We start from the raw sequence: 166,777 nt of genomic DNA on the forward strand, positions 1-166,777 counted from the left end.
AACAAAGTCGTAACAATTGATCAAACTGGCGTTTTTTTGGGTGCTAAGACCGCACTAGCGTACTTCAAAGCACAGCATAAAAAAGGGAATATCATTAACATGTCATCTGTTCATGAACAAATTCCTTGGCCTACTTTTGCTAGCTATGCAGCCGCTAAAGGTGGCGTAAAACTCCTAACGCAAACAATTGCGATGGAATATGCAAAAGACGGTATTCGGGTGAACGCTATCGGACCAGGTGCGATTAATACCCCAATTAACGCCGAAAAATTTGCTGATCAAGCTCAATATGATCAAACCGTTTCAATGGTTCCCATGAATCGAATTGGGACACCAGAAGAAGTAGCCGCTGGTGCTGCATGGCTAGCTTCAGAAGAGTCAAGTTACGTCACCGGGATTACGTTATTCATTGACGGGGGCATGACCCTCTATCCGGCTTTTAAAGATGGCCAAGGTTAAGCAGCCATTTTTATATTCCCCATCTTAGTCGCTAAAAAATAGTTTAATAATGAAAGGAATTGACCACTGAGTTAGTGTTATTAATCTTCTCAGTGGTTCGGGTATAATACTTATGAAAACTGCAATTTTTGAAAAAGCGGGATTAATCGCCGTCGAAGAAGTTGATCAACCAAGTTTACAAGCTGATGATGATGTCATCATCAAAGTCGTTCGTGCCTGCGTCTGTGGTTCTGATCTTTGGTCATATGCCAACGGTGATCACAAAAAACCACATTCAGTCAATGATGGCCATGAAGCACTAGGCATTGTTGAATCTGTAGGTTCAGCTATCACAACTGTCAAACCAGGTGATTTTGTCATCGCCCCATTTACACATGGTTGTGGCGAATGTGACGCTTGCCGGGCTGGCTTTGATGGCACATGTGATCGGCATCAAGGTGGTACCAACTGGTCTAACGGATTCCAATCAGAATACATCCGTTTCCCATACGCCAATTGGGCTTTAGTTAAAGTCCCAGGACAACCCTCAGACTACACAGAAGGGATGCTAAAATCACTGACAACTTTAGCAGATGTTATGCCAACTGGTTATCATGCTGCCCGCTGTGCAAATGTCCAAAAAGGAGACAAAGTCGTCGTTATCGGTGATGGTGCTGTTGGCCAATGTGCTGTGATTGCCGCTAAAATGCGTGGTGCCTCACAAATTGTTCTAATGAGTCGTCATGAAGATCGTCAACAAATGGCTCGCCAATCTGGCGCTACCGCGGTAGTTGCAGAACGTGGCGCAGAAGGGATTGCTAAAGTGCGTGAAATCTTAGGTGGTGGCGCCGATGCCGCCTTAGAATGTGTCGGTACGGAAGCCGCTATTGACCAAGCCTTGGGTGTTTTGCATAATGGTGGCCGCATTGGATATGTGGGTGTTCCTCATTATAATAATCATGCGCTAGGTTCAACATTCGCCCAAAACATTGCAATCGCCGGCGGATCAGCTTCAGTCACAACTTATGACAAAGAAATTTTACTAAAAGCTGTCCTTGACGGGGCCATTAATCCTGGTCGGGTCTTCACCAAAACTTATACGCTAGATAATATTAATCAAGCTTACCAAGATATGAAGGATCGAAAAACAATCAAATCAATGGTAGTTGTCGCTGACAAATAGCGCTATTTAGTCTTTTATAGTCTATTGGGACAACCTAAAAAGCCCCTATTATTGGATTTAGTCCAATAATAGGGGCTTTTTGATTTACAAAAAAACGCTGCTAAAACATCGTATTTTTATTTAACGCTGATTCTGGAATAGTCTGTAAGACGTCCCAATGTTCAATGATTTTACCATTATCGTCTAACTTAAATATATCCATCCCAGCCCAATTGTCGTCACCCGGCCAAATTTGTTCGCAATGTAAGACGACATAATTTTGCTCAGCAATGACTTTATGAAAAATAACGTGTTTCCCTGGGTAATCGCGGGCCATCCGATTGAAATATTCAATAAAGGCGGCCTTGCCGTCTGGCACTCCAGGATTATGTTGGCGATAATCATCACCAACATATAGTTTGACAGCTTCAGCCGGTTGGCATTGATTGAACATGAGATCATAAAAGGCCGTCACTGTTTTTTTATTTTCTGCTAATCGGTCCATTCGTAAACCTCCACCCATTATGATCGCTTCTTTTTGAATCCTTAAAAATTGATTAGTCTTCGCTTTTTAACGCTTGGGAAAAACCAATGTTACATTTCTTTAGGTGCTTGGACCCCTAATAAATCTAAAGCGGCTTCTAATACGATGCTGACACTCTTCACCAATGATAGACGCGCATTTTTTTGATCGTCGTCTACTAAAATCTTAGAGTTAGCATAATACTTGTTAAATGCTTTTGCCAAACGCAACGCATATTTGGCTATGATTGATGGTTCATATTCTTTACTTGCGCGGACAATAACGGCTGGGAAATTACTTAACATTTTCAAAACATCCCAAGCATTCTCATCAGCAACGACTAATTGATCCTCCAACACGACTTCTTGGTTCGCTTTTCTCAAAATGCTTTGAGCGCGTGCATTGGTATATTGCACATAAGGTCCTGTTTCACCTTCAAAACGAACCACTTCTTCTAAGTCAAAATCGAAATTATCTAAACGGTCATTCTTTAAATCATGGAAAATAACAGCGCCAATTCCGACTTGTTTAGCCACTTCTTCGCGGTTAGGCAAATCGGGATTCTTCGCTTCAATCTGAGCGCTAGCTAATTGCACAGCATCGTTTAGAACTTCTTCTAACAAAATTACGCGTCCACTACGAGTTGATAATTTCTTACCCCCCTGCGTAATTAATCCAAACGGAATATGGTGGATATCATCTGACCAGTCATTACCCATTTCTTTTAAAACAGCCTTCAATTGCTTGAAATGTTCCCGTTGTTCGCCACCAACGACGTACAATGATTGCACAAAATGATAAGTATCGTGCCGATAAATCGCTGCTGCCAAATCACGTGTCATATAAAGTGTAGCGCCGTCTGATTTTTTAATCAAAGCAGGATTTAAGTTGTATGCCGACAAATCAACGATTTCAGCACCACGACTTTCTTGTAACAAACCTTTTGCTTCGATTGCTTCCACTACGGCATCCATCTTATCGTTATAAAAGGCTTCACCGTTATATGAATCGAATTCGACCCCTAACATATCATAAATCTTTTGGAATTCTTTCAAAGATTCACTTCTGAACCATGACCAAAGTTGCGTCGCTTCTTCATCCCCAGCTTCTAATTTCCGAAACCATGCACGTGCTTCATCATCTAACTCAGGGTGGGCCACGTCTTCTTGATGGAACTTAACGTAATATTTCAACAGGTTCGTAATCGGATCGGCTTTGACTTCTGCTTCACTTCCCCATTTCTTGTAAGCCACAATTAATTTACCAAATTGTGTCCCCCAGTCACCCAAGTGATTAATCTTAATTGGCTTGAAGCCCACTTTTGTCAAAATCTTAGCAATTGAATTGCCAATCACAGTTGATCGTAAGTGGCCCATTGAGATCGGTTTAGCGATGTTAGGTGATGACATATCGATTGGCACGTTGCCACCTTTCCCAAGGTCACTTTGCCCGTATTTAGCGGCTTGGGTTAAAACGGTCTTCAAGATTTGGTCACTAAAAGCCGCCTTATCCAAGAAAAAGTTGACATATGGGCCATTGGCAATGACTTTTTCAAAGCCTGTCTGATCTATTTTTGCAACTAAGTCTTGAGCGATTTGTTGGGGTGCTTTCCGTAATGTTTTCGCTAAGATAAACGTTGGAAAAGCATAATCCCCTAAATCTGACGTTTTTGGCGTTTCAATGAGTTGTGCTACTTTATCTGCTGGTAAACTGTCTCCTAATGCGCCCATCAAGGCAGTGGTTACTTGTTGTTTAAAATCCATGTTGATAGCCTCCTTAATATTTGTGAACAAAAAAAGTCCCTTTCAAATAAATGAAAGAGACGAGAATTCCCGCGGTACCACTCTGATTGATCAATCGATCCACTCAATAGTATGCAATTGTTCAACCAAAAGCGCGCCGCATCAACTTGATTACCCACCTTACACCATCTATGAGCTCGCTATAAATCGCTGTTGACGTTATTCTTTTGACTGTTCGAACTTGATAACTAGTATATAGAACTTAGCTGCACTTTTCAAGCGCAATTATTCTGCCGCGAGCGCTTCAATTGGATCTAACTTAGCTGCCTTACGTGATGGTGCTAGGGCCGCTAAGAGACTGATAATAACGCTAATTATTATCCCGAATAGAACATAGCCACTGGTAATTGCCACAATTGGCATATGCGTTAATGGTTGTGCGAGCGCATTGACAACCAATTGCCCCAATCCAGCAATTCCGGCCCCGAGAACACTTGATAATAAACCAATCAAGAAGGCTTCTGAAACAAATAAGTGCCGAATATCTTTCTTCCGCGCACCGATTGCCCGTAGGATCCCGATTTCTTTTGTTCGTTCTGACACACTGATGTACAATACCACGATAATCATAATTGCCGAAACGAGTAATGAAATACCAGCAATCCCAGCTAAGACATAAAAGGCTAACATCAAGTAAGTGTTAATTGAATCGAGGATTGCGCCGACCCCAGTAATTTGGTAATCCTTCTGGGTTTTACCATTGACTTTGCTACTGTAGGTTTTAATTTTATTTTGGACGGCTTTAACATTTTGGGTCTTATTAACCGTAACCGCCGCAAAGTTCGGTGCAAACGTTAACCCTTGAGCTTGGTACATTTTAGCTAAGGTGCCATATGTGACGGCTTCAGTCCCAGAATTAATAATCCCTGAAACTTTCACGTCTTGGCGCATTTGTACAGGGCGTTGATCCTGACTGATGGCATTCACGTAAATGGTTACTGTCCGACCAACCATTTTCTTATAGTTTTTATCGAACTTCTTAGCCATAGCCTTCGTTAAAATAATTTCGTTGGCTTTCGGTTTAGTCCCAGTCTTAATATCTTGGATGCGTTCAGTCTTATTGAACGTTTGGAACATTTGGACTGTTTCACGCTTTTTTTGGTAGTGCACTTGCACGCCATTTGTGTAATAGCCCTTTTCGACCTTCGTAACGTTTTTAACCTTGTTCAACCGTTTGATATCCTTATCAGCTAAGTTGCCTTGTTCACCGGCTTCAATCTGTTTACGCGTAACGTTTCGCGCAATCTGAATCGTATTTGGATTAACTTGCGATGAAATTTGGTCATTAATGTAGCCCGTCACGCCTTGACCCAAGCCAAGCATTAAAATGACGGAGAAAATCCCAATTGACGCGCCTAAAATAATGAGTAAATTTCGCTTAATATCATAGCGCATATGTTGCATCGCCATTTTAAAAGCAGACATGAAACTCAATGGACTACTCTTCTTAGCTGTTGGACCAGTTGGCGCTGGGTAAGCCGGTTTTAATTGTTTGTCATAATCAATTTGACCATCAACCATGTGCACAACCCGCGTTCCATGGTCAGCAACTGCCTGTGAATGGGTCACAGCGATTACGAGTTTGCCATCTTCGGCAATTTTTTGCAAAATTTCGAGAATTTCAGTCGTATTCTGGCTATCTAATGCGCCGGTTGGTTCATCAGCAATGATTACGTCTGGATCAGCAGCCAAGGCCCGTGCAATAGCGACCCGTTGCTTTTGCCCACCTGACAATTGGTTGGGGTGTTTATGAATATGTTCTTTCAAACCAACTTGTTCCAATAAAGCAGTCGCTTTGGCAACACGTTCCTTATGGGATAGATCAGTCATTTCAAGTGGCACCATCACATTTTCTAAGTTAGTCAAATGACTAATTAGATTAAAGCTTTGGAAAATAAAGCCAATCGTTTGGCTCCGATAAGCATCGAATTTCTTTTCAGATGCATTCTTTAAGGATGTCCCATCAACAATGAGTTCCCCCTCATATTGATGATCTAACCCGCCAATAATGTTTAGTAACGTTGATTTCCCGCCACCAGATTCTCCAAGAATCGAAACAAATTCACCGCGGTCAAATGTTAGGTTGATCCCTTTTAAGACTTTAAATTCGGTCTTATTCATATAATAGGACTTATGAATATCTTTAATTTCTAATAATGTCAATGTCGTCCGCTCCCACTGCTTAGATTGCTCGTAAGTGTTACGAGTTTTAGTCGCTAGATAATAATTATACTGTATCAGAGCACTTTTGAGTAAACAATCAGCCTTAAGTCCTAAAATAATATCCTGTCAGTTAGACAGGCTCTATGAGATTAACTAAAAAAAGGCCCTGACAAAACATTTTGTCAGGGCCTTTTTTGAAAGATTCTTTTAAGCGAGTGACGGGAATCGGACCCGCGACGCAAGCTTGGGAAGCTTGAGTTTTACCACTAAACTACACTCGCATTACTTGATATAGTATAGCACATTATTTTCGATTTGTGCATATTTTTTTCAAAAAAAAAGGTTAAACGCTTAACAAATAACATATGTATGCGGTATACTGTTGATAATAACTTGATTGGAGTCCTTTTAATGGCCGATTCACAAAATACAATGCCTGAATCAACCGCTTTTCATTGTCCTGCATGCCAGGCCTCAATTGAATACGGTATTAAACGTTGCCCAGATTGTCAGACTGCGATCTTTTATCGCGATATGTCTGAAACATTTTGGAACGAACGCAAATTAAATCTTTTTAAACAAACAGACGCCATTCAACGGGGTTATTAACTTAAATTAACCATTCAACCGCCACTTTTGTGACGGTTTTTTTAATGGTTGATAATTAATTTAGAAGGCGATTCCATTGCTAATTTAACAGGCATTAATCCTGATTTTAGGCGCATTTTTAATTTGAAACCGCCGGTGATGGTTGCTATAATGTCACACCATACACAGGAGGTTTTTATGATAGAGAAGAACAAAATGAGTTTATTTAGCCTAGTGATGCTCGGTTTAAGTTCCATCATCGGTTCTGGTTGGTTGTTTGGTGCATGGGAGGCAACAACCGTAGCTGGCCCAGCAGCCATCATCTCTTGGATTGTCGGGGCAATTGTGATTGGTGCAATTGCCTTTAATTACGTTGAACTCGGGACGATGTTTCCTGAAAGTGGCGGTATGAGTCACTATGCCCAATATAGTCACGGTTCATTACTCGGTTTCATTGCGGCTTGGGCCAATTGGGTGTCATTAGTTACCATTATCCCAATTGAAGCTGTTGCCGCCGTACAGTACATGAGTTCTTGGCCATGGGCTTGGGCCAATTGGACGAATCACTTTATGCACCACGCTGAAATTTCTAATCGTGGCTTGCTCATCGTCTTTGCCTTCATCATCGTCTTCACCCTTTTAAATTTTTGGTCAGTTAAATTCTTGACCCGTTTTACCAGTTTCATTGCGATTTTTAAATTAGGTGTGCCATTATTAACGATTATCATGTTAGTCTCAACTGGTTTTCATACCAGCAATTTCGGCCATTCAATGGCCACCTTTATGCCTTATGGAGCTGCCAAAATTTTTGCGGCCACTTCGATTTCGGGGATTATCTTTTCCTATAATGCCTTTCAAACGGTGATCAATGTCGGTAGTGAAATCCGTAATTCTAAACAAAATATCGGGCGCGGCATTGCGATTTCCCTTGGTATTAGTATTGTGATTTATTTACTGTTACAAGTGACGTTTATCGGTTCCGTTTCACCTGCACTCCTGGCAAAGGTCGGTTGGCACGGTTTAAACTTCCAATCGCCATTTGCTGACTTAGCAATATTACTGGGGATCCATTGGTTGGCTGTCTTACTTTACTTAGATGCCTTTATTTCCCCATTTGGAACCGGCGTTTCCTTTGTCGCTTCTTGCGCACGAACACTAGCTGCCCTTAAGCAAAATAAACACATGCCCGCCATTGTGGGGCGCATGAATGAACACTACCATATTCCCCGAATCGCGATGGTTATCAACGCTATCGTCAGCATGTTACTTGTTTCAATTTTTAGAAGTTGGGGAACATTAGCTAGCGTGATTTCAACGGCAACGTTGATTGCTTACCTAACCGGCCCAGTCACCGTGATGTCATTACGTAAAATGGCACCGGATATGAACCGGCCAGTTCACTCACCTTGGATGAAGATGATGTCGCCACTATCGTTTGTTTTGGCTAGTTTAGCGACTTACTGGGCTATGTGGCCGACAACAATCAAGGTAATTGGTGTCATCATGCTTGGCTTGCCCTTTTATTTCTACTACGAATACCGCATTCATTGGCAAAATACTTGGGCGCAGTTCAAAGGAAGTCTATGGCTAATTACCTATCTTGCCTTACTCTCATTAATTTCATTTTTAGGCAGTCGTGAATTTAACGGCATTAATGTGATTCCATATCCACTCGATTTCGCCTTAATTAGCGCATTGGCCCTCGTCTTTTATTACTGGGGGATTATCAGTCGCTTCTATTCAAAATACTTCTCACGTGCAACGCGAATTAACGATGATGTTCAACTTTAAACATTCGCAAAAAGCCACCAAACAACTTTAATAGTTGTTTGGCGGCTTTTTTTAGGTCTCTTACATCCTGAATTAGCCGGATTAGCCATGAAAAATAGCTCAATCTTCCAAACGATTTAATACTCAGTGGCCGCTTTCATGGTTAAATAACAATCAAGTGAACGTTGCAACATCAATTATCGCTGATTAGGTGTTAAAAGCAATTTCTGAATCACTTTTAACACCCCATAGTTTTCATTAGTGTCGGCGCGGTAATTCGCATATGGCCTCATATCGTCAGCAGCATTCCCCATCAAATAGCTATGTTCAACCATTTGCAGCATTTCTTTATCGTTATAAGTGTCACCAAAAGCCATCATTTGCGACGGCGTCAAGTCGAAATAATCCGCTAAAAAACGCATCGCATGGCCTTTATTGATGCCCTGATTCATAATATCGATCCATTCAACACCGGCAACTGTAACCGAATAGGCTGATTCAAATTCAGGTGCAAAGACAGCTTCGTATTGTGCCTGACTATCTTTTCCTGGGAAATAAATCGTAAACTTATTGGCTGCCACCCTAACTTGCGTCAAATCAGGCACGTATTCAATATTGGCATAAAACTGGCGTAAAGTCGCGTCATAAGCTTGGTATTTTGTTTCGACATACGCCGCATCCATCCCGCAAATCACAGCAATGTTATTGGCTGTTTGATTAACAAATTGTACCATTCGTTGGTAATCGGCTAATGGTAATAAACTCTTGAATAAAGTTTTACCTTGATAAGCAATTGCGCCGCCGTTATCACTGACGTAAACCATGGTGTCAGCAAATTCTGGGAACATTTGCTCTAACGTGTACATTGGTCGACCGCTAGCCGCTACGAATTGAATCCCTTTAGCATGTAGTTGATGAATGGTTGGTACGAAGTCTGGCGGCAACTGTCCACGCTCGGTTAATAAGGTATGATCCATATCGGATGCGATTAATTTAATTGTCATACTGAGCCCTCGCTTATTCCTTAGATACCTTATAATGTACCGTTTTTAACAGTTCATCGCAATCGGTTACATTTACAATTGGCAAAATCCATATCGCTTGTAACCTCCCGTCCAACAACACCTAATCGCCACGCTCCATTAAAATTCTATCTGATTTCAAACTTGAATTTCATTAATATTGAATGCTTTTTTAACGGCATCAGCCATCAGTGCGATTTGGTTATCAAATTCATTCCAATTGGTGGTGTCAAATACGGAATCTAAACTATTAATCATGTCATTACTATTTAGTCTAATCTTCAATAACAATTGCTTGCCTTTATTTGTAAGGCGGTAGTAGACCTTACGACTATCACCGATAAAACTTCCTACATTAGCGCGTTCGATCAATCCTTTCTCACCCAACGATTGACATTGACGCGAAATGGCTGGTCGAGAAACGCCCATGCAAGCCGCAAGATTGCCCGGCGTTTCTTCTTTTTCGCGATCTATTTTTTCCATCAATAAATATTGTTCGAGTGATAAATCAATATTTTGCAAAACTGTAACAAATAATTGATCTAAAATATTACGACATTTAATAAGCGTTAGTAACTGATTATTCATAATAAGTATTACTCCTTCTATCTATTTTGAGGGCCTACATTATACGAACTAGTAATCCTACTCTGCTACACAGGCATTATATTATATAAATTTATTAAATGTAAATAGCTAAAATTAATGGTACTAACAAAAAGGTGTTTACAATAAGTTTTAATCCCGTTAATATTTCTTATTGAAAGTTAATGACTTTATACTGCTTTTTATTCATTAAATATAGCTTTAACTACGCTGTTGTTTAGCGCTTGTAGCCCTTAGCCATTTTTATGATTTACTTAACAACCGTATTGACAAGCAAGCATTTATTTAAAGCCATTGTATTCTACTAATGATTTAATTCTTTAAAATTGATATAACTTTTTTTGAATAATGCTAATCATTTTTGTTAAACCATGGTCTAAAAAAATCATTGCAGCCGATTCTTTTTTTGAACAAAAAAAGAATCACTATCCAAATCGATAGCGATTCTTTTCAAACCATAATGCCCGTGGCAGGATTCGAACCTGTACTTGGTTACCCAAACAGCGACCTGAACGCTGCGCGTCTGCCAGTTCCGCCACACGGGCGATTGTGTTACAAGTCTATTGTACCAGTGTTGCGGAGTCCTGCCAATACCCCTTTATTAATATTTCGCTTATAATAATGGTTAATAAGGGAGGAATTCATATGCAAGTTATTACAGATGCAACCGTTCGCGCAGTTTTAAAAGAACGACCGGCCATCAGTCATAAAGGTGATTTCGGCCGGATCTTGATTATTGGTGGTAGTCAGCAATATGGTGGTGCGGCAATAATGAGCGCTGCTGCGGCTGTTTATGCTGGTGCCGGATTAGTCTCAGTTGCCAGTGACTTAAGTATTCTGACAGCCTTACACACCCGCTTACCTGAAGCAATGTTTATTGATTATCAACAACCTTTCATCCAGTGGCGTGCTATTATTCAATCAGCCGATGTGCTTGTTGTCGGTCCAGGTCTCGGACTTAGTCCATTTGCTGGGCAATTACTCAAGAACCTGTTACAAACCGTTCACCCGAAACAAACAGTCATCATTGATGGCTCGGCCCTAACCCTAATTGGACGTGAACATATACCGTTACCAAACGCCAATTTAATCTTAACTCCCCATCAAATGGAATGGGCTCGCCTCAGCAACCTCTCCATTGATCAACAAACAGTTGCTGCTAATCAAGCCGCCCTCACCGCTTATCCTAATGCAACACTCGTGCTTAAAAAGCATCATACTGTAGTTTATCAGCATGAACAGGTCCAACAATTGACCATTGGGGGCCCTTCAATGGCAACCGGTGGCAGTGGTGATACACTAACGGGCATCATTGCTGCCTTTTGTGGTCAATTTGGGACCAGCTATCAGACCATTTGTGCCGCCGTTTATACTCACAGCGCGATTGCCGATGAACTCGCCAAAACCCAATATGTTACACTTCCCAGCCAAATCATTCAAACCTTGCCCCACTATATGGCAAAAATCGCACACCAATCCTAAAAAAACAGCAACTTTTTTCAAAAAGTTGCTGTTTTAATTTGCTTTAAGTAATGTCACTTCTGTTTCTGTAAGGGCCCGGTATTGGCCCCGTTTTAAATCATCCGGCAATTCAAGTGGTCCCATCTTGATCCGTTCCAACGTCAAAACTTCCTTACCAACCGCATGAAACATCCGTTTCACTTGATGAAACTTACCTTCATGAATCTCAATCGTAATTTGACTTACCTGTTGAGCGGTATCCACATTCAAAATGTCAAGCTGCGCTGGTTGGGCCGTAAAATCGCTCAACACAAGCCCCGCTTCAAATTGTGCTTGATCATCGGCCGTCACAACGCCGGCAATCGTCGCACGATAAACTTTGCTGATATGCTTTTTCGGACTCAACAAAGCATGGCTTAGATCACCATTATTCGTCAACAATAATAAACCAGTCGTGTCTTTATCTAATCGGCCGACTGGAAATAAATCATCCCGGCGATCAGTATCTTTTAACAAATCCAGCACCGTTTTCTGTGAATCAGTCGTCGCCGAAACCACCCCTGCCGGCTTATTCAGCAACCAATAAAAATAGGTTTGATAACGCACTGGTTCATCGTCAACATAGACCATTGTCGCCTCGTCCACTTTGAACTTCGCATCCTTGACCACCGTTCCATCAACGCGCACGCGTCCGGCTTTAAAAAACGACTTCAATTCTTTGCGTGATGCCACGTTCATGTGGCTTAAAAACCGATCAATTCTCATTTAATTCTCAACTTTCTTCTGAAGCGATCTAAGTTATTACCAATAACATAGTCGGCTAGGCGCGATTTAAGCACTAATACGGCGTAAACAGCCACCCCAAGGCCCACACTGATTGTTAAGACTAAAACGCTCTGTAGACGGCTATACGGGTTAAAGACGAGATATAACACCTTGACGGCCCCTGCCGTGACCAAATACATCACTAGTGAAAAGCCCAAGACGCCGATTAAACGCCGAATAGTCTTGCGTAATGCAAAGTGATAATAGCGGTGTAGTGCTGCAATCATTAAAAGCGAACTTGTCGCAAAGGCTAAGCCAGTCGATACTAACGGGCCGTATACCCGGAAAAAATAGATGGCTGGATATTGCGCCACGATTTTAACGATGAACCCGATGAATAAGTAAAACAATGCTAGGCGATTCTGGTAGAGTCCTTGAAGCACAGCGCCTAGAACTGTAAATAACCCGAGCATGATTGAAATATAAGCCGAAAATTGTAAAACGCTGATACCAAGTGTGTCATGCGCATAAAATAACGTATACAGCGGTCCCGCAACAGCCGCCATCCCAAAGGCCGCTGGAATCATTACCAAGTTAAATAGTTGTAATGTACTGCCAATTTGGTGTTGCAGTTCCTTTTGATTGCCCCGCACATGGGCGGCGGACATTAACGGGATTGCCGTCACCGCCATCGCGGCAGCCAATGAAACAGTAATTGAAATCAGTTTATTCGCATTGGCTGCAAATAAAGCATATAAGTTATACAATTGATGATCACTGGCAATCACGAAATCGTGCATCATCGGATTAAATGTGTATTGATCGATGATATAGACCAAGTTGACACTTGCATCGATCACGATGAAGGGAATCGATTGGCGCACAATCCCCTTCAACAAATCAGTCGTTGACACCTCTAGTTCATTGTTACTATTGGCCACTAACGCTGAAATCCGGCCACGCTGTTTGAGATAATAGAAAACCAATAATAACAAACCAGCGGCGGCGCCGATAAATGCAGCAAACGTCGCTTGGGTCACAGCATCCACGTAACTACCTTTTAACACTTGCATAATCATGAAAGCCGACACAGTCATATACAATACCCGCGCTGCTTGTTCGATAAATTGCGAAATCGCAGATGGGGCCATCTCGGCATAGCCTTGGAAAAAGCCCCGCATGATACTCAACAATGGAATAATCAAAAGTGGCCAGCTCAATGATCGGAAGACCGGTACCATGCGTGAATCACCCGCCGCTAAAACAGGGGCTAACGCAAAGAGCGCAAGTGCTGATAAAATTCCCATTGCTAACATTAAAATCAACGACTTTCTGAAAAGACGCTGACCAATCCCGTATTCATTCATTTCATTATAGCGGGCAATTTGTTTCGATAACGCCCCTGGGATTCCGGCCGTCGATATAACTAAAAAAACACTATAAATTTGGTAACCACGTGCAAATAATGTATTGGCTTGTAAGAAATTTGCGCCAAACCAGATTGGCCATGGAATCACATAGATGGCACCTAGAATCCGCGAGAAAATACTCCCCGCGGTCATCCAAGCAGAGCCCCGTAACATCTTACTTTGTGAAGATTTATCCGTCGCCTTTGTTTCAGGTGAATTGGTCATTTCCCATAACTCCCTTATTAAACGTCAAAAAGCATCTTCCTACCATTTTAGTTGATTGCTCTAGGCCTTGCAATTCCTTTAACAAAACTTTATGAAAAAAGAGGGCTTTAACGAGCGTTTAGATTTAACATGACCATTCCATATTTTAAATAAAAAAGCAGTCACTGTTTTCCAACAGTAACTGCTTGATCGAGCCCAAATCACTAACTAGGTTAATCCTCAGAAAATAATTAACTTATTGTGCAAGCTTAGTTTGCGACAATATTAACCAATTTATTCGGAATGGTAATCACTTTGCGGACTGTCTTATCTGCGATGAATTCGGCAACTTTTTCGTTTGCTTTTGCCATCGTTTCTAACGTTTCCTTTGGTGTATCTTTGGCGACGGTTACTTTGGCCTTTAGCTTACCATTAACTTGGAAAATGACTTCCACTTCATTTGCAACCAAGGCTGCTGGGTCAAATGTTGGCCAGGCCTCATAACTGATTGAATCGCTATGGCCAAGCATTGCCCATAATTCTTCCATCATATGGGGAGCAATTGGAGCTAATAACTTCACGAAGCCTTCTGCGTATTCACGTGGCAATGTGTCAGCCTTATACGCATCGTTGATGAAGACCATCAATTGTGAAATGGCCACGTTAAAGTGCATGCTTTCAAAGTCTTCTGTAACCTTCTTAACCGTTTCATTGTAGCTTTTCTTTAATTGATCGTCGTTGTCAGTAACAATCTTACTTGAAAGTTGGTCGTTTTCATCCGTATCTTCTTCAGTATATAAACGCCATACCCGATCCAAGAATTTACGTGCACCAGCCAAGCCCTTTTCACTCCAAGAAATTGAAGCGTCTAATGGGCCCATAAACATTTCGTATAAGCGCAATGTGTCGGCACCAAAACGATCCACAACATCATCAGGGTTAACAACATTGCCTTTTGATTTGGACATTTTTTCGTGGTTATCGCCTAAAATCATTCCTTGGTTATATAAGTGTTGGAACGGTTCTTTAGTTGGCACCACGCCGATATCATACAAGAACTTATGCCAGAAACGCACATATAATAAATGAAGAACAGCATGTTCTGCACCACCGATATACATGTCAACCGGTAACCAGTCTTTTAACTTGGCAAAGTCGGCCAATTTATCAGGGTTCTTAGGATCGATATACCGGAGATAATACCAAGAGCTCCCCGCCCATTGTGGCATTGTATTGGTTTCACGACGGCCTTTACGCCCATTTTCATCCGTCACATTTAACCAGTCTGTTAAGTTGGCAAGTGGACTTTCACCTGTGCCGGAAGGTTTGATATCACTTGTTAATGGTAATTTAAGTGGTAATTGATCTTCTGGAACGACTGATGTGGTGCCATCTTCCCAATGAATAATTGGAATTGGTTCCCCCCAGTAGCGTTGCCGTGAAAACAACCAGTCACGTAACTTGTAACTAACTTGTGCATGACCAGCATTATGCGCTACTAACCATTCAATCATCTTATCAATGGCCGCTTGTTTATCTAAGCCATTCAAGAAATCTGAATTAATCATCACACCCGGTTCTGTATGAACGGCTTCTTCAGGGTTACCACCAGCCACAACTGGTTTCAGTGGTAAATCAAATTTCTTCGCAAATTCCCAATCACGCGGGTCATGCGCAGGGACAGCCATCACAGCACCTGTCCCGTATGAAGCGAGAACGTAATCTGAAATCCAGATTGGTACCCGTTCGCCGTTCACTGGGTTAATCGCATAAGCACCAGTAAAGGCCCCCGTTTTATCCTTAGCCAAGTCAGTCCGTTCAAGATCACTTTTGTGTTCGATTTCTTTCAAGTAAGCATCAACCGCCGCTTTTTGTTCAGGCGTCGTGATGTCAGCCACTAATTTATGTTCTGGCGCCATCACGATGTAACTGACACCAAATAATGTGTCCGCACGGGTGGTGAAGACATCAATCTTGGCATCATGGTTTTCAACAGCAAATGAAACTTCGGCGCCTTTTGAACGCCCAATCCAGTTGCGTTGCATATCTTTAACACTTTCGGGCCAATCAACAAGGTCTAAGTCGTCAATCAAACGATCAGCATAAGCCGTAATCTTCAACATCCATTGACGCATTGGTTTCCGATAAACAGGATACCCACCACGTTCTGTTTTGCCGTCAATCACTTCCTCATTGGCCACCACTGTTCCTAAATCTGGGCTCCAGTTAACAGCAACTTCAGCTTCATAAGCCAAGCCTTTTTCGTACATTTTTTCAAAAATCCATTGCGTCCATTTATAGAAATCCGGATCCGTTGTGTTGATTTCCCGATCCCAATCGTATGAGAAACCAAGTGAATTGATTTGCCGTTTGAATGTATTGATATTTTTTTGTGTAAAATCGGCAGGATTGTTTCCTGTATCCAATGCGTATTGCTCAGCAGGGAGACCGAATGCATCCCAGCCCATTGGGTGTAACACGTTGAAGCCTTGCATCCGTTTCATCCGAGCTAAGATATCAGTCGCTGTATAACCTTCAGGATGTCCAACGTGTAGACCTTGTCCTGAAGGATAGGGGAACATATCTAATGCATAGAAATTTTTCTTATTTTTATCTTCTGTTGTTTTGAACGATTTGTGTGATTGCCAGTAGGCTTGCCACTTTTGTTCAACCGCGCGATGATTGTAAGTCATGTCAGACACTCCTTTTTTTGTTCATTTAACGTCAATAAAAAAGTCCTATGGTATAAATACCATAGGACGAATTGACCGCGATGCCACCTAAGTTCTGCCCAGTTCAAACTGGGCAACTCTCTGGCCGTAACGTGGCTGACGTTCCTATCTACTTAATTTCAATAGAAAACTCAAAGGCGAGTTCGCTAAGTTTAATGTCGTGTTCACACTCACCACACGCTCTCTGAACATCGCCACTTAACTACTAATCCCTCTCAACGTTAAATAATTGTTTTTAGCATACCAAACTCTTACTTTAATTTCAAGACTTGACCAACCAAGATTAAATCAGAATGTAAATTATTTGCTGATTTTAATTGTGCGACACTTGTATTATTTCTTTGAGCGATTGACCAGAGACTATCACCAACTTTAACCGTATAAGTCTTACCAACAGATGTTGGTGCTGTCACGCCAGTTGTTAATGTCAAGACTTGGCCTGGATAGATAAAGTTATTCTTAATATGATTAGCCTCAATTAATTGCGCCATCGAAATACCGTTACGCTTAGCAATCCCCCAGACAGAGTCGCCAGCTTTAACCGTATAACTCTTGCCAGAAGTTTGGCCTGAATTTGAACTATTTGAATGATTATTTGCATTACCGGATGTTGCGCCTTGGCTAACTACTAATTTTTGACCAGGATAGATAAAGTTGTTGCGAATATTATTCCATTTAACCAAGTCAGCCATTGAAATGCCGTAACGGTTCGAAATTGCCCAGACGGAATCCCCCGCTTTCACGGTGTAAGTCTTATTTGAAGGTTGATTATCATTATTGTTATTCGAATTATTATTGTTTGGATGATCAGTTGTGTTTTTTGAGACGATTAAAACATCGCCAGGATGAATCAAATTATTCGTAATATGATTCCAACTAATGAGATCGTTCATTGAAATGCCGTATTTGTTAGCAATCGCCCAAACTGAATCCCCTGCTTTAACCGTATACTGATCACCGTTGGTTGGGTTCGTTGGGGTGGTTGTTCCGCTATGATTATCGTCTGTTGCGCTCTTTGAAACAGTCAAAACTTGGCCTGGATAAATTAGGTTATCCTTAATATTGTTCCAACTGATTAAATCATTCATCGAAATACCATACCGGTTAGCAATCCCCCAGACAGAATCGCCTGCTTTAACCGTATATTGTGTCCCATTTTCAGGGGTGATTGGGTTCGTTGGGGTGGTTGTCCCTCCGTTGTTACCAGTATTAGTTCCTGGTGTATCATATTGCGTTAAATTGTATTGTTGAATTAAGCGGTTCAAACTTGAGGCATAATTAGTCGCTGTTGCGTAGCGTCCTTGTAGGTATTGTGTGGCTTCTTGATAGCTATTGGTATGACTCTTAAATGCACCTTGATAATAAGGCGTTGAACCAAATGATGTATTACGTAGTACATGCACATAATCTTGTAATGATTGGTAGTATGAAGGATACTTTCTAAAGGCAGCTTGAATCTGGTACATGTTCCCGTGCCCATCATCTTCCCAAGTCCACATGTAAACGGAGCTACCGTTATAAGTTCCTTTTACCCCAAACAAGTTATAGTTAGGGGCCGAACCTAAACCGCTGCTCCCGAATCCTGATTCTAATGAAGCTTGGGCAATCATAACAGAAGCATACAAATCGTTATCACCAGCTAATTGTTGTGCTGAACTAGCGATGGAATTGATAAAGTTTTGTGCACTTGAATTAGCAGATGCCATAACAACCCCAGCTGTTGCGATATTGGCACTTGTGCTTTGGACCCCAGAAATTGGTTGTGCCTGAGAGGGTGCTGGTTGTGGGGTGGCCACCTTTGTCGCCTCATTTTCAGTCACTTGCGGTTTAACAACCGGTTGTTGACCTGCTTGGGACTCATTGGTTGTTGCGCTTGAACGAGTTGTTGATGAAGTTGCACTACTTGTTGTATCAGCTGTTGCAACTTGGTCATCATTGTTGGCACTATTTAATACATCTTCAGTGGCGGCTTTGGCGCGATTCGAAAAACTAGGGGCAATTGCTGAGCCCATCAAGACGGTTGCTCCTGCAAAAGTCGTCACATTCCGAACTTTCTTAATTCTAATTTCCCGCTTTTGCTTATGTAAGCTTACCTTTTGAGCTGCAATTCGCTGTTTTCTAGTCTCTTTCAATTCTAACGCCTCCGAATTTTCATTATTATACCTGTGGCACAATTCGCTTGAGCTTCATTTAAACTTTATTATAATATTAATAAAGCGGAAAAACAATCCTATCACATAACTACTTTTTTAGTTGGCTTATGCTCAATAATTATTGTATCATTTGGTAATCTTCTTTGTCTCTAATTACTGCTTATTTTGAAAGGATTTCTTAAAATGACCAAACGATTTTCGGCTAGTCTATTCATTGTTGGGACAATCAGTTTTCTAATGATTTTAATTAGCGTGATGCATCATGCGGCTTGGGTTGCACCGTTTGATGCCATGATCAGAACTGGCGTCCGTTCGCTTTCTTCCTCATTAATGGATAGCATCAGCATTGCGATTACGTCCATTGGCAATCCCTATAGTATAATGATTTTGACCACCATTGTCACCCTTGGCCTACTAAGCTTTAAACAATGGGCAGCGGCTTGCTTTTTAGTCATCAACATGACCGTTTTTTCAACGCTTAACTACTTGATTAAAATGATTATCCAACGACCGCGACCGCCCTTTCACCATCTAGTCTACGCAGGTGGCTACAGCTTCCCTAGTGGCCATGCCTCGGGAGCGCTCCTTTTTTTGGGGACTTTAAGCATCTTAGTCTACTACTTAATTCACCAACCCGTTTGGCAAAAAATAGTGATTGGTAGCTGTTTAATACTGGCCCTTGGCATCGGTCTTAGCCGAATTTACGTGCTCGTTCATTATCCGAGCGATGTCTTAGCTGGCTTTTTATTGGCAACGGCGTGTCTTGGCGGTTCATGGTACTGCTTTATTCATTTTAAATTATTACATTTGAAGGAGTCCTAACACATGATACTTAATCATCCCACTAAATTTGCCCATTTTCTATTAGACCAAGCAATCCGGCCCGGCGATGTTGTTATTGATGCTACCGTGGGGTACGGTGATGATACCTTATTTTTAGCAGAGCGTGTTGCTGATTTTGGACAGGTCTACGGTTTTGAAATTCAAAAAGAAGCCATCGACAGCTGCGCGGAGCGTCTCATCAAAGCCAACCAAGCGAGTCAGGTTACTTTGCTTAATCAGGGGCACGAGCGGATTATCACTGCTTTACCACCTGAATTAAAAGCGCAAGCCGCCATTTTTAGTTTAGGAACCCTCAGTCCAGATTCTTTTGAACATATTACCCTACCTAACACGACAATTTCCGCCTACCATCAGATTCTCTCACGGCTTAATCGCGGCGGTTTAATCGTATTCGTCATCGATCCCCGATTCAATGAAACGCAAGAAGAAATCGACTACTTAATCGCGGATTTAAGTCGGTTAGAACCAACTAATTACCGAGTATGTCATTTCAAGGCCGTTAATGTCGACCAAGGACAAGTACTGGCAATTGAAAAAATTTAAAGCATCCGATGTCAGTTATTAATTCACAAAGGATTAACGCAGACTGGTGCATAATTGCGCAGCAATTGTTTGCGACTCAGGATTACTTAGATGCACGACTAGCCTATTCAAACAACAAAAGCGCCCTGTCATTTTCAGATGACAGGGCGCTTACTATTTTATAATGTTCCGACCACTTTGGTACCGTGTACTTCAGAAAGTTGTAACCGTTCTGTTAATGCGTCGGCATTGTCGGCTGTAATCCCACCACCCGGTAAAATCACAATCCGCCCGTCGGCAGCTTGAATTAACATTTTTAAATGGGCTTCATTGATGGGAGCGGCCAATGGACCACCATGTGTTAAAATTCGTTTAACATCATGCTCAATTAACCACTCCATCGCTGCGACTTGTTGTTCTGTAGCAATTTCATCGAAAGCCATATGGAAAACAACTTGCATACCGCTAGCAGCACCAATTAACATTTCCATTGCTTCTTCGTCGATTTGATTGTCAGCTGTTAAACAACCAAGGACAATTCCATCGGCCCCTAATTCCTGAGCGGAAAAGATATCAGCTTCCATGATTTTTAATTCTTGATCATTATAAACAAAGTTCCCCCCGCGAGGACGAATCATCACCATCACTGGTACATCATGTTCATGGGCATAACGGATTGATTCAGCCATCACACCACGGCTGACCGTCGTGCCACCGACAGCCAAGTTGTCATTTAACTCGATTCGCTTAGCGCCATTGCGGATTGCTGCTGGAATTTTAGTAAAATTTTCAACACACACTTCTTTGATTATCATGGATGAATCCCTCCAAATTTAAATTTAACTCATTAAGCAAATAGCATTGCACCTAAGACGAGCACCCCTAAGATAATGCGGTACCAACCGAAGACTTTGAAATCGTTTCTCTTGATATACCCCATTAAAAACTTGATTGAAAGTATTGAGACGATGAATGAAACTAGCATGCCTACTAATAGGATAATTGATTGATCACCGGTAAAGGTATTACCTTGGAGCAAGAATTTACCAATTTTCAAGATGCTGACCCCGACCATGGTTGGAATTGCCATAAAGAAAGAAAATTCAGCACCCACAAACCGTGATGTGCCTAAAATAATTGCCCCTAAAATAGTCGCGCCTGAACGGGATGTTCCGGGAATGATTGATAAAGCTTGGAAACAGCCAATCCAAAAGGCGGTCAGCCAAGGTAACGTGTTGAGATCAGCAAATTTGGGCGTGACAGTCTTGTTGCGATTTTCAATCACAATGAATAAAATCCCATATAGAATCAACATGCTGGCAACAATCCAATTTTTCATCAAATGTTCATCCATCCAGTCATTCAATGGAAATCCGATAATCACTGATGGAATCACTGCGATAATCACCTTAAACCACAACGTCCATGTTTGTTTTTGTTCTAATTGGTTCTTATGTGATGAGAATGGATTTAATTTATGAAAGTATAAAACAACAACCGCCATAATCGCTCCAAACTGAATCACATAATTAAACATATCGATGAACGCTTTTGATTCATCAAGTTTCAACACACTGCCAACCAACACTAAATGCCCTGTTGAACTAATTGGTAGCCATTCTGTAAAGCCTTCAACAATCCCTAAAATGATTGTCTTAATCATATTCAAAGTTAACACAATACTAATCCCTCCGTAATCCATAATCGCTTATTTAGTATACGCATTCCAACGTTAGATTGCGACTTAAATTGAAACCTTAATCAAATTTTATTCAATTCATCTGCTGGAAAAGCTAACTGGCGTTGCTCCATGACTGCTTGAAAATCAGCTGGTAATGCGCTTTGAACCGTCACATACCGTTCTTCAAACGGATGATAAAACGTCAACTCGCGACAGTGCAATGCTTGCCGCGGTAATCGTTCATCAGCAATCCCGTATAAATTATCACCGATTAATGGATGCCCCAATGACGCAAAGTGAACCCGAATTTGATGTGTGCGCCCCGTCAATAACTTCAATTTAACTAGGGTTGCATCAATCCCATGGGCTTCTTGCCAAAACTCGGTTAACGAGCGTTTACCACCTGCACCAACCACCCGGCGCATGTAAAAATCATCTGACCGTTTAATTGGCCGATCAATCCACGCATGTTGCGGATAATCGCGGCGCATATCACCACTGGCAATCGCGACATATGTTTTTTGCAATTCTTTAGATTGGAGTTGCTTATCCAACAAACTATGGGCAAAGCCGTGCTTGGTAAACATCATCAACCCACTTGTATCACGATCGAGTCGCGTCACCACATGCACCACTTGGCTTTCAGCCTGTTGATCAATCAAATATTGTTTGACAAAATTAGCCATTGTATTGTGGGGATGGTTTGGCGCTGGTAAAGATGCGACGAACGCCGGTTTATCGACCACTAAAAAATGGTCGTCTTCAAAAACCACTTTCAAGTCCCCTTTAACCGGGATGACGTGTTCGACGGCCACTTCTGGCGCGAGATAGACAGTTACCACATCATTTTGAACCAGCTGGGCATTGGTATGTGCCTCTTGGCCATTGACGAGGATTGTGCCTCCTGCAAATTTAATTTTGGTTAATTGACTGCGAGAAAGCTTGTGCCGCCGTAAAAAATTCCGTAACACACAGCCTTCTGCATCTTGATATTGCCATTCAAATTTCATGTTTTGACCCAATAAATGCATCTTCGACCCGATCCCAAAAATGGGTATGCCGATAACGTGCAAATTGTATTCTTTCCTTTGCAATTTTGAATTGCATCGAGGCAATTGGTCGATCCTTAAATGTGAATTGATCAATTGTCACAACGTAATCACTTGTCTTAGACGGCTTCAATAATAACCATTCATCTGACGGCAGTACAATTGGTGCCGATAACGTTCGGTACACCCGATTGTTAATTGACGCAATTTCAGTCATCTGCATCGCCTCTAGTCGCGGATGTAAAACCGCCCCCCCAATCGACTTGCTATAAGCCGTCGAGCCAGTAGGGGTGGAAATACAAAGCCCATCGCCTCTAAAACTTTCAAAAAAATTCTCTTTAATGTAAACGTCCGTCCGCAAAGTCGCTGCATACCGGCGCAACGTCACTTCATTGAGCGCTAAATTACGACTAATCTCATGCGTATCAGCGTATTCAATCTTTACTTCCAGTAATGGATAACTAATACTCTGACCAAGATCTTCTTGTAAAGCGACCACTAAATCGTCGACTTCAAAGTCGCGCCAGTCTGTATAAAATCCAAGATGGCCAGTATGAACACCAATAAAACGGATATGATCTAAATCGCTAGCATAACGGTGAAAAGCGGCCAAAAGGGTCCCATCCCCACCGACTGAAATAACCACATCAGGGGTTTGCTCATCGATGACAAACCCTGTATTGATCAACTTTTGCGTTAAGCGATTGGCAACGTGAACGGAGGAACTACCGTTATTGCTAAATACCGTTACTCTCAATCTGGCGTCTCTCCTTCAGAATCGTTTTCAGTTGCCTTTTCAAGTGCATTTTGCCATTTCCCATATGAGAAGAGTTGTTGTGCTTCTTGAATTTCCTCGCGAATTTCAGACATTTCTTTATCTAACATAAATGATGCTTCAGCCGCTCTTTTTAAACGGGCCTTCAACGTTTCAGGAAATTCCCCTTGATATTTGTAATTTAATGAATGTTCAATTGTTGCCCAAAAATTCATCGACATTGTTCGAATCTGAATCTCGGCTAAAATCAATTTTTCGCCATTGATTAATTGGACTGGGTATTCAATCACAATGTGATATGATCGGTAACCACTAGGCTTAACGTTTGAAACATAATCTCGTTCTTCGATAATTTTCATATCAGTTCGTTGATGCAAAAGCCCCACAATTTCGTGGATATCTTCCACAAACTGACACATAATCCGCAAACCAGCGATATCTTGCATATCTTGTTCGAGTAAATCTTCTGTAATATAGCGGCGTTGCATCTTTTCTTTGATACTGTCAATTGGTTTAACGCGTCCGGTTACAAATTCGATGGGTGCATGTTCATTATTTTGTTGGTATTGCTTGCGCATCCCACGCAATTTGATTTTTAATTCACTAACGGCCTGTTCATAAGGCATTAAAAACTTTTTCCAATTTTCGACCATCATAAACCCCTCATTCACTCTGTCACATACAGCACTATTTTAACATAGATTAGAATTGAATAAATAATAATCGTCTGAAATACAAATTTCATTACAAGTCTGCTTTTTTATGCTACGATGATAATATTGCTTTTTTAAAAAGGAGCTCAACCGATGTCAAAAACGATTGAACGCGAATTTAAGGCGATGTTGACAGCAACCCAATTTGCACAACTACAAGCGGACTATCCATTTGCGGCCCCCTTTGTGCAAACCAATTATTATTACGAACTGCCGGAACAGGGATTAGCTAAGCGCCACTGGGGATTACGGATTCGCTGCTTTGAAACCTATGCCGAACAGACATTAAAGGTCCCAAGTATCGAAAATGACCATAGTTTACTTGAAATCACTGATCGCCTAACCCTTGAGCAGGCCGCCTACTTAATCAAACAACAAACCATATTGTCTTCGGGACAGATTGTTGCTTATTTTGCAGTCCAAAACGTGCTGTTCAATGAATTGTTCATCTGGGGGCAAGCAACAACGCACCGCCAAACCACAGCCTTAGCTGCTGGATTGTTAACGCTTGATGTCACTCACTATCCTGATGAAACTCAGGACTATGAAGTCGAAATTGAAGTCACCAACGTTCAAAAAGGGGCAACTTGGTTTAAAACATTTATCACGCACTATCAGTTAAATGAACAAACACCACCCAATAAAATTGCGCGCGCCCTTATCCATCAAGCTTAAAATTTGTCAAGCTAATTTATTGCATAATTTTAAAATTTTGTTAGAGTAGACAAGTACAAGCTTGTCGAACAGTAATCCAATACAGAAAGTTGGGGGAAACGAATTTGTTAGAAGTGTTTTTATTTATCAACCCAATCGGGCAACTTTGTTTACGTTCTGAAGAGGCACTTTTAAGAATCATCGGCGAAACCGATGCAAATATTCATTTTAAGTTTATTCCTGTCTTAAACTTAAAAAACGTCGAGCGTTACATGCAATTTCAACAACAAAATAGTCATGATTTAAACTTACGGAATCATGTCTTTAGCACGATTTATGAAGCAGTCCTCGCTTATAAAGCTGCAACCTTCCAAGGGGGCAAGAAGAGCCAATCGTTTCTAATGCAACTTCAACAAGCCTTCCGTGAACCGGATATGGAACTTAATAACGAATTAGTTCTCACCATTGCTAAACGCGTGGGACTCGATACCGAAATGTTACTTGAAGATTGGCATAGTCCACTCACTAAACAGGCATTTGATTCTGATCAACAACTATCTTGTGAAATGAACATTCAAACAACCCCTTCAGCAGTGGTCTTCAACTATTCAAAAGATGAAGGCGAATCAGGCTTATTAATTGAAAATTGCGATTCATATGAACTTTTGAAACAAGCCTGTTGTGCTGAAACAACGCCTGAAGAGACTTTCCAATCACTCAAAAAACAAAAAGGCGCCCTCTCACGAGCCGCTTTACATGTTATTTCTCAATCTTAGAACCGGCAGTCAAACGACACCGGTTCTTTTTTGATGGCTTGTTTTAAAGCCGCTTGCCCCCAGTGTACAAATAAGGATTGCTTAAGTAACGGCTGATACAATAAAGGCGTTACCGCTAAAAAATGATCAATTGGTTGGCCACTCAACCACCATGTCACACGACTTTCAAACTGGCTGACCTGATAAATTGGTGGGACGTTGTGCGTGCAGTAACACCACTTTGGAACATTTTGTAACCGTTCATGGTGTGTATAACAAGCCGCCTGTAACGTTACATAATGGGCATCTTGCAGTCCTAACCGTCGACAAATCGCTTGCTGCTGAATCACCTGTGACTTACCCGTATAATGATTGGCTGGTAGTTGTACTTGTGTTACAAGCAAGCGCACAAACGCCTCAGTAGTTAATCGTAGGGTTTGCCAAGCATATCCCGCAAAATCACGAGCAACAATATGGTGATATAACACCCATTGGCCCTGTTTAGGTAGATAACTGACAACATAAAACCCCCACTGCCGCCGATAATTGATAAACCCTAACTGTTGCTGACTTAAATAACGATTAGTCAAACAGTACCGTTCGCCGACCACCCATCGTACTGGTAATTGCCGTTGCTGATAGCCAATTGTTCGCTGATTTAACTTATCTGGCGACAATGGGCTACATTGGTATTCAATAATTAATGCTTGCTGATCCCGGGTTAACCAGACATCAGCCCGCTGTGTCTCGCCGACAGGCACCTCAAAACTGGCATGCCAGCCCAACGCGTGTGCTAATTCAGCAATCGCCTGTTTCCCCGCTTGATGGGTCGAACTCTCACCACCACCGAGGACATGTTCTGCGACATGTGCAAAATATGGTGCTTTGTGCGCACCACAATGTAACTGCACTGCTTTTTGACAACGGGGGCAGAAGTAGCGCGTTACTCGCTGTTGTTTGGCTGCTTGATCAGCACGAATTAAGCTCCCATTCATGGTCTGTGCAACTTTCATCATTTATCACCCCACCAAAAATACGCAAAAAAAAAACGGGTTTTCCTAAATTTAGGAAAACCCGTTATTTTTAACGTTTAAAGTAGTAGCGTGTTAATTCAAGGGCACTATTATCCATGACCTTTTCACCGAATTCATTCAAAAAAGCTGCTGTGTATTCTGACTTCTGCCCATATTCATTAGCAACCGCTAAATCATCCTTTGCAAAAGCTTCGGTCGTATTCTCCATAAAGATAATAATCTGGGCATAATACTGATGTTTGTAAAGAAATAGGTTCGACACACCGCTTTCGATGTGTAATTGTTGGGCCAAAGCAACCCAATCGTCAAATGACTTGAATGATAATACAATTTGTTTCATTGGATTATCCGGTTGATTCATATAAGCGGTCATTTCATCCGCTTCTTCAGTCACGTCATCTTGGATTGTATCGCGCTTTAATAGTTGCTCTTTAATGTATTCAGTAATACCATCTTTGCCTTGCACCATTTCTGATTGACCTTTACCACCGTCAAAGTTTGGCATATTCTTACTAATCAGCAATTCTAACCCTTGATCGTTAGGCAACACTTGGAACGTTACTGCATCATTGTTCGCAAATGTGTGTTCACTGTCCACTTCTTCCAGAATTGAATAGAAGAATCGCTCAATCTTTTTGTGATTGCTTAACAAATCAAGGCCAGTAATCCCGCGTTCTTCTAAATCATCATTTTCTAATAGAACCCGAATTGTATTATCGTCGATTTTTTCCATTCTCATGGGACAACGCCCCTTTCTAACGCGCTTCTTATAGCGTCGTAATTCACTCTCTTTGACTTACCATACCAGTATCTGGCGTAACATTCAAGTATCTACTACATCGCAGCCATTAGTTTTTTAGCCACCAAAAAAGCCGGGGCTTTTAACAGCCCCGACACTTCTCTAGAATCCTGCTAGTAACTGTGCTTGTTGTAATTCCAACGCACGGACTTCACGTGGTAAGAAACGACGAATTTCATCTTCGTTGTAACCAACCTGAAGCCGTTTTTCATCCAAAATAATTGGACGTCGTAATAGCCCTGGGTTCTTTTGAACTAAATCTAATAATTCGTTAATCGATAAGTCGTCAATTTTAATGTTTAACTCTTGGAAAACCTTAGAACGGGTTGAGATGATTTCCTCTGTGCCGTCTTCGGTCATACGTAAGATTGTTTTAATTTCATTTTTATTGAGAGGCTCCGAAAAAATATTGCGTTCTTGGTATGGAATATTGTGTTCCTCTAACCACGCCCGGGCTTTACGACAAGATGTACAACTTGGTGATGTATATAACGTAACCATATGTCTCTCTCCTTTATTAACATGACGCCTTACTTAACACTAAGACAATCATTTCTCTCTTACAAATTTTATTATACGCGACTTTGCACTAGAAAACCACCCCAAAATTAAATTTATTAATTATTTTTTAATAATTAATAAATAGACATTTAAAGACTAAATGTACAATTAAAACGGTTTATCGTTAAATTTCTTCACTTGCTATTGATTTTTCTTTTTTTACATTTATCTTTATCATTCAAAAAAAATTATAGTAGCAGCTACTTTCTAATGAAAATACACTTATTTTTTGTAAGTTTATTCAATGCTGTTTATATTACGCGCTCCGACATCAATTGTCAAACCTTGTTGGGCAACAATTAGCGGCGTCGCCCCAACAGTCGCTTTTGCTTGGACCCGTATCGTTTCGGCCGAAACACCTTGTGGTAAATGCGTTAATAAAATCTTTGCTGCGCCACTTTCTTGTGCTAAATGACCAGATTGGGTCGTTGTCATATGGGCCATTTTACCCGTCCGATCTTCAAGAAAATTCGTATCCGTCATCAGTAAATCAGCGGACTGACAAAAAGCGGCTAATTCAGGAAAGTATGCCGTATCCGCAGTAAAAACTAAGACCTGGCCCGTCGTTTGTTCTTCAATTCGGACAGCAAATGCTGGCACTGGGTGCACGGTCCGTCTAAAGGTTACTTTCAATGGTCCTAGCGTGAGTTTTGTATCTTCTTGATAACCAAAGCCCTGGGTCACACCAGGTTGGGTCAAACTGCCAAAGTGGAGCGGGTCTTGGAGGTGCCCATAAATGGGTAAAATGGGTTCTTTTTTGGCCCCTTGATGTAGTTGCCAATAGTATTGTAAAACCCCCACATCAGCAATGTGATCGTGATGATAATGGGTGAGAAGTACCGCATCCAGTTGCAGTGGATCAAATTGTTTTTCAAGGGCCAATAAAGCCCCACTCCCACAATCTAGCAATAGATGATATGCCCCACTGGTTAATAAGTAACTACTGGTCCCGACGCCGGCATATGGATACCCACCATAATAACCTAAAATTGTTAATTGCATTTTGAATGACCACCTTTCTAGTTTCTATAGTAGCGCATTCGGCGGCTTACGCGCACTATATTTGCTAACTAAATAAAAAAAGCCCGCCATCCATTTGAATGACGGGCTTCATTTTATTGAATCACCTGAATTTTCTTAGCTTTAACTTCTTGATAAAAAATCGTAACGCTCATAATTAAGTATGGGTAAAACCACAAAAGGCCTAGCCCAGCAGTCATGTAAACGACCAGTTCCCAACCAATAAATGATAACGTGAGCCCAAATAATCTCAGCCAATTCCCTTTTAAGATGACCCATGAAAGGCTAAAGATTAATTTTAATGACGCTTGCGGTAAATCAAACTTCAACAGTACTAAAATCTGATAATACGTTAAAATAACGGGTTGCAATAACGATAAAATCAACATCATCATAACAAATAATAAGACACTTTCAGAAATTGTCCCCTGTTGGCTGATGTTTAGTAGATACGGGGCAACGGAATTTAAGCCATTAAAAGTGAACCGCAATACGCGATCCCATCCTAACAGCCGATAAAACGGTGCTAAGCCGATTAATAGTAAGATCCAATTCAAAACCTGTTGAACAAGATTCAACACCACTAAATGTGTGTATAACGGTTGTCGGAATAACAACAAGGTATCCCGGTAATTGCTGGATTTATTCTGACTGACTTTGTAAACACCTAAAAAAACCCCATTTAAAAAAATAAAGTATAAGAAATAATTGGCAAAGGTGTTGAGCATCTGATAACCAAATGAATTAGCGCCAAATAACCCTTCAATGACTGAGTCAACTAATATTTCGACTAACAACCAAAGTGCAACTAAAGCGGCCATCTTCTGCCAGTTGCCTTTTAATAATTGACGCGCTTTTGCGCGGTACATAGCTAATTGCAAAAACTTTCCCTCCGAGCTTAGTAGAACACCTCACTATTGAGTGGTGCGTTCACAATTCGATTATAGATATTGGCCGTAATCAGATAGAAAACAAAGTAAATGATAATAAACAGGCCGCAAACAATATAGGCTAATTGTAACCCAGGATTATCCAAAAACAAACCCAATAACCGAATTGCAAAAAAAGCATGCATTGATCCTAAAATAATTGGTAATAAAAAGAGCATCAGAATTTGGAAATAAATCGTGCGCTTAATCTCGCTATCACTCATCCCAATTTTTTTCAACGTTTTATACTGCAAAATCTCTTCTTGGGCTTCTGATAATTGTTTCAACATGATGATACTGCCCGTAGCTAACATGAAGATTAATGCAATAAAAATTGCGACATACATATAAAAGCCAAAATTAGCGTTGGCAATATCCCGATTTGGCTTTTTTAACAACACCGATTGACGGCTTAACGCTTCTAAGCGTTGACTAGTGGTTTTAATTTCATAATGGGGCTGTCCGGCTTTTTTATGCATGATTAAATAGTCTTGTTGCTTGGGCTTTTTCGATAGACGGAACAAATCGCGCATTAATTGTTTTTGCTTTTGTTGCGCAGCAGAGAACTGAACGGCATAGATTTGATCAACTGAAGTGGCTTGGACTTGTTGATACTCAGCATCATTGGCCACAATCACGTTTAAACCACCCTCAAAGAACATATCAGCGCCATTGGGGAACAATTTACGGATGTGTACAATCCGCAAACCCGCAAGCCCAGACTGGTCAAGTTGCAACGGGATTCCCGCTTTGTCTGGTGACATGCCGGCGCCTGCTTTACGAGGCATCTTCATCATTGTTAATGGCAGATTAATAATCGTCACCACAGTGTTTTTCGCCAACTTGGTTGCCGGTAGGTTAAACTGTTGTGCCATCACTTGGTTGTATTGCGATAGCGGCATAATCACCGCGGCCCCATCCATTTTGATGCCCTCCCGAGTTAACGGTGTGTTAACCTTAAAGCGGGCGTCCACCAGTTTAAACGAAGAGACTGTTTGACTGACCGGCCGAACATGATATTGCGTTAAGATTTTATCGACCGCCGCCTTTTGACTTTGTGTATAAATCAAATCCGCTGGGATGTTCTGCCGTAATGTATCTTGACCATACGTATAAATCATGGCCGCGCTTCCAAGTGCGGTAATGGTCACCGCACTTAAAATCGTAATCATCCATAACATCTTCGCATTCTTTTTAAAGCGAAAACTTAAATTCGTAACGTTCAATAAATGCGTCCCACGATAATAAAGTCGTTTCCAATGCCGTTCTAACTGTAACCAAATTTGCGTATAGGCTTGAAAAAAGGCCAATGTCCCGATTATTTCAAATAATAAAATAGCCAGTAAATAAACCAAATCAATGCCAAAACCATAGTGCCGTTCTAAATTAGGCATTAAAACAAGCGTCTGATCTGCTAAGTAATAGCCACTAACGATCAATGCGGGTGCGATAATCCCCCATAAATAAGTCAGCCAGTTCGGCCGGCGCACTTTCCGACTCACTGCAGACGGTTGCAGCAATGTCACTAATTGATATCGATAAATCAGCGTACTATTTAAAAAACCAGTCAACAAGAATAAGCTACCAAAGGTAACCGTCGTTTGTTCAATAGCCCGCCATGAAATTAAAAACGGCATGGCCACGGCAATGCCCATCATGCGTAATAATAACATTGCGAATAATTTTGAAAAAAGGATCCCGAATAACAACCCGATAATCAGAGCAATCACGCCGATAATTAAACTTTCAAAGAAAAAAAGTAAGCTAATTTGAAATTTAGTGACCCCGATAACGCTTAAAACGCCAATCTCTCGCCGCCGTTTTTTAATGAAAAATAAGTTAGCATACGCCAAAAAAAAGGCGGCAAATAGTAAAATAATTAAACCTGCGACCTGGATCATCCGATCAAAGGCAAAGGATTCGCCAACCATTTTAAGATGCTTAAAGATTGGCGCAGTTTGAATCGAGGTGAAACAAAAATAAACCACAATCGCGGCAACACAAGCAATGACGTAAGCTGCATAGTCGCGTGCATGGTTAATCGCGTTTCTAACGGTTAGGTGTAACAGCATTAAATCGGCCTCCCCCACCTATCGTTGCTTGCATATCAATGATTTGATTGAAGAATTGTTGCCGATCACCATTGCGGACGATTTCTGAGAATAATTGCCCATCTTTAATGAACAGTATCCGCCGACAATAACTAGCCGTAAACGCATCATGGGTGACCAATAAAATCGTCGTCTTTTCCTGACGGTTAATCACGGTTAAATATTGTAAGAGCTCCGTGGCTGATTTAGAATCTAAACTGCCAGTCGGTTCGTCGGCCAATAATAAAGTCGGATTGGTAATCATCGCGCGACCACATGCCACTCGTTGCCGTTGACCAATGGAAACTTCATCTGGATAACGGTCTAGTAGACTACTAATCCCCAAGACCCGACTAACTTTATCCAACCGTTTTTCAATCACTGGTACACTTAATTTATCAAGTGCCAAGGGAAGTAACATATTTTCCCGCACTGTCAATGAATCCAGTAAGTTGAAATCCTGAAAAATAAAGCCTAAATCTTGCCGCCGGAAATTAGCAAGTTTGGCTTCACGCATCCGACTCACAACTTGATCTTTAATGATTACTTGTCCATGCGTTGGTCGATCAATAGTCGCAATCATATTTAATAAGGTCGTTTTACCAGCGCCTGACGGGCCCATAATGCCGACAAACTCCCCCGGTTCTATATCAAATGAAATATTATTAAGCGCATTAACAAGGCTAAACCGGTGCCCGTAGACTTTCGAAACTTGTTGGACTGATACGACTGCCATTTTCCCACATCCCTTAACTAATTGGTATTCATTTTAGCAGAATTGACCGCAAAAGCCCATTTTATAACTACGACCTTAGTTGGTTGTCTTTTCTAGTGAAAGTGGTTAGTATAAACTTATCTATGTATGAGGAGAATTTATTATGTTTGAAATTATGATTGTTGAAGATGATCCAACAATTGCCAATTTAATTGCTGAGAACTTAAATAAGTGGCAATTGCACGCGAATATCACTACCGATTTCGATACCATCTTCGACCAATTCTTAACCGATAAACCCCACCTGATTTTGCTTGATATCAACCTTCCTGTTTATGACGGGTTCTATTGGTGTCGCAAAATTCGTGAAGTATCTAAAGTACCAATTATTTTTATCTCTAGTCGTAGCACTAACATGGATATGGTGATGTCGATGAACATGGGGGGCGATGACTTTGTCAATAAACCCTTTTCAATGGAAGTTTTAATCGCTAAAATTAACGCCCTCTTACGGCGAACTTACAACTACGTTGATCAAAACACCGATATCATTGAACATAACGGTTTAATGATCAATCTTCAAAACGGCGGAGCGCAAGTTGGCGAAACCACCATCGATCTTTCCAAAAATGAATATAAGCTCCTCCAATTTCTGATGCGCCAACACGGTCAGATTGTCAGTCGTGAAAAATTATTACGCGCTCTCTGGGATGATGAACGATTTGTCGATGACAATACCCTAACCGTCAATATTAACCGCCTCCGCAAGAAAATCGAAAGTGCTGGTTTAAAAGACTACATTCAAACGAAAATTGGCCAAGGCTATATTATTCCTTAAGGAGTTATTATGACGTTTAAAAAGTTCTTACGTGATCATTTATTTCATATCGCTTTTTTCTTCGGCGGCATGCTTGTCCTAGATATTATCTTATGGCTCGACCCTAGTATGCGCTTTGCTAAAGCGACACTTTTATACCTTGACTTACTATTGGCGCTTTTTTTCTGCGCTTTTTTAGTTGGTTTATACGTCTACCATCTCAAGTGGTACCGCACCATTCAAGCCCGCTTAGATGCTAAAGAAGATAGTCTAAATTGGCCGCTTACAGGAGCCACTTCAGCTGAAAAGCAATTCATTCAACACTACGTTAATCAACTACTGGCCTATCATCAACAAAGCATTGATCAGCTCATTTCCGCTCAACAAGATCAAAAGAATTTCATTGATGGCTGGGTGCACGAAAGTAAGGTCCCTCTGGCGGCCACGCAATTACTCATTGAATCCATCGAAAACCAGATTCCAGAAGATAAATTCAATCAATTAACCGATGAACTGGTCCAAATTGAACACTATGTTGAACAGGTACTCTACTACTCACGTCTCGATAGTTTTTCTAAGGACTACTTAGTGCAAGAATACGATCTAAAACCGTTAGTCAACCAAATCATTCGCGAAAATCGCAATTATTTTATTCAAAAACATATCCAATTTAAACTGCTTGGTGCCGAACAAACCGTCTTAACCGATGCTAAATGGCTGTCTTTCATCTTGAATCAAATTATTTCCAATGCGTTAAAATATACCCCTGATGGTGGTCAAATTACAGTTCAAATTGAACGTGATGAACAAGGGGTTTGGCTGAAGATCATTGATACAGGAATTGGGATTCCCGCAGAAGACCTACCGCGGATTTTCGATAAAGGATTCACCGGTCAAAATGGGCGCTATTCTAACCAACGTTCAACCGGTTTAGGCCTCTATCTTGCACGGGCCTTAAGTGAAAAACTGGGGCACGAACTCACCGTTGTCTCCCAACCGGGTAGTGGCTCAACGTTTAAATTACTCTTCCCATTTTTAAGTTATTACAACTCAGAAGACGATTCTAACCTATTTGGCAAAACCCATCCCACAGATTAACGAAACGGATCCTTACTATGCGCAAAATAATTTTGATCACCCCACTTTTAACCATGGCATTTCTAGTAGGTTACCAAGCTAAAAAAACGGCTCCTTTCGCGCAGTCAACCACTACGATCGACGCCACTCGTGCAACAACTAAAAAAGCCCTCGCGGCCGATTCACAGACTTGGCTGTTTAATAAACAACTCCTCTCTAAACAAACTAAAAATGGCCTGTCTGACAACATCACCGTTGCAAATATTGCTCAAATGACTACCCCCTAAAAGTTGGCTCACCTCTAAGATGCGCGATAATATCAACTATCTAACCGATGAAACCGCTGGTCAGATTTCGAGAAATATCGTTATTGATCGCGTTCAAGATGGGCACGTCACCATTGCAAGTGAATCACCTCATTCATAATCGGCACTAAAAAAGGTCCCCCATTAATGGCGGACCTTTTTTGTGACTTAAGCCGCTTGATCACGAGCTATTTCTTCTTTTAAAGCCATATCTGTGGCAATCTTGATGAATGGTAAGTAAATGAGAACTGAAACCAATAAGTTCAAGGCTGCTAAGACCCCACCTTGCCAACTAACCGTTGCAATAACCCCGCCAATAATTGGCGGTGTTACCCACGGTGGCATAACCGTTGCAGCGGGCACTAAACCGGTACTCGTTGCAAAGTAAGCGATGGTTACAATTACCATCGGTGTTGCAATGTATGGAATGAATAAAATTGGATTCAATACAATTGGTAAACCAAATGTTAATGGTTCGTTGATATTAAAGATCCCAGGAGCAGCACTTAAGTTCCCTACAATTGAATATTGTTTATTCTTGCGACCGACTAACCAAATTGCAATAATTAGCCCTAATGTGGCACCAGTTCCCCCTAAGTTAACAAATGAATCGAAGAATGGTTTGTTAACAATGTAAGGTGCAGTCTTACCAGCTTTAATGGCATTTAAGTTAGCTGTAATCGCGGGGGCATTGATTGTTTGCATGAATGGTTCAATCATGTTAGCGCCGTGTAACCCAAAGAACCATAAGAATGGGGTGATGAATGCTAATAATAATGCTGAAGGATAGCTGTTTGCAAGTCCTTGGAATGGTTCTTGTACAGCTTTGTAGAATGATGTCACAATGTTTTCAACACCAAAGCCTAGTAGAATGGTTGCAAATAACGAGAAAATCGCGATGGTAATCATTGATGGCAATAATGCCGCAAATGATTGGGAAACTGCCGGTGGAACCCCATCAGGCATCTTAATGACTAAGTGTTTGTTGCCTAATAAACGTCTGAGAATTTCTGTTGAAATCATTGCAACGATTAAAGCAACGAACAAACCCATCGAATCCATCCCTGCAAGGCCGCCAACAGCAAAGAATGCACCTAAAGCTGTTACGCCGGCTGCTAGTGGATTGATATTATATGACTTACCTAAATTGTAAGCGACCAAGAATACGATGAACACGGAAAGAATTGCAAATGTTCCACTCCAAGCATTGCCCCCGAATTTAGTCCAGATATAGGCCTTTTCAGCGCCCTTACCGACCGTCTTCGAAAACACACTATTCATGAAATTAGTATATGCTGGAATTGGCAAATTATTAATTAAAGTTGCAAAAGCACCCAAGATCATTAATGGCATCGTTGTCACAAAGGCGTCGCGGATGGCAATTAGATGGCGTTGATTCCCAACTTTTGCCGCAACTGGTAAAAAGCGTTTCTCCATGAAACTGATAAATGAATTCATTAACCTCACTCCTTTTCCTGAATCATAATTAAAAAATAATTGCTATTACAAGTGTTATGATAGCGTTTACATTAACTGCTGTCAACTGATGACCGTGTTCATTACCAATGAATGCCCATTCTTTCACAAAAACCAAAAAAAGCGCCAACCCATTTTAATCATGGATTAACGCTCTTTTTTATCCGTTTTAGGGATATACCAATGGTCGAAAATGAAAATAAAATTTTTAATAACTTTACATTACATATTACTTTCAATGAACTAAATTTGCCCATATAACGGGCTTTTTAGCCACTAATGATTTTTTAACATCGATAATCCGTTGATTGGCACTTCCTCGAAATTGCAATGTCAAATCCATTTGATCCTTCATGAAACGCCCATCGACTAAAATATCAATCTTAGAAAGTAACTCTCGTTTATCATCAGACTCTTGCATGAGTTCTTCCCACGTATACCCCGTCCACGACCAGACGTCCTTTGTATCACCATAGGTTGCCCGTATCCGTTCTACAAGTGATAAACAAGTCTTCGTATTTAAGAACGGTTCGCCACCCAATAACGTAAGGCCCTGAACGTAAGATTGCCCTAAATCAGCAATAATTTGGTCTTCTAATTCAGTTGTATAAGGGCGACCGTAGCGAAAATTCTGCGCCACCCGATTATAACAACCAGGACAGGCAAACATACAGCCACTCACATATAAACTACAGCGCACCCCTTCGCCATCAACAAAGTTAAACGGTTTATAATCTGCAATATAATCCTGGCTTAACGTTTCTGAAAGCCATTCTTTGGGCGCCGGATTCTTCGGGCCTTGTTGTTTTACTGCCATCTTCAAAAACTCCTTCAAATCCAATATTCACAATTATTGCCGCGCAATGTTGTTATTATCATTACCAATGGTGATATGCATGTGTTTAACGCGACTAGCGATTTCTTTATGCCGCCCATGCACCATTGGGCGTTGTTGTGGATTGCCTAGATAACCACAGGTCCGCTTAACGACGTCACATGTTGCAGCATCCGTATTGCCACATTGTGGGCATTGAAATCCACGTTCGGTTGGCTTAAAGTCCCCTTTAAACCCACATTTGAAACATTGATCGATTGGGGTATTTGTTCCTAGATAGCCTACACGATCGTAGGCATAGTCCCACACAGCTTCTAAAGCCTTCGGATTTTGACGCAAATTTGGATATTCACAGTAATGAATGAAGCCACCAGAACAATACTTCGGATAATCTTTTTCAAAATCTAATTTTTCAAATGGCGTGGGTGCTTTACGCACATCGTAGTGGAAACTATTTGTATAGTATTCTTTATCCGTAATGTTTTCGACAATCCCAAATTTTTGTGTATCTTTTTGACAGAACGTATTCGTTAAACTTTCTGCTGGTGTGCTGTAGACAGAAAAGTGATAGCCGTATTCTTTTTCCCAATCAATACAGTGATTATAGAGGTCTTTAACAACGTCTAACGTGAATTCTTTTGCCTTAGCATCCTTTTCCCAATCTGGACCAAAGAACGCTGTACCGACTTCATAAAGACCAATATAGCCCAATGAAACTGTGGCCCGTGAATTCTTAAAGACTTCATCAACACTGTCTGTTTTCTGCAAACGTTTGCCAAAGGCCCCGTATTCATAAAGAATCGGCGCATTTTCCGGTTTCGCTTCTTTGGCACGTTCTACTTTAAAAACAAGGGCTTCCTTGCAAACTTGCAATCGCTGTTCTAGAATTTCCCAGAACTTATCTTGATTGCCATCAGCTTCAAGTGCAATTCGTGGTAAATTGATTGTTACAACGCCTAGATTCATCCGGCCACTGTTAACTTCCTCACCCTGTTCGTTTTTCCAACCTTGTAAGAAGCTTCGGCAACCCATTGGTGCTTTGAAGGAGCCCGTTAATTCAACTAACTTATCATACATTAAAACGTCGGGGTACATCCGTTTTGTGGCACATTCAACGGCCAATTGCTTGATATCGTAGTTTGGATCAGTTGGGTTTAAGTTTAAACCACGTTTGATAGCAAAGACTAGTTTAGGAAAAATCGCAGTCCGTTTTTCTTTACCTAGTCCTTCAATCCGGATTGAAAGAATTGCTTTTTGAATTGCCCGTTCAATCCAGCTACTCCCTAACCCAAAGCCAAGCGTTGTAAATGGGGTTTGGCCTTGCGATGAATATAAAGTATTAATTTCATATTCTAACGCTTGCATGGCGTCATAAATATCTTTTTCGGTTTTAGTCTGTGCATAGTCTTTTTGTTTAGCTTCGCCATCAATCCAGTTCTTGGCATCTGCTAAATGTTTGGCATAATTCTTTTCAGCAAATGGTGCCAATAATTCATCCACTCGATCAGCTGAACAGCCACCATATTGGCTAGAAGCGACATTGGCAATAATTTGTGCCATTTGTGCTGTAGCGGTTTGAATTGAATGTGGCGCTTCAACTTCAGCATTACCAATCTTAAAGCCGTGATTCAACATTTCTTTAAAATCAATTAAACAGCAATTGGTCATTGGACTATATGGTTGGTAATCCAAATCATGCCAATGAATCTCACCTTTTAAATGAGCATTTGCTACTTTATCAGGCAACATCTTGAGCCCCATCGCTTTGGCAACGGTCCCTGCCGTAAGGTCCCGTTGGGTATTAAACACATGACTATCTTTATTCGCATTTTCATTGACCACCGTTTGGTCTTTTTTCAATAATTTTTGGATTGTAAAGTTGATATCAGTTGCCTGATTCCGGGCGAAGTCTCGTTGGGTCCGATAGTTAATATATTCTTGGGCAATATCATATTGATGATGTTCTAAGAGCTTATGTTCTACAATATTTTGTAGTTCATAGATTTTAACATCTTGATCAAACCGACTGCCGACTTCACTCACAACATCTAGTGCGACGATGTTTAATACTTGATAGTCTAGTGGCTCTAATTTTGTTTTGACATTTTTAGCAGCTTTAATAATTGCTTGTTCAATTTTATCCGCAGAAAAAGGCATAATGCGCCCATCTCTTTTAATCACTTTAATTTGCAAGTCTGCTTCTGAAGCAATTTTCATATCCATCCTAGCACCAGTCTCCTTTTGAATCAGTAACCCCATCATAGCGGATTAAAAATCCAGATTCAACCTATATATAGTAGATAATCCAACAAAAAGACGCACTACAACTATATGTTGTGTGCGTCTAATTGTGGGCGATATTTTCTTTCGCCCGTCCTTATCGAAATCTACTTCGTGATGCTTAAAAAAGGATTGACATCATGCGTCCCGTTTTAATTTCAAAGTCATTGCATTAATGGCCACAACAATTGTCGAAAGTGACATTAAGATGGCTCCGACTGCTGGACTTAATACTAAACCTATTCCGGCAAATAGTCCGCCAGCTAATGGGATGGCTACAATATTATAGCCAGCTCCCCACCAGAGGTTTTGCATCATTTTACGGTTAGTTGCATGTGCTAAATTCAAGAAATGGATAATATCGTTTGGATTGCTCTTCACAAGGATTACGTCTGCTGAATCAATCGCAACATCCGTCCCAGCGCCAATTGCGATCCCAATATCGGCCCGCGTTAAACTTGGCGCATCGTTGACCCCATCGCCAACCATCAAGACCACTTCTCCTTTAGCTTGATAATCTTTGACGATTGCTTCTTTATCTTCTGGTTTCAGGTTCGCTTGAACTGGCATACCGCCTAATTGTGTAGCGACTCTTTCAGCTACTTGTCGGTTATCCCCTGTCAACATGACTGGTTGGATATGCCGTTTCTTTAACGCTTGGATGAATGCAGGTGCTTCGGGTTTGATTTGATCACCTTGTGCCACTAACCCTAAGACCGTTTGATCTTGTAATAAATAACTGATGGAATTGCCCTTTTCTGCTAAAGTTTGGAAAAGCGCTTGATCAAATTCAATGTGCTGCGCTTGTAAATAAGTTGCCGTCACAACTTGATAACTTTGCCCCGCAACCGTCCCCGACAACCCGACTCCTTGAATTGTTTGCACATTGTCTGCTTGTAAATCAGGAATGCTTTGTGCTTGATTATACGCTAAAATCCCCGTTGCCAATGGGTGGCTTGAATGCCGTTCTAATGCACCAAAGAGTTGCATGAGTCGTTGTTTATCAAGTGCTGTATCGAAAACTTCGACAGCATTTACTTTAAATGCACCTTGTGTCAAGGTCCCCGTTTTATCCATCAAAACAACGGTTACTTTATCTGACAGTTCGATTGCTTCACGATTACGAATGAGCAAGCCGTTTGTAGCCGCAATCGCTGTACTTCTGGCAACCACCAATGGGATGGCCAATCCAAGTGCATGCGGACAAGCAATAATAAAGACTGTCACCATCCGTTCAAAAGCCGTATTTAAATCAGCCAAGAATCCCCAACTAATGAACGCAATAATCCCAGCAACTAAAGCAGCGTAAAAAAGATACTTTGCAACTTTGTCGGCTAACCCTTCAACTTTTGATTTTTCTTGCTGAGCTTGTTTAATTAATTTCATAACCTGGGCTAAGTAACCACTTTCGCCAGTTCCAGTTACCTGCACCGTTAATGTCCCGTTCCCGTTGACTGTCCCACCAATCACTTGATCGCCTTCAGACTTAGCAACGGCTTTTGCTTCCCCCGTGACTAAGGATTCATTGACTTGGCTTTGCCCAGCTACAATTAAGCCATCAGCAGGTACCTTTTCCCCAGCTGCGACTAATACGGTTTGTCCTTTTTTTAAGTCCTTTAAATCAACTGCGTGTTGCTGCCCTGCTTGATCAATCACTTGTGCTTGGCCAGGCAATAAAGCAGCCATTTTTTCTAAAGCACTCCCCGCACTCATTACCGCATTCATTTCAATCCAGTGCCCCAATAACATAATGACAATTAACGTTGCGAGCTCCCAGAAAAAGTCCATCACATGGCCTTGCGGATTCAAGAAATGATTCGCAATAAAGGCGTATAAACTATATAGGTAAGAAACACTAATCCCCATCGCAATTAAGGTCATCATCGCTGGGCTCTTAGCAGATAATTCTCCTTGCGCCCCCTTTAAGAAAGGGGCACCCCCGTAAAAGAAAAGCAAGGTTGCTAAAATCAAGACCAGCCAATCTGAACCCGGAAAAGTTGTTTGAAAAGGTAACTGCATTCCCATAAATGGGGAGAGAACTAAAATGGGCACAGTCGCTATTAATGAAAGCCAAAATTTTTGTTTTAGATTCCCCATATGCATCATGTGTCCACCGTGCATCATCATATCATCGCCGCCCATGTCATGCATATCGTGATCCATATGCCCCATCATCGCATGGTCGTGATGCATGTCGTGCATGCTGTGATCCATTTGATGCTCGTGGTGCATGTCCTTCATCGTATGCCCTTCGTGTTCGTGGTGCATTTCATTATGTTTCATTTTGCTTCCTCCTTTAGACAATCACAATTGGTTGGTAAACAGTCACATTCAATCATCGTTGGTGCGTCCGGTAATTTAGCCGCTAACACCTTTTGTAACATCTGAATATCATTTTGACTGAGCGCTGTTTGCTCCATTAAAGTAGCTAACGTGCGGCCTTTTTTCATACTACATAATTGGTTAAACAACGACTGGGTGGCATGATTCATCGCTTCCTCTTCTGCGATATTGGCCGTATAAGTAAATCGACGCCCTTCTTTGGTAGCAATTAAATAATCTTTTTTAACCAGACGACCTAGCAAAGTCTTAATCGTTGACGCTTGCCAATCCCGCTTTTGCTGAACGAGCTTAATCAAATGACTGCTATTGACTTGACCAAGCGACCAAACCATTCGCATAATTTCCCATTCGGCATCCGTAATAACCCCTATCTTTTCGGTCATTCGCAGTCCCCTCCGTTTCGTTTACATTTGTAATCTATATTTTATAGTTTACATTTGTAGACTATATCTGTCAATTCTTTTGTTTATGTCATTTTGCGCACAAAAAAAGACCGCCACAGCGGGCGGTCTTTAACCAATGATTAAAGATTTTGCATAAAATCTTCAACTAGTTTTTGGTTTTCTTCATTACTTGTATTCACATTAATAGCGGTTTCAACTAAATCAGTTAATTGAGTAGTATCCAAACGCTTCATCAAACTCCGAACTCGAAGAACAGAAGTTGCGCTCATGGAGAATTCGTCTAAGCCCATTCCAACAAGGAGTGGTGCCATGACTGAATCACCAGCGGCTTCCCCACACATTCCAGTCCACTTACCTTCTTTATGCGAAGCGTCAATAACGTTCTTAATTAAACGTAAGATTGCTGGATTGTACGGTTGATAAAGGTATGATACACGTTCATTCATCCGATCAGCAGCCATTGTATATTGAATTAAGTCGTTTGTTCCGATACTAAAGAAGTCAACTTCCTTAGCAAATTGATCTGCTAAGACGGCGCTGGCTGGAATTTCAACCATCATCCCAACTTGTAAATCATCAGAAACAGTTTGACCATCAGCCAATAATTTAGCTTTTTCTTCTTCAAGAATACCTTTTGCTTGCCGGAATTCTGCGACAGTTGCGATCATTGGGAACATGATGCGTAACTTACCGTAATTTGAAGCGCGGAGTAAAGCACGCAATTGCGTTCTGAAAATATCATCACGGTCTAAACTAATCCGAACTGCTCGGTAGCCTAAGAACGGATTCATCTCTTCTGGTAATGGTAAGTAAGGTAACTTCTTATCCCCACCAATGTCCATTGTCCGCACAACAACTGGTTTACCAGCCATACCTTCTAAAACAGTCTTATAAGCTTCGAACTGATCATCTTCACTAGGTAATTCAGATGAGTCCATGTATAAGAATTCTGTCCGGTATAAGCCGATTGCTTCAGCACCGTTATCGATAACACCATCTAAATCTTTAGGTGTGCCGATATTGGCCGCAACGGTAAATGTTTTACCATCTTTTGTAACGGATTTTTCATTCTTTAATTTTTCCCATTCTGCTTTTTGTTCGGCGAAAGCTTGCGCCTTCTTGTCGTATTCAGCAATATCTGCATCTGTCGGGTTAATAATAACGTCCCCGTTAATCCCGTCGACAATTACTTGTTCACCGGCTTTAACAGAAGTGGTAATATTTTCAGTCCCAACAATTGCAGGAATTTCTAAAGAACGGGCCATAATAGCAGAGTGCGACGTCCGACCACCAATATCAGTCACAAAAGCCTTAACGAACTTACCGTTTAATTGGGCTGTGTCACTTGGTGTCAAGTCATGAGCAATCACAATTACTTCTTCATCAATTAACGCTGGATTAGGGAGTGTTACCCCTAATAAATGACTGAGAACTCGCTTTGTAACATCTTTGATGTCAGCAGCACGTTCTTGCATGTATGCGTTATCAGTCATCGCCTCAAAAGTGGCCACGAATAAATCCGCGACCTCCTTGAGCGCTTGCTCAGCATTAACCTTGTCATCATTGATTTTACCTTCGATAGCGCCGGTAAATTCTGGGTCTGCTAAAATCATCATGTGGGCATCAAAAACTTGGGCTTCTTCTTCCCCTAATGATTCAGCAGCAATCTTCCGAATGGTTTCTAAATCACTCGTGGAAGCTTGTAAGGCATTATGCAAACGATTAATCTCTTTTTCTGAATCTGAAATAGTTGATTTCGAAAATGACAAATCGGGTTGCACTAACATATAGGCTTTCGCCGTAGCGATACCATCACTGGCAGCAATCCCTCTTAGTTTTGTCATTATTCAGATAAACCTTCCTTTTTCATTGTTTCTTCAATTGCGTTAATTGCGTCTGCTTCGTCAGCACCTTCAGCTGAGATAGTAACATCAGCACCTTGGCCAACACCGAGTGACATAACACCCATGATTGACTTCAAGTTTACAGATTTACCTTTATATTCTAAGTTAACATCTGAATTAAATTTGCTTGCTGTTTGTACTAATAATGTAGCTGGACGTGCGTGGATACCTGTGTCTGCTACTACGTGAAAATCGCGTTTTTCCATATTAATCGATCCCCTTTTATCTAAATGATAGATTTAGTTTTTAACGAAATGAGTAGTCACTAATAGTGGCTCCCCTTCCGATATTTAAGATTACCATTTTTTTTAAAATACTACAACAGTTTCGCTAACAAAATTAGTGGTCATCTACACTGTACCGCTTTCAGACTTACGGTAAATGACCGCTCCATTTCGTTGTGCTTCACCCACAATTTCTTTTCGATGATCATAATTGACCCATACTTTCTGAAAATCTAAAAACTCAGACTGAGCGACCTTCATCTCGGTTTTTTCGTTATTTATTAAGGCATCCATCTCTGCTAAAAAATCTCGCATCTGTCATTTGACCTCCTTTGTAGTTCTTTTATCGTGACTTGAAAAATTCGTTTTCATTCTGTCTGTGAAATAAAACGATGACTTCATACTACCGCATACCGCTAATCACTGACAAGAAACTTTTATTTTCGAGTTGCTTGACTTGCAACTTTTTTTAGAGATGATTATAATTTGGATAAAGGTCAAAGATAGTCAAGAATACTTTGACGATTCTATTATTAATGAAAGGTTGTGACAGATTAATGCTTTGTCAAAACTGCCAGAAGAATCCTGCAACGATTCATCTTTATACAAGCACCAATGGTCAACGACAAGAAATCGATCTTTGTCAAAATTGTTACCAACTTTTGAAACAACAAAACAGTAACGGACAAACTCCCCAAGGGCAATATGCAGATCCATTTGGCTTTGGAAGCCTTGATAGTTTCTTCCGAGCAATGGGCGCAACTGCTGATGAGCAATCACAAGCTAACCAAGGACCACAAACCCAAAGTGGTGGCCGTGGTGGCGGCAACAACGGGCAAAATGGTGAAAGTTTGCTCAGTCAATACGGTGTCAACTTAACCAACTTGGCAAAAGCCGGGCAAATTGATCCAGTGATTGGTCGCGATGCTGAAATCGATCGCGTTATCGAAATTTTAAACCGCCGAACAAAAAATAATCCTGTATTAATTGGTGAAGCTGGGGTTGGTAAAACCGCCGTTGTCGAAGGTTTAGCACAAAAAATTGCCGATGATGACGTCCCTGCTAAACTTAAGGATAAGCAAGTGATTCGCCTAGATGTCGTTTCACTGGTTCAAGGAACCGGGATTCGTGGTCAATTCGAACAACGAATGCAACAATTGATGACTGAATTGAAACAAAATAAGCAATACATTCTCTTCATTGATGAAATTCATGAAATCGTGGGCGCTGGTAATGCTGAAGGTGGCATGGACGCCGGTAACGTCTTAAAACCCGCACTCGCCCGTGGTGAACTCCAATTAGTGGGAGCCACAACTAATAATGAATTCCGCCAAATCGAAAAAGACGCAGCGCTTGCTCGTCGTCTCCAACCCGTTTCGGTCAATGAACCCTCTGTTGATGAAACCGTCCAAATCCTAAAAGGGCTCCAAGATAAATACGAAGCCTATCACCAAGTCCACTATACAGACGAAGCGCTTAAAGCGGCCGCAACCCTTTCTAATCGTTACATTCAAGATCGCTTCTTACCAGACAAAGCCATCGACTTACTTGATGAAACCGGCTCTAAGAAGAACTTGACAATTACCCTTGTCGATCCCAAAGAAATCGATAAGAAATTACAAAATGCGGAAGCTGAAAAGCAAAGTGCATTAAAGGATGAAGATTACGAAAAAGCAGCTTATTACCGCGATCAAGTCACAAAATTGACCAAGATGCGTGAAACAAGTGCCGTTGATCAATCTGAAATGCCAACCGTCACCGACAAAGATATGGAAAAAATTGTCGAAGAAAAAACCCACATTCCAGTTGGTGAATTAAAAGCACAAGAACAAGCCCAACTGAAGAATCTCGCTGAAAATCTTGAAGCCCATGTAATTGGTCAAGATTCAGCGGTTGACAAGGTGGCCCGTTCAATTCGCCGTAACCGAATTGGTTTCAACAAATCCGGTCGGCCAATCGGCTCTTTCCTCTTCGTTGGACCAACTGGTGTCGGGAAAACGGAATTAGCCAAACAAATCGCAAAAGAACTTTTTGGTAGCACAGATGCTATGATTCGCTTTGACATGAGCGAATACATGGAAAAATTCAGTGTGTCAAAACTGATTGGATCGCCTCCTGGCTATGTTGGCTATGAAGAAGCAGGCCAATTAACCGAACAAGTTCGGCGCAATCCATACAGCTTGATTCTACTGGATGAAGTTGAAAAGGCCCACCCCGACGTCATGCATATGTTCCTACAAATCTTAGATGACGGTCGTCTGACGGATTCGCAGGGCCGGACGGTCAGTTTCAAAGATACAATCATCATCATGACTTCGAATGCTGGCCAGACTGATGCCGAAGCCAACGTTGGTTTTGGGGCAGCTCTTTCAGGTCAAACGCACTCCATTTTAAACCAGCTTCAAAACTACTTTAAGCCTGAATTTTTAAACCGGTTTGATGATATCATTGAGTTCCAACCATTGAGCAAGGATAACCTCTTGAAGATTGTTAGTCTAATGCTCGATCAAACAAACGCAATGATTGCTGACCAAGGCTTGCACATTCATGTGACTGAGCCGGTTAAGTCACGACTCGTTGATCTTGGTTACAACCCAGAGATGGGGGCGCGGCCGTTACGCCGTGTTATTCAAGAACAAATTGAAGATCGCGTAGCCGATTACTATCTCGATCACCCAGAACATAAACAACTAACGGCGCGGTTGGTGGAAGATCAGATTCAAATCACCGATGCCAAGAATTCATAGTCCACTGACTAAAAGGCGTTATTAGCTCAAGTCAGACCGAATTGCGTGTTAAATGAAACGTTTTCAGTTATACTGGTGGTAAGACTTAAACATTTAGGGAGTGATTTAGATGCGCTTAATTAATGTCACCAATTCTTATAAGCGACTTGTTTCACAACAACTCGCTACAACAGCCGCAACCTACGTTAAGGTTTATTCACTTGGTAAAACTACGATTCTTGACTCGCGTTCATCCAAGGAACGGGAGCTCCTTTTAAAAAATGATCATCGTCATATTCAACAAAATGAGATTGATTTTGTACTGAAGGAGCTTGTTGGTTTAGATTCCGCAGATGGCCTTGAAGTCTTGAATGACGGTCCATTAGTCGAAATTACAATCCCACTTCCTTCCAAAACAGTGAGTTAATCATTCGCTTAAACCGCCCCGACATTTTATTTTGTCGGGGCGGTTTTTTTACATAGGCACAATAATAGCAATTGAATAGGTCATATCGTATAATAGCCTCCAACCCGAATTAGGAGGATTAACACGATGAAAACTTTTCAAAAAGGGCACCAAATTATCTGCCGCTTAGAAATCGGTGACGAGATCCTAACAGAACTTAAAAATTTGGCCGTAACCTTCCCCAACCAGCTGGGAACTATCACCGGAATTGGTGCATGTAATGAAGTCACTGTCAGCGTTTATTCATCTGCCGCGGATCAATATGTTGCCACTGCCAGTCAAGCAGAGGTGGAACTACTAGCGCTTAGTGGTAACGTTGAAAATGCCAACGGCACAATCAGTGTCCATCTTCACGCTAGCTTTGCCCGTTTAGATACAAGCGTTTTTGGTGGTCATCTAAAACGCGCCGTTATTTCACGTACAGGTGAAATAATTGTTTCCTTAATTCCCGTTTCTGTTGGCCGGGTCATTCATACTGCAACGCACTTACGAATATTAGATATTTAATCGATTACGCTATTTTTGCGGCGTTCTTTTAGATCTCCACTTGGCGCGTTAATTATCAACCACACTTTTTGTAATTTATGATAGACTAGTAGTAATAAGTAATGCGCTACAAGGAGTCCGTATGAATCTGATTAACCTGCTTCAATCATTATTGAAATGGCGCCCGAAAAAAAAAGCGCCCATGCCGAGCAGTCGTGTCCACCAAACTGTCGCTGAGCAAGAGCCAATCCATCAAGCGCCTCAATCATCACAGAATCAGCCAGTCGCGCCTGCCAGTCAGGATGAAACGACCCCGCTGGCTACGATGCCCGCCCAACCGCGCCGTAGCACGGTCACCATTCACTATCTCGATAACCATCGGGTGCCATTGCGGCCAACGATGACCTTGACTGGTGAAGTAGGTACCGTGCTCGATTTGCCATGGCTAAAATTTGCCGGTTATTATTTGGCAGCTATTACTAATTTAAAACAACAATTCCCTGAAGAAAACACCACCATTTGGCTTTTTTACAAACCGCAACTCGCAGCACCAGTCATGGTTTTGCACCAGAACTTAGAAGGCGGTTTGTTGATTAAGCCACAATTTTTATCAGGTGCTTTGAATGAATCCTACCAAGCCAATCCACTAGAAGGTGGCGCTAACTTTGTCCACCACACTTCGGCTAATCAGACCGGCCATTTTACAACCAAGACCCAGTTTGTCCATTTTAAATATGATCCGCTGAATTTAAAATATCACGACGCCCCTGAACAGCCCTTCATCGAACTTCTCGCGTCAACGGATACGTATCAGCAACCAAGTGAAGAAGCGCTAACTGCTGCGCGCTTACCAAAACACGCTATTTGGAAGATTTATAGCCGGGCAACCGCTCCATCTGGTAAACAATGGTTCAACCTTGGCAGTTTCTGGATTACTCCCACGCGCTACCAATTACACGCCAACAATCCTAAAGGTAGCGATGACCCATACCAAGTACCAGAGTTCACCTACCATTATACGATTGTCGAAACGACACCTCTAAACCTTAGTGCAAGTCTGAACAACAGCACGGTAACGTTCTGGCAAGCTCCATATGACCACCCGACAACATATCGGGTAACGCCTAACACGCGAGTAATCGTCAAGCAAGTCGTCGTACTCGATAATCAAAGCCGTTGGTGTCAACTTAAAACTGGCCAATGGTTAATGGAAGGTCTCTTAACCTTCAACTAAATCTCCTCTAACCAAAAGAAGCCCCCGCTTCAGACCACATCATGGGTCTGAAGCGGGGGCTTCTTTTGGTTTAAAGCATTAATGTAAAAAGGTTGCGGCCAACACGCTTTTGGCATCGTACCGTTTTAATTCGCCACAATTATAGTTTGGCAGTTAACTCAACATCTGGATACTTATCTTGGAACCAACGTTCAGCAAATTGATTTTCAAATAAGAATAATGGTTCGTCATGGATATCTTTTACCAATAAATTCCGCGATGATGACATCCGTTCGTCCAATTGCTCTGGATTAATCCACCGAGCGATTCTCGAACCAATTGGATCCATTAATACTTCAGAATTATATTCGTGTTGCATCCGATATTGGAACACTTCAAATTGCAATTGACCAACGGCCCCTAAAATGTAATCACCAGTTGTGTAAGTCTTATACAATTGAATAGCGCCTTCTTGAACTAACTGTTGAATCCCTTTATGGAAGGACTTTTGTTTCATCACGTTCTTCGCCGTGACGCGTACGAATAATTCTGGTGTAAATTGAGGAAGTTTCTCAAATGAAATAGCCTCCTTACCCGTATGAATCGTGTCCCCAATTTGGAAATTTCCAGTATCATACAAACCAACAATATCGCCCGCAACAGCACTTGTCACTTGTTCTCGGGTATCAGCCATGAATTCGGTTGAGTTGTTCAACCGCATCTTCTTGCCGGTGCGCGTTAGTGTAACATCAATGCCTCGTTGGAATTCACCCGAACAAATTCGTACGAACGCAATCCGGTCACGGTGGGCTGGATTCATGTTAGCTTGAATCTTAAAGACAAATCCTGAAAAATCAGGTGATGTGGGTTCAACCAATGTTTCTTCCTGTGTTTTGTGGGCCTCTGGGGCAGGTGCTAAATTGACAAATGCTTCTAAGAACGTCTTAACCCCAAAGTTGGTCAACGCAGACCCGAAAAAGATTGGTGTTTGTTCCCCAGTCGCAATTTTATCAGCATCATAGGCGTTCCCCGCTTCGCCAATCAATTCGATATCATCGAGGGCTTGCGTGTAAACCGACTCTTCTTTTAATGGATTATCACCGACAATTCGGCCTGCTTCATCAAGGGCCAAATAAGGGTTGGCTTCGTCTTCTGGCCGATAAAGTTCAATCCGCCGATTAGCAATATCATAAAGGCCACGAAGATCTTTTCCCATCCCGATTGGCCAGTTCATAGCACAGCCTTCGATGTCCAACAATTCTTCCAATTCAGCAATTAAATCAAGCGGTTCGCGACCATCCCGATCTAACTTATTCATGAATGTAAAAATCGGAATCCCCCGCATTTTGCAGACTTTGAATAATTTCTTAGTCTGTGGTTCAATCCCTTTCGCAGAATCGATTACCATGACTGCCGCATCGACTGCCATCAAAGTCCGGTACGTATCTTCTGAGAAATCCTCATGCCCAGGTGTATCCAAAATATTAATCCGTTTGTCATCATAATCAAATTGCATCACAGAACTGGTAACGGAAATCCCACGTTGCTTTTCAATTTCCATCCAATCGGACTTGGCAAATTGGCCACTTTTTTTCCCTTTAACCGTTCCGGCTTGACGAATCACGCCCCCGAAAAGTAAAAGTTGTTCCGTAATCGTTGTTTTACCAGCATCCGGATGAGAAATAATTGCAAAAGTCCGCCGGCGATTAACCGCCGTTTTTAATTCAGTAGGTGTCATTATAAAATCCTTTCCGTTATTCCAATATAATGCGCTTGGGACAAAGAATTGCGCACCCATTGCGTCACCCTTTGTCCCATTGATGGTGCTCATTTAATTAGTCGTCTTCTTCTGGTAGATCGGTTTGTGGTTCTGGTAATGTCAATTGTAAATCAATCAACCGTGACCCGGAAACCGACCCAGTCGTCAAGCTCATGCCATTCGGTAGGTCAATCGTTTCCGGATGCCCACTGATCGGAATGGCACCAATTTCAGTAATGACGAACCCGGCAATGGTATCCACGTCAGTGACTTGAATATCTGTATTGAACGCACTGTTAAATTCATTGATTGGCATGCTTCCCATAACGGTGTAATGTTGGGCATCAATTTTTTGGTACAATGCTTCAGCCTTATCAGATTCATCATCGATTTCACCAACAATTTCTTCCAATAAATCTTCAATGGTAGCTAACCCAACGACACCACCATATTCATCCAGCAGAATTGCCATTTGTTGCTGGGTCCGTTTCATTTCAAATAATAGATCATCAATTGTAATCGTTTCAGGCACAAAAAGGGGTTCTTGCATGACGGCTTCAATTTGCATAGCCTTGAACCCTTTTTGGCGCGCTTCTTTCAAAAGATTCTTGATATGCACGACCCCTACCACCTGATCCTTGTCATCCCGATAAACTGGAATCCGGGAGAATGGTTGGGCCAAGATAGCATCGATATTTTGATCGTTGTCAACACAAATATCAATCATAAACGCATCTGTCCGTGGTACCATGACTTCGCGCGCCATCTTCTTATTAAGGGTAATAATGCCCTCTAGCATTTCGTATTCATCAGTTTCCAGAACACCAGCACTCTTCCCGGATTCAATCATATGCACCATTTCTTCACGGGTAAGTTTTGGCTCGGATTCTGAAAAATCAATGGGGGTCAACTTCATTAAAAGCGAGGTCGACATTGATAGCAACCAAACGAATGGTCGTAATAAAATTCCGACAATCCGTACGGGTTGCACGGTTATTTTAGCAATTGCTTCTGCACGGTGCAGTGCAACTTGCTTAGGATATAATTCCCCAAAAACAAGGGATACGTAGGATAAGACAATCGTCACAATTAATACGGCTGCTTCCTTTGTCCAAGCCGCATTTCCTAAAAGGGGTGCTAATCTACCCGCAATGGTTGTGGCAGCACTCGCTGAAGATAAGAAGCCCGCAAACGTAATCGCAACTTGAATGGTTGCCAAAAACTGATTAGAGTGCCCTAAGACTTGAACTAATACTCGCGCCTTCTTGTCACCCTTATTGGCTTGCTCCTCCATCTTCACACGACTTAGTGACACTAGTGCAATTTCTGCAGCAGCAAAAAAAGCATTCACTAAGGTCAAAATTAATATTAACAGTAACTGTCCCCACACCGAACTTCCAGGGTCAGGATTCATCGTCACATCCACTACCTTTCACTATCTAAATAAGTACATTTAGCCGAATATGGCCTACCTTGCAGTATAGCATAGTCAAAAATGGAAATTCAACCTGCATCTCTGCTAAAGGTCAGTCCCTTTTTTGGCTTTAGTACGCAGGGCTTGAATATCGTATAAATAAGTAATCACTGTTTTAGAAACTGCATAAAACGGAATCGCTAAAATCATCCCTAAAATCCCGTAGATATTCCCAGCGACCAACAAGATAATAATGATCGTTAACGGATGAATATCCAATGACCGGCCAATCACGTTAGGATAAATCAAGTTGCCATCGATTTGTTGAACAACGATGACCACCACAATGACCATGATTGTTTTGGGAATTGAAATAGATAAGCTGATGATCAGTGCCGGCGCAATTCCAATGTAAGGGCCTAAATAGGGAATCACATTAGATACACCAGCAATAAAACCTAATAAATAAGCGTATGGCATCCCAATTATTAAATAACCGATAAATGTAAAGACACCAACAAACAAACATTCTAAGGCTTGCCCACCGATATAAGCTGAAATCGTTGCCCCCATCTTCCGTAACAAGTCCGCCACTTGGTCGTTATACCGATCCGGTAGCATCTTTTGAATATTAGGCACTAGGCGGTGACCGTCTTTTAGCATATAAAACAGCATAATTGGAATCGTGAAGACGCTGACTGTAACACTTGTAATCGCGCCAATCATGCTACCAAAGCCAGAAGTAAAACTCTTCATGACCTTTTCAGCAATCTTCGATGGCTTGAGATCTAACTGATTGACGTATTTATTGAAATCAATATTTTTAAACCGTGGATTGTTCGATAAATCGTCTGCCACTTTTTGCAACCGGTGAGCAAAATCTGGTAGGTTCGTCACAAGTTGCGTGATTTGTTTAATCAAGTTGGGAATCACGGTGGCCACAATGAAAATCAAGCCCCCAAAAAAGACAATAAAGATAATCGCAATCGCCCAATTACGTGATATTTTGAGTTTGCCTAACAGATTGATCAGTGGATTAAAGAGGTAAAATAATAAGCCAGCACCAATGATTGGCCCAAATAAAGTTGAAATAAAGGTTCCGATCGGATCGAATAAGAAGCTGATTTTGGTGCAGACAAAAATTAACACGGCCAAAATTAAAAGCTCAATTGACCAAAATAATAGTTTTGATTGGCGTAAACGATCAAACATGTAGCATCCCTCCAGTGTGCCTGTGTCACACAAAACGCATTTTATGCTATCATAGTGTAACGATTATTTTTATTGTACCAAACTTTATAGGAATCCACATTGATTATTCCTTTTGAAGAGGTGATTTTATAATGTTAGTGAAACAAACACGTGATTTAGAAAGTCCGGTCTATCGAGATAGTTTAGCAATTCGACAAGCTGTTTTCGTCGTTGAACAACACGTGCCAGCTGGACTTGAAGTCGACGAATTCGAAGACCTCGCCATTTATTTTGTCGGTTATGTTGATGGCCAAGCCGTTGTCACCTTACGCCTAATTGAAGCTGATTCAGACTACCATGTGCAACGTGTCGCAGTTAGCCGCACAGCACGCCATCATGGTTATGGCCAGGCGCTCATGCGTGCAGCTGAAGCTTTTGCCCGCCAGTCAGGTAAAAAGACGCTTACGCTAAACGCCCAACTCAGTGCGGTGCCGTTTTACAAACACCTCAACTTTCAAACCACCGACAAGCCGCCTTTTCTAGATGCCGGCATTATGCACCAAGAAATGGTTAAAAAATTGATCGCCTAATTGTCATGACACCACTTAATGACTTATAATGAACACAATTAATGTTTTGTTTTATAGAAAGGACGTTACCATGCCTAAGCAAAAAGCGTTTCTTGTCCACTTATTTTTCTTCATCATCCCCTATTTACTGGTCATTACGATTGCCGCAACAGCTTATGACAGTCTTGTCATTCACAGTGCCACTTGGGATCGCACCTTATTCAGTGCCCTGGTCAGCAGCACCTTAATGTTATTTATTAAAGTGCCACTTGAACGGCCATTAACCATTATGGCTGACTTAGCGCCTAATCGAACACTCAAAATGTTGACACGCTTCTTTTTAGTCGAGCGCTCCTTGGGCATTAAGATTGCCAATTTCATTTTTGATGGCGTTCTTTTCTGTCTTGCAACCTATCTGTTGCGTCATTTCTTGCCTCTTAATATCATTGCTGGTAGTTTGTTGGGCTGGTGTGTCTTTGCCCTTCTACTGTCCATCAGTATTGGCGCTAGCATCGGCTTTAAAACATTGACGATTCAACAAGATACCTCAGTCGAAAATGATTAGCACAAAAAAAGCCCCAGTCACTTACTGACTGGGGCTTTTTTTACTTAAGACTAAATAGTGTTCTAACGACGGTGCGCCAATTCTTGATACCGATTGTACCAAATATCAATGTATTCCTTCGAAAAGGGCCCTTTGCCATTGTTGATCCAATCAACCAAAACCTTAACATTGGCTTTTAAAATCCGATCAGTTTCGGCGGAATAATGCCATTGCGCGCTATGCGCTTCATATTCATCAACATCTAGAAGTCGTTTTTCGCCATTGGGAAAAACCTTCACATCTAAATCGTAATCAATATATTTAAGCGCTTCTTGATCCATGACATGTGGCGATGCTAAATTACAATAATAAGAAACGCCGCCTTCACGAATCATTGCCACCACGTTGAACCAATACTTCTTATGGAAATAAATAAGTGCCGGCTCCCGCGTGACCCACTTTCTGCCGTCTGACTCTGTAACTAAGGTGTGATCGTTACAACCAATGACTGCGTTCTCGCTGGTTTTTAAAACCATCGTATCGCGCCAAGTGCGGTGTAAACTCCCATCGTGTTTATAACTTTGAATCGCTATATAGTCGCCTTCTTTGGGAATACTCATCGACATACCCAGCTTTCCAAGGTTATTATTCATAATCACCTATCATTATAGCAAAGACTAGCAAATTTACCTAAAACTTTCTACCACTAATTGGTTGCCAAACGCGCCATTATCTTCTTTTGTACCGTTGGTAATGCCACGTCAGCCAATTGCGCTTCAGTGTACCATTGGCCCGGAAAAAAGGCGAGATCGGCATCTGCTGCAAGTTGCGCTTCTAAAATCGTAATCGTCCATTTAAGATGCGTAAAAACGTGGACCACGGGTTTTAACCCCGATTCGTGTAGTTGCTGCAATGTTAGGCCATAGACCTCTTGAAAATGCGTTTCAATGCGGGCAAGCTGTTCTTCTGGCGTCAATAGTTCATCATCGTCTGTTTGAAGTGTTTCAGCAGCGACTAATGGATAAGTGGACAAGTTCGCCAATAAACCGGTGCTCGGCCGTTTTTGAAATAGGACACCATTTTGTGAACGAATCACAACTGCAAACATGGCAACCGGTTTTTGTTTTGCTTTCTTTGTCTTGACCGGATAATCCAACAAGGTGCCATCCTGATAACTCCGGAAAAACGGTGCTAACGCCGTATCACCAATCGTTGGATTCTTCGCCGTACAGATTTGTGAACCAAAATCCATGACAGCTTGATTAAAATCTCCAGGTCGCTCTTCGGGGATCAGGGGTAAAATCGCATCGTAAAAAATTTTGCGGTTCTTCGGATCGGTGATATCAGCATCAATTTTCAGTAAGCGACTGAACACCCGAAAAGCATTCCCATCGATTGCCGGGACCACTTCACCAAAACAAATACTCGCGATAGCGCCTGCTGTGTACGGTCCAATCCCGGCTAGTTTTTCTAATTCAGCCGCAGTTGTTGGCCAGTGACCGTCATAATCATCAACTATTTGTCGCGCTGCTTTTTGTAGATTGCGGGCACGGGAATAATAACCAAGCCCCTCCCATGTCTTCATTAACAAGTCCTCTGGGGCTGCCGCTAAATCGGCAACCGTCGGAAACGTCGCTAAGAACCGTTCATAGTATGGAATCACGGTTTGAACCTGCGTTTGTTGCAGCATGATTTCAGATAACCAAACGCGATAAGGCTCTTGATTCTGGCGCCAAGGTAAATCCCGGCGGTTTTCATCATACCAAGTCATAAAAGCAGTTTGAAACGCCGCCCGCTCACTCGGGGTCATCTGATAGTTCTTGTTCGTCGATGAAATGGTTGATTGCATCAATATTAAATCCTTTCCGGTACAACGCTTGTTGCATCTTCATTCGGCGTTCACGTGGTTCGAGTAATCGATACCGACGCCATTTCTTAGCACCGAGTTCCGCAAGCGCATCAGCTTCATTATCTTCGTCGGCTTCAAGGGCCAACGCTTCCATAATTAAACTGAGGCTGTCGCCACCAAACCCTTTTTGCATTAAGCCCTGTTTGACTTTTTGTTGCTGTTCAAAGAATGAACTATGACGATATTTCTTCGCCAACTTCTTAGCTGCTGCTAAGCCAACCGTAACTTGATCATCGAGTGAATAATGACTGAGTGCTTGATCAATATGGGTGGCACTAACCCCTTTTTGGATTAATTTCTGGTGAACCACCTTTGGCCCTTTATCCGCAGTATTAATCACAGTGCGAACATAGCTATCGGCATAATTTTGATCGTCAATATAATGTAACTCGCGTAATTTTGCCAAGCTAATCTGGATCCCTTCTGGGGTAATCTCGTGGTCGCGTAAATATTGTGTTAATTCCTTTTCCGTCCGTAATTGATGGCTTAGATAATTGAGTGCCAATTGATATGCTTTAGCATTGTCATCGTCTTTTTGAATCGCGCGTTGCAGTTGGCTATCAATTTCTAGCCCCTTCGCTAAGCGGTATTTAATCAAGACACTCTCGGTCACCCCGAAAGCGAATTGCTCATCGATAAAAATATTATAGCGCCCTGCTTTTTTTTGCGCCGTTATTTTAGTAATCTTCGGCATGTTATTCTCCCTTGTTACGTGTTGCTTTAATGTTTAAATAGATTTTAAACCCAATGACCACAACGGCGAGGATTAAAGTCCCGATAATCAGTGGTAAGCTCTTGCGTTGGAAGGCATAAATACCAAGCCCGAGTACAATCAGCATGGCGATTAGAAATTGATTTCGTTCCCAAAAATTCATGTGGTTTCGCTCCTTACTTTAACTCCCTGTAGCATAGCATAAATACCGCATCCGGACAAAAGCCATTGCTTAATTCCCCCTATTGAAGCGATTTTTCAGTGTTAAGTCTGTTATACTTATTGCAATGAGAAAAACGAGTATCATTATTTTAGATTATTAGGAGCGGATTAAATGCCAGAACAAACAAACCAAGTCGCAGTCGGCCAACGTTTTCCATTGACGATTAAACGAATTGGCATCAACGGTGAAGGGATTGGCTATTACAAACGCAAAATTGTCTTTATTCCCGGCGCACTTCCTGAAGAAGTCGTCGTCGCAGAAGTGACCAACGTTGCCCCACGTTTTATTGAAGCAAAAGTCCATAAATTACGGCAAGCATCACCACAGCGAGTTACCCCTAAGGATGCTACTTATGGCCAAGTCGGTGGGATTGAGCTTGAACATTTAAGTTATCCTGGTCAATTGGCCTTCAAAAAAGACGTCGTCATCCAAGCACTCGAAAAATTCAAACCACACGGCTATGCCAAATACAATATTACCGACACAGTCGGTATGGAAAATCCTTGGCATTACCGCAACAAAGCACAATTCCAAGTGCGCGAAATCGATGGTCATTTGGCAGCTGGCTTATACGCTCCAAGCAGCCATACTTTAATTGATTTACCCGAATTTGCCACCCAAACCGCTTTAACGATGAAAATCATCCGCACAGTCTTAGCATTGGTCGAATCACTTGGCATTCCTGTCTTTGATGAAACTAAGAATGCCGGGATTTTAAAAACGTTGGTCGTTCGCGAATCCTTTGCGACCGGTGAGGCGCAACTGACCTTTATTACAAACTCCCCTAAGCTTCCCCAAAAACATGCGTTGCTTATGGCAATCCAGGCTGAACTTCCCGAAGTGGTTTCAATCATGCAAAATGTCAACAAAGGGAAAAACGTCCTTGTTTGGGGCGAGCAAACGCTACATTTGGCCGGCCAAGAAACAATTATGGAGACCTTAAATGGGGTCCATTTCGAACTGACCGCCCGCGCCTTTTTCCAATTGAATCCGATTCAAACAGCTAAAATGTATAATTTAGTCCGCGATGCGCTTGCTTTGACCCCTGAAGACCGCCTTGTCGATGCTTATTGTGGGGTGGGGACAATTGGCTTGAGTCTTGCTAACCAAGTCGCTGAGGTTCGCGGTATGGATACGATTGCTGACTCAATTGAAGCTGCTAAGCACAACGCAGCCATCAACAACATTCAAAACGTTGAATATGAAGTGGGCGCTGCCGAAGACCTTTTACCCAAATGGTTGGATAACGGTTTCGTCCCAACAGCGTTAGTCGTTGACCCGCCACGCACTGGCTTAGATCAAAAATTAATCGATGCGATTTTAGACAGTCGACCTTTGAAGTTTGTCTACGTCTCGTGTAACCCATCAACGCTTGCACGAGATTTAAAAGCGCTCGTGCATACGTACCAAGTGGAAAAAATCCAACCACTGGATATGTTCCCACAAACCGCACGGGTTGAAGCAGTCGTTACTTTAACCCTAAAACGCGACCTATAACGCAAAAAAGCGGTCCACCAACAAACACATGTTGGTGGATCGCTTTTTCGATTGCTTCACAATCATTCGTCAAACTTCGTTAATGCTCAGATCGTCCCGGTTGTGACGCACTCTTTCTTAAGAAGAAAGCAACTAGTGGATTGTCGCTGTTGGTTGTAAGCGTGTCTGTTTTCAATAACGTGATTATAAATAAAGTTAAACCGATCAACGCCGAAATCAGCGTCCATGCCCGCCCTTGACTCCCCGATGTAAAGCGCGATGCAAATCCGTTCAACAGCCATAATACAACGGCCCCACGCCCATTTAACCCGGCATCTCGGTAACGTCGGACACTAAGCGCCAACGTTGGCATAAACGTGAACACGCCAAGTAATCCGATAACGATTATGGACAATCCTAATGCACTGCTCGTTTTCAGTTGCACCTTTGCAGCTTGTGCAAATAATAAGGCTAAAAACGGCATGAACCAAACGATAATTAGCATCAACATCGCCCACCAATAACCAGTACGGGTTGTCCGTCCCATAAAATCAAAATAGCCTTTAAAATAATCTCGCCAGGCCGTCTTAAACGTTACTTGCCCCGGTGTTTCGTGAATCTCGTGCATCGTGAAGCCCCTTCCAAAACTAATTTAGTTAATTGTACCGCATTTTAATCCTAATTTGATACAATAAAAGAAATCACCTTGGAGGAATGCTTATGAAAATTTATTTCGCAAACGCCCTATTCTCGGCAGCAGACTTTGATTATAACGCTAAAGTGGTCGCTCAATTGCGACAAGCGCTTCCTGGCGTCGACATCTATCTGCCGCAAGAAAATGCCGCTATTAACGACAAGAATGCTTATGCCAACTCTGAAATGATTGCACAAGCCGATACAGACCAACTCGTTGCTAGTGAGCTAGTCATTGCTGTTTTGGACGGCCCAACGATTGATGTGGGCGTCGCCAGTGAAATTGGTGTCGCTTATGGTCGGCAAATTCCAATTATCGGGTTATACACTGATAGCCGGCAACAAGGTGCTACGAATCCACAAAAATTAGCGGCTTTACAAGAAATCGCCGAAAATCAATTCCATTACTTAAACCTGTACACAACCGGATTGATTAAACAAAACGGAGCAATTGTCAATAGCGTAGACGCATTGATCAACGCAGTACAAGCCCGCATCTAAACAAAAATAGCGCCATTCACTAGTCATCGTTAGTGAATGGCGCTTTATGGCATCTTTAAAGCATCAAAAAAAGGATTCAAGCTTTGATATGCTTGAATCCCCTAGGTTGAGGTTGATAGCTTGGTTGTTACGAGCTGATTCTGTTTTACATTCTGGATAATGTTACACCTCATACTTCTATTCAATTGTTTTTAATCGTTGGTCTAGCCCACTGCTAATCGTTTCACTCGATCTAGTTTGGTCGTCTATCTTTGACCCGCATGTGCAGTTTTAGCGATGACGATTAAATGCGTATTTACTACTTGAGCGATATTCTTTAACAGACATCAGCCTCCGATATACTTAGATCTTGATACTACGAAACGTTACGCTTATGTTTCCATTGGAACCACGCCTTACAATTTTTTCGTACGCTAAATCTTGATGTGTCATAAGTTTAAATCTGTTGCTTAGGTTTCAAAGTGGTCAATCAATTTAAAACTAACTTGCTTTTACTTGCCAAGCTATCTTTCCTCATCCTTAATATAGCACCTTCTGTAACCGGATACAACCAAAAAGCTCTTAAATTTTAAAAAAACTTTTTGCTATTTGCGACTTGTTATTTTTATTCAAAATATCTAAAAAAACTGCCGTTAACAAAACGTTATCGGCAGTTTTTTTAATGCGTCACTGTTGTTTATTGACTAAATGGTTTGCTTAAATTCTAACTTGATAATTGCGTTCGTGTTCCTTAACGCCTTTTAAAATGACTGGTGCGTTATCCATTGCCAAATCGATTTCATATTCGCTACCGTCCTCTGGTAGTTCTGCTTGGAATTGATTTTCATATTCTGGCATTGTTAGTTGGCGTCTTGCTGCGAGCATTGCTTTATGGTCTGCACCTGCTAATTGCTTTTCAAAGCTCGGTTGCAAAATACCAGTGAAGAATTCACTAATCGCCCCTGAACCATAACTGAATAAGCCAATTCGATCGCCGGCTACCAGTTGTGTTGAGTGTTCCAACAATGAGAGGAAGCCGAGGTATAATGCGCCGGTGTAGATATTACCGATTTGACGGCTATATAACGTGCTTTCTTGATAACGATCCAACAATTGTGCTTGTTCTGCTTCCGTTGCTTCTGGCAAAATCGTACGCAACGCCTTCAAACCCATCTTCGTGTATGGTAAATGGAATGTTAAGGCTTTAAAGTCAGAAATTGTGCGACCGGTTTGGGCCCGATAGTCTGCCCACGTTGCTTGGAAGAATTCAATGTATTGTTCGGTTGAATATTTACCACGCGCAAAAGCTTCTTTTGAATAGTTTGGTCGCCAGAAATCTTGAATGTCATCACTGTGAATTGCCGTTGCTGGTTCTAATGCTAGCAAATGCGGTGCTGCACTAACAATCATGGCAACCGCCCCAGCACCTTGTGTCACTTCACCTGGTGTATCCAAGCCATAACGGGCAATATCAGAACCAATAACCAATGCTTTTTGATTAGGGTGGGCCGTTACAAAATCGTAGGCCGTCATCAAGCCGGCAGTCGCACCATAACAAGCTTCTTTAATTTCAAAAGCGCGGGCGTTTTTTAATCCTAATAGGCGTTGGACATAAAGGGCCCCGGCTTTTGACTGATCGATTCCTGATTCAGTGCCTAAGATTAATAACCCAATTGAATCACGGTTATCGTCATCCAATACTTCGCGGGCTGCGTTAGCCGCCATTGTGACACTGTCTTGACTCAAAGGGGCAATGGCCATCTGATCTTGACCAATCCCAATTGTATATTTATCAGGATCAACTCCGCGGGCATTGGCTAACATCACTAAATCTAAGTACGTATTAGGCGTAAAAAGGCCTATCTTATCAATTCCAATTTGCATAATAAACTTCCATTCTATTTGTTTTCAGCACGCAATTGCGCTAATAGCTCAGTTGCGGTGGCTGTATTTAAATGTGTTGCTTGCAATAATAATGGTAATAATTGCGTTAATTCAGTCTCGGTTGCGCCGGCAGCAATTGCTAACGATTTAGCTTGAAGCGCCATGTGGCCCTTTTGAATGCCATCTGACACAAGTGCTTTTAGCGCGGCAAAATTTTGTGCTAAGCCGATAGCTGCGATAATCCCAGCTAATTCACGTGCAGTTTGAACATTTAATAGGCGATGATTAATCTGCACGGTCGGTAAGATCCCAATCGAGCCGCCAACCATTCCAACTGGCAATGGGAGTTCAATTCGACCGCGTAGTTGCCGATCAGCTGTCCATGCCCAACTTGAAAGTGGTTGGTACGAACCACTGCGAGCAGCGTAACTATGCACACCGGCTTCAATTGCGCGCCAATCATTGCCGGTTGCTAAGACCACTGCATCGATACCGTTCATAATCCCCTTATTGTGGGTTGTTGCGCGCGCGACATCCACTTTGGCAAAGTCACTCGCCGCAATCATCTTCTCAGCAATCGTTTCACCAGCAAGCGTTGCCGTTGCCAATGTAGCTGGATCGATCGTCACACTCGCTGTGACCACGGATTCAAAAGCCGCATTGGTCAAAACACTCAGTAAAATATTGCCGCCAAGTTCTTGTTGCACCGCGTGTGCGATGGCTTCACAGATTGTATTCACAATATTTGCGCCCATCGCTTCTTTAGTATCAATTTGCAATTCGAGTTTTAAAAAACGATCGTCAATAATCATCGGCGTAATTTTTTGAAGACCACCGCCGCGTTTGACAATTGAAGGATGCGCAGCTTGTGCAATTTCCAATAGTTGGTCATTGTTGTCACTAATCCAAGCTTTAGCCGCTAGTAAGTCAACTAGCTTCACTAGCACAACTTCACCGGTCATCAGGCGCGCCGTTTGTTCCGTTACGAAGCCGCCATTCACCCGTGCCATCTTAGCCGCATTATTGGCCGCCGCAATCACGGATGGTTCTTCAATTGCAAATGGCACCTGGTATAGTTGCTGATTGACTAATAAATCTTGCACAAGTCCAAGCGGCACCTGATACTGACCAATTTGATTTTCAATCATGTTGCCAGCAATCTCATCCGACAAAGGTTCTGCAGCTGCTAGGCGATCAGCATCCGTCTGACTGAGGTGACCTTGTTTAACAAGCACTGCTAACCGTTCATCCTTCGTCAATTGATAAAATTTAGGCTTTTTCATTGCACCATGCCTCATTTAATTGGATTTCAAAAGCAATACCTAAGCCGCCACCGATACATAACGAAGCAATTCCCGTTTTTTGGTGCGTCCGTTTCAATTGATGCATTAACGTTGTTACAATTCGCGTGCCTGATGCACCGATTGGATGCCCCAATGCAATTGCGCCACCAGCCACATTTACTTTAGCAGGATCAACTTGTAACCCGTTTTGAACAGCCACACTTGAAGCTGCAAATGCTTCGTTAATCTCTAATAAATCAATATCGGCTAATGTTTGCTCTTTTTTTGCTAATAGCTGTTGAATCGCCGCCACTGGTGTATAGCCCATATAATCTGGATCAGCCCCAACTTCTTGATACCCAACTAAAGTTGCTTGATAAACTAAGCCTAGCGCTGTGGCTTTTTCCTTACTCATAACGATCATGGCAGAAGCACCATCGTTAATGCCCGAAGCATTGGCTGCCGTAACCGTCCCATCCGGTTTAAAAACTGGGCGTAACTTCGCCATTGCCGCCATCGTCGTGGTTGGTCGGATGCCTTCATCTTGTTGGATTTCGATTGTTGCTTTTCGTTGGTGAACCGTTACAGGAGCGATTTCAGCTTTGAACCACCCCGCTTGCGTCGCTTGTGCGGCTTTTTGATGCGATGCTAGTGCAAAAGCATCTTGCATTTCACGCGTAATGCCATATTTAGCCGCAACATTTTCACCTGTCATCCCCATTGGTTGGTGCGTAAAGGCATCATTTAAGCCTTCACTACTGATACTATCAATCATGGTCTGGTCGCCAAACTTACTTCCAAAACGCATTTGTTTATTCAAATAAGGCGCTTGTGACATACTTTCTGTTCCGCCGACTAAGACAATTTCAGCATCCCCCATGACAATTGCGCTTTGTGCCAATCGAATCGCTTTTAAACCGGAACCACAAACTTCATTGACTGTCATTGCAGTGCTTGAATGTGGCATACCACTCTTTAAAGCAATTTGCCGAGCAACGTTTTGCCCGGAACCGGCTTGTAGAACGTTGCCAAAAATTGCTTGATCAATCTGACTCGCATCAATGCCAGCTGCTTCAATCGCTGCTTTAGCAGCAATGGTCCCCAATTCAACCGCGCTTAAACTTGCAAGTTGGCCCCCCAATTTACCAATCGGTGTCCGCTTTGCACTGATAATAACCACTTCTTGCATAATATCCCTCTTCATCTATAAGTCTAATTATTACTATAACTAAATTTTCATGAAACGTCTGGTAATTTATGATTTCTTTAACTTTTTTTAGAAATCCGCTTGGCAAGCTCAAATTATTTTACCATTTTATTGGCATCGTGCATTACTCATTAGCGTAAGTCATTCACCGGTGACGCTTACAATTAAATTTTAGGAGGAATCCACATGCAAACATCATGGTTAGCAACATCCATTGCTTTTGAATTACAAAATACAGAATATCCAAATGAAAGTTTACAACGGCGGATGACTGCCGTAAAAAAAGATGTCCAAGCCGCGGAAATCCAAGCAGTTGGCGAAGCCCTCGCAAGCTTGCACACTGGTGACACCTTTGCCACCGCTACGTTAACCACTAAATCAGCTTACATTGCTGAATAAAAACCATACCCATTTTTAAGGAGGAATTCAAGATGAAACAACTTTGCTTAGAATTTAAAAATAGTGATGCTAAAAGCCGGGTCTTACGTTTAACCAATGTCGATGACAACTTGGACGCCGAAACCGTTAGAAGTGCAATGACTAAAATTGCAGCAGCCAATATGTTTGTGAAAAAAGGCATTGAACTTTACAAAGAACCAGTCGGTGCCAAATACGTCGAACGAATTGAGACCCCAATCTTTTCTGATAAATAACGAAGTCTAATTAAGCCCCCAAATCGAACCTGATTTGGGGGCTTTTTTTGCGTTTTACATAAATTGATTCACATAACGCTTGTCTCTACAATTAACTTTGGTGTAGGCTTACATAAAGCAGTTCAAAGGAGTTATCATGATCAATCCATTTAACCTATCCCAAATGTTGCAATCAATGTTGCTTAATTGCTTACTGGTAATTGCGTTACCACTTACTTTTGCCGGCATTTTAACACTAATCAATCGTTCCACAAAACGGCGCTTAGCCCATTGGTGGGATTATTCACAACTTTTAATTGGCGGCCTAGGCACTGTGATTCACGAACTCAGCCATGCCGTTGCCTGTTTAATCTTCCAACATCAAATTGTTGATATGCAACTCTTAAAATTAAATCTACGCGATAATCCAGATCATTCGCTTGGTCACGTCAATCACCGCTACCGGCCTGGCCGCCTGTGGCCAACGATTGGCAATCTCTGGATTGGGATTGCCCCGATTTTTGGTTGTTCGGCGGCCATTTTCGGACTGACTTGGTTATTAGCACGGCCTACTTTTACAACATGGCTCCGCTTTGCCGAACAACCCGTCTGGCAGATAAGTGCGATTGGTCCCTTATTTAAGCAACTAGGAACAACCCAACCAGGCTCACTGTTGCTCTGGTTCATTTTAACTAGCATGATCTCTATCGGCGGCTTTGACTTATCTGCAGCTGATTTTAAAGGCACGATTCCAGGCGTTATCGCCACAATCATTACCGTCTGCCTCATCACTGGTCTATTTTCATTTGTCCCAACAGTCAACACCACGACTTGGCTCATTGGCGTTTTGACACCAATGGCCATCATCCTGACCATTGCCGTTAGCTTGTCGATTATTTATTGGTTCCTTATAACCGGGATTTTCGTATTATTAGAAAGGACAACTTATCATGCGCGTCATTGACTTATTACAGCTATTAGCCGATACACCAAAAAACGCTGGCATCTACTTCGAAGGCCCGGAAGAAATTCAACCCATCGCCGACTTCGAACTTACTATTGTGGATGAACAACCCCGGCTGTTACTTCAGTTAAAAGCTGCGGATAAAAAGCCGCTCAAGCAATGGGAATTCAGCCTATTATTAAATCAAAAAAACTACTATCAATATTATATGTATGTCCAAACAAAGACGAGTGATTATCCTTTGTTTGGCTTTCGCGTTGCTGCTGACAAAATTCTACTCGGATAAAGTTTGCTCAAGTTGCGTTAAATAACGGTGACTTGCAATCATTTCCCGGGCATCGTTTTGATCAGCTAATTGAACCTCATAGATTGAACTAGCATCTGAATTTAACAAAGGCAATACTTGTTGCCAGTCAATTTTGCCAGTTCCTAATGGTAAGCCATCATGCTTCAAGCCCATCGAATCCACTAAATGATAATGGACAACATGGGCACGCAAAGTTGCCAGGCTCTGCAAGAAAGCCGTTTGATTGCCTTGCAACTTGATGAAACAATGACTCGTATCAAATGCTAACCGGTAACCTTTATCAAAAATGACTTGGTCAAAAATCGGGTTCCCATAATAGAAAATGGGCGAAATTGAATTTTCGAACATGATATTCTGCCCACCAATCCGTTGCAAATAATCAAGACGCTTAAATAAAACCCGAATCGTCTCCGTAATATTACCGTAACCGACCGTCAGTTCTTCAATTGGATCGTCATAAGAACCATGCACTAATAGTTGGACATCTTCAGCCTTTGCTAATTGTAATAAATCAAGTGTCGATTGCCACAAAAAGCGATAGCGGGTTGGCGAACTCGCCTCATTCATCGATAGTTCAATATGGTGCCCTTCAAAATTCATCGGATGGTGCACAATAATCCGTTCAACTTGCTGGCTGCGAACATAGCGAATTTTTTCGCGCAAACGGGCTAGCCCCGTCGGTGTCACATCTTCGGCTGTTAAATGAAATTCAAAATACGTTGGCTGATACTGCATTCGATCAGCAATTTGCCGATCGTCAATCCCTGCTTTTAAGCCTAAGCGCATCGTCATCCCTCTTTTCTCTACTCGTTTCATCTCTATTCTAACATTCTAAAGGTCTATGAATCGTCAAAGCGGCTCACCAAATAATGGTGGGCCGCTTTTTTGCGTTACTGATAAACGTGCTTAGGTGAACTGCTTTTTCTGTTAAACCGCAAAGCCCACCGTTCGCATAAGGCACGTTATGCATTGAGGACCTTATTTAAGAAGTCTTTGGTTCTTTCGTTTTGTGGCGCGTCGAAGATGGCTTGTGGGGTGCCTTGTTCGACAATGTGTCCGTCTGCCATGAAGATGACGCGATCGGCTACTTCCTTGGCAAATCCCATTTCGTGCGTAACGACAACCATTGTCATCCCTTCTTTGGCCAACCGTTTCATAACCGCCAGCACGTCGCCAACCATTTCCGGATCGAGTGCTGATGTTGGTTCGTCAAACAAGAGAATATCAGGTTTCATCGCTAAAGCCCGCGCAATGGCCACCCGCTGCTTTTGCCCACCTGATAATGATTGCGGCTTCGCATCGAATTTCTCCGACAAGCCAACCGTTTCGAGTAGTTTCTTCGCAGTTGCTTGCGCTTCTTCAGGCGTCATTTTCCCGAGTTCCACGGGGGCCAATGTGATATTTTCAGCGACCGTTAGATTTTTGAAAAGATTAAAGTGTTGGAACACCATCCCAATCTTTTCGCGAATTTGATTCAAATCACTCTTCGGATCACTGAGGTTGTAACCATCGACGATAATTTCCCCGCTCGTTGGTTCTTCTAAACGATTCAAACACCGTAAAAACGTACTCTTCCCTGAACCCGAGGGGCCAATCATGACCACCACTTCGTTATTACCGACCGTTAAGTCTAGATCTTTTAACACTTCGTTACTGCCATAATTCTTAATAAGATGTGACACTTCAATTCTATTCATTAGTTATTTATTCTCCCCTCAATGTACTTCGATAACCACGTAAGTAACGTGATAACGATCAGATAAATTAAGGCAATCATTGCCCAGATTTTGAACCCTTCAAGGTTGCGGGCGATGATAATTTTACCCGTCTGTGTTAATTCGAGAATCCCGATGATTGATAAAATTGACGTATCTTTCAATGTGATGATGAATTGGTTAATAAAGGATGGAATCATGATCCGAATGCCTTGTGGTAAAACAACGCGTCGCATTGCTTTGCCGTATGGTAAGCCTAAACTACGCGCCGCTTCCATTTGTCCAGAACTAACTGCGCCAATCCCACCTTTAACGAACGCGGCCGTATACGCCCCTTCATTAAACATGAGAGTAATCACCCCAGCCACCATTGCTGGAATCTTCTGCCCCGTTAAACTAGGAATCCCGGTGTAGATAAACAGCGCAAGCACCAAGAGTGGTAACCCCCGGAAAATATAGACAACTGTATCTGAAACACCACGTGCCAACCGGTTCGGTAATACGCCAAGCAACCCGAAGACGACCCCGAAGATGGTTGCAAAGAAAATGGCGATAACTGTTAATAATAACGTCTGCCCTAAACCACTTAATAAGGCAGCTTTATTTTCCTTCAATAACCCTAAAAAGCTATGATCAACGGATGTTTTTTGAGGCGTATTCGCACTTAAATACTTTGCTTTGATTTTGTCATATTGACCATTTGCTTTTAATTTAGCAAGTCCGCTGTTGAATTTAGCGATTAACTCCGGATTGCTCCCTTTTTTAACGGCAAAGCCATATTCGCCACCTTCAACTGGATCAGTCACAATCTTGAGTTTCAAGCCGTTCTTAATGCCGTATTGCATAACTGGTTCGTCTTCAAAACAGGCTGCCGAGTTACCGTTCACGACATCATTGTACATATTATCGGAATCATCGAATGTAACGGTGGTAAAACCATACTCCTTCGCTTTGGCAGTTGCGTAGGCCCCCGCAGAAGTCCCGGTTTTAATCGCAACCCGTTTACCTCGTAAGCCTTCTAAGCTCTTAATCTTACTTTTCTTTTGAACAGCCATCACGACGCCCGTCTGGTAGTAAGGATCGGCGAAATCGAATTTGGCTTGCCGTTCCGGCGTAATTGTCATCCCGGCAATCACCCCATCAATTTGTTCCGATTGAACCGCTTGGACCGCTGCGTTGAAGCCTAGCGGTTTAATCTTCACTTTGAACCCTTCAGACTTCGCAATTGCCTTCATGATATCAATATCAATCCCGACATATTGATTCTTCTCATCCGCAAATTCAAATGGTGGATAGGTCACATCCGTCCCGATTTCATAAGTTTTTTCAGCGGCTTGAACCTGATGATTCATCTGATTCCCAAATACAAATAAGCCCGCAAGTAAACAACTGCCTAAAAATACAATTAATTTCTTCATGTGAACCTCCCCTAATGCCTGCCCAACTTCGCTCATCGCCTAAAATGCGTCATTAAAATTAGATTAGACTTTTATAATATTGTATTAATAATTATAAGCATAAAAACCAATTTTGTCGAATTTTTGACACCTTATTGAATACCAGACCGTTATGATCGAGTAGTCGTTAACTGTTCTTAAACGCAAGTTAGCTCAGTTTATTTTCTGCTATAATGGAGCTACTACTATACAAGGAGTCAATTATGATTAAACCTGTTATGCATGACACGCAATTCTTAGCTCAAAAGGCAGTGCCCGCAACACCCGCCGACACCGATGTGTTGACCGATTTACGCGATACCCTACAAGCCAACACAGATCGCTGCGTCGGGATGGCCGCCAATATGATTGGCGTCAACAAACGGATTATCATCGTTCAAATGGGAATTTTACCCGTGATGCTCGTGAATCCACAGATTGTGCGTCAGGATAAACCATACCAAACAACTGAAGGTTGTCTTTCATTGACCGGTGAACGTCCGACAACCCGTTATGAAACAATCGAGGTCACTTATCAAGACCAAGCCTTCAAACCGCATAGGCAAGCTTTCTCAGGCTGGATTGCTCAGATTATCCAACATGAAGTGGATCACTGTGAAGGCCGTATTATTTAAAAAACAACAAAAAACGTTCAACCATTCCAATGTTCGGAGTAGTTGAACGTTTTTTACAGGCTATTTATTTTCTTTTTTAGGGTCTTTTTTTAATTCTTCTGCCAAGTCGATAATGTATTTCTTCAAGTCATCTTTGACTTCTGGGTGTTTCAACCCATATTCGATACTTGTTTCTAAGTAACCAAACTTGTTTCCAACATCGTAGCGCCGGCCTTTGAATTCATGGGCGAAGACGCGTTGAGTCTTGTTCAATTCATCAATGGCATCGGTTAATTGAATTTCACCGCCAAGACCTGGTTTTTGGTTTTCTAAAATATCAAAAATTTCAGGCGTTAACAAGTAACGACCGATGATTGCTAAATCACTAGGTGCCTTATCAATAGCTGGCTTTTCAACGAAGTTCTTAACGTTATATAAATCATCTTTTACTTTGTTTTCTGGGTTAATCACACCGTATTTATCCACTTCATTATGTGGGACCTTCATAACGGCTAATTGTGACGCATGCGTATCTTCGTATTCATTGATTAATTGTTTGCTCAATGGCACCTTATCTTCCATCAAGTCATCACCTAACATAACAACAAAAGGTTCATCAGCAACAAAAGACTTCGCAAGACGCACTGCATCCCCTAAGCCGTTTGGATGTGATTGGCGAATGAAGTACAAGTTAACCCCCATATCAGTCGTTTCGTTAACCATCTTCAACATGGCGGTCTTATTCTTGGCCTTTAGGTTTTGTTCCAACTCTGGTGCTGAATCGAAGTGATCTTCGATTGGTCGTTTACCTTTACCAGTAATAATCAAAATATCTTCAATCCCGGAAGCCTTCGCTTCTTCCACGATAAATTGAATGGTTGGTTTATCAACAATTGGTAACATTTCCTTAGCCATCGCTTTTGTCGCTGGTAAAAAACGAGTGCCTAAACCTGCTGCTGGAATAACTGCTTTACGTACTTTCATCTGCTAAAATCCCCCATAACTTATAATCTAATAATAGTATGCCATAAATAAGTGGATTTGCACCAATTATATGCAAAGAATGAGGAAAATATTAACAAACCCTTAAGACTTTATCAGTCTTTTCACAATCATTTTGTAAACGATTACCATCCTTGCTATTCTCAAGATGTTAATTATAAAGGAGGTCTTCGATGTTTCTATTACATCCTCAAAAAGTTACTACATATCATGAATGTCTCCCGGTACCACTCATTATCAAGCGCGGTGTTGATTATAACTTCTGTGAACTGGATCAAGCTTTAATTCCCCGTTCATATCAAACGCGTATTACCAGCGATACGATGGTGATTGTCCCTTATACCCGTTCACAAAGCCTCGTCTTGGACCGCCTCAGTGGTCTCCAGATGAGCCCCCGTTCTACGCGGCGACTAATGAAAGCCTACAATCAACATCAGATTATGGATTTCTCACAACCCCGCTATCTCTGTCATTGTTTCAATTGGTATCGTAAGATTCCACATATCAATGGTGAATATCAGTATTTACCATTAAGTGGTACTGCTCATCAAAACGCACCGTGGTTAGCGCTCCACTACGTCCGTGATTACGAAGTCAGCGATAACCATCTCTACGTTACATTGCTAAACGACTGTACCTGTATTCTCCCTTATAAAGGGCGTCAAATCGATACTGAAATCCACCAATGTGCAGCCATCGGGCAGATTCTACGCGGCTGTTTGATTATCTGTGCAACGAACTTCGGCTACCAAGTCAACTTACAAACGTGCTTTGCAGAAAGTATCATTCATCGGTATGACGATTGTCATTGCTCACTGTGTGCCAACGTCCCTAAGACGGTTGCCGAACTCATTTCATTACTTAACGCACTTAAGATTCAAAAAGAAAACTACATCTACCGAGCTGCCATTCATGAATACACAGAATTTAGTCCATTCGATATTCAATGTTATATCAAAAGTGTCAGAGAATTAATTCAAAAACTACGCCAATTATAAAACACCCAAGCTTGATGCTTTCAGCTATTTTCATTGGCATTTCAGTCCATTTTCGAAAATGATGGATTGCATAGGTTGATTCACCGTTAAAAACGGTGATTATCCTTCCATCAGCAAACCCGCTATAGTGAACTTACCGGTAATTCACACTGTGAGCTCATAGTAGACAGGATGCTTAACAATGACTCAAACTGATTTACAAACTGCTTTTAATCTTATTACCCAAGATGACACGCTAATCTACGGAGTCCTCAAAGATTTACACGTCCAAAGACAACGCAGCAACTTCGCCGATCTCTATCAAATTGGCGTCATCGCCTTTGTTGAAGCCTACGAACAATTTCCCGGCGATGTCGAGACCGAAACCCACCGGTTCATGGTTTACGCTTATCAGGCCGTTAAATGGGCCATTATGATGACTTTCCGCAAGGATAATAATCGCGACAAACGAATTGGTTTCGTTAACCGGGCAAACGATGATGATTCGGTGATGGACTATCTCGACCAAGTTGCTGATCCCTACTGCAACCCAGAAGAGGCCGCCATCTGTAACGACCTCTTCGAGCGTCTCTATCAAGTCTGTACCCCACGCGAAAAACGCTTCTTAGTCCTCCGCTACTTCTACAACGCCACCCTAAAAGAAATCGCCGCGGATCTAAACATCACACGGCGAACGGCTAATAATATTAAGTTTAAGGTACAAAAGAAGTTTAGTCAGATATTGATATAAAAAAGCAAGCACAATTTCTTAAAGAAATTGTGCTTGCTTTTTTATTTGTTGTTATCAATACTAATAGCATTACGTAACTGTGTACTACTTGTTGATTTTGTATATGGAAAATAAATAATTCTAACATCATCTAACTTGCTGAACTGCTTCTCGTACCTTTTAAATCTCTCAGTTCCTTTATAATCTGATCCAACAAACAGATAATTATATGGAATAATTTCTCTTACATCACTATCTTCTGGACGTGACACGATAACCTCATCCACGTATTTTATACTTCTCACAATTTCCATCCGTTCTTCTAATGGAATAAAGACCGTTTTATTCTTGTGACTAGCATCCTTATGCACACCAACAACCAAATAATCACAATATTGCTTTGCTTTTTTCAACATATTAAGGTGTCCAATATGGAAAAGATCAAATGTACCACTCATGTAGCCAATTTTTATCTGTGGTTTTTCTGTTAGTCGATTATTTTTAATTTTGTATTCATAACTATTAATACCGAATTCATGTGAATCATTATGATTTCTATCAATTACTGATTTATAAACAGTATCATAGTTAGGAATTAATTGTGTTTTTTTGTTTTCTAATGCGTCAATAATCTCAACTGCTAAATCTAGAGCAGGGTGCTTGTCTATTTTTTTATTATTTCCAAAACGTGTACCTGGTATATGTCCAGGTTTTACATCAAGAATTCTATTATTGGTACCATTCATTTCTAATTCTATATTAAGACTTTCAATTAAAGAACTAACCCCAGCCTTCGAAGAAGCATATACTGAAAATAACGGCGAATTAATCATACCAGCAATACTACTAATAACAGCAACTCTAAAGGTTTTCTGTCCCATAATTTTTTTATAAAATTGCTTAAGAATTGATACAACGCACTTATAATTAAGGTCAATTTCTAAATCAATCTCTTTTTTTAGAAGATTATCAAACTGAGCAACTCTACCGCCACCAATAGTTATAATTAGTGTATCAATATTTCTAAACTGCTCCAAATAATTTATGTTATCTACTAAAACGTTGTGCGCATAGAACTTTATTTTGGAATTCTTTATTTCATCATGTAAGGTTCGACCAACAATGTGTACTTCATTCACTTCTTTTCTACCGGCTAACTGATTTGCGAGTGCCCAACCAATTCCACTTGTACCCCCAACTATTAAAATATTCTCCATTCGTAACTCTCCCCCATAATTGTATAATATTTAGCGCTGTTTAAGCTTTGCCTTCAATAGATTAGTGAAATAAACTAGATCTTTATTGTTAAAATAGCTAATAACGAATATTATTAAAGATACAATCCCTAAAGTACATACAAAGATGATGAGGCTAAAAAAGTTCCTAACTTCAAAATAATTTTGTACATAATAACTTAAAATCAACCCTATTGTAATAACACTATACTGCTTTAAAACACTTTTAATAAATTCGAAAACTTCAATTTTAAGTCCATATTTTAGGAGTATATATGGTTCCCACCACATATTAATTACAATATTACTAATAATTGTACCTAGAATTACTCCATTAATTCCTAGATGAAATACTTATTTTTGTTGTTTTACATTTGCAGTAGCTTTTAAATTCCCGATACTAGCTGTAACAGCGCTAACTACTTGATTTAACAACTCATCCCCCCATTACAAACGTATCGATACCGTACTTCTCAACATCTGTTTTCTTCTGTTCCCAATTAGTTTCTGGAATAACCTCATCAACATATTTAATTGCTTCCAATATATATTTTCGATGTTCGTAACTATGATATGCTTCCTTATGTTTAATCCGATTAAACTCATCGGTTGAAATAGCAACAATAAGATAGTCTCCCAAAGACTTAGCTCTTTCAAGTAAGTGAACATGTCCCCAATGTAATAAATCAAATGTTCCATACGTAATTACTTTCTTCATAATAGTTCCCCCATTTTCTATTTATGAATATATTTCAATAATTTAGGTTTCGTTAACCATAATACAACGGTGTATACCAAAATACCAATGCCGACCTGTAGACCTAGTTGTAACATACTAAAAGGCACTGTTAAATTCAAGTAAAGTACCACAGCGAACATCATCAACCCGCCTAAAAAGTATTTCCAAACTTCCGCCATCATTTGGCGGATACTTAATTCATACCGCACAACATAGAATTGATAAGCAGTGACGCTAATTTCCGAGATAACCGTCGCAATCATTGCCCCTTGGGTGCCCAACCATAAAATCATTGGTACATTCAAGATGATGTTAACGACGGCTCCGATAGTAACTGAAATCGTAAATTCTTTATTATGACCGGTGGGCATCAAGTATTGAACACCTAAGACATTACTCCAGGCAATCATTAAAATCACGATTGATTCAATCATCATCAATGGGCCAACAGCGGCGAAATCCTGACCAAAAAACATCGTCGCAAAGTTTGGCGCAATTGCCGCAATTCCAAACATCATTGGTACTGAAACCGCACTGACAAAATCAAATGACTGGTAAAGATACTTTTTAACTTGTTCGTGATCGCCTTTGGCGAACGTATTGGCCACTCGTGGCAACATCACAGTCCCCGTTGCGGTAACAATTGCGAGAACCATTTTGACAATTTTGTCCGAGTTATCATAAAATCCAGCAGCTTCAACCGAAACCATCTTCCCAACCATCGTCTTATTTAAAATTAAATAAACTTGCGTCGCAATTTGCGGAATGAAAAGAACCAATGCGGGTTGAAAATGGCGCCAAATTTTCAATTTATGCCAGTCGGGCATATCAATATAATGTTTTAAATATGGAAATAACGTTAAATTACCAATCAATTGCGAAATCGATAAAATCGCAATGTATAACGTTAAATCGCTTTGATGCTTCACAAATAAGAAAATGCAGGCAAGTGAGATTAACTTAATAATGATGTTTCGCAAAACAGTCACCTTGAAGTTCTCAAAGCCCATAAAAAACCACGAGATATCAAATGCTGCCGCCACAATTAAAACGGCTTGCATCAAGTAAGCTTGATGATAGTCTTTCACAAACCATAAGAAACCGAAAAAAAGTACTAGTGCAGCTATAATCGTTACTAATCGCATTAGAAAAACTTCCCAAAAAATTTGAGAAGCTTTCGTTCGGTTATCTCGATAATAGGCTATTTGCCGATTTCCATACAAAGAAACACCGATACTCCCAATCAAAATAAAATACTGCGTATTGGAATTGGTGAAGGAGTTAATACCGACGCCCGTTGGGCCTAAAACCCGCGCAATATAGGGCATCGTAATGAGCGGTACTAACAGTACGAATACTTGGTAGAATACATTATAGAGATAATTCTTAATAATCTTCATTGATTAATCCTTTAGTTCATCTTTAACCACTTGTAACGCCGCATGAATCACTTGGTGCATATCGTAATAACGATATTGACCTAGTCGTCCACCAAAAACCACTTTGGGTTCTGTCGATGCTAAGTCACGGTATGCTTTGTACAAACGGTTATTCTTATCGTTATTGATTGGATAGTAAGGTTCGTCGCCACGCGACCAATTAGCGGGATATTCTTTGGTAACGATGGTCTTGTTCTTGTCACCTTTACCGAATTCGAAATGCTTATGTTCAATCACCCGTGTATAAGGTGTTTCAGCATCCGTATAATTAACTACCGCATTTCCTTGATAGTTATCAACAGCCATTTCTTCTGTTTCAAACCGCAGGCTCCGGTATTCGAGTTCCCCTAATTGATAATCAAAGAATTGATCAATCATCCCGGTGAAAATCACCTTATCATATTGATCAATGTAGGCTTGTTTCTTATCAAAGAAATCGACACCCGTTTCAACATCGATTAAATCACTAGCCAACATTTTTTCGATGATTTGTGTATACCCACCAATTGGAATTCCTTGGTATGTATCATTGAAGTAGTTATTATCGTAAGTCAAACGAACTGGGAGGCGGCGAATAATGAATGCTGGTAATTCAGTAGCCTTTTGGCCCCATTGTTTTTCAGTATAACCCTTGATCAGTTTTTGGTAGATATCCGTCCCAATCAATGAGATAGCTTGTTCTTCCAAGTTTTCAGGTGTCTTATCGCCTAATACTTGACGTTGTTCGGCAATTTTAGCGGCCGCTTCTGCTGGAGTTGCGACACCCCATAGTTTGTTGAACGTATTCATATTGAAAGGTAAGTTATAAATTTCACCTTTATAGTTGGCCACCGGGCTGTTAGTGTACCGGTTGAATTCTGCGAATTGGTTAATATATTCCCAAATTTCCTTATTGCTGGTATGAAAAATATGCGCACCATATTGGTGTACTTGAATACCATCAATTTCCTTTGTATAGATGTTACCCGCGATGTGATCGCGCTTTTCAATTACTTTAACGTGGTTCCCGCGTTTGGCTGCTTCGTATGCGAAGGTTGACCCAAAAAGACCAGAACCGACTACTAAATAGTTAGTCATTTAATTTCTCCTTTTTATTAAAAATAGAAAATCCTATTAATATAAACGGGTTATAGAATAATTCCAAAAAATGTTGATCAATCATACTACTCATCGTTACACATAAAAAACACAAAAGAAATATTTTTTTATACTCAATATCTACTTTTTTTAAAGATACTGTTAGCAGGATTATTAAATAGACAGTAAATACAATTCCGAAAGACAGTAATGAATTTACGAAAGAAGAATCGATAAAAAAATATTTAAATAACATATCAAGTCTTCCTGTCCCCCCCCATCCGTGCTGTTCAATATAATTTCCAAAAAGCCTAACGGGATATTCGTTAAATGCCATGTTACCATAGTACAATCTTCCAGATAATAGTTTATCTAAAGTTACTAATATAGGACTAGATTTATAATAATAAGTTATTGTATTTGCAATTACTGCTCCTAGTAACGGTGCTAAATAAGTTTTATCTATTATAGGATTTATATATTCTTTATCCAACAAATTATATAAGTAGAAAATTATTCCAATAACAAAAATTAGTATTGCATCCAATCTGGCATCGGTTAGTTTCAGTACTGTATATCCTAAAATCATATATATCGAAAAAACAAATAAATTGACTTTGCCTTTAATTAAATAAATATACCCTAATAAAACATAAAATACATGTGCTGCAAAATCTGTGGGGTATTTAGTTCCAAAAGAATTCCGTGTCTTTAGACCTCTTAAATACGTATAATTTGGGATAGTACCTTTATACGATAAAAGACCAGTTACTAATAACAGCACGGTCATTTCTATTACATAAATTCTGATGATTCCTCTAATAGGCACGTTGTATGCACCTATCATAAACATTGCCAATATATATAAATTGTTCTTAGCTACATAGGAAGCAAAAATCGTCACTATTATAAAAAGCGTGCCATATGTTAATAAAGAAACTGTTAATTTATCAAAAAACATCATTTTAAACAAAATTAGACTCGTACATAATAAGTATATAATTAATTTTAAACTACTCGTATTATTAAATTCTATTGTTGTTGAAATCAAAAATTGATAACCAATGTATATGGAAAAAGAAATGTAATATAACACATTAGCTATATTTTCTTTGCTATAAGTTAATTCCATACCTCTCTCCTTTATACTTATTTATTTCTAATCTAAAATTTTCGAAATAACCGATTCAGTAAACCCGCCATTAATTACTTTATCCTGAAATTTATTAACATTATCCTTATAATCATCATACTCAATCTGAGTCATATTACTAATTACTTCATTAGCTTCTTCTATACTACCAACTGATATTCCTATTTTAGTAGTATCTACGAGCTCACTTAATGCTGATCTATTCCATACAATTAACGGCATCCCGCTCGCCAAATATAAAGATGCCTTATGTGGATTGTTGTATCTTGTATATGAATCTGATTCATTCACAGAATCCCCATCCCATACTAATCCAAAACCATTTTCGCAAGCTAAATCAATTAGCAACTTTTCTGGAGTCCGTACCCCTAAGTAATTAAAATTCCCCAGGCCTTCTATTCTATTAATTCCATACAAATAATAGTTATCATTCACGACTTTATTATAAATAAATTTAGATTTACCTAAATTTCCAGCAAAAAAAATTCTTTTATAGTTATTCTTCTTTTCCACGTTTAATCCACTATTCGTTATATAATCGAATAAGCCCATTTCTAGAATCTCTGATACACAGCCGTTAGCCTTTAGCCATTCTGACATTCTACTATTGTGGGTAACTACAAACTTAAATTTATTTAAGTTTGATATCTCGCGTTTAATAAGTTTCTTACTTGCATTTTCTCTTAATGTGGGTAAATCATGAATTAATACTATAGTATTATCAAATTTACTAGCTATTACGTCAATAACTTGTGCAGTAACTCTAGTACCTAAGTAGAAAGGATACTGTACGAGAAAGTAACTTTCTCGTGGAAGAAACTGAAGTTTCCTACTAAGATTACTCTTTGTAAAAATCTCTCGTTCCAACCTGCTCTGTTGACCGTCAATATAAATATTTGAAAAACCCATTTTTGAAAGAATCGTACTAATGTCCTTAACAGCCTTACTCCCCGCGTGATTTGCATCAGATTGCATCATGGTTAACATAAATCTATTCATAATAATCTCCTCTAAAATTTAGCACTTGTGCTTACAATTTTATCCTTAATAACAGAAATAGGGGAACTTAAAGTATTATACTTATCAATCACTTTATAACGCTTAGAATTTGTTTGTAAAAGTTCATTTACTAATTCATTAATTTCCATAGAACAGTTAAACCCACTATTCTTGGGGTCAAAATATAAGCCTCTATAAGCTTTATATTTTGAATAATCATACATATATAAGAAAATTGGTTTTCCCAATAAAAGATAATCAAAAATAATACTTGAGTAGTCTGACACTAGAACATCCGATCCTATCATTAAATCATTTAAATTACTATAATCCGATACATCTACAACAGAATTATTAGTCATATTATCTGATGAAAAGTAATGTCCTCTCACTAAAACGTTATATTTCTTTTGAATTTTTGATAGTGAATCCTTTTCAAAAAAACGATTGCTTTCTGTAGAAATATTCAAATCATATTCTCTAAAAGTTGGTGCATACAATAGTATTTCTTTGCTCGAATCTAAATTTAACTCCTCCAACAGCTTCTTCTTTATAGAATAACTATTACTAGCATCATGAACTAAAGACTCATTTCTTGGTAGACCCACATTTTGAATATTATCAGTATTTTCAAATATCCTTGAGAATATTTTTTTATCATATTCTCCAGAGCACACAAGTAAATCAAATTTAACTTTTTTATACCAATTTTTCACAGTATATGATAAATTGTCCTCATCCGGTCCAAGATGCTTTAAGGGTACACCGTGCCATGTATTAATATATATATGCTTGTCACTATCTATTGGAATAAGTCGTTCAATGCTTGAATTAGAAACCCAATACTTTGATTTGAATAACGTAATAAAAAATGAAAAACTATCAATATTAACCCTCTCATCAATTGGGATTTCAGGGAATTCTTCTATATTTTTTAAGCCCCAGATAAATTTATAACCCTTAAATTTAGGATCATCTTTCATTGATATATAAATAGCTTTTGGGCTATCACTAAACTGTCTTCCTGAATAACTTGTAAATATTATTTGTTTCTCATCTGGTCTAATACATTTATCAAGTATGTTATAAACAAATAACGTAAATTGTACAAATAGCCAACCCAGTAAATTATTTTCTTTAACAAAATTTTTTATTATACTTTTCATAAATATTTAATACCCTTATTTTTTTTAATTTCTTTAAAAAATTCGGTTAGTCTTGCGAAATAATTTTCTTCTAAAAACTTAGTTGCAGTATCTTTCACCGTATTTTTTCGATATTTATATTTATTCTTATGAGCTATAATTAACTTATTAACTAAGCTTTTAATATTTCCGACCTCATATAAATATCCGTTTCTCTCATTAATAATATCCTCTGGACCAGTTGGACAATTGGCAGCTATACAGGGTAATCCCCTTTCTATGGCCTCTATCAGAACCATTGGCAATCCTTCATACTTCGAGGTTAATATTAAATAATCAACATTCGTGATCTGCTTCCAAGGATCCTGAAGCCACCCGCAAAAATCGATTTTATTCTTAATACTTAGTTCCTTGGCCAGCTCTTGAGCATTCTGCATTTGCTTTCCATCTCCAACTAATTTTAAATGCCATGGAATCTCCAATTTACTTAATGCTAAAAATAGCTCTCTAAGATTTTTCTGCCCATCTAGCATAACTCTTCCCATATACAATAACTCAAGCGTATTTGATTTAGATCTAGAAATACTCTCATCTGTTTTTTCTACGGGATTATAGATTAATTTTATCTTATTAGAAGGGATTCCTTCTCTAGTTAACTGTCGTTTAATACCTGAACTAATCGCCAGATGGTAATCCGCTTTTTTAATATCCTTAATTCTAACAGCATCTTCATGGTCTATTGAAAAATGAATCCATGAAACGAGAAAAAAATTTTTTTTCAATACTCTTCTATAAATACTAATAATTCTAACTAGTCTAGAACTCATTCCAATTACTACATCCGTATCCCTTGTATGAAAAATTAAATAATTTATTAAATAGAGAAGACCCCCTAAATTTCTAAATGATTTTATTTTTAATTTAGAATCGTTATATAAAATATTATTAGTAATATCACCAATCCATTCTTTCCGAATAGTCCCTTGTGGTATGACTAATCTAACTTCTATTTCTCGATTTTCATTATAAAACTCAGCTACCTTTTTAGCTACCGTTTCCATTCCACCTTGTCCTGAAAGATAAGGAACCAGTATATCAACTTTTATTTTCATTATTGATTCTCCTATATACAGATTGTAGCTTCTCTACGGAATCCATAATATCAAACCCACTATCACTCATATGTTTAAACTCAGATTTTCTTTCATAATCAATATCTGAATTTATAATTTCTGCCCAGTATTTTGCCCCTTTTTCTAAAGGTACCACCCGCGTTAATTCACGAATAATAACAGCATCTGGAATCTTATTTGTAGTTATAACATGCAGTCCTGCTGCCTCAGCCTCAGCGAGGACAAGTCCATACCCTTCATTCTGAGATGGAAAAACAAAATAATCCATTGCTTGTAAAACGTCAGCAACATTGTTTATCACTCCCATAAAAATAACGGCATTACTTAAAGATTTGTTTTTTTCTATTCTCTTCTCTAATTCCGCCCTCATTGGTCCATCTCCAGCTATTAGGAGAATTGAATTATTATTTATTTTTTTGTATTCCTCAAATACGTCTATTAAGTAATGCGGATTTTTTAACTTACGCAGCGCACCAACAAAACCTAAAACAACTGTATCTAACTCTATCCCCATACTCTCCCTAATATTAAATCTAGTTTTTGTTGAATAATTGTACTTACCTAAATCTATTCCATTTGTTATTATTTCTACATCCTTATTTTTTCCAAACATCCAGTCTGCAGCTTTTTTTGAAGTTGCAATCTTTCCATCTGCACTATAATTAAAGATAATTCTTCCTAAACTATTCAATATATTTAAAATGTTTAATTTAAGTTTGCTATTAGTTGTATTAGAGTAATAAGAACTATGTGAATGTATAACAATTTTTGTTCTTAATATTAATTTTGTAAGGATAACCGGAAAAAAATTCCATGATGAAGAATAATTAAAGTGAACCACATCATACTGCTCTTTTTTACACATTTTTAACACATGTATCCAGTCAATAAGGTGCTTAAATATTGAATCGTGCACGGAAGTAACCTTATAATTTCCCCACGATAAAGTTTTAAGTTTATGGTTTAAATCATCCTTACCTCCATACCTAATTACATCTATTATAAATTTATCATCTAATCTAGTAAACGTTTCGAAAATATACTCTGTTAAACCACTTTTGGGTCTAAAATCACCGACTACTAACAACTTTTTTTTTCTCACTAGAACAACTTCCTTTTTAAGAACGAGCCGCCCTTAATAAACCAATTTTGTTTTTCCATAAATTTAAATGGCACCTCTATTGATTTAGGATGATTAACTTCTAACCAAACATCAAGTAGCAGTTCACTAATAAAGCCATAAACTCTAGCTTCATATGTATCATATTCAGAAATGTCTAATTTATCTTCGACCTTTCCTAAAATATCAAACATCCACTCAGAATATTGATCAAAGTATACTTTCTTCATAATAAACATATTAAACATATGTGCTGAGGTCCTATTCATTACACTATCGTAAGCTTCAATATAATCCGGATAACATTTTTTAATTACATTCTTTGTTATGTTTAATGGTTCTTCATGATGCGCATGGATATAATGTGAAAAGTTACTTTCAATATAATAATTTCTTTTTTTAGGTAAGATTACATCATAACTATTCAATAATTCATTTAGATTTTGCTCACTAAGAATTTTGTCGAATCCCGATCCTTTTTTTGAATTATCAACTAAATAGCGGCGATAATGAACCAATCCCATTGCATCAGCGTCTAAGTTTTTCCAAGCCCAATAGATAGCTGTTAACTCATTATAATTCTTATTCTTTAATGATATATTTTCGCCAACATCATCCCCTTGAAAACCAGGATTGTTTTCAGGATGAATTGCATTTCCGACAAATACCGGTAGATATGCTCCATCATTAGGCATATCATAATTCTTATGTGTTGCGACAAGCACTTTAATATTCATTTTTTTCACCTACATACTTCCAGTTTAATATGCACCATCATTTTTAAAAATACTAACAATGTTTTTAAAAATAATTTGAAAATCAAATAATAATGAGGCGTGATCAACATAATAGAGTTCGACTTCACATCTCTCAGGATATTCAATATTACTTCTTCCAATAGCTTGCCAATAACCCATTGCGCCTGGTGTAACAGACAATAGTTTATTAATCCGCTCTGTTGTCTCATACTCTGCTAGTTCTTCTTCAACTATCGGGCGTGGACCAATAATACTCATGTCACCTATAAAGATGTTAATAAATTGTGGCAATTCATCTAAAGATGTTCTTCGAATAAAACTACCAAACTTTGTAACTCGCGGATCCTCCCCTGCAGGTAATTTATAACTATTTGCAACATACTTAGCATAAAGTTCCTTATTCTCTAGTAATTTCTTATCGGCGTCAACAACCATTGAACGAAACTTATACATTTTAAATTTTTTACCGTTACGACCTACACGAACTTGCCGATAAAATAAAGGACCCTTATTATCCCCTATCAAGTAGATAATTGAAAACACGACAAAAACCGGAATAATGATAAGCAACATTACTCCGGAAATTATAATATCAAAAAAGCGTTTTATTATACGGTAACTAAAACTTAATGATTCTATCGGTTCTCCTTTAATTTTATCAAGTACATCTTTTTCAATAAAACTTTCATCTTGTTGCACCTTAGTATTATCCACCATTTATTTACTCCCCCCAAGTTTGCTATTTTATTACTTGTTTTCTTCCGTCCCGTAGTAGCCACCATAGTAACCGCCATAGTAGCCACCTGTATTTTCTGCTTTAACCCGATTCATGATGGTACCTAAGATACGGGCATGAACTACTTCTAATAATTCTTTTGATTTAGCGATTGACCGTTTGTCAGCGATGCCCTGTGGCGTGATCAAAATTGTCCCATCAACTTTGCTTGCCAAAATCTGCGCATCTGTTACTGAAATAACGGGCGGTGCATCGAAAATCACTAAGTCAAAATGCTTTGTCAATTCCGCAATTAATTTATCCATCTTCTTCGTATTTAATAGTTCTGATGGATTCGGTGGAACGACACCACATGGTAGAACGAATAAATGATCCACCGGCGTTTTTTGAATCGCACTATTTAAGTCGAAAGTTTCTTCGGTTAGAAGTGACGTTAGCCCTTTTTTATTCGGTACTTGGAAGGTTTGATGAACTGTTGGCCGCCGCATATCGGCATCGACAAGTAAGACATCGACCCCTTGATCAGCCCAGGTTACTGCCACATTTGCACTGACGGTCGATTTCCCTTGTGAAGGCCCTGAGGAGGTGAAGACCACACTGCGTAGTTTCTGATCAATCGAAGAGAATTGAATATTAGTCCGAATCGTCCGGAATTGTTCAGCAATCACTGAAGTTGGATCTGTTAAAGTAATTAACCCGACCCCTTCTCGCATACTATTTTGGTCTAATTTTTTTTCTTTTCTAAATAATCTCATTTTTTTCTACCCTCTTCTCGATAAGCGGCTGGTACTTACGCTCATAATCGCTTTTTTAATTAAATCTTTTTCAGGAATATTATTGACAACCCCCAGACTAGTTAAGCCGAGTTCATCGGTTAAGAAACTTTCGTCTTTAACCGTCTTGTCCGTCAACTCTCTCAAGAAGGCAATCCCGACACCAAGTAAAATTCCAAGCACAAGACCAATTAACACGTTCAATTTCTTCTTAGGTGAAACTGGCGTTAAATCTGGTTTGGCCTCAGAAATGATTGAGACATTATCGGTCCCACTCATAATCTTCGGTGCTTTATTTTGGAAGGTTTGTGCGGTTGTGTTCGCAATATCAGCAGCCGTATAAGCGTTATCTGCTTTCGCCGTCACCGAGAAAACTTGTGAGTTCTGATTATTGGAAACACTAATCATTTCAGCAATGTCCGTCTCACTTAATTTCTGATTACTGCCGTTATTAATTTTCTTAGCCACTGAATCCATAATGACTGGTTTCGTAATTAAATCCTTGTATGTGTTAATCATCTGGACATCGGTTTGAACTTGGTTCCATTGAACATTAGCATCGCCACTTTGCTTGCGATTAACTAACAGTTCAGTCGAAGCACTGTACTGTGGTGTAATGAGAAAGAATGTAATCACAATTGCTAGTAATGTACACACCACTGTCGACGATAGAATTAAGCGGCGATACTTACGTAAGATGCCGAAGATCTGGTCAATATTAATAGTTTGTTCCATGATACCCTCCAAAAATTAATTAACGATTATAACTACTTTGCCACATACGAAAAGAAGTTAACCATTGCTGGTTAGCTTCCGTCATAATTATTTTAAATCTAATTGTTGCCGTAAACGCGTTGACATCTGTGCGACCTCAGTTGGATTCATGACTTGGAACGATTGCCCGTCAATCATCTGACCAGTCCCCTTCAATTGCAATGTCTTGAAGTTCATTGCATCCCCATAATTTTGCTGAATGTTCAAGACATCCTTCAAGGTGATATTAGTTTGCAGATTATTCGCTAGCACCTGTAAGATCTTATTATAGTTTGTCACCATATTTAATGCGGTTGCCTTCTTCAAAACGGCTTGGACAATTGCTTGTTGCCGGAGTTGCCGACCAAAATCCCCACGTGGATCATCGTAGCGCATCCGTGAGAACTTCAAAGCAGTTGAGCCATCTAGTTGTACCGTTCCTTTTTCGAAGTGGTGCCCCTCATAGGTGAAGTCCAAATCATTATTGACCGTAACGCCGCCAACCGCATCCACTAGCTGTTCTAAGCCCTTCATGTTAACCAGTACGTAATAATCGACTGGGACGTTCAAGAAGGCTTGCACGGTATTGACTGCCATTGGAATCCCACCGTAGGCATAAGCCGCGTTAATCTTAGCCGTTTGACCGTAACCAACGATTGGCACGCGTGAATCACGGGCGATACTTAACATATTGGTTTCTTTAGTCGATGGATTAACCGTTGCGAGCATCATCGTATCAGTCCGGCCCTTTTCAGTCCGGCCTAACTCGCCAGTGTCGGTACCTAATAAGAGGATTGAAAACGGCGTCTTTTGTTTCAAATCAACTTTTTCTGAAACTTTCCGTTTGTTTTGGGTTTTGCCTTTTGGCTTATAAACCGTCTTAGCCGTTTGATTAACATCCATATAAACCTTAGCTGCGAATGCCCCACCCGCAAGAATTAATACGCCCAAAATGACTAAAATAAGCTTCGTCACAGTCCAACCTTTACGATGGCGTTTGTGATGATGATGGTGATGGCGTTGTTCACGATTCATCTCTGATTCTTCGGAATTCATCTGCTTCATCCTCTCCTTGAAATACACAAGTGAAAAGTTTAATAATATTCTATATTATTTTTAAACACGATATTTACTATTGTAGTATAAGTTTCTTTAAAAAGAAATCCTTTTCTGGAATACTTCCAGTATATCAAGGGCAATTATTATTTTTATCGAATAATTTGCCGTTATTCATTTTGTTCTCGTCGCCGTGCTATGAAATCATGGACCTTGCCGCGACTGGCATTAACTTGGCCATGGAGTGCTTCTTCAATGACGACATTCAACACAGCCCCCACCATCAAGATCGTTGCCGAATAGTTTAACCACAATAGTAAAATGATTACTGCACCAATTGCGCCATAACTATTCCACGATGTCCCAAAGTACCGGATATACAGCGAGAAGGCTTGGGCAAGAATCAACCATCCTAATGTTGTAAGTAGTGCTCCTGGCAACACGCTGCGCAACCGCATTTCCACATTCGGAACAAAGAAGTAGATGAAAATTAGCAGAAAGAATAAGGCAAGCCCTGTCACAGGCCATTTCAAGCTACTGAAAATATTCACGTACGTCTTAGGAATATTAAAAATCGGGACTAATAATTCTAAAACTTGTTGTCCAAACGTAAAAATCACAATTAAACCGACTAATAATAGCAGTAATAATAGGGTACTGCCTAACGAAATCAACCGTTTTAAAACGAAATTCTGAACTTTTTTAACCCGATACGCGCGGTTGATGCTATTCTTTAACGCATTAATCCCTCTGCTCGCGGCCCACAACGTCCCCAAAATCCCGACCGATAATAAGCCATCATTGCGCTTTTTCAATAGGGATTGGAGAACCGGCATGATTTTATCGAAAATCGTCGGCGGAACCGCAGTTTGCACATACCCCGCGACGCTCATCACATCTAACTGAAAATACGGTAAGATATTCCCAATTACAATTAATAATGGAAAAATCGATAACAACGAGTAATACGCAATTACTTTCGCATTATCACTGATGCTTGCTTCCGATGAACGCACCATCATTAACCGGACAACCGCCAACAACTTCTGCCGTCTGGATAAATCCTGTTTTACCACCGGTACCTGCTCTTGATTCGCTACTGTCATATGTCACTCCAAATTCTCTTTTAGATGTCAGTCGTTTATTCTGGATAGCTAATGACACGACTTCTTAATAATATCAATTAGTTTCATTATACACGAATTTACTAAGGGCTAATAGTTGTCTGAAAACAAAAAAAGAAACCTTCTCATTTCGAGAAGGTTTCTGATTCTATAGTAAATATTGCTTATCCATTTCTGCATCTTGTGATGTGAGAATCTTAGGGCCGTCTTTGGTGATCGCAATGGTATGTTCATATTGCGCACATGGGGTGCCATCGGCTGATACATAGTATTCCCAATCTTCACCAGGAACTTCCTTGGACTTGATGTGCCAGGTGCCACCTAAGATGACCATTGGTTCAATCGTGATGGTCATCCCTTCTTTCAGGCGTAACCCTTTACCAGCTTCACCATATGAAGGGACATTTGGTTGTTCGTGCATTGTTGGTTGGATACCGTGCCCAATTAGTTCGCGGACATCCCCATAGCTGTTTTCAACTTCAGTATATTGTTGGATGGCGTGGCCAATATCCCCTAAGCGATTGCCAACAACGGCTTGATCAATCCCTAAGTAAAGCGCCTTACGGGTATCATCCATTAATTTTTGTAACTCAGGGGCAACTTCCCCAACCGCGTAAGTCCAGCAAGAATCACTTTCGTACCCGTCCAAGTTAACGGTCATGTCGACACTGACAATGTCGCCTTCTTTTAAAATTAAGTTCTTCCGTGGAATGGCATGAGCAACTTCTTCATTAACACAGACGCAAGTTGCGTATTTGTAACCTTCGAAGCCTTTTTCAGACGCCTTGGCACCATGTTGTTCGATGTAGTCGTTTGCGAATTCTTCAATCGCCCAGCTTGAAATCCCGGGTTTAATGATTTCGCGTAACCCGCGGTGAACACCAGCGATGATGGCCCCAGAAGCAGCCATCCCTTTAATTTCTCGTTCAGATTTTAATGTGATCAAAATGAAACCTCCAATATTGTTACCATGATTACCTTTAATTATCACTACGATTATAGTATACGCTATCTGGCATTAAAATGGACGAATCCGCCGCTTTTTAGTTCAATTAACCGTGAAAGGCTTGTTGTACCTTTTCTTAATAAGGGGCTTTTGCTATAATGCCTTATAGTATAATTCGTTAACCGTGGCACTAAGCGCCACGGACGTGAAAGGAAGTCCCAATAATGGCAACTGCTAAAATAGTCTATGCAAGTATGACTGGCAATAACGAGGAAATTGCCGAAATCGTTGAAGAAGCCCTCGAAAATTTAAATGTGTCCGTTGAAACTACTGAAATTTCACAAGCGGATCCCACCGATTTTGAAGATAGCGACATCTGTATTGTCTGCAGCTATACCTATGGCGATGATGGCGATCTTCCTGATGAAGCGGTTGATTTCTATGAAGACCTCAAGGATATTGACCTAACTGGTAAAGTATACGGCGTCTGTGGCTCTGGTGACACCTTCTATGATGACTTCTGCAAAGTTGTTGATGATTTCGCAGCGGTCTTCGAACAAACCGGCGCAACGAAAGGATCTGACGTTGTCAAAGTCGATTTATCAGCAGAAGCCGAAGATATCGAACATCTTGAAAAGTTTGCCTCAGAGATTGTTGCAAAACAGCGTGCGTTATAAACTTGGTCAGTATCCAAGCACTCGCCTAGTCTGGTGAATAGCCAACGTGTTGACTGTTTGCCGGTCGTAGCTAGGCACCGGATCCTAGCTTATCAAGCACGTTTCACCCAATTTTCCCTGAGCCGCGGTTACGTCGCTTTTACCGCGGCTTTTCTTTTGTCTCTTGGCCCTTAATAAATCAAACTAGGAGCTGTTTTTATGGCTTTCATTAAACGGTTGTTGTTTAAATACCGCGATTTTCTGACCTATACGGTTTTTGGTTGCTTAGCGTCGTTGGTTAATATCTTTACTTACTGGGTATTTCGCCATACGATTATTTGGCAGTATTTACTTGCCAACACAATGGCATGGTTGGTCGCGAATTTATTTGGCTTTTTTACCAATAAGTCGCTTGTGTTTCAATCGAAATACACAACACTAGGCGCTGTTTGTCGTGAAGTCCTCTCGTTTTTCTTTTTCCGCAGTGTTTCTTTTTTCTTAGATAACGGTTTGATGATTGTCGCAATCTCCTTTTTAGGGTGGCAGAGTATGCCGGCTAAGATTATCGATCAATTAATCGTTGGCATCGTCAATTACATCACCACCCGCTACACTTTCAAAAAAACAGAACAACAAATGGCTCTCCGTGGACGGATTCTTCGGCGATACAATGCCATTTTGAAAAGAGGTCACAATGATTAAAACCATCCAACAACTCATACAAAAATATTGGGAACAATTAATGTATCTGGTCTTTGGTGTCTTAACGACGCTAGTCAACATGGTCGTCTTCTTCGGATTAGACCACTATACAACGCTGAATTATCTCGTTAGCAACACGATTGCTTGGTTCTTATCCGTCCTGTTTGCTTTTTTCACCAATAAAACATGGGTTTTTCAGTCAAAATATACAACTTTAAAGGATTTTTCCCGTGAAATAACTAGTTTCTTTTTCTTCCGTGGTATATCATTTGTAATGGATACGGCAATTATGTTTGTTGGGATTTCATTATTGGCATGGCCCAACATGCTGGTTAAAGTGCTAGATCAAATTATTGTGATCTTAGCGAACTATGTATTTAGCAAATGGATTTTCAAGGATACTTCGGAGGATTAAGATGACTAAGACGATTTCAATTATTGTACCCTGTTATAACGAGCAAGAATCAATTCCGCTTTTCTACGCAGCAGTTGAGCAAGTAGCGGCGACTTTAGCCGACCATCGTATCGAGTACATCTTCGTTAATGACGGTTCTGCTGATAAAAGTCTAACGGAAATGCGCGCACTACAGGCACAAGATCCTGAACACGTACACTATATTTCATTTTCACGAAATTTCGGTAAAGAGGCGGCTTTATATGCTGGCTTACAAGCTGCAACTGGCGATTACGTTGCAGTGATGGATGTTGATTTACAAGATCCACCAGAACTACTACCCGAAATGATTCACGGCATTGAAGTCGAAGGTTATGACTGCGTTGGTACTCGCCGGACAACTCGTGCGGGTGAACCTCCCGTTCGTTCGTTCTTCGCTAAACAATTCTATAAGATTATCAACCGCATTTCGCAAACTGAAATCGTGGATGGCGCCCGTGATTATCGCTTGATGACCCGCCAGATGGTCAATGCCATTTTAGAAATGTCTGAATACAATCGTTTTTCAAAAGGGATTTTCAGTTGGGTCGGCTTTGATACCAAATACTTAGAATATAAGAATCAAGATCGGGTCGCTGGCCAAACTAGTTGGTCATTCTGGGGACTCTTCAAATACTCATTAGATGGGATTGTGACTTTCTCCGAAACCCCATTAGCCATTGCGTCATTCGTCGGCTTTTTCTCATTCGTGATTGCCCTGCTGGCATTAATCTTCATTATCATTCGGGCGTTGATTTATGGTGATCCGACAAGTGGCTGGCCATCACTCATTTCAGTAATCCTAATGGTCGGCGGTCTACAACTACTATGCCTAGGGATTGTCGGTAAATATATCGGTAAAATCTACCTAGAAGTTAAAAACAGACCAATCTACATTGTGAAAGAAAAGAAATAGCATGCTGCCTTAACTAGGTTTACCGATGCTTAGTAACTGAACATTAATTCAAAAATAACGCCGCATCCCAATTAGTCATGGGACGCGGCGTTATTTTTTCGTTCAACTGCTTAAAAAACATTGCTTCAGCATTCGTTTGAGGATTGCATCGATTTCTGCATCCCGATAGTGCACCAACTGCGCATTGGTGAGTGTCGCCAAGCCGGTAATGATAATCCAAGCTTCATTGATAATCCGCTCATGTTCTGGCTCACTAACCGCTTTTAACGGTTGATAGTCTTGCAAGTTAGTCTGCGTTAATTGCCGCATAAAAAGTTGCGCTTCATCCTTACCGAAGTGGTTATCAATAAATAACGCACGGTAAAGTTCTGGCTCAATGGTAGCAAAGCGAATAAAGCCAATCCCGAGATTAACTAAAGCATCATCTGCCCGTTGTTCTTCGCTAACATACCACACTAGACGCGCCTTAGCTTGTTCCAAAATCGCTTGTTTGAGATTGGCCATATTACCGAACTCTAAATAAATTGGTTGCGTTGAACAGTGCAGCGCCTTTGCAAGGCTGCGGGCCGTAATTGCTTTTAAACCATCCGCTAATACTATTTCGTATGCTTTATCTAAAATTTGCTCCGCTTTAATCCGTTTTGTCCGTGCCATCGCTCCCACTCCTTAACCACTTAATCCGTTTTCAATCGTCCTTACTGTCACTCTACCACAAAATTAAATAACAAGAAAACGTTTTTATTTGTTTTACAAGTTTTTTAAATCACCTTGTGCTATGATAAACATATTAAATCGCCCTTAAGGAGGAATTTTTGATGACTACTTTCCAACATAATCTTGAAAAATACGCCGCTTTAGTCGCTAAAACAGGGATTAACGTCCAACCTGGTGATACAGTGGTTTTACAAATCGCTGTTGATCAAGCTGAGCTAGCCCGTGATATTACAGCTGCTTGCTACGATCTCGGGGCAGCTGAAGTAATTATCAAATGGCAAGATGACATGATCGACCGGCTTCATATGCAACACAAAGCCCACGCGCGCCTTGTTAATGTGCCCGACTTCCAAAAACAAGAATACGATTATTGGTTGGCCAACAACGCTAAACGCATTTCTGTAATGTCGAGCAATCCTGATAACCTTAAGGGCCTCGATGGTGATCGGGTCGCTGCGGTTCAAAAAGCTAACGGGCAAGCAATGCTTAAAGTGCGGCAAGCTACACAAGCCAATAAAAATAGTTGGACCGTGATTGCCGCAGCTAGCCCCGCTTGGGCGCAGAAAGTCTTTCCTGATATGGATGAACAAGCCGCCACTGCTAAATTATGGACAGAGATTTTTAAAACAACCCGCGTTGATCAAGAAGATCCGATTCTTGCTTGGGAACAACATGGTCAAAAATTGCAAGCCAAAGCCGCTGAGTTAAACGCTGCGCAATATAAAGCACTCCATTACACGGCTCCTGGTACAGATCTGACAATTGGTTTACCTGAAAACCATATTTGGATGGGTGGTCCTAGCCGTAGTAGTGATGGGCGACCATTTATGGCCAACATGCCTACTGAAGAAGTCTTCTCAGCAGCCGATGCCAACAACGTTGATGGCTACATCACTTCTACTAAACCATTGAGTTACGCTGGTAATACGCTCAACAACTTACAATTTACTTTTGAAAACGGCAAAGTAATCAAAGCCACAGCTGAAGAAGGCAATGCCGTTTTACAAAAACTTTTACAAACCGATGCTGGCGTCAAACGCTTAGGGGAAGTCGCACTCGTCCCAGATCCTTCACCAATTTCACAATCGAAAATCACCTTCTACAATACTTTATTTGACGAAAATGCATCCAATCATTTGGCACTCGGTTCTGCATACGCCTTTTCAATCGAAGGTGGCACCGATATGTCCGAAGAGGCATTAGAAGCGGCCGGCTTGAACCGTAGTCAAGCCCACGTCGACTTCATGGTGGGTTCAAGTCAAATGAACATTGATGGCTTAACGCACGATGGCCAGATTGTGCCAATTTTCCGAAATGGTGACTGGGCTGACTAATGATTACATGGCTCATGCTCCTTGGCGTTTGCATTTGTCTGACGACCTTCTTCATTGGACTAACTGCTTATAGCATCTATCAGAAACAAGCGGCTGGGCGCCTAATTATCGTGTGCCTCGTTGGTTTAGGCTTAACCGTCATAACCGCATTTTTCTACTACCACGCATTGATTCATTTATAATCCCAAAAGGTGCGACAAAGTCAATTTTGTCGCACCTTTTTTGTTGGCTCGGTGTGATGGTCCACTTTTTGTTCACTATGTCCTTATTCGTTAGTAATAATGATTCGTATGTACGTCAATAAAGGGTTTTATGCAATTCTTTTGTTGTGAACAATTGCTCAAAAATGATTGATAATCCTTCTCAATTAGCTATAATGAAGTTAAATCAACCAGAGGAGTCCGCCATTATGAAAGCATTATCCGCTAGTACACCACTTGAACACCGTTTCCACTTATCAGAACGTTTGAACATTATCCGCGCCGGCGTCCTCGGCGCAAATGACGGTATTATCTCCGTAGCCGGGATCGTTGTGGGGGTCGCTAGCGCACACCAGAGCCAGTACACCATTTTTCTTGCCGGTATTTCTGGGATGCTTGCTGGCGCCTTTTCAATGGGTGGTGGTGAATACGTCTCGGTCAGCACGCAACGTGACACTCAAAAATCGATGATGGAACTTCAAAAAGAAGCCATCCAAAACGAATACGACGCGGAAGTGGTCAGCCTACAACGGACTTACGAATCAAAAGGCTTACCCACACCGCTTGCACATCAGGTGGCTTCAGCGTTCATGCAAAAAGACAGTCTCGACATCACGCTCCGTGAAAAATACAATATTGAATTACACCATTACTTCAATCCATGGCACGCTGCCTTTTCTTCATTTTTCTCGTTCATGTTGGGCTCATTGTTGCCAATCATTGCCATCTTAGCAATCCCATATCCGTTTAAAGTCAGTGGAACTATTGGCTCAATTGTTCTTGCACTGATCGCGACCGGTTACACGAGTGCGACACTCGGTAAGGCCAACCGACTCAAAGGCGTGTTGCGCAACGTCTTAACCGGGGTTTTAACCATGGTCGTCACCTACTTAATCGGCGGTTCAATTGGTTAAATTTCACTTCTCGCCTAAAATTTGCTATACTGATTTTAATTTAATCGTTGCCACCGGGCAGTTAATCACTTCATTAGGTCAAAGAAGAAGTGATTGGCTGGCCTTTTTTTGTGGCCGATATTATTAGGAGGTTCGATTGATGGCATGGATTAACTTATTGATTGCAGGCTTGGCAGAAGTTTGGTGGGCAACCACGATGAAGATGAGCGATGGGTTTAGTAAACTAAATTACACGCTCTTGACCGTGGTTGGGATGCTTGTCAGTTTCTTTTTCTTGATTCGCGCTACTAAGGGACTCCCATTGAGCATCGCTTATCCGGTATGGACTGGTATCGGTGCAGTCGGCGCTATCTTAGTTGGGGTGATCCTGTTCCGCGAGCAACTCAGTTTATTAACTTGGTTATTCGTTATTTTACTGGTGATTGGCATCATTGGCATAAAAGTGACGAGTGGCCATCAATAAATAAGGCTGACCCATTCTGGGTCAGCCTTATTTATTAGCCATCAAGTATGCGACCATCAAAAAAAGCCCAACCGAAGTTGGACTCTTGAAAAATAATAATTATTTAACAGCTGGTGTCCCGAACCATTCGATCCGTGATTCAACTGTATCTTTGATTGCTTTTGTACCTGGTGCAAGAACTTTACGAGGATCGAAGCCTTTTTCAGCTTGATCTTTGTTTTCTGCATAGTATTCTTTAACAGCGTTTGACCATGCAATTTGTTGTTCTGTATTAACGTTAACTTTTGAGATACCCATTTCAATTGCTTTAAGGATTTGTTCCTTAGGAATTCCTGAACCACCATGTAGTACAAGTGGTAATTCAATTGCGTCAGCTAATTCTTTCAAACGGTCAAAGTTTAAACCTTGCCAGTTTTCAGGGTATACACCATGAATGTTACCAATCCCAACAGCTAAGTAGTCAGGACCAGCAGCTGCTAATTGTTTAGCTTCTTCAACGTCAGCTAATTCGCCAGCACCGATGATACCGTCTTCTTCACCACCAATTGAACCAACTTCGGCTTCAACTGAGATGCCTTTAGCGTGTGCTAAAGCAACGATTTCTTTTGTCTTTGCTAAGTTTTCTTCGAATGGTAAATCATGACCATCAAACATAACTGAGTTGTAACCAACTTCGATACATTCTTTAGCAGCTTCGTAGTTACCGTGATCTAAATGCATGATAACAGGAACAGTGATGTTCATTGACTTGATTGTTTGTTCAACCAAGTTCTTGCATAATTCGTAACCACCCATATATTTAGCAGCACCCATTGATGTTTGGATCAAGATTGGTGTGTTAGTTTCTTGAGCAGCACCTAAGATAGCACGTGTCCATTCAAGGTTATTTGTGTTGAAAGCACCAACAGCATAATGACCTTTACGAGCAGCTTTAAAGATTTCTGTACCATTAACTAATGACATGAAAAAGCCTCCAGATTAATTGCAACTTTTGTGTTGCGATTTTTAAATACGAATCTATTTTAACATATTTTCACCTGATATAAATCATAAATCCGTAACTTTCTGAAAGTGAAAGCGTAATCATTTGACTTGATGCTACTGAGCTAGTTAAAAAGCACACTAGCTAATCTAGTGTGCTTTTTACGCTAATGACTTCAAAATGCGCCCGGCGAGAATCGAACTCGCAACCTATCGCTTAGGAGGCGATTGCTCTATCCAGTTGAGCCACGAACGCCTATGAGTCATATTGTCGCATCTGTTCTTTTAATTGTAAAGTTGATTTTGATAAATTTTTATTCATTCGTTAAAATCGCCATTCCCTAATCGTTCTTGATTGGGACTCAACATATAAATGGCACCCTGCCATACTCTATAGCACTTCCCCGTTTGTTTTAATGACTTTTTGGTACCAGTAGAAACTATCTTTGGAATAGCGGTTGAGTTCTCTTTCTTCTGTTTCGTCACGGTCAACGTAAACGAACCCGTAGCGCTTTTGGTAGCCGTTTGTCCAACTTAATAAATCTGTGAAGCTCCATGTCGTGTAACCAATCACTGAAACACCGTCGGTAATCGCTTCTCGAATGGCTTGAATATGTGCCTTTAAAAACGCAATCCGATAGTCATCGTGTACTTGGCCACCTTCTTGTAAGCTGTCAAAAGCGCCTAACCCGTTCTCCGTAATTAAAACAGGCAACCCATAACGGCTCTCAATCCGCCTTAATGCAATTCGCAGCCCTTCTGGGTCAATATTCCAGTCCCAGTCTGTTTGTTGCATGTAGGGGTTATCAGCCGTCTTGTAGACGCCTGGTAAGCCGCTTGCTTGACTGGTGCCTTTTTTCCCAGAAGTATTTTGCTTGGCCAATCCAACACCACCTTCTAGTGGATTAGTCGTGACCGTCATAGTCTGATAGTAATTGAGCCCCATGAAATCCGGATGCGCTAGTGGATTGGCTAACAAAGCTTGATCGGCTTCAGTCATTTCCGGTGCAATCCCATTTTGTTCAAGGTAGGTCATTACTAATTTGGGATACCGGCCCCAAGCATAGACGTCCATCCATAAATCTGCATTAATTTGTTCAGCATTATCAGCCGCAAGCTGATTTTCGGGGGCCGCATTCAACGCATACGTCGGGCTGTAAGCAAAACTAGGTCCAATCCCCCCTTGATAACCTTTTTCATGGAATAATTTAATAACACTTGCATTAGCCAGGTTTGCGATGTGATTGGCTTGATAAGTCCGTTTAGCATCTGTTACTGCTGGTGGATGCTCCGCTGTTAAATAGCCGTGGGTGATGAAGACATTTTGTTCGTTTAAGGTTACCCAATGTTGAACCCGGTCACCGAAGCGTTCAAATAATAACCTTGCATAGTTGGTAAAATCTTCAATAATATGGCGCGATTCCCAACCACCATATTCGGCTTGCAACGCTTGCGGCAGGTCCCAATGATAAATCGTTACAATCGGTTCGATCTTATTAGCGATTAACGCATTAATCAAACGGTCATAAAAGGCTAAGCCCGCCTCATTCACAGGGCCTCTACCATTTGGTAATACGCGGGGCCATGAAATTGAAAAGCGATAGGCTTTTAACCCCGCCTGTGCCATCAATGCCACGTCTTCTTCGAACCGATGATAATGATCAACCGCCACATCCCCATTCGTGCCTTTGAACGTTTTGCCTGGCATGCGGACAAATTCATCCCACACCGAACGACCCTTCCCCGCTTCTTGGTAGGCTCCTTCAATTTGATAGGCCGCAGAAGCTGCCCCCCATAAAAAATCTTTAGGAAATGGTGCTAATTGACGGTATTCCATTCTTAAACAGCCTCCTTTCTCAAAGTAATTGCTTATTGTTCTGCTTGATATGTTTTTTCGATTTGTTTCAACATTTTCTTAAAACCTCGTTTACGCATGAACCCCATAACAAATGCCATTAACCTATCGTTGGTTTGTTGTAACTTACCATTTGCTTTAGCATTTTCGCGATAGATGACTTCAATAGACTGCGGCCCGTTCGCAAAAATATCGTAACTGGATTGATAGCTCCCCCGTGTCGAAGTCATTTCATAGTGATAGCTCTGATCTTTAATCAGTTGCGTAATCTTCACTGTCGCTTGGTTTTTGCCGAATTGCTTGTGATACGAATAATTCGGCAATTGCGCTGTGGTTAATTTATCGCCAGTTTGTTGCTTAATGTCAAACAACACTGACTCCAAAATTTTCTGATAAAAATAACTGGCAGGCATTTTTAAATTTAATTTAATTTCCATCCGGTTCCCACTCTTCTCTTCAATGTGGTGCTTGCTGTTTTTAACTAAAAAGGGCGCGAACAAACGTTATTTTGCCCTAGCCCTTTTGTCCATTAGCCAAACTTTAATCGACTGGTACGCCGGCCATTTTTTTGTAAACATCAACGACTTCGCCTGCTAAATCGCGGAAAGTAATCGCGTTCATCAAGTGATCTTGTGAGTGGACAGTCAACAATGTCACTTGGATGTGATCGCCACTTGCTTCTTTGGTTAACATATCGGTTTGTGAGTTGTGGGCTTCTGATAAAGCGGCATCTGCTTCAGCAAGTTTAGCGGCTGCTGTTTCAAAGTCACCTTTCTTAGCGGCCATAATTGCTTCCATTGAACTGCTTTTAGCGTTACCACCGTTGATAATTAGTCCCATAATTGCTTCTAAGTTCTGTTCTTCTGCCATCGTATGGCACCTCCTATGATCATCTCATCATCAACCTCTTTCGGACACCTTCATTAATTGGTCTAACTATTAAAAAAAGAACTAACCACTCAATTAAAAAGCACTTAAAAATTGGTCGGTGATTGTGCGAGTCCACCACTAGCGCAATACGCGAAGCGAAAGAAAACTCTTACTTATATTGTAAACGCTTCCTATAATTTGTCAATTAATTCCTGAGAACCTTTTCACAAACGGACGAGCCAAAAAAAAGAAACCTCAGCAAGTTGTTAAGGTTTCGCGCGCAATCCGGATTAGACCATTAGTCATTATTTTTCTTATGGTAACCCTTATTCTTTTGATTTCGTTGGCGGTTTTTCTTATGTTTGGGCTTTAATGGGGTAGCTGGCTGTTGGCGAGCTAGTGCAACTTTAGTTTTATGGGAATTTGGCGCTGACGTCACTTTTGTTATCTGTTCGGCCGGCGATTTATCAGTAGTTGTTTTTATTGGCGTAACTTTAGATGCCATGGGTTTTTCGGCTTCCAAATGATCACCAACTAAATAGCGGGTTACAAGATCGTATTCAGGCGCCAATAACTTACGCAAGTTCCGCCCGTCATGTTGATTACCAAGCGTTAAGACGGTTCCTGTCCGCCCCATCCGGCCAGTCCGGCCAGCCCGGTGAATGTAAGTAATCTTTGCATTCGGTACATCAAAATTAATCACATACGGTAAGTCGGTGATATCCAAGCCCCGGCCAGCCACATCCGTTGCCAGTAAGAGTTGAATCTTGCCTTCACGGAAGTCTTTGAGCGCTTTTTGGCGTTCTGTTTGGCGACCTTGCCCTGAAAGGGCAGCATACGTTACTTTTTGATGTTTTAATGTTTGTGCGGCTTGCAGTAGTTGGGCGGATTGATTAAAAATGACCAACCCTCTAAAGTTTTTTTGATGCGCTAAATGACGCAAGACGTTCACTTTTTGAGCGTTACCCGTTGGGATAAATGCATGCAACACTTCCCCACCTGTCTTATCAATCCCACGCACGTCAATTGTTTCGATAGGCACACCAAACCATGTTTCCAATTCTAATAAGATATCGGTTGATGTTGCCGAAAAGAAACCCAGTTGCACATCGGCAGGTGCTTCTTGCACAATATGGCGGGTTTCTGAAAGCCCGCTATCCGTCAATAATTCGTCGGCTTCATCCATAATAATCGCTTGCAGTGTATGGAATTTCACTTTCCGTTGTTCGCTTAGTTCTAACAACCGCCCAGTCGTTGCCACGATAATCTCTGGTTTGGCCTTAAGCCGTTCGATTTGGCGTTTAACGTTAGCCTTCCCCGTAATCGCTTGGACGGTACAGTCGATTGCCTTAGCATAAGGTTGGATGACATCCCGGGTTTGAATTACCAATTCCTGCGAAGGGGCCAAGATTAAGACTTGTAACCCTTGACCAGGCATAATTTTTTCTAATAATGGTAATGAAAACGCAAGCGTTTTCCCGGAACCAGTGGGTGCTAGTCCTAGAATTGATTGGTCTTTTTTCAGTGGTTGATAAACTGCTTTTTGGATGGGTGACATTTCTGTAAATCCTTGTTCATCCCATAGTGCTTGAAATAGTGGTGAAACGCTCATGTATTGCCTCCGTCATGTTAATCTGCATCAAAAGTTATTCCGGCCGATTGTCTTAATTGATATAAGACTTGGTTGACCGATTCACTTAACTGTAATAATTTATGATACCGTTTTGTGTCATGATTAGCAATCATCGCCGCGAAATTTTTTGCCTCAGCAATCATGGGATTAGCAAGTGATGGTTCCCCTAGTGACTCACTCTTTTGCCCACCTTCGCTGTAGCGTTCAACACTGCCGATTGTGCCGGCATTATCGAGGATAATCGTCGTTTGGCCACCATAAATTTCAGACGTTAGATAAGAATCAACGGTTTTGCCAAAAATCAATGTGACGTTAAAGGTTGGATAACGTAAAGTGGCCACCCCTTTACCATCAACCCCGGTTGGTAACAATTCGGCTTGATAGTCGACCGAATCAGGCACACCAAACCAGCTGACGGCATCATACACAACATACACACCGAGATCTTGTAACGCCCCGCCTGAAAAGTGTGGTGAGAAAATATTCGGTTCTTCACCTGCTAAAACAGCGTCATAACGCGATGAATACTTCATATAGCTCAGTGTGGCGCCATTAATTGTAGGTAATTCATTGATGGTCTGTTGAACAATTTGGAAGTTCGCCTCATGAATGTGACGCGCTGCTTCGAATAAGAATTGATCAGGATGTTGCTTTAATAACGTCTGCATCGCTGCCATCTCAGTTGGATTACTAAACGCCGGCTTTTCGACGATGACATTTTTACCTGCTAAAATTGCTTGCTTCGCTTGTTCAAAGTGCAGGCTGTTAGGCGATGCAATGTAGACGGTTTCAAATTCACTCGCCTTCATAAACTCAGCTAAGTCCGTATAGCTAGTTGCTTGTGGGGCATGATACTTCGTTTTGAACTGGTCCGCCTTTTCCATTGTTCGTGAATAAACGGCCGTTAACGTAAACGAGTCCGATTCGCGGGCTGCATCAACAAATTGCCCCGTAATCCAGTTAGTTCCAATAATCCCAAGTGTTTGCATTTCAATCAGCTCCCTTATTTGATACTGCCAGTATACGGGAATTAGCCCAAAAAGCCCATTGAAAAGTGTCTTTCATGACCAAAAACGTCATTATGATTCATTTCTTTAACCGCTCCTTGAAAAATCAGGCGTAAGTCCGATAATTAATTGTCCGCAAACTAACTATTTCGTGGTAGAATAATAGTTATTCGGGGTGTAACTTATGCGATTTTTTAAATTTCAAAAACCACAATCTATTTTAAATCAAACCATTCAACAGTATCAGCAAAAAGTTCGGACAACTCACGCGAGTAAAATAGCGACATTTTACGCTGGCCACTGGTCTTTTAACGACAAACAAACCCGAAAAAGGCACACATTAGAGATTACACCGAACTTATTGATGCAAATCGATCATAAACCATTAAGTGGTCAAGTCATTTCCCTCACAGAAAACGAGTTAGTCTTTCTCGATCACTACGGGTACCAATTAAAAATCACTTGTGAAAACCAACGGCCCGTTTCAATTTATGACGAAGCCGAAGATATGGATTATCCAATCGAATAGCAATCAAAAAAGGGCCACAACGCATATCGTTGTGGCCCTTTTTAGTTATTTTGATTTGTTCAACATTTTTTGGGCTTTTTCTGGGACTTCACTTTTGGCAACCTTGGCCCATGAAACCACACCTTTATTTTTGTTGACGATTAATTTAAGGTACGCATTTCGTTTCAGTGGCGTTGCTTTATTACCATTGAAATCAACTTTTTTAATAACGCCATCTTCATTGTAAGCTGCTTGTTGATAGATGTAATCGACAAACGTTTTACCTGCTGAATCCTTTTCTTCCATTCGCGTGCCATTTGACACGATTTGCGTATAATAGGCTTTTCCACCGTAGTAATAGCTGTGGATCCCCCAACTACCGCCGATGAAAACCACCACGATTGCGCTTAATAATAACCAGCCTTTGTGTTTAATCATTATGCTCGCTCCATTTCTATTGAATTGTCTGCCATTGTCGCTTGGTGCCTGTGAAAACGGCTAACTGATAGTTAGTCTGATTAGCACTGTTGGGAATCTGACTAGCCGTTGTGTATTGCCAGAACCCATTCTTAGTCGCCAATGTCGGTTGTTTCCGCGTAGTTTGCCACAATGGGTAGGTGCCTGTGTGGGGCACATACCGTTTTAACAGGCTTGGTGCCCCACCGATGAGACAATTTTGGTGATAATGTTGATTAATCAACGTCACTAGCTGTGCTAGGGCCGCTTGCGTTTTCTTTTGTGCGGGCGGGTGTTGGGCATAGTCGTTATAGTAATCCAAATAAATCATAATGGGCAAATCACCCGTCTGACTGCCTACTGACTTAAACAGTTGGGCGGCTTGGCGTTTAGGTGAACTATCAAAACTAAAAAAATGAAAGATCCCTACGCGTAAACCAGCCCCACTGGCGCGACTGTAATTGGTATCAAAATTATCATCCTTGTAACTGGCACCTTCAGTTGCTTTTAAATAAACAAACTGAATACCGGCCTTTTTTAACCCGTCAAAATCTTGGTAACCATCTGACTGACTTAGCTGCATGCCTAGAATTGGATACTGCCTCGCGTTCGGCCGATCCGAACGGTGTTTCAGCCACCAGATGGCCCCCCCAAGGCACAGCGATAACGCGATAATGGCAATAATGATTTGTCGCCAATAACGCTTTTGAAAACTGTCTTGATAAATCGGTGTCACTTTCCGTCTCATCTACAGTTCCTCCACTTTCAGCCTTAGTACGCTTAGTTTACTATCTTCATGCCTACCAGACAAGTCACCTAACAATTTTGTTCGTTGCGAGCACTTAGTGTTGCCTTTTAGCGGTACACTTCAAAAAAGTCACCCGAATTTTGACTTAAGGCCCCAAAAAAGCCTCAGAATAACAGTCTTGCTGTTACTCTGAGGCTTTTTTTAAGGTGTTTCCGCCTTACTCTTGGGTAGTGGTTGGGTATTGCCTGTGTTCTTTTTGCTGAGAATATATTGTTCTAATAACGCCACGATTTGTTGATTCTGTGGTAAATCAGAGTGTTGGGCGTGGTCACCGGTCACCGTAATTTCGGTGTAGTGTTTAACTTGCCCTTGATAAATGTACTTCCCCGCTTCGACACTGCGGGCAGGCACAATCCCGTCATTTTCGAAATTTTCCGTTCCCGCAATTGAATACATCGACAAGTTCGTCGGAATGTTCTTGCGCTTTTTAATGAAATCGGTCAACATTTGCGACTTATGCGTAATCGATGTTTCAGCAAAGTTAAACGGGGAACCAATCGTCATTAACTTCTTCACTGTAATATCATCGCGATTAAAATAGTCTTCCAGAAAAGCTGTATAAATTAAGCCCCCATTAGAATGTCCAACCGCTTTGAAGTTATTAAATTGATACTTCTTAGTTAACGCGTTAAACGCGAGGGAAAACCATTTCGCTTGCTTTTGAATATTATTGTAACCGTCCTTGTTATTTTCAAAACCAACCACGATAAACGGTTCATTATCCCGCGGTCTAATTGCACCTGAATAGCTAATCTTATTATTTTCATGCACGGTTAGTTTCAATAAACTGTGACGCTTTCCCCGCTTCGTATTTAATTTAGCAACTAATTCATCAAACCGATTTTGGGTGGCACTACTCCCAGGAATAAAGATCACCGGTGACATACGTGAATCATGTCGCTTAGCTAAGGTGTTCACATTCTGGCGACTCCATTGAGCAGCTGGCCACGTTAAGCCCCCAATTAGGACCAAACTAATGACTAATAACCAGAGACTCTTTTTTCTTAATTTGGCCAATTTATGCCGCCTCCTTTGCCAGTGCTAATTGATCTGCCAATTGGACAAACGGCTTGTAAATCAGCACACCGACGACAACGTTCACGACGGTCACCGCCAATGCACCTAAATTACCGTTGGTTCCCATAAACGCTTGCAATAAGCCTGGTGTCCCGAGCGGAACCGTGAAGACCACCGATGGCATGCAATGCAATGCAACCGCCGCCGATGCAATTCCCATATTCACCAAGGGCACCAATAAGAAGGGAATCACATATAAGCCATTCCCAATGATGGGCATTCCCACTAAGACTGCGCTATTAAAATTAAATAAAACCGGCAACAGTGACCATCGACCAATCAAATGATAGTCTTTTTGCTTGCTAAAGATGAAAACGGCAATCACTAAGGCTAGCGTCCCACCGGTCCCGCCAATCGCCCCAAAAGGCTCATATAAAGTCCCCAAGGTAAAAGGATACGGGACATGCCAAGCAGTATGTTGACTAAATGCATAGTTTAAGTTGGCCGAAGAAGCAATCCCCTCACGCCCAAATTGCGCTAACGTCGGCATACTCGTCAAGCCAAAAAATGTTAAGCCGGTGGCCGCTAAACTCGTCCCTAACGTGAAGAGCAGCCCTGTTTGATTTGCTTTTAGTGATTGTAATCGTAAGATGAGTTGATCTGGCAAAATGGAAATCGCCAACCAATTTAAGAGGACACTCAACCCTAAAATAACGCCAAGTACTAATAAAATCGCTCCTAGCGAATCTAACGATCGCCCAACCGCTGAACCATTCAACGGTAAATCGCGGCGGTGCGGCCGCCCTAATTTTTTAAACACTAAGCCCGTCAAATATCCGACTAATAGGCCGAAAAATAAGCCCCCCAATCCCAACATCTGGGTGTTGAATACTAAGCCTTCATTCGGCGTCAACCGTAACGCTAAGATTAAATAAGCAATCAAGCCGGTAATACTGGCTAATTGTTCATCCCGATGATAGTGCTTAGCCGTATAGCGCGCCGCACACATCGCTGCTAGGGCCGCAACAATGCCCAACGTCAAACTCGTAATGCTATCAAACATCATCTGCAAGATATTCCGTTTACTCAACCAATTTGACAGATGAAACACCTTCACAACAAAACTATTTCGATCGAAAAGTGCTAATTGGATGAGTTGACTGATACTTCCAATCAAGACAAATGGAAATAACAATGTTAAACTCCGCTGTATAATCTGATAGACCGCTACCGATTGGAGTCGATTATAATGTTGTGCTAAACGCATCATTATCGCTTGCTTTTTGATAGTCATGAATTAACCCTCTAAACATGTTTTGATAATTTTATTCTAGCTGACCTTCGGGCTAAATGCACGCCCGAAGGCAAAAAAAGCGGGCCGCTACTTTCCATCTCTGGATAATAACGACCCGCCATCTAAATTGTTTGCGTTCATCCACAATGAGCCCGACAAGCGCCGCACGCTTTGTTTTGAAACGGGCGCCAGCAACCATCCTCTGAGGAGTAACTCAGAGGATCCCGACTGACAACGTACGCTATTTTAATACTAATTTAGTAACACTTTCGACGTGTAGGGTTTGGGGGAACATGTCCACTGGTTGGGTACTTTCGGCTTGGTAGCCTTGGGCTGCCAATAATTCTAAATCACGCGCCAATGTTGCTGGGTTACAGCTGACATAGACCATCTTGGCCGGTTTTAATTGACCGACAGCTTCGATGAAGCTACCTTCTAATCCTTTACGAGGTGGATCAACAATCAATGCATCGACTTTTAAATCGTCTGCTTGCCATTGGGCCATTACTTCTTCAGCTTTACCTAGAGTAAATTCAACGTTTTCAATGCCATTAATCTTGGCGTTATGGCGGGCATCCATGACAGCTGATTCAACGACTTCAACACCGTAAACTTGCTTAGCATGTTTAGCGACCGCTAATGAAATTGTCCCAATTCCAGAATAAGCATCGATGACCGTTTCGTTACCCGTTAATTCAGCAGCTTCGATTGCCTTGTTATACAAGACTTCCGTTTGAACTGGATTAACTTGATAGAATGATTGCGCTGAAATTTCGAACTTCAAGCCCATTAATTCATCGCGGATAAAGTCACGCCCGGCGATTAATTTCGTTACATCCCCAAAAATGACGTTCGTTTGTGCCGCATTAACGTTTTGCATGATGCTGACCACTTCTGGTAATGCCTTCTTAATTTCAATGGCGATTTCACGGGCTGCCGGTAATTTCTTACTACGCGTGATAAAGACAATCATCATTTCATGGCTGTAATAACCACGACGAACCATGATTGTTTTCAAAACCCCTTTATGCGTGTCTTCATTGTATGGATCAATATAAAAGCGCCGTAAAATATCGCGAACCACCTTAATGGCTTCGTCAATCTTAGGATCTTGAATATAGAAATCTTCCATTGGCATCACTTGATGGCTATGTTTCCGGTAGAAACCGGTTGTTAACGCCCCATCAATAAAGCGAACTGGAACTTGGGCTTTATTCCGATAGCCTGTTGGTTCATCCATTCCTAAAACCGGTTGTACTGGGATGTCCAAATGGGCTTTTTGAAAGACGTTCAAGACTTGATTCCGCTTGAAGGCTAATTGTGCTGGATAAGCTAAGTGTTGTAACGGTGCAATCCCCGTTTGTGAGTAGATGTTAGCTTTTGATTCAACACGGTCAGGACTCTTCTTCAGTAAATTAACTAAGCGCGCAAAACCATATTGTTTATTAACCTTTGTCACTTGGATTTCAGCTTGTTCGTCGGGCAAAACGCCTTCGATAAACAATGGATAGTTATCGACTTTAGCGACCCCCATGCCTTCATAGGTTAAATCCATAATATCAACCGTCAATGTTTCATTTTTTCTTACAGGTGCTTGTATTTTCATAGTTACCTCTTTTTAATTGTGTAAAAAGAGTCTGAGACAAAACTAAGTTTTGCTTCGGACTCTTTTCTTAGCTCCAAGTGTGCGGTCAATCCGCCCACGTTATCCAATGTTCCAGTTTAACCTATTTTACCATCGCCGTCTATGTCTTCTTCAGAAATCGTTTCGACTTCCTTCACAAATAAAGCTTCGCTAGACTGTTGAGTCGGTATTTCTGAGGTAATCGCATGATCTGGAATATCTTCCTTATTCACATACATCTCGATATGCTGTTGTAAGTTGGTAAAGGTCATTGGTGCATCGCCGCCATATTCGCCATCTAAATTAATCATCATCTTAACGTCATCATCACCCGGACGCGCCACTAATTTCGAAGTCTTAGTATAAATGACCCGTGGATCATTAACGTGTTTGCCACCTTTAATGACAAGTGCGATTAAATGGACTAATTCAGCCATATTGGCTGTTTTAACGACAATTAACGAGAAATTACCATCATTCAGCTGGGCATCAGGAGCAATCTGTTCAAACCCGCCAACCGAGTTGGTTAGACCAAGTAAAAATAAGGAAGCTTCGCCATCATACGTTCCCTCATCATATTCCAGATGCATCTTAATCGGTTTAATTTGGGGTAACATCTCTGCGCCCTTCACGACATACGCAAGGTAGCCAAAAATCGACTTAAAGTCTGATGGGACTTCGTAGGTCAATTCCGTTAGCAAGCCACCACCAGCAATGTTCATGAAATAATTATCATTAGCTCGCCCGATATCCATCTTAAGCGTTTGATTCTTCAAAATCACGCGGGCGGCTTCAACTGGATTATCCCGCGGAATCTTCAACGCCCGCGCATAATCGTTTGTCGTCCCAGCAGGAATCACCGCCATCATGGGGCGCTTTTCTAAGCCGGCAATTCCGTTGACCACTTCATTGATTGTCCCGTCTCCGCCAGCGGCAACAATTAAATCGAAGTCTGCTTTGGCTGCTCTTGTGGCCTCTTTTTGCGCTGAAGCTTCTTCAGGCGTCGTTTGAAACGCACTCGCTTCATAACCCGCTTGTTCTAAAATATCCAGAATATCAGCGACACTACGTTTCATCACTTCATGTCCTGAAGTTGGATTATAAATTAACCGTGCACGTTTTTGCATTCGAATCTCCTAAAATATCAATTATCGTTTGTTCAATTCGGCCATCAACAAGTCATTCACAACTTTTGGATTAGCTTGACCTCGCGTTTCTTTCATAATCTTTCCGATTAAGAAACCTACTGCGCGGTCTTTACCGTTCTTGAAATCATCAATTGATTGTTGGTTGTCATCTAAAATCCCTGTGATAATTGGGGTCAGCTTAGCCGGGTCTGATAATTGGACCATGCCTTTTGCTTCAACCCAAGCTTTGGGATCCGTATCATTTTGGATAATTTCTTGGAAGACTTTCTTAGCAATCTTCGATGAAATAATCCCGTCTTTAATCAAGTTAATCATTTGTGCTAAATGCGCCGGGGTAAGGGCTGTTTCTTGAAGATCAATTTGTTTGTCATTCAAATAAGCATTTACTTCACCCATCAACCAGTTAGAAACTTGCTTAGGTGCGGCCCCGTCAGCAACAGCTGCTTCGAAGAAGTCAGACATTTCTTTGGTATTGGTCAAGACACCCGCATCGTATTCAGGCAAGCCTAATTCAGCAACGTACCGTGCACGTCGTTTAGCCGGCATTTCAGGCATACTGTCTTGGACTTCTTGTAACCAATCATCATCAATGTGCAATGGTGGTAAATCTGGTTCTGGGAAATAACGATAATCATCCGCTCCGGTCTTGACCCGCATGAGGTATGTTTCACCGGTTTTTTCATCAAAACGCCGCGTTTCAGGACGTACTGTTTCGCCCGCAATCAAGAGTTGTGATTGGCGTTTGATTTCATAAGCTAAGCCTAAACGCACATGATTAAACGAGTTCAAGTTCTTTAATTCTGATTTTACACCATATTTCTTCGCGCCAATTGGTCGCACAGAAATGTTAGTATCCACCCGCATTGAACCTTCTTCCATCTTAACGTCAGATGCACCAGTAAATTGAACGATTTGACGTAAGGTTTCGAGGTATGCATACGCTTCTTCAGGCGTTGACATATCGGGTTTTGAAACAATTTCAATCAAGGCAGTCCCTTGACGGTTTAAATCGACATATGAATAGCCATCAGAGCCATGGGTATTCTTCCCAGCATCTTCTTCAACGTGTAATTCAGCAATCCCAATTTTTTTCGTGTGACCATCAACTTCAACTTCGATGTAGCCATCTTTACCAAGCGGTTGTTCGTATTGTGTAATTTGGTAAGCTTTGGGATTATCTGGATAAAAATAATTCTTCCGGTCGAAATGGGTATCACGCGCAATATCAGCGTGCAAGGCAGTTGCAACCATCATCCCCAAGGTATAAGCCCCTTTATTCAAAGTTGGCAAGGTCCCTGGATAACCCCAGTCAATCACATTCGTGTTGGTGTTTGGTTCTGCACCATAGTTTACAGGAGATGGACTGTACATTTTTGAATTAGTTTTTAATTCAATATGCACTTCAAGTCCGATTGTTGTTTCGAAATTCATTAGGCTTTTCCTCCTTTGAAGCTTGGAACGTTCTTATTAAATTGAGTAGCTTGTTCAAAGGCATAACCTGCACGATAAACAGATTCTTCATCAAATGCTTTCCCAATAATTTGTAAGCCAACTGGCATGCCATCTACTAAACCAGCAGGGACTGACATGGCTGGTAGGCCAGCCATGTTAGCAGGGATTGTCAAGATATCATTCATATACATTGTCACTGGATCTGATATTTTACGGCCTAGATCAAAAGCTGTTGTGGGGGTTGTTGGACCGACCACTAAATCATAGTCTGCGAAGACTTTTTCAAAATCACGCACGATTAATGTCCGTACTTGACCAGCCTTTTTGAAGTAAGCATCGTAAAAACCTGATGAAAGAGCAAATGTGCCTAACATAATCCGGCGTTTCACTTCATCACCGAAACCTTCTGAACGTGATTTAACGTACACATCTTCAAGGGTCTTAGCTTCAGGTGAACGGTAACCATAACGAATCCCGTCAAAACGTGACAAGTTAGAGGATGCTTCACTTGAGGCAATAATATAGTAAGTTTGTACGGCATATTTAGAGTTAGGCAAGCTGACTTCATCGACCGTTGCACCCAATGACTTCAAAGTTTCAAGGGCTGTTTCGATTTGAGCTTTCACCCCTGGTTCAACCCCTTCTGCCATGTATTCTTTGGCAACAGCAATCTTCATCCCTTTGATGTCACCATCTAAAGCAGCCCGGAAATCAGGAACGGGAATCGTTGCACTCGTACTGTCTTTTTCATCATGGCCACTGATGGCTTGTAAAACAGTGGCGTTATCAGCCACTGTCCGGCTGAAGACCCCGACTTGATCCAAACTAGAGGCAAACGCAATGGCCCCCCAACGTGATACACGACCATAAGTTGGTTTGATACCGACGATGCCATTAAAGGCTGCGGGTTGGCGAATTGAGCCCCCCGTGTCCGTCCCTAAAGAAGCAACAACTTCACCAGCCGCAACTGCCGCTGCTGAACCACCTGATGAACCGCCAGGAACTTTGTCTAAATTCCATGGATTCTTAGTTTTCTTAAAAGCAGATGTTTCTGTTGATGAACCCATTGCGAATTCATCCATGTTATTTTTACCAATTACAATCGCATCTTTAGCTTTTAATTTTTCGACCACCGTTGCATCAAACACCGGCGTAAAGTTTTCAAGCATTTTACTAGCAGCCGTGGTTGTTAAGCCATCGGTTAATAAGTTATCTTTAATCCCAATTGGCATCCCGGCTAACAAATTAGCTGCGTCGATTGGTTGTGCGTCCACTTTTGCAGCTGCAGCTTGTGCACCAGCTTCATCGATGGCTAAAAAAGCATCGACTTGTGGTTCTTTCTTTTTGATTTCAGCAACGGTTTCAGTTACTAATTGGCTAGCAGTTAAGTCGCCAGCCACTAATTTAGCGTGGATGCTTTGTAAATCTTCATATAAGTAATTCACGGCTAGTCTTCCTCCTTATCCATAATGGCAGGGACTTTCAATAAGCCATCCGCTGAATCTGGTGCATTCTTCATTAAAATATCGCGATCTGTGCCGGCTTGGGCCACATCTTCGCGGACAATATTTTGAAGGTTATTCACATGGGTCGTCACTGGGACGCCTGTTGTATCAACTTTATTTAATTCATCAGTCATTTTCATGATGTCTGCAAGTTGTTCAGTAAATTGTTCTAACTCAGCATCGCTAAAAGCTAATTTTGAAAGTTCTGCGACATGCTGAACTTGTGTTTTATCAATCATGAGTAAACCCCTCTTCTAATTCTGTCACTTTTATCCATTCTGGTTAATTTTACCATATATTAACGTATAAGAAAGTGACATCCCTTGGAATTTAACAGTTTTTCCTAATCTTTAACGATCTTAGTAGCTATCAAAAAGATATTTTCATGTTCTCTGCCAAGGTGCAATTAAACGTTATGCAATTCATTAGAATACGATATCATTTATAATAGTTTATTATAGACAAGCATTCGCTCAATCTTATATAATAGACACAGATAAGAATTTGTGAATAATGTACAAGATTATTATTAACTTATGGAGGAGTGTTGTCATATGAAAAACAATGTCGCAAAACGCCTGGTAGCAGTATTCGTTTTAAGTTTAGTGGGTGGCATTACCTTACAAAGTACGCCAACATCAGCTACGACGACTTCCGTTAGCGTAACGCTCACTGGGGTAACACCTGAAATGGTCGCTAACGCCAAAAAAGCCGCCGCCGAACAAGCCGCTTTAGAAGAAGCATGGTTACAAGCAGAAATCGATGACAGTCAACCCGTGGAAGTCACCGAAACAATTAACGGACAAACAACGCACTACTGGGAATCAGCAGATGGCACACGGCACACAACAGCGCCAGTAAAAGCTCAAGATGAAACAGTAGCCACACCGAAAGTCGCAACTGAGCAGCCTAAAGAAACAGCGGTTGAAAAACAACCAGCCGAAACTTTTAAACCAATGCCTAAAAAACATGAAATCGGGCCAAAAGCCGTTGTTTTCAAACAACTTACAACAAATTGGGTTAGCCATCAAATCATGTCATCATTGGAAACATTAATCACTAAGGCTTTTCAGCTAAACTAATAACCGTCAGCAGCAGCTAAGCGACAAGCAACATAACCACTCCACTGCTAAAATAAGCATATGACCGTTTGATTCGTTCATCCTAAATTTGGGATGAACTTTTTTTATTGCCTGCTACTTCTTAAAATATAAATCTATTTTTATTCGAGCTTTCATCGTTATCATCAGATCAAAACTGCTGATTGCAACCACCTAATCGGTTGGCATATTTTTTAAGCGCCTTGATTTAATTTTCATTTAACATTCTGCTTACAGCAGAACGGCTTAATAGGTGTTATACTCTTAATAACATCTTTTTAAAAAGGAGGCTACCATGAAAAAATCAGTTCGTTTAAGCAATGCCGTCCACGTGATGACACTGATTTCTTTAAATCCGTTTAATAACCTTTCCAGTCAGCGTATTGCTAAAAGTATCAATACCAACCCCTCTTTTATTCGCCAAATCATGGGGCAACTCAAGACAGCTGGTCTATTGACGAGCGTTAAGGGCCATGCTGAACCCAAGCTAACAAAGACTCCGGAGCAAATCTCGCTCTGTGATATCTATAAGGCCGTCGATGATACACGGTTATTGAATATCGATACCCAAATTGATCCCAACTGCGGGCCTGGACAAAATATTCAATTATCGCTTGCTACTTACTACGATCAAATTCAAGAAACTGCTGAAAAACAAATGCAAACCATCAAACTAGCCGACATTATCCAACAATATCAACAACGACTTGCTGAAAATCCGGCATTAAAACTTTATGAAAACTAACACAAAAAGGTTGGGCAAATGGCCCAACCTTTTTGTGTGCGTTACCCCTCAGCAGCTACCCGGCTAACGCCGCACTCTTTTAAACGTGCTTTGTCAGCCATCATCTTCCGGTTAACCCTGAATGCCCAACAATCGCTAACGCGATTATTCGTCATTCTGTGTTAATCCTCAGTCGATACCCGACTGACGCCGCACTCTTTTAGATCCGCGAGAACTTTAGCTAAGTCATATTTCACTGCAAGCCCGCGGTCGGCTAATTCACGTGGAACAAGCGCATCTTTAGGGTTAACGGTGATATAAGTCGCCTGAGGATTTTGGTACGTCAAATTCATAAACGGTTCTTTAATAAACATCGGGGTCATCATGCCCACGCCTAATTCTAGATAAACCGTTTTTTGACCTTCAGCTTTTTGAATAAATTGGCGATACTTTGCATATTGTTCTGCGTAGTAATCACCTTCAAGAAATTCATAACCACGAACCCATTCCAACATTTCAGCACCACATTTAGGACACCGCGGAATTAAGTCTTCAGGTAAATGACCATCTTCAATTTGCGGAAATAACTGATCAACAATTGGCTGGCTCGGATAAACTTGGTCATGGCACTTATTCGCACATTGGAAATAAGACCAGTCACCTTGAATCGTGGCCACCTCCTTCTCCGGAAAGGCTCTTGGAAATTGGCAATCTTGATTAGTCGTGATGATATCGTAATCTTTGTCTTTGAGGACCGCTTTTAAATCATAATAAGGTTGAAAAATCGCCACATGCAAATTATAGTGGGCGACTGTTAGTTTAAACCCCCAATAGTCGCCACGGTTTTCCCAATTTTTTCCTGTATATTGTTCTAGATAATAATTACGCCACAAACTGCCAGCGTGATACTTATCTTCAATGGCTTTAAATTTCTCGAGATAGGTCGGATCGCCCGGATTGTACCAATCGGGTCCAGCCGCAGCTGACATCCCGGCTGCGCCGCCTACGATGACGTAGTCCGCCGCTTTGATGGCCGTTGCCATTTTTTGAAGTGTTATTTGATAGTCTGAATTAGTCATTTTTGAGTAGCTCCTTAAAATTATCATCGATTGATCCAGCAAGGCCGATTGAGCGTTGCGCAATGGCCGTGGGAATCTTGATTTCGTGTGGTAAATTCAATGTGATGTAACGGTAACTCGGCCTTTGCGCCACCAAGTACATGAGTGGTGCTTTAATTAGTTGATTATTAGCACCAATCCCTAATTCTAGAACGACCACCTTTTGTGAACGGTACTTTTGAACAAATGCCTTAAATTTCGCTTGTTGCTTTTCAATCATCGGCATTGGGTTTTGATTGTTACCAAAATTGCCTTCCACTTCAAAAATGCGTTGGTCATCAAAGCCACTTAATTGAAAATGCATGTCACCATTTGATGTGACAACAAAGTATTCATGAGCGCCCACTAGTTGCTTTAAATCTTGAAAAACCGGTGTCGCTTCATAATGATCAATCATATAATCGAACAATACTTTATAAAATGCGTCTCGTTCGGCTGCTGTTGGGTAGTTGTATAAAACCCCTTGAAGAATATTCATAATTCCGTAGCGTTCATAGAAAGCCCCAAAGCGGGTCATAAACGCTTCATCGTGTGCAAAAATATTGTAGCCTTCTGCAATTGATAACCCGTTACTAGCGCTTATAATGATGGCATCCGCATTGGTTAGCCAATACCGTGCTGTTTTAAAATCGTTCATGTCGCTCTCCTTTGGTGTAATAAATAAAATAACAACAACATTGCGTATTGTACACTGTTATTTTTAAAATTACAACCAAAGATTTTTTGAACACCCAAAAATAGCCCCGACAACTTTGTTAGTTGTCGGGGCTATTTAGGCATCGTATCAACAGCCAGGTGCCTGTTGTCGCATGCTTGAATTAATAACTACCAAATACGTGGGTTGAAAAACCTTTACTACCGGCTGATCGCCCGACATAGGCTTGCATCCCTTCTGCAGACGAGATGGAAATATCTAATGGGATATTTTGTGGTAAATATTTATCCGCAGCAGTTGCGATGTACTGCGTGAAACTCATAATCTCGGTTTGACTGTAGAATTGCGTGTTAACCGTGATATTCATACCAGCTAACACCCCGTCTTCATAATGCGCTTGGGCTGTTACACCGCTCAAGTTTGGGAAGAAAGTTTCCACCTGTTCTTTGAAACTACTGAACGCATCAACATCACTTTGATTAACCGCTTTTTCATTATTAACTAGTGGGAAAACTTGGTTCGCTTGGTTCATTTCATGCCAGGAATCAATCGTTGTGCTCCCATTTTTGCTAACCCCATAGGCAAAGAAAGTCCCGCCTACTAAGCTATCTTTGGGTGCTTGTTTATAAAGTCCCACTACAATCGTTGTCTTACTCAAGCCTTTTTTCTGTCGTAATCGTGCTAAGACCTTATTGGCCATTTGTTTGCCTTGCTGTGCCATCATGGCGCTAGAAATTTTGGTTTCAAAAGTAGCCCCATATTGTTCCTTGGTATAATAATCAATTTGATTCATCCCAAGGCCAATACTCATTCCTTCAAGCGCACCATCTGAACCTAAGAAGTCTTGTTCTAAGATTTGTTGGAGATATAATGGATTTCGCTTATCTGGTTCTTTTTCACCATTATCTTCTGGGTTCAAACCAAGGGGATTCGTTTTGGATTGACGAGCCAACCATTTTTGGGCCTCCGCCGTTTTAATGGTTTGGCCTTCTTGATAGAGGTATTTATCAGTTGGAAATTGTTTTTTAGAAATATTTAATAAACCACTTTCCAAACTCTTTACATCAAATGCCGTATTACTTTGTTGGGTGGTTAAGCCCCGCGTCTGACTTGTCTTGTAATGTTTATTATCAATAACCCCTTCATACATACTGTCAGTTACTTTCCCGGTCGTTTGTAACTTCTTAGTCGACTTAGTTGCTGATGATGAACTCGAATTACCTTGTAAACTCGTACAACCTGCCAACAACAGAACGGTTGCGGCTGCAACTACCCATAATTTATACTTTGCCACTGAAGATGGCCTCCTTATCAGTCCTAATTGATTCTTTTATTGCGCCAAATAACTGTCTAGGTCCGCTTCGTTAATGATTGGAATCCCTAATGCTTGCGCCTTGGCTAATTTACTGCCAGCATCTTCTCCAACGATCAACATGTCTGTTTTTTTCGAAACTGAGCCGGTCACTTTAGCGCCGTTATCTTCAAGTTGTTGCTTCAACTCACCGCGCGTATATTGCGATAATTTACCGGTCAAGACAACTGTCTTTCCGTTGAAGTAGCTGTCACTATTGGTGGCTTGGGCCTTCGTCACACCAGTATAAGTTAGGTTGACTTGCACTTCAGCTAATTCGTGAATTAAGGTTTGAACTTGATCATCAGCAAAATATGTTACTAGGCTATCGGCAATCGTCTCACCAATCGTCTCGACTGACATGATTTCTGCTTGATCACTGGCCATCAAAGCCTCCATTGTCAAGAAATGTTCAGCTAACAAACGTGCTGCTTTGGCACCAACGTGGCGAATCCCTAATCCAAATAATAACCTTTCTAGCGAATTCTGGCGACTAGCTTCAATGGCATTTAACAAATTATTAATAGATTTTTCTTTAAATTTATCCAATTGTGCTAATTGATCGGCAGTTAAGCGGTATAAATCGGCAACATCGTGGACCAATCCTTGGTCCAGTAACTGGGCGATAATCCGTGGTCCTAAGCCGTCAATGTTCATCGCATTTCTGGAAGCAAAATGTGTTAACTGTTCCTTCACCTGAGCCGGGCACATCGGATTGATACACCGTAATGCGACCTCTTCATCCAAATGAACTAATTCATGCCCACATGAGGGACATTCCGTCGGGATCACATACGGCTGGCTGTCAGTTGGTCGTTTAGCCAGTACCACTTGTGAAATTTCCGGAATGATATCGCCGGCTTTGTGTAATAAAACCGTGTCCAATAAACGGACGTCTTTATCTCGTAACATATCAGCGTTATGCAATGAAGCCCGTGCGACGGTTGTTCCGGCTAATTGGACAGGGTCCATCACAGCAGTTGGTGTGACGACTCCCGTCCGACCAATTGTCCATTCGATGTCCCGGACGATGGTCGCCGCTTCTTCAGGCGGGAATTTATAAGCAATTTCCCACCGAGGCACCTTAACTGTATTCCCAAGTTGGCGTTGTAGGGCTAAGTCATTTACTTTTAGCACGACGCCATCGATACCGTATTCTAAGTCATCGCGTATGGCTTGATACCGTTCGATAAAAGCTTTTACCTCTGTCATATTGTGGCAAACTGCAGCCGTTGGGTTAACGTTAAACCCCAATTCTGCGAGTACTTCAAGCGCTTCATGTTGCGTTGTTACTTGCACATCGTCAAACGTGACAATTGTGTACATGAAAACACTTAAATTCCGATCAGCTGCGACTTTCGCATCTAATTGTCGTAAACTCCCAGCAGCCGCATTCCGCGGATTGGCAAATGGTGGCTGGCCTTCTGCCTCCCGTTTTTCATTCAATGCCGCAAAAGAGGCTTTGGGCATGTAACATTCGCCACGCACTTCAATTGAGACCGGCTTGGTTAATTTTTTCGGAATTGCTTTGATGGTCTTAAGATTCTGGGTAATGTCTTCGCCAATCGTCCCATTGCCCCGCGTCGCACCGCGGACAAATTGCCCATTTTCATAGACTAAGTCAATAGCAAGACCATCAATTTTTAATTCGACATTATATTCAATGGCATGCTCAACGCTTTTTTGGAGGCGATGATTAAAAGTAGCGAGCTCTTCCTCAGAAAAAACGTCCCCCATCGATAACATCGGTACTGCATGGGTTACTTTTTTAAAGCCCGGTAGAACTTGATCACCGACTTTTTGCGTAGGTGAGTCATTAGTAACAATCATTGGAAAGGCCGCTTCCAACATTTCTAAGTCGCGATACAGTTCATCATACACGTGATCTTCGACCAGCGGCGCATCCTGAGTGTAGTATGCTTCGCTGTATTCAGTTAACGTCTGGCGGAGTTCTTGGGCCGCCGCGGCTGCTTCAGTTTGCGTATATTGATCGATTGGTTTAGCTAATCCCATGTGATCCCTCCTCACTATTTATGCTTTGAAACGTATTTTTTAAAGCTGCCTCTTGTGCTTAGCTTCGCATTGTAAACAACCGACTTTTTCGTTCATCCCCAACACTGTGCTAATGCTCAGAGTCAAACCACTTTAACCACACTCTTTTTTTAAACGTACTCCGCCAGGCATATTTCTGCGCTTAACCAAATTTGCCAAATCGGCGATTACATCGCCAATTCGTCAAATCCAGTTAATGCTCAAAATATAAGCGCCTGTCGTTGCACTCTATTCTACTTTTTCAATTGGTGCAAAGCTTGCTAGTAGTCTTTTGACCCCTTGTTCTTTGAAGGCGATATCTAGTTCTTGATCATTACCTGTGCCGTTGACCTTAACGACTGTCCCAATTCCCCACTTTTTATGTTGGACCTTTTGGCCGGCTGTCCAAACGCCACGGTTATCGCCACCAGTTGTATCGGCGATTTTGTGACTCGTGGTTGTTTTATTTGTATTATACGTTGTGGCCGTTGCCCGTGCATAACGATTGCTCTGGCCAAACGGGACCTTGCGTTCTGGAATACTGCCGGTAGTGCCATTTGCGTAATCCAATAATTGGTCGTCAATTTCGCCGACAAAGCGCGAGGCTTGGTTACTTTGCTGACGCCCATATAACATCCGTGAATAGGCGTTAGTTAAATACAACTTGCTTTCAGCCCGAGTAATGCCGACATATGCCAAGCGGCGTTCTTCTTCTAGTTCGTCTTCTTCCAATAAAGCACGTGATAGTGGGAAGATGCCTTCTTCCATCCCCATCAAGAAGACAACTGGAAATTCCAGCCCTTTGGCAGCATGCAAGGTCATCATCGTCACTTCACTGGCTTCTTCTTCAACGGAATCTAAATCAGACACCAATGATAGCTCTGCTAAGAAGTCCACAAATAAATCACTATCATCGTCTTCTGGTTCGTAATGTTCATCGAATTGTTTGGTGACTGAGAGTAATTCTTCAATATTTTCTAACCGACTTTGGGCCTCAAGGGTATTTTCAACTTCGAGTGCTTTTTTATAGCCAGTCTTGTCCAATAGTTGTTCTGTTAAGTCCGTCACATTTAAAAATTCGCGCATCTTTGCTAAGTCACCAATCACGTTCCCAAAATCAATCAGCGTCTTGCGACTCTTACCAGGGATTGTTGACAGTTCGGCATTTTGCGCCGCTTCAAGTAGTGACCATTGATGATCATCGGCAAACTGTGTTAATTTTTCAAGTGTTCCAGGGCCAATTCCCCGTTTAGGACTGTTAACGATTCGTTCAAAGCTCATTGAATCGGATGCATTAACAACCAGCCGTAGGTAAGCCAAGATGTCCTTAATTTCTTTACGATCGTAGAACTTGTGGCCGCCGACCATCTTGTATGGCATGTTGGCTTTGACAAACGCCTCTTCAATCGAACGTGATTGGGCATTCGTCCGGTATAAAACAGCGAAGTCCCCAAATTTACGCTGGTTTTTTTGCATTTCTTCTTGAATCTTCGTGATAACAAACAAGGCTTCATCCCGTTCACTTTGTCCCCGATAGTAAGTAATTGGTTGACCTTCATTATTTTCTGTCCACAATTCCTTAGGCTTACGGTATTGATTATTGTTAATGACGCCGTTGGCTGCTTCTAGAATCGTTTTGGTTGAACGGTAATTTTGTTCTAACATAACTGTTTTCGCATCTGGATAATCATGTTCGAAGTTCATGATATTGTCCATGTTAGCACCGCGCCAACCATAAATACTTTGATCGGCGTCCCCCACAACACAGAGATTCCGATATTTTTTGGCTAACATATTCACCAATGTATATTGGGCCTCATTGGTATCTTGGTATTCATCAACATGGATGTATTGGAATTTTTCTTGATAATGTTCAAGCGTTGATTGGTTTTCGTTAAATAAGCGAATCGTTTGCATAATTAAATCATCGAAATCGAGCGCTTGATTTTGTTGGAGCCGTTTTTGGTATTCGTGATAGCATTGGGCCACGATTTTTTCAAACGGCCCATTTGCTAGCCCAGCATAATCGCTTGGTGTTTGGAGTTCGTTTTTAGCGTTACTAATCGTCCCTAAAATCGCCTTTGGTTCAAACTTCTTCGTATCGATGTTTAAATCCCGGCAAACATGGCGCATCAACGTCAATTGTTCAGAAGGATCGGCAATCGTGAACGCGCGATTGTAGCCAATTTGTTCAATTTCGCGGCGTAAAATCCGCACACAAAGGGCATGAAAGGTGGATACCCAAACATCTTGAGCCCCTTCGCCAAGTAAGTTGCCCACCCGTTCACGCATTTCACGTGCTGCTTTATTCGTAAACGTAATCGCAAGGACCCGCCATGGTAAAACGTGCTTTTCTTCAATTAAATAAGCGACCCGATGCGTTAACACCCGGGTCTTTCCACTACCGGCACCCGCCATAATTAAAAGTGGTCCTTGTGTCGTGAGTACCGCTTCAGCTTGCTTATCGTTCATCCCTTGTAACAATTCTTTTTCAGACAAATTAGTCATCCTTCCGTAAATGCAATCAGTCTATATTATACCAAACTAGATAGGTAGAAAAAAGCGAACATGCCTTAGTAAAATGGATTGTTATTTTAGACCATCTTCTACCTTGACGCAAGGCGCGTTTCATGAATTAGACTGAGTTCAAGCTAAAAATGACGACTAACATACATAATTGGCCCTTCTTTGTTTTGCCCAAAAAAGCCACCTTAACCTAACTGACAGGCTAAGATGGCTTTTAATCTTAATTCTTTATGCAAACACCCGATCAAAAATCGTTTGAACTTGTTTTAAGTGCCATTGGTAATCAAAGGCATCATCTAAATCGGCCTTTGAGAGTTGACTGGTGACTTTGGGATCGGCTTCCAATAATTGGCGGAAATCTTTTTGCTCATCCCACGCTAAGGCTGTCTTAGGCTGAACCAAATCATAGGCGGCTTCACGGCTAAGGCCCGCATCCACTAACTTCAACAAGACGCGTTGACTGTAAATTAAACCATGCGTGATGTTCATATCGGCCTTCATCTTTTCAGGAAAGACTGTCAAGGTCTTAACAATCCGCGTGAAACGGTTCAAAATGTAGTCCAATAGGATGGTTGTATCGGGTAAAATAATCCGCTCAGCCGAACTGTGTGAGATATCGCGTTCGTGCCATAGCGACACATCTTCCATCCCCGTCACCACATGCCCGCGAATCACCCGGGCTAAGCCACTGACATTTTCTGAACTAATGGGATTACGTTTATGCGGCATCGCTGAAGAACCTTTTTGTCCCTTTGCGAAGAATTCTTCCACTTCACGTACTTCTGTCCGTTGTAAGTGACGGATTTCAGTTGCAAAATGTTCAATTGAGGTGGCAACGACTGCCATTGTATTAATATAATCGGCATGTAAATCTCGCGGGAGCACTTGCGTTGAAATATCTTGCGCCCGAATACCTAAATGTTCTGTCACATACGCTTCAATTTCAGGCGGAATATTAGCAAAAGTACCGACTGCCCCACTGATTTTACCAGCTTCAACGCCTTTAGCGGCCCGTTCAAAGCGGTCTTGGTTCCGTTTCATTTCGGCATACCATGTTGCTAATTTCAAGCCAAACGTAGTGGGTTCCGCATGCACCCCATGCGTCCGCCCAATCATCACGGTATTTTGGTATTCGTAAGCTTTTTCTTTTAGAACGGCCATCAAATTGGCAATATCAGTCCGAATTAAGTCATTTGCTTGTTTCAAGATGTACCCCTGTGCCGTATCAACAACGTCCGTTGAGGTCAGGCCATAGTGCACCCACTTTTTTTCGTCCGCAAGCGATTCAGAAACAGCGCGGGTAAAGGCGACCACATCATGGTGTGTGATGGCTTCTAGCCGATTGACTTCTGCCAAATCAAAGCTAGCATTCTCGCGAATTTTTTGCGCATCCTCTGTGGGAATCTCGCCCAATTTAGCCCAAGCTTCAACGGCTAAAATTTCAACTTCCAACCAAGCTTGATACCGATTTTCCGTTGTCCAAATGGCCCCCATTTCGGGACGTGTGTAACGCTCTAACATAAACTTCTCCTCCAAATACTACACGAATGTTGATAATGGTCAAATGTGCTTGATTTGTCCTAGCTTTCCGGCACGATACGCCGGTAGTCCTCAAGACATTGCCGACAGACTCAGACACTCTGATACAAGTCTGCTGCTTCAAAATTGTCGATTAGTGGTTGAATTGCTTGGCCAGTAGCAGTGACGGAACCAATTTGTTGATGGGCCGTCACGTTGTGCAAATTAAAGTACCAGTCGGGTTTAATCTTCATCTGGGTTTGAATTAATGACCGTTGATTTTCTTGAATCCCTAAAGTCATCCCCGCATTATTGAGTCGTGATGGCCCGACTGCTAATTGACAGATGGCCTTCAAATGATATTCATATTGCGAGAAATTCAAGGTATGGGTCAATACATCGCCCGTTGCGTGCGGTGTTGGCATAATCCGTTTCACATAAATATTCATAGCGGGGGTTAAAAAGAATTCAACCCCAAAGACACCTGTGTAAGCTAGCTTTTCTCCAATTAAATGAGCTAATCGATTGATTTCAGTCGCAACATCTTGATTAATCCGCGCTGGCACAAGCGACATCTTTAAGCGATGATCTTCAAACTCATTTTCAATGACGGGTAATGTCACACACTTCTCATCTTCAGTTTTAACAACCATCACTGATAGTTCTTGTGCATCAGGAATCCAAGATTCTAAAATATAAGACCCTAATCCAAGCGAAGCCTCAATATTTTCAAGGTCACTCGGCTGTTGAATAAAACGTTGATACTGCTTGCCATAACCTTTTTGGATTGGTTTTAAAATACATGGATACCCGATTGAATCAATTGCATCTTGAATATCATTGGCATCGACAACGGTCGCATACGGTGGAATATTGATGTTTAAATCGTTCAAGAAAACTTTTTCGAGGTAGCGATCTTGGGTCACTGACAGCACATTACTGCCTTGTGGTAAATAGTATTGTTGTGCCAATTGTTCGAGCACCATCTCATCTAATAATTCATTCGTGTAGGTCAACACTTGACTAACTTCGCCAAGTTGGACTAATGTTTGATAATCATTGAATTCACCATCAACTTGACTATCAATTATGCGGGCAAAAGCGGTATTTTGCATCTGTGGCGTCACAATGGCGGCTACCCGATACCCCATTTCTTTAGCTTTGATCGCCAACATATAGGCCCGTTGATCATTTCCAATAATTCCGATGGTTTGTCCTGGATAAATAACTGGCATCATATTACCTGCTTTCCTGTTCACCAAACTGTATACCCTTATTATAGCGAATTTAATCACTGTCTGCCTAATACTTTCCTTCATGATAACAAATTCTTAGACAAAAAAAGAGTGCTACTTAGCACTCCGTTTAATAACCGTTATTGATTGTCATCTAAAAAGACCACTTGGCCGTCTTCAAACGCGGCAATTCGTGCTAAAGATTCGACTTGAATCCCCCGTTGATCTAATAATGCGCGTCCTTTTTGGAAAGTTTTTTCGATAACAATGCCAACGCCTTCTAGTTGGGCACCGGCTTCTTCAATAATTGAAAGTAGTCCTTCAACCGCTTGACCATTGGCTAAGAAATCATCAATGACTAAAACACGGTCGTCTGCATTAAGGAACTTCTTCGAAATTGAAATATGGTTGTTCACTTTCTTCGTATATGAATAAACCGTTGCGCTGTACATATTATCTTGTAGTGTTAAACTCTTGTGCTTTCTTGCAAAAACAACGGGAACGTGGAATGCTAAGCCTGCGAAAACTGCAGGTGCAATGCCTGATGATTCAACCGTTAGGATTTTAGTAATCTTCTTATCCTTAAATAAACGTTGGAATTCTTCACCCATAGCAGCCATTAAATCCGGATCCACTTGGTGATTTAAGAAGTTATCGACCTTCAATACGTCTTGACCTAATACTTGACCATCTTTTTTAATGCGTTCCTCTAATAATCGCACACTGAGCTCTCCTTTATCGCATCGTTAAACATCACCACTGATTGTAGTAACGACTAATAATGTTTTCTGAAATTGAATTAAAAATAGATTACCACAAAAAAAGTATCACAACAAGCTCAAATCCAGGTATTCAGCGATTTGAAAAGAGGCAATCACAAAACAGAATTTGTAATGGCCTCTTTTTAAATTAATTAGTCAGAAAGTGTGCATGCTTTGTTTCATAGTATGCGCTATTGATCATATTGATCGAGGTGATACTTCTTAACAAGCTCGATTAACTTCGTTGGATAATCGGGATCAGTCGCATAGCCATCTTGTTGTAATGCATACGCGGCTTGCTCATAATTGGTGGCCGCAATCACGTGTAAATACTGTGTTCGGTTCCAAGAGGTCCCATAAGCAAACAATTGGACATGATCAAGCATTGATTCTTGATAATTGTTATACACTTTAAAACGTGCTGTTGTCGTTACCCACTGCCCATTTAAATATTCCTTAGTCGTCATTTCCTTAGTGTTAGCCGCATCATCGCCCTTGATGCCAAAATAATTATGATATTGCGCAGCAAGGGCGCTCTTTCCCCAATTACTTTCTAAAATGGCTTGTGCTAAAGTGATACTTGGTAAGACATGATATTGCGTCTGTAATTCTTGGGCATAAGGCACCATTTTTTTAATAAACGCTTGTTTTTTAGCTTGACGCGATTGCTGTTCCTGTCTGGCTTGGTTAGCAAGGTCTTCTTGTGTCTTTTGGCCATTATACTGCACCAATAAGACAAGTCCAATACCGAGAATAAATAGACTCACTAAAACGACCACTAACCAATTCGTTGCGTGGCGTCTTTTCTTAGTATAGTAGTTAGCTGTTGGTTTGCGTTTTGCCGTCTTGCGTTTTTTTGCCAATCCTCTGCCTCAACTTTATCTGAATCTATTTCATATTGTACACAAATTTATTCAGAACACCAATCTTTAATTTGTAATCGCTCTTTATTTTTTATTTAGCGCTTTTATTGCTATAATGTTGGCTGTAACCGATTACGATAGTAAAGGACTGATTTTATTGACAACGCTTAACTGGGGAATTATTGGTTTAGGGAACATCGCCACTAGTTTCGCAACTTATTTTAACCAACCGGATGGTCAAATTTATGGGGCTGCTTCTCGTTCACTCGAAAAGGCCCAAGCCTTTGCCGACCAATACCACATTCCACATGCATTTGGCAGTTATGATGCGATGCTTGCTGATGACAACATTGACATTGTCTACATTGCAACCCCCCATAATTACCACTTCGAAAATATTATGGCAAGCCTTGAAGCGGGGAAACACGTCTTCTGTGAAAAAGCGATTACGATGAACCGCCGTGAACTAAATAAAGCCAAGGCCCTGGCTGCCGAAAAGCACTTGGTACTAGCTGAAGCAATGACCATTTATCATATGCCATTGTTTGCCGAAATTGAACGCCAACAAGTTGCTAATCATTTAGGCGCTTTAAAATCAATTCAAGTCTCTTTTGGCAGTTATAAAGAACTTGATGCCAACAACCGCTTCTTCAGCCCAGCACTTGCCGGGGGGGCAATGCTCGATATCGGTGTTTATGCCCTTTCGTTTGCCCGCCGGATGTTAACGGCCAAACCAGAACTCGTGGCGACGCAATGGGTCCCTTCAGAATCAGGGGTCGATCAGCAATCAACCCTACTTTTGAATAACGCCAATCATGAAATGGTGACTGTCACCTTAAACATTCATGCGAAGATGCCTAAACAAGGGGTTCTCGTTTATGAAAATGGCTACGTCACCGTTGACGATTATCCTCGTCCCGACAAAGCCACCCTCACTTTCCCAGATGGGCGCGTTGAAACCATTCAAGCCGGTGATGCAACCAATGCGATGAACTACGAACTCCATGATTTCCAAGAAACAGTGCGCGGGAATCAAGCAAATAGTAGCCTTGAATTATCAAGCGATGTGATGGCCATCATGACAGATGCCCGTGCTGAATGGGGCTTTGTCTATCCATTTGAAAAACGTTCTGATCTCGATTGAGTTATCTAAAAAAACCTGACCGCGTTGGCCAGGTTTTTTTATAGCGCCAAGCACCCTATGCTTCGGCAAAGCCTCCTGAATTTACATCAGCCAATGAAAAAAGGGGCCGCAACAAAATTACTTTTGTCGCGACCCCTAGGTTAATTTTTTAAATTAGTTTTTGTTTACGTTAACAGCTTGTGGGCCGCGGTCGCTTTCTTCGATATCAAAAGAAACGCTTTGACCTTCTTCAAGAGTCTTGTAGCCTTCACCTTGGATAGCTGAGAAATGTACGAATACATCACTACCATCTTCGCGAGTTACAAAGCCGTAACCTTTTTCTGCGTTAAACCATTTTACAGTTCCGTTTTCCATGAGAAAAATCCTCCTTGTGTCGATGACACGTTATAAATTTGTGTATTTCTGGTGGTCCGATGGAAGAAAGTTCTTTTGGAAACATTCGTACCGCAACCATTCAAAAAGTACAAACATAGTGTAACACAGACAACAACCATTGGCAACCATTTGGCAGTAAAAAATAAACCGTTTTCTATCATGGGCAATCAGCATCCACGTTTTAGCCCCATCCGCTTTTATATGTTACATCAGCCCTTAAATAATTTGGCTTTTTGCTTTAATTACGCTAAGATAGCAGTATACCTTTTTCCCATTGGAGTGCTTGCTTATGCTGAAACTATTGAAACGTTTATTACCAATTATCTTCATCGGCGTGAGCCTAGCCGCTTGCCAAAGACCGATGGATACTAAACACCAACTTCAAGCCGATATGCAAACCGTTGAAAATGCAACGAAACAACAACAAGCAGCCCTTTCAACGCTTGAAACAATCGGTGATCCAGTTCCTGATAACTATCTCACGATTCAAAAAAAATATCCTGACGAAAATCTCTTAACGGTTGAAGACACTAAAATCGCGGTAACTGCAGCCAAGCGTGAAGCGGCCTTTCAAAGGCTTAAAGAACAACAAGCGGTGCTCAAACCGGTAATCAAACGCCTTAACAAACTAGTCAAACAAGAAAACGATGAATTGCCAATTGAGCAAGTCAAAGATTTAAATCAAAGTCTCAAGATTTCAACACTTGATTATACAACCTTGGTTACCTTCTACAATGCAGCCACTAAGGCATCTGACGAATTTTACACTGATCATACGGATGCTGATGCCGACGAAGACAGCCTTAAATCACCAATCAATCGTTTAAATCAATATTATAGTTCGGTTTATCAACAAGCTGAAATTGCTAAGGTCAATATGAACACAGTGACGGCCCACGCTAAAAAAGTTCAAAAACAACTGAAATAAAGCTAAAATGAGCTAGACAAAAATGATTTTGTCTAGCTCATTTTTAAATTCAACTATTGATTATTAAAACATGGCGGATTAGTTATTGCGACCCTCACTTATTATTAATGCCGCTTAAAACGCATCAGTGGGGTTGCGACTAATGGTGTCACCACAGCTGCTAAGGTTGCCTCCATTACCGCATTTAACGCAACAACGCTAAGCATCACAATAATTAAATGTGTGGGGTCAGTATGATACATCCCCGCCGCTTGGTGGCCATAGAGCACCCGCGTTAAGCCAATCACTAAAAAGGTATTAACCAAAGCACCGAAGATGCCAGCTAAAGCCATTGCGCCAGTCTTGCGAATTTTAGTTTGATATAAATGTTGGAACGTAAAGCCAGCAATCATCCCCGCCATCAAGCGCGGTAAAATCGCGATTATTGGATTTTGAAAGATTAAAAGCGAAAGCGGATCGCCAGGTGACGTGTATGCTCTAAATAATGAAATCAAACCCCAGATCAACCCTAAAATAGCCCCTTGGCGGGTTCCTAGAATCACAGCACCAATAATGACCGTTAAATGGATGGTTGTCACGGCTGGTAGCCCAGGAATGATATTGATATAACCGACCATCGGAATAAAACTTTGAATGATTAAAAAAGCGGTTAAAATCGCCATAATACTAATTGTGTAAGCTGATGAATTTTTATGTGTCATCCTAACTGACTCCTAAACTGAATTTATTGCTCATTATAGCGATTTGTCCCCATAGTTTCAATTATTTCTATCGAGGGACAAAAAAAGGTAATTCCAATTGGAATTACCTAACTGAATTATGATGCGGGTGAGAAGACTCGAACTTCCACCGGGAAAATTCCCGACAAGATCCTTAATCTTGCGCGTCTGCCATTCCGCCACACCCGCGTAACTTGCTTTATCACTTTAAGCCACGTACATTAGTATAAGAGAAACGACGATTGAAGTCAATTAAAATTTTACTTTGGAGACGATTACATGCCTATTATCCGCGCTAAATTAACCGATATTGCCAAATTAACGACCCTTTATCAACAATTAACAGCTGAAATGCATGCGCTACAACCCGCTAATTACCAAACTGATTACACGCCCGATTTCTTCGCATGGCAACAAATGATAACCGATCCACTGCAAGCGGTCTTTGTCCATCGAAACAAAGATCAGCAAGTCGATGCCTTTTGTCATATCACAACAGCTCAAACAAATCCTTCACCGTTATTTATCGCCCATCGTTTTGCTTATCTCACGACATTGTACGTTGCCCCAGCAGCGCGGCGGCACCGGATAGCTACTGCCCTACTAACACACGCTAAACAATGGCAGCAGACGCAAACCCTCGACTATTTAGAACTAACCGTTTTAGGCAATAACACTGCCGCGTTAGCCCTCTACCACAAACTGGGCTACACCCCTCAGAATCAAACTCTACGAGCCAACTAAAAAACCGGGCCACACCTAAACATAAGTGTGACCCGGTTTTTCATTGACCTTGTGTGGTTTGATAAATGAGTTGTCCACGACACCGCCGACAAACATAGCGGGCCGTATTAATGCGGCGCCGACGCGGATAAACTTGTCCACAATTTGAACACTGATAAATCAAAATTTTAGTCGGTTGCGTTGCCTTTTGGACAGCTGGTGCATAACGTGCACCGCCGACTTGTGCTAGTAATTGTTTAAAATCGGCATCTCGATGACGATAACCACGATGCAATAAATGCAGGTGATAATGACAAAGTTCATGCTTAATCACCCCTTCTAAGGTCTGCACATCGTGTTCCGTCAACATCTTCGGATTAATATCAATATGATGATCCTGTAGATGATAACGCCCACCTGTCGTTTTTAAGCGGCGATTGAAATTCGCTTGATGCCTAAATGGTCGGTTAAAAAACTGTAACGATAACTGCTGAATCAATTCCGTTAAAGCTTGATTAGTCATTTGCTTTTGGGGCTTTCATTGTCAATTGGACGCGTTCCCGTTCTTGATCAACACTCATTACCCAAACCTGCACAACGTCCCCAACTGCAACTTCGTCAGACGGATGCTTAACAAAGTGGTTGGCAAGTTGTGAAATGTGCACCAACCCATCGTGCTTTACCCCAATATCGACAAAGGCGCCGAAATCAAGTACATTGCGGACCGTGCCTTCTAATGCCATATTTGGTTTTAAATCCGCCAAGGTTAAGACATCATGGCGTAATAACGGCGCCGTCATCTGATCGCGCAAATCACGGCCCGGTTTTTGCAAACTGTTTAAGATATCGGTAATTGTTTCAACCCCCACCTCTAATTCAGCTGCTAAAGCCGATACTTGCACTTTGGCAATTGCCGTCTTCAACGCGTCACTTCCTAAAGCATCAACTGTTAGCCCAAATGATTTCAAAATCGCTTTAGCGGTGGGATAACTTTCCGGATGAATGTCAGTATTATCGAGTGGGTTCTCTCCATTGATAATCCGCAAGAATCCGACCGACTGTTCATAAGCTTTAGGCCCTAAGCGCGGTACTTTTTTCAAAGCACTTCGCTTTTGGTAAAGGCCATTTTCATTACGATATTGCACAATATTTTGGGCAGTAGTTGCTGATAACCCGGAGATATGTTGCAAAAGCTGAGGACTAGCCGTATTCAGATTGACCCCGACGCTATTAACGACGTCTTCAATCACGGTATCAAGTTGCACTGTAAGTTCTTTTTGCGCAACATCGTGTTGATATTGTCCGACCCCCACTGCTTGCGGATCAATCTTAATCAATTCGGCCAATGGGTCTTGCAAACGGCGGGCAATACTAATTGCACTCCGTTCTTCAACGTGTAAGTCGGGAAATTCTGCCCGCGCTGCCGCACTTGCAGAATAAACAGAAGCGCCCGCTTCATTGACAATTACATAGAAAATTTCCCGGGAAATAGCTTTCAAACAATTGGCTACGAATTCCTCTGATTCACGACTGGCAGTTCCATTACCGATTGCAATCATTTCGACTTGATATTTCGCTAAGAACGCCGTAAATTCGCTAGCGGCGGCTGCCCGCTTATCGGCATTAGCTGGTTTATGCGGGTAAATGACTAACTTATCTAAGAATTTCCCAGTCCCATCGACAACGGCTAATTTACAGCCCGTCCGGTAGGCAGGATCAAAACCTAACACAACTTTTCCCTTTAGTGGTGGTTGCAATAAGAGATGCTTCAGGTTATCACCAAATACACTAATTGCTTGTTGATCAGCCTTTTCCTTTAGTTGCTTCCGTAATTCACGTTCAATGGCAGGTCCAATGAACCGTTTATAGGCGTCTTCGACAGCGGTTTTGACAATTGTCGCTGATGCAGAATCTGCCCCATGCAATAGATCTTGGCTGATTCGACCGGTAATCACTTGATTGTCAACCTTAATTTTAACTTTCAAAATACCTTCGTTTTCGCCACGATTAATCGCTAAATATTGATGTTGTGCCACCTTCGTTAAATTGGCAGTGAAATCATAATAGATTTGATAGACTTGCTTTTCATCGGCTGCTTCGTCTTTAACCTGACTGATCAACTGACCATTTTGCCAAGTATATTGCCGCACCCAATTTCGATATTTAGCTGTCTCACTGATATTTTCCGCTAAAATTTCGTGAACCCCAGCTAAAACAGCTTCTGGATCGTTGATTTTTTGCTCGGGATTAAGATAAGCTTCAGCTTTTGCTAATAGTGCCGCTTCACTTAAGTTAGGCAAGCCGGCAATGAATTGCGCAAAGGGGTTTAACCCTGCTTCTTTAGCAATCGTTGCTTTCGTCCGGCGTTTTTGTTTATAGGGTAAATACAAATCTTCTAAGGCTTGGAGTTGCGTTGCCGTTTCAATTTGTTGTTTGAGTTTAGGCGTTAATTTGTCTTGTTCGGCGATATTTTTAAGAATATCGGTTTTACGTTTTTCGAGCGTCGTTAAGTATTGATAGGTGCTTTCGATTTCACGAATTTGCACTTCGTCTAAGCTTCCCGTCCGCTCTTTTCGATACCGTGCGACAAACGGGACGGTGTTTCCTTCTTCTAAAAGCCCTAATGTTGCTTTAATTTGTTGTGGTCGGTATTGTGCCAGTTGTTGAATAACGAGTGTTTGAATATCAGGCATTTGACTGAACTCCTTTTGCTTCAATATAAAAAAACAGTCCCCGACTTGGGAACTGTCAACTTTCGCCCTAAGCGATTCTTGAAATATTTTGGATGTATTTAGAAATCCGTTCCGTTGCTTTATCTTGGTTCATTTCTGAAGCAGCAAAAGCTTGCATATCAACGGTTTGATCGTCATGCATGCTTGTAATAAGATCTTCACAGCCTTGAATAAAGTCAGCATAAGCACCGATTAAGCGTTGATTGTTCCCCATCAATCGAGCAGGTGCAGCGACTGTTTTGAATTGGGCTAAGAATTCGTGATATTGATCAACACCATCTCTGAAAATTTGCGCTGTTTTTTGGTAGTCTTGTTCACTCATTTCGGCTAATTTACCATCAGCAACGGCTGCTTTTAAAGGGGTGAAATACTTGCTCATACCTTCTTGTACTTTTTCAGTATTATCGATTAAATCATTGACAGCTTGACCGTATTTGGCAAGCTTTTGTTGCGTTTTATTCATGTCCATCCTCCTAGTTTCCTATGGTTTAGTATACTAATTTCCCAATCGGCTTGCAAGCTTGCGTTTCAACCAAATTTACCAAAATTCAGTTAAAAAACACATTGCACCACAATTTAATCGTTAAATAAAAAAAGCCACCAACAATCATTATTTTTGTCGATGCCTTTTCTATATTAAATAGGTCCTTAAAAGATTATTTAGCCATTCTCCGTTGGAAGAACTTCACAATTTCAACAATCACAATCAATGAGAATGAGGCTGCTAAGACAATCCCCCATTGATAAATATCAAGATGTGATACGTGGAATAGGCCGTTTAAACCAGGCACCATAATCGTTGCAGCTAACAAGAGGAATGACGCTAAAATCGCCCAATTGAAGGCTTTATTCTTGAAAAAGCCAACTGTCAAGATTGATTGGTGAACGGACTTCACGTTAAACGCATGGAAGAGTTGAATCATCCCTAACGTAGCGTAGGCCATCGTTAAGGCGTCAGCATGGGCTAAGCCACTGGCTTGATGTACAGGATACATAATCGCTAAGGCATAAACGCCAAGCGTAATGCCCCCTTCCAAGAGTCCTTGATAGATAATCGCTTGGAACACACCGCCGGAGAAGAAATTTGATTTTCGGCCCCGCGGTTTCTGATTCATAATCCCTGGTTCAGTTGGTTCAACGCCTAACGCAATCGCTGGGAATGTGTCCGTCACTAAGTTAATCCACAAAATATGCACAGGTTGGAGAATTTGCCAGCCTAAAATGGTCATCATAAATAATGTGAGCACTTCACCTAAGTTAGCTGACAATAAATATTGAATTGATTTTTGAATGTTGGCGAAAACTTTGCGCCCTTCTTTAACAGCCACCACAATCGTTGAGAAGTTATCATCAGCCAGCACCATATCACTGGCCCCTTTTGACACTTCTGTCCCGGTAATCCCCATGCCAATACCGATATCAGCGGACTTCAAAGCTGGTGCATCGTTAACCCCATCCCCGGTCATTGCAACCACTTTACCGTGTTTTTGCCAAGCTTTAACAATCCGCACTTTGTGTTCGGGGGCAACCCGTGCATAAACTGCGTATTGACTGACTTTTTTAGCAAAAGTTTCATCATCCATCTGATCGAGTTCCGCCCCGGTCACAACAGCCGCATCGGCATCTTGTTCTGGGGTAATAATCCCTAACCGAAGGGCGATAGCTTCCGCGGTGTCACGATGATCGCCTGTAATCATCAATGTCCGAATCCCTGCTGAATGAGCATCCGTCACGGCTTGTTTAGCTTCTGGTCGTTCTGGATCAATCATCCCGACTAACCCGGCAAAGATTAAATCATTTTCAATCGTCGAATCAATTGTCGCTGGTAATGTAGCTAATGGTTTATATGCTAACGCCAAGACACGCAATGCTTGTTTGGCTAAATCATGATTCGTCTTAAGTAAGAATTGGCGTTCATCTTCGTCTAGCGGTTGCACTTCACCATTGGCATCAATAAAGTGGCTTACCCGTTTCAGTAATTCGTCCGGTGCCCCCTTGGTTGCCATCAATAATTGGCCATCCTTGGCTTGATGAATGGTCGTCATCAGTTTTCGTTCTGAATCAAATGGTACTTCACCTACGCGTGGTTTTGCTGCTAACGCATCTTGAATGACGAGGCCTTTATCACGGCCATAAGCAATTAAAGCTGTTTCGGTTGGATCGCCAATTAGTTGGCCATCTTCTGTGATTTTCGTATCATTGGCGAGATTCATAATGCTCAAAGCTAAATCATCGCTTGCCAAGTCAGCCGATGCTTCTTGCAATTGATTATTTGTAAAAATTTTTTCAACCGTCATTTGGTTCATAGTTAACGTTCCTGTTTTGTCGGACGCAATAATGTCGGTACTTCCAAGGGTTTCCACCGCCGGCAACTTCCGCACCAATGCGTTTCGTTTAACCATCTTCTGGGTCCCAAGGGCTAAAATAACCGTCACAATTGCTGGTAACCCTTCAGGAATCGCAGCAACCGCTAATGAAATAGCAGTTAATAACATATTAATTGGTGATTGCGCGTGTCGTAAATAGCCAACCACAAACACAACGGCCGCAATGATTAAAATCATAATCGTCAAACTTTTACCAAGTTGGCTTAAGTTCATTTGTAATGGTGTTGTTGTTTCACCAGCTTGATTTAACATCCCAGCGATTTTACCAACTTCAGTTTGCATCCCAGTGCCTGTCACAACCCCGACACCACGCCCGTAAGTCACATTACTATTCATAAACGCCATATTGGTGCGATCGCCAATCCCACTTTCAGGATCGGTTAACGCTGCAACTGTCTTGTCGACTGGCACCGATTCACCTGTCAAAGCTGATTCTTCAATCTTCAAGGCAGCTGATTCTAACAAGCGTAAATCAGCGGGGACAATATCGCCCGCCTCTAGCAACACAATATCGCCAACAACCAAGTCTTCACTCTTGATTTTAACAATCTGGCCGTTACGGCGCACGTGTGCGTCTGGTGTCGCCATCTCTTTTAAAGCATCAATTGCTTGTTCCGCTTTAGCTTCTTGAAAAACACCGAAAATAGCATTTAAGATGACAACGGCGAGGATAATAATCGCATCTGGCCATTCATGGGCTAAAAAACCAGCAATCATCGCCGCTACTAATAAGACGATAATCATGAAATCTTTAAACTGCTCTAAAAAGCGAACGAATAAACTTTTTCGTTTCGTCGCAGTCAACTGATTACGCCCGTATTTAGCGCGTCGTTCAGCGACTTGGTCTTGCGTTAGCCCATCCGTCGTTGTGGCTAAACGCTTTAAAGTCTCATCCGTTGATTGTGTAAAGAATGAACTTGGTTGATCTGTCATTATCGTACCTCCTATAGATAGATTTCGGGGTAAAAAAAGAGACTTATCGAGAATTCAAAGAATCCCCCATAAGTCTCACTAATTAAGATAACACCAGAATATTGCCTTGTTGGTGGCGTTATCGCAGACAAGCTGCTAGTTACTCCCTTATCGTTAAGCTAATTATAAGGCATACCCAATCTAAAACGCAAGCAAAACGGTATTCTGACAGCCAATTTGTTTAGCCGCTAAACAAGTTTCAGCCGACTACCGCCAAAATTCATCGAAAACGGTAATTGGTAAATGCCGTTTGTGCGCTGTCTTTTGATACCAATTTTCAATCTTGACCGCAGCTTCTTCTGCTACTTCACGACCTTCTAAATAATCATCAATCTGATCATAGGTCACACCAAGGGCCAATTCATCTGGCAATGCTGGACGATCTTCTTCAAGATCAGCCGTTGGAGTTTTTTCATACAAATATTTAGGCGCATTTAATTCCGCTAACATCGCCTTACCTTGACGTTTATCTAATCTGAAAATCGGCACAAGGTCCGCACCACCATCACCGAACTTTGTGTAAAAGCCGGTAACCGACTCAGCAGAATGATCCGTTCCTAAAACTGCCCCCTTCGTTTCACCAGCGATGCCATATTGCGCAATCATCCGTACCCGCGCCTTAATATTTCCCTTATTAAAGTCACTGACTGCCACTTCGGTTGCTGCAAGTGCTTGAACCATTGCATCCACCGTGGCTTTAATATTCACCCGGCGAACTTGATCCGCTTGCATGAAATCAATAGCAGCCATTGCATCCGATTCATCTGCTTGTTCACCATACGGTAATCGAACCGCAATGAATTGATAACTGTCATCGCCCGTTTCAGCACGCATCTCGCGGACTGCTTGTTCAGCTAAAGCGCCGACTAATGTCGAATCTTGTCCCCCAGAAATGCCAAGTACGTAGGTTTTTAGAAAGGTATTCTTCTTTAAATAATCCTTCAAGAAATCAACCGACCGCCGAATTTCTTTTTTCGGGTCGATTGTGGGTTGGGTCTTTAAGGCTGCGATAATTTCAGCTTGTAAAGGTCTCATGATTAATACCGCCTTTTTTTATTGTTAAATGACTTCTAAACTATTTAAAAGCTAACCGTTGAATGAACCACTCTGATTTTGGAAACATGCTTCCTTCAACAGCTTTTTCCGTCTAGCTATGTCCGGCAAATAAGCGCTAATGCACTTATTCACTAGACTTCGCTATACTCAAAAGCTAACCGTTGAATGAACCACTCTGATTTTGGACTTCTTCTTTGACTCTTCTGATTTGGGCCATTTTGTGGTCCCATGTACGTTGAGAGAGGTCCACTGGGTAATCTTGTGGATTTAAGTCGCGCTTATATTCATCCCATAATGAATCAAGATTTTCACTACAAAACTTCTTAATTGCACCGAGTTCAGGCAATTTATAAACCCGTTTCCCGCGTTCAAAAATCGTCCGCAAAATAGGTCGCGCATTAAAGTCGGTCACGGTTTTATTGATGTAAGTATAATTGGGATGGAACATATAGATTGAATCTTGTTCCAATGGATCTTCATCCCAAAGCGTAATGTAATCCCCTTCAGATTTACCATCGACTTTTTTAGTGATCCGCCAGACTTGCTTCCGCCCTGGTGTGGAGACTTTTTCAACATTACTTGAAAGCTTGATGGTATCGACCATCTTACCATCATTGTTTTCGATTGAAACGAGCTTATAAACTGCCCCTAACGCTGGTTGATCATAAGCCGTAATCAATTTCGTTCCAACACCCCAAACATCAATTTTGGCTTCTTGCATCTTCAAGTTTTGGATAGTCTTTTCATCTAAATCATTGGAAGCATAAACTTTGGCGTCTGTAAAACCAGCTTCATCTAATTGTTGACGAACCCGCTTGGAAATGTATGCCATATCACCACTATCAATCCGTACCCCTTGGAAATTAATCTTGCTACCAAATTCCTTAGCGACCCGAATGGCACTAGGGACCCCACTTTTAAGGGTGTCATACGTATCAACCAAAAAGACACAATCATGATGTGTTTCAGCATACGCGCGAAATGCTTCGTAGTCATTGCGATAGACCTGTACTAGCGAATGAGCATGCGTCCCACTAGCGGGAATACCGAAAATTTTAGAAGCCCGCACATTACTTGTAGCGTCAAAGCCACCGATGTAAGCGGCCCGCGTCCCCCATAAAGCAGCGTCCATTTCTTGAGCACGACGCGTACCGAATTCTAAAAGGGGATCCTTACCAACGACGGATTTAATCCGCGCAGCTTTAGTGGCAATTAGTGTTTGATAATTGATAATGTTTAATAATGCCGTTTCAATCAACTGACATTGTGCCAATGGCCCTTCAATTTGTAGAATCGGTTCATTGCCAAAGACCAATTCGCCCTCAACAGCTGAGCGAATTGTTAAATCAAAATCAAGATTGGCTAAATAATCAAGAAAATCAGCCGGATACCCTACTTCATCACGCAGATAAGCGATATCACTTTCAGTGAAGTGCAAATTTTCTAAATAATTCACAATATGTTCTAAACCTGCAAAAATTGCATAACCATTTTCAAATGGTAATTTTCTGAAATAACATTCGAAAACTGCGGTGCGATTGTGCAAGTCCTTTTTAAAATAAGTAAGCATCATATTCAACTGATACAAGTCTGTATGCAACAAAAGACTGTCATCAGGGTATAAGTTTGACATGTTAAGCTCCTAATTAGAGATATATTTGGTATAACTATATCATAAAATAAAAGATGCATACAAAAAAAGACAGTCGAAAACCGTCTTTTTTGCTTGAGGTTAGAAGAAACGCCAACCCCATTTATTAAAATACTGCGCCATGGACTTCAAGAAGATCTTAAAGCCTTTTAAACTGCGATGGGATGCCATTCCATAAAAATGGGTCACAACTGCGTCTGGTACATATAAAATCGAATGGCCGCTTTGATTAATTCGATCACAAAGATCATTATCTTCAAAATACATAAAGAAGCGCTCATCAAAACCATCAATAGCGCGAATTACAGCCGTTCGCGTAAACATAAACGCGCCGGACCCGTATCGAATCACTTGCCGTTGATCCGTTAAATCCCGACATTCATAAGCTGCTAACCGTTTCTCAAAAAGCTTCTTAACCCACTTAAAAGGGACAAAGCGTAGCATGTAATCGAATACGTCTAGCTTTCGCCGGACTAAATGTTGCGTTGTTCCATCTGGGCCGACGATCTTCGGCGTTAACATCCCTAAACTATCATTAGCATCTTGATCCGCTAAAATCCGATACATTTGTTTAAATGCATTTTCATTTAAAATGATATCCGGATTGCAAATCAGAAAATAATCGGATTCTGTCAGTTTCAGGTTGGCATTATGCCCATGACCGAACCCACGATTCTCTTGGCCTTCAATGATTTCAACGTCATCTGCAGCATAGGCTTTTAATTGCGCCAAATACTCAGGCGTTGAACCATTATCGTGCACCAATACTTTGACTGGGTATTGCCCCAAGACAGTTGCCTTGATACTATCTAACGTCTTAAAGACGTATTGACTATTATAGGTCACAATACTAATCGTCACCGTTTTATCCAGATTATTACTCATCATCTCATCCTAATCAATTTTTGCCATAAATTTTTGTAATGCCACTTGCCATGTTGGTACTTCAAAACCAGTTGCCTTGATCTTCGTCAAGTCCATGATTGAATGTCTTGGTCGGAATGCTTTTTGTGGATATTCCGCCGACGTCACAGGACTCACTTCTACATCTCTATCCTTCAGAATTTCGCGTGCAAATTCGTACCAAGTACATGAATTATCGTTTGATAATTGATACAAGCCATAAGGGACGTTGTTTTGCACAGCGTATAACATGAATTCAGCCAATGTTCGCGTCCATGTTGGGCGACCGACTTGATCACTCACAACCGTCAAATGATCGTGGGTCTTAGCAAGATTCAACATTGTATAAACAAAGTTCTTGCCATATTCACCAAAGACCCATGAGGTCCGGATAATATAGTATTTGCTCATCGTGTTGGCAACTGCTTTTTCGCCAGCTAATTTGGTTCGCCCATATTCGTTCTTAGGTGCTGCTGGTGTTTCCTCTGTGTACATTTGGTCGTTCGTCCCATCGAAGACATAATCGGTACTAATGTAAACTAACGTTGCGCCGATTGCTTCAGCCGCATTCGCGATGTTTTGAGTGCCCACAACATTCACTTTATAGTTGATTGACTTACCTGGTTCTTCTTCAGCCGCATCGACAGCTGTATAAGCAGCACAGTGATAAACCAATTCCGGCTTATTCTTTTCGAAGTAAGTTGTGACTGCCGCTGCATCAGTAATATCTAACTCAGTAGCATCTGTCCCCACGTATTCAATTTGATTTTCATCTAATAAGTGCCGTAATTCAGTGCCTAATTGACCATTAGCACCGGTGATTAAAATTTTCATGAGTGATCTCCTCTATTGTAATTCATCTTTAACCACTTGTAACGCCGCATGAATCACTTGGTGCATATCGTAGTAACGATATTGACCTAGTCGTCCACCAAAGACCACTTTGGGTTCTGTCGATGCTAAGTCACGGTATGCTTTGTACAAACGGTTATTCTTATCGTTATTGATTGGATAGTAAGGTTCGTCGCCACGCGACCAATTAGCGGGATATTCTTTGGTAACGATGGTCTTGTTCTTGTCACCTTTACCGAATTCGAAATGCTTATGTTCAATCACCCGTGTATAAGGTGTTTCAGCATCCGTATAATTAACTACCGCATTTCCTTGATAGTTATCAACAGCCATTTCTTCTGTTTCAAACCGCAGGCTCCGGTATTCGAGTTCCCCTAATTGATAATCAAAGAATTGATCAATCATCCCGGTGAAAATCACCTTATCATATTGATCAATGTAGGCTTGTTTCTTATCAAAGAAATCGACACCCGTTTCAACATCGATTAAATCACTAGCCAACATTTTTTCGATGATTTGTGTATACCCACCAATTGGAATTCCTTGGTATGTATCATTGAAGTAGTTGTTATCGTAAGTCAAACGAACTGGGAGGCGGCGAATAATGAATGCTGGTAATTCAGTAGCCTTTTGGCCCCATTGTTTTTCAGTATAACCCTTGATTAGTTTTTGGTAGATATCCGTCCCAATCAATGAGATAGCTTGTTCTTCCAAGTTTTCAGGTGTCTTATCGCCTAATACTTGACGTTGTTCGGCAATTTTAGCAGCCGCTTCAGCCGGAGTTGCGACCCCCCATAGTTTGTTGAACGTATTCATATTGAACGGTAAGTTATAAATTTCACCTTTATAGTTGGCCACTGGGCTGTTAGTGTACCGGTTGAATTCTGCGAATTGGTTAATATATTCCCAAATTTCCTTATTGCTGGTATGGAAAATATGCGCACCATATTGGTGTACTTGAATACCATCAATTTCCTTTGTATAGATGTTACCCGCGATGTGATCGCGCTTTTCAATTACTTTAACGTGGTTCCCGCGTTTGGCCGCTTCGTATGCGAAGGTTGACCCAAAAAGACCAGAACCGACTACTAAATAATTTGTCATTATTATTTTCTCCCAAATCTAAATTATGAACTAAATCAGCAAATTAACGAATAACTTTCTTTACTAACTTACCAATATCTTTATTAATTCTAGTTTTCATTAATACAAGTAATAACACATATACAATTGTCATAATGATTGAGTTAACAATCATCGTTAAGAACAGGCTAGGTAATACAACTTTAAACCTAAGCACAGCGAAAACGGTTAGCAAAAATGCAAGTACATATCTAAGTTGTCCATGTACGAGATAACGTAAATCAGCTGCTTTACGAACCATATAAATTCTCATAAAGCATACGATAAACTCAGTTAAAATAATAACTGCTGTTCCGCCATCTGCTCCCCATAGATTAACACAAATTACATTTAGAGTAACGCTGATTACCGCACCAATAATTGCTGGAATGGCATACTGCTTATAATCACCATTGACCAACGAAAACTGGCTACCAAATACTTCACCGTATGAAATAAAAATCATAATTAACCCAACCCACAACATATTATTTGTCATTGGCGTATATGATTTACCATAAAACCACGGTACAAATTCAGATGCATTCACCATTAATAACATTGTAAATAGTTGTGCAACTAATAGTGTATAGTCAAGTGAGGTTTTTAATAACTGATCGACCTTCTCATTATTAGAATGAGTCATTCGAAGTTGCACCATCTTAGGCATCAAAATTGTACTAACTGAAGTAATCAGTGTCACTAGCATTCGCGCAATTCTTTGTGATTGATCATAATAAGTTAATTGAACTGGTCCTGCAATCCACCCCACTAGTGTACTATCGAAATTAGTATAAAATTGAACAGCAAGTTGTGGGATAACTAAAATCATGGCTTCCTTTAAAAAAATTGATTTAGAAAAGAATCCTTTAAAACTTTCTTTTGTGATTATCCCCTTTAAGTTAAGCCAGAAAATAATGTTCGCAAAGAAAATACTCAAGCTATTGATTAAAACATAATAACCTAAATCACTCGGCTTTTTTACAAAGATAAAAATCATTGCAACAGAACATATTTTAATTAATGTATTTCGAACAACAACTTTTCTAACTTCCCCTAGACCAATAAAGACCCACGAAATATCAATTGCAAAGCCAATTAAATATGGAATATTCAACAATAAATAAGTTTTATACTCACTAAACATTGCAAAGAATGTATACGCTAGAATAACTAAACAGCCTACTAAAAACTGTATTTTCCATAACTCTACAAAATTACTACCTAATTCATCTTTATCTTTGTGCGATTGGGCGATAATTCTTGAACCTAGTTGATTCATCCCCATTAAAATTACAAAACTTAGAAACATTGAAATAGACGTAATAAATGAGTAACTTCCTAATGCCCTAGCTCCTAAAACACGAGCCACATATGGAACTGTTAAAATGGGCAGTGCTAGTATTAACAACTGATAGATACCGTTGTAGATTATATTGTTAAGCGTTTTTTTCATAATTATTCCATATCCTTCAATAGGCTAGGTAATTCTTTATTATTATTGACCGTTTTTAGCGTAGTTGGCTTCCACGGCTGCTTTTTCTGCTTGCCACCAGTCTTGATGCTCCCGATACCAGTCGATGGTATGTTGTAAGCCTGATTTAAAATCAGTAAATTCTGGTTGCCAGCCTAATTCTTCACGCAACTTCGTTGAATCAATGGCATACCGTAAATCGTGCCCTGGGCGGTCTTTAACTTGATCGTAAGCATCTTTAGGTTGCCCCATTAATTCTAAGATTAATTCCAAAACATCTTTGTTATTTTGTTCGCCGTCAGCGCCAATTAAATAGGTTTCACCAATCTTGCCTTTGGTTAAGATCGCCCAAACAGCGCTTGAATGATCATTGGTATGAATCCAATCACGCACATTTTGCCCGGAACCGTAAAGTTTTGGTCGAATACCACTTAAAATATTGGTAATTTGACGAGGAATAAACTTTTCAATGTGTTGGTAAGGCCCGTAGTTGTTTGAACAGTTTGAGATTGTAGCTTGTAAGCCGAATGAACGGACCCAAGCACGCACTAACAAGTCTGAGCTAGCCTTAGATGATGAGTAAGGACTGCTTGGGTTATAGCGCGTTTCAGGCGTGAATTTTTCCCCAACACCTTCGCCGTGTCCCGGTAAGTCTTCACGGAGTGGTAAATCACCGTAAACTTCATCGGTTGAAACGTGGTGATAACGCACGTTATATTTCCGACAAGCTTCAATCAACGTATATGAACCGATGATGTTTGTTTGAATAAATGGTGAAGGATCTTTTAAAGAGTTATCGTTGTGGCTTTCTGCAGCATAGTGCACTACTGCGTCCGTTTTTTGGACTAAGCGGTCCACTAATTCAGCGTCACAAATATCGCCAACAACTAATTCCACACGGTCTGCGGGTAACCCGGCTAGATTGGCGCGGTTCCCAGCGTAAGTTAACTTATCTAAAACCGTCAAGTGAACTTCTGGATGGTTATTCACCACATAATGCACGAAGTTAGAACCGATAAAGCCGGCCCCACCAGTCACAATAATATTTTTCATAGTGTGTCGATCTCCTTAAATTTCACCGTAAACAAACGGATTGTCTTTTTCAAATTCAGTAAAAGTTGGTTGGTTCGCATCTTTTTCAGACGTAATGGCTTGATCAAAATCGATTGGCCAATCAATATTTAATTCTGGTGACTTGAATGAAATGCCGCCGTCGGCTTCTGCATCGTAGTAGCCATCACATTTATACAAGAAATTAACGTTATCCGTCAAGGTCACAAAACCGTGGGCAAAGCCTTTTGGGACAAGTAATTGACGGTGATTGCTAGCAGAAAGGATGTAGCCTTCCCATTGTTTATAAGTTGGCGAACCAGCCCGGACATCCACAATCACGTCTAAAACCGCCCCCGTAACGACCCGGATTAATTTCGTCTGTGCTGCTTTACCGCGTTGGAAATGTAACCCCCGCAAAACACCAGCTTGCGTTGAAAGGGAGTGATTATCTTGAATGAAATCAATATCAATTCCAGCTTCTTTAAAATCGCGTTCTGAATAAGATTCTGTGAAGAATCCACGATGATCGCCAAAGACAGCTGGCTCAATAATTTTAACGTCTTGTAATTTAGTTGTTGTGACTTTTAACTTACCCATGATTGCCTACCCCTAATCTTCTTTTACTAATCTCAATAAATATTGACCGTAGTCGTTTTTCTTGAGTGGTTGCGCTAATTCAATGACTTTTGCCTTATCGATGTAATGCATGCGGTAAGCAATTTCCTCTAAACACGCCACCTTCAAGTTTTGCCGCTTTTGAACGGTCGCAATGAAACTACTTGCTTCTTGTAATGAATCGTGAGTCCCAGTATCTAACCAAGCAAACCCCCGGCCCATCAATTCAACATCTAACTGTCCTTTTTCAAGATATGCTTTATTAATATCCGTGATTTCTAATTCACCACGTGGTGATGGTTTAATATGCTTGGCAATGTCGACAACTTGGTTGTCGTAGAAGTATAACCCCGTTACCGCGTAGTTACTTGCTGGACGTTCGGGTTTTTCAACAATTGACTTAGCGTGCATATTTTCATCAAAGTCAACAACTCCAAAACGTTCTGGATCATTCACATGATAACCAAAAACTGTTGCGCCTGATTCTTTTTGAGCCGCTCTTTGAAGCATTTCTGAAAGGCCACCACCATAATAGATGTTATCGCCTAAGATTAAGCACACTGAATCGTCACCGATAAAGTCCGCCCCAATCACGAAAGCTTCTGCCAAACCATTGGGTTGTTCTTGAACCGCGTATTCGATGCTTAAGCCTAGGTCATTGCCATTGCCAAATAATTCTTTAAACCGTGGTGTGTCAGTTGGGGTTGAGATAATCATGATCTCTTGAATCCCCGCCAACATCAGCACTGACATGGGGTAGTAAATCATTGGTTTGTCATAGATTGGAATCAATTGTTTTGATAACGCGCGTGTAATGGGATACAAACGTGTCCCAGAGCCGCCTGCTAGAATAATACCTTTCATTTTGGGGCCTCCTTCATCTTTAAATATGCACCTAACATCCTTAAACGACCATTCAGCATTTCACTTTTACTCCGTTTCGTCATACCAGTTACGTTTCCTCCATGTCTAACATAATTCATTAGAGAGTCAGAAATAGTTGTAATCTTAAAATGATTTTTTTTAGCTACTAAGAAAAGCCATTGATCATGCATTTCAATTCCCCTAGGAAAAGGTAATGCTACCTCTAATAGTCGTCTTGATACAGCCATCATTGCACCAGTATAACCATTTTTAATCAAATTTCCAAAAACATTTTGATCAACCCGATTATGATTGTAATGATTCCAAGATTGATCAATAATGTCACCGTTCTTATCAAGTACAGCTGCATCATGAACCATCAGATCGGAATTCTCACTTGCATAGCATTCTTTGAGAACTTGCACCTTATTATCATGCCATTCATCATCTTGGTCAGAAAGAAGAATAAGATCTTTTGTAGCAAGACCTAATGCTTTCTCAAAAGATCTTATCGGACCCATATTTTGTTCATTTCGCTCAATGATTACTTGACCTTTAAAATTGGACAATAAACCCGATACAAGGTTCACAGTATCGTCTGTTGAACAATCATCTATTATCACAACTTCATCTTCTAATGATAGCTGAGTGATTATTGATTTAACTTGTTTGGGTAATGTTTTGACACCATTATAAGTTGCCATACAAACTGAAATACTAGTCATTACCTTTCACCACCACTTTCATTTAAAACGGTAAGTATGCTTCGTTCTTACCCATCTTATCATTTTTAAAATCGCTATAGGCAGTATTAACTAACTTAAAAGCACCCACTCTAGAATATTGCCCTTTTTTCTTTAATAGCGCGCCCACTGCATACCTAAAATGTTCGTAACGTAATTGTTTTGTTAAAATTTGGCGATTTTCACAGTGTAGTTGCATTGTTTGCCATCGATTACGATACCCGTAATAATCTTTCCATCCAATTGGTCGATTAACACCGCTTGCCCCTACACTATTATTATCTGTCAGGTGATAAATCTTAGCTTGAATATTATTAATGATTTCAGTTTCCTTACGAATGCGAAGCGAATATTCAATATCGTCATACCAAATAAAAAAATCTTTTTCCGGTAAGCCAATTTTCTCTAAGACATCTTTTCTCAAGAAGACCCCTACAAATGTTGCAATATCAACTGAAAAATTGCTATCATAGTTTTTTAAATCAATCTTAGATAGTTGTAAACGGTCTAAATCATCAATTTTCACCCGATGCTCAGTCCCAATCTCACCGTCTTCAATAACTGTTCCCGTAAAACAACCGATATTAGTGTGTTTTTCACTGAGTTCGGCCATTTTCTTCATATAATCGCGGTCGTAGACTGCATCATCATCAGCAATACTAATCCAATCAATTTCAGGCAACTGAAGCGTTGCTGCTAAAGCCATGTTAAAGCCTCCAGCACCACCTAAATTATCTTCTGAATGAATCACTTTAATCTGTTCATTATCACGCGCTTTAGCTTTCAAAAAAACAAGCGTATCATCAGTTGATTGATTATCAACAACCACTATTTTTTCAACTGGCGCGGACTGTTCTAATAAACTATCAATCGCTTTTTCTAATTTATCTCTGCGATTATGGGTCACAATAACTGCCGCAACTTTCAAATTCTTATCCACGCTTTCTTTTAAATAATAAATAATTTAATAAATAGAAATTTCTCTGCTTAATTAATAATCCTAATATTTTTTGCTTCATCGGCATATTATCTAATTTTGCATTTTTGATTTGTTTTTTTATAGCAGGCAATTCTAGATAAGTCTTAAACTCATTTTTTCTTTCTTGATATGTCTTAGGATTGCTTAAATTACAAAAATCTGCAAACATTAGTTCAATTGAAATCCTCAACACGTAAGAGGCTAAAAATGATGCATTATCAGGCTGCTGCAACCAGTCTGATAAATCAGCATTCAAATTATTCGAAACTGCAATAAAGCTCTCTCTAACTCCTTGTCGATAACTATTACTAATTGAATTATTATGATCAATCCTATAGTGATATAGTACCTGATTAACAGCGTCAATCCTAGGATTCTTCAAGAAAACTTCGATACTAAATAATGCGTCTTCTCTCTTAATAATGCCTGCTGGGTAAGATAACTTATTGTCTTCTAAAAAAGATTTCCGAAACATTTTTGCCCATGGAGTCCCAAGAAAATATCCATAAATGCCATTGTAATAAGCACCATCGGAAAGTGTCGCACGAATCAAATCATTCGTTGATAACGTTTTATTTGGAAACAGCCTCTCCTTAGGAAAACTATTCTCAACTTTACCGTCTTCATATATCCGATCAAAGCCAAAAAAGATAATGTCTACATCAACACTTGCTTTTTTTAACAATATTTCTTCAAAATTATCTACTAATAGGTCGTCCGGATCGACAAAAAGTAACCAATTGCCTTTAGCGGCTTCGATTCCTGTATTTCTAGCAACAGAAACTCCTTGATTAGCTTGTTCGATAAGTTTAAATCTTTTGTCTTCTCTAGAAAAACGTCTACAAATTGCGACTAACTCATCTCTGGCACCATCACTAATTAATAAAAATTCAAATGAAGAAGTTTTTGCCATTTTTAATCGTTCCAATCCTGCAACTAAAATTGTCGCTTCAGTGCCATAGATTGGTATGATAAAACTAATTGTCTCCATCGAATCCTCCCTATATCTTCAAATAGTTTTTATTGGTGTATTCTGCATAAGAATCAATTAAAGCGAATATTATGGGGTACGCTAGTTGTAAACTCAAACCAGTTGCTTGAATCATATTCGAATAAATTGTTAATGCAAATATTGTATTTAGTACCGATAACCCAACAATGAAGAATCTTGAATTTAGCTTATACAAGAAATAAAGATATACATATGCACCAACAAAGATGATTATGACGTACATAGTAACCCCAATCCATCCTAATAAACGATAAGGACTGCTCAATGCAGTTCCCACATTCAATTCTGGTGTAATTTGTTGAATCTTAACCTCTTTATAATCTGAATTAGCGAGCGCTCTTTTACCAATAAAATTAGGCAGTAACTCACCAAAAAACATACTATTCACTTTTGGAACTGTTATTTTTTCAGTCGCCTTACTATGATTTACATTTTTTTGAAAATTAGCTATGGGCGATGAAGCATAGATATAAGCCCAAAAAAATTCCTTGGGAATCTTACTCTTTTTGAATTTTTCAGTTGCACCGCCGATTTGCATAATTGATGCAGAATCGAAAGCTGATCTACCATTTTGATACGAGGTGTTCACTCGTGCATTTCCCATGACACCAAATAAAAACAAGGATAAAATACCGAAAATTACCAAACCAATAATATGTCTCACCTTAATTTTTTTCCAAATAGCTAAAATAAAAATAGTAAAACAGTTTACCATTACCATCATAAACATTCCGCGGTTAACTTCTAAAACATATGGAATGCAGCTTAAGGCACAGAGTAATATATATCGATTTCTCAATTTTCCAGTTGAAGAAAGAATTAAGTGCCACAAATAAGTTGTTAAAAAAGCTGTCAAAGTAAGTAAAAAAACATGGACTGTTGGAATTCCGAATTCTGTATAACCGGAATCCTTGCCTTGAAGCATAAACTGCAACGGAAAGCCACGATTATATGCTCCTTCAGCTAATGTCCCTATTAAAATAATAACTACTAACCAAACAACATTTGTTGTACTCTTAATTTTCTTAAAAGTTATTACATCACTTTTATAGATAAAGTATCCTAGCACGCCAGCTAACAAGAACATTACAACAAAAAAGAAAAGAACATCACTCGAAAAACTTGGATAAATACTGGACCAACCAAAAAAGAAACTCAGGATAACTGCTGAAAAGGCAAGAATGAACATAAAGAACGGATTAACCAAATCGTTCCCTCCTAATTCTTTCTACGCGTAACAATAAAATGAATAGCACTGAGAATGAAGCCCAATACTGCACCGTAGATGATGCCCATGATAGCATTTGTTTTCTTGTTACTAAAGCCTATTGTTGCAGTTGTATCTTTCGAGGCATGATCAATCACAACTAATTTGCTATTTTCATCATCATACTTAAGCACTTCTTCTCTTAAAAGTTCTGTCGCATACTTAGCACCTTTAATACTTTTAGCTTGCGTAGTACCGGTGTATTTCACAGCTATGACTTTAGATCCGTTACTGCTATCAATTAATAAATTATCATTTGAGTAATCTCTAACCTTTTTAGTCATAGCTTTTTTAAAGCTTTGTGTCTTACTTAAACTATTAATTGATTGCCAAAAACGTTCAATGTCATTATCAAAAACGCCGTTACCTTTTTTGTCTTCGATGTATCCTTTATTAACATATAATCTAGCGGTTGTTTCGTAACTAACTGTTGATTTTGCTGTCATAATTCCCACAACACCACCAATAATAATTGTCACAAAAATTACCCACCAATATTTCTTAAAAACAACACCCACAGATTTAAATCCCACACCATTTTCCATTTAACTTAACTCCGTTTCTTAATAATTTAAAATAATCTATTTTATTGTAGCATAAACAGTGTGTAACCACTATTCGATACCCGTAAAACTAAGGAATTCTTTAGAGAAATTTGAAAATTTTGAACTTGCTAAATCTATTATTTAATACCCAAAAAGCCTCTTGGCTATTAGGTGTTTGAAGTGCTCTAAAAAAGTTAAACATTTTACTATTATAGATGTTAGTATGGCTGACAGCGATATCGGAATTTTCTAAACGCAATCTGGCAAAAATTTCTTCGGGGGGACCATTGAAAGTCTAAGAATAAGTGTCTCATAATATAGATGTTTTCTCTTTCGTTCATGGTAAGATGATGTTATAAACTCATAATTGATCTCCTCCAATAGCTGTCTTTCCAAACACCATTTTACAGAATTTTAATTATGAACTTTTTTGTTGCACTTAAAGTGTAAATTCAAGGCATAAAAAAGAGCTCCAATTCGGTTAGAATTTGTCTAACTTTCCTGGAGCTCTTCAGTTCTTCTTATAATGTATATTGTTAAACCGTATATAAAATAATTGTGAAGGCTAAAATACCAATTCCTATTAGAATCGATGTTAACATTTTATACCCTTTTATCGCTCTAAGCTGGTCATATAAATAGAAGCAGGCAAAAATTAGCGCTTCATATAAAAATATAAAGGTCCTTTCACCTGAGGCCCAAATTGTAGGCGAAAATCCCATCATTACTCTTGAAATAAGTCCCAAAATCAATATGGCACTTACTAACCACATCTTTTTACAATTTCCAGATGAGAATATTCCCAATAAAATAATACTGCTTAATATAACCAATAGTAAATCCGGTAGCATAGATTGTAAATTATTCATAGAAATATCAGTACCGTATATAGTAACTGAATCACTCATTCTTTTTAATCCAGGATATATCTTTACCAGTGCACTATCTTTAAACAAGAAAAGTATACTGAACAATACCGGAATAAAAAAAAGGCCTCGTGGTAGCTTATACCTTCCATTTCGACTACTATAAAAAATCATTAATAAAATAACTACTAGAGCAGCTATTGCATCAAATGAAAAGAAAAAATGACTCAGCGTACTTGAAACCCCTAACTCAATTTTCTTAAATGGTGATAAAGTCGGAAACAATGGCAACCAATGAATTTCCTTAACTTTTCTAACTGCATTTCCAGGTGCCAAAACAATCATTATTAGCGACAATACCGTGACAAACAATTGAATTAATGGTCTTACCACATCTTTTTTGCTATGTTTCCCTACAAATAATAATAATAAGTTGCCAAAGAATAAGATAATTGCCATTTGTTCTTGGTTAACCGCATAGACTAACGCTAAAAAAGCTGTGGTAGAAAGAAGTTTTTTATGCTTGACACTCTTTTCTAAAAATTGACCTAGTGAAGGGAGCATTGCAAATAATCCTGCAGCTAAAACCCACAAATAATTGGTCGTTGTTGCCATCCATCCAGTTTCATAAAACATATTGAAAGGGAGTAGGAAAAACAATCCAAAACTAATCAGTAGTCGGCTACTATTTTCATCATCATTATCCCCCTTCAGTAGTAATAAGTACGGAATATAAATAACAATAAACATCGCTAGAGCGTTTAATAGTCGCCATAAAAAGGGCAGATGTGTCAAGGACGATAACACTGTCTCAATTATTAGCCGAGAAGACCATCCTGTATATCGACTGCGTAAGAATTGCAGATAATGCTTTCCAAGAAGAAATTGCGCAAACGCTTTATCATCGCCACCGTTGGGTGTAATACCGTTTCCTGATAGATTGATTGATAAATTAAGTATTAACAATAAAAACACAATTAAAATAATTGTCCATGTTTCTTTTTTATTAATTATTTTCTTCATGTGAAGTCCCCCAAATTTCCTATAGTTCCAATATCAAGATTCCTAAATCTTACACCATCTATATTGTTATTACTACATAAAATTACTATACTGATTCTCACTTATACTCTACAATCAAACTCAACATAATAACTATTCCTACAGCAGTCACCAGTACCTACATTGCTTTCAATAGCTTTATAGTAACATCAAGGTGATTCCCTTTTTATTTACTAAGCCATTAGAACTAGTTCAGTACTTCTGATTATGAATCTATTTTACCGCCTACCCAACAATTATCACCCTGTATCTAAGTTTCTTATAAACTACTACTGGTATTGCTAAATATCTATCGTAGTTGTACTTAATCGTAATATTATATGTCATGTTTGAGCTTCAAAAAGTATTTGATCCTTTAATCTCACCAAATACAGACTTAACAACATAATCCACACTACTTTTAGGCTTAATATAAGATTTTCAGTTTTTTGATATTTCCGTAACTTAACAATCCTTAAACAACCAGTGGGACTCCTACAATAAAGTAATTCAATTGATGTAAATCTTTTATATAAAAGTAATAATTGATAGTTATTGAATAAATATAAGAAAAAAGATACATTGAATTGATTCTAAATCCTCGTGTTAAAAATTTTGAAAATTTGGCTTCTAAGAGTAACTGATGCACTTTCATTAATTCTAATAGTTTTTTTAAAGCGAAATAGCTACCTCTAACTACGTTTTTCCAGGTATCGTTTAATTTCAAAAGATATAAGTATTAAGATCGTTATACTTGTTATCAAAATCCCCTCTTTAACACCTTGGGGAATATATCTTATTTCTATGTTACTTTTTCCAGATTTGATTGGTAATTGCATAAATCCGTGGTTATCAGACAACAATACGGATTTTCCATTCACCGTTGCTTGCCAACTTTTATCAAAAGGAATTGAAAAAAAGACCATTCCTCCATGTTTAGAATTCGCTTGTAATTGAATGGCGTTCTCGCTCTTTTTTATAACTTTGGGTGCTTCTTTTCTTAACACTTTAATATTTTTTTCCAAAGAAATTCCGTTAAGAATAGTAAATTTAGGCGATCCTAAGATAGTAGCATTTCCTCTTAAACTCATCTTGATGTCTATACTCTTCTTATAATTAGAGCTTTTATAAAGACTTAATACACCTTCATTATGAAAATTAGGATAACTATTTCGAACAACCTGATTAGTTTTAAAATCCAGTTTACCATAAGAATTAACACCATCAACTACGTCTACCTTAGTTAAAAGTTCAGAATTAGCTGGTATATCGAGTTTATATTTGATATAGGCATCTTTACCACAGGGACTCAAGTGCATTGCGTTATCCTTTTGCACTATTTTCACGTTATGCACAACAAAACTTGGGTTATCTATAGATTGTATAATTGCACTTCTTCCATTTTTATTGAAAAAGAAAAGTTGTCGCTGAAGATTATCTCCTTCTAGTGATTGATTTACTGCTAAATTGTCATTAATAATTGCGATTGGCAGAGCATTCTTATTTTGATACACATTATATTTCCCACTGGTAAATATCTTCCGATAACCAATAGAAGTCACCAAATCAGTCGTTAACGCTACCCTATACTTTAGCCCTAACAAACTATCTGCAATCGTATTTCCTTCTTGATATGCCAGTGACTTACTACCCAACGTGGTACTATATCCAAATTGAGATAAAGTTGTAGCTAATTGCTGATATCCAAAAGTATTAAACCAACTGAAACCATTAAAATTATTGTACATTCCCTGGTTTAACATCGCATTAGGTGTAACTACAGCTCGATAAAATGTTTTATCCTTCTTTATATAATCCAAAGCAGTGTTTAAATTTTGATTATCGTTTGTATTCCAGTCTTTTTCCGTAGCAACATATCCAGGTAAACTATTCAAATGACTGATAATAAAATGCATATTCTGAATACTATCTGCAATAATAATGCCTAAGACTAGCCACTTGATCATATTTACTCCTTTATTTCTATAGAGAGTATAACCGACTAACATCACAAAACTAAATAGGCCTAACATGGCGGTATTAGCGATTAGTGCATTGCTATCAATTATTTGTTTCTTATAAAGCGTTACTAACAATATACCGCATAATAAGACTGCATATCCCAATGGCTTCAATAATTTTTCCAAGCCAATATTAATCACAAAACCAGTGATTAATATCATTATCAAACTAATTAAAAAGCTAAACCTGAAACCATATCCTGTTGGTTGTTGAAATCCGTGCCACATTATATACGGATATTCATAAATATAACTTAATAACAAACAAATTTCTAAGACACACACTATTGCTTTTATTCTTGTTTTTATTTTTGGTATAAAATAAAATGCTATTGTTGCAATCAGCATTAAAATACCACAGTATATGTCTGCTCCATCAAATAGCTGTTTGTTGTGGCTAAATAGATCAGACAATGCCATCCAAATACTTTGTTTTCGTTGCAAAAAGTCAAGCTGCAATGGAACTTTGGGTCCTAATTTTAATGCATAATTAATTGGTAAAATTAACCATGCTGATAACCCAAAACTAATTACCACCGAAAATAGAAACTTAACAACCGATTCTACTTTTTCTCTATTTCCAATTATTACCAATTCTGCTATGAAATATATAAAAATACCAATACCTGCCATATATGCCATATAGAAGTTAGATATGAATAACAGCGTTAATGATCCTGTTAATAGCGCAATTTTTCCTTTATCGATTAAATAATCTACACCTATTAGCGCAATTGGGATTATGATAATACTATCAAGCCACATTATATTAAATGCATAAATAATATTAAACGACATCAATGCATACGATATCGATAATCCCAAACAATAAATGTATTCCAAATTTATTCTTTTGTTGATAAATAGATAAAATGTAACACCCGAAAGAATAATTTTGGAAACTATTAGAATTGTCATAAAAAACATAATTTGACTATTCTTAAAAAGAACAACCAGAAAACCTAATGGGCTCATTAAATAATAACCCATTATTGTAAAAAAGCTCCCCCCTAATCCCAGTTTAAAACTGTAAAAAAGTGATCCACCGTGTAACAATTGTTCTCTTAAATACTTATAAAAAACACTATACTGCGTATAACTATCTGCTCGAATCCACAGCTTATCGCCAAATGGATACAATCCCTCATAAATAGATAGGCCTACAAGGATAGCTAACAATAAGCCTACTAATAACATTATATCCAAAATAGATTTTCTTTTTTTTTTCATATTATGTATCCCCCTGGCCTTACTTTAATCAAACAATTAACATAATACTCTAATATTGTTATCTTGTAATAAAAAAAACTTCGCCCATACTTAAAATTTTAAAACCTCCCAGTACTCACAAACACATCTAGAAGTTCTCAATTTTACATATAAACAAAGCTTTTTTGGATTCTATTATTTAATACCTAATGAGTTAATAAATTGGTAATCTACATATCGGCCACCTTCTCCATCGCTACTATTTGAATAGCGACTGATCAAGTAAATGTTCTTGTGCTTAAGTTTAGCATCCACAGAAACTTTAAAATCAAAACCACTTTGTGCGGCATTATCAACAGTGGGGTAGACAGTTGCGACATCATTTCGAGTAATTCTATTAATCCGAACCCGCCCGATTTCTTTGTTATTCGCTTTATTCATAATAATAATAAAATTATTATTTAAACCTTGGACATTTTTAGAAATATGCCACCCCGAGATATGGAGCTTATTTCCATTTTGAACTAATTGATCAATACTCCCTAAATTACTTGGACCTTGGGGTACATTAATCACGTTAGGAAATTGATAATCTATATAGTCGCTATTCCCATTTGTCGTACTTGTATAACGACTAATAATATAAACATTCTTACCCTCTAGATTCTTATCTAGCGCGAAATCAGTACTGAAGCCACTCATAGCAGAATTATAAACATTAGGGTACACACTGTGCACATCATTTCTTAGGGAATTATTAACCCGTAATCGTTCAATTTCTTTATTATTATTAGCATTCATAATAATTAAATAATGTATGTTTTTACCCTGCGAATAATCACTAGCATGCCATCCATTCATTGAGATTTTGTTTGAACTGACCCTAACGTTATCTAGACTACCTAGATTTTGTTTAGTCGGTGCAGAGACTTGGACAGTATTAGTGAAGTTAAAGTCTTTTGCACTCCCTTCACCGCTTGGTAATTGTGCATAACGCGATATAACCCTATAAGTATGTCCATACATTCCTGAGTCTACTGGGATGTTGGCATTAATACCACTCATTGCTGCCGTGTTAATAGACGGATAGGCATTTGCTACATCATCTCTCCTACCACGATTAATTGCAATCCTTTTATATTCTTTTCCTGTATTGGTATCAATTAGAATTAAATAACTGTACGGTAAATTATTGGCATCATTAATTGCATGCCAACCAAGCGCATGGATATTATTGCTATTTGCAGTTAATTGATCAAGGCTACCAACATTATCCGTTACTTCTCGATCCCAACTTGTTAATCCATACTGCTCAATCAAACTGTTTAGCAAAGTATCATAGTTAGGCGCTGTAGCATAACCGTCTTGTTTCAAAAGACTCGTTACCTCACGATAATTAGTTTTCCACAACAAATTATGATATCGTGAATTTACCGCTAAAAAGTTCCCATGATCTTCGATACTTTCATTCCAACTATTGTATTTTCTAAATTGCGCATTAACTGTAATCCACTGACCATTAATATATTCTTGAGTGGGCATTGTTACGTACTGACCATTGTATGTTCCCTTAATTCCAAATAAGTTATTACCATACGTTGCTAAAGTCGATTGCCCCCAACCGCTCTCCAAGATTGCCTGCGCACCTGAAACAGAGGGTAATACACCATACTTGCGCCATGACGAAATTGCACCATCATGAATACTACTAATAAAACTGGATGTATTTCGCAATAAATTCATTGAAGCTGGCATACTTCTCTGACTTACTTTAGGTGCATCATAAAACCCAGGACCAATTTCGTTATTTTGCTTTACAATAACTTCTTCCTTGTTCTTTGTTTCTGCTGCTGATTCACTATTTTTAATTACACCAGATTCAGTTGAATCATCGGTAGATGGTTTTTGTTCTTTAGAACTTTGACTACTTGCTGATATAATACTTTCATTACTGCTCATTAATGCAGGGGCTGTCTCTTGTTTTTGTTCAGCCGCTGATACTCGTTGATTTGTTGTTAAGCCAATTAAACCAATCGTACTCATTAAAATACTACTCTTAACAATTTTTTTCACTTCACAAGTCGCTCCTAGTTAGTTTTTTCAGACATACTAATAATACAATACAATTACTTAAAACACTATTTCGTTTTAGTTACAAATAAAAACCGAACATCTTATCCACACGGTTAAGACGTTCGGTAATATTTTTTAGATGTTCAAGACATTGTCAAACACGTAATCAACCGTATTTCCCTCACCTGAAGGATTATCTGAATAACGGCTAATCACATATATTCTTTTGTTAACCAAACTGTTATCGATATTAAACGTTAAACCAAATCCGCTGTTTTTAGAGCCGTATAAGGTTGGATAGACAGCAGCTACATCATTTCTTAAAGAACGATTAATTTTATAACGACGAATTTCTTTGTTCGTTGTCTTATCCATAATAATTAAATAACTATACGGTTTGTTAATCGAAGCATTAGCAGCATGCCATCCTGACATTATTACGGTATTATTTACACGAGATAATTGATCCATACTTGCAGCACTTTCAATAACTTGTTTCTTAGGAACTCCAATTTGATTAATGAATTGATAATCCACATAATCAGCATCAGCATTTGCCGTTGCTGAATAACGACTAATGAAGTAAATATTCTTACCTTGTAATTGACTGTCAACTGGGATATCTGCAGAAAATCCGCTCATCCCCGCATTATATAGATCGGGATAAGTAGCAGCTACATCATTTCTTGGTGAGTTGGCGACAGTCATCCGTTTAATTTCTTTGTGTGTATTAGCATTCATTACAATTAAAGTGTGAATATTGCGGCCTTGTGCATTATCATTTGCTTGCCAACCGCTGATGTGAACATTATTCAAACTTGCCGTTAGGGTGTCAATACTCCCTAAATTTTGTTTAACAATTGCTGGTACTGTTACCTGATTATCAAACGAATAGTCTACGTATGCTCCTTCGCCATTTGGTGTACTTGAGTAACGTGAAATTACTTTATACGTATTACCGCGCATATCATTTGTTACTGGAATACTCAAACCAAACCCACTTTTTCCTGCATTGGCAATATTCGGATAAACTTGTCGAACATCGTCACGTTGCGTACGGTTAATTGCATAGCGCTTATATTCACGGCCTGTCTTAGCATTAATTACAATTAAATAACTGTATGGATACCGACTAGAATCCACTGATGCGTGCCAACCGGACATTGATAATGTCTTCTTATCAGCAGTTAATGAATCCATACTTGCTACATTGGTTTCTTGCTTAGGTACTTTAATAATATTTCTAAATGTGAAATCAACAGTGTCGATATTACCATTTGGATCTGACGAGTAGCGAGACATAAGCATGTAACTCCTATTATGCATATTATTATCTAATGTCAATGTATTGTTGAATCCTGAATGTAATGAATTGGCAATGTTTGCATAAATGTTATGCACATCTTGACGATCTGCACGATTTATTTTATACCGTTTTACTTCTTTATGTGTCTTACTATCTAATAAGAATAGGTAGCTATATGGCCGATTGACTGTTTGCTGTGCTGTATGCCAACCCACCACATGAATTTCATTTCCAGACACATTAACACTGTCAAGGCTCGCTTTATTTGCAGGCATTTGATCATAATAATGTTGTACTAATGCATAAAATTGATTCATGTCATACCCATATTTTGCAAAGTAAGCATCTGGATCAGTATGGTCTGTTCCACCAAGATATTGTGTAACATTATGATGTGACCAGATTGTACCAACCCCATTATGATTCTGTGCCAAAGATGGTGTTAAATCATATTTGTTTAACAAGTAAGCAGTGTACCACGCTGAGTAACTCGTTGTCTTAGCAAAATCCTCGAAATTACGAGCCGTTACCATTTCAAATTGGGCAAAATATTTATTACCAACTGCTCCACTTCCCCATGCACCATAATCTGTATCATGAATGTTTAAAATTGTCCCAGCATCAATAAAGGTATGAACAAATGCTGATTGCCACCCACCATTAATCTCATAGTCTGCTTCACTCCGAGCACTATAATTATTAGGGTTATCAGTATAATGAACAACCACTCCGTTAGGACGATTATCATCTGTTTTATAATTAAACATTGAGAATGTATGCAAATCTTGCGTAATGTTTGGATGTAAGTAGTTGTGTTGATATATATAATTATTGACACTTGGATAACTTGCTCTAGGCATAATTGTCTTTTTAGCCTTAGATGAATCAATAGGCATCCCAATATCGTCAGTCTTCGCTTTTTTCTCTTTTATCGGCGTTGCTTCTTTTGTATCTTGACTATTTAGCTGCGTTTTCATTTCATCTGGCGTTAGCACTTGTCCAGCTTGAACATTGTTTGTAGTAAACAAAAAGGTCGCCGAGACCATTGTAAATCCAATTAAGAACTTCGTTAGTTTTCTATTCATTTTTTCCCCCTAGAATCCTTAATTAACTTCCACGTAGAATATTAACATAAACTTTAATATTTTTATAGTCTGTTCAGTATTATTAATTATATGAACATTTATTGGTTATTAATCAAAAAAAGTGCTGAACCTTATTGGTTCAGCACTTTTTAATTATCTTTCCAAATAAAATTCAAAGCGTTCGCCCACATATTGGGTGCGAACATATTCGAAAGGTTCGCCGTTTGATAAGAAGGAAACTTGTCGTAATTTCAAGATTGGGCCATTGCGCTTAATGTCGAGATATTCGGCAATTCGTTCTGAGGCAAGTTGAGCTGAGACGGTCTGTTGGGCACCGCCCATTTCATAGCCCCCTTTTTCGGCTAACGTTTTATAGAATGACGACGTGATTTCAGCTTTGCTGAAATCGGCAACTAAGCTTTGCGGCACAGTTGCCACTTCAAAACAGATGGGCACGTTATCGGCATAACGGATCCGTTCCATACGGAGGACCTGCTCACCATCTTTTAACTGGAGCTTTTCAGCTTCACTGAGCGATGGGTTGGCAATATGAAACGAGATCGTTTTACTGGATGGCTGCTTACCTTGGGCAGTCATTAAATCAGTAAAACTAGTGACGCCGGACATTTTTTCTTGCACCTTTTGGTTAGCGACATATGTCCCAGCCCCAATCCGCCGTTCCAAAATCCCTTCGTCAACTAATGTTTGTACGGCTTGCCGTAATGTCATTCGTGAGACTTCGAAATTTAAAGCAAGCTCCCGTTCTGAAGGAATTCGATCTCCAATCGACCACTTGCCGGCTTCAATATCCTTTTTAAGTTGATTATGAATTTGAATATAAACAGGTGATTCCATGGGACACACTCCTAAATATTAATGTTGATAGCCGTTCCCAAAGCTGTAAGTTGCGACTAAGTTTTGCTGATGGTCTAAGATGTTAAAATCAGCATCCCGACCTTCTTCTAATTTACCTTTTTGTGTCAAGCCAAATTCTTCAGCTTGGTTAACACTTGACATCATCACAGCTTCAAAAATGCCACAACCCGTAAATGCTTGGATATTCTTGAAGGCATCGATATATGTTAACACTGATCCGGCTAAAGTGCCATCTTCTAGGCGCGCTTGTTTGTCTTTAACGATTACTTTTTGGCCCCCCAATTCGCTTTCGCCTTCTGCAATCCCTTTAGCACGCATTGAATCAGTAACAAGGTCGATGCGCTCTGCCCCTTTTTGTTCATACGCTAATTTAATCATATCCGGGACGATGTGGAAGCCATCAGCGATTAATTCAGCGTACATATTGTCTTCTAGCATTGCGTGGCCTGTCACACCAGGTTCGCGATGTTTAAATTCACGTTGCGCGTTGTATAAATGCGTTACGTGCGTTGCTTTACTTTCAAGCATTTGTTCGCGTGTTGCATTACTGTGACCCACTGAAGGGACGATGTTGTGTGCTAAACAGTAATCTTCGAATGCTTTTGAACCAGGATCTTCTGGCGCATAAGTAATCAGCCGCACACGGTTGCCTGATAGCTTGTTCCATTCGTCCAATAAATCAACATCTGGATCTTTAATAAATTGTTCTGGTTGTGCCCCTTTGAAGATTGGTGCGATAAATGGTCCTTCCAAGTGGACCCCTTGAATTAATGGATTTTTTTCAGCTGCTGCTTTAACTCCACGCATGGCATTGGCGATGTTTTCGTTTGATTGCGTCATCGTTGTTGCAAATAAAGTCGTGACCCCTTCGTTTTGCATCATCTTAGTTGCCATTTCGTCGATTTGGTCAGCATCGCCATCCATTGCATCAAACCCATACCCACCGTGGCAGTGAACGTCAATGAAGCCAGGAATGATTGTCTTCCCTTTGACGTCTTGGATGGTTTCGCCAGCTTGTGCCTTGTAGTCGAACATTGGGCCTACTGCCAAAATTTTATCATCGAAACGAATATAACCATCTTCGATAACGTCATCACCTGTATAGATTACCGCATGTTTTAATACTTTTACTGCCATTATCCATCCACCTCTATCTTTAAATTACCTCTAGTATAAATGGTATAGACCAAAAAAACAAGGGATTCTGACTAAACTTTGAACCGTTTTCTTGTTAATTTGCTATACTATATTTATTCATTCATATTAAGGAGTTTATTGATGCTAAAAATCGGTGTTATTGGCCTTGGAAACATTGCCCAAAAGGCATATTTACCTGTAATGGCACAAATGCAAGACCGGGTTGATTGGGTTTTATGTACACGTCAACCAGCTAAATTAGCGCAACTGCAAGCGCAATATCATTTAGAACGTGGCTGCCTGTCATTTGACGCATTGCTTGAACAGCCACTTGATGCAGTTTTTATTCACACACCAACTGCCACCCACTACCAGTATGTTAAACAAGCCTTAGGCAATGGTTTACACGTTTTTGTCGATAAACCGCTAAGTGAAAACCCGCTAGAAGCCGCCGAGTTATACAAACTAGCGGCTAGCAAAGAACGCCTCTTAACGGTTGGTTTCAACCGCCGTTTTGCTCCATTTTTACAGAAATTAAATAACTTGCCCGATAAGCAACTGATCAACGTCACTAAAACGCGCGTCGCTACGCGGCAGCCAACTGCCTTTGCCATTTATGACCTAATGATTCATACCATCGATACGGCGCTTTTCTTGGCTGATTCACTGGGGACACCTTACAAACTGCGCCCATACTGCCAACAAGATGCAAATGACCATTTACAGTTGGCCCAACTCACCATTGAGACCCCACGTCAGTTAATTAGTGCGACTTTAAATATGCAAAGTGGCACCAATCAAGAAATTGCTAGTCTTCAAACACCGCACGGTTTATTCACCATCGATAATCTGACGCGCTACACCACTCAAGCGGCAAAAGGCAGTCATGTTCAAAATGCGGCTGATTGGACCCCCACATTAGCAACCCGCGGATTTGCGCCAATGATTGATGCGTTTATTACTGCCCTTGAAACCAATGGTGCAAATCCAGTCTTACCAGAAAGTAGTTTACTCACCCACCAACTCTGTCATGAGATGGTCCACTTTACCAAGGCGTAACGCAAAAAAAGCGGGGGCTTTGATACTCAATAAGGTATCGAATTCCCCGCTTTTTAAACATGTTATCACGCATATTGAGCTACGATTATTAGATAATAACCACGCTCGAAATCACTTTATTTTTGATTTTCTAAATCTTTGGCAATTGTTGCGTCAATGCCCTTAATCACTGCCGTCATTAAGCCGGCTTCTTCCATTGCCAATAAACCAGCAACCGTTGTGCCGCCTGGTGAAGAAACTTGATCCACTAAATCCCAAGGTGAAACGTCACTCATGAGCACGTTTTGGGCACTGCCTAAAACAGCTTGGGCTGCAATCTCAGTTGCGGCCTTTTTCGTTAAACCATGTTTAACCCCAGCCCGCGCCATTGAATCGATAAATAGGTAAACAAATGCTGGTGAACTCCCGGCTAACGCGCTGAAGGTTGTGAAATCTTTTTCGCCGATTTCAACCACGCCCCCCAGTTGTGCGAGGACGTCTTTCACACGAGCCAATTGGTCTGCATTGACTTGTTCATTCCCAACAACAGCTGTAATTCCCGCGCGGTTGGCCACGTTGACGTTGGGCATGATGCGTAAAATTGGTAAATCTGCGGCAGATTGTTCTGCTAATTTATCAAGCGATAAACCAGCCGCCATTGAAACCATCAATGGTTGATGTGCTTTAAAAGCCGCATTTGTTTCTGCTAAAACCTGTGGTACAATGTAGGGTTTCACCGCTAAAAAAACGATATCGGCTTGTTCAACCACTGAATTGTTATCTGCAACAGCTGTAACCCGTTGTTCAGCCACAAAGTCCGCGTAATTCGCCGGATGTCCGCCGTGCACTAAAATATCCGCTGTTGCAATCTGATTAGCTTTCACTAACCCTTTAATCATTGCTTGTGCCATGTTACCGACACCAATAAATCCAATTTTCATTCTGCCACCCCTTTTTATTGTTTCAAGGATACCGAACCAACGCAAGAAAGTCAATTAAGGCTACAAAAAAAGACATCTTAGAAAGATGTCTTTAAAGTATTGGGCTAGCTGGATTCGAACCAGCGCATGACAGGATCAAAACCTGTTGCCTTACCGCTTGGCCATAGCCCAATCAAGTGGAGGAGAGTGGATTCGAACCACCGAACCCGAAGGAGCGGATTTACAGTCCGCCGCGTTTAGCCACTTCGCTACTCCTCCATACGTTTTATCTCATCGATTCAACTATATTAGTTTACAAAATTCTGATAGAAAAATCAACCCCAAAATGCAAAAAAAATCTTGATTATTGCATAAATAATCAAGATTTTTTTCAAAATTTAGTTAACGCCTTCCATCAACTTATGGATGGGTTTAACGAAGAAGATTAAGACAATCCCGAAGATCGCACTCACAATCCCAATGCCTAAGAAATATCTAATTTCGGTTTGTGGTGAATATAAACGAACAAGTTGTGCATTAACTGCTTGACCAGCGGCATCTGCTAAGAACCACATACTCATCATTTGTGATTGAAATGCTTTTGGTGCTAATTTCGTCGTAATTGATAAACCAATTGGTGAAATTAACATTTCCGCAATTTCAACAATAAACCATGAACCAATTAACCAGAATGGACTGACACGACCAGCAGTACCATGCAATAATCCAGGAAGCGCCATAAACATGTATGATAACCCAGCAAAGATTAAACCAATCGCAAATTTACCAGGTGCTGATGGTTGTTTCTTCCATGTGCTCCATAACCACACAAATAGTGGCGTTAAAAGCATGATGAAGAATGGATTAAGTGATTGGAACGATGAAGCTGCTAAATTCATACTACCAATGTGTAATACGGTACGATCTTCAGCAAACAGTGCTAAAACAACAGACCCGGATTCTTCAATCCCCCAGAAAACTGCAGCCGCGATGAATAGCGGAATGTAAGCTAACACACGTGAACGTTCTTTTTTAGTGACCTTTTGACTACCTAACATTCGTATAAAATAAATAATTGGTAAGGCAATCGCAATGATTGAAATCATTAAGACAATGTTATCAATGTTTAAGTTACCTGAGAATTGCATCCCGAGTATAATGACAGCGATGGCAACAACCCCAATCACAATCTTACGAATAACACTTGACAATTCTTCAGGGGCAATGGGATCGTTTGCTCTTGCATTTTCTTTATTGAATTGTGAACGGCCGCGGTAGTATTGGATTAATCCAAAGAACATCCCAACAGCAGCAAGTGAAAAGCCTAAATGGAAATCAACCTTTTGACCAATCGTCCCAACAATCCATGGTGCTACGAATGACCCTAAGTTTATCCCGAAGACGAACATGCTGAAACCAGCATCCCGACGACGATCGTTTTCACTATATAAACTACCAACCATTTCAGAAACATTAGGTTTTAATAACCCAGTCCCTGCAACAATCAAAGCAATTGAAATAAATAAAGCTGTCGCCCCCATCGGCATTGCTAAGGCAATATGACCTAGCATAATTAAAACCCCTCCGATGAAGACCGTTTTGAAACTTCCCCAGATTCGATCACTCAACCAACCACCAACAACGCTGGCTAGGTAAACCATCGAACCATAGATGGCCATCACAGACATCGCAGTGGTCTTGTCAAAACCAAGACCACCCTTATCTAAAGCAAAATACATATAGAATAATAGAATTGCACGCATCCCGTAGTAGCTAAACCGTTCCCACATTTCAGTGAAGAACAGTGTTGATAGCCCATGCGGTTGACCAAAGAATGTTTTTTCTTGTTTCTCTTCCATTGTAATACCCCACTTTAAAACTTTATTATTACGGAAACTAAGAATTTGATAGTTGTTAGATTGAATCGACTCATCTATACAAGAGGTCTCTTATCATTCGCTTAGAATCTATAAAGGCTATTATAATCTTATTTTAATCTTAAATCAATTCTTTTTTCAACATTAACTGCATTGTTTGCACTGCTTTTTTCATTACACCAAGTTATTTTATGCGCCAAAATAACTAAAACGGATCATAAAATGAGAAAATGCTCATGGCCCCTAACATGTTAAAAAACTGGCTTGTTGGGTTTAAACAGTAGTACAATAAACTAAATAGAAAGCGAGTTGAACCTTATGAATCCTTTTAAATTAACATCCCTTGTCCCACTACGCCCTGATCGTTGGCTAACTTATTACGAAGCAACGTATCAAACTGAAAACGGCGATTTAATGCCTTATCATTTCGTCAGTCGGAACCCCGACTTAACCATTGAGACTTTAAAACGACCAGCTAATGCCTCTGCGGTCGCAATGTTCTGTTATAATCAAGATCATTCGCAAGTCTTACTAACTAAGCAATTTAGACAGCCCCTTAATGATTTTATTTATGGTAACCCCGCTGGTTTAGTTGAAGCAACTGAAACAGTTGAACAAGCTATTTCCCGTGAGTTAATGGAAGAAACAGGTTATCCATTGATTAAGGTCGAACAGTATTTTGCACCAAGCTATTCTTCACCAGGCCTTACGGATGGTGCCGTTAGTCTAGCAATCTGTACGCTTGATCAAGCGCTTTACACAGCCCGCTCACTTGAAGCGGATGAGCGTTTAAATGTTTTATGGGTTAATCGTGCTGAAGCACAAACCATCTTAGCCAACGAAAAAATCACCGGTCGTACACAGATTCTATTATGGCAATGGGCAAATGAACAATAAATAAATAGCCAGTTACGATTTCCGTAACTGGCTATTTTCATGGTTTTTCAGTTGAAATAACTATTAAAAAAAGCACTATCCTAACAAACAGTCAGTACAATGCTGATTATCACGATTAGCACTTGATAGAAACATGCTATTGATGCCGGCTGCAGGAGTCGAACCTGTGACCCTCGGTTTACGATACCGATGCTCTACCAACTGAGCTAAGCCGGCATTAAGATGACCCGTACGGGATTTGAACCCATGATACCGCCGTGAAAGGGCGGTGTCTTAACCACTTGACCAACGGGCCGAAATAAAAAACGATTGAAAAATTTCAACCGTCCAATGACTCCGGTTGTCAGGCTCGAACTGACGACATCATGATTAACAGTCATGCGCTCTACCAACTGAGCTAAACCGGAATGAAACAGCGCGGCAGCGTCCTATCCTCGCAGGTAGTTTCCCACCAACTACTATCGGCGCTAAGAAGCTTAACTTCTGTGTTCGACATGGGAACAGGTGTATCCTTCTTGCTATCGCCACCACACTATTTTGTG

Annotated in this window: 155 protein-coding genes, 9 tRNA genes, 1 rRNA gene, 1 pseudogene and 1 other annotated feature (1 of these 167 only partly in view); of the genes and pseudogenes, 43 read left to right on the forward strand and 123 right to left on the reverse strand. The window is 40.5% G+C overall.

Annotation, left to right across the window (positions count from 1 at the left end; translation table 11 throughout):
* On the forward strand, positions 1–459 hold the 3' portion of the coding sequence (locus J7Q78_RS05155) for a glucose-1-dehydrogenase (RefSeq protein WP_154242386.1). The gene continues 327 nt to the left of window position 1, outside the view; 459 of the gene's 786 nt are visible here — the last part of the coding sequence; the start codon falls outside the window, past its left edge; the stop codon is at positions 457–459.
* A 112-nt stretch (positions 460–571) separates the two neighbouring features.
* On the forward strand, positions 572–1,621 hold the full coding sequence (locus tag J7Q78_RS05160) for a zinc-binding dehydrogenase (protein WP_208421948.1): 1,050 nt from the start codon (positions 572–574) through the stop codon (positions 1,619–1,621).
* A 100-nt stretch (positions 1,622–1,721) separates the two neighbouring features.
* Here the strand turns inward: J7Q78_RS05160 and J7Q78_RS05165 are convergent, their stop codons facing one another.
* The 4 genes from J7Q78_RS05165 to J7Q78_RS05180 form a co-directional block, all read right to left on the reverse strand.
* Positions 1,722–2,105 (reverse strand): nuclear transport factor 2 family protein, encoded by a 384-nt coding sequence (locus J7Q78_RS05165; RefSeq protein WP_154242388.1) that lies wholly within the window; start codon positions 2,103–2,105, stop codon positions 1,722–1,724.
* A gap of 89 nt (positions 2,106–2,194) precedes the next feature.
* Positions 2,195–3,886, reverse strand: a complete 1,692-nt coding sequence (gene argS / locus J7Q78_RS05170; protein WP_208421949.1) for an arginine--tRNA ligase — start codon at positions 3,884–3,886, stop codon at positions 2,195–2,197.
* A gap of 264 nt (positions 3,887–4,150) precedes the next feature.
* Positions 4,151–6,088 (reverse strand): ABC transporter ATP-binding protein/permease, encoded by a 1,938-nt coding sequence (locus tag J7Q78_RS05175; RefSeq protein ID WP_208421950.1) that lies wholly within the window; start codon positions 6,086–6,088, stop codon positions 4,151–4,153.
* A gap of 210 nt (positions 6,089–6,298) precedes the next feature.
* Positions 6,299–6,369: transfer RNA gene (locus J7Q78_RS05180), tRNA-Gly, on the reverse strand.
* Between the two features lie 130 nt (positions 6,370–6,499).
* Here J7Q78_RS05180 and J7Q78_RS05185 point away from each other — a divergent pair.
* Positions 6,500–6,697, forward strand: a complete 198-nt coding sequence (locus J7Q78_RS05185; protein WP_154242391.1) for a hypothetical protein — start codon at positions 6,500–6,502, stop codon at positions 6,695–6,697.
* A gap of 177 nt (positions 6,698–6,874) precedes the next feature.
* Positions 6,875–8,467, forward strand: a complete 1,593-nt coding sequence (locus J7Q78_RS05190) for an APC family permease (protein WP_208421951.1) — start codon at positions 6,875–6,877, stop codon at positions 8,465–8,467.
* Between the two features lie 176 nt (positions 8,468–8,643).
* Here J7Q78_RS05190 and J7Q78_RS05195 read toward each other — a convergent pair whose 3' ends face one another.
* The 3 genes from J7Q78_RS05195 to J7Q78_RS05205 form a co-directional block, all read right to left on the reverse strand.
* Positions 8,644–9,450, reverse strand: a complete 807-nt coding sequence (locus J7Q78_RS05195; RefSeq protein WP_208421952.1) for an HAD family hydrolase — start codon at positions 9,448–9,450, stop codon at positions 8,644–8,646.
* A 156-nt stretch (positions 9,451–9,606) separates the two neighbouring features.
* On the reverse strand, positions 9,607–10,056 hold the full coding sequence (locus J7Q78_RS05200; RefSeq protein WP_154242393.1) for a MarR family winged helix-turn-helix transcriptional regulator: 450 nt from the start codon (positions 10,054–10,056) through the stop codon (positions 9,607–9,609).
* A gap of 479 nt (positions 10,057–10,535) precedes the next feature.
* Positions 10,536–10,619 (reverse strand) — tRNA-Leu (locus J7Q78_RS05205).
* Positions 10,620–10,719: 100 nt separating this feature from the next.
* On the opposite strand from J7Q78_RS05205, the gene J7Q78_RS05210 reads away from it, so the two are divergent.
* Positions 10,720–11,556 (forward strand): NAD(P)H-hydrate dehydratase, encoded by an 837-nt coding sequence (locus tag J7Q78_RS05210; RefSeq protein ID WP_208421953.1) that lies wholly within the window; start codon positions 10,720–10,722, stop codon positions 11,554–11,556.
* Positions 11,557–11,589: 33 nt separating this feature from the next.
* On the opposite strand, the gene J7Q78_RS05215 is transcribed toward J7Q78_RS05210, so the two are convergent.
* From J7Q78_RS05215 to J7Q78_RS05230, 4 genes are all read right to left on the reverse strand, one after another.
* Positions 11,590–12,300, reverse strand: coding sequence for a pseudouridine synthase (locus tag J7Q78_RS05215; protein WP_208421954.1), 711 nt, complete (start codon positions 12,298–12,300; stop codon positions 11,590–11,592).
* Positions 12,297–13,934 carry a putative polysaccharide biosynthesis protein gene (locus J7Q78_RS05220; RefSeq protein ID WP_154242396.1) on the reverse strand — a complete coding sequence of 546 codons (1,638 nt, stop codon included), beginning with the start codon at positions 13,932–13,934 and terminating at the stop codon, positions 12,297–12,299. Before J7Q78_RS05220 ends, J7Q78_RS05215 begins: the two co-directional genes overlap by 4 nt.
* A gap of 248 nt (positions 13,935–14,182) precedes the next feature.
* Positions 14,183–16,606, reverse strand: coding sequence for a leucine--tRNA ligase (leuS, locus tag J7Q78_RS05225; RefSeq protein WP_208421955.1), 2,424 nt, complete (start codon positions 16,604–16,606; stop codon positions 14,183–14,185).
* A 59-nt stretch (positions 16,607–16,665) separates the two neighbouring features.
* Positions 16,666–16,873: a binding site (T-box leader), on the reverse strand.
* A gap of 23 nt (positions 16,874–16,896) precedes the next feature.
* Complete coding sequence (locus tag J7Q78_RS05230) at positions 16,897–18,777, reverse strand: muramidase family protein (RefSeq protein ID WP_208421956.1); 1,881 nt, start codon at positions 18,775–18,777, stop codon at positions 16,897–16,899.
* A 204-nt stretch (positions 18,778–18,981) separates the two neighbouring features.
* Between J7Q78_RS05230 and J7Q78_RS05235 the strand changes: the two genes are divergently transcribed.
* Positions 18,982–19,620 (forward strand): phosphatase PAP2 family protein, encoded by a 639-nt coding sequence (locus tag J7Q78_RS05235; protein ID WP_208421957.1) that lies wholly within the window; start codon positions 18,982–18,984, stop codon positions 19,618–19,620.
* Between the two features lie 3 nt (positions 19,621–19,623).
* Positions 19,624–20,184 carry a class I SAM-dependent methyltransferase gene (locus J7Q78_RS05240; RefSeq protein WP_208421958.1) on the forward strand — a complete coding sequence of 187 codons (561 nt, stop codon included), beginning with the start codon at positions 19,624–19,626 and terminating at the stop codon, positions 20,182–20,184.
* Positions 20,185–20,342: 158 nt separating this feature from the next.
* Here J7Q78_RS05240 and J7Q78_RS05245 read toward each other — a convergent pair whose 3' ends face one another.
* Genes J7Q78_RS05245 through J7Q78_RS05265 form a run of 5 tightly spaced genes read right to left on the reverse strand, consistent with a single transcriptional unit; the run spans position 20,343 to position 24,321 of the window.
* A complete protein-coding gene (locus J7Q78_RS05245; protein ID WP_328798325.1) occupies positions 20,343–20,978 on the reverse strand; it encodes a copper homeostasis protein CutC in 636 nt (211 codons plus the stop codon).
* A gap of 32 nt (positions 20,979–21,010) precedes the next feature.
* Positions 21,011–21,865 (reverse strand): undecaprenyl-diphosphate phosphatase, encoded by an 855-nt coding sequence (locus tag J7Q78_RS05250; protein ID WP_173011548.1) that lies wholly within the window; start codon positions 21,863–21,865, stop codon positions 21,011–21,013.
* Between the two features lie 59 nt (positions 21,866–21,924).
* Positions 21,925–22,854: an RluA family pseudouridine synthase gene (locus J7Q78_RS05255; protein WP_154242403.1), complete on the reverse strand. Its 930-nt coding sequence runs from the start codon at positions 22,852–22,854 to the stop codon at positions 21,925–21,927.
* Entirely contained in the window at positions 22,844–23,650 is an 807-nt protein-coding gene (locus tag J7Q78_RS05260) for an NAD kinase (protein ID WP_154242404.1), read from the reverse strand. Before J7Q78_RS05260 ends, J7Q78_RS05255 begins: the two co-directional genes overlap by 11 nt.
* Positions 23,647–24,321, reverse strand: coding sequence for a GTP pyrophosphokinase (locus J7Q78_RS05265; protein ID WP_154242405.1), 675 nt, complete (start codon positions 24,319–24,321; stop codon positions 23,647–23,649). The genes J7Q78_RS05260 and J7Q78_RS05265 overlap by 4 nt, the downstream gene beginning before the upstream one ends.
* A 153-nt stretch (positions 24,322–24,474) precedes the next feature.
* Here J7Q78_RS05265 and J7Q78_RS05270 point away from each other — a divergent pair, with 153 nt between their 5' ends.
* A complete protein-coding gene (locus J7Q78_RS05270) occupies positions 24,475–25,056 on the forward strand; it encodes a CYTH domain-containing protein (RefSeq protein ID WP_154242406.1) in 582 nt (193 codons plus the stop codon).
* A gap of 113 nt (positions 25,057–25,169) precedes the next feature.
* A complete protein-coding gene (locus J7Q78_RS05275) occupies positions 25,170–25,811 on the forward strand; it encodes a DsbA family protein (RefSeq protein WP_235688065.1) in 642 nt (213 codons plus the stop codon).
* Here the strand turns inward: J7Q78_RS05275 and J7Q78_RS05280 are convergent.
* From J7Q78_RS05280 to J7Q78_RS05310, 7 genes are all read right to left on the reverse strand, one after another.
* Positions 25,808–26,806 (reverse strand): competence protein CoiA, encoded by a 999-nt coding sequence (locus J7Q78_RS05280; protein ID WP_208421959.1) that lies wholly within the window; start codon positions 26,804–26,806, stop codon positions 25,808–25,810. The two genes, J7Q78_RS05275 and J7Q78_RS05280, sit on opposite strands and share 4 nt — an antisense overlap.
* 67 nt (positions 26,807–26,873) lie before the next feature.
* The gene (locus J7Q78_RS05285) at positions 26,874–27,563 is read right to left on the reverse strand and encodes an adaptor protein MecA (RefSeq protein ID WP_208421960.1); all 690 of its coding nucleotides are present in this window, start codon (positions 27,561–27,563) and stop codon (positions 26,874–26,876) included.
* Between the two features lie 162 nt (positions 27,564–27,725).
* Entirely contained in the window at positions 27,726–28,124 is a 399-nt protein-coding gene (gene spxA, locus J7Q78_RS05290; protein WP_039098959.1) for a transcriptional regulator SpxA, read from the reverse strand.
* A 297-nt stretch (positions 28,125–28,421) separates the two neighbouring features.
* Complete coding sequence (locus J7Q78_RS05295) at positions 28,422–29,186, reverse strand: MBL fold metallo-hydrolase (RefSeq protein WP_208421961.1); 765 nt, start codon at positions 29,184–29,186, stop codon at positions 28,422–28,424.
* 113 nt (positions 29,187–29,299) lie between these two features.
* Entirely contained in the window at positions 29,300–30,085 is a 786-nt protein-coding gene (locus J7Q78_RS05300; RefSeq protein WP_208421962.1) for a DUF975 family protein, read from the reverse strand.
* 17 nt (positions 30,086–30,102) lie between these two features.
* Positions 30,103–32,205 carry an ABC transporter permease gene (locus tag J7Q78_RS05305; RefSeq protein ID WP_208421963.1) on the reverse strand — a complete coding sequence of 701 codons (2,103 nt, stop codon included), beginning with the start codon at positions 32,203–32,205 and terminating at the stop codon, positions 30,103–30,105.
* Complete coding sequence (locus tag J7Q78_RS05310) at positions 32,183–32,959, reverse strand: ABC transporter ATP-binding protein (RefSeq protein WP_208421964.1); 777 nt, start codon at positions 32,957–32,959, stop codon at positions 32,183–32,185. The genes J7Q78_RS05305 and J7Q78_RS05310 overlap by 23 nt, the downstream gene beginning before the upstream one ends.
* 142 nt (positions 32,960–33,101) lie before the next feature.
* Between J7Q78_RS05310 and J7Q78_RS05315 the strand changes: the two genes are divergently transcribed.
* Genes J7Q78_RS05315 through J7Q78_RS05325 form a run of 3 tightly spaced genes read left to right on the forward strand, consistent with a single transcriptional unit; the run spans position 33,102 to position 35,119 of the window.
* Positions 33,102–33,776: a response regulator transcription factor gene (locus J7Q78_RS05315; RefSeq protein WP_208421965.1), complete on the forward strand. Its 675-nt coding sequence runs from the start codon at positions 33,102–33,104 to the stop codon at positions 33,774–33,776.
* A 9-nt stretch (positions 33,777–33,785) separates the two neighbouring features.
* Entirely contained in the window at positions 33,786–34,853 is a 1,068-nt protein-coding gene (locus tag J7Q78_RS05320) for a sensor histidine kinase (RefSeq protein ID WP_208421966.1), read from the forward strand.
* Between the two features lie 17 nt (positions 34,854–34,870).
* Complete coding sequence (locus tag J7Q78_RS05325; protein ID WP_208421967.1) at positions 34,871–35,119, forward strand: hypothetical protein; 249 nt, start codon at positions 34,871–34,873, stop codon at positions 35,117–35,119.
* 186 nt (positions 35,120–35,305) lie between these two features.
* Here J7Q78_RS05325 and J7Q78_RS05330 read toward each other — a convergent pair whose 3' ends face one another.
* The 8 genes from J7Q78_RS05330 to J7Q78_RS05365 form a co-directional block, all read right to left on the reverse strand.
* Positions 35,306–36,595 (reverse strand): PTS sugar transporter subunit IIC, encoded by a 1,290-nt coding sequence (locus tag J7Q78_RS05330; RefSeq protein WP_154242416.1) that lies wholly within the window; start codon positions 36,593–36,595, stop codon positions 35,306–35,308.
* A gap of 253 nt (positions 36,596–36,848) precedes the next feature.
* On the reverse strand, positions 36,849–37,430 hold the full coding sequence (gene nrdG / locus J7Q78_RS05335) for an anaerobic ribonucleoside-triphosphate reductase activating protein (RefSeq protein WP_208421968.1): 582 nt from the start codon (positions 37,428–37,430) through the stop codon (positions 36,849–36,851).
* A 33-nt stretch (positions 37,431–37,463) separates the two neighbouring features.
* Positions 37,464–39,671, reverse strand: a complete 2,208-nt coding sequence (gene nrdD, locus J7Q78_RS05340; RefSeq protein WP_208421969.1) for an anaerobic ribonucleoside-triphosphate reductase — start codon at positions 39,669–39,671, stop codon at positions 37,464–37,466.
* A gap of 195 nt (positions 39,672–39,866) precedes the next feature.
* Positions 39,867–42,011, reverse strand: coding sequence for a heavy metal translocating P-type ATPase (locus J7Q78_RS05345; RefSeq protein WP_208421970.1), 2,145 nt, complete (start codon positions 42,009–42,011; stop codon positions 39,867–39,869).
* Entirely contained in the window at positions 42,008–42,454 is a 447-nt protein-coding gene (locus J7Q78_RS05350) for a CopY/TcrY family copper transport repressor (RefSeq protein ID WP_208421971.1), read from the reverse strand. Before J7Q78_RS05350 ends, J7Q78_RS05345 begins: the two co-directional genes overlap by 4 nt.
* 140 nt (positions 42,455–42,594) lie before the next feature.
* The gene (gene ptsP, locus J7Q78_RS05355; RefSeq protein ID WP_154242421.1) at positions 42,595–44,319 is read right to left on the reverse strand and encodes a phosphoenolpyruvate--protein phosphotransferase; all 1,725 of its coding nucleotides are present in this window, start codon (positions 44,317–44,319) and stop codon (positions 42,595–42,597) included.
* Complete coding sequence (locus tag J7Q78_RS05360) at positions 44,319–44,585, reverse strand: phosphocarrier protein HPr (RefSeq protein ID WP_004265632.1); 267 nt, start codon at positions 44,583–44,585, stop codon at positions 44,319–44,321. Before J7Q78_RS05360 ends, ptsP begins: the two co-directional genes overlap by 1 nt.
* A gap of 144 nt (positions 44,586–44,729) precedes the next feature.
* Positions 44,730–44,918 (reverse strand): hypothetical protein, encoded by a 189-nt coding sequence (locus J7Q78_RS05365; protein ID WP_208421972.1) that lies wholly within the window; start codon positions 44,916–44,918, stop codon positions 44,730–44,732.
* Between the two features lie 242 nt (positions 44,919–45,160).
* Here J7Q78_RS05365 and J7Q78_RS05370 point away from each other — a divergent pair, with 242 nt between their 5' ends.
* The 4 genes from J7Q78_RS05370 (at position 45,161) to J7Q78_RS05385 (ending at position 49,515) form a co-directional block, all read left to right on the forward strand.
* Positions 45,161–47,350: an ATP-dependent Clp protease ATP-binding subunit gene (locus J7Q78_RS05370; RefSeq protein WP_154242423.1), complete on the forward strand. Its 2,190-nt coding sequence runs from the start codon at positions 45,161–45,163 to the stop codon at positions 47,348–47,350.
* Positions 47,351–47,459: 109 nt separating this feature from the next.
* The gene (locus J7Q78_RS05375) at positions 47,460–47,756 is read left to right on the forward strand and encodes a DUF1827 family protein (RefSeq protein ID WP_208421973.1); all 297 of its coding nucleotides are present in this window, start codon (positions 47,460–47,462) and stop codon (positions 47,754–47,756) included.
* Positions 47,757–47,882: 126 nt separating this feature from the next.
* Positions 47,883–48,302, forward strand: a complete 420-nt coding sequence (locus J7Q78_RS05380; protein WP_208421974.1) for a PPC domain-containing DNA-binding protein — start codon at positions 47,883–47,885, stop codon at positions 48,300–48,302.
* 121 nt (positions 48,303–48,423) lie between these two features.
* Complete coding sequence (locus J7Q78_RS05385; protein WP_208421975.1) at positions 48,424–49,515, forward strand: MucBP domain-containing protein; 1,092 nt, start codon at positions 48,424–48,426, stop codon at positions 49,513–49,515.
* 139 nt (positions 49,516–49,654) lie between these two features.
* On the opposite strand, the gene J7Q78_RS05390 is transcribed toward J7Q78_RS05385, so the two are convergent.
* From J7Q78_RS05390 to J7Q78_RS05400, 3 genes are all read right to left on the reverse strand, one after another.
* Entirely contained in the window at positions 49,655–51,232 is a 1,578-nt protein-coding gene (locus tag J7Q78_RS05390; RefSeq protein ID WP_208422054.1) for a peptide chain release factor 3, read from the reverse strand.
* A gap of 97 nt (positions 51,233–51,329) precedes the next feature.
* Positions 51,330–52,667, reverse strand: a complete 1,338-nt coding sequence (locus J7Q78_RS05395) for a hemolysin family protein (RefSeq protein WP_154242427.1) — start codon at positions 52,665–52,667, stop codon at positions 51,330–51,332.
* A gap of 105 nt (positions 52,668–52,772) precedes the next feature.
* A complete protein-coding gene (locus J7Q78_RS05400; RefSeq protein ID WP_154242428.1) occupies positions 52,773–53,879 on the reverse strand; it encodes an AI-2E family transporter in 1,107 nt (368 codons plus the stop codon).
* Between the two features lie 131 nt (positions 53,880–54,010).
* On the opposite strand from J7Q78_RS05400, the gene J7Q78_RS05405 reads away from it, so the two are divergent.
* Together J7Q78_RS05405 and J7Q78_RS05410 are read left to right on the forward strand one after the other, a co-directional pair.
* Positions 54,011–54,448, forward strand: a complete 438-nt coding sequence (locus J7Q78_RS05405; protein ID WP_208421976.1) for a GNAT family N-acetyltransferase — start codon at positions 54,011–54,013, stop codon at positions 54,446–54,448.
* A gap of 70 nt (positions 54,449–54,518) precedes the next feature.
* Positions 54,519–54,992: a hypothetical protein gene (locus J7Q78_RS05410; RefSeq protein WP_208421977.1), complete on the forward strand. Its 474-nt coding sequence runs from the start codon at positions 54,519–54,521 to the stop codon at positions 54,990–54,992.
* Between the two features lie 62 nt (positions 54,993–55,054).
* Here J7Q78_RS05410 and ntdP read toward each other — a convergent pair whose 3' ends face one another.
* The 4 genes from ntdP to J7Q78_RS05430 all read right to left on the reverse strand — a co-directional run bounded on the left by ntdP (position 55,055) and on the right by J7Q78_RS05430 (position 57,755).
* On the reverse strand, positions 55,055–55,597 hold the full coding sequence (ntdP, locus tag J7Q78_RS05415; RefSeq protein WP_004271243.1) for a nucleoside tri-diphosphate phosphatase: 543 nt from the start codon (positions 55,595–55,597) through the stop codon (positions 55,055–55,057).
* A gap of 80 nt (positions 55,598–55,677) precedes the next feature.
* Positions 55,678–56,781, reverse strand: a complete 1,104-nt coding sequence (gene mutY, locus J7Q78_RS05420; protein WP_208422055.1) for an A/G-specific adenine glycosylase — start codon at positions 56,779–56,781, stop codon at positions 55,678–55,680.
* Positions 56,768–57,574, reverse strand: coding sequence for a recombination regulator RecX (gene recX, locus J7Q78_RS05425; protein WP_208421978.1), 807 nt, complete (start codon positions 57,572–57,574; stop codon positions 56,768–56,770). The genes mutY and recX overlap by 14 nt, the downstream gene beginning before the upstream one ends.
* Before the next feature lies 1 nt (position 57,575).
* On the reverse strand, positions 57,576–57,755 hold the full coding sequence (locus tag J7Q78_RS05430; protein WP_154242432.1) for a hypothetical protein: 180 nt from the start codon (positions 57,753–57,755) through the stop codon (positions 57,576–57,578).
* 171 nt (positions 57,756–57,926) lie between these two features.
* On the opposite strand from J7Q78_RS05430, the gene rlmD (J7Q78_RS05435) reads away from it, so the two are divergent.
* Positions 57,927–59,312, forward strand: a complete 1,386-nt coding sequence (gene rlmD, locus J7Q78_RS05435) for a 23S rRNA (uracil(1939)-C(5))-methyltransferase RlmD (RefSeq protein ID WP_208421979.1) — start codon at positions 57,927–57,929, stop codon at positions 59,310–59,312.
* A gap of 79 nt (positions 59,313–59,391) precedes the next feature.
* Here the strand turns inward: rlmD (J7Q78_RS05435) and J7Q78_RS05440 are convergent, their stop codons facing one another.
* Positions 59,392–59,919, reverse strand: a complete 528-nt coding sequence (locus J7Q78_RS05440; protein ID WP_154242434.1) for a DUF805 domain-containing protein — start codon at positions 59,917–59,919, stop codon at positions 59,392–59,394.
* A gap of 92 nt (positions 59,920–60,011) precedes the next feature.
* Between J7Q78_RS05440 and J7Q78_RS05445 the strand changes: the two genes are divergently transcribed.
* Positions 60,012–60,485 (forward strand): nucleoside 2-deoxyribosyltransferase, encoded by a 474-nt coding sequence (locus tag J7Q78_RS05445; protein ID WP_208421980.1) that lies wholly within the window; start codon positions 60,012–60,014, stop codon positions 60,483–60,485.
* Positions 60,486–61,181: 696 nt separating this feature from the next.
* Here the strand turns inward: J7Q78_RS05445 and J7Q78_RS05450 are convergent.
* Genes J7Q78_RS05450 through J7Q78_RS05460 form a run of 3 tightly spaced genes read right to left on the reverse strand, consistent with a single transcriptional unit; the run spans position 61,182 to position 64,820 of the window.
* Complete coding sequence (locus J7Q78_RS05450; RefSeq protein ID WP_208421981.1) at positions 61,182–62,348, reverse strand: hydroxymethylglutaryl-CoA synthase; 1,167 nt, start codon at positions 62,346–62,348, stop codon at positions 61,182–61,184.
* Between the two features lie 14 nt (positions 62,349–62,362).
* Positions 62,363–63,631: a hydroxymethylglutaryl-CoA reductase, degradative gene (locus tag J7Q78_RS05455; RefSeq protein ID WP_208421982.1), complete on the reverse strand. Its 1,269-nt coding sequence runs from the start codon at positions 63,629–63,631 to the stop codon at positions 62,363–62,365.
* Entirely contained in the window at positions 63,618–64,820 is a 1,203-nt protein-coding gene (locus J7Q78_RS05460) for an acetyl-CoA C-acetyltransferase (protein WP_208421983.1), read from the reverse strand. The genes J7Q78_RS05455 and J7Q78_RS05460 overlap by 14 nt, the downstream gene beginning before the upstream one ends.
* A 204-nt stretch (positions 64,821–65,024) precedes the next feature.
* Between J7Q78_RS05460 and J7Q78_RS05465 the strand changes: the two genes are divergently transcribed.
* The 4 genes from J7Q78_RS05465 to J7Q78_RS05480 all read left to right on the forward strand — a co-directional run bounded on the left by J7Q78_RS05465 (position 65,025) and on the right by J7Q78_RS05480 (position 66,720).
* A complete protein-coding gene (locus tag J7Q78_RS05465; RefSeq protein ID WP_154242439.1) occupies positions 65,025–65,237 on the forward strand; it encodes a hypothetical protein in 213 nt (70 codons plus the stop codon).
* A gap of 32 nt (positions 65,238–65,269) precedes the next feature.
* Positions 65,270–65,491: a DUF2922 domain-containing protein gene (locus tag J7Q78_RS05470; protein ID WP_208421984.1), complete on the forward strand. Its 222-nt coding sequence runs from the start codon at positions 65,270–65,272 to the stop codon at positions 65,489–65,491.
* A gap of 136 nt (positions 65,492–65,627) precedes the next feature.
* Positions 65,628–66,434 carry a hypothetical protein gene (locus tag J7Q78_RS05475; protein WP_208421985.1) on the forward strand — a complete coding sequence of 269 codons (807 nt, stop codon included), beginning with the start codon at positions 65,628–65,630 and terminating at the stop codon, positions 66,432–66,434.
* The gene (locus J7Q78_RS05480; protein ID WP_208421986.1) at positions 66,421–66,720 is read left to right on the forward strand and encodes a hypothetical protein; all 300 of its coding nucleotides are present in this window, start codon (positions 66,421–66,423) and stop codon (positions 66,718–66,720) included. Before J7Q78_RS05475 ends, J7Q78_RS05480 begins: the two co-directional genes overlap by 14 nt.
* Here J7Q78_RS05480 and J7Q78_RS05485 read toward each other — a convergent pair.
* The 3 genes from J7Q78_RS05485 to J7Q78_RS05495 all read right to left on the reverse strand — a co-directional run bounded on the left by J7Q78_RS05485 (position 66,709) and on the right by J7Q78_RS05495 (position 69,874).
* Positions 66,709–67,527 (reverse strand): TIM barrel protein, encoded by an 819-nt coding sequence (locus tag J7Q78_RS05485; RefSeq protein ID WP_208421987.1) that lies wholly within the window; start codon positions 67,525–67,527, stop codon positions 66,709–66,711. The two genes, J7Q78_RS05480 and J7Q78_RS05485, sit on opposite strands and share 12 nt — an antisense overlap.
* A gap of 176 nt (positions 67,528–67,703) precedes the next feature.
* Positions 67,704–68,438: an amino acid ABC transporter ATP-binding protein gene (locus J7Q78_RS05490; RefSeq protein ID WP_154242443.1), complete on the reverse strand. Its 735-nt coding sequence runs from the start codon at positions 68,436–68,438 to the stop codon at positions 67,704–67,706.
* Positions 68,438–69,874, reverse strand: coding sequence for an amino acid ABC transporter substrate-binding protein/permease (locus tag J7Q78_RS05495; protein ID WP_208421988.1), 1,437 nt, complete (start codon positions 69,872–69,874; stop codon positions 68,438–68,440). The genes J7Q78_RS05490 and J7Q78_RS05495 overlap by 1 nt, the downstream gene beginning before the upstream one ends.
* 242 nt (positions 69,875–70,116) lie before the next feature.
* Between J7Q78_RS05495 and J7Q78_RS05500 the strand changes: the two genes are divergently transcribed.
* Positions 70,117–70,527, forward strand: a complete 411-nt coding sequence (locus J7Q78_RS05500; protein ID WP_208421989.1) for a peptide deformylase — start codon at positions 70,117–70,119, stop codon at positions 70,525–70,527.
* A 60-nt stretch (positions 70,528–70,587) separates the two neighbouring features.
* On the opposite strand, the gene galU is transcribed toward J7Q78_RS05500, so the two are convergent.
* A complete protein-coding gene (gene galU, locus J7Q78_RS05505; protein WP_154242446.1) occupies positions 70,588–71,490 on the reverse strand; it encodes a UTP--glucose-1-phosphate uridylyltransferase GalU in 903 nt (300 codons plus the stop codon).
* A gap of 191 nt (positions 71,491–71,681) precedes the next feature.
* Here galU and J7Q78_RS05510 point away from each other — a divergent pair, with 191 nt between their 5' ends.
* Together J7Q78_RS05510 and J7Q78_RS05515 are read left to right on the forward strand one after the other, a co-directional pair.
* The gene (locus J7Q78_RS05510) at positions 71,682–72,506 is read left to right on the forward strand and encodes a hypothetical protein (protein ID WP_208421990.1); all 825 of its coding nucleotides are present in this window, start codon (positions 71,682–71,684) and stop codon (positions 72,504–72,506) included.
* Positions 72,507–72,687: 181 nt separating this feature from the next.
* A complete protein-coding gene (locus J7Q78_RS05515; RefSeq protein WP_208421991.1) occupies positions 72,688–73,236 on the forward strand; it encodes a sigma-70 family RNA polymerase sigma factor in 549 nt (182 codons plus the stop codon).
* Between the two features lie 41 nt (positions 73,237–73,277).
* Here J7Q78_RS05515 and J7Q78_RS05520 read toward each other — a convergent pair whose 3' ends face one another.
* From J7Q78_RS05520 to map, 16 genes and pseudogenes are all read right to left on the reverse strand, one after another.
* Positions 73,278–74,432: an SDR family NAD(P)-dependent oxidoreductase gene (locus J7Q78_RS05520; protein WP_208421992.1), complete on the reverse strand. Its 1,155-nt coding sequence runs from the start codon at positions 74,430–74,432 to the stop codon at positions 73,278–73,280.
* 460 nt (positions 74,433–74,892) lie between these two features.
* Positions 74,893–75,168: pseudogene (locus tag J7Q78_RS05525) on the reverse strand (adenylyltransferase/cytidyltransferase family protein); the annotation flags it as partial.
* Between the two features lie 17 nt (positions 75,169–75,185).
* Positions 75,186–76,589, reverse strand: a complete 1,404-nt coding sequence (locus tag J7Q78_RS05530; RefSeq protein ID WP_208421994.1) for a flippase — start codon at positions 76,587–76,589, stop codon at positions 75,186–75,188.
* A 3-nt stretch (positions 76,590–76,592) separates the two neighbouring features.
* Entirely contained in the window at positions 76,593–77,705 is a 1,113-nt protein-coding gene (gene glf / locus J7Q78_RS05535) for a UDP-galactopyranose mutase (protein ID WP_154242450.1), read from the reverse strand.
* Positions 77,698–78,837: a hypothetical protein gene (locus J7Q78_RS05540; RefSeq protein ID WP_208421995.1), complete on the reverse strand. Its 1,140-nt coding sequence runs from the start codon at positions 78,835–78,837 to the stop codon at positions 77,698–77,700. Before J7Q78_RS05540 ends, glf (J7Q78_RS05535) begins: the two co-directional genes overlap by 8 nt.
* A gap of 27 nt (positions 78,838–78,864) precedes the next feature.
* Complete coding sequence (locus J7Q78_RS05545) at positions 78,865–79,857, reverse strand: hypothetical protein (RefSeq protein WP_208421996.1); 993 nt, start codon at positions 79,855–79,857, stop codon at positions 78,865–78,867.
* An 11-nt stretch (positions 79,858–79,868) separates the two neighbouring features.
* A complete protein-coding gene (locus J7Q78_RS05550) occupies positions 79,869–81,023 on the reverse strand; it encodes a CDP-glycerol glycerophosphotransferase family protein (protein WP_208427750.1) in 1,155 nt (384 codons plus the stop codon).
* Entirely contained in the window at positions 81,020–82,114 is a 1,095-nt protein-coding gene (locus J7Q78_RS05555) for a glycosyltransferase (protein ID WP_208421998.1), read from the reverse strand. Before J7Q78_RS05555 ends, J7Q78_RS05550 begins: the two co-directional genes overlap by 4 nt.
* On the reverse strand, positions 82,098–83,237 hold the full coding sequence (locus tag J7Q78_RS05560; RefSeq protein ID WP_208421999.1) for a glycosyltransferase: 1,140 nt from the start codon (positions 83,235–83,237) through the stop codon (positions 82,098–82,100). Before J7Q78_RS05560 ends, J7Q78_RS05555 begins: the two co-directional genes overlap by 17 nt.
* Positions 83,237–83,992 carry a DUF4422 domain-containing protein gene (locus tag J7Q78_RS05565; protein WP_208422056.1) on the reverse strand — a complete coding sequence of 252 codons (756 nt, stop codon included), beginning with the start codon at positions 83,990–83,992 and terminating at the stop codon, positions 83,237–83,239. The genes J7Q78_RS05560 and J7Q78_RS05565 overlap by 1 nt, the downstream gene beginning before the upstream one ends.
* A 24-nt stretch (positions 83,993–84,016) precedes the next feature.
* A complete protein-coding gene (locus J7Q78_RS05570; protein ID WP_208422000.1) occupies positions 84,017–84,730 on the reverse strand; it encodes a sugar transferase in 714 nt (237 codons plus the stop codon).
* A 30-nt stretch (positions 84,731–84,760) separates the two neighbouring features.
* Positions 84,761–85,504 carry a CpsD/CapB family tyrosine-protein kinase gene (locus J7Q78_RS05575; RefSeq protein WP_208422001.1) on the reverse strand — a complete coding sequence of 248 codons (744 nt, stop codon included), beginning with the start codon at positions 85,502–85,504 and terminating at the stop codon, positions 84,761–84,763.
* A 6-nt stretch (positions 85,505–85,510) separates the two neighbouring features.
* Positions 85,511–86,257, reverse strand: coding sequence for a YveK family protein (locus tag J7Q78_RS05580; protein ID WP_208422002.1), 747 nt, complete (start codon positions 86,255–86,257; stop codon positions 85,511–85,513).
* A gap of 87 nt (positions 86,258–86,344) precedes the next feature.
* Positions 86,345–87,331, reverse strand: a complete 987-nt coding sequence (locus tag J7Q78_RS05585) for an LCP family glycopolymer transferase (protein ID WP_235688061.1) — start codon at positions 87,329–87,331, stop codon at positions 86,345–86,347.
* A 170-nt stretch (positions 87,332–87,501) separates the two neighbouring features.
* Positions 87,502–88,437, reverse strand: a complete 936-nt coding sequence (locus J7Q78_RS05590) for a YihY/virulence factor BrkB family protein (protein WP_208422003.1) — start codon at positions 88,435–88,437, stop codon at positions 87,502–87,504.
* A 166-nt stretch (positions 88,438–88,603) separates the two neighbouring features.
* Positions 88,604–89,401: a type I methionyl aminopeptidase gene (gene map / locus J7Q78_RS05595; protein WP_154242461.1), complete on the reverse strand. Its 798-nt coding sequence runs from the start codon at positions 89,399–89,401 to the stop codon at positions 88,604–88,606.
* Positions 89,402–89,625: 224 nt separating this feature from the next.
* Here map and J7Q78_RS05600 point away from each other — a divergent pair, with 224 nt between their 5' ends.
* The 4 genes from J7Q78_RS05600 (at position 89,626) to J7Q78_RS05615 (ending at position 92,108) form a co-directional block, all read left to right on the forward strand.
* Complete coding sequence (locus J7Q78_RS05600) at positions 89,626–90,078, forward strand: flavodoxin (RefSeq protein ID WP_154242462.1); 453 nt, start codon at positions 89,626–89,628, stop codon at positions 90,076–90,078.
* A 198-nt stretch (positions 90,079–90,276) separates the two neighbouring features.
* Positions 90,277–90,759 carry a GtrA family protein gene (locus J7Q78_RS05605; protein ID WP_208422004.1) on the forward strand — a complete coding sequence of 161 codons (483 nt, stop codon included), beginning with the start codon at positions 90,277–90,279 and terminating at the stop codon, positions 90,757–90,759.
* Positions 90,752–91,174, forward strand: coding sequence for a GtrA family protein (locus J7Q78_RS05610; RefSeq protein WP_208422005.1), 423 nt, complete (start codon positions 90,752–90,754; stop codon positions 91,172–91,174). The genes J7Q78_RS05605 and J7Q78_RS05610 overlap by 8 nt, the downstream gene beginning before the upstream one ends.
* Before the next feature lies 1 nt (position 91,175).
* Positions 91,176–92,108, forward strand: coding sequence for a glycosyltransferase family 2 protein (locus J7Q78_RS05615; RefSeq protein ID WP_154242465.1), 933 nt, complete (start codon positions 91,176–91,178; stop codon positions 92,106–92,108).
* Positions 92,109–92,210: 102 nt separating this feature from the next.
* Here J7Q78_RS05615 and J7Q78_RS05620 read toward each other — a convergent pair whose 3' ends face one another.
* Positions 92,211–92,762 carry a TetR/AcrR family transcriptional regulator gene (locus tag J7Q78_RS05620; RefSeq protein ID WP_154242466.1) on the reverse strand — a complete coding sequence of 184 codons (552 nt, stop codon included), beginning with the start codon at positions 92,760–92,762 and terminating at the stop codon, positions 92,211–92,213.
* Positions 92,763–92,923: 161 nt separating this feature from the next.
* Between J7Q78_RS05620 and J7Q78_RS05625 the strand changes: the two genes are divergently transcribed.
* From J7Q78_RS05625 to J7Q78_RS05640, 4 genes are all read left to right on the forward strand, one after another.
* Positions 92,924–94,156 carry an aminopeptidase gene (locus J7Q78_RS05625; RefSeq protein ID WP_208422006.1) on the forward strand — a complete coding sequence of 411 codons (1,233 nt, stop codon included), beginning with the start codon at positions 92,924–92,926 and terminating at the stop codon, positions 94,154–94,156.
* Positions 94,156–94,338, forward strand: a complete 183-nt coding sequence (locus J7Q78_RS05630) for a hypothetical protein (protein WP_154242468.1) — start codon at positions 94,156–94,158, stop codon at positions 94,336–94,338. Before J7Q78_RS05625 ends, J7Q78_RS05630 begins: the two co-directional genes overlap by 1 nt.
* A gap of 227 nt (positions 94,339–94,565) precedes the next feature.
* Positions 94,566–95,270: a VIT1/CCC1 transporter family protein gene (locus tag J7Q78_RS05635; protein WP_154242469.1), complete on the forward strand. Its 705-nt coding sequence runs from the start codon at positions 94,566–94,568 to the stop codon at positions 95,268–95,270.
* A 139-nt stretch (positions 95,271–95,409) separates the two neighbouring features.
* Positions 95,410–95,733 (forward strand): DMT family transporter, encoded by a 324-nt coding sequence (locus tag J7Q78_RS05640; protein WP_208422007.1) that lies wholly within the window; start codon positions 95,410–95,412, stop codon positions 95,731–95,733.
* Between the two features lie 99 nt (positions 95,734–95,832).
* Here the strand turns inward: J7Q78_RS05640 and fba are convergent, their stop codons facing one another.
* The 7 genes from fba to J7Q78_RS05675 form a co-directional block, all read right to left on the reverse strand.
* Positions 95,833–96,696 carry a class II fructose-1,6-bisphosphate aldolase gene (fba, locus tag J7Q78_RS05645; RefSeq protein ID WP_208422008.1) on the reverse strand — a complete coding sequence of 288 codons (864 nt, stop codon included), beginning with the start codon at positions 96,694–96,696 and terminating at the stop codon, positions 95,833–95,835.
* A gap of 200 nt (positions 96,697–96,896) precedes the next feature.
* Positions 96,897–96,970, reverse strand: a tRNA-Arg gene (locus J7Q78_RS05650).
* A gap of 135 nt (positions 96,971–97,105) precedes the next feature.
* Positions 97,106–98,551 (reverse strand): glycoside hydrolase family 1 protein, encoded by a 1,446-nt coding sequence (locus J7Q78_RS05655; RefSeq protein WP_208422009.1) that lies wholly within the window; start codon positions 98,549–98,551, stop codon positions 97,106–97,108.
* A gap of 32 nt (positions 98,552–98,583) precedes the next feature.
* Positions 98,584–99,006 (reverse strand): DUF3284 domain-containing protein, encoded by a 423-nt coding sequence (locus J7Q78_RS05660; protein WP_208422010.1) that lies wholly within the window; start codon positions 99,004–99,006, stop codon positions 98,584–98,586.
* 103 nt (positions 99,007–99,109) lie between these two features.
* On the reverse strand, positions 99,110–99,439 hold the full coding sequence (locus J7Q78_RS05665) for a PTS lactose/cellobiose transporter subunit IIA (RefSeq protein ID WP_154242474.1): 330 nt from the start codon (positions 99,437–99,439) through the stop codon (positions 99,110–99,112).
* Between the two features lie 298 nt (positions 99,440–99,737).
* Positions 99,738–101,051, reverse strand: coding sequence for a DEAD/DEAH box helicase (locus tag J7Q78_RS05670; protein ID WP_208422011.1), 1,314 nt, complete (start codon positions 101,049–101,051; stop codon positions 99,738–99,740).
* 17 nt (positions 101,052–101,068) lie between these two features.
* Positions 101,069–102,061 carry a Gfo/Idh/MocA family protein gene (locus J7Q78_RS05675; RefSeq protein WP_208422012.1) on the reverse strand — a complete coding sequence of 331 codons (993 nt, stop codon included), beginning with the start codon at positions 102,059–102,061 and terminating at the stop codon, positions 101,069–101,071.
* A gap of 202 nt (positions 102,062–102,263) precedes the next feature.
* Between J7Q78_RS05675 and J7Q78_RS05680 the strand changes: the two genes are divergently transcribed.
* Positions 102,264–102,608 (forward strand): DUF4828 domain-containing protein, encoded by a 345-nt coding sequence (locus J7Q78_RS05680; protein ID WP_154242477.1) that lies wholly within the window; start codon positions 102,264–102,266, stop codon positions 102,606–102,608.
* A 45-nt stretch (positions 102,609–102,653) separates the two neighbouring features.
* Here the strand turns inward: J7Q78_RS05680 and J7Q78_RS05685 are convergent, their stop codons facing one another.
* The 9 genes from J7Q78_RS05685 to gatC all read right to left on the reverse strand — a co-directional run bounded on the left by J7Q78_RS05685 (position 102,654) and on the right by gatC (position 112,130).
* The gene (locus J7Q78_RS05685; RefSeq protein ID WP_208422013.1) at positions 102,654–103,025 is read right to left on the reverse strand and encodes a YxeA family protein; all 372 of its coding nucleotides are present in this window, start codon (positions 103,023–103,025) and stop codon (positions 102,654–102,656) included.
* Positions 103,026–103,041: 16 nt separating this feature from the next.
* Positions 103,042–103,791, reverse strand: a complete 750-nt coding sequence (locus J7Q78_RS05690; protein ID WP_208422014.1) for a GH25 family lysozyme — start codon at positions 103,789–103,791, stop codon at positions 103,042–103,044.
* A 201-nt stretch (positions 103,792–103,992) separates the two neighbouring features.
* Complete coding sequence (locus J7Q78_RS05695) at positions 103,993–104,868, reverse strand: alpha/beta hydrolase (protein ID WP_208422015.1); 876 nt, start codon at positions 104,866–104,868, stop codon at positions 103,993–103,995.
* A 1-nt stretch (position 104,869) separates the two neighbouring features.
* Positions 104,870–106,162 carry a PTS transporter subunit EIIC gene (locus J7Q78_RS05700; protein WP_208422016.1) on the reverse strand — a complete coding sequence of 431 codons (1,293 nt, stop codon included), beginning with the start codon at positions 106,160–106,162 and terminating at the stop codon, positions 104,870–104,872.
* 241 nt (positions 106,163–106,403) lie between these two features.
* Positions 106,404–107,768 (reverse strand): 23S rRNA (uracil(1939)-C(5))-methyltransferase RlmD, encoded by a 1,365-nt coding sequence (gene rlmD / locus J7Q78_RS05705; RefSeq protein ID WP_208422017.1) that lies wholly within the window; start codon positions 107,766–107,768, stop codon positions 106,404–106,406.
* Positions 107,769–107,884: 116 nt separating this feature from the next.
* The gene (locus J7Q78_RS05710; protein WP_154242483.1) at positions 107,885–108,913 is read right to left on the reverse strand and encodes a diacylglycerol kinase; all 1,029 of its coding nucleotides are present in this window, start codon (positions 108,911–108,913) and stop codon (positions 107,885–107,887) included.
* A 21-nt stretch (positions 108,914–108,934) separates the two neighbouring features.
* Positions 108,935–110,365 (reverse strand): Asp-tRNA(Asn)/Glu-tRNA(Gln) amidotransferase subunit GatB, encoded by a 1,431-nt coding sequence (gatB, locus tag J7Q78_RS05715; RefSeq protein WP_154242484.1) that lies wholly within the window; start codon positions 110,363–110,365, stop codon positions 108,935–108,937.
* Positions 110,365–111,831: an Asp-tRNA(Asn)/Glu-tRNA(Gln) amidotransferase subunit GatA gene (gene gatA / locus J7Q78_RS05720; protein WP_208422018.1), complete on the reverse strand. Its 1,467-nt coding sequence runs from the start codon at positions 111,829–111,831 to the stop codon at positions 110,365–110,367. The genes gatB and gatA overlap by 1 nt, the downstream gene beginning before the upstream one ends.
* 2 nt (positions 111,832–111,833) lie before the next feature.
* Positions 111,834–112,130, reverse strand: a complete 297-nt coding sequence (gatC, locus tag J7Q78_RS05725) for an Asp-tRNA(Asn)/Glu-tRNA(Gln) amidotransferase subunit GatC (RefSeq protein ID WP_154242486.1) — start codon at positions 112,128–112,130, stop codon at positions 111,834–111,836.
* A gap of 315 nt (positions 112,131–112,445) precedes the next feature.
* On the opposite strand from gatC, the gene J7Q78_RS05730 reads away from it, so the two are divergent.
* Complete coding sequence (locus tag J7Q78_RS05730) at positions 112,446–112,973, forward strand: hypothetical protein (RefSeq protein ID WP_208422019.1); 528 nt, start codon at positions 112,446–112,448, stop codon at positions 112,971–112,973.
* A 313-nt stretch (positions 112,974–113,286) separates the two neighbouring features.
* On the forward strand, positions 113,287–113,736 hold the full coding sequence (locus J7Q78_RS05735; RefSeq protein WP_208422020.1) for an Rrf2 family transcriptional regulator: 450 nt from the start codon (positions 113,287–113,289) through the stop codon (positions 113,734–113,736).
* A 161-nt stretch (positions 113,737–113,897) separates the two neighbouring features.
* On the opposite strand, the gene J7Q78_RS05740 is transcribed toward J7Q78_RS05735, so the two are convergent.
* From J7Q78_RS05740 to J7Q78_RS05780, 9 genes are all read right to left on the reverse strand, one after another.
* Entirely contained in the window at positions 113,898–114,794 is an 897-nt protein-coding gene (locus J7Q78_RS05740) for an SIR2 family NAD-dependent protein deacylase (RefSeq protein ID WP_208422021.1), read from the reverse strand.
* Positions 114,787–115,470, reverse strand: a complete 684-nt coding sequence (locus tag J7Q78_RS05745; protein WP_208422022.1) for an SIR2 family NAD-dependent protein deacylase — start codon at positions 115,468–115,470, stop codon at positions 114,787–114,789. Before J7Q78_RS05745 ends, J7Q78_RS05740 begins: the two co-directional genes overlap by 8 nt.
* A 181-nt stretch (positions 115,471–115,651) precedes the next feature.
* Positions 115,652–116,782 carry a CamS family sex pheromone protein gene (locus tag J7Q78_RS05750; protein ID WP_208422023.1) on the reverse strand — a complete coding sequence of 377 codons (1,131 nt, stop codon included), beginning with the start codon at positions 116,780–116,782 and terminating at the stop codon, positions 115,652–115,654.
* Positions 116,783–116,818: 36 nt separating this feature from the next.
* Positions 116,819–118,852, reverse strand: coding sequence for an NAD-dependent DNA ligase LigA (ligA, locus tag J7Q78_RS05755; protein WP_208422024.1), 2,034 nt, complete (start codon positions 118,850–118,852; stop codon positions 116,819–116,821).
* A gap of 267 nt (positions 118,853–119,119) precedes the next feature.
* Complete coding sequence (gene pcrA / locus J7Q78_RS05760; protein WP_407929558.1) at positions 119,120–121,342, reverse strand: DNA helicase PcrA; 2,223 nt, start codon at positions 121,340–121,342, stop codon at positions 119,120–119,122.
* 282 nt (positions 121,343–121,624) lie between these two features.
* On the reverse strand, positions 121,625–122,917 hold the full coding sequence (purB, locus tag J7Q78_RS05765) for an adenylosuccinate lyase (protein WP_154242492.1): 1,293 nt from the start codon (positions 122,915–122,917) through the stop codon (positions 121,625–121,627).
* A 110-nt stretch (positions 122,918–123,027) separates the two neighbouring features.
* The gene (locus J7Q78_RS05770) at positions 123,028–124,149 is read right to left on the reverse strand and encodes an ATP-grasp domain-containing protein (RefSeq protein WP_235688062.1); all 1,122 of its coding nucleotides are present in this window, start codon (positions 124,147–124,149) and stop codon (positions 123,028–123,030) included.
* A 140-nt stretch (positions 124,150–124,289) separates the two neighbouring features.
* Positions 124,290–124,871, reverse strand: coding sequence for a xanthine phosphoribosyltransferase (locus J7Q78_RS05775; RefSeq protein WP_154242493.1), 582 nt, complete (start codon positions 124,869–124,871; stop codon positions 124,290–124,292).
* Positions 124,872–125,101: 230 nt separating this feature from the next.
* Positions 125,102–125,773 (reverse strand): glycoside hydrolase family 73 protein, encoded by a 672-nt coding sequence (locus tag J7Q78_RS05780; RefSeq protein ID WP_208422026.1) that lies wholly within the window; start codon positions 125,771–125,773, stop codon positions 125,102–125,104.
* Positions 125,774–125,888: 115 nt separating this feature from the next.
* On the opposite strand from J7Q78_RS05780, the gene J7Q78_RS05785 reads away from it, so the two are divergent.
* Positions 125,889–126,917 (forward strand): Gfo/Idh/MocA family protein, encoded by a 1,029-nt coding sequence (locus J7Q78_RS05785; protein WP_173011552.1) that lies wholly within the window; start codon positions 125,889–125,891, stop codon positions 126,915–126,917.
* A gap of 153 nt (positions 126,918–127,070) precedes the next feature.
* Here J7Q78_RS05785 and J7Q78_RS05790 read toward each other — a convergent pair whose 3' ends face one another.
* Complete coding sequence (locus tag J7Q78_RS05790; protein ID WP_004270163.1) at positions 127,071–127,271, reverse strand: cold-shock protein; 201 nt, start codon at positions 127,269–127,271, stop codon at positions 127,071–127,073.
* A gap of 310 nt (positions 127,272–127,581) precedes the next feature.
* Between J7Q78_RS05790 and J7Q78_RS05795 the strand changes: the two genes are divergently transcribed.
* Entirely contained in the window at positions 127,582–128,220 is a 639-nt protein-coding gene (locus tag J7Q78_RS05795; protein WP_208422027.1) for a YkyA family protein, read from the forward strand.
* A 104-nt stretch (positions 128,221–128,324) separates the two neighbouring features.
* Here J7Q78_RS05795 and J7Q78_RS05800 read toward each other — a convergent pair whose 3' ends face one another.
* Both J7Q78_RS05800 and J7Q78_RS05805 read right to left on the reverse strand, forming a co-directional pair.
* On the reverse strand, positions 128,325–128,921 hold the full coding sequence (locus tag J7Q78_RS05800; RefSeq protein WP_208422028.1) for an ECF transporter S component: 597 nt from the start codon (positions 128,919–128,921) through the stop codon (positions 128,325–128,327).
* A 122-nt stretch (positions 128,922–129,043) separates the two neighbouring features.
* Positions 129,044–129,128 (reverse strand) — tRNA-Leu (locus tag J7Q78_RS05805).
* 90 nt (positions 129,129–129,218) lie between these two features.
* Here J7Q78_RS05805 and J7Q78_RS05810 point away from each other — a divergent pair.
* Complete coding sequence (locus J7Q78_RS05810; protein ID WP_208422029.1) at positions 129,219–129,683, forward strand: GNAT family N-acetyltransferase; 465 nt, start codon at positions 129,219–129,221, stop codon at positions 129,681–129,683.
* Between the two features lie 40 nt (positions 129,684–129,723).
* Here J7Q78_RS05810 and J7Q78_RS05815 read toward each other — a convergent pair whose 3' ends face one another.
* The 24 genes from J7Q78_RS05815 to nagA all read right to left on the reverse strand — a co-directional run bounded on the left by J7Q78_RS05815 (position 129,724) and on the right by nagA (position 161,503).
* Positions 129,724–130,185 (reverse strand): SprT family protein, encoded by a 462-nt coding sequence (locus J7Q78_RS05815; RefSeq protein WP_208422030.1) that lies wholly within the window; start codon positions 130,183–130,185, stop codon positions 129,724–129,726.
* Positions 130,178–132,355, reverse strand: coding sequence for a Tex family protein (locus J7Q78_RS05820; protein ID WP_208422031.1), 2,178 nt, complete (start codon positions 132,353–132,355; stop codon positions 130,178–130,180). Before J7Q78_RS05820 ends, J7Q78_RS05815 begins: the two co-directional genes overlap by 8 nt.
* 67 nt (positions 132,356–132,422) lie before the next feature.
* Positions 132,423–132,857, reverse strand: coding sequence for a hypothetical protein (locus tag J7Q78_RS05825; RefSeq protein WP_154242500.1), 435 nt, complete (start codon positions 132,855–132,857; stop codon positions 132,423–132,425).
* A 193-nt stretch (positions 132,858–133,050) separates the two neighbouring features.
* Complete coding sequence (locus J7Q78_RS05830; RefSeq protein ID WP_208422032.1) at positions 133,051–135,714, reverse strand: cation-translocating P-type ATPase; 2,664 nt, start codon at positions 135,712–135,714, stop codon at positions 133,051–133,053.
* A 246-nt stretch (positions 135,715–135,960) separates the two neighbouring features.
* Positions 135,961–136,788 carry an ammonia-dependent NAD(+) synthetase gene (gene nadE / locus J7Q78_RS05835; RefSeq protein WP_208422033.1) on the reverse strand — a complete coding sequence of 276 codons (828 nt, stop codon included), beginning with the start codon at positions 136,786–136,788 and terminating at the stop codon, positions 135,961–135,963.
* Between the two features lie 175 nt (positions 136,789–136,963).
* On the reverse strand, positions 136,964–138,442 hold the full coding sequence (locus tag J7Q78_RS05840; RefSeq protein WP_208422034.1) for a nicotinate phosphoribosyltransferase: 1,479 nt from the start codon (positions 138,440–138,442) through the stop codon (positions 136,964–136,966).
* A 99-nt stretch (positions 138,443–138,541) separates the two neighbouring features.
* Complete coding sequence (locus J7Q78_RS05845) at positions 138,542–139,345, reverse strand: glycosyltransferase family 2 protein (RefSeq protein ID WP_208422035.1); 804 nt, start codon at positions 139,343–139,345, stop codon at positions 138,542–138,544.
* 9 nt (positions 139,346–139,354) lie between these two features.
* Complete coding sequence (gene rfbD / locus J7Q78_RS05850; protein ID WP_208422036.1) at positions 139,355–140,197, reverse strand: dTDP-4-dehydrorhamnose reductase; 843 nt, start codon at positions 140,195–140,197, stop codon at positions 139,355–139,357.
* Between the two features lie 12 nt (positions 140,198–140,209).
* Positions 140,210–141,319 carry a UDP-galactopyranose mutase gene (gene glf / locus J7Q78_RS05855; RefSeq protein WP_208422037.1) on the reverse strand — a complete coding sequence of 370 codons (1,110 nt, stop codon included), beginning with the start codon at positions 141,317–141,319 and terminating at the stop codon, positions 140,210–140,212.
* Between the two features lie 43 nt (positions 141,320–141,362).
* Positions 141,363–142,793 carry an oligosaccharide flippase family protein gene (locus tag J7Q78_RS05860; protein WP_208422038.1) on the reverse strand — a complete coding sequence of 477 codons (1,431 nt, stop codon included), beginning with the start codon at positions 142,791–142,793 and terminating at the stop codon, positions 141,363–141,365.
* A 42-nt stretch (positions 142,794–142,835) separates the two neighbouring features.
* Positions 142,836–143,864 (reverse strand): dTDP-glucose 4,6-dehydratase, encoded by a 1,029-nt coding sequence (gene rfbB, locus J7Q78_RS05865; protein ID WP_208422039.1) that lies wholly within the window; start codon positions 143,862–143,864, stop codon positions 142,836–142,838.
* Between the two features lie 15 nt (positions 143,865–143,879).
* Positions 143,880–144,461 (reverse strand): dTDP-4-dehydrorhamnose 3,5-epimerase, encoded by a 582-nt coding sequence (gene rfbC / locus J7Q78_RS05870; protein WP_057908560.1) that lies wholly within the window; start codon positions 144,459–144,461, stop codon positions 143,880–143,882.
* 12 nt (positions 144,462–144,473) lie between these two features.
* Positions 144,474–145,343, reverse strand: coding sequence for a glucose-1-phosphate thymidylyltransferase RfbA (gene rfbA, locus J7Q78_RS05875; protein WP_154242510.1), 870 nt, complete (start codon positions 145,341–145,343; stop codon positions 144,474–144,476).
* Positions 145,340–146,068 (reverse strand): glycosyltransferase, encoded by a 729-nt coding sequence (locus J7Q78_RS05880; protein ID WP_235688063.1) that lies wholly within the window; start codon positions 146,066–146,068, stop codon positions 145,340–145,342. Before J7Q78_RS05880 ends, rfbA begins: the two co-directional genes overlap by 4 nt.
* 22 nt (positions 146,069–146,090) lie before the next feature.
* Positions 146,091–147,014 carry a glycosyltransferase gene (locus J7Q78_RS05885; RefSeq protein WP_208422040.1) on the reverse strand — a complete coding sequence of 308 codons (924 nt, stop codon included), beginning with the start codon at positions 147,012–147,014 and terminating at the stop codon, positions 146,091–146,093.
* A gap of 4 nt (positions 147,015–147,018) precedes the next feature.
* Positions 147,019–148,056 (reverse strand): glycosyltransferase, encoded by a 1,038-nt coding sequence (locus J7Q78_RS05890; RefSeq protein ID WP_208422041.1) that lies wholly within the window; start codon positions 148,054–148,056, stop codon positions 147,019–147,021.
* A 10-nt stretch (positions 148,057–148,066) separates the two neighbouring features.
* Entirely contained in the window at positions 148,067–149,284 is a 1,218-nt protein-coding gene (locus tag J7Q78_RS05895) for a hypothetical protein (RefSeq protein ID WP_208422042.1), read from the reverse strand.
* Between the two features lie 11 nt (positions 149,285–149,295).
* On the reverse strand, positions 149,296–149,889 hold the full coding sequence (locus J7Q78_RS05900; RefSeq protein ID WP_208422043.1) for a YveK family protein: 594 nt from the start codon (positions 149,887–149,889) through the stop codon (positions 149,296–149,298).
* A 536-nt stretch (positions 149,890–150,425) separates the two neighbouring features.
* Positions 150,426–151,778: a DUF6056 family protein gene (locus J7Q78_RS05905; RefSeq protein ID WP_208422044.1), complete on the reverse strand. Its 1,353-nt coding sequence runs from the start codon at positions 151,776–151,778 to the stop codon at positions 150,426–150,428.
* A 710-nt stretch (positions 151,779–152,488) separates the two neighbouring features.
* The gene (locus tag J7Q78_RS05910; RefSeq protein ID WP_208422045.1) at positions 152,489–155,047 is read right to left on the reverse strand and encodes a YfhO family protein; all 2,559 of its coding nucleotides are present in this window, start codon (positions 155,045–155,047) and stop codon (positions 152,489–152,491) included.
* A gap of 174 nt (positions 155,048–155,221) precedes the next feature.
* Positions 155,222–157,099 carry a glycoside hydrolase family 73 protein gene (locus J7Q78_RS05915; protein WP_235688064.1) on the reverse strand — a complete coding sequence of 626 codons (1,878 nt, stop codon included), beginning with the start codon at positions 157,097–157,099 and terminating at the stop codon, positions 155,222–155,224.
* 135 nt (positions 157,100–157,234) lie between these two features.
* Positions 157,235–159,490 carry a peptidoglycan recognition protein family protein gene (locus tag J7Q78_RS05920; protein WP_208422046.1) on the reverse strand — a complete coding sequence of 752 codons (2,256 nt, stop codon included), beginning with the start codon at positions 159,488–159,490 and terminating at the stop codon, positions 157,235–157,237.
* A 153-nt stretch (positions 159,491–159,643) separates the two neighbouring features.
* Positions 159,644–160,345 (reverse strand): GntR family transcriptional regulator, encoded by a 702-nt coding sequence (locus J7Q78_RS05925; protein ID WP_154242520.1) that lies wholly within the window; start codon positions 160,343–160,345, stop codon positions 159,644–159,646.
* Between the two features lie 18 nt (positions 160,346–160,363).
* Positions 160,364–161,503, reverse strand: coding sequence for an N-acetylglucosamine-6-phosphate deacetylase (gene nagA / locus J7Q78_RS05930; protein ID WP_154242521.1), 1,140 nt, complete (start codon positions 161,501–161,503; stop codon positions 160,364–160,366).
* A gap of 141 nt (positions 161,504–161,644) precedes the next feature.
* Here nagA and J7Q78_RS05935 point away from each other — a divergent pair, with 141 nt between their 5' ends.
* Positions 161,645–162,562 carry a Gfo/Idh/MocA family protein gene (locus tag J7Q78_RS05935; RefSeq protein ID WP_208422047.1) on the forward strand — a complete coding sequence of 306 codons (918 nt, stop codon included), beginning with the start codon at positions 161,645–161,647 and terminating at the stop codon, positions 162,560–162,562.
* A gap of 116 nt (positions 162,563–162,678) precedes the next feature.
* On the opposite strand, the gene proC is transcribed toward J7Q78_RS05935, so the two are convergent.
* The 4 genes from proC to J7Q78_RS05955 form a co-directional block, all read right to left on the reverse strand.
* Positions 162,679–163,482, reverse strand: coding sequence for a pyrroline-5-carboxylate reductase (gene proC / locus J7Q78_RS05940; RefSeq protein WP_208422048.1), 804 nt, complete (start codon positions 163,480–163,482; stop codon positions 162,679–162,681).
* 99 nt (positions 163,483–163,581) lie between these two features.
* Positions 163,582–163,653 (reverse strand) — tRNA-Gln (locus J7Q78_RS05945).
* Positions 163,654–163,659: 6 nt separating this feature from the next.
* A tRNA-Tyr gene (locus J7Q78_RS05950) sits at positions 163,660–163,740 on the reverse strand.
* Between the two features lie 119 nt (positions 163,741–163,859).
* On the reverse strand, positions 163,860–165,320 hold the full coding sequence (locus J7Q78_RS05955) for a peptide MFS transporter (protein ID WP_208422049.1): 1,461 nt from the start codon (positions 165,318–165,320) through the stop codon (positions 163,860–163,862).
* Positions 165,321–165,656: 336 nt separating this feature from the next.
* Between J7Q78_RS05955 and J7Q78_RS05960 the strand changes: the two genes are divergently transcribed.
* Positions 165,657–166,235: an NUDIX hydrolase gene (locus J7Q78_RS05960; RefSeq protein ID WP_208422050.1), complete on the forward strand. Its 579-nt coding sequence runs from the start codon at positions 165,657–165,659 to the stop codon at positions 166,233–166,235.
* A gap of 143 nt (positions 166,236–166,378) precedes the next feature.
* Here the strand turns inward: J7Q78_RS05960 and J7Q78_RS05965 are convergent.
* The 4 genes from J7Q78_RS05965 to rrf all read right to left on the reverse strand — a co-directional run bounded on the left by J7Q78_RS05965 (position 166,379) and on the right by rrf (position 166,767).
* Positions 166,379–166,451 (reverse strand) — tRNA-Thr (locus J7Q78_RS05965).
* A gap of 7 nt (positions 166,452–166,458) precedes the next feature.
* A tRNA-Glu gene (locus J7Q78_RS05970) sits at positions 166,459–166,530 on the reverse strand.
* 39 nt (positions 166,531–166,569) lie between these two features.
* Positions 166,570–166,642 (reverse strand) — tRNA-Asn (locus tag J7Q78_RS05975).
* 8 nt (positions 166,643–166,650) lie between these two features.
* Positions 166,651–166,767, reverse strand: a 5S ribosomal RNA gene (gene rrf, locus J7Q78_RS05980).
* Positions 166,768–166,777: the final 10 nt, after the last annotated feature.

It is taken from the genome of Latilactobacillus fragifolii (assembly GCF_905332535.1).
GTDB lineage: Bacteria > Bacillota > Bacilli > Lactobacillales > Lactobacillaceae > Latilactobacillus > Latilactobacillus fragifolii.

Bases quoted from the DNA above. Each gene is read 5' to 3' on its own strand.
- J7Q78_RS05160 (WP_208421948.1), top strand. From the start codon at position 572: ATGAAAACTGCAATTTTTGAAAAAGCGGGATTAATCGCCGTCGAAGAA.
- J7Q78_RS05165 (WP_154242388.1), bottom strand. From the start codon at position 2,105: ATGGACCGATTAGCAGAAAATAAAAAAACAGTGACGGCCTTTTATGAT.
- argS (WP_208421949.1), bottom strand. From the start codon at position 3,886: ATGGATTTTAAACAACAAGTAACCACTGCCTTGATGGGCGCATTAGGA.
- J7Q78_RS05185 (WP_154242391.1), top strand. From the start codon at position 6,500: ATGGCCGATTCACAAAATACAATGCCTGAATCAACCGCTTTTCATTGT.
- J7Q78_RS05190 (WP_208421951.1), top strand. From the start codon at position 6,875: ATGATAGAGAAGAACAAAATGAGTTTATTTAGCCTAGTGATGCTCGGT.
- J7Q78_RS05195 (WP_208421952.1), bottom strand. From the start codon at position 9,450: ATGACAATTAAATTAATCGCATCCGATATGGATCATACCTTATTAACC.
- J7Q78_RS05200 (WP_154242393.1), bottom strand. From the start codon at position 10,056: ATGAATAATCAGTTACTAACGCTTATTAAATGTCGTAATATTTTAGAT.
- J7Q78_RS05210 (WP_208421953.1), top strand. From the start codon at position 10,720: ATGCAAGTTATTACAGATGCAACCGTTCGCGCAGTTTTAAAAGAACGA.
- J7Q78_RS05215 (WP_208421954.1), bottom strand. From the start codon at position 12,300: ATGAGAATTGATCGGTTTTTAAGCCACATGAACGTGGCATCACGCAAA.
- J7Q78_RS05220 (WP_154242396.1), bottom strand. From the start codon at position 13,934: ATGACCAATTCACCTGAAACAAAGGCGACGGATAAATCTTCACAAAGT.
- leuS (WP_208421955.1), bottom strand. From the start codon at position 16,606: ATGACTTACAATCATCGCGCGGTTGAACAAAAGTGGCAAGCCTACTGG.
- J7Q78_RS05235 (WP_208421957.1), top strand. From the start codon at position 18,982: ATGACCAAACGATTTTCGGCTAGTCTATTCATTGTTGGGACAATCAGT.
- J7Q78_RS05240 (WP_208421958.1), top strand. From the start codon at position 19,624: ATGATACTTAATCATCCCACTAAATTTGCCCATTTTCTATTAGACCAA.
- J7Q78_RS05245 (WP_328798325.1), bottom strand. From the start codon at position 20,978: ATGATAATCAAAGAAGTGTGTGTTGAAAATTTTACTAAAATTCCAGCA.
- J7Q78_RS05250 (WP_173011548.1), bottom strand. From the start codon at position 21,865: ATGGATTACGGAGGGATTAGTATTGTGTTAACTTTGAATATGATTAAG.
- J7Q78_RS05255 (WP_154242403.1), bottom strand. From the start codon at position 22,854: ATGAAATTTGAATGGCAATATCAAGATGCAGAAGGCTGTGTGTTACGG.
- J7Q78_RS05265 (WP_154242405.1), bottom strand. From the start codon at position 24,321: ATGGTCGAAAATTGGAAAAAGTTTTTAATGCCTTATGAACAGGCCGTT.
- J7Q78_RS05270 (WP_154242406.1), top strand. From the start codon at position 24,475: ATGTCAAAAACGATTGAACGCGAATTTAAGGCGATGTTGACAGCAACC.
- J7Q78_RS05280 (WP_208421959.1), bottom strand. From the start codon at position 26,806: ATGATGAAAGTTGCACAGACCATGAATGGGAGCTTAATTCGTGCTGAT.
- J7Q78_RS05285 (WP_208421960.1), bottom strand. From the start codon at position 27,563: ATGAGAATGGAAAAAATCGACGATAATACAATTCGGGTTCTATTAGAA.
- spxA (WP_039098959.1), bottom strand. From the start codon at position 28,124: ATGGTTACGTTATATACATCACCAAGTTGTACATCTTGTCGTAAAGCC.
- J7Q78_RS05295 (WP_208421961.1), bottom strand. From the start codon at position 29,186: ATGCAATTAACAATTTTAGGTTATTATGGTGGGTATCCATATGCCGGC.
- J7Q78_RS05305 (WP_208421963.1), bottom strand. From the start codon at position 32,205: ATGCTGTTACACCTAACCGTTAGAAACGCGATTAACCATGCACGCGAC.
- J7Q78_RS05310 (WP_208421964.1), bottom strand. From the start codon at position 32,959: ATGGCAGTCGTATCAGTCCAACAAGTTTCGAAAGTCTACGGGCACCGG.
- J7Q78_RS05315 (WP_208421965.1), top strand. From the start codon at position 33,102: ATGTTTGAAATTATGATTGTTGAAGATGATCCAACAATTGCCAATTTA.
- J7Q78_RS05320 (WP_208421966.1), top strand. From the start codon at position 33,786: ATGACGTTTAAAAAGTTCTTACGTGATCATTTATTTCATATCGCTTTT.
- J7Q78_RS05325 (WP_208421967.1), top strand. From the start codon at position 34,871: ATGCGCAAAATAATTTTGATCACCCCACTTTTAACCATGGCATTTCTA.
- J7Q78_RS05330 (WP_154242416.1), bottom strand. From the start codon at position 36,595: ATGAATTCATTTATCAGTTTCATGGAGAAACGCTTTTTACCAGTTGCG.
- nrdG (WP_208421968.1), bottom strand. From the start codon at position 37,430: ATGGCAGTAAAACAACAAGGCCCGAAGAATCCGGCGCCCAAAGAATGG.
- nrdD (WP_208421969.1), bottom strand. From the start codon at position 39,671: ATGGATATGAAAATTGCTTCAGAAGCAGACTTGCAAATTAAAGTGATT.
- J7Q78_RS05345 (WP_208421970.1), bottom strand. From the start codon at position 42,011: ATGAAACATAATGAAATGCACCACGAACACGAAGGGCATACGATGAAG.
- J7Q78_RS05350 (WP_208421971.1), bottom strand. From the start codon at position 42,454: ATGACCGAAAAGATAGGGGTTATTACGGATGCCGAATGGGAAATTATG.
- ptsP (WP_154242421.1), bottom strand. From the start codon at position 44,319: ATGACAAAACTAAGAGGGATTGCTGCCAGTGATGGTATCGCTACGGCG.
- J7Q78_RS05360 (WP_004265632.1), bottom strand. From the start codon at position 44,585: ATGGAAAAACGCGATTTTCACGTAGTAGCAGACACAGGTATCCACGCA.
- J7Q78_RS05365 (WP_208421972.1), bottom strand. From the start codon at position 44,918: ATGCGAGATTTTTTAGCAGAGATGGATGCCTTAATAAATAACGAAAAA.
- J7Q78_RS05370 (WP_154242423.1), top strand. From the start codon at position 45,161: ATGCTTTGTCAAAACTGCCAGAAGAATCCTGCAACGATTCATCTTTAT.
- J7Q78_RS05375 (WP_208421973.1), top strand. From the start codon at position 47,460: ATGCGCTTAATTAATGTCACCAATTCTTATAAGCGACTTGTTTCACAA.
- J7Q78_RS05380 (WP_208421974.1), top strand. From the start codon at position 47,883: ATGAAAACTTTTCAAAAAGGGCACCAAATTATCTGCCGCTTAGAAATC.
- J7Q78_RS05385 (WP_208421975.1), top strand. From the start codon at position 48,424: ATGAATCTGATTAACCTGCTTCAATCATTATTGAAATGGCGCCCGAAA.
- J7Q78_RS05390 (WP_208422054.1), bottom strand. From the start codon at position 51,232: ATGACACCTACTGAATTAAAAACGGCGGTTAATCGCCGGCGGACTTTT.
- J7Q78_RS05395 (WP_154242427.1), bottom strand. From the start codon at position 52,667: ATGAATCCTGACCCTGGAAGTTCGGTGTGGGGACAGTTACTGTTAATA.
- J7Q78_RS05400 (WP_154242428.1), bottom strand. From the start codon at position 53,879: ATGTTTGATCGTTTACGCCAATCAAAACTATTATTTTGGTCAATTGAG.
- J7Q78_RS05405 (WP_208421976.1), top strand. From the start codon at position 54,011: ATGTTAGTGAAACAAACACGTGATTTAGAAAGTCCGGTCTATCGAGAT.
- J7Q78_RS05410 (WP_208421977.1), top strand. From the start codon at position 54,519: ATGCCTAAGCAAAAAGCGTTTCTTGTCCACTTATTTTTCTTCATCATC.
- ntdP (WP_004271243.1), bottom strand. From the start codon at position 55,597: ATGTCGATGAGTATTCCCAAAGAAGGCGACTATATAGCGATTCAAAGT.
- mutY (WP_208422055.1), bottom strand. From the start codon at position 56,781: ATGACCCCGAGTGAGCGGGCGGCGTTTCAAACTGCTTTTATGACTTGG.
- recX (WP_208421978.1), bottom strand. From the start codon at position 57,574: ATGCCGAAGATTACTAAAATAACGGCGCAAAAAAAAGCAGGGCGCTAT.
- J7Q78_RS05430 (WP_154242432.1), bottom strand. From the start codon at position 57,755: ATGAATTTTTGGGAACGAAATCAATTTCTAATCGCCATGCTGATTGTA.
- rlmD (WP_208421979.1), top strand. From the start codon at position 57,927: ATGCCAGAACAAACAAACCAAGTCGCAGTCGGCCAACGTTTTCCATTG.
- J7Q78_RS05440 (WP_154242434.1), bottom strand. From the start codon at position 59,919: ATGCACGAGATTCACGAAACACCGGGGCAAGTAACGTTTAAGACGGCC.
- J7Q78_RS05445 (WP_208421980.1), top strand. From the start codon at position 60,012: ATGAAAATTTATTTCGCAAACGCCCTATTCTCGGCAGCAGACTTTGAT.
- J7Q78_RS05450 (WP_208421981.1), bottom strand. From the start codon at position 62,348: ATGCAAATTGGAATTGATAAGATAGGCCTTTTTACGCCTAATACGTAC.
- J7Q78_RS05455 (WP_208421982.1), bottom strand. From the start codon at position 63,631: ATGAAAAAGCCTAAATTTTATCAATTGACGAAGGATGAACGGTTAGCA.
- J7Q78_RS05460 (WP_208421983.1), bottom strand. From the start codon at position 64,820: ATGCAAGAAGTGGTTATTATCAGTGCAAAGCGGACACCGATTGGTAAA.
- J7Q78_RS05465 (WP_154242439.1), top strand. From the start codon at position 65,025: ATGCAAACATCATGGTTAGCAACATCCATTGCTTTTGAATTACAAAAT.
- J7Q78_RS05470 (WP_208421984.1), top strand. From the start codon at position 65,270: ATGAAACAACTTTGCTTAGAATTTAAAAATAGTGATGCTAAAAGCCGG.
- J7Q78_RS05475 (WP_208421985.1), top strand. From the start codon at position 65,628: ATGATCAATCCATTTAACCTATCCCAAATGTTGCAATCAATGTTGCTT.
- J7Q78_RS05480 (WP_208421986.1), top strand. From the start codon at position 66,421: ATGCGCGTCATTGACTTATTACAGCTATTAGCCGATACACCAAAAAAC.
- J7Q78_RS05485 (WP_208421987.1), bottom strand. From the start codon at position 67,527: ATGCGCTTAGGCTTAAAAGCAGGGATTGACGATCGGCAAATTGCTGAT.
- J7Q78_RS05490 (WP_154242443.1), bottom strand. From the start codon at position 68,438: ATGAATAGAATTGAAGTGTCACATCTTATTAAGAATTATGGCAGTAAC.
- J7Q78_RS05495 (WP_208421988.1), bottom strand. From the start codon at position 69,874: ATGAAGAAATTAATTGTATTTTTAGGCAGTTGTTTACTTGCGGGCTTA.
- J7Q78_RS05500 (WP_208421989.1), top strand. From the start codon at position 70,117: ATGATTAAACCTGTTATGCATGACACGCAATTCTTAGCTCAAAAGGCA.
- galU (WP_154242446.1), bottom strand. From the start codon at position 71,490: ATGAAAGTACGTAAAGCAGTTATTCCAGCAGCAGGTTTAGGCACTCGT.
- J7Q78_RS05510 (WP_208421990.1), top strand. From the start codon at position 71,682: ATGTTTCTATTACATCCTCAAAAAGTTACTACATATCATGAATGTCTC.
- J7Q78_RS05515 (WP_208421991.1), top strand. From the start codon at position 72,688: ATGACTCAAACTGATTTACAAACTGCTTTTAATCTTATTACCCAAGAT.
- J7Q78_RS05520 (WP_208421992.1), bottom strand. From the start codon at position 74,432: ATGGAGAATATTTTAATAGTTGGGGGTACAAGTGGAATTGGTTGGGCA.
- J7Q78_RS05530 (WP_208421994.1), bottom strand. From the start codon at position 76,589: ATGAAGATTATTAAGAATTATCTCTATAATGTATTCTACCAAGTATTC.
- glf (WP_154242450.1), bottom strand. From the start codon at position 77,705: ATGACTAACTATTTAGTAGTCGGTTCTGGTCTTTTTGGGTCAACCTTC.
- J7Q78_RS05540 (WP_208421995.1), bottom strand. From the start codon at position 78,837: ATGGAATTAACTTATAGCAAAGAAAATATAGCTAATGTGTTATATTAC.
- J7Q78_RS05545 (WP_208421996.1), bottom strand. From the start codon at position 79,857: ATGAATAGATTTATGTTAACCATGATGCAATCTGATGCAAATCACGCG.
- J7Q78_RS05550 (WP_208427750.1), bottom strand. From the start codon at position 81,023: ATGAAAAGTATAATAAAAAATTTTGTTAAAGAAAATAATTTACTGGGT.
- J7Q78_RS05555 (WP_208421998.1), bottom strand. From the start codon at position 82,114: ATGAAAATAAAAGTTGATATACTGGTTCCTTATCTTTCAGGACAAGGT.
- J7Q78_RS05565 (WP_208422056.1), bottom strand. From the start codon at position 83,992: ATGAATATTAAAGTGCTTGTCGCAACACATAAGAATTATGATATGCCT.
- J7Q78_RS05570 (WP_208422000.1), bottom strand. From the start codon at position 84,730: ATGGTGGATAATACTAAGGTGCAACAAGATGAAAGTTTTATTGAAAAA.
- J7Q78_RS05575 (WP_208422001.1), bottom strand. From the start codon at position 85,504: ATGAGATTATTTAGAAAAGAAAAAAAATTAGACCAAAATAGTATGCGA.
- J7Q78_RS05580 (WP_208422002.1), bottom strand. From the start codon at position 86,257: ATGGAACAAACTATTAATATTGACCAGATCTTCGGCATCTTACGTAAG.
- J7Q78_RS05585 (WP_235688061.1), bottom strand. From the start codon at position 87,331: ATGAATTCCGAAGAATCAGAGATGAATCGTGAACAACGCCATCACCAT.
- J7Q78_RS05590 (WP_208422003.1), bottom strand. From the start codon at position 88,437: ATGACAGTAGCGAATCAAGAGCAGGTACCGGTGGTAAAACAGGATTTA.
- J7Q78_RS05600 (WP_154242462.1), top strand. From the start codon at position 89,626: ATGGCAACTGCTAAAATAGTCTATGCAAGTATGACTGGCAATAACGAG.
- J7Q78_RS05605 (WP_208422004.1), top strand. From the start codon at position 90,277: ATGGCTTTCATTAAACGGTTGTTGTTTAAATACCGCGATTTTCTGACC.
- J7Q78_RS05610 (WP_208422005.1), top strand. From the start codon at position 90,752: ATGATTAAAACCATCCAACAACTCATACAAAAATATTGGGAACAATTA.
- J7Q78_RS05615 (WP_154242465.1), top strand. From the start codon at position 91,176: ATGACTAAGACGATTTCAATTATTGTACCCTGTTATAACGAGCAAGAA.
- J7Q78_RS05620 (WP_154242466.1), bottom strand. From the start codon at position 92,762: ATGGCACGGACAAAACGGATTAAAGCGGAGCAAATTTTAGATAAAGCA.
- J7Q78_RS05625 (WP_208422006.1), top strand. From the start codon at position 92,924: ATGACTACTTTCCAACATAATCTTGAAAAATACGCCGCTTTAGTCGCT.
- J7Q78_RS05630 (WP_154242468.1), top strand. From the start codon at position 94,156: ATGATTACATGGCTCATGCTCCTTGGCGTTTGCATTTGTCTGACGACC.
- J7Q78_RS05635 (WP_154242469.1), top strand. From the start codon at position 94,566: ATGAAAGCATTATCCGCTAGTACACCACTTGAACACCGTTTCCACTTA.
- J7Q78_RS05640 (WP_208422007.1), top strand. From the start codon at position 95,410: ATGGCATGGATTAACTTATTGATTGCAGGCTTGGCAGAAGTTTGGTGG.
- fba (WP_208422008.1), bottom strand. From the start codon at position 96,696: ATGTCATTAGTTAATGGTACAGAAATCTTTAAAGCTGCTCGTAAAGGT.
- J7Q78_RS05655 (WP_208422009.1), bottom strand. From the start codon at position 98,551: ATGGAATACCGTCAATTAGCACCATTTCCTAAAGATTTTTTATGGGGG.
- J7Q78_RS05660 (WP_208422010.1), bottom strand. From the start codon at position 99,006: ATGGAAATTAAATTAAATTTAAAAATGCCTGCCAGTTATTTTTATCAG.
- J7Q78_RS05665 (WP_154242474.1), bottom strand. From the start codon at position 99,439: ATGGCAGAAGAACAGAACTTAGAAGCAATTATGGGACTAATTATCAAC.
- J7Q78_RS05670 (WP_208422011.1), bottom strand. From the start codon at position 101,051: ATGAGCGTTTCACCACTATTTCAAGCACTATGGGATGAACAAGGATTT.
- J7Q78_RS05675 (WP_208422012.1), bottom strand. From the start codon at position 102,061: ATGCAAACACTTGGGATTATTGGAACTAACTGGATTACGGGGCAATTT.
- J7Q78_RS05680 (WP_154242477.1), top strand. From the start codon at position 102,264: ATGCGATTTTTTAAATTTCAAAAACCACAATCTATTTTAAATCAAACC.
- J7Q78_RS05685 (WP_208422013.1), bottom strand. From the start codon at position 103,025: ATGATTAAACACAAAGGCTGGTTATTATTAAGCGCAATCGTGGTGGTT.
- J7Q78_RS05690 (WP_208422014.1), bottom strand. From the start codon at position 103,791: ATGAGACGGAAAGTGACACCGATTTATCAAGACAGTTTTCAAAAGCGT.
- J7Q78_RS05700 (WP_208422016.1), bottom strand. From the start codon at position 106,162: ATGACTATCAAAAAGCAAGCGATAATGATGCGTTTAGCACAACATTAT.
- rlmD (WP_208422017.1), bottom strand. From the start codon at position 107,768: ATGAAAATACAAGCACCTGTAAGAAAAAATGAAACATTGACGGTTGAT.
- J7Q78_RS05710 (WP_154242483.1), bottom strand. From the start codon at position 108,913: ATGCAAAAACGTGCACGGTTAATTTATAATCCAACTTCAGGACATGAA.
- gatB (WP_154242484.1), bottom strand. From the start codon at position 110,365: ATGAATTTCGAAACAACAATCGGACTTGAAGTGCATATTGAATTAAAA.
- gatC (WP_154242486.1), bottom strand. From the start codon at position 112,130: ATGATTGATAAAACACAAGTTCAGCATGTCGCAGAACTTTCAAAATTA.
- J7Q78_RS05730 (WP_208422019.1), top strand. From the start codon at position 112,446: ATGAAAAACAATGTCGCAAAACGCCTGGTAGCAGTATTCGTTTTAAGT.
- J7Q78_RS05735 (WP_208422020.1), top strand. From the start codon at position 113,287: ATGAAAAAATCAGTTCGTTTAAGCAATGCCGTCCACGTGATGACACTG.
- J7Q78_RS05740 (WP_208422021.1), bottom strand. From the start codon at position 114,794: ATGACTAATTCAGACTATCAAATAACACTTCAAAAAATGGCAACGGCC.
- J7Q78_RS05745 (WP_208422022.1), bottom strand. From the start codon at position 115,470: ATGAACGATTTTAAAACAGCACGGTATTGGCTAACCAATGCGGATGCC.
- ligA (WP_208422024.1), bottom strand. From the start codon at position 118,852: ATGGGATTAGCTAAACCAATCGATCAATATACGCAAACTGAAGCAGCC.
- pcrA (WP_407929558.1), bottom strand. From the start codon at position 121,342: ATGAACGATAAGCAAGCTGAAGCGGTACTCACGACACAAGGACCACTT.
- purB (WP_154242492.1), bottom strand. From the start codon at position 122,917: ATGTTAGAGCGTTACACACGTCCCGAAATGGGGGCCATTTGGACAACG.
- J7Q78_RS05770 (WP_235688062.1), bottom strand. From the start codon at position 124,149: ATGCCAGTTATTTATCCAGGACAAACCATCGGAATTATTGGAAATGAT.
- J7Q78_RS05785 (WP_173011552.1), top strand. From the start codon at position 125,889: ATGTTGGCTGTAACCGATTACGATAGTAAAGGACTGATTTTATTGACA.
- J7Q78_RS05790 (WP_004270163.1), bottom strand. From the start codon at position 127,271: ATGGAAAACGGAACTGTAAAATGGTTTAACGCAGAAAAAGGTTACGGC.
- J7Q78_RS05795 (WP_208422027.1), top strand. From the start codon at position 127,582: ATGCTGAAACTATTGAAACGTTTATTACCAATTATCTTCATCGGCGTG.
- J7Q78_RS05800 (WP_208422028.1), bottom strand. From the start codon at position 128,921: ATGACACATAAAAATTCATCAGCTTACACAATTAGTATTATGGCGATT.
- J7Q78_RS05810 (WP_208422029.1), top strand. From the start codon at position 129,219: ATGCCTATTATCCGCGCTAAATTAACCGATATTGCCAAATTAACGACC.
- J7Q78_RS05815 (WP_208422030.1), bottom strand. From the start codon at position 130,185: ATGACTAATCAAGCTTTAACGGAATTGATTCAGCAGTTATCGTTACAG.
- J7Q78_RS05820 (WP_208422031.1), bottom strand. From the start codon at position 132,355: ATGCCTGATATTCAAACACTCGTTATTCAACAACTGGCACAATACCGA.
- J7Q78_RS05825 (WP_154242500.1), bottom strand. From the start codon at position 132,857: ATGAATAAAACGCAACAAAAGCTTGCCAAATACGGTCAAGCTGTCAAT.
- J7Q78_RS05830 (WP_208422032.1), bottom strand. From the start codon at position 135,714: ATGACAGATCAACCAAGTTCATTCTTTACACAATCAACGGATGAGACT.
- nadE (WP_208422033.1), bottom strand. From the start codon at position 136,788: ATGAGACCTTTACAAGCTGAAATTATCGCAGCCTTAAAGACCCAACCC.
- J7Q78_RS05840 (WP_208422034.1), bottom strand. From the start codon at position 138,442: ATGTCAAACTTATACCCTGATGACAGTCTTTTGTTGCATACAGACTTG.
- J7Q78_RS05845 (WP_208422035.1), bottom strand. From the start codon at position 139,345: ATGAGTAATAATCTGGATAAAACGGTGACGATTAGTATTGTGACCTAT.
- rfbD (WP_208422036.1), bottom strand. From the start codon at position 140,197: ATGAAAATTTTAATCACCGGTGCTAATGGTCAATTAGGCACTGAATTA.
- glf (WP_208422037.1), bottom strand. From the start codon at position 141,319: ATGACAAATTATTTAGTAGTCGGTTCTGGTCTTTTTGGGTCAACCTTC.
- J7Q78_RS05860 (WP_208422038.1), bottom strand. From the start codon at position 142,793: ATGAAAAAAACGCTTAACAATATAATCTACAACGGTATCTATCAGTTG.
- rfbB (WP_208422039.1), bottom strand. From the start codon at position 143,864: ATGAAAAATATTATTGTGACTGGTGGGGCCGGCTTTATCGGTTCTAAC.
- rfbC (WP_057908560.1), bottom strand. From the start codon at position 144,461: ATGGGTAAGTTAAAAGTCACAACAACTAAATTACAAGACGTTAAAATT.
- rfbA (WP_154242510.1), bottom strand. From the start codon at position 145,343: ATGAAAGGTATTATTCTAGCAGGCGGCTCTGGGACACGTTTGTATCCC.
- J7Q78_RS05880 (WP_235688063.1), bottom strand. From the start codon at position 146,068: ATGACTAGTATTTCAGTTTGTATGGCAACTTATAATGGTGTCAAAACA.
- J7Q78_RS05890 (WP_208422041.1), bottom strand. From the start codon at position 148,056: ATGGAGACAATTAGTTTTATCATACCAATCTATGGCACTGAAGCGACA.
- J7Q78_RS05900 (WP_208422043.1), bottom strand. From the start codon at position 149,889: ATGGAAAATGGTGTGGGATTTAAATCTGTGGGTGTTGTTTTTAAGAAA.
- J7Q78_RS05905 (WP_208422044.1), bottom strand. From the start codon at position 151,778: ATGAAGAAAATAATTAATAAAAAAGAAACATGGACAATTATTTTAATT.
- J7Q78_RS05910 (WP_208422045.1), bottom strand. From the start codon at position 155,047: ATGAAAAAAAAAAGAAAATCTATTTTGGATATAATGTTATTAGTAGGC.
- J7Q78_RS05920 (WP_208422046.1), bottom strand. From the start codon at position 159,490: ATGAATAGAAAACTAACGAAGTTCTTAATTGGATTTACAATGGTCTCG.
- J7Q78_RS05925 (WP_154242520.1), bottom strand. From the start codon at position 160,345: ATGGAATCACCTGTTTATATTCAAATTCATAATCAACTTAAAAAGGAT.
- nagA (WP_154242521.1), bottom strand. From the start codon at position 161,503: ATGGCAGTAAAAGTATTAAAACATGCGGTAATCTATACAGGTGATGAC.
- J7Q78_RS05935 (WP_208422047.1), top strand. From the start codon at position 161,645: ATGCTAAAAATCGGTGTTATTGGCCTTGGAAACATTGCCCAAAAGGCA.
- proC (WP_208422048.1), bottom strand. From the start codon at position 163,482: ATGAAAATTGGATTTATTGGTGTCGGTAACATGGCACAAGCAATGATT.
- J7Q78_RS05955 (WP_208422049.1), bottom strand. From the start codon at position 165,320: ATGGAAGAGAAACAAGAAAAAACATTCTTTGGTCAACCGCATGGGCTA.
- J7Q78_RS05960 (WP_208422050.1), top strand. From the start codon at position 165,657: ATGAATCCTTTTAAATTAACATCCCTTGTCCCACTACGCCCTGATCGT.